We start from the raw sequence: 230,686 nt of genomic DNA, 5'->3' as shown, positions 1-230,686 counted from the left end.
GCAGTACCGGCCGGAGTAGTCCCGGAGCTGACTGAGCAAGGGCTCCACCGAGCCGGTATCGCTGGTTGCCGCCCGAGCGTAGGCCTTGAACGCCTCGTAGATGTCGGCGAGTCGGGGGATTTCGCCGGTCACTACCGTGAGGTAGTGGCGGACGAAGTCGTCGAATTGGGCTTCGTAGGCGGCCTGGCCGAAGTCGCTCTCCATGGGGCGCCAGTACTGGGCGTAGAACCGCTCCTGGGTGGACGGCTCGAGGCCCATCAGCACGAAGTTGCGGATTAGGTCGGCCTGGGAGAGCTTGCGGCCGGTGGAGTTCATGGACTCGAAGATCAGTTGCGGGTTGTCTTGGGAGCGGTCTAGCCGGATGTCCACGACGACCAGCTTGGCCAGACCCCGACAGATGGCTCCGTAGTCGGTTCCCTGAGATCCCAGTCGGCCTTGAAAGTAGGCATGGTTGCTCTCGATGCGCTCAGAGCGGTGCTTGGGGAGCTGGGCACCACCGACGATGGCCTTGAGGGTGTCGCGGTCGGTCTGCGACAGCAGCAGCTTGAAGTAGCGATCACCTTCCTCGTCGTTGTTGACGAGGTACCGGTTGCGCAGCTTCTTCGGCGAGAACCCGTCGAGTGGCTCACGGTTCTGCTCGGGAAGCCGGCCGAGGGCCTCGGCGAGCGCGGCGACCAGCAGCGTGACCGTGGTCAGGCGCTGCTGGCCGTCGATGACGAGGTTCGGCTCCTGCGAGGTGAGGTTCGACAGGCCCTTCTCGACGTGCACGATCGAGCCGATGAAGTGGGCGTTGAGGCTGTCGTCGGTTCCCGCCCTGACGATGTCATCCCACAGTTGTGCGCACTCCGACTGCGCCCAGGAGTAGGTGCGCTGGTAGATGGGGATGACGAACTGGCTGCCCTTGGCGAGCAGGTCCAGCAACTTGGTTTCCGATGCCTTCACTGCGGCTCCTCTCCCGAGGTTGGTGTGCTGTCTGGAGTCAGGGGATCCGGGATGCCTCCGGCTGTCGCGTCGATGCCTCTGCCAGCCGGCGATTTCGATGCGAACCTGTCCAGGAGCGTGCTGGCGCAGGCGCGCCTCGTTAGGCAAAGCCAGCCGCCAGTCGCATGCCTGCCCGCCGGTGACGTAGGCGACCTCGGGGGTATCCAAAGTGTCTGCGGAGACTACATCGAGAGCATCCAAGATCGTTTGTAACGAACGACCTGGACACCCTCGCGGCAGCCCCTACGCGAAAAAACGATCTACTGGAGGAGTACCCGAGCTGGCGCCGCAGCGGCCCGCTGTGGGAATCACGCCGAAGCTGCTGGAGATTTACCGGCTCGGCATCGCCACCGGCAACGCCATCTTCGAAACGAACCTTGTTGGTCAGTACCGCCGGGAAGTCGGTCAGCTCGGCAACCAACCACCGGGGAACGGTTCACCGCCTCCCGCCTGCCCGAGCACCGCTTCGTCGCTCTCGACGCCGACGCGACCGAGCTCGGCTGGACCGCGTGCAGCCCGGTCTCCGGCCGCTACGTCTATGCCGGCGTCGTCGAGCGCTCCGTCTACGTTCACCCCGACAGCGGCGGCAAGGCATCGGCCGCCCCTACTCAACGTGCCGATCACCGCCAGGGAGACCGCTGAGATATGGACCGTCCAATCCGAAATCTTCCCGAGAACACGCCCAACCTCGCCCCTGCATGCCGCCTGCGGCTTCCGCACCGTCGGAACCCGCAAACGCGTCGACAAACACCACGGCACGCCCACACCCGTCACCAAGTCCTAGCGAACGGGTGGCTGTGGGATGACCGCCGCCCGGTCTTCGCGAGGCACGAATGGTCGGGAGTGACCGCCACCGACACCGGGTGACCTGCCATGGCAGGTAATCATGCGCCGCGTCGACATCGAGCACACCATCCGCGTGCTGGCCCGCGCGGCCACTGGCGAACTCCGCCGGCCTCGGGGACGGAAGCGGGCGAGCCCGGCAGTGCCTGACCGTCCCCGTCGTGTCCGAAAGTGTCGGTGATATGTGTCAGCATGCTTCGGTGACGACCGGCCGTGCTGATTTTTCCCCGAAGGTCCGTCGACTATTAGCCGAGCGGGCTGGCTACCGCTGTTCAAAGCCAGACTGCCGGAGTTCCACGATAGGGCCCGGGCCTAGCCCGGACGACGTGGCCCGGATAGGCATGGCGTGTCATATCTACGCCGCTGCTGAAGGCGGGCCGCGGGGGACTGGTGGGCTGACATTCAAGCAGCGACAGGAAGTTGGCAACGGGATCTGGTTGTGTGCGCACCATGGCCGGCTCGTCGACACTAATCAAGGCGACGGGTACCCTGCAGCCTTGCTGCATACATGGGGTCGAGTACACGAGGCGTACCTTCGGGCCGAAATGCGCGGCGCAACTATATCAACCGGGTTGATCACTGAGATCACGATACGCAAGGGTCCGGCGGCGCTGAAGGCCCGGACCATCGAGTTGTCGGTGCTGAACTTGGTGCAGGGCCACAACGAGAGCGGAAAGAGCGTGTTGCTCGAACTGCTGGCGAGTGCCACGCAATATGGCCGCGCCAGAAGTCGTAATTGGATGGGCGACCTGGCAGCGGAGATTCGCTGGTTTGACCCCCAGCCACACACGTTGAAGATAAAGGCCCATGACGGCAGGCTGCGGTTCGATTTGGATGCCCGACATGGGGCGATCGTGACGGAACCCTATCGCACAGTCGTTCCACGTTATCCTGACTGCGGCAGAGGAACAATTCTAGACTTAGCCGCTGCACTATCCATCGACGTGAGCACTTTTATCGACATCTTGGCGGAGGTTCCGAGCCGGGTCCGCGGTGAGGTGCAGGACGTGGAGATCGTCGGAGGTCGGCCGATTGTGCACCTGGCTTCCTTGCGTCAGCCAATAAAGAGCGACGACTCCCCGTGTACCTCGCAGGCTTTAGATATCCTCTTAGAGGTGGCGATCGAGATGGCGCAGATACATGCCGAGGAGGGTCCAACGCTGCTGTTGGTCGATGAGCTGCTTGACTCTTTTCACCCGAGCCGCGCTTTTCGGATGTTCGAGCTGCTTGCCAAGCGTACGACGGGATTCCAGGCGGTCGTCGTCACCCATCTCACGCTGCCAAGCGAGATCGAGAGGGACTGGTCCAATCAGTTCCTGGTTAGAGCGAGTTCCTGACGCCTCTGTAGGACTTCGTGTCGGTGCTCCGCTACCTCGGGTCAATGCGGGCGTGCATCGACAGCCCCGGATGCCGGTGACGTGCCCGAGCTCGTGGAACCGACAGGCCGACGGGTGGACGTCGGGCGTCGGGCATCGGCCGCCGTGAGCGTAGAAAACGGTGCGATCCGAATTCGTCGTACGCGCGATCGTGGGCCGCCTATGCATTGTCCTTGCAGGGCAGCCTTTCACATTTCACTCCGGTGCACCCGATCCACTTACTAAGCAGGCGAGTGCAGCTCCAGTGCGATGCTGCGTTTCACCTGTTGAATGTGAAGTCGAGCCAGTTGTTTGCGCGAAGCGCGGCTTGCCACCGTTTGCTCATATGCCGCGCCCACCCCGGTTCCACGTCGGTCGCGAACGCCAGTAGCCCGGAGACGTGCCGGACAAATCCGTCGAGCGAGCTGAACCGCCGGTGCAAGACGTGCGTCGCGAGGCCGAACTTTTCAACTCCGCGCACGTTTTCGGCGATCCGACTCCGCATGCTGCGACTAAGTCTCACGTCGTCGCGGTCTACCAGCAAGCCGAGCACAAGCTTGCGACCACCCGGAGGAACGATTCGGGTCTTTTGTTGGTGCAGGGAAAAACCTTCGCTCCGCAGTTCCGAACCCACCTTACGGATCAATTGGGCTGCCCGGCTGCGGTCGAACTCCTCGATCGAGGAAAACGTCAGGTCGTCAGCATATCGCGTGTATACCATCCGCTCGCGATGCGCGAGTGTTGAGAACGTAACGTCCAACTCGTGGAAAATCGCGTTGGCCAGTGCGCCGCTGGTGGGCGCACCTTGAGGCACGAAGCCGAGCACAGGCTGATTGTAGGATTGGATGACGCGATCCCGCACGTCGCCCCCGAAATGACGTACATCGACGTGGCTAGCATGCGCAGCAGATCGGGTGCACAGCCGAGCCAGTTCGAGTGACACGAGTCGGACGTACCCCGCCTCATGAAACAGCGAGAAGACCTGACGTTCATTGATGGTTTCGAAGAAATTTCTGATATCGAGCTTGACCAGCCATCGCGCCCCAGCGTGTCGCATCGCGCAGGCACGGATCGACGAGCCGGCCTGATACGCGTAGCTGTCCGTGTGCACTGGGATTCGGCTCGCGATGCGGTGCAGGATCCACCGTTGCACCCTCATTAGTGGTGGGTCCGGAACAGAAATCGGACGCATTTTTCGTCCGTTGCGGCGCTCGATAACGAGATCAGCGTAGGGGTCGAACGTCCGGGAGACGATTCCGCGCAGGTAGTTGTAAGAAACGCCGGTGCGCACTGCAAGGTGGTTGAGCGTGAGAACCGCGGCGAGCCCGTTGGCCTCGACTGCATAAGCCTGGGCAAGCGCTGCGTCGAGCAGTGCCTCGGGCTTGCCCTCCGCGCGTCCGTCTCGCCGGTAGAGGTGAGGGGAGCCGATAGTCATCTACCTTTGAATTCCTTCCCATCGCGGCAGCGGGGTCGCGAAGACGCGCCGAGGCATCGAGGATGCAGCGTCTTCGCGACCGCACGCGAACGTGGGATTGAACGGAGCGCGTGAGAAACTCACGGCCCGCTCTCGCACCGCGGACTCGCTGCGGCCGTGGTCGACCCGACGGGCCGACCTGGATCTAGATGTCACACGGCTCCCCTCAGGGTCACAGGATAGTAGGGCCCCTCCTCACCGCTTGCAGGCGCTTCCGCGGGCGACGTGGGGCGGTTTCGAGCGCGTCGCAACTCGGCGCGTCCCTCGTTGGTCAGTCGACCGGCGGCGTCAAGCAGTCTCAGCTCCTGGCAGGCTTCCAGCGTTCGCTGCGCGGCTTCGAGGCTGAGACCAAGCAGGCTCCCGAGCGCCATCGGATCGCGATGTCCACTTTCGATGGCACCGAGCACCAGGAGCAGAATCCGCACGGTCGTGTTCGCTTGCGCGTCTAGGGCATCACCAAGGCGCTCCTGCCTAATGATGGTGCAGATGCGCTTCGGATCAGTTTCCAGCCGGTAGTCGTCGAGTTCCGTCTGTAGCTGCGGAGACATGACGCGATTGCTGAACAAGGAAGACCAGTTACGAACCCGGGGGCACTTCGTCTGCCAGAGAATGTTGGGAAGGTTGTTGGGTACAGTGTGATGCAACGTCAGCAGGCCGCATGTCTCACGATATCCGAGGGCGAAATCGGGCTTGTGGGCGTATCTCCGGCACAACGCCTTAACCGCTTCGCGCTCGCGCTCCGTCCACGGCGCGGTGTCGAAGCCAAGTCCTCGTTCCAGATACCGCACGCTTGCGACGAACCGGGAATCCTCCAGGCGCTGCTGAGCCTGCGCCGAGGCCGCGAGCAGGAGGATGTGAATGCGCAGCAGGCCATATGAGTGCCAGCTCCTGACTGTGGGATGGCGCATCCAGGCGTTCACGTAACTGACGATCTGATTACCGGTGCCGCTGTAGTCGTCCACTAAAAGAAGCGATCGCACCCTGTGCTGCCGCAACCTGTCCAGCGAGTTGTAAGACGCGGCTCGGCGAAACTGCGGTCGCCTGCCGACGACATCACGGATGATGTTGCCGACCACCCCTTCGCTGCCGGGGACTGCGGTGAATGGGTGGTCCAGTGGCAGAAGGCTGCTGGCGCGATCGTCCGCTTGGGACCGTTCGGCGGTGCTCGGGTCGCTCGGCAGTTCACGCACCGGGTAGACACCAACAGGCCCTCGTAACTCGCCGATTGCAGCATCTAGGGCTTCCGACAAGGTGATCCGGAAGCGCGCAGAGGAGATCACCCGAAGACTGTCGATCAACAACCTGGCGGCCTGGCGTTCATCGAGGCTGAAGTTTGCGAGCCACCGACGCCCTCGGCTCGTCTCGCTAGGGCGCAGGGTCACCGGTCCACCCTAGCAATGCGGTCAGACTTGGGTGATCGGGAATTCTGCCAGTTCAGTGACAGGATTCCCGACCCCCGGGCGCGCCTGCTCGGCCCCGACATGTGCAAGCCGGAACCTGCCTCGAACCATCAAAACCGTGACGGCCTTCCGACTCCTGCGCCAGACGAATTGCTTCTCGCGATTCGCTCTGGTCACCGGCGAGGTCGCACCGTCGGGCCGGTCCGACGTAGAGGTGACCGCCGTCGCGGTCGACGAATACCGGCGGAAGCTGAGTCGCGCTTTCGGTGGGCTCTGCCTGGACTCCTCGCGGCGGCGAGGGTAACCGTGACCGACATTGTCATCACCCAAGTCGACACAGCGGGGGCGACGTCTGATCCTCGGCCACGACGGTGACGCGTCCTCGCTGGTCTCGTGCTGCGGTTTGAGAACCGCGACCTAATCATCGGCACGCTCGGCGACGAGTGGGTTCTCGCCGTCGGCTCGGTGCCGGCGGCCGCCGCTTCCTACTGGGCTGTGTAGACCTTCGTGCACGGCGGCCGCCGGTAGCAATTACCTCTTCATCTCCCAGCGATTCAGGCTACGCATGCCGATCTTGAGCCGGTCACCGCCGGCGCCAGTCCAGTACTGGCGGAATCTGGCCATCTCGCCCGTAGTCGGTGCGCCAGCATGCCATCGCCCAGACCACGATAGAGACCATCCGCTCCGCCGTACTAGGGAGGGCTTCCGACGTTGGGCCGCGCTACGAGACCAAGTTGCTGAATTCGGTGACGAGACGTCGCATGGCCTCGCCTGCGTCAAGGGGCGCCATGACGTGCCTCCCACGCTCTCGGGTCGTAGCCCCGAGGGCCGAGTAGACGCTGGAAGGTCGTTAGCTCTTTCATCCGAATGTGGGATGCCGTTTGCGCCTGCGGCGGTGGACGCTGTCCTGTTGCCATGAAGGGATGACGGGAGTAGACGTGTTCGCTGAGTTGACGAAGCCGGATGAGCGGACGCTGCGCTTCACCTCGATGGGGTTGAGCCTCGGCGGGCTTCTACATGAGGATGACGCGCTTGCCTTTCAGCGCTCCCAGATCGCCGGCGCGGTGCTGACCGATGCCGTGCCTGCCGATCTTCGGGCGAGCTTCGAGCGGTTGCGTGACCAGCACAGCTTGGGTGTGGTCGACTACGAGCAGTTCACTGTCGTTGCTGACGCTGCCGTCGGCCTCTACGAGCCCGCTCTACGTGCTCGATTCGTCGAGTTCTATCACGGCCGGGTGATTCCGTTCACCGACGATGAGGCCCGACCGCAGCCGTTGACCAGCGCCAACTACGACGACATCGCCAAGCATCTGCGCAGACGTAGGCTCCGCTTGCCCGCTGGTAGCGGGGCGCCGAGGCGCTTCGCTGGCATGCTCACCGACCTGTTGGCTTGGGCACGCGAACACGAACTCTTGCGGGGACAGCGGGCCCGACAGGGCGAACAGGTGGTCGTCAAGATGCGCAACCACCTCGCCCACTCGCGACCACATCACATCCACACCCCGGTCGAGGCGACACTCGAGCTGCGTGACCTTGCCGAGTTCATCAATCAGCTATGGGGCGTCGCGACCCCCGACGGCAGGTGTTACCCGGCACCAGTGCGACGCGAGACGCTCGCGGTCGGCTGGAACCCGACCACCGGGGTCCAGGAGTTCACGCGGGCGGAGAACCTCACCGCCGATGAGGATCCCACCACCCGGTGGATCCTGTACCGCGGGGTGCCTGACGGCTACGAGGCCGAGCGCTTCGACTCCCGATACGTCACGACCCGTGTCCCGACGCAATACCTGTGGGGGCCGGACTCCGCCGCCGACGCGGTCGCCTGGCTGGCCACCCACCAGCCCACCGGCGACGAGATCGACCCGGTAGACGGGCTCTATCTCCTGCGTCATCACGGCAACCGCCTGTACCTGCCCCAGACTCCCGAGGTCTTCGCCGCGACACCCGTGGAGCAGCAAGCCGGTCGGTGGCACCTGCTGCGCGCGGACGTCGGCAACGACGCCTTCGCCTGCGTACGCGCCCGTGTCACCCCGAACGAAACCCACAACAGCTGCCGCTGCCCTGTGGAACGGCTCGCGCAAGGGACCTGGAACGCGGTGCACGCGAAACTGCGCCACCTCCAGCCAGCCCTCGTGCCCCATCTCCCTGCCGACGTCCGAGCGCCATCGCCGATGGCCTGGCCCCGCGCAGTGGAGATACCGACCTGAATCGGCGACCGACGGGGGTGGTATCACTCGAAACGCGAGCCACCGGCAGCCAGGGAACGGCGAACCACCTGACCGTAGCAGTGGCGCCGCGCGCCGTAGGCGGCACCGGACGGACGGCTTGGCTAGCATGGATTCGGTACGTCGTGCGTGGCCTGGGTCGGGCGTGTCCGTTCGAGTCGGCTCGACCGCGATGTGTGTGGCGATGTGTGGAACTCTTACGCAGTCACTCCTGGGACAACCGGATGAGTTCAGGTCTCAAAGGTCAGGGAAGTGCACCGGGAGGAGGCGGGGACGCATGGCTCGTGTTGTGCAAGTTCTTCGGGGTTTTGCCGAGACCGCTACCACCATCGGCATCGCGGTGACGGGAGGGTTCCTGGCCCAGACCAGGCACGACGAGCCCGCTGGAGCACTCGGCCATTAGCCGCAGACAGGGGCTATCGGCCGTTGGATGCGGTCTTCACCAAGACCCTGCTCAGTGAGGCGAAGCGGCGAAGGGTGGCGGTGCGGGACCGAGCCAAGCCCGGCAACGCTGTTGATCCGTCGCCACCCTTCGCGATCGTCGGCGATACATTCTGTGCATGCGTGACTACGGTGCATCCGGACTCGTCGCTCATCTCCCGCAAGACGAGTGGCATCGAGTGCAGGGCACCGGGATCCCCGTGCGCTTCGAGCCCCGCGACGTGCTTCTGCGTCAGGGTGATACCACCCAGCACGTGCACGTGGTCCTTGCCGGCTGCGTCAAAATTGTGCGGTCGGAGAGCGACGGTAGCCGCGCGATCCTGACGCTGCGGGCCGCTGGCGATGTCGTCGGCGACCTGGCCGCCGTCGACCTGCAACCCCGGTCGGCCACGGTCACCGCCCTCACCAGTACGGTCACGCGGCTGCTGACCGGCCCACAGTTCCGGCGTTTCCTGACCCGGCCCGCGTTCGCGGCGGGCTTCGCCGCCTACACGGTGGGCCGGCTGCGCACCTCGGACGCCCAGCGTGTGGCGCTGGCCGTGCTGCCTGTGCGGGAGCGGCTGGCCCGGGCGCTGATCCAGCTCGACCGCGAGAGCCGGCGTGCCGACGGGCAGCCCCTGATCCGGCTGTCCCAGGCGGAACTCGCGGAACTGGTCGGCACCTCGCGCAACGCGGTCGTTACCGAGCTCACCGCCCTGCGCGAGGCAGGCATCGTCGCTACCGGACGACGCGAGATCACCATCGTGGATCCCGCGGCGCTGAGCTATCGGTCACAGGGTTTCCGCCCAGAACTGGGCAGAGAACCGCGCGTACCCGGCTGACGCTGAGGGGGTCCCGTTCTCAAGGAAGGGCTCCCGTGGAACACATCCCGTTCGCACGTTCGATCGACCTACCACCGTACCGGGCGATTCTGGCCGTGGACGCCAAGGGTTTCACCGCCGAACCAGGCAGCGCCCAAGAGGCGGTCAGCAAGAATCTGCTCGACCTTGTGGGTGACGCCCTCACCGGCGCCGGGCTGGGGGCCGAGTGGGATCGCCCGGCGTTCCTCGGCCCTGCCGGTGATGGCTTCGCGGTTGGCCTTCCGCCGCGGGTCCTGCCCTACCTGGTGGACCCGTTCCCGCGCCTGCTGCAGGAACGCCTGGCAGAGCACAACCGTCAGGCGCGTGAACGCCTTCAGCTGAGGGTCAGCCTGCATGTCGGGCCGCTACCGGCGGATCCAGAGAATCCCTATTGGACCGGCAATGGGGACTCGCGCAACGACACGCACCGCCTGCTCGATTCGGTGCCGGTGAGGGCCGTGCTCGCCGCTGCCAGTCCTCGCGTGACATTCGTAGCCTGCATCTTTTCCGATCGCGTTTTCGAGGACGTCATAGCCGCTGGGTACGCCAGGATGGAACCCGACCGCTGCCTCCCGGTCACGGCGACGGTCGACGGCAAGGCGTTTAGCCGACAGGCGTGGCTCTACATCCCGGAGGTCTCCGGGAACCTCCTCGGCGTGATGCCGGCCGAACCGCTGGCCGCGCCGCCGTCGAGGCCGATGGCAGGGAAGCGCCCAGGGCCTCGGATCTCCGGGCCGAGGGTGAAGCGGAACGACGGTCAGGTCGCCACCACGGTCGAGAGCATGACGCAGCACCGGGGCGGTGAGTGATGACTACCGACTCGATTGAGCCGATGGATCCGGACATCGACGAGTCCTACGCCGACGACCTCGACGACGGCCCCTACATCGAAGAGAACAGCGGTCAGGCGGCCTCGCGTCGAGGGCGATATGGTGCAGAACGTCCACAACTGGCTCGGACGCTACAGGGCCGCCCGGGAGCTGTCCGACGCCTTCGTTCAGGAGACGATTGGGACCTTCGTAGAGCGCTTTTACGGCCCGGGCGGACTGCCCAGGGAAGCTGCCGCCGGAATCCTGCGGGAGCGGCGCCACGTCCTGCTGGTGGCCGAACCCGGCACCGGTCGGCGGACCGCCGCGGTCGGGCTGCTCGGCGGCGTTCCCTCGCCTCGGCGGGAGATCCCGACCGACGACGATCAGCAACGGCTCCTGCCCGTCGACGAGGTGCCTTGGTCGTCGTACGGCCCATCCGCCTACCTGCTCACGGTGCCGCCCGGAAGCCGCAACGGCCGCTTGCGTGAGCTTCTCATCGCCTACCGAGAGGCGGTAGAAAAGGGGGACTCGTACCTCGTCGTCCTGGTCGACCGCAAGAGCCTCGAAAGGCCCGAGGACGTTCCGGGCTTCACCGTCCTCACGGTCACCGCTCCTGAACGCGAGAAACTGCTGAGCCAGCTCCTGGACGACCAGCGAGCCCGCCTGGACGTGGACACACTGCTCAGGACTCCGCCGATACCGGCGATGCTAGAGGGTGCCACTCCGGCCCAGATCGCGAGGCTGTCCCACAGGATCAGGGCCGCGGTCGGGAATCCCCAGGAGCCGCTGGCCGAGATCGCCGGCAAGTCGGTCCAGGCCTACCAGAACTGGGACGAAGAACTGGCCACCTGGTTCGAAGACAACGTCGATGCGCGGACCAGGCTCTTCCTCATTGCCCTTGCCTTCCTGCAGGGGGGACAGGCCACCAACGTCCTTCACGCCATGGAGAAACTCGCCGAGAAGCTGTCGGAACCGGCGAACGTGCGCGGCGGCATCGGCGCCCCGGGGATCCGCCAGCTTGCCAAGAGCGTCAACGCCCGGATCGACGACGAGCACCGGATCGTCTTCACCCTGCCGTCCTACAACGTCGCGATCCTGCGCTTTGTGCACGCCGACCAGTCCAAGGCCTTCCGTACGCGCCTCTGGAGCTGGGCGTCCGACCTGCCGATGCGTCGTGGAGGATCCCCGAACGTCCGTGTCGCCGGACAGGTGGCCTCGGCCATGCTCGCCGTGACCTTGGCCCTTCCCGGGGCCGACGCCCCCGAAGTGCGTACCTTGACCGAGCGGTGGTGGGGGTACCAGACACTGCGACCGCTGGTTGTCGACCTTATGACGGCGGTTGCGATGAGCCCTGAGGCCGGGGCGGCGATGCGCGGTCGGCTCAATCAGTGGGCCGTCCAGTCGGGAAGCGTGACGCTGCTCTGCGCGGTCGCCGCGGTGTGCGGCGGCGAGTTGGCAGACGCGTATCCGCAGGCGGTGTTGACCCGCCTGAACAACCTGGCCGGACGGGGGATCGATGATGTCACCGACGGGGTCGTGGATGCTGTGCGGTCGCTGTGGGACCGGCCGCTGCACCGGCAGGCGACGTTGCGCCGGGTCGTCGACTGGACGGCCGCGCAGGACCGGCGGCACGACGTCGGGCTGCGCGCCCTGGCGGCGATTTCCGAAACTCGGGACCGGGCCGGCTTCCTCCTCGCCGAGCTGGCTAGCGACGCGGAGCTGCAAGCTGGGTTGGTACAAGCCTTCACGCTTCTGTTCACGGGCGAAGGGCCGCAGGGCGAATTCCGTGAGGCGCTCTTCCGCTGGCTAGACGCGGCGGTCGAGGGTCCCGCCTACGAGGACCTCATCACCGGTCTGATGGTCCGCGCTGGCGGGTTCGGCCAGGGTGCCAGTAGCCGCTTCGCCCGCATGTCCGCCCTGCTCTACGACTGGCAGCCACTCGCCCGCGACGCCGAGGCGCCGGCCGCCCGCGAAGCGCGTGATCGGCTCAACGAGCGGCTCCACCGAGCGAACCCACTGGTCGCCCCATGAGCGAGAACTGGCTTGACCGCCTGTTGGGCCTCTGGCTGAGGCCCGAGGATCCCGTACAGCCGGTTACCTTCTCCGCCGAGCTGCCCAGCTGCCATCCACACGTAGCGTTCGACGCGACCTTTCAGGTCTTATGGCAGAGAAACGATCAGGCCGCCCTTTGGACGGTGCGGCAGAAGATCACGGAGTGGGCCGGTCAGGTGACCGCCAAATACAGCGTCACCCAGGCCGGCAACGCAGAGATCGAGATCAACACCCGGAAGGTCAACGGCGTCCGCGTCAAGCTGACGGTTACTCGGCAAGCCCGTATCGCAGTGGAAGCCATCCTGGAGATCGACCGGCAAGCCGCCCTCGAACGGCTAAAGCAGCAGGCCGAGCTCGAGCGGATACGGTACCTGCGGGAAAGCGTCTACTCTCGTCCCGACGTCGCCCGCAGCTATTGGCTCTACCACCACCCTGACCAGCCAGAAGAGCTACTCACCATCAACTTCGAGAAGATCGCTGAGAAGTTCGGGGATGTCGGCGAGTCCCGGTTCCTGGTGATTGCCAAGCTGATCGGTGACTTTCTTGGGCGGCTTGAGGACGGCGACCGCCGATATCTGCTCGGGCAGCTGGGGCAGCTCTTCTCCTCGTATGACCAGCCTGATCTGGCGGAACGACTGGAAGCCTCATGAGGGAGGCGGAACGAGCCACGCTGCAGCAGGCGAATGAGATGATCCGCTTCGCCGATGTGAAGGCGGCCGCCGTCCTGGCTGCCGCCGGGATCCTTGCCGGGCAATTACCGTCGGCTCACGGCTCTTGGGCCAAAGGCGCACTGCTCGTCGCCAGCGTCAGTGTCATGCTTAGCGCGTTGCTGGCGCTCTACACGCTGGCGCCGCGACGGCAGGTAACCACCGCATGGTCGCTGCACTACTACGACCACGTCGTTCGTCGGTACGGCGACGACCGGGAAGCCTTCATCGACGCCTGGGTAGAGGCGGCAGCCGACGAGGACGCGTTCGAACGGGCGGTCGTCGGGCAAATCTGGGCCGCGAACATGGTGGCCCATCGAAAGTTCACCCGGATTACCTGGTCCATCCGCGCGCTAGTGGTTGGCGTCGTGGCCGTCGTGGCCGTAGCTCTTACGTAAGACGTTTTTCTGTTCAGCAAGCCGGCCTCATCGACGACCTGCGTCGGATAGCCACGCAGGTCGTCCCGGACAGCGTCCGTGTGCCAGTTGGCCGCATTCAGCAGCCGTTGCATCCGGTCCGGGGGAGTGGTGCGATGACTCCTTTACTCGGCTGGTTTACACTTCACGCGACCTGGGAGAACGTGCTTGAGCACGTCGCTGGGGCCCTCAACTACTGGGGGTCAAGGGGTCGTCGGTTCGAATCCGGCCGTCCCGACGTATCTGACCAGGGGATATGCCGATGGAGGCATATCCCTTGTGATCTTTTTAGGGCTGTATTGTCGCGCTGCTGTCGCACCCAAGCGCGGATCTTGCAAAAGCGGTCAGGCGACCCGGGCGTCGGCCGCGTCGAGGGCCGCGCAGGTGGCGCTCACGCCGTCGGCGGCAGCGTCGCGGGTGAGATGGCCGTAGATGTCGACGGTGGTGGCCACGTTCCTGTGGCGCAGCGTCTTGGACACCACGGCCATTGGCACCCCTTGGTTGATCATGATGGTGGCGGCGATGTGTCGCAGGTCGTGCACCCGGATCGCCGGGAGCCCGGCGTCGGCGGTGAGGCGGCGCAGGTGGTCGAGCACGTACTGCGGCCGCAGGGGTTGCCCATCAGGTCTGGCGAACACGAGGTCGAGGTTGTCGACCTGCACTGGCGTCCTCTCGCCGGCCCGCGGCTTCTGCGGGGCTACGACGTCGCCACCGGCACACGCGAGGACCTCGATCAGCTCACCGCGGTCCTGTACGCGGACGTCGCGCGCTGCCTGGGCGCCTCCGACGGTCACCCGCGGCCGACGGAGGGGTCGCCACCGGGAAGTCCTTCGACCGGAGGTCCGACATGAGCGCCATCGCGGTGGTACGCAACGCCCAGGACCTGCTCGCCGAGGCAGGGCTGCACGGCGCCTTCCTGGTCCGCGACCTCGACACCGGCGCGGAGACTTGCGTCCGTCAGAGGCGGTGGAGGCCTTCGCTCAGCTGGTGGATGACCCGCCACTGTGCCTGGTCGCCCGTGGGACGGGGGAAGCCGCCGTGCCGGAAGGCCCAGTTGAGGTAGGCCATCAGGGGCATGCGTGCCTCGCCGACGAAGTACGCGTCGGCGGATGCGTCGGGCAGGATGAGGCCGTAGGGGCCGCCGCCGCTGACGTTGTCCTTGTGGTAATGGTCGGGCGCGACGGGTAGCAGGAACAGCTCGTCTTGGTCTTCCTGGTCTTCCTGCCACGCCTCGATCTCTTCCGCGAAGTAGTCGCGGATGTCGCTGTTCGGGTAGCGGGAACCCGCCAACTCCAGCACGAGCGGGTCGGCCGCAGCCGAGTTGGGCCATTGCGGATGCGTTCCCACCAACCACACGTCGCCCACGATCCGGATCCACGACGACAGCACCATCGGGAGTGGGCCGAGACGCTGTTCCAGCCAGTGAAGGAGCTCTTCCGCCTTCGGGCCCGGCGGCGTGTATGGCTCTGTCGGGGTCTGGTCGTCGTCGTTCCGGTGGAATCGGTAGCCCTGCTCGCGCAGTCGCGCGACAAGCGTTTCGATGTTGCTCCGGGCTCGGCGGGCCATCTCGTCGCATACCGCCTGCGCCTGCGGGGCGAAGGCTGGCTCACGGACACGGCTCCCCAGCTGCCGCATCTCGTGCCATACCCGATCTTGTTGCCCGTCGACGTAGCGGTCTACCCAGTCCAGGTGCTTAATCATCGCGATTATGGTGCCGCAGGTGATCTCTTGAAGCAACGGTCCTTGCGACACCGCGCGCCCAGGCGCGCGGTACACATTCGCTCTGCTGGTCGAAGGTTGTAGCCGCTGGCGGTCGCGCGAGGCAGGAGTTCGTCCGGACAGCCTGGCATGGGAAGCGCTTGACGATCCGCGGTAACGAACCCGGTAACCGAGGGGATCGCAACGGGCGGATGAGGCGGTATGCCACCGGCACGGAACGGCATAAGCGGGCGCCGTCGATGAGCGCGGTGTCGGCTTGGGTGAGGATCGGCGGTCCGCGCGGCGATGTGGTCAGGACCTGTCGGCAGTGGTCGAGTTCGACGTAGAGCGCGTCGCTGGTGATCGTGGTGTCTTGTTGGACGGCGAACCGTCAGCGTCCGTTCGGCGGCCATACGCCAGTGCTGTGGTAGGAGTAGTCGGCACCCGATACACGTGCAGATGCGCCTGGGACGGGAGTGACGTCCGGCCCGGCCCTGGGCGGAGAGGCTGGTCCCTGGCCTCGGTGGCGACCACAGCTGACCATTCCTGGTTGCATCCGGATGCCGCTGCTCGGCTGACACGAGTTCCCGTACGACCATCTTCTCCACCCTTGTCCCGCAGATGAAGGCGCCGGTACCGAGCCTGGTCGAACGCGGTCCGCTTCGCGCTGGTTGTCCGGTTGAAGGTTGGGGTGACTGGCGCGAGTTGGTGGTACTAGCCGGGGAGTTCGTGGGCGCGGCGGTATTGGTCTCTGCTGGTGTGGAGGGTGACGTCGCAGGCGGCGAGGACGTCGGCGAAGGCCGCGTACTGGTCGATGCGCAGTATCCACCCGTGGTAGACCGTGGCACCGCCGGCGGGCATGGCCGTGAGTGCGCGGTGCGGGTCGCCGCGGGTCAGCGCGTCGTGGTCGACCACTGCGGCGTCGATCCCGGCGGCACGCGCCGAGTCGGCTTCGAGAGCGAAATGGTCACCGGCCGTCGGGGCCGTAGGGGGTTTGCGGGACCAGCAGCGTCATCCCGGCATCGTGCGCGAGTTACGACCACCGGTCGCCGCTACGGTGGGGATCGCGGTTGGGATCGATGCCTGACGGGCACGGTATGCCGGCGTCGTTGAGGACGCACGATGCTGGCGAGACTGCGGCCAGCCAGGCGTTGGGCGAACATCCACCGCACTGGCCCCGGGTGGCCCGGTCGCCTGCCGGCGGCTACGGGCGTTGCCGGGGTCGGCGAGGCGCGTCACGGTGCCGGGTGGGGCGCCGAGGCCGGCGCACGCTTGGCCCGCTGGATCTGCGCGTAGACGTGGGTCCGCAGCTCGGTGAACCGGGGCAGAGCCCGGGTGGTGAGCTGATCGCGTTCCCGCGGGAGGTCGATCACGAGGTCTTCCTGCACCCGGGTCGGCGAGTGGGACAGGACGAGCACGCGCTGGCCCAGATACACGGACTCGTCGATGTCGTGCGTCACGAAGACAGTGGAGATACCGCGGTTCAGGTGCAGGTCGCGTACGAGGTCCTCCAGGTCCGCGCGGGTCTGCGCGTCCACCGCCGCGAACGGCTCATCCATGATCAGCACTTCGGGTCGGTACGCGATGGCGCGCGCGATGGCCACCCGTTGCTGCATCCCGCCGGAGAGCTGCCACGGATGGCTGCGTGCCGACTGCGGCAGTCCGACCGCGTCGAGGGCGTCGGCGACCCTCCGGTCGCGTTCGGCGCGGGAGAGCTTCTTGTGTCGAAGGGGAAGCTCCACATTGCCCCGGACCGTCAGCCAGGGATAGAGGCTGCGGCCGTACTCCTGGAACACCACTGCCATCGCCGGGCTCGGGCCCGTCACCGGAGATCCCTCCATCTTGACGAGGCCGCTGGTGGGCCGGAGCAGTCCGGCGAGGCATTTCAGGAGGGTGGTCTTTCCGCAGCCCGACGGGCCGACGACGCACAGCAGTTCGCCGGGCATCATGGTGAAACTGAGATCCCCGATCGCCTCGACCTCGCCCCGGCCGGAGGCGTAGACCTTCCGCAGGTGCTCGACCCGCAGCAGCGGACTTGCGTCAGGCACGGGTGACCTCCCTCATTCCGTGGTACCAGCGCAGGACGCGGCGTTCGACGACGCCGAAGGCCACGGCGAGGAGGACGCCGAGGAGGCCGAGGAGGAGGATGCCGCTCCACATCTCGGCGATGAGGTAGTTCCGCTGAAAGTAGGCGATCCGGTAGCCGAGGCCGGCCGAGGACGCGAACATCTCCGAGATGACCATGAGGATCAGGGCCACCGAGAGTGCCTGCCGTACGCCGGTCATGATGCGCGGACTCGCCGCCGGGAGGATCAGCAGCCACACCCGTTCCCACCGGGAGATCCGGTACGAGTCGGCGGTCTCCAGCATCACGCTGTCGGTCGCCCGGACGCCCTCGATCGTGTTCAGCAGGATCGGCCAGATCGCGCCGGACACGATGACGACGACCTTCATGGTGTCGGTGATGCCGAGCAGTAGCATCGCGACCGGAATCAGCACCGGTGGCGGAATCGCGCGGAAGAACTCCAGCAGCGGTTCGAGGATCTCGCGTAGCGGGCGGAACCGGCCGATGAGGACGCCGGCGGCGACGCCGAGCATGATCGACGCGAACAGGCCGGCCAGCAGCCGGTACACGCTCGGCAGCACGTCGTCGACGAACGCCGGGCCGATCCAGGTCTGCCGGAACGCGTCGAGGAGCGGGCGGGGGCCGACGAGGAACCGGTTGGCCGACCGGGTGGACCAGACGGCCCAGAGCCCCACGGCCAGGACGGGAAGCCCGACCGCGTACAGGACGTCCTCGGCGACCCGGACGCCGAGGCCGCGAGGGGCGGTCCTGCCCGCACCGAGGGCGGTCATCGGGTTGCCTCGTCCGCGAGCACCGACTGGTGCCAGGCCAACGAGCGCCGTTCGGCGAAGCGGAACACGACGTTCACCACCACGCCGAGGAGCCCGGTGACCACGACGAGGCCGTACAGGCCGACGGCGTCCCCGGCGGAGCGCGACAGCTCGATCATGCGTCCGAGGCCGGGGTTGCCGATCACCATCTCCGCGGTGACGGCCAGGATGAGCGCGACCGCCGCGGCGAGGCGCAGGCCGGTCATCAGGTATGGCAGAGCGGTCGGAAGGACGAGATACCGCAGCCGCTCGTAGCGGGTGAGGCCGAAGCTCCGCGCGGTGTCCCGGGCGACCGTGTCGACGTCGGCGACGCCGTAGATCACCTGCACGAACACCTGCCAGAACGCCGCGTAGACGATGATGACGAGTGCGGCGCGCATCTGCAGGCCGAACATCAGCACGGCGAGGGGGATCAGCGCGACCGACGGCACCGGCCGCAGGAACTCGACTGTCGTGTGCGTGGCGCGACGCAGGAACGGCACCAGCCCGACCACCGTCCCCAACCCGACCGCGGCGAGCGTCGCCACCGTCAGGCCGATCGCCCACGACGTCATGGTGAGCCGGAGCCGCCGCCAGAACGCCAGGTCGCGGACCTCGTGGAACAGCCGTCCGAACACGTCGGTGGCGTACGGCAGGTCGTGCCGGTCGACCAGCCCCAGAGCCGGGAGCAGTTGCCAGACGGCGAGGAACCCCAGCAGGCCGACGGCGCCCAGCAGGATCTTGCGCATCGGTCGGCTACTGCTGCTGGACGAGACGGTCGAAGTCGGGCTGCCGGTCGAGTACGCGGTACTTCTGAGCGAGCGTCGCCAGTTGCTCCAGGCCGGCCCGGTCGATTTCCCACCCGAACGCCGGGAGCCGGACGGAGTCCGCTACCGCATCCGGCAGTTCGAGGTTGTCCTTGATGGCCTGCCGCAGGCCGGCCTGGTTGGCCGGGTCGTTGGCCCAGGTGAGCGTCTTCTTCATCGCCGACGAGAAGTCCGCCACCAGCGTGGCGTCGGAGTCCTTCAGCTTGCTCGACGTGATCGTGGTCAGGGTGGTGAGTCCGGGAACGGTGGCCTGGTATGGAGCGACCACGAGAACGTCACCGCGCTTACGCATCTGGGTGATGAACGGCTCGGTCACCCAGGCGGCGTCGATGTTGCCGGCGGCGAGCTGGGCCGGTGCGTCCGGGAAGGCCACCTCGACGAACTTGACCTCGGTGGGATCGCCGCCGTCCTTCTCGACCGCTGCCATGATCGTGACGTCGCCAGCGGCGCCCAGGCTGTTCACCGACACCTTGCGTCCGGCGAGCTGGGCCGGCCGGGTGATACCGGACTTCGCGGACGCCACCACGGCGTTGATGTCGTCGCCGTCGGCGTAGGACGACGCGTAGTTCCCGATGATCACCACGCCGAGGTTCTGCAGATCGGCGCGGAACGGGCCGAACGGCTGGCCGATGGCGAAGTCGATGTCACCGTTGATCATGGCCGGGATGGCCTGGGCGCCGCCCTGTGCGGGCACCACCTCCACGTCGAGCCCCTGCTCCCGGAAGATGCCCGCCTTGATGGCGCCCCACAGCGCGGCGGTCTCGCTGATCGGCAGCGCCGCCACGCGGACCTTCCGCAGGTCGCCGCTCGCCCCGGGGGACGGATCGGTGGCATCGGAATCCGTGCAGCCGGTCAGGGCGATCACGACGCCGGCGAGAACAGCGAGGGCAGTGACCTTCTTCATGGACGGGCCCTTCCGTGCGCAGCGCTTGTGCAGCCTGAGGAGTGGGGTCGACGGAGTGCCGAAAGCATCCGACCGCGTCGATCAGCGTCATGCAGAAGCGATTGATTGTCAAGAATTCCCAAAGGGCGAATCGCATAGCGGTGCGAGTGGTCCGATGGCGATGAGAACACGTCTTGACGGCCGACGATTTTGTGACCAAACTGTGCGGTTGGTGGCGCGGGGCGGAGAGGGCGACGACGTGGCAATCGTGATCGTGGGCGCTGGTATCGGTGGCCTCACCACCGCGCTCAGCCTGCACCGGGCCGGCTTCCGTGAGATCACCGTCTACGAGCGCGCCACCGCGCTGCGCCCACTCGGCGTCGGAATCAATCTACTCCCGCACGCCGTCCGTGAGCTGACCGAATTGGGTCTCGGGGAACGCATGGAAAGGCTGGGCGCCGCACCCGGCACGCTTGCCTACTACAACCGCTACGGTCAGCAGATCTGGAGCGAGCCACGCGGACTGGACGCCGGATATCGCTGGCCGCAGCTTTCCGTGCACCGCGGCCGGTTCCAGATGGAACTGCTCGCCGTGGTGCGGGAACGGCTGGGCGCCGACGCGGTGCGCACCGGGCACCGGCTCGTCGGCGTCCGCGACGGCGTCGCGCACTTCGAGACGGCGGCGGGGGAGGTGAGCGTCGCTGGCGACCTGATCGTCGGAGCGGACGGCATCCACTCCGCGGTGCGCCGCCACCATCGGCCCGGCGAGGGGGCGCCACTGTGGAACGGGCTGACACTGTGGCGGGGGACGGCACGGGCACCCGGATTCCTGGACGGGCGAACCATGATCATGGCCGGGGACGCGGAACAGAAGTTCGTGGCTTACCCGATCGGCGCCGGCCTGATCAACGTCGTCGCCGAGCGGCGCGGGCCCGGTTTCGCCGGGCCCAACGCGGACTGGAACCGGACGGTCGACCCCGCGCCGGTCGTCTCGCTCTTCGCGGACTGGCGTTTCGCGTGGCTCAACGTGCCGGAACTGCTGGCCGCCGCCGACGAGATCCTCGAATACCCCATGGTGGACCGCGATCCGATCGACACGTGGACCCACGGCAACACCACGCTGCTCGGCGACGCGGCCCACCCGATGTATCCGAACGGTTCCAACGGGGCGTCGCAGGCGATCCTGGACGCACGCACCCTCGCCTTCCACCTCGCCACCGCGCCGACGGTCCGGGCGGCGCTCGACGCCTACGAGGCGGACCGGCGGCCCGCGACCACCGCGCTCGTGCTGAGCAACCGGCGGCAGGGCCCGGAACAGGTGATGGTGCTCGCCCACGAGCGCGCGCCGGACGGGTTCACGCACATCCACGACGTCATCCCGCCGGAGGAGCTCACCGCTATCGCCACCGGCTACAAAAAGGCGGCCGGGTTCCTACCCGCCGACCTCAACGAACGGGCCTCCCTGACGCCGACGGCCTTCCCGGGCGTCCTGCCGTGACCGGCCCGGAGCCGACCGAACTGGACGCGGCGCGACTGGCGTCGGTGATCTCACCGCTGCGCCGCATGCTGCTCGCCGCAGCCCGGGCCGCCGAGCACCTGCCGGAGATCCCGGACGCGCAGATCGAGATCGTGCGGGCCCTGCCCCGGGGCACCGTGGCCGGCCCCGGTGAGCTGGCCGAGCGGCTGCGCCTGAGCCGATCCACGGTCAGCAACCTGCTCACCGCGATGGAGGGCAGCGGTCTCGTCGAGCGTCGCCCCCGTCCCGGCAACCACCGCCACGTCGACGTCCTCGCCACAGCGAAGGCCCTCGACCTGTTCGACCGCTTCGACCTCGCGAGCGGAGACCTGGTCGCCCGCGCCGCGGCGACCCTGCCGGCGGCGGACCGCGCGGCCCTCGCCGCCGCGGTGCCCGCGCTGGAACGCCTCCGCGACGCCCTCGCGCACGCCAAGGACACTCCATGAGTACGCGCCGAGCCGCCGGTCGGGACGCCGTGACTGCCCCGCCGGCTCCCGGGCTGGAGGCCGCGTTCGAGGTGGAGGTGCGGCTGGGCGCGCTGGAGGACCACGGGATGACCCGTGCCGGTCACCGTCGCGTGGTGCCTGTTGTCGGCGGCCGGGTCACCGGTCTCTTCGAAGCCGACATCTTGCCCGGCGGCGCCGACTGGCAGGTGGTCCGCCCCGACGGCGCGATCGAGATCGACACGCGCTACTCGGCGCGTACCGCCGACGGCGGTCACGTCTACCTGCGTACGTTCGGCGTCCGCAGCGGCCGCGCGGAGGTCCTCGAGGCGTTGCTGCGCGGCGACGCCGTCGACCCGTCCGAGTACTACTTCCGCCTGGGCGTACGACTGGAGACGTCGATGCCCGCGCTGGCCGTCCTGGAGCAGTCCGTCTTCGTGGCGTCGGCGATCCGCGAGGCCGACCGGGTGCGCTACACCGCCTACCGCGTCACGTAGCTGTTCCCGCCCAGGGCTGCGACAGGGCGCGCTTGTCGGGCTTGCCGCTGGGAGCCACTGGCACCCGGTCGATCGACTGGATGGTCCGGGGGACCGACGGTTCCCCCAGCGTCTGCGCCACCACCGCACGCAGCCGCTCGGCATCAGGCACGCGACCGGCGGCAGGCACCACGTACGCGTGCACCGCCTCCCCGGTGACGTCGTCCGGACGCGAGCGATTGATGTGCTGCGGGCTCGCGGCGGTGCCTTCGCTGGTCCGGTAGACACCGGACGCCCCAGCACCGCTGACCCGTCGGTCTACCGACCGGTGGTTGAAGCCACTGGTGGTCGTGCAAGACAAGAATTCGTCCGGACTTCTTGGCATGGGAAGCGCTTGACGATCCGCGGTAACGAGCCCGGTAACGGACGGGGGAGCGGGTGAGGAGGCCCAACTTAGGTGTCCGTGAGTTTGGGCGCCGTTTGTCGGTGACTTTCGGTCTCACCCCTCGGCGGCCGGTTCTTGGATTCGTGAGTTTCCGGACCACCGTGAGCGGGTTTACTCAGTGTTGCTGCTCGCGTGGGCGTCCGACGCGCCGCCGATGTTAGGTTCGCCGGCATGACTGTGCAGATCACGGCCGGGCAGTTCCACGCGGCCGACGGTGTCGAGGACTGGCGTTCCCTCTACCACGTGGTCTCGGCCTATTTCCCGACCGGCTCGCTGGCTAGGGGCGTCGCGCTCGTCGATGAGATCGGCCGGCTCGCAGACGAGGCCCAGCAGCAGTATCTCAACATCGACCTGCGCAACGCCGGCGTCACAGTGACCCTGAGTTTGCGTGACATCGCGCTGGCCCGGCGGATCTCGGCCGCCGCCAAGAAACTGGACATCCCTGCCGACCCGACCGCCGTTCAGCTCATCAACGTCACCCTCGACGCACTCGTCGGCGCGGAAGTGCTGCCGTTCTGGCGTGCGCTGCTCGGCTATCGCCAGATCGGCGACGACTACCTGTTCGACCCGTCGCGCCGCGGCCCGGGCTTCGGGTTGCAGCAAATGAACGCCGCGCGCCCACAACGCAACCGCATGCACCTCGATGTCGCTGTCCCGCACGATCAGGCCAAGGCTCGCATCGCCGCCGCCCTCGCCGCCGGCGGCCACCTGGTCTCCGATGCGCACGCGCCGATGTGGTGGGTCCTGGCCGACGCCGAAGGCAATGAGGTGTGCGTCGCCACCTGGGTCGGCCGCGAATAGCTGACCTGCTCGGGCACCCGTCGCCGGTGCGTCCGATGATGATGCGGCGGCGTGCGCATGACGCGCAGACCTTCGGGTTCGCGGCGGGGTCCGTAGCAGACGTGGTAGGCGATCTCCCCGGTCGTCGTGCTGCGCCGCGCGAGCAGCCAGTGCCCCCGGCCGGGCTGCCAGCGTTCAGACAGAACGATCCTCGTATCCCGAGGACACGCTCAACATCACTTCGTGTTGGTGTCGATGGTGTAAACCACGTCTGGCCCGACGTCGTGGCGGGTGATGCCGGGTACGTCGGGGATGTTAAGCAGTGGTTCGTACGGGGTGCCTTGGACCCGGTTGCGCAGCAGGACGACGCTGCGGATGCCGAGCTGGTGCAACCGATCCAAGGCCGGCTCGCTGGGGAAGGTCGCCATAACGTCGCGGATCGCCTGACGGTTGGGTGTGGTGTAGCTGGCCGCACCGTTGACCATGGCGGGAAAACCGTCGGTCGACCACAGTAGGACGTGGAGGTCGATGCCGTCGTCGGACGGCAATACCATGATCGGAGCGTGCGCGGAGGCTAGCGCCATCGCGGCCGGTTTGGCTGGGGTTTGGGGGTGGTCCAGGTCAGGCAGGCCCTCAGCTAGCACGAGGACCAGCAACGGAACGGTCAGTAGCCGTGCCGCTCCCACCGACCATTTCGGCTTGGCGCCCCGGCGAGCGACCTCGGCCAGGTGGGTAACGAGGCCGGCCGCGAGGATGGCCAGGCAGAGAGTGGGCCACAAGATCAACCGTCCTGGTGTACGGGATCCATCGAACCCGGGCACGTAAAGATAGAGCAGGCGGTAGATCGGCCCGTTCGTGCCCAGCGCGAACATCACTCCGACGACCACCCCAAACAGCAGCAGAAGCCGTTGCACCGGTGACCAGCGGGATAGGAACAGGCCGGCGAAGGCCAGTAGATACAGTGCATACCCGCATAGCAGCACTTTCTCAGTCGGTACGCCACCAAGAGCGGTGCGGGCGTCGTTGTGCAGGGTGCCCCAGGGCAGCGAGGACTGCGGAGCCACGAGAAGTCCGCGCAGTGTCGGGGAGAAGTACGCGACGTAGTCCCAGTCCCGGGTGACATCTGGGTTGAGGTCGCGCACGTGTTTGTACGCGTACGCGAAGTATCCGGTCACCGCGGTGAAGACCAGCCCGCCGATCAGATCACCGACGATCAGCCGGAGGCTAAGGCGTGGGCGGTGAATCAGCCAGGCTATCAGTGTGATCAGGCAGAGGGCGGCGAGGACGTATACGAATCCCAGCCCAACGCCGAAGCCTAGGCTGACCTGCCAGGCCGCAACCAGCCAGCCAGCGAACGCCCATCCCGGCCGGACTCGTTCGGCAAGGTAGCCGCGGGTGAACGAGAGTCCGTGGCCGCGCGCCAGCATCGCCAGGGCCAGAGTGATACCACCGGTGGAGAGAATATTCAAATGGCCGGCGTGGCCGTAGCGCCAGGGCGCGTAGGCGAGGGCGGCCCCGGCTACCGCGGCGGCGACCTTATTCGCGCCAAGTTGGCGCAGGAGCGCGTAGCCGCCGAGGAAGGCGAGCGCGAAAGCCAGCACGAACAGGATGTTGTAGCGCAGCACGGCGCCGACTACACCGTTGCCTATCAGCCCTGCCGGGGCATAGCCGAGCAGGCTGTCGTTCAGGGCTAGGCCGTACGTGTCGGGATAGAAAGCGTTGGTATCCCACAGGCCACGCAGACCGTGGGTGAGAGCGTGGCCACCCCATCCCACCAGCCATGCTTGGGCCGTCGGGTCACCCACGTCACCGACGATGGTGTGGGCCGGGTCGGCGATCGGCGCAGTCTTGGCGCCGGCAGTCACCACGCGAACCGCGTACGGCGGAATCAGCCAGATCATCGCGACAGCGAGGAGCACTGAACCGAGGCCCGCGATGCTCAGTTCCCGCCGATGGGCCCCACGTGTCAGCCAATCCCTCGTGCCTGAACTGGCACGCGCGAGTCGGCCGTTTTTTCCAAGCTCGCTGAGAGCGACGGCTGATGTGGGGCCTTCTGCCGGTGGCTCTACCTGCGTCATCACATTGACCCTCACTGTTGAACCGCCGCAGTAAATCATGAGCAGGACGGCGCATAGAGTCAAGACCTCGATCAATGCTGCCCAGGTAGCCGAGACTTACGCTGTTTATCAAAGGCGCCTTGTCACCCAGGAGTCGCGATCGCTGCAGCGGCGAATTTTGCCGCTGTCGGAACAGGACACGCCAGGGTTGCTGCAGGACCTCGCCCGGGTTCCGGACCCACGGGACGCTGGTGGCCGGATCCATCCGCTGCCGGGACTGCTCGCGATCGCGGCGGTGGTTTCGGGAATCGAGCCGCGTCGTGGAGATCGTCGAATGTGCCGCCGACCTGCCGGAGCGGCGTGGGAGCGTCTCGGTGCAACCCGCGACGCGTTCACCGGTGTCCGGCGGGTGCCTGACGACAGCACCCTGTCCCGGTACTGACCGGTATCGAGGCGGACGCCCTCGATGCTGCGGTGTGTCGCTGGCTGCTCAGCCGGCCGGGTCTGACCGGGGCCGGCAGACGAGTGATCGCGGTCGACGGCAGGACACTGCGCGGCAGTGGACCGACCGGGGCCCAGGTGCACCTGCTGGCCGCACTAAACCAGGCAGGCGGTGGTCGGGTCGGGAGGTCGGGGATGAACGTGGCGTCACTCGCGCGGAAGGGGCCTCGCAGAAGGTCGGCGGTAGACCAGATGAGGCTGGCCAGATCCTGCGAGCTGTCTCTCACTGCCGCACTCCATGGTGGCTGGTGTCAGCGTGGATCGCTGGACTTGTCCGACAGTCTCACCACCGGGATACAACGCTTCCGCTGGCGGATTCTCACGGGGGCTTCCATTGAGGATCGCTGCCGATGAGCCGAGCAACTGCACTATCTATCGCCTCACCGCTGACGTGGTGGCGAGGACGCCATGTCCGCTGATACGGGTGAATTTGGCGAACGGCGAGTTCCTCCGGGCCAGTTCCCGGGAACCGTGCCGGACAGCAGCTTGCCTGGCCGCTGCCGGTGCGGTTGGACCCAGAGCGGGGCGTTGCCTACCCTCCGTCAGCGGCCAGTCGATTAGCATCTCGATGTCGGCCTCGGTGACGTCCTGGCTCGGCTTCTCGCCGAGGCAGGCCCGAACGGGTAGGTGTCGGCCGGGCTACGGTGCTGCTGGGGACAAGCGGTCCTTCGGGCGGTGAGGCCGACGGGTGACGTCGCAGCCCTGTTCGGCTAGCTCGGTCTGCTCGCCGGCTCGAGATGCGATCCGCTTGGACGACCCTCACTGAGGTGGCAGTGGTGCGGCTGGGCGTACCGCCGTGAAGTCGGCGTGTTCGTATCGGGTGGCGGACAGCAGCAGCAGCCACTCGTCACAGCCCTGCCACGGGTACAGGTCGGCGGCTCCGCCGCGTACGGTCCGGGGCCCGTCTCCGGTCCGTGGTCGCGCGTCTGCCGGTGCGCCGTCGAACCCGGGGATCCACACGTCGGCGCAGAGTTCGTTCGCCGATCCCATCGCCGCCAGCCCGAACGCGTTCTCGCTGGCGGCCGTCCGTGTCTCGTCGCCGAAGTCGTCGAGGAGTTGGTCCTCGTCGGGCTTCCCGTCACCGCGGAACGTCAACATGCTGGTCCCGGCCCGCGCCGCGTATTCCCACTGCGCCTCGCTGGGCAGCTGGAACGGCAACAGCTTGAGCAGGTTCTCCAGGTCGCCTTCGAGTCGGGCCGTGCCGGTGTCCGCCTCGGCGTAGTCGTCTTCGTACTCGGGCAGCCAGTGCTGAACCTGCGCCACGGTCAGCGGGTGCCGGGCGAGCAGGAACGGCTCGACCCGCACTTCGCGTACCGGTTGTGCGTTCCCGGCACTGGCGAGGAACGGGTCGATGGTGTCCTCGACACCGCCGCTGCGCTCGATGGCGCGTACCGCGTCCAGCTCCGCCTCGGACAGTCCCATCCGGAACGTGCCGCCCGGAACCTTCCGAAACACGACCCTCGACGGGATGTGCCGCCATGCAGGGCGCCCGGCCACGATCTCCTCGGTCCACATGGCGGCGAACGCTAGCAGCCAGCCGCCCAGCGGTCTCTCCCGATGACCCGCAGCTCTCGTGCGCTGAGTGTCATCGGCGGGGGGAGTAGGGCAGGTCTTAAGGGTGACAGGCGAAGCGGGCGGCGGTGAGATAGCGCCGCTACCGTAACGCGATGGGTCATGGCGCGATGGAGCAGCCTCGAACCCGACTGAACAGGCGGCGGGGAAAGGGACAGCTATGCAACTGGTCGCGGGCGAACCGATGGAGTACCTGGGCGGTGACATGCTCGTCGAGGTGGACCATCCGGCAGTGCGGGCGTTAGCTGGTGAACTACGCGCGGCGCATCCGGACGACGTCGACTTCATGCGGGCCGCCTTCGCATGGGTTCGCGACCGGATTCGGCACTCCGTGGACGCCCAGGATCCGCGGATCACCGTCACCGCTGGCGAGGTGCTCAGTGCCGGCGTCGGCCTCTGCTATGCCAAGTCGCACCTGCTGGTGGCCGTGGCCCGGGCCGCCGGCGTTCCGGCCGGGTTGTGCTACCAACAGTTGACCGACGGGGGAGAGCCCTTTCTGCACGGCCTCGTTGCCGTATACCTCGCGGGCCGTTGGCATCGCCAGGACCCGCGCGGCAACCGCACCGGCATCGACGCCCAATTCCGGCTCGGGCGTGAGCAACTGGCCTACCCGATCACCAACGGATCGGCCGGTCTCAACTTTCCTGAAGTGCACGTGCGACCCTCGCCCAATGTGATCGCAGCCCTGCGCGGTGCTCGAGACGCTCTTGAGCTGTGCCGCGCCGGGTTGCCCGCTACGCCGTGAGTCGGGACAGCGGATGTCGGCCATGGGAGATTCGCGGCAACACACTCTTTTCGGCTATGCGCGCGCACCGCGTCGGGTCGTGGAGGCGCGTCTGGCTGAGAGGGCTCGTGACAAAGACGGGTCCCGAACGCCTGCCTCGCGACCCGTCAAGGTGGGCTGATCTTCAGCTGAGCGGGATGGGGCCGATAAGGCGTATCCCACGTCGGCATCGGTCCGTGGCGGTCCACCGACACGAACCCCTTGCCCCGGGTAGGCGAGTCGCGACGGGCAGGCGCACGCTGTTTCCTGGTGACGGCACGTCCCCGCCGGTAGACGCTCTCGGTGACCGTCGTGCCGGAGTACGACAGACCGATGACCGGTGAGGTGTGGGCCGGCAGCCGGCCGGGCCGCGCGGCCACGAGCCCGCGCGGCGTGAGGGAGCGCACGCCGGCCGCCTCGACGAGCTGGCGGCGGTTGCGGGGTTACGGCTGCTGCGCCTCCGGTGGGGGCGCTCCGGCTCCAGGATGGCCGGGGCGCCGTCGGCGGGTCACGGTCCGTGGGTGCTTGCGGTGGCGGGTGGCGCGGTAGCTGGGGTCGGCTCTGCGCGAGTGACAATCTGGGTGACGACGGGTGTGACCATCCACGGGTGTGTCGGTCAGGTCGACGACCCATGATCGTTCCTTGATACGGCACGAGGGGCTGATAGAGGTCTCGGACCTATTCGTTGATCATTGAATGATGCGACGGCCGAGGGTTGTTGGGGTGGTTGGTTGGCTCATGATCGGCGGGGGAATCTTGCTTCCGCTGTTCGCTTGCTGCATGGGAGCGACGATCCCTTACCAGGACCCCACCCCAGAGATGGCGCAGCAGTACGACAAGGAGGTTGCCGCGTCCGACCGTCTGCTCTACCTCGGGTTGGCCCTTGGTCTATTGCTCCTGATTGCTGGCACTGGAGCAGTTGCCGGAAGCGCGAGGAGCCGCCGCAGACCCTCTGACCGGGAGAAACCGGGACGATAGGCGTGCCCGATCTGTGCCCGATGCAACGGTCAACATCGGCCAACACTGGCACTTCCACGGTGTCGAGCTGGAACGCTCTGTGCTGTCCGCCGGCCGCGCGGCTACCCCTAGTGTCAATCAAGGCGATTCCCAAGCTAACCGTCTCGTTGGTCAGCGCGGGTAGGTTCTCGCGCCACTAGAGTCCGAGGCATGCGGGTCGTCGTCCACTCGGTCAGGTTCCCCGACCTTGAGGAGCAAGGCCCACCCGAGGACCCCGCCGTCACGGCACAGCTCGTGGAAATCTATGCAGGCCCAAGTGACGGTCCGGGTGAGGAGCGGTTCCAAGCGACGGTATGCACGCCGGCTGCTCTGTCGCGGATGCTCGCCAAGCAGGACGTCGTCGTTGGAAGACACTGGCTCTTTGTCGATCAATTCGACGCTGGCCGCGTGGAGCACTTCCTCCGCAGGCTCATCCAGAACGTTGAGGGTGCCAGCTGGAGCGAGGTCGCTGCGAAGGTCGGACGCCTGGCGCAGCACGAGTTTGAGGACTACACCGGCTGAGTGACTAACCGAGTGACGACCGACATGCACACCGCCGGACGACAGTGGACGTGAGCGGAACTTCTCGCAGCTCAGCAGACGGATCGAAGCTGGTCTAGCCGGCCAGGAACTTTCTTCGGGACGAAGAGGTCAGTCCTGGCCCGTCGTCTCGTTGGAGTGCCTGAAGCGCTGGCCAATCCCGATGCAGGCAACAACGGCAGACAGGTCATCGGTGAAGAAGAGTTGGAAATGGTGGTCCGGGTCTGTGACCTTGACCCAGCCCAGGCGCACAGGCTGATCCGTCGCGTCATGCAGGCGTTCGACGCCTTGACGGAAGCTGAGCGTGGCGATCCCACGCTGTCGGCAGTGCCGCTCCCGGCGGTCGTAGATGCGGGCGTAGTGGCTTGCCGGCAGGGCACCATCCGTGATGGTGAAGTCCGCACCGCGATCGAGCGCGTTTCGGCACATCGCGTCGGCGCTGCCCTCGCCCGTCAATAGAGCGATCAGTCGACGCCGTTCCACGCGGACGACAGTAGCTGGGCCACGCCGAGCGACGCCCATGTCCCGTTCGGCCAGCGTCGTGCCCGATCCGTGCCCGATGCAGCGGTCAACACGGGGCCACAGAGGCACGGACCTGTCGCTGTCCGGACAGCGACATTTGCCAGCTTCATCACGAGGGGGTCGGCCCTCGCCGAACTGGGCCACCTCGGGTTCATGTCGTCGTACGGCGTTCATCCGTGCGCGTTGGTCAGCTCCACCGGGCGCGTGCGTAGGGCACCGATCGCGGGCAGCACGGAAGCGGCGACGGCGATCACCGCGCACACCCCGAGCGTCGCCGCGAGGGTCTGCCAGGGCAAAACCACGGTCGACCAGACCGACAGCGCGGCCAGCGAGCCCCAGATGCCGAGCACGTTGAACGCCGTCACGATCGTGCCGAGCACTGCGCCGACCGCCACGACCGTCAGCGCCTCGACGCCGACCAGGACGAGGATCTGCTGGTTCGTCGCGCCGACGAGCCGCAGCACGGCGAGGTCGCGTACCCGGTCCGAGGTGACCATCACCATCGTGTTGCCCAGCGCGATACCGGTGTAGATCAGCGCGATGCCGAGGACCAGGAGGTAGCCGATGCGGGTCTGGCGGCTGGTGCTCGGGTACTCCGACTGGATCCACTCCGCCCGGCTCTGCACCTCGGCCCCGGTCGGCTGCAGGGCGGCCCGCACTGCCGCAGCACCGGCGATCGTGTCGGCGTCGACGGCCCACGTGACGTCCAGCCGGTCCGGTGCCACCCCGGGGGCGTTGCGGGGGGTCACGAAGACGGCGTTGTTGCCCGTACCGGCAGCGATGACGGCGGCGATCCGCAGCGATACCTTCGTGCCGTCGCCGAGCCAGACGTCGACCCGCTCGCCGACGGTGTGCTGCGCCCACTCGTCGTTGACGACGATGCTGCTGTCGTCGAGGTCGGCCAGGTCGCCGGAGCGCACCGGCAGCTTGCGGGCGACGGCGAGCTCGCGGGGATCGACGGCGTGCGCGTCCGAGCGGATCAGGGCGGTGCCCTCCTCCAGGGTGTACACGGCGGTGGCGGCGCTGGCTGTCACCGTGGCGCCGGGCACCTGCCGGACCTGCGTGACCGTACGGCTGTCGAAGCCCGCGGCCGCGTCGCCTGCCTGCACGATCAGGTCGGCGCGGGTCTGGTCGCGGATCTCGGCCACCTTTGCCTCGCTGATGGTCGCCGTCGCCCCCAGCAGCGATCCGGCCAGTGCCACGGTTACCAGCACCGGGGCGGCGATCGCCGCGGTACGCCGGACCCCGGCGGCGGCGTTCTCCCGCACCAGCATGCCGGTGGCACCGGGTAGTTGCGCGGGAAGCCAGGCGAGCAGCCGGGTGAACGGCTGGACGAGGATCGGCGCGAGCAGTGCCACCGCGGTGATCAACAGCATCGGCTGGGTGGTGTACGTCTTGCGGTGCAGGGCGTCGGCGGGGTCGGACAGCATCCGCCAGAAGAGCATGCCGAGCCCGGTGGTGAGCAGCCCTGCGCCGACGATCCAGCGCCCGAGCGTCATCGCCCTGCTGTCCACCGACGCCTCGCGCAGCGCCTCCACAGGACGGATCCGTCCGGCCCGGACCGTCGCCACCGTGACGCCGGCCAGCGCCATGAGCAGTCCGGCCCAGAAGGCCACGTGGTACGGCCACGAGTGGGTGCCGATGGTGAACCACGGCGGGGCGAGTTGTTCGTCGACGAGCAGGCTCGCGAGCCAAGGGGCGCCGTACGAGCCGAGCACGCACCCGGCGGTCGAGGCGAGCACACTCACCGCCGCCGCCTCCATGAGCATCATCGAGCGGACCTGCCTCGGGGTGGCCCCGGCAGTACGCATCAGCCCGATCTCGCGGCGCCGCTGGGCTACGGCGAAGGCGAACGTGGACGCGACCACGAAGACGGAGACGAACGTGGTGACGCCGCCGGCGGTGCCCAGCAGCGCGTTCATGGCGATGAGGGCGTCACGGTCGCGGTTGGGCTCCGGATCGGCCCGGTGCCGGTCGTCGCCGGTGAGCACCTGCATGTCAGCGCTCGGGCCGACGAGCCTCCGGACCGCATCGGGCGCCGCCTGCACGACGAGGTTGTCGATCCGAGGCGACAGCTTCGCCGCCTCCTCGTCGGTGAAGAACATCGCCTCCTCGAAGCGGGCCGGCGCGACCACGCCGGAGACCAGACGGTTGCTCAGCCCCGCAGACGTACGCACCGGCAGCGTCGTGCCGACCAGCGACGGGTCGCCGGCCAGCACGACCTCGCCGGGCTTGCGCGGTTCGCGCCCAGCGGTCAGCCGGTACCCGCCGAAGGCGGCGATCGACCACGGATGCCCGACCAGGCCGTCGTTGTCAACCGTGGCCACCCGGACCGGGAACGACCGGTCGGCGATGGTGGTCATCTTCGCGGCGAGCGCCGTGGCGATCTCGGGCGCGACCTCCCGCGGCTGCGCGAGCGGCTGGGTGCGGTCCCCGATCGGGGAGGGCACCCGCAGCTCGTCGGGGCCCCGCACCACCACCGGCGCCGTGGCGAAGCGCGCGGGCTTCTGCTGCGGTGCGTCCAGTGTCGAGGCGAGCCCGAGGCCCATAGTGGCGATCAGGGCTACTCCCAGTGCCAGTGCGACGAAGGTGCCAATGAGCGTCACCCAGCGGGTCCGCAGCGTACTGAGGATCACGGTCAGCACGCGACAGTCTCCATCCGGGTCATGCGGGCCGCGACAGCCGCGGCGGTCGGCGACTTCAACTCGCCGTTGAGGTGGCCGTCGGCGAGGAAGACGACGCGGTCGGCGTACGACGCGGCGACCGGGTCGTGGGTGACCATGACGATGGTCTGCCGCTGCTCGTCCACCATGGTTCGCAGCATCGTGAGCACATCGCGGCTGGTGGTGGAGTCCAGCGCGCCGGTCGGCTCGTCGGCGAAGAGCACCTCGGGTTGGGTGATCAGTGCCCGGGCGATGGCGACCCGCTGCTGTTGGCCGCCGGACATCTCACCGGGGCGGTGCGTGGCGCGGCCGGCCAGCCCCACCTGGGCCAGGGCGTCCTGGATCTGGGAGCGGCCAGTCCGGCGCCCAGCCAGGCGCAACGGCAGCGCCACGTTCTGCTCGGCCGTCAGGGCCGGCAGGAGATTGAAGGACTGGAACACGAAGCCGATGCGCTCGCGGCGCAGCAGGGTCAACTTCGTCTCGTTGAGCGTCGTCAGGTCCGTCTCGCCGAGCAGCACCGAGCCGGAGGTCGGGCGGTCGAGACCAGCCGCGCACTGCAGCAGCGTCGACTTGCCCGAACCGGAGGGGCCCATGACAGCGGTGAAGGTGCCCACGGAGAAGGACAGTGAGAAATCGTTCAGAGCGGTCACCGCTCCGTCGCCCGCCCCATAGGTGCGGGTGACGGAGCGGAGCCGGATCGCGTCACGGGTCATGGTTCAACGTTGGTGTACGGCGAGACTGTGCACAGTCTCGCGGGGGTGAGTCTTTGTGGTAGTGCTAGCGATACGGGCCAGGGGAATCGGGCTGCTCGGATCGATGTGACCGCCGGCTCTCCGGTGCGAGGCCGACGGCCGCTTGAGCTCGCCGTTGCGCACCGCTGGTGCTTGCGGGTGATCAGCGCGGATGCCGATGAAGGGCACTGCTGCCTCGAGCGCCAGTCGCAAAAGGACCACGAGCAGTGTGCCCCACAGCTCAATCGTCGTGATGTTGTTGGCCAGCCAACCGGTCATCGGGTCATCGCCCTCGGTGGCGTGGTTGCCGATGCGGTCGTACTTGATCAAGAAAACCGGAATGACGAGCGCGCGAGCCTCTCCGGAAGCGAGTCTTTTTGGTCATGCGGGGCACTGCCTCTCCGGTCGCACCTGCTGGCTGGTGACGCGATCACGCCCCGTCTACGGTTGTCCGAGTGATCGCGCAGAATGTGTGGCAGGCCTTGGGTCGGCCCGGTTTCCTGTGTTCCGGCTGGCTCTTGCGCTCGGTGGGATATCTGACCGTCAGTGGATTGACCGGATTGCTGACGCTGGTCGTCGCGCTGCTTCTGCTCTCGGTCGGCGGGCTGCTGGCGGTGGTGGTCGTCGGCATCCCCCTGCTCGGCGCGATCGCTCTGCTGGGCCTGCCCGTGGCTGGCATCGAGCGCTGGTCGTTGCGGATGATCGATGCCCGGCCGGTGCCGGACGCGCACCGAACCCCGCCGCGCCCGGGCCCCGCCTCGTGGCTGCGAACCCGTTTCACCGAGCCGGTCACGTGGCGCGAACTGGGATATGCGGCGCTGCTCATGCTGGTGCTCTGGCCGATCGACCTGCTCGCCGTGATCCTGGGGCTGACCGTGCCGCTCGCGTTGCTCGCCACCCCGCTCCTGCTTGCCACCGTGGGCGAAGGACAGCAGGTCAACGTGCTCAAGGCGTACCCGGTCACCTCCTGGCCAGCTGCCTTCGCCACCTGCGCCGCGGGGCTCGTCGCTCTGGTTGCCTGCGCGTACGGGTTGGGTCTGCTGGCTGGTTCCCGTGGGGCGCTGGCCCGATTCCTCATCGTCTCGCCGGTCAGTCCGCTGGGCGACCGGATCACCGAGCTCACCCGCTCCCGGCTCCGCCTGGTCGACGCGTTTGAGGCCGAGCGCGGGCGCATCGAGCGGGACCTGCACGACGGTGCACAGCAACGCCTCGTGGCGCTCACGATGATGCTCGGCATGGCCCGGCTGGACGCGCCCGCCGGACCGCTAGCTGAGCAGTTGACCCGCGCGCACGACGAGGCCGAAAGGGCTCTCGTGGAGTTGCGGGAACTGATTCGCGGCATCCATCCACCGGTCCTCACCGATTACGGCCTCGATGCGGCGCTCGTTGATCTCGCGGCTCGATCCGCGATTCCGGTGGACGTTCACCTTGCCCTGCCGCAGCGATTCTCCCGGCCGATCGAGTCGACGGTCTATTTCGTTGTTTCGGAGGTGCTGTCGAACATGGCGAAGCACTCCGGCGCAGACCACGGCGAGATCTTCGGCGGCTATTCGCATGGCCGCTTGGTGGTAACCATCTGCGACAACGGCCGCGGTGGTGCCGACGTCGGCGCGGGGACGGGCCTGCTCGGTCTCGGCGACCGGGTTTCTGTCGTCGATGGCAGACTGTCGCTGTCCAGCCCGCTGGGTGGACCCACCCAGATAGTCGTGGAGATTTCTTGCCAGCCACTACCGGGCTCCGAATAGTCCTCGCCGAGGACAGCGTTCTGCTGCGGGAGGGTCTGATCGGCCTGATGGCGCGGTTCGGGCACCGGGTCGTGGCCGCGGTGTCCGAGGCCGACAGCCTGCGCGATGCGGTGCAGACGCATGATCCCGACGTGGTCGTGACCGATGTGCGCATGCCACCGGGATTCAGGGACGAAGGGCTGCGTGTCGCCGTGGAGTTGCGCCGCATCCGCCCCGGCCTGCCGATCCTGGTGCTCAGTCAGTACGTCGAGACGGTGTACGCCACGGAATTGCTCAACGTCGGTGACGGGACGAGCCTCGGTTACCTGTTGAAGGACCGCATCGGGCAGGTGGAAGAGTTTCTCGACGCCCTCAACCGGGTCGTGAGAGGGGACACCATCGTGGATCCCGAGGTCGTGCGGCAGATGCTGCGCCGGCGGCGGAACCCCTTGGGACCGCTCACCGCTCGCGAGCGCGAGGTGCTGGCGCTGGTCGCGGAGGGCCGCTCCAACGCCGCGATCGCCGCCGGACTGGTGGTGACTGAGGCGGCGATCGCGAAACACATCCGTAGCATCTTTCACAAGCTGGACCTGCCGCAGGCCGAGGAGAACCACCGGCGTGTGCTGGCGGTGCTCACGTTCCTCCGCGCCTGACCCTGGCCTGCGCTTTTTCCTTCAGCGAGGCCGCCAACGCGCGCTAGCAGGGTTGCCAGATTCAGCAGTGGGTGCTCTGCGTACCGTCGAGCTGCGATCCGCAGATGACCCAGATCAACCATGGCGCGCGTTGACGGACCAGGCCTTTCACGGAGTCCTCCACGATGGTCCGCTCGCGTACTGGGGTCATGGCTGGTAGGCGGGAGCGGCGTCGGTGGGCGTTGGGGGCCCCGTGCTCGCTGCGTCAGCCAGCTCCAACGCAGCGGTTTTGCCTGCGGCTCTCATCTCGGAATGGGGCGCAGCTCATCATCCTTGGTCTGCTGGTCCTCGGATAGCGTCCCGGCCCCGGCGGATCCTCTGGATTCTGCGACTGGTCCGCAGCTCTACGGCAGCAGCGCAGGTGGGGACCCGACGATTGTCAGTCCCCACCTTCATCGCCGTGTTCGGAGAATTAGGCGATGCTGCCGGGGTCAGCGCCCGGTGGACACGATGTTTGAGGATTGCCCGTTCTGCTCGTCGCGCTTCAGGCGCTTCGCAGTCTGCTTTTCCTTGATGGTCTTACCCTTTTTCTTGACGTTCGCCTTGCTCGTCGAGTCCTTGGACATGATCGAACCTCCTGGAGCAGGTCGGTGAACGTGCAGCGTGGTACTCGCCTGATCGCGGCGTGCAGGTGACGGAAGACTCGCGGCGGGCGCGAAGTCCTTCACTGCACGCCGACCCTACGCTGTTCCAGCTCTTGCCGACGTTGGGAAGCGCATCGCCGATCGTGGGGCAACAGGTCGTGCTGCCCGGAGGCTTCACATAAGGCTGTCGCGGGGTCGAGTCCCTCGTGCTGGTGGTCTACGCGCTCGGACGCCGACGAGGGTGAGGAGTCGGTCCATCTCGGCCACGGGCAGCGTAGCGGCAGCGGGGACATCCTGAAGCTGGTCTCGCAGCGTGTGGCCCGCACGACCTGAGCCGTCTTGACAACCGTGACGCCTCTCGGTCCCCGGGCCCGCGGCTCAGCCGATCGCGTCGAAACAGTGCGACCTCACTCATTCTCGACCAGGAACTGCTCCTCGACCAGGTCGACCTCACCCAGTCGTGGGCCGAGGTCGCGGTCATCGCCTGGCTCGGAGCCACCAACCCGCCGGGCCTGTTGCTGCAGAACCAGAACGGGATCACCGTCGACCAGATGTCGTCGACCATGTCGTCGCCGGTCTCCACCGGCCTCCCGCCGCAGTACGCCGCCGCGGCGCTCGCCGGCTTCTCCTACCAGTTCGCACAGGACGACTCGGACTTCCTCGGGATCGGCGCCGGGGTGGGGGCCGCCCCGAACCCGTACACGTCGACCCCCGGCGTGTCGGTGGTCGGATCCGGCATCTGGACCGGCGACTCGGCCTTCTCCGGCATTGTCGACGCCGCCCTCATCGCGGCGAACGGGGACGGTCTCGGTCTCGGGTACCTGCCCAACCCGGCGTGGGGCACGAACGTCGTCAACCAGTTGCAGGGCCTCACGGCGCGCCGGTGGGCGGGGCGGCCTTCCTCATCCAGTCCAACTTCAACCTGCCGCTCGTAGCCGTGGTCACAGGCCGCCTGACGTCGGATCGGCATCCTGGCGACCACCCGCTACTGGTACGCGTGTCAGTGGATGGTCGCATCGATGCCTTGCCTCCCTTGACACGCTGCGCGTCGCTAAGTTGACGGCGTCCGTGATTGCGTCGATCTCTGCGCGGATGTCGCCAGATGGCAGAGGAGGGTCAACCATGCGCATCTGCGTCGCCTGTCGAGTGGACCAGCGCACCGTTGTTCGTATCGGCAGTTGGGGCGTGCCGCACGGTACTCCCGGTCACCAGGTCAACTACCGCTGGAGCAGCCTGTTCGCCTGTCCTCAGTGTGCGACCGGGCTTCTCGTGCACTTCGATCATGACTGTTTCCACCAGCCCTGGGAGGAGCCGTGGGACATACATTGGTCGTGGCCGGTCGCCGTTGATGGGGTCCAGCAACTAAACGTGCTCTTGCCCGGTGTCCGAAGCCGCTGCAGCCGTCGTGCGAGTGCCCTGTGCACCGGTCGTTGCGGGACAGCATCGAGAGAACGCCGTCACGTGAGGTTCCGCTGACGGTTGCGCTGACCGAGGAAGGGCTGCCACGGATTCGGTCAGCAGACGTGCCATAAGGCCAGCGGGACGCGGTGGCAGGGCCAGCGGGGGCCGAGGCACCGTCGGCGGGTCGCGGTCCGTGGGTGGTTGCGGAAGGCTATCCCGCCCGTCATAGACCCGGGCAAGCCGAGCAGACCACCACCCGGTCCGCCAGCGTCCGTACGAGCCGTCAAGGTCCGCTTGACGTGGCGGGCCGGCCGGCGGTCCCTCCCCAGGAGGGCGGGTCGATGGCAGACGGGATGGCGAGTTCGACAGCGTCTGCTGCGCCGCCTGCTATCCGGCGGTGGCGGCCGGTGTCTACCGGTCGGCCCTTGCACGAGCGATCAGGGGAGATCCATGGTCGGGCAGGACGACGATGAACTGCCACGGTCCGTGCTCGACCCTGGCAAGCCCGACGGATCCGTTGACGCTAAGCGCCGCGATCAGGGCGGGGCTGCCTTCGACGATCCGGTCCAGCTGAGCGTAGTGCTTGGCCAAGCTGACGGCGGGGCCGTTGATCCACAGCTTGATCTCGGCACCTTGGCGCAGAGCGTCGAGCAGGTCCTCGCGCATCGGTCCCGCCGCAGCCGCCAGAAGCCGGTCGTGCAAGCGTTCCTGTTCGCAGGGCCGGGTCGGCGCGGCGGCCGCCTGCTGCCGGCAGATCGGGCACGCCGAGGCGTCCTCACGGTCGAAAAGGTGTCGGTACAACTCAATCTGGTCCTCGACGAGGCCGCACAGGGTTTCCTCGTCGCCCCAAGCGTGCTGCAGACCGGGTGTGAGCGGGTGGATCGCAGCGCCGAACTGGGCCGGAACCCGTGCTGTGGCGAACGACCAGCCTTCTTGATCATCAGACGTCACGGCGCGAGGTTACCGACCTAAGGCTTGAGGTGCTGCGCCTCTGCCGCCAGCACCCATGGCCAGCCGCAAGCAAAGAGCCTCCCGGCAGTGGCGGGGCACAGGGGGCACAAGATGACGTGAAACGTCGTCAAGCAGCGATCAACGCTGGCAACCCGGAATGCCGTGTGAGCAGGTGTTGAGCGTCGTCTCCGCTTGTGGCGGAGTAGTGGCTCCGAGTTCCGCTTCAACGTCTGTCGTAGGCGGTTGGGTGACCAACTGGGTGACGACCACCGCAGGTAAGGACGGACGAGGGTGAATGCTGGCGGACGTTCGGGCCGCCGCTCTCGCAGCTTATCGACGGCTGATCGTTCCTTCGGGGACGAAGAGTTACTTCTCTTCTCGTGTAGCCCGTGGCCGACAGAGGAACCGCGCCAGGCCGTGGGGGCACACTTGGAACGTGCAGAGGTTTCTGGGCGATGGTTGGTCGATCGAGCTTTCTGATACCTGGACGCGGGGTTCCGCCAAAGACGGCGTCACGACGTGGCGCGCAGCCGGCCGTACAATGCGGGTCGGGCCAGGAGGTTCATGGCGGTGCGCCAATGGGGCCGACATCATCGCCTCGCTCGATGCCGAGCTACCGCCGAACCCAACAGGCAAGGTGGGTGAGGGTGGCCGAGACGGGGTCGGTCATCGTGCCGCCTGGCTCTACCGCCAAGACGGCGACGTCAAGTTCACCCTCTACGGCTTCAACTTCATCGACGGAACATACCTGGAAACGACCTTCATCAGCGCGGACACGGCCGACCTCACATGGGCCTTCGACGCCTGGCGTTCGGTGACTCGATCCGACGGTTAGCGATTAAACGACATGCCGGGCAGGTGACTAACTGAATGACGATCGGTGCGGACGCCAGTGGACAAGCCCGGACGACAGCAGACCGCGCTCCTAGATCAAAAGCCAAAGAGGTCCCCGCAGCAGCGCGGTTGTCAAGCGTTGCCACCCGGCCCCAGCAGCAAACTGACCTGAGCCAGCATGTCTGACGACATGGCCCCAGGGCGGCGGAACGCGTACCTGGTCTCGCTGATCCGCCCGGCCGAGGTGAGAGTCCAGTGCTGCGGACCCCAGCAGCCCTGCTCCTCAAGGAGTATCCGAGCCAGCGCCCCCGCCTCTCCAGCGGCGCCGCAGGCGGTCAACATCGCAGCGAGGACGTCGTCCGCGTCCAGGGGGAGGTCCGCGTCACTCATGATCGGCAACAACAGAAGGAAGGTCTGAGGGTCAAGGCGCGGGGCCGACCCGGCTTCGGCCGCCTTATGCGCGATGGCGAGCAACTCTGGCCAGCACAGCCCAGGTCCCCTGAAGCAACCTTCGACCCTTGCCAAGGGAACGGTCGCCTTCCAGTCAGGATGGTGCAGCAGATAGTCGTACCCTCCTTCCCCGGGAAGGTTGCGGTACAAGACATGAAGCACGTGCCCTGCCGAGAGCGGGACTGACAGCGTTGGCCACTGGTGCTCAGCGCTGACGCGTTCGAAAAACTGCAACAGGTCGGCCTTGCTGACTCCGAATCCCGCACACAGGGGCTCTTCGACGCCGTTGGTGCATTGCAACAAGTGGCTCGCCCAGAACAGCGGCTCGTCTATCAGGTACGCCCCATCGACCAAGGGGTCGTCCTCATAGCCTGGAATCATGGGCATCGGCCGATTCTGGCAGAGATCGCTGGCCCCAGCCTGACCCCCCGATGACGCCAACGGCTGCCACTAGATGAACGCTGGCCACGAGCTAGCCGGGAGACGAGGCCGGTGCCGGCGGATGCGACGCTCCTGTGGATCAGATGGCGGCGGCGTGCCAGCTAGGTGCCAATGGTGGTGCGTATAGGGCGCGGAGTGGTAGGGCGCGACTGGGTGGGGCCTACGGCTACGAGTGGTGCCGAAGGTTGAGAAGCCAGTACTGGACGTACCCTCTGCCGCCGTCCGAGCGCTTGACGTCAGCCACCTCGGTACGTCCGTGGCAAGTGTCAGGTGCGCCCCGGGTCAGCCGACCATTACGGCGAAGACCGACGACACCGGCAGCGGCCCGGCACACCGGGAGTCGTTCGACCGGGCGCGGCTGTCGCCCATCAGGAAGACGGAGTCGGCCGGCACGGTAACCGCGGCGAACCGCCGCGGGCCGCAGAAGTCTGCGTTCGGCGGCTCGTCGAGCGACGCGTCCTCAGCCACATACGGCTCGGCCAGCGGCTTACCGTCGACCGTCACCTTGCCCGAGGTATCGCAGCAGGCGATGGTTTCGCCGCCAACCGCGACGACGCGTTTGAGTAGCGGCACCTTGCGGTCACCCCAGAGGTCGCCGGGGGAACGAATCAGGACGACATCGCCGCGTCGTGCCTCGTACATCCCGGTTACTGTCCGTGCGGTGACGACCTGGCCGGCCCTGACCGTCGGCTCCATACTGACGCCGCCCTGGGTGAACTGTTCGGTGGCTCCCGTCTCTGTCGCATTATCGTCGCCGCACCCGGCAACAGCCATGAGGAGAAGGAGCACTATCAGTTTGCGCATCCGGCGGATCCTGCCAGAAGAGGCTGTGCCGTGCGGTCCGTCGGACGCGGCGCTACCCGGCACTGCACAGGCGAGGCTCCTGGTCGCGGCGCGAGGTCCCCTGTGAGAGGCCGGGTAGGGCCCAGGAGTCGCCACCCATCCCGACAGGGCATAGTGTCCTGCGGTGTCATCGGGCGATGTCCCCTGCCCGTGGAGAGGGTGGTATTAAGTGACGACACGCTTACGTGCTCGATGGGCCCGAGTGGCCGCATTGATCGCGCTGGCCGGGGGGACGCTCGCGGTGTCCGCGACACCCGTGGCGGGCGCCCCGGCGCCCATCAGCATCCTGAGCGTGTCAGCGGAGAACGTGAAGCCCGGCGACAAGGTTCGCGTTCAGTTCCGCGTCACGAACAACGGGAGCAAGGCCGAAACGGCCATCGTGGTGGTCAGTGGCGGCCTGCAATGCACCACCGGCTGCCGGGTGGAGCCGAACCTCAAATCCGGCCAGAGCCAGGACTTTCAGGCCACCGTCGTCGCGCCCCAGGTGAGCGCGGGCGAGATCTCCGGTCGCAACATCTCGGTCGCCGTACGGCTCGGCGGGCAGAACAGCTTCGACTACAAGATGGTCTACGTTTTCGGCCCGGGCACGTCGCTACCCGGCGGGGGCGCGCCGCAACCCGGTGCGGACAAGTCGTCGTCCGAGGTGGAGGGGGTGTCTGGCCAGGTCCGTGACACCAGCGGCAAGGGGATCGGCGGCGTGGCCCTGACCGTCCGGGACAGCGCCGGGCACGAATACCGTACGACGAGCGACCGGAGCGGCCGGTTCTCGATCAAGTCGGGTGCCGGTAAGACGATCGCCAAGGGCCGGATCACGATCGTCGCAGCCCTGGACGGCTATCGCACCACCCGCACGACCGTACAGGGCCCCGCCGGTGACATCGCGAGCGTGCGGCTGACCTTGGCCGCCGTGGCCGCGCCCGCCACAACCCCGCCCTCGCCCACCGCAACGGCGGCCGCTGACGGGGCTCCCGAGCCGGAGATCGGCGTAGTCGCGGCGGCACCCCCCGCTCTCGAACCGGTCAGCAACGAGGGCAGCGGTTCCCTGCCGTACATCCTGGGCGGCCTGCTGGTCGCCGCCGGCCTGGGCACACTGGCCCTGATGGTGAACCGCCGCCGGAACACGCCGGACAAGCGGGCTCCGCACGCGGCGACTCAGCTGGCGGTGCCGGCCGGAGCGGGCATGAGCGACACGCCGACCATGGTGCTGCACACGAGGCCGTCGGCCGACGGGTTTCCCGGCCCGTACGGCGGGCCGCCGCAGGGCGGCGTCCAGCAGTTCAGCCACGACCCATATGGCGGGCCGCCCTCTAACTGAGTGGCTACGCCTCAGCGTCGAATATCCGGTGCATGGCGGTTGCGCCACCCTAGGTGCACCGGCCCGCGAGGTGAAGAACCGGCGGTTCTCCAAAGGGCGAACCCATTGCGGTACGGGAAGATGGAGCCTTCGCCGTTGACGCGTTTGCCGGACATCAGGCTGCTTCCTGACGATCGATCTGAGTCTGGATGTACTCATCGATCCACCCGGCAGGATGGGGCGGTACTTGCCGTCCTTGACCGAGCGCAGTTCCCCGGGGGCAATCTTCATCTTCACCTTGGACAAGCGGTAACCGAGGATCGCGGCCACCTCGGCCGGGGAGTGCCGCTTGGGCACGATGGGGGCGGTCAACAGATCCACGGATCGCTACCCGATGGCGGTCACCTGCCCAGCCGCGTCAGGTCCGGCAGGGACCGAAAGCCCTCGTCACCGTTTGCGCATGAAGGCGTAGACGATCTTGTTGGAGGCGAATTCCGAGACGTTGACGAGGTCCCAGCCGAACTGGCCGAGGACTTCGGCGGCGGCAACCGCCTCGCTGACCTTGTCGCCGCCGAGGCCGTGATGGGAGACCACGGCCAGTAGGCGATAGGGGTACGTACGAAGATCGGCTTGGCCCTGCAGGACCGCCCGGGCGGTGACCATGCGGGTCCGGGTGATGTGCTCCGGGGTCTCTGCGGCGGTCATACCCGGCACCATAGTGGCTCGTCGCTCGGGCAGTCTGCCAGCTTCCCAGCCGGTATGTTCGAGACGCCGAGATCGCCGATTCTCCTGCCGGCGCGGCGAGGAACGTCACGGTCAGAGTGACCTGGTTGGCCAGATGGCGGGCGAGGCCGCCGGTGGAGAAGTCCGGCAGTGGCTGGGCGGGGAACCATTGCTCGGCCAGTATCGGATTGCGCAGCAGGGCCATGGCGGTCTCGGCGGCGGCCCGTCAAGGCGGGCTGATCTTCAGCTGAGCGGGATAGCACCGATTAGGCGTGTCCCACGTCGGGCATCGGTCCGTGGCCGTCCACCGACACGAACCCCTTGCCCACGGCGGGTGAGTCGCGACGGGCAGGCGCACCCTGTTTGCTGGTGACTGCTCGTCCACGATGGTGGGGGAGCGGATGGCCGGACTTCTGCCGATCAGACGATTTTGAGATGCCGTGGTGACCGCATGAAACGCCGAACGGCGGCCCGCTGAATCAGTCGGGCCGCCGTTCGCAGAGTGTGGATCAGAGCGGGCGGATGTTCTCCGCCTGCGGGCCCTTCTGGCCCTGGGTGACGTCGAACTCCACCTTCTGATTCTCGTCGAGGCTGCGGAAGCCGCTCGCCGAGATCGCGGAGAAGTGGGCGAAGACGTCGGCGCCGCCGTCGTCCGGGCTGATGAAGCCGAAGCCCTTGTCGGCGTTGAACCACTTCACGGTACCTGTAGTCATGTCTGCTCCTCGCAGGCTGTTAGAGACCGCACTGTGCGGACCCTTACGCCGCCGCGTTGATCACCCGCGTCGAAACGACACGAAAAACGAAAAAGCGCCTGGATGGTTTCAGATACCCCATCAGGCGCTGGAAAACGTCTACGGAAATCAAAACTGCAACTCGGCTACCGTAGCACATGATCCCTCGTCGATCCGGTGGAGGTGAGTCGGCCTGGTCAACTGTCTGCTTCCCTGGCCACAACCGTGAAGCGAACGTCGACCAGGCCGTCGTCGCCGCGACCACCTCTGTGGCCGGTTCGCGCTCGCCTTGGCCGCCATGCACGGTGCGCGCGACAGTCAGACCCCAGCGTTGCGCCTTGATGACGTCGACCTCGACAACCGGAGCATCGTCGTCGCCGCCTGGGCCCGGCCGCTGGACGACCTCACCTGCCAACTCCTGCGCCAGTGGCTGGATTTCCGGAACCGTCGCTGGACAGGCACCGCGAATCCATGCCTCCTGGTCAACCAGCAGGGCCGCGCGGGGGTCGGCCCCAAGCACTCCTGGACCACGAACGCGCTCCGCAGCCACACCGCGGGAAACACCAAGATCCCGACAGGATCAGGCTCAGGGCAGCGCAGTGAGGAGTTCTGCTGGCGGAGTGCGGAGTTGGGTGTCCTTGCTGGGCGGTGTGCCGAACATGCGGCGGTATTCACGGCTGAACTGGGAGGGGCTGTCGTAGCCGACGCTCATCACAGCCTGGTCGGGGTGGGTGACGGGAGCAAGGCTGCGACGTCGTAGCCGAGCGTTCCGGCACCCAGGGTGGGCAGGGAGCTCGTCGTCATGTGAAAGGCCGGTCACTGTCTCTGCTCGGAGTCAGGGCGTGTCGGGTCCGGTCCCCGGTCCAGGCCGCTTCGAGGATCGCGGTCAGGCTGGCGGTGTCGGTCGGGCCCGGATGGTTCTGGATCAAACGGGTGACGCCACTGGCCATCTCCGCGAAGCGGGGGAGGTCGGCGCGTGCCACGCCGATGTCCGCCAAGGTGCGAGGGATGCCGATGTCGGCGAGGAGTCCGTCGAGCCAGGAGAGGAACGTGTCTGCGGCCTCGGCGTCCGAGGCGTCGGTCACGTCGAGCCCGCACACCCTGGCGAGGATGGCCAACCGGTCGCCGATGGCATCCCTGGCCGCGTCCAGCGCGTAGGGCAGTAGCAGCCCGACGCCCAGGCCGTGCGGCGTGTGCGTGGCTGCGCCGATGGGGTACTGGAGAGCGTGCGGGGCCGCGTTGCCCGCATGGGAGAAGGCGAGCCCGGCGAGCATGGACCCGTAGGACATGTCCGCGCGCGAGTCCGTGTCGCCTCCGTCCGTGACAGCACGGCGCAAGCTACGGGCGATCCGTTCCGCGGCCCGGAGCGCGTAGTGGTCGGTGATCGGGTTGCGGCCGAGGAACACCTGCTCCACCGGGTCGCGCGGTCCGTGGGCCCGGGGTCGCGCGGTGTAGCTCTCCACGGCGTGACAGAACGCGTCGATGCCGGAGTGGGCGGTGACGGTCGCCGGGCAGGTGTAGGTGAGTTCGGGGTCGACGATGGCGAAGTCGGGCACGATGTGGACACTGGAAACCCCCACCTTCAGCTCGCGGTCCGGGTCGGTCAACACCGAGACGGGTGTGAGCTCGGAGCCGGTGCCTGACGTGGTCGGGACCGCGACGAGAGGAATCGTCGGCCCCGGCACCTTCGACTCGCCGTAGTAGTCGCGTGGCGTCCCACCGTGGCGCCGGATGACGCCGACGATTTTGGCGAGGTCGATCACCGTGCCACCCCCGATGGCGAGGATCACGTCCGCGTCCACCTCGGCGGCGGCCGAGACGGCCACTGCGACATCGGAGAGTGGTACGTCTGGAGTCGCGTCGGAGAACACCTGGACGACAGTGACCTTCTCCCGTACGGCCGCCACGATCTCGGCCACGCCCGGCTGCCTCAGAAGAACCTGGTCGGTCACGATGAGGACTCGCGACCCGCTCTCGGCCACCACTCGTGGGATGTTCTGCGCGACCCCTTCGCCCACTATCAGCTGGCGTGGTCCGCGGACGGTCTCAAGCATGTCAGTGCCTCTCCGGAACGTCGGCGGCGATGTGCTGGGCGGACGTCCAGGTCATCTGCGAGACCGGGACGGCGTCGGCAAGGCTGGCCGCCCGGGTGGCGCAGGCGCGCGCGCCGGGCGCCCGGAGCAGCGGGCCGGTCACGGGAGGTCGATCGCCACGTAGGTGAGGTCGAGGTACTCGAGGATGCCCTCGTGCGACCCCTCCTTGCCGATCCCGGACTGCTTCACGCCTCCGAACGGAGCTGACGGGTCCGATATCAGACCACGGTTGATGCCGAGCATCCCCGTATCCAGCCCCTCGGCGAACCGGAGCGCCCGCTGGAGGTCACGGGTGAAGACGTATCCGGCCAGGCCATGCTCGGTGTCGTTGGCCTTCGCCATCACCTCGTCGTCGGACGTGAACGAGATGATCGGCGCCACCGGGCCGAAGATCTCCGCCTTCAGCATCCGCGCATCGTCGGGCACGTCGACGAGGACCGTGGGCGGGTAGAAGTGGCCCGGCCCGTCCGGACGCTCGCCGCCCACCAGGACCCGGGCGCCGCGATCGACCGCGTCGGCGACGAGCTCGTCAATCTTGGTCACCGAGGCCTCGTCGATCAACGCCCCGACCTTCACGCCGTCGTCGAGACCATGGCCCATCGAAAGCGCGCCCATCCGCTCGGCGAAGCGCGCGGCGAACTCCTCGCGCACCGGCTCCTCGACGTAGATCCGGTTGGCCGCGATGCAGGACTCCCCGATGTTGCGCATCTTGGCCACCATGGCACCGTCGAGCGCGACGTCCAGGTCAGCGTCGGCACACACGATCAAGGCCGCGTTGCCGCCCAGTTCCATGGAGGTGCGCAGCACGTTGTCCGCCGCCTGCCGGAGCAGTACGCGCCCGACCTCGGTCGACCCGGTGAACGAAAGCTTGCGGGTCCTACCGTCGGCCAGCAGCGCCGAGACCACCTCGCCGGAACGCTTGGTGGTCACCACGTTGACGACGCCCGGGGGAACCCCGACCTCCTCCATGATGCGGGCCAGGAACAGCATGGTGAGTGGCGTCTGGCCTGCTGGCTTGGTGATCGTCGTGCACCCCGCAGCCAGCGCAGGAGCGATCTTGCGGGCACCCATGGCCAACGGAAAGTTCCAGGGCGTCACGAAGACGCACGGTCCGACCGGCTTCGGCACGGTGAGGATCCGATATCCACCCGCGGGAGCGATGCTGTAGCGCCCCTCGACGCGCACCGCCTCCTCGGCGAACCAACGGAAGAACTCGGCGCCGTAGGCCACCTCTCCCCGAGCCTCGGCGAGCGGCTTGCCCATCTCGAGCGTTATCAGCCGGGCGACCTCCTCGGATCGCTCGGTCAGTGCCCGGTACGTCGCGGTCAACAACTCCGACCGTTTGCGCGGCGGGGTCGCCGCCCACTCCGCCATCGCCGTGCTGGCCGCATCCAGGGCGGCGAGCCCGTCGACGACGTCGGCGTCCGCCACCTCGGCGATGGTCTTGCCGGTGGCCGGGTCCTCGACGGCAAAGGTGGCTCCGCTTGCGGCGTCGCGCCAGGCGTCGCCGATCCGCAGCCGCCGATGCTCGGGGGCCAGCACGTTCATCGGGTCACTCATCGCGTCGCCTCCTGTGATCTTCTTCGTGATGTCCGGCGTGCCTCAGCGATCGCGCTGTGCGTGTAGACGGACGGGTCACACCCCTCGTCGGGGGCGAGGTTGCCGAGCGGGTCGAAGTTGGCCTCGGCCCGGTTTGCGGGGCGACGCTCCGCCTTCTCGGGCCACGGTCGTCTCCGCGCCGTCAGGCCGGGCGCGCTGGTGACGGTCCGAGGCTCGGTTGCCACGTGCGGGCGCATGTTGCCGTCGCCGCCGGCGCAATTACCGCCCAGCCTCGGACAGCGACAGCCCGGTGTCCGCATCGAACAGGTGCGCACGGTCCAGGTCGACAGTGACGAGCAGCCGCTCTCCCGGCGTACCGGTGACGGTCGGTCGTGCCTTGACCTTGACGATCTCCGTCCCCACTCGGACGTCGACCACCGTCCGGTCACCGAGCGGCTCAAGCCCGTAGAGCTCTCCGGACAACGACGCGTTCCCACGCTGCTCGACGGACAGGTCCTCCGCGCGCAGGCCCAGCAACAACGGACGACCGTCCTCGGCCGTGGTCCAGCGGGGCCGCGGCAGCGTCCAGCCTTCCGCACCGACCAGACGATCTCCCTCGGCGCGGCAGGCGAGCAGGCTGATCGGCGGGCTTCCGACGAATCCCGCGACCCACTGGTTGGCTGGACGCTCGTACACCTCGGTCGGCGTTCCGACCTGTTGCACCTTGCCCTCCTTGAGGACGGCGACCTGGTCGGCCATGGACAGGGCCTCGACCTGGTCGTTGGTCACGTAGACGAAGGTCGCTCCGATGCTCCGGTGGATGCGGGTGAGCTCGGTGCGCATCTCGACGCGGAGCTTGAGGTCGAGGTTCGTCAGGGGCTCGTCCATGAGAAACGCGCGTGGGCGGCGGACCAGCGCCCGGGCCAGGGCGACACGCTGCATCTCACCGCCCGACAACTGCGCGGGACGACGCTGCAGCAGACGTTCGATGTGTAGCAGGCTCGACATCTGCTCGACGGCAGCGGCGATCTCACTCGAGGAACAGCGGCGTGCCCGCAGCGGCGAGGCGATGTTCTCGTACACCGTGTGTCGGGGGTAGAGGGCGTAGCTCTGGAAGACCATGGCCAGGTCACGTGCGGCCGGGGCGTCACCGGTCGCGTCCCTGCCGTCCAGATGTACCGACCCGGCGTCAAGCTTCTCCAGGCCGGCGATCGCTCGTAGGGTTGTCGTCTTGCCTGCCCCGGAGGGCCCGAGCACGACGAAGAACGAGCCGTCCGGCACGTCCAGCGTCACCCCGTCCAGGGCCTGGACCTTGCCGAAGGACTTGCGCAGCCCGTGCGCTGCCAGGGTTCCCATCAGGCCACCAGCTCTTCCGTGCTCACGTCGTAGACCGCCGGGGTCCCGCCGGTGTGCCGCAGCCCGACCGTTGCGTCAGCGGCGAAACGGACAGTCGGTGGCATCCGAACCCGGACGTCGCGCTCGCCGCCGTGGTCGACCACGTAGATGATTTCGTCGCCCAGCCACTCCGCCGAGACCACGCGGGCCGGGACCGAACGTTCCGCCCCTGGTGCGGTGACCTCCAGCGCTTCCGGCCGGACGCCTGCGATCAGGGAACCGTCGCGCGGCAGGCCTGGCGGTGGCGTGAGGACCAGTCCGCCCTTACCGCGCAGCTCCCCGTCGGCCACCTCCACCTCGATCAGGTTCATCGGCGGAGAGCCGATGAATGCGGCGCAGAAGAGACTCGCCGGACGGTCGTAGACCTCCAGCGGTGTGCCGATCTGCTCGACGCGGCCCTTGTTGAGGATGGCGATTCGGTGACCGAGCGACATCGCCTCGACCTGGTCGTGGGTGACGTAGACCATCGTCGCCCCCAGCTCTCCCTGCAGGTGCTTGATTTCCGTGCGCATGTCCGCCCTCAGCTCCGCGTCCAGATTGGTGAGAGGTTCGTCCATGAGGAAGGCGCGCGGTCGTCGCACCAGGGCGCGAGCGAGCGCGACGCGCTGCTGCTCCCCGCCGGACAGTTGGCGCGGTCGCCGGTCCAGGAGCGGACCAAGCCGCATCAGCCGGGCGGCCTCGTTGACCCGCTCGTGCACCTCCGGCTTGGGCAGTCCCTCGGCCCGCAGCGGGAACGCCAGGTTGTCGCGGGTCTTCAGATGCGGGTAGAGGGCGTAGAACTGGAACACCATGGCGATGTCGCGCTCGGCGGGTGGCAGGTCGTTGACCAGTGTGTCGCCGATGCGGATGTCGCCGGCCGTCTGCCTCTCCAGGCCGGCTATGGCCCGCAGCGTGGTCGTCTTGCCGCAACCCGAGGGGCCGAGCATCACGAACAGCTCGCCGTGGCCGATGGACAGGTCCACGTGTTCAACTGCGACTGTCCCGTCCGGGTAGCGCTTGTGCAGGGCGGTCACCTCGATGCCGGCCATCAGCGTCGCACCGCCCCGAGCGTCACGCCGGCGATGAGGTGCTTGCGCACCAGGTACGCGAAGACGAGCACCGGTAGGGCGAACACCACGGAGGCGGCCGCCACGAGACCCCAGTCCGTAGTGGTGCCGCCGATGAGGCCCGCGATGGCGGGTGGGGCCGTCCGGACGCTGTCGCTGGAGGTGAGGAAGGTGGCGAACACGAACTCGTTCCACGAGAAGATGAGCGCGAAGACCGCCGTCGCGGCGATGCCGGGCACGAGCAGGGGAAGGGTGTATCGCCAGAACGCCTGCAGACGGGTGTAGCCGTCGAGCATGGCGGCATCCTCGTACTCCGCGGGCACCTCGTCGACGAACCCCTTCATCATCCAGATCGTGAACGGGACGTTGAACGCGGTGTAGATGAGGATCAGGCCGAGCTTGTTGTCGATGAGTCCGACCTGGCGGTACATGAGGAAGATCGGGATCACGACCACCACGGGCGGCATGAAGCGGGTGGACAGGATGAAGAACAGTTGGTCCTTCTTGGCCTTCACGGCGAAGCGTGAGTAGGCCCAGGCCGCCGGGACTCCCAACACGGTGGCCAGCACCGTGGAGGCTCCGGCGACCACGACGGAGTTGAGGAAGGAGACGGACAAGGCCGAGCGCCCGCCGTCTGGGGCGACGAACACGTCCTTGTAATGCTCCAGAGTGACAGTGAAGTCGAAGAGCTTGGCCGGGATGGCGTAGACGTCCCGGTTTTCCTTGATGGACGTCTCGATCATCCAGAGCACCGGAAAGAGCATCACGACGGCCAGCACGGTCAGCAGCGCGACCTCCAGCACGGAGCGGCCCCGGCCGCCGAAGCGGCGCGCGGGAGGCGTGTGATCGCGGGCAGGACCTGTGGACACGGCCTCGTCGACGGAGACGGCCATCAGCCCTCCTTGAGCTTGTTCAAGTAACGCAGGTAGAACTGCGTGAGGACGATGACGACGAGGACCATGAGGATCCCGTACGCCGAGGCGGTTCCGGTGTTGAAGCCAAGAAACGCGACCTTGTAGATGTGGAACGACAACGTCTCGGTGGAGACACCCGGGCCTCCGTTGGTCAGGATGTAGACGAGGTCGAACAGCCGGAATGCCTCGATGGCCCTGAACATCACGGCAATGAGAAGCAGTGGCCACACCAACGGAAGAGTGATGGTGCGGAACCGGAACCACTCGGACGCCCGGTCGATCGAAGCGGCCTCGTAGAGGTACTTGGGAACCGCGGTAAGGCCCGCAAGCGCGATGAGCATGATGAACGGTGTCCACTGCCAGGTGTCGACCACGATCAGGGAAAGCAGTGCTGTTCGCTGCCGGGTGAGCCACTCCACCTGCCCCAGGCCGATCGAGCCGAGCATGCTGTTGACCACGCCGAATTGCGCGTCGAGCATGAACCGCCAGAACAGCCCGACCACGACCGGCGACAGCATCATCGGGACCAGGAACAGGGTGGTCAGCACTCCTCGCCCATGCGTGCGCCGTGAGATCAGGTAGGCGATGCCGAATCCGAGCACGGTCTGCAGGCCGACCGCGCCGACCACGTAGATCAACGTCGTCAAGGCTCTCGTGTGGACCTGCGCCGACGTCAGGATGGCGGTGTAGTTCCCGAACCCGATGAAATTGGCGGGCCCCCCGCGGGTGGCCGAGTAGTCGGTGAAAGACAGGTACAACGCCCACAGCAACGGGAACACCGACATGGCGAGCAACAGCAGCATCGCGGGGGAGATGAAGGTGACGGCGAGCCAGCGGTCGCTCAACCGGCGGGACCGACCCGGTGCAGGTGGCGTCGTCGACGCCACCTGCCCGGGGTGATCGGTCGTCAGAGGGACGGGCTCACTCACAGTCCGCCGCCGCCCTTGCGGCTGCTCGAGTCGAGCACGCTCTGCTGCTCCTTGGCGATGTCGTCGAGCGCATCCTTCGGCTTCTTCGCGCCGTTGAGAGCCGCGTTCACGTTGGTGTTCTCGATGTCGACGAGGCGCGCGTACTCGGGCACGTTCCACATGTCGCGCATCCGTGGAACCGAGTCGGTGTACACCTGGTTGAAGGGCCCGGCATTGAGGAACTCGGGCGACTCCAGGGCGTCCGTACGCGATGGCACGCCACCGGCCGCGGCCCACTTCTTCTGGACGTCAGCCCGCTCGAACCACTTCATGAAGTTCAGGGCCTCGGTCTGGTTCGCCGTGGCGGAGTAGGCCGACACGTGCATCCCCATACCGCCGAGAGGGACCAGGTTCGTCTTCTGGCTCGGCAGGGTGGCAAAGCCCAGCTTGTCGAGAATCTGCTCCCGGGTGGTGCCGAGCGTCGACTGCTTCGGATCGAGCAGGCCGCCGCTCGCGGCGATCCAGTTGAACGCGATGCAGGCCTTGCCCTGGGCGACAGCCGCGTTCACCTCGTCGATGAACCAGTTGCCGGAGCCCTTGGCGGTCAGCGGCTTCATCTTGTTGACCAGGACGTCCATCGCCTCCTGGCCCGCGGCGTCGTTGATGACGCCATCGATCTTGCGCGTCTTGGAATCCCAGAGGTTGCCGCCGTAGACGCCGTTGACCGTGTTGTAGGTGACGGCCGCGGCGTCGGAGCCGTTGGCCTGGTGGAAAGCCAGCCCGCTGACGCCGGGGTTGTCCGCCTGGCACTTCTCGGCGGCTGCGATCATCTGGTCCCAGGTCTGCGGCGGCTTGTCGCCGATCAGGTCCTTGCGATAGATCATCGTCCAGGTGTCGCCGAGCAGTGGCAGGCCGTACAGGCTGGCGTTCTCGTCGCGCTTGCCGGTCTCCGCCTGGGGGAACTGGCCGTACGCCGCCAGGAGGTACGGGTTGTACGCCGCGACGTCGATGTTTTCCTTGACGAAGTCGGTGAGGTCGAGGATGTTGCCGTTCGTCACGGCCTCGCCGATGTGTTGCGAGTCCAGGATCGCGATGTCGAAGTCGGTCTTGCGCGCCGCGAACTGGGTGAACATCGCGTCGTGCCAGTTCGCGTTCGGCACAGTGTTGACCTTGATGGTCGCGTTCGGCCGTTCCTTCTTGTACTCCGCGTTCGCGAAGGCTTCCAGTGCCTTGGCGGGCGGCCAGTCGAACCAGATGAAGCTGAGGGTCAGCGGGTCCTTGGTGAGCTCTGGGATGGTCGCCGGCGCCTTGGGGGCGCTCGCCTTCTCGCCGTCGTCCTTGCCATCGCCGCAAGCCGTCACGGTCGTGGCCACCAGCAGCATGGCCGCTGTCGCCAGCCGCACCTTTCGGCCGGGAGCGGACATTCTTCCTATTCGCTTCGGAGAGCGCATTTTTATGCCTGCTTTCTGGGTGGGGACTTCTAGAACCTCGCTATGTGCTTCGCCGAGCAGTTGCTGGGTTGTTCAGGCGTGTTGCCGGGCCGTCGCGGGGGCCGACCCGCGGACCGGCGTCACGAGTGCGCCGCGATGTACCGGGTCTTCATGTTGTCGAAAGGTCCGTCGGCCCATCTGCGGCCCGGTGACGGACCGAGCAGGACGTCGAACATGCCGAGGGGAGCTTCAGGTGATCGAACTGGAGCGATGGCGGGCAGCGCCGCCATGGGTGCAGGATGGCGACCATTCGCCACCTTTCCTATACGATCCCGGTGGGGGCGTCAGCATCCCGCAGCGTTGCGATCGATGTCAACAGCTTCCCGAAGGCGCAAGGAAGGACCTCACGTCACGATGGACGACGAAGCGATGATCGCGCGGGGCCGCAGGGCCGTGACGGGCGGAACGCCACCGGGAAGATCTGGCGGCCGGCTTGCCGACGAGGTGTACGACACGCTGCTCGGACAGCTGATGTCGCTACGGATCGAGCCTGGCTCGCGCGTCACGATCGACGTCCTGGCGCGGGAGCTGGGGGTCTCGCAGACGCCGATCCGAGACGCTCTGAACCGCATGGAGGCCGAGGGCCTCGTCGTGCGTGTGCCCCATGCCGGCTACCGCATTCCTCCCCAGATCACCCGTCACCGATTTGAGGACATGCTCGAGGTCCGCCTGCTCCTCGAGCCGGCGGCGGCGCGCAGATCCGCAGAACGCGCTTCCTTGGAGCAGGTGGCCGGTCTGCGACGCATGCTGGAGGAGATGGCGGAACTGGAGGGGGGCAACGGGCCAACGGCCTACGGCGCCTTCGGCCTACGCGACGCCGCTTTCCACGATCTCGTCGCCCTGAGCGCGGAGAACCAGGTCATCCGTGAAGCGCTCGCTCGCCTGCACAGCCACGTGCACCTCTTCCGGCTTCACCACGACACCCAGGTCACTCACCTGGCCATGGCCGAGCATGAGGACATTGTGGCGGCGATCGCCGCGCGTGACCCGGACGCCGCCGCCTACGCGATGCGTCGGCACATCCTGCGATCCGGCGAGCGTTTCCGACGACTGTTCGACGAGATCGAGGGCGCGGACGGAATGGCGGTAGAGGCTTGACGGGCACGCTGGGCCCAGGAATGCTGACTCAATCCTGATCGGATCGGATTGGATCCACCTCACCCGCCCCCAGATGCGAGGAGAAGCAGGTGCCCAGAGCGCTGCTCCTGACCGGCGACGCCGCCGAGGAGCTCGACACGATGTATCCCTACTACCGCGTGCAGGAGGGCGGTTGGGACGTCGACGTCTCGTCACGGACGATGCGCGACGTGCAACTGGTCATCCACGAGTTCGACCCCAACTCCGACGCCTACGTGGAGAAGAACGGCCGCAAGCTGCCGGTCGACGTGCCCTGGGCCGAGGTCGACGTCGAGCGCTATGACGCCCTCATCATCCCCGGGGGACGTGCCCCCGAGTGGATCCGGGTCGACGCCGACGTCAGGCGTATCACCGAGCACTTCTTCGCGCGCAACCTCCCCATCGCGCTGGTGTGCCACGGCGCGCAGGTGCCAGCCGTGTACGGGCTGTTGAAGGGTCGGAAGACAGCCTGCTTCCCCCCGATCACCGGTGACATGGAGAACGCGGGCGCGACGGTCATCGACGCTCCCGACGTCGTGGACGGCAACCTCGTCTCCTGCCGGGGGTGGCCCGACATGCCGCAATTCGGCAGGGCGATGATGGAACTCTTCTCGAAGTCTGTCGACCCCGCATCGGCATGAGCACACCTGGCCTGCCCCGGTGACGGCACTTCGGACCGTCACAGTCGACGGTTCCCCCGTCCACGTCCTGGAGAGCGGCACGGGGCCTGCGGTGCTGATGCTGCACGGCTCCGGACCCGGCACGACCGGGTCCGGCGCCTGGGCAACGACGGCGCAGGCGCTGGACGCGTCCTGGCGCCTGGTGGCTCCGGACCAGGCGGGGTTCGGCCGTACACCCATCCCGGCGGGCTCCCGGGGTGGGCTCCGGCTGTGGACGGAGCAGGCCGCGGGCCTGATGGATGCTCTCGGTATCAAGCACTACGCCGTGGTGGGTCACTCCATGGGCGGTGCCGTGGCGCTGGCGTTGGCGGCCGCACGCCCCCAGCAGGTCACCCGTGTCGTGGCGGTCTCGACGATGGGCGCCCCCGGGGCGCCGCTGTCCGCCGACCTCGACGCGGTCTGGGCCGCCCCCGCCGGCCCGATCGGGGCACGAGACATGCTGAGTCGCCTCGTCCTCGACCAAGCGCTCGTGACCGATTCGGCCGTCGGGGCCCGTGCAGCCGCCATGCGAGCGGGGGAGGCCGTATTCGCGTCGTTGTTCCCGCCACCCAGGGCACGATGGGTCGACGAGCTCACCCTCTCGGCGCAAACCCTGGCAGCGGTACGCGCGCCCGTGCTGCTCGTACACGGTGCCGAGGACCGGGTCACCCCGCTCGAGACGACAGCCCAGCCGCTGCTCGACCACCTGGCCGACGTCCGTCTGCACGTGTTCGGCCGATGCGGGCACGTGCCGTCGATCGAGCACCCGCAGGAGTTCAGGCAACTGCTGTCGTGCTTCCTCCGCCCGGACCGAGGTCACTGACTGCTGCGGCAGGCTGCACGACCTCAGGGCCGAGTGCTCTTGAGCGCCAGGACGACGACTGTGCGGAGTCACGGCAGGTCATGAGAGCGAACCCGTGCCCCGCCGACCTGAGGTCGACGGGGCACGGTTGGTGCAGGGAGTGGATCAGGCGACGAAGCGGGTCTTGCGGCGGCGGGCCACCACGAAGCCCACAGCGCCGGCGGCGAGCAGTACGCCACCGATGCCGGCGGTCAGGCCGGCCTTGGCACCGGTGATTGGCAGCGAGCCATCGGTGTCCCCGCCTCCCTGGCCGTCATCCCCGCCGGGATTCTCGCTCCCGCCGTCGGCGCTCGCGATGATGGTGATCGTCGCGCTGTCGTTGGCGGGGTTGAGGTCCACGCCTGTGTCGAAGGTCAGCCGCACCTGGGCGGCCCGGGTGCCGGCCTCGTCGAGGCGCAGCTCGAACTCGTACTCGATCTTCTCGCCCTGCGCCAGACGTTTGTGCTCGCCGCAGCGGTACTTCTTGGCGCCGGGCTTTCCAGGCACCCAGTCGCCGTAGCTCGAGCAGGTCATCGGAACGCGTACGGCCGTGACGCCACTCGGCAGCGAGAGCTCGGTACGGGCCCGGAGATCCTTGGCTCCGTCAACGTCGACGGCCGCTGGGCCGTTGTTGACGTAGCCGACCTTCAACGGCACCGTGGCGCCGACCTTTCCGGTCGCGGTCGCCGGCGTCCCGAGCGCCGCCACCTCAGCCCCCTGGTCACCGCTGACCTGGAGTCTCATCACCGTAGTGCCGTTCTGGTTGTTGACGTCTGTCTGCCGCGACCTGCTTTGCGGGCCAACCGGCTCAAGCCTCAGCTCCCCCTCGGTGCCCTGCTGCCCAAGTCGCGTTGGGTTGAAGGACTGGGACTCCTCCCAGTCTGCCGGCGTGTACCAGTGCGCCACGCCGGTGTGCCCGTTCGGGGCCGGATCGTCGGTCGGCACTGTGAAACCGAAGCTGGAGTCCAGCCGTGCGGCGCCGCCCGGCTCGATGGTGTTGGGGAACCGGCAGGCGAAGGCGTGGCGGAAGGCATCGGCGGGGCTGTACTCGCAGTTCTTGTACCGCTTCGACGGGCCGAAACCGTAGCCGCCTTCGAAGTACAGCACCACGTCGTGGACGGCCTTCTCGCCCCGATTCGCCACCGTGAGCGGGACGTTGAGCGTGCCGCCGAGGACGCCTGTCAGCTGGAGGCCCTGCTCGATGGCGGCGAGATCCACGCCCTCACCGATGCTGACGGTCGATTGGTAGGTGGTCGAACCGCCCTCGGCATCGGTGACGGTGAACTTGAGTTCACCCTGCTGGTCGGGGGTGGCACTGTCCTTCGCCCGCACGACCAGGTTGACCATGGTGATGTACGTGTAGTAGTCGTTTTCCTCTGCCACCACCTTGCAGGTGAGGATCGCACCAGACTCGGTGCAGGGGTTACTGTCGGCGTTCTCCACGTCGGCGAAGCCAGCGACCTTGCTGCGGTCAACCTTGACGGTGTATTCGCCCCACTCCATGGTGCTGGTGCGGGTGCGGGCAAAGAGGTTCGATCCTTTCGCAGGGCCGCCGGGAGCGACAACCACATCCTTGGCGTAGAAATCGAGGTCCTCGGCGGCAGGGGCGGCGAAGGCGGGGATGGCGGAGGCGGCGAGGAGCACGCCTACGACGCCGAACCCGGCAAGCCAGCGCCGGGCGAGTTGCTTGGGCATTACCGGGTTCCTCCGTGGGGTTGATCAGTGGAGCCCGTGGAGCTTATGAGGCCGTTAGGGCTGGTGCCGCCCCACTCGAGCGCCAGCGGCGGATCTTGGCCGAACGGAGGGCAGCATCGCCGTAAGGTCGGGTGCCGCACCAGGGCGATGGTCATTTTTCTGATCCTCCGGGGTCGAGCCCCTAGCATGGCGTCATGACCGTAGATCTGTTCGCGGGCATCCCCGTTCGCGACTACGCCGCCGCGGCGGCCTGGTACGAGCGACTCCTCGGCGCCCCGCCGTCGTTCCTACCGAACGACAGCGAGGCGGTGTGGGAGCTCGCCGAGCATCGATACGTGTTCATCGAGGTGCGGCCCGACCATGCCGGGCACGCCATGCACACCGTCTTCGTCAGCGACTTCGACGCCCGCATCGCCCAGATCGCCGAGCGCGGCCTGGAGCCGGCCGGGCGCGAGACCTACGACAACGGCGTCCGCAAGGCCACCTTCCGCGACCCGGACGGCAACGAGATCGGCTTCGGCGGCGGGCCGGTCTGACGGAGGCCGGCGACCCGGCCGTGCCGGCAGGCCACCACGACCGGGCGTCGAGTGCTCACTGCCGTCCTGGTCGCTGCCGCGACCGAGCGACCCCAGCTGCACCGGACGGAGGGCGCCATCGTTGCCGGACAGGGTCCGCCACCACGTATCTCGGCCCCGCGAAGGCCCTGCCAAATGGTTGAAGGGCAATGGCGTTCGTACGATTCCAGTGCCGGGACGACTTCGCTACAGTGCCGGTCATGGTGCGCAATGGCTAGCGTCAGAGGCAGCTTTGAGTATCCCGATGGGCTGATTCCAGGAACGTCCAAAGCGGGTGGACTTCACCAGAATCTGTACAACAGCGCCGGGAAGCTCGTCGACCACGGCACGTTCATCCCGGACGGTGACGGCACGGGGTCGGCAGGGCCGGGGAGAGCGTCTTCGGAGTTCAAGGATCTGGTCAGGACGCTGGCCCTGGAAGCCGCCACGAGGGCTGCCAAGGCCGCCGCGCCGCATGTCGAGAGATGGTTGGTGCAGCAGGCGCTGCCGGCTGCGAAGACCGCGCTGACCCAGCAGGCCGTCCCAGCAGTGAAGTCGACATGGAATAACCAGGCGCTCCCCGCCATGCGGTCGACGTGGAACTTTGTGTCAGGGAAACGAGCCTCTCGCGGTGCCATTGCCGCCGAGTCGGCACCGGAGTCGGGTCCGATCCGGGTTACGGCGACTGTGGGCGGGGAACCGTCGCCAGAACTGGTTGCGGCGCTTGAGAGCTTCAGTGCCGGGGCCAGCGAGGCGGAGGCGAGGGAACGCTTTGTCGCGGCGATGATGGCGCAACTGCTCACCGAGGACGGTCGACTGTTCAACGAGGTGCAGGCGAGGGTACTGCTCAACGTCGGGGCCGAGGAGCTGAACATGGAGAGCGCGCTCGGCCCGGAGCAGGTGAGCGAAAGCATCAAACGGATGCTGGAGGAGGATCCGGCATTGATCGATGAGCTGGTACGGGCTCTCGGGCCGCGCCAGATCGAGGGGTGAGCCACGCACTCCGCTTCGGCGATGGCGGTGCAGCCACCTACCGGTGGAAGCGGGCGCTCACGGCTGAGTCCTGCCAGCGGTAGAGGTCGCGCAGTAGGGAAATCTCGGCGCCGTGATGGATCAGCTCCCTGTTGACGTGCAGGACGATGCCCTCCATGGGAGACCGCTCGGGACCCACAGTGGGCGGATTCTCCAGGTCGGCGTCCGAGAGTTCGCGGACCCCCGCGTTCCATCTCCCATACATCTCATCGAGCTGTTTCAGCGCCTCGTCGGCGGTCCCCGCGTAGGCGAACGTCTGGGAATCGATGTCCTGGCCGCCGAAGTGCCATCCGACCCGATAGCCCAGGCAGGAGACGATGATGTGCGCCAGCCGCCAGGCAATCGTGGTCACCGGCGCCGGCACCGGGTCAGGGGACGCGGAATCCATCGTCCATTCCCCCGAAACCGCCGACATCGGTGCGGCCGACGTGCCACGTGGGCGGATGCTCCAGCAGCCACCCACCGGCTCCCAGAAGTACTCCTCATCAGCGAGACCGTTCAACCGCGGCCGCAGGTTCCTGTGCCAGTGCCGGTCCAGCTGGTCCGCGATTCGCTCACTTCTTGTCATTTCCGCACCCTACATACCGCAGAGACCTGGCTGGGGCCCTCGCATAGGCCGTCGCCGGCCCTGGGGCCGCGAGTGTGTACCGCACCGAAGGTGCTCACCGAGGTGGTGGCCGGATGCTCTCCGCCGTCGCCGGAGAAGCTCAGCCGTCGCCGGGGCGGACCAGCCCGCTCTCGTACGCGATGACCACAAGCTGGGCGCGGTCGCGGGCGTTCAGTTTGTGCAGCAGTCGACTCACGTACGTGCGGGCGGTGTCCGGGCTGAGGTGCAGCGCCGCCCCGATCTCCACATTCGACCGTCCGGTGCCGACCTGTGCCAGGACGTCGCGTTCCCGCGCGGTGAGCCCGGTCAACCGGGCGGGGTCCGCGACGGGGGAGCGGGCAGCCGCGGCGATCACCCGCCGGGTCACCGCCGGTGACAGCAGCGCGTCGCCACCGGCCACCACGCGGACGGCGTCCCGCAGAGCGTCGGGCGGGGTGTCCTTGAGGAGGAAGCCGGCGGCGCCGGCGCGGATGGCCTCGAAGAGGTACTCGTCGTCGTCGAAGGTGGTCAGCATGACCACCCGGACGTCGGCCAGGGTCGGGTCGGCGAGGATGCGGCGGGTGGCCTCGATACCGTCGCCGCCGGGCATCCGGACATCCATCAGGACGATGTCGGGCCGCTGCTCGCGGGCGACCGCCACACCGGCCCGGCCGTCGCCGGCTTCGCCGACGACGATGATGTCCGGGGCGCGTTCCAGCAACGCGCGGAGTCCGGTGCGGACCAGATGCTGGTCGTCGACGAGGACGACGCGTACGTGGCTCATGCGGCGACTCCGGCCAGCGGTAGGTGGACCGAGACCCGGAAGCCCCCGTCAGCGGTCTCGCCGGCATCGAAGGTTCCGCCGAGCAGGGCAACCCGCTCCGACATACCGCGCAGCCCCTGACCCGTCTCAACCGCCGTGCCGCCGGTGGATCCTCGGCCGTCATCGACGACCTCCACCGACAGCCGGGCCGGGGTCGCCCGGATCGTCACCGTGGCGCGGGTGGCATACGCGTGGCGCAGCACATTGGTCAGCGCCTCCTGCACGATCCGGTACACAGTGCTGCCGACCACCGTGGGCAGGGCGTCGACCGACCCGTCGAGGCGCAGTTCGACCGGCAGCCCACCGCGGCGGACGCCCTCGATGAGCGTACGCAGCTGGGTGAAACCGGGGGCCGGCTCGCGCGGCCCTGGCTCGCGACGCAGCGTGCCCAACGTGGCACGCAGCTCGGCCATGGCGCTGCCGCTCACCGAGTGGATCGCGGCCAGAGCGGCCTCGGCCCGCTCGGGCTCGGCATCGGCAAGTGCCTCCCTCGCCACAGCCGACTGCAGGGTGACCACCGACATCGTGTGTCCGAGCGTGTCGTGCACCTCCCGGGCGATGCGCAGCCGCTCGGCCTCGACCTGCCGGGCTGCCTCCCGGCGGCGTTCCTCGGCCGCCGAGGCGGCCTGCCGGGCCAGCGTGACCCGTAGCGAACGCCGGTTGCGGACGGCGTCACCGAGAGCGATGACGGCGAGTATCAGGGCCGCCTCGGAGCCGAGACCAGCACCGATCACGACAGAGATGTCGTCTCCCTCGACGAGCCGGGCGGCCACCGAAACGGCCAGCAGGCTCCCGCCGACGGCGGCGGCCGGAACCACCCGGCCCCGCTGGGCGGCCACGTAGAGGATGGCGGCGGCCGGCGCGGCCACGCCGACCGGCGGCAACTCCAGCGCGTAGTAGCCGAGGATGCCGGCGGCTGTCGCCAGCAGCGCGGGGACGGCCCAACGCCGGGCTACCAGCAGCAGTACGGCCAGGCCGACCCCGAACCCGCCAGCCAGCGCCGCCCGGGAGGTCGGCGCGTCCTCGGTCGCGATGGCCGCCGCGACCAGGCCCAGGATGGCCACAGCGAGCAGCGCCTCGGTTCGGGTGGGTGAGGTGGCCTGCACGTCCGTGAGCCTAAGTCGGCGCGGGCCTGCGCCGCTGCCGTCCGCAGGCATCACCCCCCGCCCCCGCACGTACGTCGAGAAGCGATGCCAGCTCACGCGGCTGCGCGGCAGACGGGCCCGAATTGGCGACCTAGCGTCGACGGCGACATCACTGATCGTGCCCGCAAGGGTTCGAAAACCAAGGAGAAGTACTGCTGTGTCCCGTATCAGGCTGACGTGGATCGTGCTCATCGTGCTCGTCTGGGCGGCGATGATGTCCTTTGGTGGGGTCGCGGCCGAGACCGTGATGCTCTACCCGAACATCTTCGGGGACGCCCCCGCCTCGCTGGACCGGGCCCGTGAGTTCCTGGTCGCCGGAGGCCCGAGCGACTACTTCCCGCCCCTGGGCGCCTCGGTCGTGCTGATGAGCCTCGCCGCGACCGCCCTCACGTGGCGCAATCGGCGACTGCGGTGGTACGTCGCCGCCGCTGCGGCGGTCTTCATCGCCTGCGAGTTCCTGTTCTCGGTGGTGTTCTTCTGGCCACGCAACGAGATCATGTTCGTCGACCCGGTTGGCACGCATTCCCCGGAGTACCTTCGCCAGGTCGCCGAGGAGTTCGTCGCCGGCCACTGGGTGCGCCTCGCCGGCGGAGCGGTGACATCCGCGCTGGCATTCACCGCCCTGCTGCGCTTCGCCAGGGAAACCGCGCCGGTACGGGCCGAGCGATGAGCGTCGGGCGTCGCACGCTCGGGTTCTCATGGCCTGCCCTGGTCGCGCTCGCCGTGTTGGCCGCACCTCGGGTGGTCCTGCACGACCTGCACGTCGTGGAGGAAGGGCGGCCCGCCGCGGTGCTGCTCGCGGTCGTACCGCTGATCTGTTGGGTCGCCGCCGTGCTGTGGCGGCGTCCGCCGCGTCCGTTCCTGACCGCGGTGGTCATCGGGGCGATCTACGGTGTTCTTCTCGCGGTTGGTCACCAGATTCTGTGGGACGAGGCGTTCGGTGCGACCGGGCCGAGGCTCGGGGACATCGACCCTCGGGCGCAGGAAGCGATCCTTCGGGTGGCGGCGGTGTTCTCCAGCCTCGTCACCGGAATCCTCACCGGGGTGGTGGCCGGGGCGGTGGCGGCGGTGTTGAGCAGGCTCGTCATCGGGCGACAGCGCGCCGCCGAGCAGTCGGTCGAGAAGGTGTGGCGTGGACCGGACGACGCGGGTGCCACTCGGCCACCGCAAGGCTGATCTGTCAACCGGCGAGCACCAGCCCGGGCGCGAGCAGGGGACGGCCGCCGAACGCGGCCGTCCCCAGAGGTAGCGCGGGTGTCACGGGCATGTCCCGAGGTTCAGCGGATCGTCGCCCCGCCGGTGGGGGTCGGCTGTACCCGCTCGAACCGCACCTTGCTCAGCCATCCCGGGAGATCACTGAGCACGTACAACTCGCCGTTCACATCGGCGCCGAACGCCGTCGGCTGGGTGGGGAAGGTGCCGATCTCGGCGGACTCGTAGCCACCAGTGGACTTGGGACGCACGGCGAAAGCGCGGGTCGAGCAGTAGTCGCTGGCGATGTAGGTGCCCCTCGCCTCCGGGGTGACGTTCCCCCGGTACACCAGGCCGCCGATGATGGAGCAGTTCTCCGTCATGTAGTGGTCGTACTCGACGATCGGGTCGGTGAGCCGCACGCCCGGCCGGCACTGCGTCTCGTCGAAGACCGGCGTGCCCTCTCGACAGGACCAGCCGAGGTTTGCGCCACGCTGCGACGGGCGGACGTGGTTGATCTCCTCGATCAGACCCTGGCCGACGTCACCGATCCACAGCGAGTTGTCGGCCGGGTCGATGGAGAACTTCCACGGGTTGCGCAGCCCGTAGACCCAGATTTCCGGCCGCGCGCCCGGCGTGCGGACGAACGGGTTGTCGTAGGGCACGCAGTAGGGCTTTCCCCCGCAGCTGCGGTTGACGTCGATCCGCAGAATCTTGCCGAGCAGGGTGCCGAGGTTCTGGCCGCTCTTGTAGGGGTCGTTCGCGTAGCCACCGTCGCCGAGGGACCAGTAGAGGTAGCCGTCGCGGCCGAAGGCCACCTGTCCGCCGTTGTGGTTGCCGTACTCGGCGTGCTCCTGGGTGAGCAGCACCTGCAACCGGTCAGGAGCGTTGATGGGCACTCGCGCCAGGGTCAGCGCGCCGGCCGGCAGGCTCGTGTAGGCCACGTAGAGCATCCCGGTCCGCGCGAAGTTCGGCGCTGGAGTGATGCCGAGAAGGCCGCGCTCGTTGTCCGACGTGTCGATCCGGGCGGTCAGGTCGATCACCGGGTCGGCTGCCAGGCCGGTGTCGGGGTGGTAGGCGCGGACAGTGCCATTCTTTTCCGCGATCAGCATCCGGCCGTCCGGCAGCCCGGTGATCGCGATCGGACGCTGCAGACCGAAAGCCACCCGTTCGGAAACCACGGTCAGCTCGGCAAGTGGCACAGCACGTTTGGATGGGCCGGCCGCGGCGGTGCCGGCCACCGGCGTCGGTGGCGACAGAGACGCAGCCAGGGCCAGAACGAGCAACCCGGCCAGCATGGCGGCCGGGCGACGACGTCGTCGTGACATGTTCAGCTCCTCGAGCAGGTGGGTGGTGGACGCGGTCTGGGAGCGTTCCCACGATACATTGGCTGAGATCGATATCCAACCCACGTCCACGCGTTCCGTCCGTAGTTCGGCCGTCCCGCGACTTCCGGGGCGGGTGACAACGGGCGGTAGGGTGAGTCACCGATCGATGCGAACGGTGGTGCCGGTGAGTCTGATCCAGGCGGGTGTCACCGCGACAACGACAATGCTGGCAGTCCTGATCGGTGGGTGGCTCACCGTCCGGGCTCAGGACCGGCTGTGGCGGCGCGACCAGGATCGACAGTGGCGAGACATCCGGCTGAACGCGTACACCGACTTCATCGGCGCGGTCCGGGAGTACGTGGCCCACGTCCTCAACCCGGCGGCGCGCATCACCGCGGTGCCGCGCCCGCGTGATCCGGGTGATCTCATGCCGTTCTTCGACGACGAGGGCAGCCGCTACCGGGAGCGGCTGGAGAGCACCAAGACCGCGCTTCGGCTGGTGGCCGGCAACGTCAAGGTGGTCAGCGGCTCGTCGGAGCTGGTGCGCCAGGCCCGGCTCCTGGCGGCCACACGAGCGGGTAGCGAGGCCGAGGCGTTGCCCGCCGATCGGTTCGACGCCCTCTGGGAGGCCGAGCGCCGATTCATCGAGGTGGCCCGGGCCGAACTCGGCCTGCCCTCCGCGTTCCAAGCCGTCGATCAACGCGCTTGACGGGCTGGGGTGCGGCTCCTCCCAACGATGGATCAGTCGCCCTTCCGCCAACGATCGGGCAGGGCATACCAGCGGCCTGCCCGCACCTCCACCAGTTCACCGGTGCTGGCGAGGTGAGAGCATGCTGTGCGCAGCTCCTCGATCGAGGGCCGGGCGTGCGACTGTTCGTCGAGAAACCCTCTGATCCGCCAGGCGTCGAACGCCTCGACATCATCGACCACATCGACGTCGACCATCCGGCCCAGCTCGTCGATCATCTGACAGCCCGCTCCGTGGACCGCGTACTCGACGCCTGTGCTCGACGTGCCCGCTCGCGGAAGTGTCTTCTCGTGCCGCACCGCCACCATCAGATCCTTGATGCCGTCGACGTCCGGATAGGCATCGAACAAGCGTGACTGGATGCACCGCAGAGCGGCGGCGTAGCGGCGAACCGCAGCGATCGCCAACTCGGATTCCTCGCCCACGACATCAGTATGACCGCGTCTCGCGGGCCGTTTGGCGGGTCAAACGGCGGCGTGTGCGCGAGCAACTCGGGTGCTACCGAGGCCCTGCTGCCGGGCCGTCTCGCTGATTTCTCGCGGCCAGTCGTACCAGGTGTGGTTGCGGCGGGATGCGCGCTGACGCAACTCCGCTGGCGGCCGGCTCGTTGGTAGCGAGGGGCGGACGGAGGCGGACGATGGCGGCGGGGCGGGGTGCCGGGCTGCTGCGCCCTCCAGTGAGCTCGGGGCGGGCGACGTTCCTGGAGCTGTTCTTCGATCTGGCGTTCGTTGTGGCCCTCACCCGGGTCTCGCAACGATTCGCGGGGTTGGGCGACGACACTGGCTGGGCGCTCGTCACGGGGTTCGGGCGTACCCTGCTGCTTTTTCTGGCGCTCTGGTTGATCTGGTCGCACACCGCCTGGATCACCAGCCGGTACGAACCGGAGCAGCCGATCATTCAGGCCGTCGTGGTCGGCACCATGTTCGCCAGCCTGATCATGGCGGTGACGCTGCCCCGCGCCATGGAGGAGCGAGCGCTGCCGTTCGCGGTCGCGTACCTGATGGTGATGGTGGTGCGGCCGCTCGTGGTCGCCGTCGCGCTGCGTGGCCATCCGCGACGGCTGGTGCCCTTCCGGCTTGTCGTGTGGGCCCTGGCGAGCGCCCCGCTGTGGCTGGCCGGCGCGTTGGGCCCGGATCACCTCCGCCTGCCACTGTGGGTTGTGGCCCTCGCTGTCGACTACCTCGCCTGGACATTGGGCTGGCCGCTGCCGTGGCTCGGGGTCGCGAAGGTAGGTCGGTGGCGGATCGCGGGGACCCATCTCGCGGACCGTTATCAGCAGATGTTCCTCATCGCGCTCGGTGAGTCGATTCTGGTTATCGGCGTGGTTTTCAGCGGAGCGGACTACTCCGCGGAGCGGGCAGCCGCCTTCGCGGTCGCGTTCGCCACCAGTGCGCTGCTGTGGCGGATCTACTTCTACCGCGCCGGTCTGCTGCTGACTGAGGCGTTCGACCGGGCGGGTATGCCCGGCCGGCTGGGCGCGGTATCGGAACGGACGCATCTGTTGATCGTGCTCAGCGTGCTCGTCACGGCGGTCGGCTACGAGCTGGTGATCGATCATCCGTTCGGGCAGCCGCGACCCGGTTGGCTGCTGTTCGTGGTGGGCGGTCCGATGCTCTTCCTCGTCGCCCGGGTGCGGTTGCAGTACGAGATTTTTGGTCGGGTTTCCCCTTCCCACCTGATCGGATTGGTCGCTCTGCTGCTGTGCACGCCGGCGTTGGCCCAGCGGGCGCCGATGGTCGGGCTGAGCGTGGTGGCCGCAGTGCTGGCCCTGGTCGCGCTTGTCGACGCGTTGCGCAGGTGGGGACAGCCGACGGAGATTTCCGCTTCACCGATCGGAGGCGAAACCTCCGACGTTGGCGATTCCGAGGCGTGACGCGGTCGGGCGTAGCTACCGCGGCCACCGCAGACCCCCTGTCCAACTTCGGAGCGGCTGCCTCCGGCTTCGACCGCATCAACATCGTCAACAGCGATGTGATGCGTCTACGCGCCTTCACCCCCGCGGTCCACGGGTTCCTCGACACTGTCCGGGAGGGGCATCCGACCACACCACTGCTGGTCGTGTCCGCGATCCTGTGCCCGGTCCAGGAAGACACGCCCGGCCCTCTCGCGCCAGACCTCGAGGGCGGGAGCCTGCGGTTCAAGGCCACGGGAGATCCGGCCGAACGCACCGCGGGGCGGCTGACCCTCAACATCATCCGTGACGAACTCGCCCGGATCGTCGAACAGCGCTCGGCCGACGACCCGAACCTGCACTACCTCGACGGACGCGACCTGTACGGCGCGGCCGACTACGCGGAACTCCCACTACCCGACGAGGTCCACCCCGACCCTGCCGGACATCGCCGCATCGCGGAGAACTTCGCGCGGCTCGCGTTCGGCGACGGCGGCCCATTCGCCACGAAGACCGGCTGACCGTCTGGGTACGCAGACATCGAGGACCGCGCCGAATTTCCGAGGTGCCGCCCGGGGGTGGGTTGCCGATTTCAGCTCCAGAGCCCTGCCGAGCGGTAGAGGCTCGGCTCGAAGATAGGTTGGCTCGATGGGAGACCTCGGGCACCTGTTCCGCTCGGCCGCCGAGCATGCCGCTGACTACCGAACGTCGCTGTCGGAGCGTCAGGTCGGAATTCCCGTCGACCAGGTGGCGCTGAACGGTGCCTTCTCCGGCCCATTGCCCTCCGCGTCGTGCCCGCCGGAGCAGGTGCTTGCCGACCTGATCGCTGCGGCCGAGCCGGGGCTGGTGGCCAGCGCCGGCCCGCGGTACTTCGGGTTCGTGGTCGGCGGCGCGTTGCCGGCGGCGACCGCGGCGGACATCGTGGCAGCTGGTTGGGACCAGCTCGCGACAAACGCCGTGACATCGCCGGCCGCTGTCGCGGCCGAAGCTGCCGCAGGTGGCTGGTTGAAGGAGTTGCTGGGGATCCCTGCGTCGGCGTCGGTCGGTTTCGTCACCGGTGCCCAGGCGGCCAACACCGCAGGGCTCGCCGCCGCCCGGCACCAGGTACTGGCGGATGCGGGCTGGGACGTGGAACGGCGCGGGCTGCTCGGGGCGCCACCGATCCGGGTGATCGCTGGTCAGGAGCGGCACGCGACCATCGACCGGTCGCTGCGTCTGCTCGGCCTCGGGACCGACGCGGTGCGCCCGGTGCCCGCCGAGCCGAACGGTGCCATCGACCTCGAATCGCTGCGGGAGGCACTGCGGGCCGGATCGTCTGGTCCCACCATCGTTTGCCTGCAGGCCGGGAATGTGAACACCGGTGCCTGCGACCAACTCCGCGAGGCATGCGAACTGGCACGCCGGCACGGCGGCTGGGTGCACGTGGACGGGGCGTTCGGGCTGTGGGCGGCGGCTAGCCCCGGCACCCGGCACCTGGTGGACGGGCTGGAGTTGGCCGATTCGTGGGCCTGCGACGGTCACAAGTGGCTCAATCTTCCGTACGACTCGGCGTTCGCGTTCTGCGCCCGGCCCGATGTGCACGCCGCGGCGATGTCCTACAGCGCCGCGTACCTGGTCGGTTCCGGCGGGACGCCAGTCGGAGCGGACCTGACCGCGGAGTCCTCACGGCGGGCTCGTGGGTTCGCCGTCTGGGCCGGACTGCGGGAACTGGGCAGCCTCGGCGTCGCCGCAGTGGTCGAGCGCTGCTGCGAGTTGGCCCGTCGATTCGCCGTCGGCCTGGCCAGGGCCGGCTTCGAGGTCGCGAACGAGGTGGTCCTCAACCAGGTGCTGGTCGGCTTCGGCGACGATGCGCGTACCGACCGGGTGGTGGCCGCGGTCCAGGCTGACGGCACCTGCTGGATGGGCGGAACGACGTGGCGAGGACGGCGGCTGATGCGGATCTCCGTGTCCAACGCCGCCACGACCGAAGCGGACGTGGACCGGTCGATCGCCGCGATCACCCGTCTCGCCGCACAACCGACCGGAGAGACGCGCATCGCGCGTTGATGTCGAAACGGCGTTCCTTCACGGGTAGTGGCGAGCACCACGCCTTCCCCTGCCCTCACCGAAGGGGTGGATAGAACGATCGGTCTTGACGGTGGCGGTCCGAGTCGGTACGGTTCTCGGGGACAGAACGTTCGTTCTACCTAGTGCCAGCCAGGTGTGCGGCTGTGCCTGAAGGAGACCGCCATGCCTACCAAGATCACCCTCGTCATCGGTAACCCCGCGGACCCCGACGAGTTCGAGAAGATCTACGCCGACGTACGCCGGGCCGCCGAGACGTTCCCGAAGCTTCAGCGGATCGAGTCGGCCAAGGTGTGGCCAAAGGAGGACGGCACGCCCACCCCCGCTTACCGGACGCTCGACCTGTACTTCGCCAGCTACGAGGACGCCTCCGCCGCAGTCGCGACGCCCGCTGCCGGTGCCGTCTTCGGTGGGCTCCAGGGCGCTCAGGTGGAGATCACGGGGCTGTTCTCAAACATCGAGTAGCACCGCCCTTCCCCTCCCGGCGGCGGCCCGCCCCCCGCTGGGCGTCCCCTTCGCTCCGGAATCACCGAGAGGATGACCATGACCACCCTTGCCGTTCCCGGCATCTCGACGACGGCCGCTGCCCTGCGGCGGTTGTACTTCGGTCGCTTCGCCTTCGCAATCGTCTGGGCTGCCGTGACGTTCCCACTCGCCAAGCACCTCAACCCCCTCACCGCCGCGCTGCTCGTGCTCTACCCGCTGTTCGACGTGGCCGCCGCCATCGTCGACGTTCGTGCGTCGCGGGCCACCGGGTCGCCCACCCTGCTGTACGTGAACGTCGCGATCAGCCTGCTCGCCGCGGTGGGCCTGGGCGTCGCCGGCGCGTCCGGCATCCCTGCGGTCCTGCGGGTCTGGGGCGCCTGGGCGGTCGTGGCCGGACTGGTGCAGCTGATCGTGGCCGTCACCCGCCGCAAGATGGGTGGCCAGTGGCCGATGATCATCAGTGGCGGCATCTCCGTCATCGCCGGTGGATCATTCGTCGCGGCCGCCTCCGCGGACGACCCGGCGCTGACCAACGCGATCGGCTACGCCATCCCCGGCGCCATCTTCTTCCTCATCGCGGCCATCCGCCTCGGCCGCGCCGCGAAGGGAGACTGACGTGCAGAACGCCACGTACGACGTCGTTGTCATCGGCGCGGGGCCGGTGGGGGAGAACGTCGCCGACCGCGTCGTGCAGGGTGGCCTGACCGCCGCGATCGTCGAGCGGGAACTGGTGGGTGGCGAGTGCTCGTACTGGGCCTGCATGCCGACCAAGGCGTTGCTGCGCAGCCAGGCCGCGCTCCGGGCGGCTCGTCAGCTGCCCGGTGCGCGCGAGGCGGTGACCGGCGAGCTGGACGCGGCAGCCGTGCTGCGCCGCCGGGACACCGTCGCCTCGCACTGGAACGACGACGGCCAGGTGTCCTGGTTGGACTCCGCGGGGATCGCCCTGTATCGGGGCCAGGGGCGGATCAGCTCCGACCGGATCGTCGAGGTGACTGGGGCGGACGGCGCCACCACCTCGCTCACCGCCCGACACGCGGTCGTCATCGCGACCGGAAGTGGCGCACTGGTGCCGGACATCGCCGGTCTGCGCGAGGCGGCACCGTGGACCAGCCGTGAGGCAGCCGCCGCGAGCGAGGTTCCCGGCCGGCTCGCCATCATCGGTGGTGGCGTGGTGGCCACGGAGATGGCGACCGCGTACGCCGGCCTCGGATCGGCGGTGACGGTGCTCGTCCGCGACGGAGTGCTCACTCAGGCGGAGCCGTTCGTCGGCGAGCGGGTCACGCAGTCACTGCGGGAAGCTGGCGTGTCGGTGCAACTCGGTGCCGAGGCCACGTCGGTGCGCCGCGACGGCGACGGCACGGTGCACATCACGCTCACCGGCGGCGACCAGGTCGAGGCCGACGAGATCCTCGTCGCGATCGGCCGTACGCCGAACACGCACGACGTCGGCCTCGACCGGATCGGGCTGAAGCCGGGCGCCTGGCTCACTGTCGACGACACCCTGCGGGTGGTCGACGCTGCCGGCGCGTTGATCGGCGACGGATGGCTGTACGCGGCCGGGGACGTCAACCGGCGTGTGCTCCTGACCCACCAGGGCAAGTACCAGGCTCGCGCGGTGGGCGACGTGATCGTGGCGCGGGCCACTGGCGAAGCGGCAGACGACCGCCCGTGGGGTCGGCACGTCGCCACCGCCGACGAGCGCGCCGTGCCGCAGGTCGTCTTCACCGACCCGGAGGTCGCGTCGGTGGGGCTGACCGCAGCCGCCGCCGAGGCCGCCGGGCTGCGGGTCCGGGTGGTCGACTACGACCTGGCCGCCGTCGCCGGGGCCGCGTTGCACGCCGACGACTACCAGGGGCAGGCCCGGATGGTCGTGGACGAGGACCGACGGGTGATAGTCGGCCTCACCCTCGTCGGCCCGGACGTCGCGGAACTGATCCACGCCGCGACGATCGCCATCGTCGGCGAGGTCCCACTGGAGCGGCTGTGGCACGCCGTGCCCGCGTACCCGACCGTCAGCGAGGTCTGGCTGCGCCTGCTGGAGGCGTACGGCCGCTGATCTGAGCCGTACGGCCGTCCGCGCCGTCGCCGGCGAGCGAGGGCGGCCTCAACCGCTGGCGGCAACACTGAGGAGCTGGGCCATCCCCTTACCGGGGGTGGCCCAGCCCCAGGTCGTGCGGCGTGGTCGTGCTGGGCTAACGGGCCGACTCTGCCGACTGTCGCTCCGAGTTGATCCTGAGGAGTCCTTCGACACCGCGCAGGAAGGTCTCGGACACCAACGTGGGGTCGGAGAGGCATCCGGCCGCCATGGCGCCGTCCCGGAGCATGACGAAATGGCGCGCCGCAGGATCCGCCGTTCCTTCGTGGACCTGCGCCATGAGCGCGGTGATGGTGCCCAGGAACCATGCCCGGTGGGCCATGAGTTCTTGGTGCACGGGATGGTTCGTGTCGGGGTATTCCGCTGCGGCGTTCAGGAACGCGCACCCACGGAACCCGGGGGACTGGATGTTCTGAGCGATGGAATTGGCGATGGCCAGGAGCGGCTCGACCGGCGATCGGTTGGCGGCGAGGGCCTCGTCGACCATGCCGCGCTCCAGCTGATGCACCTCACGCAGGTAGGCCAGGATGAGGTCGTCCTTGCTGGGGAAGTGCCGGTAGAAAGTAGCCCTGGTCACCTTCGCCTCGGCGATGATCCGGTCGACGCCGACGGCGTGAATGCCCTCCGCGTAGAAGATCCTGGTCGCCGTGCGCAGAAGCTTGAAACGTGCCTCAGAGGGTCGGGCACTGGGTTCGTCGCTCGCCATCCAACCATCTTAGCGACAGAACGTTCGGTCTGATCTGTACCTGAGGGCATTGGGCGTGGCACCCGATTGCCGCACAGCGTGCGAACAGTGACCGGCAGGTCATCTCGTGTCGGAGTCGGGCCCCGGCCAGGTGTTTGACGAGGCACTCCGTTCTTCGATCTCGCTGACAGCGGCCTCGTCAATGCGGGATTCTGGATGCGGCAACCCCATCGGAGCCGGGATCGCGCGGGCTGATTCGCAATGCCGCGGAAATGCTCCGTCGACCGTCCTCGTCGGTCCGGCCTGCATACGCGGGCAGCGGGTGGCGAGCCCTTCGAAAGGAACTCCAGATGAGCGCTGCTCCTGACATGTCTGCCCAGGAGATGCCGACAGTTGTGCTGATCCACGGGGCATTCGCCGGCTCGTCGAGTTGGAATGGGGTGATTGCCAACCTCAAACGTCGGGGGTACCCGGTCATTGCCGTCGCCAACCCGCTGCGCGGTGTGCAGAAGGACGCCGCTTACGTGCGGGCTCTCCTGGACAGCTTGCCTGGACCGGTCGTGATGGCCGCCCATTCCTACGGCGGGCTGGTCATGACCGAGGCCGCGGCTGGTGCCTCCAACGTCAAGGCCCTGGTGTACGTCGCCAGCGTGAGCCCGGACGTAGGCGAAAGTGTGATCGGGCTGCTCGGCAAGTATCCCGGAAGTCAGCTCGCCACCAGCATCAATATGGTGCCGATCCCCTCCGACGACGGCGGCACGACCATGGATCAGTACATCCTGCAGGACAAGTACCCCGAGGTGTTCGCCGCCGACGTGGATCGCGGCACCGCGGAGATCATGGCGGCAACGCAGCGGCCCGCGTCCGCGAGCGCCCAGGAGGAGGGCGTGACGAAGGCCGCCTGGAAGACGATCCCCTCCTGGACCCTGATCACCACCCAGGACCAGGGCATTCCGCCGGACCTGCAGCGCTTCCTGGCCGACAGGGCGGGGTCCACGACAGTGGAGATCGCCGCTTCCCACGCGGTGGCAGTCTCGCAACCCGGCCCGGTCGCAGACCTCATCGACACCGCAGCCCGCGCCACGGCACGCTCGATGCAGATGTCCAAGAGTCGTCGGGGTTGACCAGGCTTGCCGAAGCGGCGGTCCGGTTCACTCCACCGCTGTCGGTGCCGAGCAGAACGGTGCCCATGCCGAGCGTCCGAAGCTGCGATGATGCTTCGGTGAGTCAGACAGCGGAATGGGACCGCGTGGTCGAGGGCGCTCGTGTTCATTTCATGGCCGGCGAGGACGACGAGCCGGAGACTGCCGACAACATCGATGCGCACCTGTACCTTGCTGACGGCACCCGTCGGTACGCCACGTTCATGACGACGGATGAAATCGCCCGTCTCCTGCAACGGTGGGCTGGGGCCGGGGAGGTTGGAGGCGGCCGATACTTCTCGTGCTCCGACCTGGTCATCATTCCCAGGCCCGGAGTCGAGGCGATGGTGGCGGCCCTGGGAGAGATGATCCGCTCCAGCGACGTCGACGTGATGCTCAGCAAGCTGGAGGACAGCACGATCTAGTGCTGTGACCAACCGGGTGACACCCCGCCGGCCTACTTCGACTTGCCGTCGTCAACGCGGTGCCTGGGCCACAGCTTTCTGGGTGAGGAGATACCCCTGGGCGGGGCTGTCCGGTCCATCGGCAGGGACGCCACCCCAGAACACGGTGGTGAAGCCAGCGTCGGTGAGACCTTGCTCCATCTCCTGCGGTGTCTGCCAGTAGAGGTCGAACTCGACGCCAAGATTGCTGCTGCGTCCCGCGCGTCGGACCTGACTGGTCCCGGCCTTGAAGGCGGTCACCAGATAGCCGCCCGGCCTGACGACGCGATACAGCTCGCCGAAGGCGGCTTGTCGATCGGCCGGTGCCAGGAAGATGAGGGAGTACCAGCAGACCACCCCTACCAGCGACGCGTCCTCGAAGGGCAGCTCACGCAGTTCGGCAACGTCGAATCGGTACGCCGCATGGTCACGGCGGGCCACGCGGATCATCTCGGGTGAGAGGTCGACTCCCCAGGGCGCCAGGCCCTGGGCCGACAGGTAGGGCGCGAGGCGCCCCGTTCCGCAGCCGACGTCGCCCACGTTGGTGCCCAGCCCCGCGGCAAGCGCCAGTACGCAGAACAGGTCGAGGACGGCTCTCTCCGCTGGCATGCGATCCAGAGCGTCAGAAAGGCGTTCCGCATAGAGCTCGGCGAGGACGTCGTGCGCGGCTCGTAACTCTTCGGTCTTGGCGTCCACGGGGAGGACTGTAGGAGCCAATGCCCACCCGCACCTGCCGCCGTCCGGGCGATCAGTGCGGGAAAGCGCGGGGGATGCGGGCGCCGAGAAGCTCGTCGCGGAACGCTTGGATGCGTGTGATGACCTGTCGTCTGCCGATGGTGTTCTCGATGCGGTCGAGGTAGAGACATCGGGCCGCGAGTTTGTCGAGGTCGACGGTGAAGTAGATCGCCATCAGCGGGTTGACGAACAGGTCACCGCCGCCGGTGCGTCGGGTGAACCGGACGTCCCCGAACTCACCGCTGGTGGCGGCGGCGATCTGTCCCTGAACGATGCTCGGCCGCTGCGGGGTGGCCGCCTGGGCGTCAGCGACGGCAGCGCGGTAGAGCTCTGCCTCCCGGCTGGAACCGGGAATGGACAGAGCACCGAGGTAACCACCGTCGCGGTCCAGCGCGGCCAGGTTCTCCAACACCTCGACATGGTTGACGCCGTCGTAGGCGTCGATGCCGAAGCCCAGACTGGTCACCAGCTTGACCGGTACGTCCAGCGCGGCCACGGCGGCCAGGCTGGTCATGTCCTCCACCGGAGTGCCGAGATTGCTTTCGTCGCCGCGCAGCAGCACGTCGGTGCCGCCGTCGACCAGCACCACCGCGTCGATGTCGAGGTGTTGCACCAGGTGCCGGTACGCCGTCCGCAGCGGCTGGACACCGAGCGGTGGAAACGCGTACACCGTCGACGGCAGTTGCTGAGCCGCCAGCCATCGGGCGAGCGTCCGCTCCGGGAAGTACCAGTCGGAGCTGGTGGTATCCGGCTGAACCGCTGCGACGTGCTCCACCACCCACGCGTCTCGGTCGATCAACTCGAGTTCCGAGAAGGAGAGGCTGGCCAGGTGCACCTGCACGCCGGCGCGCCACAAGGCGAACGCCAAGGGCAGGCCCGCGTACACGTCGAAACCCCCGCCGGCTCCGGCGATGAGGATGCTCCGCGCCGGAGCCAACGCGGCGAACAGTGGCGGAACTGCCAACGAGAACGCACCGGAGTCGGCCGGCGGTGCCGCAGGGGTCATCACCGCTCAATGATCACTGATGCGCGGCGGACACCGGCAACGCTGGATGAGCCAGCTTCTCCTCCATCGGCGTGATGCCGTCGGGAAAGTGTCGGCCATCACTGCTGCCTACGCGGCTGAGCCGCGCAATCTCATTGCCGCGTGAGTGTCAGCTGTCCGAGTTCCTGGGTGCATCGGGTGAGCGCGACGTAGAGGCCGTTCCAACCGCGCGGTTCGGCGGCGATGCCCTGAGGGTCGATGAGGAGCGTCGCGTCCCATTCCAGTCCCTTGGACTGGGTTGCGGTGAGCACCGGCACATCCCTCAGTACGGCTTGGAGTGTGGCGATGCGCTCCGCGGGGGCGATGACGCCGACCGTGCCACCGTGCCACCGTTGCTGCAACTGCCGCACCGCTTCCACGGCGGCGCCGGCAACCTCAGCGGGGGTGATGGTGAGCTCCCAGGGGGCGATGCCGGAGGAACGTAACGCTCGTGGCGGAGTGTTGTGGCTGCCAGCCTTCTCCAGGACCGATTCGGTGAGGTCCATGACCTCGCGTGGGGTCCGGTAGCAGATGGTGAGTTCCGCGCCGGTCCAGCGGTCTCCGAAGGCAGCCCGCACCGCTTGTGCCCAGGTGGTGTGCCGGTGCGCTGCCTCGGCCTGGTCGATGTCGCCGGCGGCGGTGATGGAGCGACTGGGACAGCGCCGGAGAACCATCTGCCACTGCATTTCGGAAAGCTCCTGCGCCTCGTCGATCACGACGTGGCCGTACACCCAGCCGCGGTGGCGGCGAGCGCGATCGGCGAGGAACTCGCCCTGTGGTTGCGGGGTGTCGACCTCGCCGAGCAGGTCGGCGAGGGCGTCGAGCAGAGGGATGTCGCTGGATGCCCATGGAGCGGGCTCGGCCGCGACGGCCGTGATCTCCTCGGGGGACAGCTGCGGGGCGAACCGGGCCAGCAGGGTGCGGTCGGTCAGGAAATCAGCCAGCAGGGCTTCGGGGTCGAGGGTGGGCCACCATGCCTCGATGAACCGGGCGATGGTGGCGTCCTCGGCGATACGACAACGAAGCTGTTCGACTTCCTCCTCGGAGAGCAACCCGTCGATGTCGCTGCCGGTGGACGTCCGGGTGGAGTGGTGGTCATGCTCCATGCTCTTGTCGACGCGGGCGAGGATGTCCTCGAAGCCTTCCTCCATCTCCGCCATCAGCGCCTCGCGCTGCTCGGCGACGACATCGGCCAGGAGGTTATGCAACTGCTCGGCGAACGCCGCGCGGGCCCGGTGGTACGGGCGCCCCTGCACCGCCGAGGCGAGCGCCTGCGCCACAGTTGCGGCGGGGATGACGTAGAACTCGCCCTCCCAGCGCAGCTTCAGCTCGCGCGGCCGGGGGAACAGCGACGCGACGTAGCTTTCGAGCGTGGGCTGCCAGAGGGCGCGGCCCTTGATTTCGGCGAGAAGCCGGCTCTCGTCGCGGCCCACCTCAACGTCGGCCAGCAGGGTGTCGCAGGTCGCCGAGACGACGGCGGTCTCACCGAGCGCCGGGAGCACCTGGGCGATGTACCGGAGGAACCGCGGCGAGGGGCCCAGGACCAGGACCGCCTGGTCGGCCATCTTTCGGTGGGTGAACAGCAGGTACGCGACGCGGTGCAGGGCAACCACTGTCTTGCCCGTGCCCGGGCCGCCCTGGACGATCAGCGGGCCGGTCGCCTCGGCCCGGATGATGTCGTCCTGTTCGCGTTGCAGGGTGGAGATCGCCGTCGACATGCGACCGGTGCGGCGCTGGTCGAGGGCGGCCAGTAGAGCGCCTTCGCCGACGAGGTCCGCCGTGGTGCTCCCGTCCAGGGGCTCGTCGTCCACGCCGACGACGGCCGATCCCGTCGTGCGGATGTGCCGGCGCCGCGCCTGACCCTGTGGGTCGACAGCCGTCGCGGTGTAGAAGGGCCGAGCTGCGGGAGCGCGCCAGTCCACCAGCAGTGGCTCAGCGCCCTCGCCGTCGTTGCGGAGACCGACACGGCCCACGTGGCGCACGGTGCCGTCAAGGCCGTCGAGGCGGCCGAAGACGAGACCGTCCTCTGCTTGCCGTAGCTCGTCGTACTGCTGGCGGAGCATGCGCTGCCGGGCCCGCTCCAACGCGTCCAAGGGCTCTGACGAAAGCTCGACCTGTAGGTGATCGGCCAGCCCATCCCGCCGGGCCGTTGCCAAGTCCAGAAACGCCTGTTCCTCGGCGACCGCGGATCGACGCGCGGCATCCTCTGCGATAGAGGTCGGCAGTTGGCCGTCAGGTGCTACTTCGTCGACGCCAGCGGTGCCGTTTCTCAGGGCAGACTTCCGGTGCATTCGCAAATCCTTGTATCGGGGTAACCCTCGGCCCGGATGAGCCGCAGTGCATTCGGCGGCAAGCATAGAGTTCATTCCCCTCACCGGCCAGGAAATCAGCCGGCAGAGATCGGCATCTCAATGCCTTGCGGTTCCGGGGTTGCTTGTGGCCTCACCAATCCCATTTTCTTATTGACAGTCCAGTCTTCATCTGTTCTGCGGGAGGCGTTCCGGGCAGTACGGGTGCTCTTCGGCCTCCGGGACTGGGTGCGGCAAGATGGCGGCGTGTCGATGGAACGCGTTGAAGGTCCGGCCATGCTGCTGACCTGGCTTGCAGACCGTCCTGTTCGGGAGGCGACCACCGGCTACGACGCCGCTGGTTGGCAATCGTCGACCTGGGTTCTTCATTCGATGTACGAGAACCCCAGCCTTGCGGGTCTGGGCACTCACGACGAGCTGCATCGCCACCGGCTCGAATCTGGCGACCTCCCGCCGGAGATCATCGGAGGCATAAACCTCGACGAGGACACCACCGACACTGGTATTCCCCTGGGCTTCGTTGTCCGACCGGGAAGTCCATGGCGACGGGCGCTCTGGTCGCAGCATCTCACCGAGGGACAGGCATCGGATCGGAGTTACCCGCCATGCCACCGCTGGTTCCCACATCGCAGTTGGCCCGTCGCCGTCCAGCCACCGCCCGAAGGGTCCCTCGACGAGGAGAGCCTGGATGCCCTACTGGACACCCTGAGCCGTTGGTCGGTCGACGGCCCCGGGACCAGCTGCGTCGCCTTCTACGCGTCCTTGCCGGCCGGCAACTTCGACAATCCTCACGTGTGGCGGGGGCCGTTGTCAGCAGTCCCCGAACTGATCGAAGAACGTGGAGGGCCCTACCCCTTCACACCGACGAATCTGTGGCCCACGGACCGGTCCTGGTTCATCTGGACGGACTTCGACCTACTCGGCACCAAGGTCAGCGGGTCCGAGCAGTTGGTCGAGGCGATCAAGAGCCACCCCGCTCTCGAGACGGTGGAGTGGCCGGCTCAACCGGGCTGAGGCGACCTACGGCAGACGTTGGCCGAGGTCGCGCGGCGCGAGGACGATCACCGCGGCGGCGAGGGCTGCCGCGCCAGGTCAGCTCAAGGTGAAGGACACGTCGTCGACGTCGAAGGCGGAGGCGCCGTTGCCGGCCGTCTCGCTGGCGAGGAAGCTGACCGTCGCGGTGCGTTCGGTAGTGGCGGTTCCGCTCGACATGACGTACTGCCGCCACTCCGCCCCGCCGTCGAAGGCCAGCGAGAACCTGGTCTTCGGGGGTATCCCGGTGACCGCCAGTCCGACGTTCAGGTAGTCGCCGCGGCTGGTCTCCGTGGTGGTGGTCCGCACCCAGAAACGGACCGTCAGGTCGCAGTTGGCCGGAACGGTGACGGTGGTGCGCAGCAGGTCGCCACGTGTCACGTCCAGCCCGGCGAAGGTGGCGTACGCGCGGCCGGTGTGTGCGGGCCGGGTCGCGTCGCCGAGCACGACGATGCGGGGGCCGGCCGTCCAGCCGGTGGTGCCGCGCTCGAACCCCGGGTTCGGGTGGATCTGCCCGGTGCAGGGCGGGTCCGCCGCTGGCTGGCCGTGGGATGCGCTGCCCGTGGCCAGGAGCAGCAGGGCCGCAACCGAGACGGTGGTGACGAATGCCTTCATCGGTTCTCCCCGCGTCAATACATTCGAGATGGTCGATGTGTATCGACGATGCGCGATGCGACGTGGGCGCGTCAAGCCCTTCCCGCCGTCGGCTCCGAGTGGGCGGCGGTCGGCCGCACCATGCTGGCGCTTACCGCCTGCGGCGGGCGCCGGCCTCGGTGTCGAGCAGGTCGTTGAGCGTCAACGCTGAGTTGATCAATGAGAGGTGGCTGAACGCCTGGGGATAGTTGCCGATCTGCTCCCCGGTCGCGGCGATCTCCTCGGCGTAGAGGCCGAGGTGGTTGCTGAAGGTGAACATCTTCTCGAACGTGAGTCGGGCGTCGTCGAGGCGGCCGGAACGCGCCAGCGCCTCGACGTACCAGAAGGTGCACATGTTGAAGGTGCCCTCGTGACCCGGGAGGCCGTCGGGGGAGTGGACCGGGTCGTACCGGTGGACCAGGCTGTCGGAGACCAGCTCGCGCTCGATCGCCTGCAAGGTGGACTGCCACAGCGGGTCGCTCGGCGTGACGAAACCGACCGACGGCATGGCGAGCAGCGCCGCGTCCAGCACGTTCTCGTCGTACGCCTGCACGAAGGTGCCGCGAGCCCGGTCGTACCCGCGCTCCATGACCTGGTTGTAGATGCGGTTGCGCTGTTCGGTCCAGCAGGTCATGTCCCCGGGGCGGCCGGTGCGGGTGGCCAGCCGGATGGCCCGGTCCAGCGCGACCCAGGACATCACCCGCCCGAATGTGTAGTTGCGGGGGTGGTGGCGGCTCTCCCAGATGCCGGCGTCGGGTTGGTCCCAGTTGTGGCAGAGCCAGTCGACCAGCCGGACGGTGCTCTTCCACACCTGGTGCGAGACGCGGATGCCCTGCTCGTCGGCGAGGTGCATGGCGTAGAGGGCCTCGCCGTGGATGTCGAGCTGGAGCTGGTCGGCGGCGCCGTTGCCGATCCGCACCGGCCGCGAGCCTCGGTAGCCCTCCAGATGGTCCAGCACCTCCTCGTGCAGGTCGGAGGAGCCGTCCACCCGGTACATGATCTTCAGCGGGTCCTGGTGGTCGCCGGCCTCGCGGATCCGCTCGTCCAGCCAGTTCATGTACTGGCTGACCTCCTCGGTGAAGCCCAGGCCGAGCAGCGCGTGCACCGAGAACGACGTGTCGCGTACCCAGGTGTAGCGGTAGTCCCAGTTGCGGGTTCCGCCGACCAGTTCGGGCAGCGCGGTGGTGGGTGCGGCGATCATCGCGCCGGTCGGCGCGTACGTCATGAGTTTGAGCGTGATGGCCGAGCGCTCGACCATCTCCCGCCAGCGGCCGGTGTAGCGGGAACGTTCGAGCCAGCGTCGCCAGTAGTCCCGGGTCCACTCGAACATGCCCTGGATCTCTTCCGGCGCGAAGATGCGCGGTTCGGCGCCGCCCGTCTCCAGGACCACCCCGCCGGTGTCGCCCTCGTTCAGCGTGCCGTACGCGACCAGGTCGCCGCCCTCAAGGTGGACGTCACCCTGTTCGGAGATCAACCGCCGCACGGGGTCGACCGGGTTGAACGTCAGCGTCGCCGACCGGCTGCGGAAGACGTAACCGTTGTGGTGGCGCTCAAGCTGATGCTCTTCGCGGGCGTAGTCGAACCGCGGCCGGCACTCCACCCGGAAGCGCATGCTGCCTCGGACCATGTTGACGGTCCGGACCAGCCGATGCGTGTCGGTGGCCCGCTCGCCGGTGACCGGCATGAAGTCCATCACCTCGGCCACCCCGTCGGCGCTGATGAACCGGGTGATCAGGATGGGTGTGCCGGGCAGGTAGAGCTGCTTGGTCACGTACCGCACGTCGTGCGGCGCGATCTGGAAGTAGCCGCCCTTCTCCTTGTCGAGCAGGGCCCCGAAGATGCTCGGCGAGTCGAACCGCGGCGCGCAGAACCAGTCGACCGTCCCGTCGCACGTCACCAGCGCGGCGGTCTGCAGGTCGCCGATGAGCCCGTGATCCTCGATCGCCGGATAGCTGTCCACATCTCTCCCCGGTTCGGCTGCGTCCTGCGCACCGAACCTAGGGGAGGAATTGTCGACTTAGGTGAGATTCACGTTCCGCCACCCTGTCGCGTGTCCCCACGTGTCACGGCGACGGCCGGGTCCTGCGCTGCATGGCCCGGGCGTCAGTGCAGCGGGCGGCAGGAGGAGCGGATGACCAGCTCTGTGGGGAGCCGGATGTGGGTGTCGCGTTCGACGCCGGCGATCAGGTCGACCAGCAGGCGCAACGCCTCGGCGCCCATCCGTTGCAGCGGCTGCATGATGGTCGTCAACGGCGGGTTGACCAGCGCCGACTCCGGTACGTTGTCGAAGCCGATCACCGACAGGTCGTCGGGCACCGACAGGCCCATGTCGCGGGCCACGGTCATCGTGGAGATCGCGGAGAGGTCGTTACCCGCGAAGATCGCGCTCGGCCGGTCGGTGAGGGCGAGCAGCTCCGCGGCCGTGCCGGCGGCGCTCTCGATCCGGAACCCGCCGACGCGGACGAGGCGTTCGTCCACCGGCACACCGGCGTCGGCCATCGCACTGCGGAAGCCGGCCTCGCGCAACTGCGCCGACTTCAGGTCGGTGCGTCCACTGATGTGCCCGATCCGCGTGTGGCCGAGGGACAGCAGGTAGTTGGTCGCCAGCACGGCGCCGGCGAAGTTGTCCGAATCGACGGTGGGCAGGTCGGACGGCCCGGTGTGTGGGTCGACGGCCACGACGTGAAAGCTGTGTTCGGTCTCGACCACGGTCGGCGTGACGATCACGGCGCCGTCGATGAGTGTGCCGGAGAGCCGGGCCAGCGAGCGCCGCTCCCACCCCACGGCGGCGCCCTCGCCGTCCCCGCTGGAGTAGGCCAGCAGCTGGTATCCGCTCCCGGCGACCTCCTGCGACGCCCCCTTGAGCAGCTCGGTCGAGAACGGCTCGAACTCGGCGACCAGGATGCCGAGGACGTTGGTGCGGTGGCTGCGCAGGCTCTGCGCCCCCAGGCTCGCCTCGTAGCCGAGCTCGTGGATGACCTGCTGGACGCGCTCCACGGTTGCCTGGGCAACGCCGTAGCGGCCGTTGACGACCTTCGACACGGTCGCGACCGAGACGCCGGCAGTACGTGCCACATCCGACATCTTGACGCGCTGCTGAAACACCACGTCGATGATGATAGGGCCCCGCCGGGGGCGCGTCGCCAGCGACTCGAAAACGTTATCGATACCGATTGACATCAAGTTACATGACTGTAAAACTTCGCCGCAGGCCGAGTACCGCGACTGACTAGTCGAGGAGACATCGATGGCAACGAAGCGGCGTGCGAGTGCCGTTCTGGCACTGTTAATGACAAGTGTTGTCGTCCTCGCCGGGTGTTCCGGCGGCGGCGAAGAGGCGGCCCCTCAGAGCGAGCTGTACAAGGACCCGGTGACCCTGAGCTGGTGGCACAACGCCTCCCAGGACGGGCCCGGCAAGACCTACTGGGAGAAGGTCGCCAAGGACTTCTCCGCACTCCACCCCACCGTCAAGATCGAGATCGAGGCGATCGAGACGAACCAGCTCCAGCGCACCCGGCTCCCTGCCGCGCTGCTGAGCAGCGACCCGCCGGACATCTTCCAGGCCTGGGGCGGCGGCGAGATGACCGAGCAGGTGGAGGCCGACTACCTCAAGGAAATCACCGACCAGACCAAGACCGAGGTCGGCGACATCGGCAGCGCCGCGGAGATCTGGCAGGTCAAGGGCAAGCAGTACGGCCTGCCGTTCCGGATGGGCATCGAAGGCGTCTGGTACAACAAGGAAATGTTCGCCAAGGCGGGCATCGCGGCTCCGCCGACCACCTTCGAGGAGCTCAACACCGCGGTCACCAAGCTCAAGGCGATCAACGTCATTCCGATCGCCGTGGGTGCCGGTGACAAGTGGCCGGCCGCGCACTGGTGGTACAACATGGCCCTGCGCGCCTGCTCGGTCGACGCCCTCAAGAAGGCCTCCGCGGAGAAGAACTTCGACGATCCGTGCTTCGTGAAGGCCGGCCAGGACCTGAAGGCGTTCATCGACACCAAGCCGTTCCAGCCCAACTTCATCGCCACGCCGGGCCAGAACGACCCGACCAGCGCCAACGGCATGCTCGCCAACGGCAAGGCCGCGATGGAGCTCATGGGTGACTGGAACCGCGGCACGCTGGACACCGTCACCACGGACAAGGCGAAGCTCGCCTCGTTCCTCGGCTGGTTCCCGGTGCCGGCGATCTCCGGTTCCCCGGGTGACCCGAAGGCGGCTCTCGGCGGTGGCGACGGGTTCTCCTGCGCCAAGAACGCCCCGGCCGAGTGCGTCGAGTTCCTCAAGTACCTCGTGAGCCCCGAGGTGCAGAAGGGCTACGCCGAGACCGGCACCGGCCTGCCTGTCGCCAAGGGCGCGGCGGACGCCGTGAAGGACCCCGCGCTGAAGTCCATCCTGGAGGCCACCTCCGGAGCGAGCTACGTCCAGCTCTGGCTGGACACGGCGTACGGCAGCACCGTCGGCAACGCGATGAACGACGCGATCGTCGCCATCTTCGCCGGCAACGGGACGCCTGAGAAGGTCGTCTCGGCAATGAAGGCGGCCGCAAGCAAGTGACCTCCGCCAACCAGATCCGTATGCCCGCCGGCGGCGCTTCCGCGTCGCCGGCGGGCCCCCGCAGGGGCGGGCACGACTCCGCCCGCCGAGCCGACAACCGCCGCAAGTGGTACGAGATCATCGGGCTCACCACACCGGCCGTTCTGATCTACGTGATGTTCGTGCTGGTGCCGATGGGCTTCGCGGTCTACTACAGCCTGTTCCGGTGGCGCGGTGTCGGGCCTCCCACCGAGTTCGTCGGTCTGCGCAACTACACCCTCGCCTTCCAGGATCCGATCTTCCTCGACGCCTTGCGCAACAACGCGCTCATCGTGTTCGGGTCGCTGCTGATCCAGGGCCCGATCGCCCTGGGCGTCGCCCTGCTGCTCAACCGTCGCTTCCGCGGGCGGGCCGTGTTCCGCCTGCTGGTGTTCGTGCCGTACGTGCTGGCCGAGGTCACCGTCGGCATCATGTGGAAGCTGCTGCTGACCGGCGACGGCACTGTCGACGCGCTGCTGCGGTCGCTGGGAATGGGCGGCCTGGTGCAAGCCTGGCTGGCGGACCTGGATGTGGTCATCTGGACCCTGCTGGCCATCCTCACCTGGAAATACGTCGGCTTCGCCATCATCCTGCTCCTCGCCGGGTTGTCCAATGTGCCCGACGAGCTGACCGAGGCGGCGGCCATCGACGGCGCGAGCTGGTGGCAGATCCAACGGCACGTCACGATCCCGCTGCTCGGCCCGACGATCCGGATCTGGATGTTCCTGTCCATGATCGGCTCGCTGCAGATCTTCGACATGATCTGGGTGACCTCGGTGCCCGCGGTGCGGTCCCTCGGTGCGTCGGCCACCATGGCGACATACATGGTGGACAACGGGTTCTTCGCCCGGCTGTGGGGCTACGGCAACGCTGTGGCGGTAATCCTGTTCGTCATCTCCTTCGTGGCGGCGCTGCTGTTCCAGCGGTTCCTGCTCCGCCGCGACATCGAGGGCGCCATCACCGGAAGGGCGAAGTGACGATGGCCGTGAACTCGGTTCTCCCCCCGTCCACCGGACGCCGTCAGGTCTCCTGGGGCACGCCGCTCACCTACGCGCTCGCCCTCGCGATCGCTGCGGTGTCGATCGCCCCGGTCATCTACGTGGTCATCGGCGGTTTCCGCACCACCCCCCAGATCGTCGCGGACCCGGCCGGCCTGCCCGACCCGTTCGTCTGGGACAACTACGCCAGGGTGCTGACCCAGAGCAACTTCTGGCAACAGGCGTTCAACAGTGCTGTCATCGCCCTGGGCACCACGCTGGCCGTGGTCGTGCTCGGACTGGCCGCCGCGTTCGTGCTCGCCCGCTACAGCTTCCGCGGGCGGGAAGGGCTCTACACCTTCTTCACCCTCGGTCTGCTGTTTCCGGCCGGGGCGGCGATCCTGCCGCTCTACCTCATGCTGCGTGACCTGAACCTGATCAACTCCTACTACGCGGTGATCCTGCCGCAGGTCGCCTTCTCACTGCCACTGACGATCGTGATCCTGCGTCCCTTCCTCTCGGCCATCCCGAGAGAGTTGGAGGACGCCGCCGCCATCGATGGTGCGAGCCGGCTCGGGTTCCTCTGGCGCGTCGCGATGCCGCTGTCGCGGCCCGCGCTCGTCACCGTTGGCGTCCTGGCGTTCGTGGCGAGCTGGAACTCGTTCCTGCTGCCCCTGCTCGTCCTCAGCGACGTCAACCTGCACACCCTGCCGCTGGGCGTGCAGAACTTCTCCAGCCAGTACACCACCGACACGGCGGGCGTACTCGCCTTCACCTCGCTGGCGATGCTGCCGGCACTGCTCTTCTTCACACTCGCGGAAAAGCAGATCGTCGGTGGTCTGCAGGGTGCGGTCAAGGGCTGAGCGGCAGCGGTACGAGCACAACCACAGGAAGGCACAGCATGACTGAGGTCCACGCGGTAGTGGGCGGGCCGGCGCCGGCTCAGGCAGGTCGGGAGCACGGCCGACCGGATGGGCGCGACGGCGAGGCCCGCCTACGCGATCTCCTCGGCCGGATGACGATCGAGGAGAAGCTCGCCCAGCTCGTCGGCTTCTGGGAGAAGGAGGACGGCGAGGCCGTCGCACCGTTGCAGGGGGAGTTCGGCGACGCCTTCAAACTCGAAGACTTCTCCCGGCACGGGCTCGGTCACCTCACCCGCACCTACGGCACCCGCCCCGTGGACGCGGTCGAACACGCGGCCTGGTTGTGGAAGTTCCAGCGCGACCTGGTCACCGGCACCCGGCTCGGCATCCCGGCGATCGTCCACGAGGAGTGCCTCACCGGGCTGTCCGCGTGGAAGGCGGCCACCTTCCCCACCCCACTGGCCTGGGGTGCCGCGTTCGACCCCGAACTGGTCACCGAGATGGCCGCGGCGATCGGCTCCTCGATGCGGGCCCTGGGCGTACACCAGGGGCTCTCACCGGTGCTCGACGTGATCCGTGACCCCCGCTGGGGCCGGGTGGACGAGTGCATCGCCGAAGACCCGTACCTGGTCGGCACCATCGGCACGTCGTACGTGCGTGGCCTCCAGTCGCAGGGAGTGCACGCCACCCTCAAGCACTTCGCCGGATACTCCGCCTCGCGCGCCGGGCGCAACTTCGGCCCGGTGCACATCGGCCGCCGGGAACTGGCCGACGTGCTGCTCCCCCCGTTCGAGATGGCGATCATCGACGGCGACGCCCGCAGTGTCATGCACTCGTACACCGAGATCGACGGGATGCCTGTCGCCGCCGACCCGACGATGCTGACCGGCATCCTGCGCGACCAGTGGGGCTTCGACGGCACAGTGGTGGCCGACTACTACGGGGTCGCGTTCCTGAACCTGCTGCACCACGTGGCGAGCGATCACGCGGACGCGGCCGGGCAGGCGTTGACCGCCGGTCTCGACGTCGAACTGCCGACCGGCGACGCCTATCTGACGCTGGGGGAGTCGGTGCGGGCGGGCAAGCTCGACGAGGCGCTCATCGACCGCGCGGTGCTGCGGGTGCTCCGCCAGAAGCAGGACCTGGGCCTGCTCGACGCGACCTTCAGCGACGAGCCGCCCCAGGCGATCGACCTCGACTCGCCCGAGCACCGTTCGATCGCCCGCCGGCTCGCCGAGGAATCGATCGTGCTGGTCGCCAACCGGGACGCGCTGCCGCTGCCCACCGGGCAACGGGTGGCCCTCATCGGCCCGAACGCCGACCGGCAGAGCGCGCTCTTCGGGTGCTACTCATTCCTCAACCACGTCCTCGCCCAGCACCCCGGCGCGGAGGCCGGCATCGACGTGCCGACAGTGCTCGACGCCGTGCGGGCCGAGTTCGGCGGCGATCTCGTCACCTGGGCACGCGGCTGCGACGTGGACACCGACGACCGGTCCGGATTCGACGAGGCCGTCACCACGGCCTCCGGCGCGGACGTGGCCGTCCTGGTCGTCGGCGACCACGCCGGCCTCTTCGGACGCGGCACGGTCGGCGAAGGCTGCGACCGGGACGACCTGGAGCTGCCCGGCGTCCAGCGCGAACTGGTCGAGTCGGTGCTGGCGACCGGCACACCGGTCGTCCTCGTGCTGGTCACCGGCCGGCCGTACGCCATCGGCTGGGCGCTCGCGCGCTGCGCGGCGGTGGTGCAGGCGTTCTTCCCGGGTGAGGAGGGCGCCGGGGCGATCGCGGGGGTGCTCTCCGGGCGGGTCAATCCGTCGGGCCGGCTGCCCGTGACCCTGCCCGGGTCGGCCGGCGCGCAGCCGTACTCCTACCTGCACCCCACCCTCGGTGCGGGCAACGCGGGGACCAACCTGCTGGCGACGCCCGTGGCGCCGTTCGGCCACGGCCTGTCCTACACGACATTCGCGTACGACGAGCTCACCGTGCCCAGCACGGCGCCCACCAGCGGGGCGGTACAGGTGATCGTGCGGGTGACGAACACCGGCGCGGTCGCCGGTGACGACGTGGTCCAGCTCTACGGTCGCGACGTGGTCGCCTCGGTGACCCGGCCGGTGGCGCAGCTGCTCGGCTACCAGCGAGTCCATCTGGAGCCGGGCCAGTCCGTCACTGTCGAGCTGACGGTGCCCACCACCCGTCTGGCCTTCTCCGACCGCACGTTCACCCGCGTGGTGGAGCCCGGCGACGTCGAGCTGTGGGTCGGCACCAGCGCGCGGCGGGACGCCCAGGCGGTGACCACGCTGGTCGGTGACACCGTCCCGGTCACCACCACCTCGCCACGCTGGACCACCACCGACGTGCGCTGAGAGCCGGTCCGCCGATTGTCCCCTGAGGACAGTCGGCGGACCGGCCCACTCGCGCGCCGGTTCTCCGCGATGACCTCGCACGGCAGCGCAGGGCCGGCGCGCGTCCGAGCTGGCGACGCCAGCACTACCGACGTGCTACTCGCGCGCGCGGTCCTGGTGGGGGCCGAGCTGGCTGATCTCGTACCCGTCGGGGTAGCTCTTGGCCTTGATCCCATCGGCGAACAACGCGGTCGTCCGTGGTGCCCCGAACCACCGCTGCAACCGTGAGCGCGTCCGCAATGCCAGGTGCAACCCCGCCCGGAGCGGCCAGGCCGGCGTGTCGACCCGCGTCGCGCGTCGCAGCGGCGCGTCGTACAGGGCGCTGACCAGCGCGTTTCCCAGCGGAGCGAGCATCCGGGGGATCCGGGTGAGCATCAGCATGCGGGTGGCGCGTTCGATGGCCGCCGCGTCGTCGTTGGGTCGCAGGTGAGCTGCGTCGTACGCGTCGAACCAGGTCTCGAACTCGTCGTAGGACCCGGGGATGTCGGTGATGCCCATTCGTCGGCCCAGTTCCCGGTAGAACAGGTACGTGGCGTGACGTTCGTGGCAGCAGGGTGGGCGCCAGCCGTACTCCTGCAACCACCGGGTGGGGATCACGACCAGGCAGCCGAGGACGTAGCGGAAGTCGTCGTTGCTGATGTCGTACGGGCGGTGGATCTGGTTGACGCGCCGCAACGCCTCGCGGCCCCGAGGTTGGTCGAAGCCATTGAGCACCATCTCGTACATCAGCAGACCGGTGTCGTCGATCCGCTTCTGGGTGCGTTCGGTCAGCTCGCCCGTGGCGGTGTGCACGGTGGCGATTGCGGGAATGGAGAACGAACGGTTGAAGGCGAGGTTGAGCCCGAGCTTCATGTCCCACGGAAACTCGTAGCGCAGCATGGTCTGGTAGATGACCAGGTAGTCGCGTTCCGGGTCGAGCGCACGGGTGCGGGTCAGGTTGTCGTAGCGGCCTCTCATCGGCGGACCTCCGGGCTCTGGCCACCCAACCAGGTGACGGTGGTCAGCCGGGCGCCGAGTAACCGGCGTGCCCGGGCGACCTGACGCGCGTTCGCGTTGACCAGCACGGGCTGCTCGGCGGCGCCGAGGATGGGCAGATCCGACAGCGAGTCGCTGTAGGCCACCCGCCACGGTGGGGTCACCCCCTGGCCGGCGAGCTGCGCCATCTTGGTCGCCCCGTGGTTGTGCACGATCAGCCTCGGCCCGCGAATGCGCGAGGCCACCAGCTCGACCCCGGTGAGGCCGATCGCGTCGAGCACCGCGCGCGCCAGGGTGTGCTCGCACGCGGTCACCACGATGACCCGGTCGCCGGCGGCGAGATGGGTACGGATCATCCGCAGACCGGGCGCGATGATCCGCCCTGGCTCCGCACCGAGGTCCGCGCCGAAGCGTTCCAACTCCGCCCGCAACTCGTCCGCGTTCCGGCCCACCAAGCCGATTCGGCTCACCCACCGGGCCGCCCACGGACGGAGGGCGCGAATGGTGGCGATGGGCGCGAGGAGAACGAGCGCGGCGACGGCGAGCGGCAGCCGGGCACCCGCGAAGGCAGTGCGTCGCAGGAACAGCCCGAACGCGTCGCCGCGCAGCAGTACACCGTCGAAATCGAAGATCACGGTGTCTGCGGTCGACGCCCTCACTGGTCTACCGACCCTGGTGCCACGGGCGGTTCGCCATGAGCCGAGTGTACGGGTGGCCGGGTGGGTCAGGTCGGCTCGGCCGTGGACGGTAGCACCGCGATCAGGTTGAGCACCTCGACGGCGCCGGCCGGGCCGAAGGCGTCGGTGAGGATGGCCGTGAACGCCTCGTCGCCGAGCCCGGCCCGCAGTTCGCGCAGCGCGTTGAGGTCGAGCGCCGCGTTCGTCGACCCGATCTGCCGGTCGATGCTCAGGGCCTCGACGATCAGCGGGATGCCCTCCGCCGGGTGGCCCTGTTCGACGCGCAACTGCCCGATCGCCACCTGGTCCAGCGCCACCTCTTCCCAGTTGCCCTGCTCGCGGTCGATTCGCAGGCAGGTCCGGTAGCACCGCTCGGCCAGGGCCCGGTCGCCGCGCAGGCCGGCCACCCGGCCGAGGTGGAAGGTGCTGTTGGAGACGCCCGAGCGGTTCCCGAGCCGCTTCTTGATCGCGATGGAGCGGCGGTAGAACCCATCCGCGCCGGCGAGATCCTCCTGCTCCTCGCAGACCCGGCCGAGCTGGTGCAGGACGATGGCCTGGTTGGGCTCGTGGCGCAGCACGCGGTAGACCTCCAGCGCCTGCTCGTACCGGGACCGGGCCTCGGTCAGCCGGCGGGTCTCCAGGGCCGCCCGGCCGAGGTCCTCGTGGCACTTGGCGACCCCCGCCCGGTGGCCGGCGGCGGCGCAGATCGGCAACGCCCGCAGCAGGCACATCCGGGCGATGCCGAACTCACCCGCCTGGGCTGCGGCGATGGCGAGCAGGACGTACCCACTGCCGAGCGGCGTCGGGTGGGAGACGTCGAACCGGAACCGCAGGTACGCCTCGACCCACTCGGCCCGCTGCGCCGCCTGCCGCGGGTCGAGGTGCCGGGCCAGCAGGGCGGAGAAGGGTTGCGCGCCCAGTTCCAGGCGCTGCACGGCCAGCCACTCCAGGGCCGCCTGGAGCGGCGGCTCGTCGTCCCCGCCGATCGCGTTCAGGGTGTGCGGCACCGCCTCGGCGGCCCGGCCGAGGACGGTGCGGACGCTGCCGAGCAGTTCGTCGCAGCGGCGCAGCAGCCGGTCCTCGCCGAGGGCCGCGACGATCGTCCGGGCGCGGGCGAAGCAGTTCTCGGCGAATTCGAGGTCGTCGAGGTCGCGGGAGAGGTGACCGAGCAGCAGCGAGCACTCCGCGATGTGACCGTTGCTGCCGACCTCCTCGAATATCTTCAGGGCGGCGCGGACCCGCTCCTCGGCGGTCTCGTACGCGAACTGGGCGAGGGCGATCCGCCCGAGCATCACCAGCCCGCTGCCCTGCTGGACCCGGACGCCCAACCGGCCGTAGGTGGTGATCGCCACCTGGATGCACCGCTCCGCCTTCACGAGGTCCCGGGCCTCGAAGGCGAGTACGCCGATCTGGTGGTGGCTCGCCGCGATCCCCTCCAGGTCGTCGAGGTCCCGGGCGATCGCCAGCTCCTCCAGGTAACGCGACATGGCCAGCTCGGCGTCGCCGTTGCCGCGGGCGATGCCGGCGAGCTGGTGCAGGGTCCGGGAGACCGCCGCGCGGTCGTCGAGCCCGCTCAGGATCGTCAGCGCCTCCTGGAACAGCCGGTCCGCGGTCGCCCGGTCACCCCGGTTGTCCGCGACCAGGCCCAACTGGTGCAGGAGCTTGCCGACTCCGCTGTCGTCGCCGAGATCCCGGTAGACGGCCAGCGCCGCCTCGTAGCGCTCCGTCGCCTGCGGGTACTCGCCCCGGCTGAGGTGCACGTCGCCGAGTCCCTTCAGGAAGCTCGCCCCGCGCGCCGAGCCCGAGGGCGCCATCGGCAGCAGCTCCCGCCAGATCTTCTCCTCCCAGGCCCAGTGCCCGGCCGCGTGCAACTCCTGGCAGGCCAGCTCGGAGTAGGTGACGACCTCGTCGGTGTCGCCTGCGGCCAGGTGGTGGTACCGCGCCTCGACGGCCCGGCGGATGAAGTCGTGCTGGTCGGTGCTGGACCGGGTCCGCCAGCCCCAGTAACGGCCCGCCCGGCGGTGCGCGTCGACCACCGCGTCGCGGCCGGCGATCCGCAGCAGGCTCGCCGCCGTCCACCGGTGCACCAGGTGGCCCCCGGCCACCGGGGCGAGCAGCCCCAGCTGTGACAGCGTCTCGACCGACTCGTCCAGCCCCGCCGGTTCCGGTGGTGGGTCGTCGCCGTCCGCCGGGTCGGCGAGCTGCCAGGCGAGGCCGGTCCGGTCCACCGGGGTGCGGTACACCGCCGCACCGAGCAGCAACCGCCGGGCCGCCGGGACGGCCTCCAGGCGGCCGAGCAGCCGGGGCAGCAGCACATCCTCGGCGGCCAGCGCGCCGGCCTCGGCCAGCGGCGTGCCGACCTCCGCCGACCCGGCGCCCCGGCCACCGCCGGCCTCGGCCAGTCGGCCGGCGACCTCGTCGGATCGGGCGCTGCCACCACGTAGCAGGCCGTCGAGGTATTCCAGCGCGCGCGGGTGACCACCCAGGCGGTGCCACATCCGTTGCTGTTCCGCCGGCGGCAGTTGGCCCACGCCCGGCAGCCGCCAGAGCAGCTTGCGGGTCTCCTGCCAGGAGAGCGGACCGAGGTGGCAGGTTTCGAGACCGGTGACCGGGAACGGGTGCCGGCTGGTCACGACCAGTTCGTGGCGGGACGCCCAGGCGGCGAGGAACGCGGCCAGGTCCGTGTCGGCCAACCGGTGCTCGGCGTTCAGGGCGTCCTCGGCGTTGTCGAGGACGAGCAGGAGCGGCGGGTCGCCGGTGCCGATCGCGTCCAACCGTCGCCGCCAGTCCTGGCCCGGCTCGGCGAGGGCGACGAGCCATCGCCGCAGCGGGTCGTCCGGGGCCGCTCCGGCGCATCGGCTCTCCACCTGGCGGCGCAGCTCGTCCAGGATCCCGTCGACGGTGGCGTCGCCGTGCGTCGCCACGACGATGCCACAGGCGTCGCGGAACCGCCGCGCGAGTTCCGCGGCGAGACTGGTCTTGCCGATCCCGCCGATGCCGTGGACGAGCACCCGAAGCTTCCCCCGGGAGAGCCGGCGCAGGATCTCCCGGCGGCCCACGAAGTCCGTGGGTGCGCGCACCACGCCGTCCCCGACGAGCGACTGGCCGGGCGGCGCGGCGACGGCCGCGCCGTCCCGTCCGCCGGCCAGCCGCAGCCCGGGGTCGGCCAGGAACAGCGTCGGCATCCACCACTCGGCGGCGGTCGGGGCCAGCTCCCGGCGTACGGCGGAGACCTCCGCCAACAGCTCCGGCTCGCTGTGGGCGGCCAACCGCTCGTAGAGCCGAGCGCAGAACTCGATGGTGTACCCGTCGCTGACCGTCCCGTTCATCGCCAACACCGCCGGCGCGCCGTGGGTCAGCAGCGCGCCGGCCAGCCCGGGCAGCTCCCGCTGATCCTGGCGGGCGGTGGAGCAGCCGGCCAGCACGATCAACGGCACGCTCCGGCCGGGCGGCAGCACCTCGGCCAGGAACCGCGCGGCGTCCACGCGGTCCTCCGTGCCGGTGGGGGTCTCCAGCAGCAGCGCGCCGGGGCGCGCGTGACTGGAGACGTGCAGGACGTGGAACGGCTCCTCGGTGAGGGCGGCCCGGATCGCGGCGGCACTGCCCCACTCCAGGACGCGCACCCGCACCCCGTGCCGATGCCCGGGTTCCACCGCGCCGAGGATCCGCCCGAGTTCCCGCTCGTGGTCCAGCAGCGGCTGGGTCGAGTCGTCCGGGCTCGCGATCGCCGCGAGCATCCGCAGTGGGCCGTCCACCCGGACCGTGGGTGCCGGTGTGTCGGGGCCGGTCCGGCAGACGTCGACGTCGGGGTGCAGCGCCAGCGGCAGTTCCTCGCTGGGCAGCACCAGGGTCTCCCAGGGCAGATCGGCCAGGGCCGGGTCGACGACCTCGATGCCGAGCCGGTGCCGGCCGGGGCGGGCCAGTTCAGCGCGCAGGGCCGGGCCGGGTGCGTCGAGGAAGCGGCGGCCGAGCGCGACGCCGACCTCGTACGACAGCTCCACCGAGGGGCCGCCGCGCAGCCGCCAGAGCAGGTCGGCGGTGCGTTGATCGGCTGGGCCCACCGGGTGTCGGTGCCGGTCGTCCCGGACGGCCAGGACCACGTCGGTCGCGCTGACGGTCAACCGGATCACGAAGGCTCCCTGCGGACGCCCCGACGCCGGGGTGGATTGCCGGACTGACCGATACTGTATCCATGGCTGACGATCCTGAGGAGCTTGCGCAAGTCAACGCCGTGCGGATCAACGACAGCGGCGAGCTGGAGTTCTTCGACGGCCAGCGCTGGCTTCCGTACACCGATCTGCCCGACGACGGGAACGGCCCGCTGGGTGTCGTCTTCCGCGACGACCCCCGATGACCGGGGAGTCGCCGACGAGCGGCGCGGGGTTGGACGCGCTGCCGTCCCCGTTGGACTCGGTCGCGGACAGTCGGGCGGCGGCACGGTGGATCATCTCCTCGGCCGGCGCGGTGGGCGCGCTGCTGCTCGGCGGCGGCCCGCTGATCGCCGCCGGCAAGGTCAACGACTGGGCTCATGCGGCGTGGGCGGGCGGCGGTCTGCTGGTGACGCTGCTCGGCGTGGCCTGGGCGATCTGGCGGACCAGCGAGGTGCTCGTCCCGCCGATGACCACGCCGGCGACGCTCACCGGGCCGGAGCTGCGCGGCCTGCGCGAGCGGCTGGAGGCCGAGCCCTGGTACCACTTCGGCGGGTACGCCGGTGACGTCGACGGTCTGCTGCGTCATCGCCGGATCGCCGCGGAGATCACCTGCCGCCTGTCGACGGCTCCGCCGCAGGAGCGGGCCGCCCTCCGCGCAGGGCTCGCCACCGCGCGCCGCAACATCGCCCGGACCGACCCGTACCTGCGCTGGCTGCTCGCCACGGCGCACGCCTGGCAGGTCAGGGAGGCGTTGCGCCGGGCCCGCCGGCAGACCTTCCTGGCCGCCGCCCTGGTGGTGGTCGGGGCGGTGGTGTTCATCGCCGCGACCGCCGGATAGCGCGCCGCCTCGTCGGGCTACGACGGAAGCGGCGTGCCATCCAGCCGTCGGTCAGTACGGATATCCGGGAACGTTCAGTCGCACGCTATACAGCCCGGAGTCGCCCCACCGGCCCGACGTGACGAAGAGGGTCTGCCGGTCGGGGCCGCCGAACGCCACATTGGTCGTGCCGGAGGTGCCGGAGCGGATCGTGCCGAGCTGGGTGCCTGTGGGGGAGTAGACATGGACCAGGGAGTCCCCGCCCGAGGTCCAGTACACGTTGCCGGCGCAGTCGATCGTGCCGCCGTCCGGGCCGCCGATGTAGTTCACGAAGACGCTGCGGGCGCCGATGCTGCCGTCGGGCTGGACCGCGTACTTGTAGATCTTGTTCTCGGAGTAGGCGCCCACGTACAGCGCGGTCCCGTCCGGCGAGAGCGAGATGCCGTTGGGTTGGCGCAACCGGTCGTCAACCAGCGACACCTGCCCGTTGGAGACGCGGAAGACGCTGGTACGTCCGCTCATCTGGTCGGGGCGGTTGCCGCGCTGGAAGTTGGGGTCGGTGAAGTAGACGACGCCGTCGGAGCGGACCGCGACGTCGTTCGGCGAGTTGAACGCCCGGCCCTGGTAGTTCGCCGCGACGGTGCTGCGGGCCCGGTCGCTCAACCGGTACGCGGACACGCTGCGCTGGTCGTGGGTGGCTGCGACGAGTTGCTGGCCGTCGGCGCTGAGTGCCAGGCCGTTGCTGCCGGCGTCGGCGATGAACGTGTCGAAGCTCGCCGGCGGGGTGAACCGGCGGATCGTCGACGGCTGGACGTTGTACGGCCCGGTGCCGGCGGTCATGTCCGACATCAGCAGGTAGCCGCCGTCGGCGACCCAGACCGGCCCTTCGAGGAACGTGAACCCGCCCTGGATTCGCGGGGCCGTCACGGTGCTGGCCGGCAGCGGTGGACCGTAACTGGCCCCCGTCGGGCAGGCCCCGGGCGGTGCGCCGGGCGGACCGGCGAGCGCGGCGTGAGCGCTGACATGCGCAGCGTCGGCGGCAGCACCGGCAGGCAACGGGGTGGCGGTGACCGCGAGGCACAGGCCGGCCAGTGCGGCGATGGTTGGACGCCAGGTCATCGAATACTCCAATCGGCGTCGAGGGTGGCGATGGCCGGCGTGCGAGGTCGGTGGCTGGCACGGCGTGAGGGCGGGCCGTCGATGTGGATATTCGGGAGCCTAGGTTATGAAATCGCAAGCCGCAGCAATCTTTCGCCGTTGATTCCGAGCGGAACGCGGATCCTAAACACAAAGACGCTGGTCAATGCTATAACCGTCTCCGGAAATCCTTCCGGTACGACCACAGTGGACAGACCAGCGGTGACCAGCGCCGTCGGCTGAGACCGTGGCGCGCGGCGGCCGGGCGGTAGGCCTTCCGAGCGTTCTTCGACGGGACGCAACCTGATGATGGTCCGGTCCCGTCGAGCTTGCGGAGGAGGGAGCCTCGATGGTGGATGCCGAGGGTGAGTTCGTGGAGTACGTCTCCGCGCGACTGCCGAGCCTGCATCGGACCGCGTTCCTGATGTGCGGCGACGCCCATCTGGCCGACGACGTGGTGCAGCAGACGGTCACGGCGCTCTACGTGAACTGGCGCCGGGTCAGCCGGGCCGACAACGTCGACGCGTACGTACATCGGATGCTGGTGCACAAGCTCGTCGATGAGAAGCGGTTGAGCTGGGCGAAGGTTCGCCTGCTGGGGTCGGTGCCGGAGCCGGAGCGCTCGCCGGTGACGCCGCACGACGACCTGGCCGAGCGGGACAGCCTGCTCGCGGCGCTCGCCCGCCTCCCGCGCGGCCAGCGCACGGTGCTGGTCCTGCGGTTCCTGTGCGACCTGTCGCTGAGCGACACGGCCGCCGCGATGGGCTGCTCCGAAGGCAACGTGAAGTCGCAGACTGCTCGGGCGTTGGCGGCCGTCCGCCAGGTGCTCGACGTCACCGAGATGTCAGTGAGGAGCCCGAGATGACCACGGTGGACGATCAGCGGATCGCCGAGATGCTGCGCTCGGTGCCGGTACCGGAGCCGCGGGTCGACCTGAGCCGGGCGGTCCGCGACGGCCGGCGGCGCCGCCAGCGTCGCCGAGTCGGCGGACTCGCCGCGCTGACGGTGCTGGCCGGGGTCGGTGTCGTGGGTGCCGTCCAGGTCGGCGGGACCACCAGCCCGCGGGTTCCCAACATGCCGGCGATCGCTGTGTCACCGGCGGAGACCGGGTCGGCCGCCCCGCGCCCGCCGGTCACCTGCCAGGCGTCGTGGTTGCCGCAGCCGGTCGGCGGTCCGGTCGCGGTGGCCAGTGGGGTCGATCCCACCGGACGGCACATCGTCGGCGACATCGGCACCGGGCGGGAGGACGGGCGGGTCGTGCTGTGGACCGACGGCCGGCCGGTGGTCCTGCCGGCGACCGCGCGGCACGCGGCCGCGGTCAGCAGCCGTGGCGATGTGGTCGGCACCAACGGCGACGGCACCGGCTGGCTGTACCGGGACGGGAAGCTGCGTTTCCTGGCCACCCCGCCCGGCTACGACGCGGTGCTCGTGCACGCCGTCAACGGTCGGGGCGACATCGTCGGCACCGCCCGCAAGTCCGACGACTCGCACCAGGCTGTGCTGTGGTCGACGGAAAACCCCCAGAAGTACCGGCTGATCGGCCAGCGGGGGTCGTCCGCGACCGGGATCACCGAGGACGGCACGATCGTCGGCACCGTGGGCGATCGGCCCTACCGGTGGACGCCGCGGGGCGTCGGGGCGGCGTTGGCAGTGCCCGACGGCTACCCGCGGGCGTCGGTCGACTCGGCGCGGGGCGAATGGGCGATCGGCATGGTTCCCGGCGGCCAACGGAGCGGCGCGGTGCAGATGCTGCCGGTGCGGTGGAATCTCGCCACCGGGGCGGTGAGCCTGCTGCCCTTCCCGGGGGCGAGCGGCATCGCCGGCAATGGTGATGTGCTGGTCGTCGACGGTGCGCCGCTGGTCGTGGCCCCGGACGGCACCTCCCGCCGGTTGCCGGGTCGACCCGAGGTCCGGGCGACCGAGGCGGGCACGTACACGGCCGAGGGAATCAGCGACGACGGTCTGACGGTGGTCGGGGCCGTCTACGAGAACCAGGCGTATCGGCCGCTGGTATGGCGGTGCACACGCTGAGGGGTTGAGCGGCGAAGCCTGAACTCCGTCGTGGGGGCGTGCCGTCCGGACCGTTTCAACCGAGCGGGTCCGTGGGTACGCTCCCACCGGCTGATCACCCGATCGACGGAGACTTCCCGTGATAATGGCTCTGCTGCTCGACCTCGCCAACATCGTCGGTGGCTTCCTGCTCGCCGTGGCGGTGCTGCGGCTGCTGCCGCGGGTCGGCGACGACCTGGGCCGCCTCGCCGGCCGGGCCACCCCGATCGCGTGGGTGGTCGGCCTCGTGGCGTTGGTGACCGGCGGTTACTACCTCATCGTCCACATGCTCTCCGGGCCCCGGGTGTTCCACTTCGAGGTGGTGGGGATCGGTGTGGGGCTCGCCCTGCTGTGGGGCCGGTTGACCGGGCGGTCGACGCCGCGCGCCGATCAGTCGGACGGTGCCACCGGGGTCCGGCTGTTGCTCGCGATCTTTGGCCTCATCGCCATCGTCGTCGGCGTCCAGGGGCTGTTCACCCCGGACGGCTGATCGCGAGTGACCAGGTCACGTGGTGGTGGACGGTCGCGGTGCCCAGGTGCCCGCCGCGCTGGCGATCAGGAGTAACACCGCTGGTAGGAACGCGACACCGATGCCCAGCCCGAGCAGCAGACCCCATCCGGTGAGGATGAGCGCGGCCACCAGATCGGCGACCACTGTCAGTCGACCGATCCGCTGCGCGAGAACGGGCAGCAGTGCCGCGACAACGGGAACGCCGAGCAGATAACTGGCCGCGCTGCCCGAGTCGTCCACGGTGAAGGGAGCCAGCACGGCGGCCACCAGCGCGGTGATCGCCAGGGCCGACCATCTGAGCACCGACCGGGTGTTGGCCGGCTTGCGGACCAGGACCACGAGACCGACGAGCAGGACGCCCACGATTGCGCCGATGGTCGCCAGACCAGTCATCTCGTTCTCCTCGACCGCTGCGGTGGCGTTCATCGAAGACGGCGGATCGTCGTCTCCGCGTCTCACGATACGGCTGGTCGGCCACCTGAGACCGATCGTGGCCAGGTCCGTCCATACCTGAGCGATGTCGAAACGCGGGTGCGAGGCCGCTGTCGCCGGCACCGGCGTCAGCCCGCGTCCAGTACCTCCCGCAGTCGCGCGGCGAACTCCTCGGGCTTACCCGCGTAGCCGAACTCGCCGCCGAGGAACCCGCCGTGGTGGCTCGGGAACACCACGGCCTCCTGGCCGAGCAGCGCCGCGAGGCCCAGGGCGGTGCGAGCGGTGTACGTGCCGGCCGACTCCTCGCCGACAGCGACCACGATCCGGGTGGGCGCGGCGGTGAGCACGCTCGCGTCGGGACGGTAGTCGGTGATCGCCCACGAGTTCTGCGACAGCAGCGGATCGTCCCGGGTGCCATCGTCGTCGGCGGCCATGCCGAACATCGCCGGATCGGGAGCGGGCTGGGCGAAGTAGGCATCGGTGAACTCGCCCTGCCAGGACGTCATGGCGATGAACGCGGCCATTCCCGCACCCGAGCCCTTCGCCTGGTACGCCTCGTAGAAGCCGGCTCGGGCGCGCTCGGCGGCCGTGGCGTCGGGGAGCACCGCGTTGATCGGCGGTTCGTGCGCCACCAGGGTGGCGACGTCGCCGGGGTGGGTGGCGACCAGCTCGAGTGCGGTCACTGCGCCGCCGCTGCTGGCGAACACGTCGACCGGACCGACCTCGAGCGCCTGAACGAGCGCGTGCAGGTCGGCGGCCTGCTGCTGCGGCGTGTGGTCGGACCGACCGTCCTTGCGGACGCTTCGGCCCAGACCACGCGGGTCGTAGGTGAGGACCGTGCGGTCCGTGAAGTGCGGGGCGAGCGCGGTGAAGCCCTCCGCCGCCATCGGCTGGCCGATCATGAGTAGCGCACGATGGGCGCCAGTGGGAGGTAGCGGGCCGCGGACGTCGTAGACCAGGTCGACGCCGGGAATAGCCAGGGTGTGCGTCTGGATGTCCTGCATCCGATGAGACTACGGCCGGCTGACCCGTGTCAGGGTGCCGTGCGGGCGGCGAGCCATCGGTTCTTCGGGACGGCGCTGGTGCCCTGGCGGGGAGAAGGTCAGGTGCTACCGATCGGTGGCGCGGCGAATGGCCGCGGCCAGCTGCGACGAGTCCTGCCCGGACTCGACTCCGTCGACGAGAATCACCTCGCCGGTGAGGTGCCTCGTCCGCAAGGGCTTGATCTCCTGATAATCGCTGGACTGGTACCAGGAGCGGGCCTGCTGCAAGTCGGGAAACTCAATGACGATCACGTCGCCGGGCCAGTCGCCCTCCAGGACGTCGATGGCACCGCCGTGGACGATGAACCGGCCCCCGAAAGGCGCGAGGATGGCGTCGATTCGCTCCAGGTACGTCAGCACCTCGGCGTGGACGGGTGCCTTGCGGAGGTGTGCGAGCGCGTACGCGGTCATGATTGTCCGTCCTTCGGGTCTGGTTCTCTGACGTGGGTCGCGGTGGTGGCCGACGCCTCACGGCACCGGATCGGTCGTTCCGGAAGCGATCTTTCCCGCGTCGTGGTGGGCTGTCGATTACCTCTGAGGTAATGGCCCGGCTGTCGGTGCGGAACTAGGGTCGGCGAGTGACGATCTCGACCCGGCACGGGCGACCAGTGGGGGAGTTGCTGCGCGACTGGCGCCGGACTCGCGGAATGAGCCAGCTCGACCTGTCGATCGAGGCGGGAGTGTCGGCCCGGCACCTGAGCTTCGTCGAGACCGGGCGATCCCGGCCGAGCCCCGACCTCATCCTGCGGCTGGCCGAACACCTGGAGATGCCGCTGGCCGAGCGCAACACGGTGCTGCTGGCCGGCGGCTACGCGCCCGCCTACCCCCGCCATGAACTGAGCGACCCCGAGCTGGCACCGGTACGGGCGGCCGTACGGCAGATCCTCGCCGGTCACAGCCCGTACCCCGCGCTGCTCGTGGACCAGCACTGGCACCTCGTCGATGCCAACCCTGCCGTCGCCCTGTTCACCATGGACGCGCAGCCCCACCTGCTCACCCCACCGATCAACGTGCTGCGCCTCAGCCTGCACCCCGACGGTCTGGCGCCGCGCATCGTCAACCTGCCCGAGTGGCGTGCCCACCTGCTGAAACGGCTGCGCCAGCAGGCGGCGACAACAAACGACCCGATCCTGTACGACCTGCACGAGGAGCTTCGCGGCTATCCCGGTGGCGACGTCGACACGACACCGACAAGCGATGCCCTCTCACGTGTTCTCGTCCCGCTGCGCTACCGGCACGGTGACCAGGAGTTGTCCCTCGTCAGCACCACGACCCTCTTCGGTACGCCGCGCGAGGTCACAGTTGCCGGGTTGGCCGTCGAGGCGTTCTTTCCCGCTGACGCGGCGACCACGCAAGCCCTCCGAGCCCGCGCCGACTCGTGACCAGCGCCGCTGCCGTCACCCGGTGGGAACGGGCGGCGGCTGACGGAGCGCGTCGTCGATGATGCCGGGCATCCGTCGGGCCACTCCGGCGAGGAGATCCGCGACCTGGACGCGCGGATCGTCACGGGAGTCGACAACCACCAGCCCCGCCAGGGGCGACACCCCGTTCGGCAACGCCCCGGCCCGGTGGACGCCGGCCGCCGACGCGTCGCCGTCGGCCAACACCCGCTGGAGGCGGGTCAGCCGGTCGGCCGTCAGGGCGCTCTGCTCGTCGTGGGTCACCAGCACCTGCCGCTGGCCGCCGCTCCAGGACAGGACCGTCTCCGCCAGCGCCGGCAGCAGCGGTTCCAGTGGAGGAGGGACAGTGCGGTCGTCGATGTCGAGCCTGGCCACCACGGCCCGCACCTGGCTCGGGCTGAGCTCGTCGAGGACGGCGTCGGCCACCGTGCCGAGGCCGTGTCGCCGCAGCGCGTCCCGCGCCTGGAAGAACCGCCGCACGGTCTGGTCGACCGGCAGTCGCCGCTTCATCCGGACCAGGTCGACGAACGCCGACAGGAAGGCGCCCCAGTCGCCTCCGGTCGAGCGTCCGGCCTCGTGCAGGGCGAGGGCCGTCGGATGGTGCTCGCGAGCCAGGCGGGTGCCCGCCGCGTACGACGGCTCGGCCAGCAGGAAGTCCACGATCCGGGTGACGAGGAAGAACTCCTTGTCGATGAGGTGGACGTGCGCACGGCCGGACAGCGCCGCCAGGAACCACTCCAGTGCCTCTTGCGCACCCGAGCCGCGCAGGAACCGGCCGGACTTGAGCTCGTGCGGCGCGAACCGGAACCTGGACCGCAGGGCGGTGATGAGCGCGACCGCCTCGTCGACGGCCAGGTCGACGCTCGCGTGCGTGATCACCGGGGCGGTCGAGTGCAGCAGGTTCGTGCCCGAGAAACCCGACTCGTCGCAGGCGATCTCCACGACGGCCCCGACCACCACCGCGCCGCCCGGCGGTAGTCCACCCTGAAGAGGCGATCTCACCCGCGAGCTCCCGCCATGCCGCCCATGGTCACCCGTGCGCCGGCGGAGAACAACCCGATTGCGTACGGGAACCGCAGTCCTCAGCCGCTTCGGGGCGCACGTGGGAGCTGGTGCGCGGCTGGCTCCGCTGCCCGCCCGCGTACATCTGATGTATGCCCGTCGGGGTGGGTGGTCGGCGGCGTGATTCTGGCGGATCGGCGTGCTGTGCCACGTCGCTACGCCGCTGCTCATCCGCCCGTATATCTTGCTGACCGGCCGGAGTGGCGCCGCGACCATCGATCGATCGACCGTTGCCTATTCTGTGGCCTCGGAGTAACCTTCCCGAAACACATCAGATGTCTGGCTCGCCAAGGCCCGGCGTCGGCCTGCTCAGGCAGGGGCCCGGTTGGCCCCACCAAGCGGATCCCCGTGTCGGGTCCCATAGTTGTCACGCTTCGGGGTGGCCGGACTGGTCACCGTTTGGAGGATCGATGTCAGACCTGACCCGACGGCAGGCCCTCAAGATCGGCGCAGCCGGCGCGGGTGGTGCTCTCCTGCCGGTGCCCTGGACCGCCGTGGCACGAGCGGACTCGGTGGCGCCGCCGCAGGTGTTGGCCGCCGGGGACCTCGCCCTCTGGTACGACGAAGGGGCCGGGACCGACTGGCTGCGGGCGCTGCCGATCGGCAACGGCCGGCTCGGCGCCATGGTCTTCGGCAACGTCGACACCGAGCGACTTCAGCTCAATGAGGACACCGTCTGGGCCGGTGGGCCGCACGATCCCAGCAATCCCAGAGGCGCGGGAGCGCTCGCGGAGATCCGACGGCTGGTCAACGCGAACCAGTGGACCCAGGCCCAGGATCTGATCAACCAGACCATGATGGGCAACCCCGGCGGCCAGTTGGCCTACCAGACCGTCGGCAACCTGCGGCTCGCCTTCGGTTCCGCCAGCGGAGCGTCACAGTACGACCGGACGCTCGACCTCACCACCGCCACCGTCACGACGACGTACGTGCTGAACGGCGTTCGTCACCAGCGGGAGGTGTTCGCCAGCGCGCCCGACCAGGTCATCGCGATGCGACTGACCGCCGACCGGACCGGCTCGATCAGCTTCACCGCCACCTTCGACAGCCCGCAGCGCACCACGGTCTCCAGCCCGGACGGCACCACGATCGGCCTCGACGGCGTCTCCGGAAACATGGAGGGCGTCACCGGCGCGGTCCGCTTCCTGGCCCTGGCCAACGCGACAGTCAGCGGCGGCAGCGTGTCCAGCTCCGGCGGCACCCTGCGGGTGACCAACGCCAACAGCGTGACCCTGCTGATCTCCATCGGCTCCAGCTACGTCAACTACCGCAACGTCGGCGGCGACTACCAGGGCATCGCCCGGCAGCGCCTCACCGCCGCGCGGGCCAGCAGCTACGACCAGCTGCGCAGCCGGCACGTGGCCGACTACCAGGCGCTGTTCGGCCGGGTCACTCTCGATCTGGGCCGCACGTCCGCGGCCGACCAGACGACGGATGTCCGGATCGCCCAGCACAACAGCGTCAACGACCCGCAGTTCTCCACGCTGCTGTTCCAATACGGCCGCTACCTGCTGATCTCGTCCTCGCGGCCCGGCACCCAACCGGCCAACCTCCAGGGCATCTGGAACGACTCGCTGGCCCCGGCGTGGGACTCGAAATACACGATCAACGCCAACCTGCCGATGAACTACTGGCCGGCCAACACCACAAACCTGGCCGAGTGCCACAACCCGGTCTTCGACATGGTCAGAGATCTCGCCGTCGCCGGAGCGCGCACCGCCCAGGTGCAGTACGGCGCCGCCAGTGGCTGGGTCACCCACCACAACACCGACGCGTGGCGGGCCACCGCGGTGGTGGACGGGGCGTTCTGGGGCATGTGGCAGACCGGCGGCGCCTGGCTGTCCACGTTGATCTGGGACCACTACCTGTTCAACGGCGACATCGAGTTCCTGCGGACGAACTACCCGGCCATGAAGGGCGCGGCGCAGTTCTTCCTCAACACCCTGGTGACCGAGCCGACCCTCGGTTACCTGGTGACCAACCCGTCGAACTCGCCAGAGCTGAGCCACCACGCGAACGCCAGCGTGTGCGCCGGCCCCACCATGGACAACCAGATCCTGCGGGACCTGTTCGACGCGTGCGCCCGGGCCAGCGAGATCCTCAACGTGGACAGCACCTTCCGGGCGCAGGTTCGCGCCACCCGGGACCGGCTCCCGCCCATGAAGATCGGCTCGCGCGGCAACATCATGGAGTGGCTCTACGACTGGGTGGAGACCGAACCCAACCACCGGCACATCTCGCACCTGTACGGGCTGGCCCCCAGCAACCAGATCACCAAGCGCGGCACTCCGCAGCTGTTCGAGGCGGCCCGGCGGACCCTGGCGCTGCGCGGCGACGACGGCACGGGCTGGTCGCTGGCCTGGAAAATCAACTTCTGGGCTCGGATGGAGGAGGGCAAGCGGGCCCACGACCTGATCCGCTACCTCGCCACCACCGCGCGGCTCGCGCCCAACATGTTCGACCTGCACCCGCCGTTCCAGATCGACGGCAACTTCGGCGCCACCGCCGGCATCGCCGAGATGCTGTTGCAGAGCCACACCGGGGAGCTGCACGTCCTGCCCGCGCTGCCCCCGGCCTGGCCGAGCGGTCGGGTGACCGGCCTGCGCGGTCGGGGTGGGCACACGGTCGGCATCACCTGGGCGAGCGGTGTGGCCACCGAGATCCTCATCCGACCGGACCGGGCCGGCACCGTCCGCCTGCGCTCCCGGATCCTGACCGGCACCGTCACGGTGGTCGACACCGCCGACGGTACGGCGGCCCGGACCACCCGGATCGAGTCCGACCTGATCGACGTCACAGTGCAGGCCGGACGCACCTACCGGGTCACCGGTTCCGGTGCCACCACGCCGACGCTGGAGCAGAGCTTCAGCAACGTCGGCATCACCAGCGACAGCAACACCAACGTCGGGAACTTCGACGGCGGCGGGGCCTCGCTCTCCGCGCAGGCCCTGGCGCAGGCCGGTGCCAGCCCGGGCGGCACGGTGAGCCGCAACGGCGTCAACTTCCGCTGGCCCAACGTCAGCTCCGGGGCCGCCGACAACGCCATCGCCTCGGGCCAGACCATCGGCGTTACCGGCACCGGCAGCACGCTCGGCTTCCTGCTGACCGGCACCTACGGCGCGGTGTCGGGGACCGGCACCGTGGTCTACGCCGACGGCACCCGCCAGACGTTCACGTTGAGCACGCCCGACTGGTACGGCGGGCCGCACTCCGGGGGCACCGCGGCCATCGTGTCGGCGTACCAGAACCGGCCCAACAACGTCCGCCAGGCCACCGCCGCCTGCATCTACTACGTTGGTGTCGCGTTGCAGAGCAAGGCGGTGGCCTCGGTCGTGTTGCCCAACATCAGCGCCCGGCCCGCGACGAACGTGCCGACCATGCACATCTTCGCCATCGCGATCGGGGGCTGACAGCAACGGATCCTGCTCGGGGGAGCACGACCGGGCCCGTCCCCACCGGGGACGGGCCCGGTCGCGGCTTTCGGTGCTGCGGTGGTCCTGACCGTCGGTCGCCTTCGTCGGGGCGGACGCGGTATTGAGCGGTATACCTCAGAGGTATGAATATGACTCTGAGGTATACCGCTCAACAGCACATCGACATGCCGGTTCAGCGGATACGTTCGCCGCGGCTCTCGATCCGGAAGTAGTCGAAGGCGACGTCGAGGTCGGTGGAGGTGCCGGCCCGGTTGAAGGCCAGCAGCCCGGCCTTCGTCGGCTCGACGTTCAGCGTCTGGGAGCCGATGTAGCGGTAGACACTTCCGTCGGTGGAGTAGTAGGCGCGGTAGCTGTCCCCGATCTTGGTCAGTCGCAGCCAGATGGCGCCGTCGGCCCCGACGATCCGCTGGGCGTCGGCTCCGGTGATCTCCAGGGTGGACGCCGTGCCGTTCTGCTCGCGCAGGAAGACGATCCGGGTCTTGTTGACGGCCGCGGTCGCGTTGCCCATCTCCCAGGCGAGCTTCACGTAGTTGTTGTCGTCCGCGTACCCGAGCACTCCGCCCTGCTCGTTGTTGGTGGCGAGTGGGCGGGAGAAAACGACACGGGACTCGGCCGTCCAGTCGCCGTCGACGTCCTGCAGGGTCAGGTTCCTCGCGGTGTTGGCGGTGCCCTGGAGGTCGCCCTGCTGCGCGGTGATGACCAGGGACCCGTCGGCCAGACGCCGGCTGCTCTCGTCCGGCCGGACCCACTGCCACTGCGGGCCGAGCTGAGCCGAGTCGAACTCGTCGCTGCCGGTGATGGTGGTGTTCAGGTCCACGGTGTAGACCGACGAGGCTCCGCCGTTGGTGACGGTGACCCGGGCCTGCCCGGTGGGGCTGGTCGCCTGCTCGACCGTGACCGTTGCGGCGGGGTCGGCGGCGCTGGCGGTGACCGTCGGCACTGTCGTGGTGCCGGCCGGCGTGAGGGCGTTGTAGCGCAGCACCGTCGGTGCGAAGGACTCCAGACGCTTACCGTCGACGCGCACTGCCGTCAGCGTCGTGTCGGGCACCAGGTTGAAGACGTAGTTCTTCACCAGGGGGCCGAAGAAGCTCTCCGTCGTGACCTTGACGACCGCCTGACCGGGTACGCCGGCCGCCTGGGAGATGATCTCGTAGCGGGCCTTCCGGTCGGCCGTCCGCACCTTCGTGATGGTCGGCGACGCCCCGGCCGGCACCGGGATGGTGTACGAGGTGTCCGACAGGTTAAAGCCGCCGAACCTCTTCCCGTTCACCACGATCGTCGCCGACAGTGGCGCGTCGTCGACCGGGATGTCCCGCCCGCTGAACTCCTTCCAGTAGTTCACCGAGGTGTCCCGCCAGTCGGCGGCGTCCGCCTCGTGCACCGCCAGCTTGGCGCGTACCTCAGCGAACCGGCGTGCGTCGATGTCGGGTTGGAGTGCGTCCCAGGTTTCCCGCATCCAGGTCACGTACTGGACGCCCATCTGGTAGCGGTAGACCAGCTCGTCCCAGAACGTCCGGCCGCTGTCCATCCGATGGCCCCACGGCACGTGGTGGAACCACATCAGCAGGTTCTCCGGGACCGAGTTGATGTTCCCGTAGCGCTGCTGCAACCGGGGGAAGTACTGGGCGGCCAGGTTGCTGCCGGTGGGGGAGCGGTCGAAGCCCAGACCGACGCTGTCGGCCTTGTTGTAGTAGATCGGGCTCCAGTCGTCACGGCCCGCCCAGTCGGCGGGGTCGGGACGGTAGTGGGCGCCCTCGGCGAACTGGTGGCCGATGCCCAGCGGCGTCTGGTAGCTGACCAGCGACTCCCACGAGCCCATCATCATCGCGCGGATGGTGTCGACGACGCGCCGGTCGTTGCTCCAGGTCATCCGCGTCCAGTCGGTCGCGATGTCCGCCGAGTCGAGCGTCCAGTCCCACGCCTGACGTCCGAAGGCGAACAGGTTCGCCTGGGAGAAGTGGTGCCCGGTCAGGTTGTCCGCGTTGCCGAGGTTGGCGACACCCACGATGGCGGTGTCCGGGTGGTGCTGGGCGGTCCCGTCGACGATGTTGCCGACCAGGCGCTTCTTGAGCAGCTTCCCGTTCGCGTCGGTCGCGTACGTGTCGGTCTTGAGGATCTCCTCGTACATCGGGCCGAGGTAGGCCAGCATCCAGTTCTGGCCGGTGTACTCCTGCGTGATCTGGAGTTCCAGGGCCTGGTTGGTGTTCTCCATCCGGCCGAACATCGGGTGGATGGGCTCCCGGGCCTGGAAGTCCAGTGGCCCGTTCTTGGTCTGGAGGAACACGTTGTCGGCGAAGCGCCCCCGGCTGCCGTCCGCCTGGACCTCGTCGTCGATCGGCCCGAACTCCAGGTAGGCCCGCTTGAGCCGGTCGTTGTCGACCTCCGCGTTGTAGACGAACGTCCGCCAGTGCACCGTCATCCCGAGCGGCGCCACCGCCGCGGCGATGGCGTTGGCGCCGTCACCGTGGTCGTACCCGAAGTCCTGTGGCCCCGGCTGGCCCTCGGAGTTGGCCTTGACGGTGAGGCCCATGAAGTCCGGGATCGCGGCCTGGATCTGCTGGGCCCGGCGGTGCCACCAGCCCCGGAAATCCGCCCCGTACGGATCGAGCTGGCTGTTGGTCAGCGTGTCGGGCGCGAACCGGCTGTCGGTGGGCGCGGTGTAGCGGATCGACAGACCCAGCCTGATGCCGTACGGACGCAGCGCGTCGGCGAGGGCCGCCTCCTGCGCGATGCGGGTGCTCGTCAGGTACGCGTTGTCGGCGTTGACGTTGTTGATGGTGATGCCGTTGATGCCCAGCGACGCCAGCGCGCGGGCCATGACGAGGTAGCGGTCGAGTATGACGGGCAGGTTCCGGCCGGCGCTGGCACCGGTGGCGGCGAAGTTGAAGATCGCCCCGCTCTCCCCGTTCAGCCCGCCGATACCGGAGGCGTTGTTGCCCGCGTAGAGACGCTCGGTCTCCCAGTTGTTCAGCAACCGATGCTTGATCTTCGGTGACTCCGCGACACGGAGGTGGTCGATGGGTTTCTGGGTCTGCAGCAGCCGGAGGAAGGCGAAGGTGCCGTACAGCGCGCCGAGGTCGGTGTTGCCGGCGATGACGGTGAAGCGTGCCCTGCCCTTCGACACCGACCGGACGAGGTAGCCCTCGTCGCCTACTTTGGCCAGGTCGCGGGTCGCGACGGTGCGGCCCACCAGCGGCGAACTCGTCGGCGTGCCCACCACGACCGCGCCGTCCGGGACCGTGCCGCCGTCGACCGTCGCCACGGGTGTCGGTTGACCGAGCAGCCCGCCCAGACCGCGGACCAGTTCGTCCCGGGCGGCGCCCAGCGTGGTCTCGACGAGCTTCTCGCTCGAATCGGGGGCCATGGCGAGGTCGCTCGTGTGCCGGTGGGCTTTCGTGGCGTCGGCGTTCTCGACCACGATCGCCGTGGCCGCGCGGCGGTAGTCACGCAGCAGCTTCGCGTCGTCGACCGGCACGTACCGCAGCCACAGGTCGGAGCCGTTGTAGTCGTCCGGCGACGGGGCCGCGGCGACCGGCGTGGTGGTGGCGACAGTGAGGGTAGCCGCGACGGTGGCCAGTGCCGTGCCCAGCACGATGAGGGTTCGCCGTAGCCGGGGCACCGAAGCTCGGTTCATCACCATCTCCTCGTTCGTTCACTGGGACGCCGTTCGGCCCGTCCCGCGAGCGCAACGACGTTGCTGGATGGATGCGCGTCGATCCTTCCCGGCGTGGCTCCGCCCCGGCAACGAGTTGTCGTTTCTTGTCGCGGGGCCGCTCGGCCCTCACGGCAGGTGGGCCGCCGGGCCGGGAACGGGCCGCTGCCGTACCCACGCTGGTCGGGCCCGACCGGGGCTCGGGTTGCGCACGGCCGTCGAGTCGCGGACCACGAGGCGTACCGGCAGGACCATCGGCCGACCGGTGTGCCCGGGTGCCCCCTCGATCATCGTGAGCAGGTGCCGGGTAGCGGCCGAGCCCTCCGCGTAGAGCGGTGCCGCGACGGTGGTGAGACCGGGCGTGACGATGTCGGCGGCGAGGATGTTGTCGAAGCCCACGACGCTGACGTCGCCCGGAACGTTGACGCCCATCCGGCTGAGACCGCGGATGATCCCGATGGCCATCTGGTCGTTGAAGGCCAGGACCGCCGTCGCGGGACGCGCGCACAGCTCCTGCGCGGCCCGCTCACCGCCCGCCAGGGTGGGGCTGAACGGCCCGATCTGGCGAACCTTGATCTCCAGCTCCATGCCCGCCTCGAGCAGCGAGCGCCAGCGCACACCATTGGGCCAGGACGCCTGCGGCCCCGCGACGTAGGTGATGTGGTCGTGCCCCAACTCGCCTAAGTGCTCGGCGGCCCGCCGCACCCCACGAGGGTCGTCAGTGACGACGCACGGCACGTCGGCGAGAGCGCGGTTGAGGACCACCACCGGCCGCTGCTTGGCGACCATCCGGATGGCCGAGTCGGACATCCGGCTGCTGGCCAGCACGATGCCGTCGACTGTCGACATGGTGCGTTCGACAGCCGCCCGTTCCAGCCGGTCGGACTCCTGGGCGTCGATCAGCACAGTGGTGTATTCGCCGTCGGCCGCCACCTCCTGCGCGCCGCGCACGATCTCGGCGTACACCGGGTTGGTGATGTCGGCGATGACCAGCGCGATCATCTGCGTGCGCGACGTGGTGAGGGCGCGAGCGAGGGGGTTGGTCCGGTAGCCCAACCGCTCGGCGACCTGCCGGATCCGTTCGGCGGTCTCGGAGTTGACGCGACTCGGTCGGGAGAAGGCGCGGGACACCGTGGACGGTGAAACGTCCGCCTCAAGGGCGACGTCGTAGATCGTGACTCGCTGTCCCGGCGGCCTGATGTGGTCGGGCATCTGCATGCTCCTCCCGGCTACGCGCCGTGATCATGGTATGGCGGCCGTGAATACTCGGCAATGCCCCCGCAACAATCCGGCAGCCCGATCACATTCGCGCGAGGCAATACATGGCAACCCGTTGCCGCCGTGGCGCGCCGGCTGCCTCAATCAGCACTGATGACACCTGGCGGAGGGAACGGCTCATGGGTATCTCGCGGCGCGGCGCTCTCCTGGTCACGGCATCGTCGCTCCTGGTGGGCACTGTCGGGTGTGGGGCACCCGAGGCCCCCGGCGACAACAAGGGCGACAGCACCGGTGAGGTGCCACAGCGGCCCGGTAAGGCCGTCACGCTCAACGTCCTCGACGTGGCGGGCAACCTCCAGCTGACCCAAGGGATGATCGACGAGTTCGTCTCGAAGAACCCCGACGTGATCTCCCGGGTGACCTATTCGAAGGCGCCGGCGCCCGAGCTGGCCGGGAAGATCAAGGCCCAGCAGGGGGCGGACCGGGTGGACATCGGTCTCGTGCTGACCGGCGTCGACGGCCTGGCCGCCGGGATCGAGCAGGGGCTCTGGATCGACGTGTTGCCGACCTTCCAGGACCGTCTCGGCGGCATGAGCAACTACCTGGAGCCGGCCGCCGCGATGCAGAAGCTCGCCGGCAACGCGGGCGTCACCGTCACCTACTACCCGTCGGGTCCGCTGCTCGAATATCTGCCGTCCCGCCTGGCGACGCCACCCACCAGCGCGGACGCGCTGCTCGCCTGGGCCAGAGCCAACCCCAGGAAATTCCAGTACGCCCGGCCGGCCAACTCCGGCCCGGGCCGGACGTTCCTGATGGGTCTGCCCTACATCCTGGGCGACTCGAACCCCAAGGACCCCACGGCGGGCTGGGACAAGACGTGGGCCTTCCTCAAGGAGTTGGGCCAGTACGTCGACTACTACCCGTCCGGCACCACCGAGACGATGAAGAACCTCGCCAACGGCACCGCGCACCTGATCGTCAGCACGACCGGTTGGGACATCAACCCGCGGGTGCTCGGCACGGTGCCCAAGGAGGCCAGGATCACCCCGATCGACGGCTTCCACTGGGTCACCGACGCGCACTACGCCGTCCTGCCCAAGGGCGTGTCGACCGACACCCAGGCCGCGGTGCTGGCCCTGCTGGCGTTCATGCTCACCCCTGAACAGCAGGCGAAGGCGTACGACGAGGGTTACTTCTACCCGGGCCCGGCGATCAAGGAGGTCCAGCTCTCGTCTGCGCCGCAGAAGAGCCAGGACGCGATCCGGGAGTTCGGTCGCCCCGAGTACGACGCGCTGATCGCCGGAAACCCGACCGAGGTCCCGCTCGACGCGAAGAGCCTGGTGGCGGCGTTCAGCCGCTGGGACCGTGAGATCGGCGGCGGCAAGGTCAAGCAGGGATGAGCGCCTTCACCCAGCTGCGGCTGGACGGGGTGTCCCGCCGGTTCGGTGGCCAGGCCGCGCTCACCGAGCTGGACCTGACGATCGAGGCGGGGGAGTTCATCGCCCTGCTCGGCCCGTCCGGCTGCGGCAAGTCGACGGCGTTGAACTGCCTGGCCGGGCTGCTGCCGTTGACGGAGGGGAGCATCTGGCAGGACGAGCGCCGTATCGACACGCTCCCACCGGAGCGGCGCGGCTTCGGCATGGTGTTCCAGAGCTACGCCCTCTTTCCGCACCTGACGGTCCGGGCGAACATCGCCTTCGGACTGCGGATGCGGCGGCTGCCCAAGGAGGAGACGCGCCGGCGTACGGAGGAGGCGGTGCGGCTGGTGCGACTGGAGGACCACGTCGACAAGCTGCCCGGTCAGCTCTCGGGTGGCCAGCAGCAACGCGTCGCCATCGCCCGTGCCGTCGTGTTCGAGCCGTCCCTGGTGTTGATGGACGAGCCGTTGAGCAACCTCGACGCCAAACTGCGCCTGGAGATGCGGACCGAGATCCGCCGGCTGCACCAGTCGTTGGGGCTCACCACCGTCTACGTGACCCACGACCAGGAGGAGGCGCTGTCCCTGGCCGACCGACTGGTGGTGCTGCGGGAGGGGCGGGTGCAGCAGATCGGCTCGCCGCGTGAGCTGCACACCCGACCTGCGAACTGGCACGTCGCGGACTTCATGGGCTACCGCAACCTGTGGCGGGGGCGGGTGGAGCAGTCCGAAGGCGCCCGGGCCACCGTCGAGTCGTCCGGCCATCGCCTGCTCGGCGAGGTGGTGGGGGGCCTCCAGCCCGGGGCGGACGCCGTGGTCGCGGTACGCCCCGAGGACATCCGCGTCGACGGGCCCGGCGAGACCCGCAACGCCATGTCGGCGACGGTCGAGGTGGTGGAGTACCAGGGCCGCGAGTTGGCCGCCGAGGCCCGCACCGACAGCGGGCTGCTGCTGCACCTGCGGACCGAGCAGCGGATCGCGCCGGGCGACCAGGTCAAGCTCGCCGTCGACCCGCAGCGGTTGCTCGTCTATCCCGCCGACGCGTCGACGCAGCCCGACCGCCTCGCCGACGCCCCGGGGGCGACGCGGTGAGCGGCGCCGGGCCCGGGAGGCCGCTGGCGCACTGGCAGCACCGTCTCGCCGAACGGGGCGTCGATCGTCAGCTCTGGTTGCTGGTCCCGGCCCTGGTCTTCGTCATCGCCCTGTTCCTCTACCCGTTCTTCTACGGCCTGACGCTCTCGTTCCAGCCGACCACTGGCGGGCCGTTCAGCGACTACGCCCGGTTCTTCTCCGACTCCTACGAGCGGGGCACGATCTGGATCACGCTGCGGATCGCGTTGCCCGCGGCGCTGCTGAACGTCCTCGCGGCGGTGCCGATCGCCTACCGGATGCGCGGCCGGTTCCGGGGCAAGCGGCTGGTCACCACGCTGCTGGTCGTGCCGATCACGCTCGGCACGGTCCTCACCGCACAGGGGTTGCTGAACTTCCTCGGCCCGACCGGCTGGTTCAACCGGATCCTGTTGGCCAGCAACCTCGTCGACGAGCCGGTTCGGCTCACCCACAACTACTGGGGCGTGTTCTTCTCGCTGGTGATCACCGGCTTTCCGTTCGCGTTCCTGCTGGTGCTCTCGTACCTGTCCGGCATCGACCCGACCCTGGAACGAGCGGCCGCGACGCTGGGCGCGGACTGGCGTCGTCGGTTCACCCGGATCACCCTGCCGCTGCTGATGCCCGGCCTCGCCACGACCTTCTGCCTGACATTTGTCCTGGCGTTCAGCGTGTTCCCGTCGGCCGTTCTGGTCGGCAACCCGGCCGGCGAGACCCGGGTCATCTCCCTCGCCGCCTACCAGGCGGCCTACGAGCAGTACGACTACCCGTACGCGTCGGCGATCGCCATGATCATGGGCTTCGTCGAGCTGGTCGTCATCGCGGTGGTACTGGCCGCTCGTAGCCGCTTCTACACCGGCTCCACGGGAGGCAAGGGCTGATGGCAACGACCACCCAGGCCCCACCAGCGCGGCCCCCCGCCACCAGCACCGACCGGCGGCGGCGCATCGCCGCGCGCCCGGCCGCCTGGATCGTGTGGGGCGTCGTCATCTTCTTCTTCCTCAACCTGCTGGGCGTCGTGGCGTCCGTGCTGGTCAGCTCGTTCGGCCAGCGCTGGTTCGACACCTGGCTCCCGGACGGCTACACCACCAGCTGGTACGCCCGAGCCTGGGACGAGTTCGCGCTCCTGCAGGTCATCGTCGTGACGCTGGAGGTCTCCGTACTCGTCGTGGGTCTCTCGCTGGTGATCGGCGTGCCGGCCGCCTACGCCCTCGCGCGGCGCTCGTTCCCGGGCAAACGGCTGATCTTCCTGGTGTTCCTGCTGCCCATTCTGATGCCCCCGATCACGTACGGCATCCCGCTGGCGACAGTCCTCTACAAGTTCGGCCTGGCCGGGCACATGTCCGGCGTGGTGCTCGCCAACCTCGTGCCGTCGGTGCCCTTCGTCATCCTGACCATGACCCCGTTCATCGAGCAGATCGACCCGAGGATCGAGAGCGCCGCGCGCATGTGCGGCGCGGGCCTGCGGACGGTGTTCCTCCGGGTCCTCACGCCGCTGCTCGTGCCGGGCATCCTCGCCTCCGCGATCCTCGTGCTGGTCCGGACCGTGGGCATGTTCGAACTCACCTTCCTGACCGCGGGGCCGGACTCGCAGACCCTTGTGGTGGCGCTCTACTACTCGATGTCCGCGTCCGGGATCAGGGCTCAGCAGTCGGTCGACGCCATGGCGGTCATCTACACCTCGATGATGCTGGTCCTGCTCGTCGTCGCGCTGCGCTACGTCAACCCGACCCAACTGGTGGCCCAGGTCAAGGACGAGCCGGAGCACTGAGGCCGGTGCTGGCGTCGAGGATCTCGCCCAGGCGACCCGCGACGGTGAGGAGCGCGGGCAGCCTCGTCCGCAGACCGCGGTAGGCCGCGGCGAGAGCCGGGTCCACAGCGACAGGCTCGCCTCCGGCGACCTCGGGATCGAGCTGGGTGACCGCCTCCTGAAGATCGGCGGTGTGCCCGATCGCGAAGAGCCCGAGGGTCGCCGCGCCGAGGGTGACGTGGTCGGCCACACCCGCGATGCGGACCGGGCAGTCCAGCACCGCCGCCATCACCTCGCGCCACAGCGGCGACCCGAAGGCGCCGCCGGTCAGGCGGACGCTGTCGATCGGCGTCAGCTCGGCCAGCCGGTCACGGACACCAGCGAGTTGCAGGCAGACGCCCTCCACGGCGGCCCGGACCAGGTGGCCGCGCGAGTGCTCGCTGCGCAGGCCCAGGAACGCGCCCGGCGGGGCGCAGCCCTGCGGCGGGGCCTCGTCGGCCCGCAGGTAGGGCAGCATCACGAGACCGTCGCTGCCTGGTGCGATCCGCTCGGCGAGATCCAGGAGAGCGGGTGCGGCGCGGTCGTCACCGAGGACGCGTCCCGCCCACCGTACGACGTTGCCGCCGTTGCTGAGCGCGCCGCCGACGACCCAGGCGTCGTCGGTCAGCGCACCGCAGGAGAAGGTCTCCGCCGGGTCGGTGAGGGGAGCCCCGACGACCGTCCGCAGGGCCGCGGTGGCCCCGAGCGTCAGGCCACCGACGGTGGGGTCGATCGCCGCCGCGCCCAGACTACGCAACGGACCGTCTCCCGCGCCGACGACGACCGGTGTGCCGGAGGGCAGGCCGACCGCGCGCCCGGCCGCCGGCGACAACCGCAACACCGCCGTCGTGGGCAGCACCGGGGGAAGCTGACTCTCGGACACCCCGGCAAGATCGAGTACGGCGGGACTCCACAGCCGACGGTGCACGTCGAACATCCCGGTGCCGGACGCCGAGGACAACTCGGTCACCAACATCCCGGTGAGCCGATGGACCACGTAGTCCTTGAGGCCGATCCACCACCGTGTCGCCGTGCAGAGGTACGGCTCATGGCGGGCGAACCACAGGAGCTTGCAGAGCGGGTTCATCGGGTGCACGGGTGTGCCCGTCAACCGGTGCAGCTCCCGGCTCTGGCCGGACGACCGCAACTCACGGGCCGCCTCCGACGACCGCGCGTCGCGCCGGGTCAGCAGCGGCGTCACCGGCGCCATGGCCGCGTCCAGCCCGATCAGCCCGTACCTGGCGGAGCTCAGCGCGACGGCGACCACCTCCGCCCCGGCGGTGCCGGCCACACACGCGGACATCGCCGCCACTGTGGCCGCCATCAGCACGTCCGGCTCCTGCACCTGCCAGCCGGGCATCGGCTCAAGCAGTGGGTACTCCCGCGTCGCGACGTGTCGTGCGGTGCCGTCCAACGCGAACGCGACAGCCCGCACGGCAGTGGTGCCCACGTCGACTCCGACGATCACCCGACGCTCCGGCCCCATCCGCACATGGTCGAGCGGTGTTCGGCGGGCCGGCAAGCGGTTGCGCGCAGTTGTCGTCACGGCTGCGCGTAGCCGACCCGTTTGCCTGGAAGATCAGGCATCACCGACGTGCGGGGTGACAGGATTGTCGGCATGCCAGCTCGCGCACTCAGCTTTGGGATGGTGGCCCAACGATACGAGCGGCACCGACCGGGCTACCCCGCCGAGCTTGTCGACCTGGTGCTGACGTACGCGGGTCGGCCCATTCGATCGGCGCTGGAGATCGGCGCCGGCACCGGCAAGGCGACCCGGCTGTTCACCGGAGCGGGCGTCACGGTCACCGCGACCGAGCCGGACGGGGCCATGCTCGCCGAGCTGCGCAGGCACGTGCCAGCAGGCGTCCGGACCGTGCGGGCCGCATTCGAGGACCTGCGGCCGGGCGCGAGGTACCACCTGGTCTACGCGGCAGCGGCACTGCACTGGACGAAACCGGAGGGGCGATGGTCACGGGTGGCCGCGCTGCTGGAACCCGGCGGAGTGTTCGCCTCGTTCGGTGGACCGACCCAGCTGGTTGACCCGGCGGTGGCGGACGCTGTCCGCGTCGCCCGGGCACCCTTCCTGGACAGCGACGAGATTCCCTCTCCCGATGGCACACCCCCGGGACAGGCCATGCAGTGGCCGGGCACCGAGCTTCAACGGGCCGAGTGGTTCACCGATGTGCAGCAGACCGTGATCGAGCGTCGGCTGACGATGAGTGCACGCGACTACGTCGGGCATCTGTCGACGATCTCGGCGTATCTCGAGCTGCCGACCTCGAAGCAGGAGCAGGTCTTCGCCCAGATCGAACAGGTCCTGCCCGAGACGGTCGAGCTTTCCGCCGACGTCATCGTGCATCTCGCGCGTCGACGCCCCGAGCACTAGCCCCCGAGGGCGCTCAGACCAGAAACTGCTCCCGCATCCGCGCGCCCAGGTTGATCCCGCCCACCGCCCGTGGGCCGGACGGGTCGTGCACGGCGACGGTGTTGTTGCGACGCATCAGCTCACGGACCGCGGGCGGCAGTCGCGGCGGGTCGTCCATGGCCGCGAGGACCTGCCCGGCACTGACGATCAGTCGATCGGCCAGGGTGGCGGCGTCGGTGTCCACCCGCACCCGGCCGTACTCCCAACCGGAGGTGGTCAGGTCGAGCACCTCGAACACGCGGGTCACCAGCGGGTTCGGGTCGGTCACCCGGTCGAGCCGGGGAGCCCGGTTGCCGACCACGGTGACGGCGGCGGCCACCTGCGCGTACGGGTGGAAGCCGCACGGCAACGCGAACAGCGGCCAGCGCAGGGCCGGGCCCGCCTCCTTCCACAGCGGCCGGTAGTTACGGCGGTGCACCAGCAGTCGCCGGCCCGTCCGTCGGTGGATCTCCTGGGCCTGGGCCTGAAGGTCCACGTGGGCCTCATCGGCGACCTGACTCACGATCCGGGTCGCCACCACCAGGCCGTCGTCACTGTCGAGCGAACCGGTGAGCGCCTCGACCTGTTCGTTGAACCGGATCCGCGCGTGGGGGCCGTACCGGGACTGGACGTCGTGCAGCAGCGCCTGCTGGCGTCCCGGGTCGAGCTGGACCTTCCTACCGCCCAGCAATCGACGGAGCCAACGCATGTCGCCTCGATTCAGCAGAGCCGTCGCGGACGGCGGCAATGCTAGTGCGTCGACCCTCCCTCATGTTCCCAAGGGGGGTTGATCGACTCCTGCCTCGGAGACGGCGATCACCGCCGACGCGGCGTGATCAGCCCCGACTCGTACGCCCACACGACCAGCTGCGCCCGGTCGCGGCAGTGCAGCTTCGTCATGGCCCGGTTGACGTGTGTCTTGGCGGTCAGCGGGCTGATCACCATGCGCGCGGCGATTTCGTCGTTGGTCAGCCCACGGGCGACCAGCTCGACGATCTCCTGCTCCCGGGCGGTCAGCACGTCGCGTCCGGCCGTCGGCACGGCCGGCGGTGGACCGGCCACGAACTCGCTGATCAGTGTGCGGGTGACGGTCGGCGCGAGCAGCGCGTCACCGCGTGCGACGACGGTGACGGCGTGCAGCAGGTCGGCGGGGTCGGCGTCCTTCAGGAGAAAGCCGCTGGCGCCCGCGCGGAGGGCGGCGAACACATAGGAGTCGAGCCCGTAGTTGGTGAGGATGAGCACGCGGACCGCGGCGAGGTCGGGATCGGCGGCGATGCGCCGGGTGGCCTCGATGCCGTCGAGGCCCGGCATCTGCACGTCCATCAGCACGACGTCCGGGCGCAGACACCGCGACAGGTGGACGGCCGAGGTGCCGTCGGTCGCCTCGCCGACGACCTCCAGGTGGTCCTCGGCGTCGAGCAGTGCCCGGAAGCCGGCTCGCATCAGCGCCTGGTCGTCGGCGAGCAGCACCCGGATCATCCCGGCTCCTTCCCGCTGCGGGAGGTCATCGCGGGCCGTCCAGCGGGAAGGTGGCCCGTACGGTGAACCCGTGGTCGTCGTGCGCGGCGGTCCGCAGCGTGCCGCCCAGGGCGCTGACCCGCTCCCGCATGCCGCGTAGGCCCACGCCCGGGGTCAGCGGCTCAGCCGGCGACGCCTGACCGTCGTCGGTGACCGCGACGGTCAGCCCCGCCGGGGCGTACTCCACCTGGATGTGCGCTGTCGCGGGCCCGGCGTGGCGGGCCACGTTGGTGAGGGCCTCCTGGATGACCCGGTACCCGGCCTGGTCGACCTCGTCGGGCAGGTCCCCGCGCTGGCCGGTGACGGTCACCTGCACCGGCACGCCGACCGCCCGGGTCCGCTCGGCCAGCTCGTCCACCCGGGCCAGCCCGACCCGATCGCCGTCGGTCGGCGCCCGGAGGACGTCGAGGGTCGTACGGAGTTCCCGCATCGCGGCGCCGCTGGCCTCCTGGATCGCCAGCAGCGTGGCCGACGGCTCCTCGCCGTGTTTGCGGGCCAGGTGCACGGCGATCCCGGCCTGCACCTTGATCACCGAGATGCTGTGGGTCAGGGAGTCGTGCAGGTCGCGGGCGATGCGCAGGCGCTCCTCCCCGGCGCGCCGCAACGCCATCTCCTCGCGGGTGCGTTCGGCCTCGATCGCCCGCTGCTCGACCTGCTCCAGGTACGCCCGGCGCTGCCGCGCGACGAGCCCGGCGACGTTGGCCGCCACGAACCAGCCGAGCAGCAGGGCCGTCCGCTCGGCGACCAGTTGGCCTGGTCGGCCGGCCGGCGCCATCGAGATGTCGCGGGCCAGGAAGCTACCGAGGAAGGCGAGGCTGGCCACCGCGGCGGCCGACCGGTGTCCCTGCCAGGCGCTCACGTAGACCGCGCAGAGGACGGGGAACGCGGCGGACACCCCGGGGTGCACCCGGACGTGAACGGCCAGCATGGCGACGGTGACCACGCCCAGCGCCACCACCGGGTAGCGCCGGCACGCCGCCAGGGCCACCACAGTGGCGAGGACCAGGGCGACGTCGAGCACCTCGACCGGCGCGGCGTCCGGGGTGAGCACGGCGTTGCCGAGCAGGAGGACGCCGAGGGCGAGACCGCCGAGGGCGTACGGGAGGTCGCGGCGCATGGTCGCACTGTAGAACGGCCGTCGTCGGTGGAGCATCCCGCGCGCGTGGTACCTGCGGCGTACCACGGACGCGGTATGAGCGGCGGGGCAAGTGTCTGCGGCGGCACGACGTTTTCCCGGCCCGCCGGAACAAGCATCGAGCCCATGACATACCGCTTCTTCACTCCCACGCCGACGAGGGCGGCCACCGGCCATACCGCGGCCGTCTACCAACAGATGCGCGACGACTTTCTCGGGCCGTTGCCGACCTTCCAGGCGCTCTCGGCCGTGCCGGAGGTGCTGGCCGCGACCTGGGCGCTGATGCGGGAGGCGCTGCTCGCCGGCGACGCGCCCCGGGTCGAGCGCGAACTCGTCGCGGCAGCGGTGTCCCGGGCCAACCACTGTCAGTTCTGCGTCGACGCCCACGTGCTGCTGCTGCACGCGCTGGGCGCACCGAAGCTGGCCGAGGCCGTCGCCCGAGGCGAGACGCCCACCGAGCCGAGGCACGCCCAGCTCGTCGGCTGGGCGCAGGCGAGCCGCAGCCCCAGAGCCGCCGACTGGACCAGCACCCACGGCCCGGAGATCACCGGCACCCTGCTCGCCTTCCACTTCATCAACCGGGTCGTCTCCGCGTTGCTCGACCCCGACCTGCTCCCCGGCGGCCTGCAACGCTCCCCACTGGTGCGCTCGGTCGGGGGCCGGCTCTACGCCAAGGCGGCCCGGGAGTCGAAGGAGCCCGGCCGAAGCCTCCCGCTCCTCGACGCCGACCCGACGGCATCACCTCCCGCCTGGGCGGGGGACAGCCCGGTGGGCATCGCCTACGCGTCACTGCGGGACGCCGCCGCCCGGGGTGGGGACCTGCTGCTGGGCGACGTGGCGCGCCAGACCGTCACGGCCACCGTGCGCTGGGAGGACGGGCGGTTCCCGGCCCGGCCCGCGGACTGGGCCGTCGACCTGGTGCGGGACGTGCCGGGCACGGACCGCATCGGGACGCGGATCGCGTTGCTGGCGGCGTTCGCGCCCAGCGCGATCAGCCCGGGCGACGTCGCTCTCTGGCGGCTCTCCCACCCCGCCGACGCCGACCTCGTGCGGTTGGTCGCGTACGGGGCGATCACGGCCACCGATCACGTCGCCCGGGCCCTCGCCTCGGCGCGCCTCTAGGAGGTAACCCATGCGCAAGGCTCTCGTCATCGTCAGCGCCGTACTGCTCGTCGCGTTCGCCGTGCAGTTCGTCCTCGCCGCCGTGGGCGGGTTCACCAGACCCGCCGGCGACGACGCGTACGCGCTGCACAGCGTCAACGGCATGGCGGTCATCCCGATTCTCACAGTGCTCACCGCAGTGTTCGCCGCGCTGGCGAAGGCGCCGGGAAAGATCGTCGGCCTGGCGATCCTGCCGATCGGCCTCGTCGTCCTCCAGCCGCTCATCGCCATGCTGGCCGAGGCGTCCACCGACGCGTCGGGTGTCAGCACCCCGCTCGGCCTGACCATCGGTGGGTTGCACGCGCTCAACGGAATCATCGCGGTGCACGTCGTGGTCGGCGTCCATCGGGCGGCGCGACAGCTGGCCGCCCCGGTTCCCGCCGGCGCGGCCCGGCTGGTCACGCGGGAAGGAGAGCCGGCGTGACCACCGGGTCGCTGCTCGTGGCCGACCTCGTGATCGCGGTCCTCGCGGCCGCCGCCTGGCTGGGCGGTGGCGCCGCGTCCGCCGCCCGCCGCCGCCCGCTCGCGCTGGGACTGGCGGCCGTCGCCCTGCTCGCCACGCTCGCCCGCGCGATCACGATCACCGCCCTCGCCCGCGCCGGCTGGTGGTTCGCCGCGGAGAAGGTCCTCATCGCGGCCCCACTGTCGCTCGCGGCGCTGGGCGTCGCCGGTCCGCGGTTGCTGCGGGCCCCGGGCGACATCCGGGCCGTCGCGGTTCCGCTGCTCTTCGCCGGGTACGCCACGAGCAGCGCCCTGCTCGTGACGATCCTGCAGGGCTATCCGGCGTCGGCCGGCGCGGGGCTGCTCGCAGTCGCCGGAGTCGCGGCGGCCACGGTGATCTCGGGACGTGCGCTCGGTGCGCGCCCGTCCCGGACGGTGTCCCGAGCGGCCCTCGTGGTGGCGGTCGCGGCGCTGCTGACCGGAACCGGGCTGACCGTCGCCCCGGGTGCCGCGCCCGCCGTACCGCATGATCATGGTCTCCCGGCGGCCCGGATCGCCGACGAACCCACCCGGCGGTTCACACTGACCGCCGCAACCGCCACGGTGGACGCGGGCGGCCGGAACGTCGCGGCGTGGGCGTTCAACGGGCAGGTCCCCGGACCGGAACTGACCGCCACCGTCGGCGACGTGGTGGAGGTGACGCTGCGCAACCGGGACATCGGGCGCGGCGTCACAGTGCACTGGCACGGGTACGACGTGCCGAACGATCAGGACGGGGTACCCGGGGTGACGCAGGCGGCGGTGCGGCCCGGGCAGGAGTTCGTCTACCGGTTCCGCGCCGACCAGGCCGGAACGTACTGGTACCACACGCATTCGGCCTCCGACGTCGGCGTGCGGATGGGTCTCTACGGCGTGCTGGTGGTGCGACCGGGCCCGGTGACCGGCCTCGACGTCGCAGTGCCGGTGCACACCCTGGCGGGCCGTCCGTTGCCCGCGCCGAAGGTGGAGAAGGTCGAGGCCGGCCTGCCGGTGCGGTTGCGGCTGATCAACACCGACAGCACGACGCACCGGTACGCTCTGGCCGGGACCGCGTTCCGGGTGGCCGCGATCGACGGCGTCGACCTGCGCGGCCCGACGCCGCTGGTGGACACCGCAGTGCTGATCCCGGCCGGGGGCCGCTACGACCTGGTCTTCGACGCGCCGGCGACCCCGGTGGCGCTGTTCGTCGACGGGCGGGCGGTCTACTCGACCGGCCCGGTGTCGACGGCTACCGGCGCCTGGCCGGTACTCGATCCGCTCGGCTACGGCGCGACCGCTGCGGTGCCCTGGTCCCGGTTCGACAAGACGTTCACGCTCGTCCTCGATCGCGGCCTCGACCTGCGCGGACTGCTACCGCGGTACGCCCACACCGTCAACGGCAAGGCTGATCCCGACATCCCACCGCAGGTCGTACGCCGGGGTGACGTCGTACGGTTCACCATCGTCAACCGGTCGCAGATCGTGCACCCGTGGCACCTGCACGGCCACCACGTCCTGGTGCTGGCCCGCGATGGCGAGCTGGCGGCCGGAAGCCCGCTGTGGCTGGATTCGTTCGACGTCCGTCCGGGCGAGGTGTGGGAGGTGGCGTTCCGGGCCGACAACCCGGGAATGTGGGCCAACCACTGCCACAACCTGGCGCACGCCGATGCCGGGATGACGCTGCATCTCATGTACTCGTGATCGCGGAGGCCTGTAGTTTTCTGTCATGACTGAGGACACCTTCCGTTCGGTGGCGATCGAGCGCACCAGCCTGGGCAACTACGTCGTGCGGAACTCCCGTGGTGGGTCGGTGTCGTTGGGCACGGGCGAGGACGACAGTTTCACGCCGGTGGAGTTGCTGCTGGCCGCCATCGGCGGCTGCACCGCAGTGGACGTGGACCACATCACCAGTCGTCGTGCCGAGCCGACCGAGTTCGCCGTCGCCGTCACCGGTGACAAGATCCGGGACGAGGCCGGCGGAAACCGGATGCAGAACCTGCGGGTCGAGTTCACCGTGACGTTCCCGGAGGGCGCGGAGGGCGACGCGGCCCGTGCGGCGCTGCCCCGGTCGTTGCAGCAGTCGCACGATCGGTTGTGCACGGTCTCCCGTACCGTCGAGCTCGGCACTCCCGTCGCGATCGCCGAGGGCCCCGGGCCCGCCGGAGACTGATCGGCGCTGAGCACGGCTACTCAGGCCCGTGCGGTTCGTTCATGTGAGGGTGACGGCATGCGTCGACTACTGGTGCCACTGCTGATCGTCCTCACCGTGGTGGCGGCGTGCGCCGACCCGAACGCCCAGCCGGGTCGCTCGGACCCGACGGTCGCGGAGCCGGCACCCACCGAACTGCTCGCCGACGGCAGCGTGCCCTGGGCCGACCTGAAGATCACCGGCGAGGACCTCAACGGCCGCCCCGCCGCGCCGAGAACGCCGGCCGCCGGCAGCGAACCGTGCCGGGCGGAGCAGCTGACCGGCCGCCTGACCACCTGGACGCGGCCCGGCACCGGTGGTGAGACGCCTCGGGGTTTCGACGCCGCCATCGGCAAGCTCATCGGCGAAGTGGACGTGCGGAACTCGTCGACTGTCGAGTGCACGCTGCAGGGCGAGGTGCCCACGACCATGCTCGCCGGTGGCCGTGAGATCCCGATGCTCTACACCCACGGCATCGACGAGGAGGGCCGCACCCGGGTGGTCGCCGTGCCGGCCGGCGGCCACGCCAGCCTGCGCCTGGACTGGTCCGGGCCGTTCTGTCAGCCCGTGAAGGGGTCGTTGGAGCTCGCGATCGAGCTGCCGCACGATGGCGGCAGGTTGCGCGCACCTGTCACCGCCGACGAGCGCCCGGGCTGTCCGCAGGGGGAGGGGGTCCATCCCCGCGCGCGGGGGACGCTGTCCGCGAGTGGGTTCACCGAGCCGGTGGCGGTGTCGAAGCCCCCGTCCTCGCCGCTCGAAAAGCTCACCGTCGCCGTCCAGGGGCCGGCGACGGCCGTCGCCGGGTCGCGGCTCACCTACCGGGTGACGCTGGGCAACCCGACCGACGGCCCTCTCGCGCTGGACCCCTGCCCGGGCTACCTGATGGAACGGTTCTCTCTCGGCGACGCGACGAACGACGCGGTGAACTCGGCCCAGCTGTACCGGCTGAACTGCCGCGCGCTCCCGCAGATCCCCGCCGGCGGCAGTGCCGTCTTCGAAATGGTCGCCGAGGTGCCGGCCTCGATGCGGGCCGGGCGTGAGCTGAGCGTGACGTGGAAGTTGTATCTGCCGCACTACGTGCAGCGGGCCAACCAGTTCGGTGTCCTCACCCTCACCGTCGTCTGAGGAAGGTGCCTGCCGGGTCAGCCGCAGCGGCGAAGTCGACGTAAGCGAGAACGAGGGATAGATGCTGTTGAGGGTATGGGAGCGCTCCCGTAACATACCTGACGCGGCCTGTTAACGCTCACAACCGGTCACCGCACAATGACCACCACCAATGCATGGGCCGCCGTCCCGCGAGGAGGGTGCTACATGACCAGATCCAGAGCCACCAATGTTGGTCTGGTTGCGGCCGGCGTCGGCTTACTGCTGTCGTCGACAGTTGTCGCGGCGCTGCCAGCTGGTGCCGCGGCTGAGGGTTGTTCGGTGAACTACGCAGTGTCGTCGCAGTGGCAGGGCGGCTTCGGCGCCAACGTGGCGATCACGAACCTGGGTGATCCGTTGAGCAGTTGGACGTTGACCTGGTCGTACGGCGCCGGGCAGACGGTGACGCAGGCCTGGAACACGTCGCTGACGCAGAGCGGGTCGGCGGTGACGGCGAAGAACGTGAGCTACAACGGTGCGGTCCCGACCAACGGCACGGTGTCGTTCGGGTTCAACGGGTCCTGGACGGGCAGCAACCCAGCACCGGCGAGCTTCGCCCTGAACGGTGTCACCTGCACCGGTGGCACGACGCCGACCGACCCGCCGACCGACCCGCCGACCGATCCGCCGACGGACCCACCGACGGACCCACCGACCGATCCGCCGACGTGCAACCTTCCGTCGACGTACCGGTGGTCCTCCACCGGGGTGTTGGCGACCCCGAGGTCGGGCTGGGTGTCACTCAAGGACTTCACCGTCGCCCCCTACAACGGCCAGCAACTCGTCTACGCCACCACCCACGACAACGGCACCCGGTGGGGCTCGATGAACTTCGGCCTCTTCACGAACTACTCGCAGATGGCCTCGGCCAGCCAGAACGCGATGAACAACGCTACCGTCGCGCCGTCACTGTTCTACTTCGCGCCGAAGAACATCTGGGTGCTCGCCTACCAGTGGGGTGGGCCCGCGTTCTCCTACCGGACCTCGACCAACCCCACCAATCCGAACGGCTGGTCGGCGGCGCAGACCCTGTTCAGCGGAAGCATCACCGGTTCGGGCACCGGTCCGATCGACCAGGCGGTCATCGGTGACGACCAGAACATGTACCTGTTCTTCGCCGGTGACAACGGCAAGATCTACCGGGCCAGCATGCCGATCGGGAACTTCCCCGGCAGCTTCGGCTCCAACTACACGACCATCATGAGCGACACCACGAACAACCTCTTCGAGGCCGTTCAGGTCTACAAGCTCCAGGGCCAGACCCGTTATCTCATGATCGTCGAGGCGATCGGTTCGCAGGGCCGCTACTTCCGCTCGTTCACGGCCACCAGCCTCGGCGGCTCGTGGACGCCGCAGGCCACCAGCGAGAGCAACCCGTTCGCCGGCAAGGCCAACAGCGGCGCCACCTGGACCAACGACATCAGTCACGGCGAACTGCTGCGCACCAACGCCGACCAGACGATGACCGTCAACCCCTGCAACCTGCAACTGCTCTACCAGGGCCGTTCCCCCAGCTCCGGCGGCGACTACGGCCTCCTGCCGTACCGGCCGGGCCTGCTGACCCTGCAGCGCCCGGTCTGATCACGCTCGACTGACCCCGACGGGCGGGCTCGGCGTCACGCCGAGCCCGCCCGCACCACTCGGGTTCATGGAAGTCGCGGTATCCCGGTCGTCCTGACGCCGCGACTTTCTTGAACGCGAGTCGATCAAGCAACGGCAGCGCTGAGGCCGCCGGCGGCGTCCGTGTAAGGATGTCGTGTGAGCTGTGAGTCAACAATTTCGTCGGCGGTCGATCCAATCGCCTCCCCTCTCGTGCTGGAAGGGGAGGGGATTGTGCTGCGGGACTGGCTCGACGCCGATCTGCCGCACATGCCGGGCCTCTTCGACGCGCCGGACATCGCCGCGAACACCGATATTCCCTCTCCATTCGACGCGGACGCCTTTCTGGTCAGAATCCGGCGGCGCCGCGCCCAGGACATTGTCGACCTGGCCGTGACGCGCGACGACGGGGAGCCGCGTGGCCTCGTCGCACTGCACGTGGCGAGCGGGGTGCTGGGGTACGCCATCGGCCCCGCGCACCGCGGCCGAGGCCTGGCGTCGCGTTCTCTGCGGTTGATGACGACCTTCTGCCACGAAGAACTTGGCTTCACCCGGCTGCGGCTGAGCATCGTGCAGGGCAATGTGCCCTCGCAGCGGGTCGCTGAGTCCGCCGGATACGTCCGGAGCGACGATGACGTCGTCGAGAGGACGAATGGGTTGGGGCAGCCAAAGCTGCTCGAAACGTGGCATTGGATCGCTCCCGTGACGTCTGGCTGACAATCACGGGATACGACACGCACCATTCGGGGCGGCCTGAGGCTGACGAGTTTGGGACGATGCGCCGGTCGACCTACCGACATCACCCGACTCGAAGGGATCCCTCGCGATGGCAAAGGTCATCTCCACGCTGTTCATCTCGGCCGACGGTGTGGCCGAGATCGACCCTGACTGGCACTTCCCGTACTTCGACGAGAACATGGGCCGCGCAGTCACCGAGGACTATGACGCCGCCGATGTGCTGCTCATCGGCCGCGAGACGTACGACAGCTTCGCCGGGGCCTGGCCCGAGCGGGAGGCCGCGGGTGGCGACGACGCGCCGTTCGCCAAGCAACTCGGCGACATGCGCAAGGTCGTCGCGTCGCGCCAGCCGCTGGAGTTCTCCTGGCGCAACTCGGAGCTGATCAACGGGGACCTCCTCGACGCCGTCACCGCGCTCAAGGCCGATGCCGGCGTCCGGGGAGTCCTCATCCCCGGGTCGATCTCCGTGGTGCAGCAACTGCTCGCCGCCGGCCTGGTCGACGAGCTGCGTCTGCTCGTGCATCCGGTGGCCGCGCGCAAGGGCCGCAAGCTGTTCGACGATGGCGACGTGGCGTACCACCTGCGACTGGTGACTTCGGAGGCGTTCCCGACCGGCGTCCTCCGCGTGATCTACGCGCCGGGCACGGCACCGACTCCGGTCGGCTACGACGAAATCAAGGACCAGGTGCCAGCCGGAAACTAGACGCGCTTCGGGACGGCCGCTGCGCCGGCCGCTCCCGGATCCGGGTCACCGGCGCCCGGTGGTACGCACCACCGAATTGACCACCACCGATTCATCCCACACTTCGGACCGGCATTTAGTGAGGTCCATCGATATTGACGGTGGGCGTCGACGGCGACAGGATCTCGGGCACCACCACCCCTGATCCCTCCTGGGAGGCGCCATGACCCGTCCCCGCCTGCCCCGCCTGCGGGCAGCCACCCGGTTGGCCGCACTCGCGCTGGCCACCGCCGGCGTGCTGCTCACCGTCGCCACCCCCGCCAGCGCCGCTGTGCCCACCGGCCGTTACGTCGCGCTGGGCGACTCGTACACCGCAGGTCCTCTGATCCCCACCCAGGTCGACCTCAACTGTCTGCGGTCCAACCGGAACTACCCGTCGCTGGTGGCGGCGTCCGCCGGCTCGTCGTCGTTCGCCGACGTGAGCTGCTCCGGCGCCACCACGGAGGACATCCTCTACGGCGGTAGTGGCCAACTGGGCATCACGTTGCCGCCGCAGCTCAACGCGGTCACGTCGAACACGTCGCTGGTGACGGTGCAGATCGGCGGCAACGACATCGGTTTCTCCGGCATCATCGGCGACTGCGCGGAGGCGAGCGTCAGCAGCCCGCTCGGATCCCCGTGCAAGAACCGGTACACCGCCGGAGGTGTCGACCAGTTGCAGGCGAGGATCGTCGCCGCCACGCCGAAGATCACCGCTGTGCTCCAGGCGGTCCGGCAGGCCGCACCGGGCGCGCGGGTCGTGGTGCTCGGCTATCCGGCGATCCTGCCGGACAGCGGTTACGGCTGCTGGCCGGTCGTTCCGATCGCCTACCAGGACGTGCCGTACCTGCGTGGTGTCGAGAAGTCGCTCAACGCGATGCTGGCCAGCGTCGCGAGCGCCAACGGCGCCACCTACGCCGATGTCTACACCCCGTCGATCGGCCGCGACGCGTGCAAGGGCAGCGGCACCCGGTGGGTCGAGGGTCTGGTGCCGCAGAACTCGGCCGCGCCGTTCCACCCCAACGCCCGAGGTGAGCAGGGCATGGCCACCGCCCTGATTGCCAGGCTGAACAGCTGACCGAGCCGTGAACGGCCGAGCCCGCCCCGCCGGCAGCGGCGGGGCGGGTCACTCCTGCGATGCGCCGTGGCGGTGCCCAGACTCGCTGTGCTTGAGATCGAGGAGTCCGGGGTACCGAAAGCTATGCCGAATGTAGGGCAAGTCATCGGAGACCGTTACCGCCTGGTCGAAAGCATCGCCAGCGGCGGAATGGGTGACGTGTGGCGGGCGGTCGACGAAACCCTCGACCGCTGCGTGGCGGTCAAGATGCTGCAACCTCGGTTGGCCACCGACGGCGGCTTCGGTGAGCGCTTCCGGCGCGAGGCGCGGGCCATGGCAGCCCTGCGTCACCCAGGTGTCGCTCAGGTCTACGACTACGGTGAGGTGTCTCGGTCCGGAGCGCCGGTCCTCGCCTACATCGTGATGGAATGCGTGCAGGGGCAGCCCTTGTCGGAGCGGATCGCCGAGGTCGGCCGGCTGGACGTGGCCGAGACGATGTCGATCGCCGCGCAGGCCGCCCGTGCCCTGCAGGCCGCGCATGACGCCGGTGTCGTCCACCGTGACGTCAAACCCAGCAATCTGATCATCGAGCCGGACGGACACGTCGTACTCGTCGATTTCGGTGTTGCGGTGACGCGGGAAGCGACGAGCCTGACCGCAGCGAACCAGATCGTCGGCACCGCCCTGTACATGGCACCCGAGCAGGTCGCGAAGAACGAGACCACACCGGCGATCGACATCTACGCGCTGGGGGCTGTCGTCTACCACTGCCTCGCCGGTCGACCGCCGCACCAGGGCGACAATGCCGTCGCGGTGGCGCTGCGGCATCTCGAAGAGGAACCGTCGCCGCTGCCCGAGGACATTCCGGCGGAGGTCCGGCGTGTGGTCGCCACCGCGATGGCCAAGGAGCCCGCAGACCGCTTTCCGACGGCAGCGGCCATGGCCGGGGCGGCGCAGGCACTCGCGGCCCCGTCCGACCACCTGCTGGCCACCGCGACCGGGGCGACCGAGATCGGGGTGCGGACCGAGGTCACGGGTGCCCGGCGGTCGGCCCCGGGCGGCACGGTGAGCCGGGCCGTCACTCCTGGGCCCAGAGCGCTCGCGGTGCTTCTCGGATCCCTGGCCGCCGCGGCTGCCGTCCTGGTGCTCGCCGATCCCATCGGGATCATGCCCGGCCCGACCGGGCGCCCGTCGACGCCTCCCGTGGTGCCACCCGCGGTGTCGCCAACGGTGCCGCCGCAGCGGGAACCAGGCCCCGGCGTCGGCGGCGGTGAACCAGCCACCCGCAGTTCCGCGGGCCTGCCGGTCCGAGCGTCCGGCTCCCCGACCCCGACGCCCACCCGAGCCGAGGGGACGGTGGATCCGTCGACGCCGTCCGGCGGGAGCACTGGGGATGCGCCCGATCCCACCGCGTCCGAGAGCGCTCCTGCGGAGCCGACGGAGGCCCCGACAGCAGCCCCGACGGGCGGAACGACAGCGCAACCGACTGAGGAGACGACGGAGGACCCGGCGGCGGACTCAACGTCGGAACCGACGGCGGAGGAATCGACGGCGGAGGAATCGACGGCCGGAGGAGAGACCGCGGTGCCGCAGGCGTAGCGGACGGCGGCGGCGACCCCGGTCTTGTGACTGGGCCGGGCCGCAAGATCCGCCCTTTGCTCTGCACCTGCGGAAGCGCCATCCAGCTGTAGGCCGGTGGTGCCTCGGCGGGTGCAGAGCAAAGGGCACGTCGAGCGGGGTCGGCCCGAGGCCGTCATGGACGCCGAGACGGACGGCGGTTGCCTGCGCAACGCAGACTGGCGTGACGACCGAGGCCGCCACGCCAGTGGTGCGATGTCAGGAACTGATCGGCGTCAACTGGTGCGACAGGTGATCGTCGGCCAGTTCCAGTTGCCGTTGGCCATGATCGTTACGCCGAAGTTGTTGCCGTTGCCGTTCGGCGTCGCGGTGACGGTGCCGCTGTTGCCGTTGACGGCGGCGTTCCAGCTGTTCTGAATGCTCTGGCCGCCACCGAGGCCGAGGCTGACGACCCAGTTGTTGGTGCCGCTGACAGCGACGTTGAGGTTGAACCGGTCACCCCACTGCTGGCCGGCGGAGAGCGTCGCGTTGCAGTTTCCGGTCCCCGGGTTGCCGGTGGGAGGCGGGGTGGTCGGGTTGCCACCGCCGCTGCCCTCCCGGACGGTGATGTCGGAGCTTCCGCTGCTCTGGTAACCCTCGGTGGCCATGACCTGGTAGCTGTGGTTGGTGCCGAGGTTCAGACCGGCCCGGGCCCAGGCGTCGAAGTGATTGGCGGTGGTGATGGTGCCACTCGAGCGCTTCTGCTGGCGGACGCTCCAGAACTGGTAGAACGTCTGGTTGCCGTCGATCGACGGGGCGTTGACCCGCTGGCTGCGGAGGATGTCGTAGGTGCCGCCGTCAGTGGTGACCGTGCCCATCCGGGTGGCGCCGCTGCTCGGGTTGTAGCTGCCGAAGTTCTCCACCACGTAGTACTCGATGAGCGGGTTGCGCGTCCATCCGTACAGGGCGAGGTAGGTGTTGTTGTTACCCGGGTTGTAGCTGCCCGAGTAGGTGACCGTCCGACGGTTGCCGGTGGCCCAACCCTTGCCGCCGACCCAGTTGTTGGTGCTCCTGTCCCAACTGCTGGTGTATCGGCCGTCGGCGCGCAGCGTCATGCTGGCGTTGCCGCTGTCCTTCCAGAACGAGAAGTAGTACCCGTTGTGCGTGCCGGTGAGGTTCGACGTGAGGGTCCGGTCGGCCTCGGCGTACGCGTTGGTGGCCGTCATCGTGCCGGCGACGGCCACGACGGCGGCGCATGCGGCGCCCATGAGCAACCGGATGCGGCCGCGGCCTCTCGGTTTGGTGTGGCTGGTGTCGGTCATGGAACTGTTGCCTCCTCTGACGGCTGGCGGGGGCCAGCGGCGCGGTACGCCTCGGCAGGCTGCCGGTGGTCGGGTGACAGCCACGGCGTCGTACCGCTCGGTGGTGGTGGGCCGGTCGTCCTGCACGACGACCGGAGAAGGGGGTCGTGGTGGCTGGTGCTGACGACAATCGAGCGCCGTCGATGGCGACCGTATTAACCCAGCCGTCGACTTGTCAACAATTTCCGGAAACAGCGTGGCAACACCGCCGTCATCGCCGGAGCGGCATCCATCCAGGTCAGTAGTCGATCAGAGTCCGGGGCGGTCACTGCGGCGTCGCAACAGCCGAACATCGGTCGGGGTGGGGGGTGCCGGAAGTTCCGGAGACTTTCCGGACCAGGTGTCCGGCCGTGGCCAGTGGCACGGGCAGACGCTCCCGTTGCCCGAGCGGTCAGCGACGCCGCAGGGCGTTGAGCCGGGCGGCCTGGCGGGTCAGATGGTCGCGTTCGGCGAGGTTGGGGGCCTGCTGGGCGGCCTCGGCGTACAGCCGCGCCGCCGTTGCCGGATCGCCGTCGCGCTCGTGGAGGTACGCCGCCACCGCCGTGTACCGGGGCAGCGCGTCGTCCACCGCCGCGAGCGCTGTCAGGCCGGCCCGGGGGCCGTCGGCCTCACCGACCGCCACCGCGCGGTTGAGTCGGACGACCGGGTTCGCGGTCAGGCGCGCGAGTTCGTCGTACCACTCCACGATCTGCACCCAGTCGGTCTCGGCGGCGGTCGGCGCGTCGGCGTGCAGCGCCGCGATGGCGGCCTGGGCCTGGAACTCGCCCAGTTGGTCGCGGGCCAGGGCCGCCTGCAGGATCTCGACACCCTCGGCGATGGACCGGGTGTCCCAGCGGCTGCGGTCCTGCTCGGCGAGCGGTACCAGGCTGCCGTCGGGCGCGGTCCGGGCGGCGCGCCGGGCGTGGTGCAACAGCATGAGGGCGAGCAGCCCCGCCACCTCGGGGTGGTCGATCGCGGCCGCGAGCTGCCGGGTGAGCCGGATGGCCTCGGCGGCGAGGTCCACGTCACCGGAGTAGCCCTCGTTGAAGACCAGGTAGAGGACGCGCAGCACGGTGGCGACGTCACCGGGTCGGTCGAAGCGCAGCCCGGAGACGGTGCGCTTGGCCCTGCTGATGCGCTGCGCCATGGTCGCCTCGGGCACCAGGTAGGCGTGGGCGATCTGCCGGGTGGTCAGCCCGCCGACGGCGCGCAGCGTGAGCGCGACCGCTGACGACGGCGTCAGCGACGGGTGGGCGCACAGGAAGTAGAGCTGGAGCGTGTCGTCCACCGTGGGAGCGGGCCCTGGCGCCGGCTCCTCGTCCACGAGATCCTCCCGCCGACGGCGAGCGGCGTCGGCCCGCGCCGCGTCGAGGAACCGTCGCCACGCCACAGTGGTCAGCCAGCCCTTCGGGTCACGCGGCGGGTCGGCCGGCCAGACCCGGACCGCCTCGACCAGGGCGTCCTGCACGGCGTCCTCGGCCGCCGCGAAGTCGATTCCGCGGCGGACGAGGATCCCGAGGACGCTTGGCGTGAGGCTCCGCAGCAGCGTCTCGTCCATCGGAGCCGTCACTCCGTGATGGTGGGGGGCTCGCTCAGGAACGGGCGCAGCTCCAGCCACTCGTGGATCGGCTTCCCGCCCGCCCCGGGAGCGGCCGACAGCTCACCGGCCAGATCGACGGCCCGGTCGTAGCTGTCGACGTCGATCACCATCCAGCCGGCGATGAGGTCCTTGGTCTCGGCGAAGGGGCCGTCGGTGACCGGCGGGCGGCCCTCGCCGTCGTACCGGACGAACGTCCCCTCCGGGGCGAGTGCCTGACCGTCGACGAACTCTCCGGTGCCCTCGAGCCGGGCCGCGAAGTCGCGCATGTACTGCATGTGGGCCGAGATCTCCGCCGGGGTCCACTGGTCCATCGGCACGTCGTTGACCGCGGCCGGGCCGCCCCGGTAGTGCTTGAGCAGCAGGTACTTCGCCATCGTGATGCTCCTCGGTGCTGGCTGTGACCCATCGTGGTCACGTTCACTCCGGGGACGAAGCCGGTCGGCACTTCTCGACATGGCTGTCCGATTTTTTTCCTCCCGCAGGTTAACCTCGGGTGAATCGTCCGCCGTCGGGGCACCTCGGGCGGCGCAAAACTTGATTCGTTCCAAAATAGTGAGCTAGTGTTCGTACCCGTGATGTCCGACTTCGAGGCGCAGCTGCGGGCCGTCTCGTTGCGCGTGACCCGGCCCCGGTTGGCGGTGCTCGCGGCGCTACGTGACCACCCGCACGCCGGCACCGACGCGGTGATCGCGCTGGTCCGCGCGGATCACCCCACGGTCTCCCACCAGGCCGTGTACGACGTGCTGCGCGTGCTCACCGATGCCGGCCTGGTGCGGCGCATCCAACCGGCCGGGGCGACCGCCCGCTACGAGTCCCGGGTCGCGGACAACCACCACCATGTCGTGTGCCGCTCCTGCGGCGCCATCGCCGACGTCGACTGCGCCGTCGGTCACGCTCCCTGTCTCACCGCCTCCGGCGACCACGGTTTCGTGGTCGACGAGGCGGAGGTCGTCTACTGGGGCAGCTGCCCCGACTGCGCGACCGAACGCACGCCCCAGAGATCCGCAAGCTCGGAAGGAAGTACATGAGCGACACCCAGGACAACGGCCCCGTCAGTGCGCAGGGCGTGGACCAGAAGGCAGCTGCCGGCTGCCCGGTCGCGCACGACTCGGTGACCGCGCACGGCAGCGAGAGTGAGAACCCGGCGATCGACTCGCCGACCCCGAAGACCGGCGGTCGTCCGCGCACCAACCGGGACTGGTGGCCCAACCAGCTCGACCTGTCGGTGCTGCACGCCCACTCGTCCAAGGGCAACCCGCTGGGCGAGAACTTCAGCTACGCCAGGGAGTTCGCGAAGCTCGACGTCGAGGCGCTCAAGCGCGACATCGTCGAGGTGCTCACCACCTCGCAGGACTGGTGGCCGGCCGACTTCGGCCACTACGGCGGCCTGATGATCCGGATGAGCTGGCACGCCGCCGGCACGTACCGCATCGAGGACGGCCGCGGCGGCGCCGGCGACGGTGGGCAGCGGTTCGCGCCGCTCAACAGCTGGCCGGACAACGCCAACCTGGACAAGGCCCGCCGGCTGCTCTGGCCGGTCAAGCAGAAGTACGGCCAGAAGATCTCCTGGGCCGACCTGCTCGTGCTCGCCGGCAACGTCGCCCTGGAGTCGATGGGCTTCAAGACCTTCGGCTTCGGCTTCGGCCGCGAGGACGTCTGGGAGCCCGAGGAGATCTTCTGGGGTCCGGAGGACACCTGGCTGGGCGACGAGCGCTACGCCTCCGAGAAGGAGATGGCGGCCGGCGTCGGCTCGACCGAGATGGGGCTGATCTACGTCAACCCGGAGGGCCCGCGCGGTAACGCGGACCCGGCCGCGGCGGCGCACTTCATCCGCGAGACCTTCGGCCGGATGGCGATGAACGACGAGGAGACCGTCGCCCTCATCGCCGGTGGTCACACCTTCGGTAAGACCCACGGTGCCGGCGTCGCCGACAACCACGTGGGTCCGGAGCCCGAGGGCGCCCCGCTGGAGGCGCAGGGCCTGGGTTGGCTGAGCACCCACGGCAGCGGCAAGGGCGCCGACACGATCACCAGTGGTCTCGAGGTGACGTGGACCGACGTGCCGACGCAGTGGAGCAACCGCTTCTTCGAGATCCTCTTCGGCTACGAGTGGGAGCTCACCACCAGCCCTGGCGGTGCGAAGCAGTGGGTCGCCAAGGACGCCGAGGCGATCATCCCGGATCCCTTCGACCCGGCGAAGAAGCACCGGCCGACGATGCTCACGACCGACCTGTCGCTGCGCGTCGACCCGGCGTACGAGAAGATCTCCCGCCGCTTCCTGGAGAACCCCGACCAGTTCGCGCTGGCCTTCGCCAAGGCGTGGTACAAGCTGCTGCACCGCGACATGGGCCCGATCGAGCGCTTCCTCGGGCCGTGGGTGGCCGAGCCGCAGCTCTGGCAGGACCCGGTGCCGGCCGTCGACCACGAGCTGGTGGGCGACGCCGACATCGCCGCACTCAAGGCGAAGGTCCTCCAGGCCGGTCTCACGATCGACCAGCTGGTCTCCACCGCCTGGGCGTCTGCCGCGAGCTTCCGGTACACCGACAAGCGCGGCGGTGCCAACGGGGCGCGCATCCGCCTCGAGCCGCAGCGCAGCTGGGAGGTCAACCAGCCCGAGCAGCTGGCCACCGTCCTCAGCACCCTTGAGGGCATCCAGCAGGAGTTCAACTCCGCCGGCGGGGCGTCCATCTCGCTCGCCGACCTGATCGTGCTGGCCGGTTCGGCCGCCGTCGAGAAGGCGGCGCGGGACGCCGGCGTCGAGGTGACAGTGCCGTTCCGGCCGGGCCGCACCGACGCGACCCAGGAGCAGACCGACACCGAGTCCTTCCGGGTCATGGAGCCGCGCGCCGACGGTTTCCGCAACTACCTGCGTCCCGGCGAGAAGACCCAGCCGGAGGTGCTGCTCGTCGACCGTGCCTACATGCTCAACCTGACCGCGCCCGAGATGACCGTCCTCATCGGCGGTCTGCGCTCCCTCGGCGCCAACGTCGGCGGCAGCCGGCACGGTGTGTTCACCGACCGGCCGGGCGTGCTCACCAACGACTTCTTCGCCAACCTGCTCTCCCCGGGCACCCGGTGGAGCGCGTCGAAGTCCGACGAGCACGTGTACGAGATCCGCGACCTGGCCACCGATGAGGTGAAGTGGACCGCCACCGCGGTCGACCTCATCTTCGGGTCCAACTCGCAGCTGCGCGCCCTCGCCGAGGTCTACGCCAGCCAGGACGCCCGCGACAAGTTCGTGGCGGACTTCGTGGCCGCCTGGACCAAGGTCATGGAGCTCGACCGGTTCGATCTCGCCTGACGGGTACCACTGACGAGCCCCGGCCGATCCTTCAGGGGATTGGCCGGGGCTCGTCGGCTTTGCACGGCTGTGGCCAGTTGCACGCTGGCCGATCGGAGCATCACTGGAGACTTGATACCCCCGGGGGTATAGTCGAACGCAGGAGGTGTCGATGAAGCTTCGACCGGAGATGACGTCGGATGCGCTGACCAGGCTCAAGCGGGCTCGCGGTCAGCTCAACGCGGTTATCGAGATGATGGAGAGCGGTCAGGACTGCCGCGAGGCGCTGACTCAGCTCGCCGCGGTGTCCAAAGCGATCGACCGAGCGGGTTTCAAGATCATTGCTTCGGGGATGCGGCACTGCGGGGCCGCGCGTGAACGTGGCGAGGAGCCGGAGATGACCGAGGAGGAGCTGGAGAAGCTCTTCCTGGCCCTGGCCTGAGGCGGCACTGACCCACCCGCGCCGTAGCTGCGGCGCGGGTGGGTGTTGGCGGCAGCGTGCAGGTGAAAAGAAGACGGCAGCAGTGTGTCATTTGCATACCCCCCGGGGTATGAGTGCTTTGTCGAACTTGAAGGAGTGGACATGACAGTTGAGGTTTCCGTCGTTGAGACGTCATCCCTCGGCGACCGCAGCTACCTCGCCTCCGACGGTCAGGTGGCGATCGTGGTCGACCCCCAGCGCGACATCGACCGCGTGATGTACCTCGCTGGGGCATTGGGCGTCCGCATCACCCACGTCTTGGAAACGCACGTCCACAACGACTACGTCTCCGGAGGGCTGGATCTTGCCCGGATCACCGGCGCCCACTATCTGGTGGCCGCGGCAGACGACGTCCGATTCGAGCGGACGCCAATCTCCGACGGCGACCAGGTGACCGTCTCCGACTCGCTACGACTGCGGGTGATCGGCACACCCGGTCACACCTTCCACCACCTGTCGTACGTGCTGGACGAGGCCATCGACGGCGATTGGCGGCCGGTCGGTGTCTTCACCGGCGGATCACTGCTGTTCGGCACGACGGGCCGCACCGACCTGCTGGGCAAGCAGTACGCCCACGAGTTGGCCCACCACCAGCACGCCTCGGCGAGGCGGCTGGCGGATCTGCTGCCCGACGGGGCCGAGGTGTGGCCGACGCACGGGTTCGGCAGCTTCTGCTCAGCCAGTCAATCGGACGCCCCGGAGTCGACGATCGGCCGGGAGAAGGCGAAGAATCAGGTCCTGCGGCTTGCCGCGGACGACTTCGTCACGGAGACCCTCGCCGGTCTGGACGCCTACCCGGCGTACTACGCCCACATGGGCGTGGAGAACTTCGCCGGACCGGCCCCGGTCGACCTCACCCCGGTGAGCCGCGCCGATGCGGCCGAACTGCGCGAGCGGATGGCTGACGGGCAGTGGGTGGTGGACCTGAGGCACCGTAAGGCGTACGCCGCCCTGCACCTGGCCGGCACGGTCAGCCTCGGCCTGGACGGCCCGATGTCCACCTGGCTCGGTTGGCTGATCGACTGGGGGGTGCCGATCACCCTGCTCGCCGAGACTCCGGGACAGGTCGCCGATGCCCAGCGTGAGCTGGTCCGGATCGGCATCGACCGTCCGGCCGCACAGGTGACCGGCGAGGTGGAGCGGTGGGCGGCCGAGCCCGGTCAGCTGCGAGAACTGCGGATGACTGACTTCCGGGCCCTCGCGGTGGGCCGCGCCGGGCATGTCCCTGCCGGCCTCCCCGCCGCGGACGTGGTCCTCGACGTGCGCATGACCAACGAGTGGCGGACCAGTCACATCGACGGCGCCCTGCACATCCCGCTGCCTGAACTGCCCATGCGGCTGGCCGAGGTGCCGGTCGGCGCCGTCTGGGTGCACTGCGGCTCCGGCTACCGGGCCACCGCGGCGGCGTCGCTGCTGGCGAACGCCGGCCGCGAGGTGGTCGTCATCGACGACACGTTCGACCAGGCCGAGCGCGCTGGCGTGGCGATGGCCACCGACGCCTGACCCAACAGAACGGACCACCGGCCGGCGCCGTGCAGGTGTCGGTCGGATGCCCCCTGCCATGTGTGTTGCGACCTGCCCGTGAAAGAGGAGAAATGAGCCCTTCCGAGACCGCCCGCCCCGCCACCCTCGATGCCACCGGGCTGCGGGAGTTGATCGACTCCGGCCACGCGCCGCGCCTGCTGGACGTGCGTACCCCGGCGGAGTTCGAGACGTCGCACATCCCCGGTTCCTACAACGTGCCGCTCGACCTGCTCAAGGAGCACCGTGAAGAGCTGCGCCGCCACCTGGACGAGGACGTCGTGCTGATCTGTCGCTCCGGTGCTCGCGCCACTCAAGCCGAGCAGACCCTGGCCGGCGTCGGTCTGCCGAACCTGAAGGTCCTCGACGGTGGCATCCTGGCCTGGCAGGCGGCCAACGCGCCGATCAGGCAGGGTGCACCCCGGTGGGACCTCGAACGCCAGGTCCGCCTCGTCGCCGGCTCGATCGTGCTGGTCAGCGTCCTCGGCTCGGTGTTCGTGCCGCAGTTGAAGTGGGTGGCCGGACTCATCGGCGTCGGCCTCACCGTCGCCGCTGTCACCAACACCTGCGCCATGGGCATGGTGCTCGGCAGACTGCCGTACAACCGGAGCGCCACCTGTGACCTGGACACCATCATGGGCCAGTTGCGTGACAGCACCGGTGAACGCGCATGACACCGACCCTGGCGCTGACCGTCGGGCTGGCCGTGCTGATCGGCGTCAGCCTCGGGATGCTCGGCGGCGGCGGATCGATCCTCGCCGTGCCGCTGCTGGTCTACGTTGCCGACCTACCCACGAAAGAGGCCATCGCGACCTCGCTGCTCGTTGTCGGCGCCACCAGCGTGGTGGGTGTCCTGCCGCACGCTCGGGCCAACCGGGTGCGCTGGCGTACCGGCCTGATCTTCGGTTTCGCCGGCATGGTCGGTGCCTACATCGGCGGACGCCTGGCCGGGTTCATCCCGGCGGCGTTTCTGCTCAGTGGGTTCGCCGTGATGATGCTGGCCACCGCGGTCACGATGATTCGCGGTCGGCGGGACACCAAGGGCAGGGCAGTGCCGCACGAACTGCCGATGCTGCGGGTGATCCTCGACGGTCTGGTGGTCGGACTGGTGACCGGCCTGGTCGGTGCCGGCGGCGGCTTCCTGGTGGTGCCCGCCCTGGCCCTGCTCGGTGGACTCCCGATGCCGGTCGCGGTCGGAACCTCGCTGGTGGTCATCGCGATGAAGTCGTTCGCCGGCCTCGCCGGCTACCTGTCCAGCGTAAGCATTGACTGGAACCTCGCGGCAGCGGTCACCCTCGCCGCCGTCGTCGGCAGCGTTGCCGGCGGGCGGCTCGCCGGTCGGATCCCCGCCGACGTCCTGCGCAAGTCGTTCGGCTGGTTCGTCGTGGTGATGGGCGTCCTCGTCCTCGTCCAGCAACTGCCCACGGAACCGCGGACCGACCCGCTGTTGTGGACCGGCATCGGTGTCGCCGCAGCGATCTCCGTCGCGCTGGCCGTGCTGAGGGGCCGGAGCAAGGTGCGGACGCAGGGTGAGCCGGCCTCCCGCTGAGGTCTCGCCCGGCGCCATCACGGTCCACCCCGATGTCATCGGGATGACATTTCCCGTCCAACGAATCCCATGGATGAATTTTTTATCCAGTTGATCAGCTGGCGAACGGGCCCGTTCATGGCAAGGTGTTGATCTGCCCGGGCGGCGGGCGCGGACCTAGTCACGCGGGAGTCAACGTGGGCCATCCCAACCTGCAGGCCGAGGATGTGGACCAGCACGCCGGAAGCCCTGCGATTCCCCGGCAGCGGGCGGTCTCCACCCGGGCGCCCGGAGCGAGCGCCGCCGACACCGGCATCGCCTGGCGTCCGCTGCGGATCGCGATGATCGGCCAGAAGGGGATGCCGGCGACCTACGGCGGGATCGAACGGCACGTGGAGGAGATGGCCAGCCGGCTCGCCAGCTACGGCCACGAGGTCACCGTCTACTGCCGCCGGAGCTACGGCGAGACACCCGCCGACGGCTACCGGGGCGTACGGCTGCGCCAGACCCACACGATCGCAAGCAAGCACCTCGACGCCATCGTGCACGCGGCGACCTCGACCATGGCGGCGATGGCCGCGCGGCCCGACATCGTGCACTACCACGGGCTCGGGCCGGCCCTGGTCGCCCCACTTCCGCGTGCCCTGTCCCGGGCGCGCGTGGTGCTGACCGTGCACGGGCTGGACAACCAGCGGGGCAAGTGGGGGCTCGGCGCGCGGGCGGTGCTGGGCAGCGCCCACTGGTTCAGCGGGTACGTCCCACACCAGCGGGTGGCGGTCTCCCAGGGGCTCGCCGCCCACTACTCTGCCCGGTTCGGCCGTCCGACGACCTACATCCCGAACGGCGTGAACCCGGCCCGGCCGACGCGGACCCGCCAGATCCAGGAACGGTTCGGGCTGACCCCCGGCGGCTACCTGCTGCTGGTCGGTCGGCTGGTGCCGGAAAAGGCGGCCGACCTGCTAATCCGGGCCTTCCGCCGAACCGAGACCCCGATGCGCCTGGCGATCGTCGGCGGGTCGTCGTTCACCGACGACTTCGTGGACCGGCTGCGCCGGGAAGCCGGCGCCGACGACCGGATCGTCTTCACCGGGTTCGCCTACGGCGACCTGCTCGCCGAGCTGTACGCCAGTGCCGCCGGCTTCGTTCAACCGTCCCGATTGGAGGGACTGCCGTTGACGTTGCTGGAGGCGGCCGCGTACGGGCTGCCGGTGGTCGCCAGCGACATCGCGCCGCACGTCGAGGTACTCAAGTCCGACACCGCCGGCGGGCGGTTGTTCCGCGACGGCGACGAGGACGACCTGGTCCGGGTGTTGACGTCGCTGCTCGCCGACCTGCCGGCTGAACGGGCCGGTGCGGTTGCGCTGGGAGAGCAGATCACCAACAGGTACAGCTGGGACACCGCCGCCCGCGAGTTGGAGCAGCTCTATCTCCGGCTGGCTCTGGAGCCGGGTCGACGGGCCAGGGCACGACCCACGGGGGCCGTCGACTGACCGGCCGGCGTCAGCCGGGGGAGTGTCGGGTCGGCCCCCCGGGGGACGGAGCAGTCGGTGCAATGGCCCCTTCTGCTGCCGAGGTGACAGGACTAGATTGAACCGATCTTGTGCCGGGAGGACATCGGTTGGCCGCGCCCGGCAGCGGCCGGGCAGCGCCGATTCAGTTCAGTGGGATCAGTGGAACAACACACGCAGCAGGTCACTCCGCTCATGACCAGGCGGTTCGACCCGACCCGCCTGCTCACCGGCGCAGCGGCGCTGGCCGCCGCGGTCGTGGCGGTGGTAGCGGGCATCTCCATGGCGGCCGGTGACCGCAGGGGCATGGTGCTGCCGCTCGCGGCGGTCGCGGGGATCGCGGTGGCCGTCCTCGCGCTGACCCGGTTCGCCGGGTACGTGCTGCTGATGCTCGCGGTGCGCTCCTGCGTCGACCTGTTCAAGCTGACCGGCCCGAGCGCCGGCCAGGCCGAATCCGCCGGGACGGCCCGGGCGGTGGACCCCTCCACCCTGCTCGCGGTGCTGTTTCTCCTCGCCGCAGGGCTCTGGCTGGCCGCGCAGCTCAACCGGCACGGGCGGCTGCGCGGCTCCCCACTCAGCTGGGCCATGCTGCTCGTGGGAGCCAGCAGCGTGGTCAGCGCCCTCGGTGCCAGCCGGCCGGCGAACAGCCTGTTGGAGGCGCTGCGGATCCTCACCGTGGTGGTGATGTTCGTGGTGCTGGAACAGCTCATGCCGGACACCGCGGCGATCCGCCGGGTCCTGCTCGCCTGCTACGCCTCGCTGGTGCTGGCGCTGGGCTACACCGTCGTGCTGTCGCTGCTGGGCAACCCGCCAGCCGAGGTGAAGGGCGACTTCACCCGGATCAGCGGCACGTTCAGCCAGTCGACCACGTTCGGCCGCTACCTGATGTTCATGGTGATCTTCGGGTTCGCCGTGTACCGCTTCCTGGATCGTCGCCTGCGGGCGTCGCTCGGGGTGCTGCTCGCGCTCTCGCTGCTGTTCCTGCTGCTCACCAACACCCGTAGCGCCCTGCTCGGCGCGGCTATCGGCCTGGTGGTGGTCGCGGCACTGCACCGCAGCAAGCGGATGCTGGTCACCCTCTGCGTGGTGGCGGTCGCCGGGGTGGCACTGGTGCCCGCCGTCGGCGAACGCTTCGCCCAACTCGGAACGTCGCGCGCGGTCGGCGGAGACCCGACCGGAAACACCCTGGCCTGGCGGATCGGCTACTGGACCGAGATCGTGACGCTCGCCGACCGGAACCCGGTGACCGGCATCGGGCCGAACATGACCCAGCGCGAGACCGACGAGGCGAAGAAGCCGCACAACGACTTCCTGCGGGCGTACGTGGAGACCGGGCTGCTCGGTCTCGGGGCGTACCTGCTGATGCTGTTGGCCTTTCTGTACACCGCCCGGACCGCGCTGCGGCGCGCGCCTCCGGGCAGCTTCGAGCGCGGCGTCGCCGTCGGGTTCACCGGCTGCGCCGCCGCGTTCGTGGCGGTCAGCGCCGCGTCCAACGTCATTTCCAACGTGGTCACCCTCTGGTACTTCGTCGCGTTCGCCGCGGCGGCCAGCGTGATCGCCCGCCAACCGGCTCCGAACCTGACCGGCGAGCAGCCACGAGGCACGTCCGTCCCGGTTTGACTGAACGACAGCATTGGGGAAAAAGTGGAGATCGTCGACTACCTGCGGGTCGCCCGGCGGCGCCTCTGGGTACTCGTGGGGGTGCCGGTGCTCGCCACCGGCGCCGCGGCCGCCATCGTCCTGTTCGCGCCACAGCAGTTCAGCGGGACCGCGTACGTGGCGGCGCCGGCGCTGGTGGGCGGCGCGGCCGGGACGCAGTACACCGGTACGCAGGCGGCGAACCAGTTCGTCGCGGCGTTCGGCGCGGCGGTCACCTCGCCTCGCGTCCTCGCCGACGTGGCCGTTGACACCGGGGTGCCGCCGGAGCGGTTGCGCGACGGGCTCGCCATCACCCAGGTCGGCGCGAGCAGCCAGTTGGAGGTGACGTACACCGCCGGCGACCGGGCGACTGTCGCGCCGGTGCTGACCGCGACCACCACCCGGGCGCTGGCCTTCCTCTTCTCCTCCCAGGTCGGCATCGCCACCGGTGAGGTCGAGGCGGCCAACGCCGACGTCACCGCGGCGACCAAGGCGATCGGTGAGTGGGAGAAGACGAACAAGGTCTCCCAGCCGGACCGGATCTACCAGGCCACGCTGGGCGAGCTGACCAGCCTGCGCCAGCAGCAGCTCTCCATGCAGGCGGTCGGCAACGGCCGAGGTGTCGACGCGGCGACCGCCGCGATCACCGCCGCCCAGAGGAAGCTCGACGAGCTGGGGCCGAAGCTTCCCGACTACCAGGCCCTGCTCGCCCAGCGGGACGCGGCGACCAACGCCCTGTCCCAGGCGCGGGAAGGGTTGCAGGCGGCGCGGGCGCAGGCCCAGGCCGCCGATCCAAAGCAGGTGACCAGTATCGGCGAGGCGCACGAGGTGAGCCGGATGACGGAGCTGGTGCGCACCGCCCTGCCGGTGGGCGGCGCGGGTCTGCTGCTCGGCGTGCTGCTGGTGGGCGTACTCGAACTGCTGTCGCGGGGTCGTGCCGCGGCCCGCCCGGCGGCGGCGACCACCGCGGCCCCCTCGGTGCCGGCGGAGGCCGTGACCGCGGCACGGCCGTGACCGTCGGGAAACGGGCCGCCGGGTGCGCGAGGTGACCGGTCGGTCGCCGGCCGCGCCGGAGGCGGGCGACCAGCAGGTACGCGGCATGGCCCGCGGCGGTGTGCTGAACCTGGGCAGCGCCGTGCTCAGCCAGGTGGCCCTCTTCCTGGTCATGCTGTTGCTGGCCCGGGTCCTGGGTGTACGCGAACTCGGCCGGTACGCCCAGGTCTACGCCGTGCTGTCGCTGCTGGGGCTGCTCTCGCTCTCCGGTTTCCGGGCCGGGCTGACCCGGTTCGTGGCGGTGCACCTCGCCGACGACGAGCCGGCCGCCCTCCGGGGCGCGATCCGCCTCGGGATCGGCATCTCGGCCGTGGCGTCCACAGTGATCGCCCTCGGTCTGGCGGTCGGCGCGCCGTGGCTTGCCGACGCCCTGCACGACCCGCAGCTCACCACCGGGCTGAGGTTGGCGGCGCTCTGCCTGCCCGCCGCGACCATCTGCGAGGCCGCGCTCGCGGCCACCCGGGGGTGGCGCACGCAACGGGCCTACGCGCTCATCGGCCAGGTCTACGAGCCGGCCGCCCGGCTGGTGCTCACCGCGCTGGCGCTCGTCCTCGGGGCGGGCCTCACCGGCGCGTTCTGGGCGTTGGTCGCGGCGAGCTGGAGCGCCGCCGGACTCGCCCTCGTGGCGCTCGCCCGGATGGTGCGCCGGGTGCCCGCCGCCCGGCCCGCGTACCGGCCGGGCGAGCTGTTCCGGTTCTCCACCGTCAGCTGGGTCTCCTCGCTGTCGTCCACCGGGTTGATCTGGGTGGACGCGTTGCTGCTCGGCTTCTTCGACTACGGTCCCGACGCGATCGGCGTCTACCACGTGGCGACAAGGCTGGTCACGATCGCGGTGTTCGTGCTGGCACCGGTGAACGCCTCGTTCGGTCCGCACCTGGCGCACCTCTACCACCAGGGTCGACTGGACGAGGTCCGCCGGATCTACCGGGTCGCCACCGGTTGGGTGCTCCGGCTGTCGTTGCCGGCCTTCGTGGCGTTGCTGGTCTTCCCGGAGCAGTTGCTGCGGCTGGTCGGCGGGCCGGGTCTGGCCGGCGGTGCGGCGGTGACGGTGGTGCTGGCGCTCGGCCAACTCGTCAACGCCGCCACCGGGCCCTGCGGGACGCTGCTGAACATGTCCGGCCGGGTCTCGGTCAACATGGTGGACAACCTCGCGGCCCTGCTGCTCAACGTCCTGCTCAACCTGTGGCTCATCCCGGCGTACGGCATTCTCGGCGCGGCGGTGGCCTGGGCGGTGTCGTTGGCTGCGGTGAACGTCGCACGGGTCTGGCAGGTGCGCGCGCAGGTGCACACCGTGCCGGTGACGGCGGGCATGGTCAAGGGCCTGGCCGCCGCGCTGGTCGCGATGGGCGTCGGGTTCGGTGTGCGGTGGCTGGTCGGGGGCGGGACCGGGCAGCTGGTGGTCGGTCTGGCCGCGATCGTGGCGGCGTACCTCGCCGTGGTGCTCGCCCTCGGGCTCAGTCGGGAGGACGTCATGGTGTTGCGCTCGGTGACCCGCCGAGGTGGTCGACGTGCCCCGGCCGACCCCGCCGGCCCCGCCGACGGTGCCGGTGTGGGCGCCGGTCGCCCCGTGGTCCGCTCGTGACCGGCGTCGCGCGGCGTCAGGTCACCGACCGGCTGCGTCGGGGGGTACGCGCGGCGCGGGCCTGGGGGCGTGCGGTCCGGCCGGGAGAGCCCGGTCCGCTGCCCGACTTCCTGGTGATCGGTGCGCAGCGCTGCGGCACCACGTCGCTGTACCACCATCTCGCCGCGCATCCCCAGGTCCGGGTGGCCAGCGGCAAGGAGTTGCAGTACTTCAGCGTCCACCACGGTCGGGGGGCGCGGTGGTACCGGGGGCACTTCCCTCGCCTCGCCCCGGGTGAGCGCACGTTCGAGGCGAGCCCCTACTACCTGTTCCACCCGAGTGTGCCGGCCCGGGTCGCGGCGACCCTGCCGCAGGCCCGCTTCGTCGTCCTGCTGCGCGATCCGGTGCAGCGGGCCTACTCGCACTACCTGCACACCCGCTCGTACGGCCTGGAGCCGCTGTCCTTCGCCGACGCGCTCGACGCGGAGGAGGAGCGGCTGGCCCGGGCGACGCGCGGTGGCCCGGACAGCGCCGCCGCGCACAGGGCGTTGCGCAATTACTCGTACGCGGCCCGGGGTCGCTATGCCGAGCAGTTGGACCGGTGGTTCGCGCAGGTCCCGCGGGAGCGGATCCACGTCACCCGGACCGAAGACCTGCACACCGACCCGGCCGGCACGTACGGCGACATGCTGCGCTTCCTCGGCCTGCCGGCCTTCACCCCCGAGGCGTTCACCCGGCACACCCGTCGCGTCGACCACGGCGTCTCGCAGTTGACCCCGGCTCTGCGCGAGCGTCTCGGCGAGCACTTCGCGCCGCACAACGCCCGCCTGACCGCCCTGCTGGGCTGGCCCGAACCCTGGCCCGGCTAGGGCACGGCGGTCGCCGTCGGTCACCGCCGCCGAGGACGGACACGGCAATGAGCGGTATACCTCAGAGGCATATTTATACCTCTGAGGTATACCGCTGCTCGGCACATCGACATGCGGGCCAGCGAGCGCACGCTGGGGGTCGCTAACGGACGGTGGCGAGGATCCGGTCCACCGGCTGGTCGGCGCGGAGCAGGACGGGGATGTCGGTCACTGTGGTGCCGCCGCCGGCCGCGCCGAGCGGGGAACCCACCGCCCCGGTCCGTCCGCCGGGTGTCGCCGGCACGGTCACCGGCGTGTTCGACGCCGACCAGAGCACCAGCGTGCTCGACCCGCCCCGGACGAACGCGACCCCGTGCAGTTTGCCGGCCACCGGGGCGGGCAGCGGGGTGACGGTGGCGTCCCGGGCCGCGTCGGCCAGGGCGGCCAGCATCCGGCCGGCGTCCCGTTCGGCGCCGTCCGGGTCGAGCAGGCCGTAGCGGACCTCGCTGCCGGCGGCGTTGTTCGGGTTGTACGCCAACGGCAGCCAACTGATCTCGCCGATCCCGCCGGCGACCAGCAGGGTGACCGTCTTGACCATCTCCGCCGCCCGACTGGCCGGGTCACCGTCGCCGTCGCGCCAGAACTGCCCGACCTCCCACGCCTGGATCGGCATACCCGGCGGTGTGGTGGCGCGCAGGTAGTCCAGCAGCGGGGCCACCCCGCTGAAGTGTTCGTAGAAGTGCACCTGGCGGACGTCGACGGTGCGGTCGGTCAGCAGCGACTCGGTCACCGTCAGGAAGCGCAGGCTGCGGCTGTTGGTCTCGGTGCCGAGCGCCCGGCGCAGCTGCGCCTCCCCGGTCACCGCCGGGATCTGCTGCCCCCGGGTGCCGACCCGACGTTGGAAGTACGCCTGGTAGGCGGCGATGGCCTCGGGCACCCGACCGGCGCGCACCAGCCGGTCGGCGACACCCATGCCGTACGCGACGCTGCTGATGCCGGAGTCGACCACCCGCGCCGTCGGGTCGGTCGCGCGGATCGTCTCGGCGGCGGCGCGGACCAGCCGCGCGTACTCCTCGGGGCTGCCGGCCCAGTAGCTCGGCGCGTTGACCTCGTTCTCGATGGCGTACTCCCGCACCCCGTACGGGCCGTAGCGCTGTACCACCGAGCGGACGAACCGCTGGTACGCGCCGAGGTCGGTGGGCATCGCCGACTCGGTCTTGCTCGCCGCGCCCCGGGTGTAGCGGGCCGTGCCACCGGTCGCCCAGCACACGCCGGTGCGGATCTTCAGGTGCAGTGTGATGCCCAACTCCCGGCTGCGCGAGGCGATCTCGTCCAGCCCGGCCCAGTCGACCTGCCCCGAGGTCCGTTCGATCTCGCACCAGGAGATCTCCTCGTACGTCGCCGAGCCGGAGAGCCGGCGCAGGTACGGCTCGAACTGCTGGTACCGCGACCAGTCCCAGTGCGCGCCGAACGGGTTGCTCACCTGGGCGGCGGTGCGCCCCGGCGTGCCAGCTCCGGGCGCCGCCGTCGCGGAGGGGGTGGCGGCCGACGGCGGATCGTCGCTGCCGGCGGTGCAGCCGGCGGTGAGCAGGAGCATGGCGGCGACGGCGGTGGCGACCGCGCGCAGTCGGCCCGGGCGGGTCACCGGTAGCCCAGCGCGCGCAGGGTCCGACCGGAGAAGACCCAGACCAGCAGGCGGAGGAACGGGTCGAGTTCGCGGCGGTAGCTGCCCACCCGGGAGCCGTAGATCGGCGCGGTGTCGCCCACCGCCGCGCGTCGTCGCTCCGCCTCGGTGGTGTACTTCTGGGCCACGTCGTGCTGCTTGCTGTCGTAGTCGAGGATGCCGTCCTCCCACGGCTCGCCGAGGAACTCGAAGAGGCCCCGCATCGCCTTCTCCGGCTCGCTGACCGCCTGCTCGTACCGCAGCTCGTAGTAGCGGTCCGCCGGCAGGGTGGCGCCGACCGCCCGCGCGGCGCGGATGTAGCGCGGCCACTTCACCACGCACTTCACAGCGGACCAGTAGCCGAACCGTTTGCGGTGCGAGACCACCACGTCGCGTCCGTCCCGGATGAGGTGCACGATCTGGGCGTCCGGGAAGACCTCGGTGACGAAGTCGAGCGACATCGCGTACAGCGGGGTCTTGTCGGCCCACCGGGTCTTGCCCCGTGCGGCGGCGTAGTCGGCGTGCACGCCGCCGAAGAAGTCCCGGATCCGGCGCAGCCAGTCCTCGCGCGGAAAACCGAAGCGGGCCAGTCGTTCCCAGTCCCGGCCGACGATCCGTCGCAGGTCCGGCAGGAACCGGGTCTCCGGGCCGCAGCTGATCCGCGAGTGCGAGTCCAGGACGAGGCGCACCATCGTGGTGCCCGACCGCTGGCAGCCGACCAGGAAGATCGGCGCGGTACTGGTTCCGGTCTCAGCCACGATCGACCGCCTTCGTCGTCTCGGATCGGGCGTCGGCCGCGGCGCGGTCGAGCCGGTCGGTCAGCCCGTCGCAGCGGGCCCGGACGCGCGGGTCGATCGGTAGCCGTCGGTCGCTCGCCGCGCCGTGCGACGTGCGCGGGGCGATGTGCGCGTGCAGCCGGGGATGGTAGGGAAAGTCGAGGAAGGCGCAGAGCCGTCGGAGCTGCGCGGCGGGCTCGGCGACCAGGCTGTCGTAGCGGCAGAGCAGCACGTCGGCCCGCCGGTCCAGGCCGAGCTGGAAGAAGAGCGAGTTACGGACGTACCAGAACAGGGCCGCGCCGCTGTGCGGATCCAACCCCTGCGGGTCGTGGGCCCGGATCAGCTCGATGGTGTCGGCGTCGAGGCGTTGCCCCTGCCACCGGCGGCCGATGCTGCCGTCGGCGATTGCGCGCAGGGCCCGCAGGTTCGCGTCACCGAACTTGGCGACCTCGGAGCGGGCCCGGTCGTCGAGGTCGCGGTAGACCCAGAGTGCGCGCCCCGGCGTCACCCCCGGCAGGGCCAACAGCTCGTCCACGCGGTGGCTCTCGCAGAGCGGCTTGACCAGGACGTACGCGTGCCGGCTGCGGTGGAGGGTGGCGGTCAGCACCGGGTCCGGGCGCAGTTGGAAGCGGTGGAAGACGGTGCTGTCGTTCTCGTTGCGGACCTCGACCTCGGGGGCGGCGTCCAGGCCCCGGACCAGCATGTTCGTGCCGGAGCGTTGCAGACCGACCAGGTAGACCGGCATCGCCGAGCCGGGCGTCCGGCCGGCCCGCCGTCGCCAGCGTCGCTTCGCCAGGGCGGTGCCGACCCGGTCGAACGGGTTGAGGCGGTCCTCCTCGATGAGCCGTCCGATCCCCTCGGTACGCGCCCAGCGCAGATGCCGCCGGACCCGCCGCGCGGTGTACGCGAGAGCGGAGACCTCGTCGTCGGCTGCCACGGTCCTCCTCGTCGGACACCGGCCCTGCCCTGCACCAGAGCGTGTGCGACCGGCGGCAGCCAGGCTATCGGGAGATCATGGCGGGAGGCCAGGCCGCGGACCGCACGGGCAGACGAAGATCACCCGTTCAGCCACATGCCAAACGCGAGCTGGACTCGCCGACGCGCCCTGCATACCGTGGGCCCTGGCCGGGGCGGGCAGACCCCGGTCATCACCTCCGGGCCCGGTTCGCCCGATCGACGTGAGCAGGGCGAGTCGATGCGCGTGCTGCATGTGAACAAGTTCCTCTACCGCCGTGGCGGCGCGGAGGGGTATCTGCTCGATCTCGCCGACCTGCAACGGGCTGCCGGCGACGCGGTCGCCTACTTCGGCATGAGCCACCCGGAGAACGAGTCGCCCCTGCCGTACGCCGCGCGGTTTCCGTCCGAAGTGGAGTTGGAGCCGGCGCCGAGCGGGGTGCGGCCCCGGGCGGTGGCCGTCGGCCGGATGCTGTGGTCACCGACGAGCCGCCGCGGGCTGGCCCGGGTGATCGACGATTTTCGGCCGGACGTGCTGCACCTGCACAACATCTACCACCAGCTCTCCCCGTCGGTGCTCGCCGCGGCCCGCGCCGCCGGTGTGCCGTGCGTGCTGACCATGCACGACTACAAGCTCGCCTGCCCGAGCTACCAACTGCTGGACCGGGGCCGCCCCTGCCAGGCGTGCGTCACCGGTGGCCCGTTGCAGGCGGCCCGGCGCCGCTGCAAGGACGGATCGCTGTCGCGCAGTGGCCTGCTCGCCGTCGAGTCCTGGTTGCACCGGCGGCTCGACGCGTACGACCCGGTGCAGCTCTTCGTGAGCCCGAGCGGGTTCCTGGCCGACGTGATGCGCCGCGCGGGCGTCTACCCGGACCGGTTGCGGGTGGTCAACCACTTCGTCGACCTGACCGGCGTCGCGGCCAAGCAGACGCCCGGCGGCGGTGTCGTCTTCGCCGGGCGGCTGGCGCCGGAGAAGGGTGTCGACGTGCTGATCGAGGCAACCGCCGCGCTGCCGGATGGAGTCAGCGTGGACGTCGCCGGAGACGGCCCGGCCCGCCCGGAGTTGGAGGCGCTCGCCGCGCGGCGGGTGCCCGGCCGGGTCCGGTTCCACGGCCGTCTCGACAAGCCGCGCCTGCACGAGCTGATCCGGTCGGCGGCGGTGGTCGCCGTTCCGTCCCGGTGGCACGAGAACCAACCGATGGCGGTGCTGGAGGCGTTCGCCTGCGGGGTGCCGGTGGTCGCCACCGACCTGGGCGGGCTTCCCGAGCTGGTCGAGCCGGAGGTGGATGGCCGCGTCGTCGCCGCCGACGCGCCGGCGGCCCTCGGCGACGCGCTCAACGACCTCCTGGCCGACCCCGAACGGGCGTACCGGATGGGCCGGGCCGGCCGGGCGAAGATCGCCGCCCAGTTCGCCCCGGACCGGCACCTGGACCGGATCCGTGGGCTGTACGCGGAGGCCGCCGAGGCGCTGCCGTCGCGGCAGCGGGCCGGCCGGGCCACCGCCGGTGGGGGAGCGGCCCGGTGAACCCGGTACGGGTGCTCTACCTCGCCGGCAGTGGTCGCAGTGGCAGCACGCTGGTGACCACGGTCCTGGGACAGTTGCCGGGTTTCTTCGCGGCAGGCGAACTGCGATACCTGTGGCGACGCGGCATCCTGGAGAACCGGCCCTGCGGCTGCGGCTCCCCGGTCGCCGACTGCCCGCTCTGGGCCCGGGTGCGCGCCGACCTGACCGACGCCGACCCGGCCGAGATCGCCGCCCGGTTGGCCCAGCGGCTGCGGCTGCGGGGGTTACCCGCACTGCTGCGCCGCCAGCGTCGGGGGCAGCCGCCGGTCGAAGGCCACCCCGACGACACGCAGCTGGCCCGGCTCTACGCCTCGATCGCCGAGCACGCCCTGGCCGGTTGGTCGGACGGTGTCATCGTCGACTCCTCCAAGCTGCCGCCGTACGGTGCCCTGCTCGGCAGCCTGCCCGGCATCGACCTGTACGTCCTGCACGTGGTGCGCGACCCGCGCGCCACCGCGTACTCCTGGCGTCGCCGACGCCCGCTGGACGGGCGCGCCGACGATGAGCTGATGAGCCGGCCACCGGTCGGCAAGGCCGCGCTGCTGTGGCTGATCTGGAACACCGCGACCGTACGACTCTGGGGCGACCGTCGCCGTGCGCCGGGCCGCTACCTGCGGCTGCGGTACGAGGACTTCGTCACCGACCCGGCCGCCGCCACCGCCCGGATCGCCGCCTTCGTCGGCGCGACCCCCGACGAGCTTCCCTTTCCGACGCCGGCCACGGTGCGGCTCGCCCCCACCCACTCGGTGGCCGGCAATCCGTCGCGGCACCGCACCGGGCTGGTCGACGTGGTCGCCGACACCGAATGGCTGACCGGGCTGCCCACCCGCGCGTACGCCGTGGTGACCGGGCTGACCGCCGTGGCCCTGACCCGGTTCGGCTATCCGTTGCGCCGCCCGGCGGCCACCTTTCCCGCCGCCCGCCTCGCGGCGGACCCGGCCGTCTCCCCGTCACCCGCCACCCGGCAGGAAGGCTGAACGATGCTCTCACTGGTGGTGGGCACCGGTCGCTGCGGTTCGACACTGGTCCAGGAGTTGCTCTCCCGGCATCCCGCGGTCGGCTTCGTCTCCGGCCTGGACGACAAACTGGCCCGGCTCAACCCGAAGGGCAGGTTCAACGGCGTCCTCTACCGGCGTTCGGCGCCGCGCCCGGCGGGGATGACCTCGCTGCGACACAGTCGACGGTTGCTGGAGCGGGGCCGGCTCCGGGTGGCGCCGTCGGAGGCGTACCACCTGCTCGACCGGCAGGTGCTGGCCGGCTTCTCCCGACCGTGTCGGGACCTGGTGGCCGAGGACCTGACCCCGTTCGTGGCCCGGCGGCTGCGGGCCTTCTTCGACGAGCGGATCGCACGGCAGGGCTGTCAGCAGTTGGTGCAGCACGTCACGGGGTGGCCGCGGACCGGCCTGCTGCACGCCGCGTACCCGGAGCTGCGGGTGGTCAACGTGGTGCGCGACGGCCGGGCGGTGGCCAACTCGTGGCTCCAGATGGGCTGGTGGGACGGCTGGCGGGGGCCGGACAACTGGATCTACGGCCCGCTCCCGTCCGACCTGCGCGAGGAGTGGGCCGATTCCGGTCGCTCCTTCCAGGTGCTCGCCGCGCTGGGCTGGAAGATGCTGATGGACGCCTTCGCGCAGGCCCGGCTGCGTCACCCGGCCGACCAGTGGCTGGACGTGCGCTACGAGGACCTGGTCGAGCAGCCGCGCGAGCAGGTCGGCCGGATGCTCGACTTCCTCGGCCTGCGCTGGTCGACAGCCTTCGAGAGAGGCTTTTCCCGGTACGACTTCACAGTGGGCCGGGCGGAGGCGTACCGGGACGAACTCAGCCCGGCGCAGCTCACCGCGATCGAACGGGTGCTGGAGAAGCCGCTGGCCGAGTGGGGCTACCCGGTCTAGGGGCGTCTGTCGCCGTCCTCGCTATCGACGGACGTCACGGGGGCGGCTAATCTTTGGCCCCACACCATCGATGTGAGGAGATGCGATGGCGCGCCGTACCGGCCGACCCTCCTACCAGTTGGACAAGGCCGATGTGCGTCACCGCCGCACAGTGCGCTTCGTGGCCGTCGCGGGCGTGATCGCACTGGTCACCGCGTTGCTGGGTGGGTTGATCGGCTACCAGGTGGGCCGCCCGGACGCCACCGAGGCGACCATCGCGAGCATCAAGCAGGACGAGGCGAAGCGGGACGCTCAGCAGATCGTGGAGCTGATCGAGACGGCCCGACGCGTTCGCGACCAGGTCGCCCCGGTGCTGGCCGCCATCAAGACGGAGACGACCGCCGGACGTGCACCGGATCCGGCGAAGGCACGCCAGTGGCAGGAGGTCATGCGCCAGGCGGCCGAGCCGTTCGCCGACCCGCCGTCGGGGACCACCGCCACCAACGTGGCGCGCGGAGGGTTGCGCGGAGCGGTCCAGCAGGCGTCGCTGGCCGTCGACGCCTACGCGCTGGCGGCCGGCGTTCCGGCCGCGCAGCGTGCGGCCCTGCTGGACGTCACAGCGCGGCAGGCGGCCGAGGCCGCGACGATCTGGTCGGTCGCGGCGACCCAGCTCGACCAGATCAGCGTCGATTCCGGCCAGGGCCACCAGCATGTGTTCCTGGACACAGACCCCCACGAAGGGGCCCTCACCCCGGACGGGGCGGCCGAGGGAACCGGCGGCTGAGGCACCTTGCGGGGCATGTGTCGGGTTTGCCGGCGAAGGTCGCCGGGGCGGGCCGGCCGAGCGCTCACGGCGCGATCTTGGGGCGACCCGCAGGATCGGGTACGGTCGCTTATCGCAAAGTCTATGAACCAGATTGGCTTTCTGTGCAATGGAAGCCGAATCGGAGGGACACAGCCGTGAGGTTCCCAAGCGCCGTCCGTCAGGCCGGCCTCGTCGTGGCCGTCGCCGCCCTCGCGCTGACCGCGGGTTGCGCGAAGAAGGATGACAGCGAGGTCCAGGCGAGCGGCGTCAAGCTGGTCGCGGCGGGCAAGCTGACCGTCTGCACCCACCTGCCGTACCCGCCGTTCCAGTCCAAGGACGCCAGCGGCAAGGTGACCGGCTTCGACGTCGAGATCATGGACCTGGTCGCCAAGGAACTCGGCGTCGAGCAGACGATCATCGACACCCCGTTCGAGGGGATCAAGTCCGGCCAGGACCTCAACACCGGCAAGTGCGACGCGGCCGCCGCCGGCATGACCATCACCGAGGAGCGGCGGAAGGTGGTCGACTTCTCCGATCCCTACTTCGACGCCACCCAGGCCATGCTGGTGAAGACCGGCAAGACGTACAAGTCGCTCGATGACCTCAAGGGCAGGAAGCTCGGCGTCCAGGCGGCCACCACGGGTCGTGACTACGCCAAGAAGCTCGAGGCGGAGAAGGGCCTGAAGCTCGTCGAGTTCGAGGACCTCGCCGCCCTCCAGCAGGCCGTCTCCAACGGCCAGGTCGAGGCCGCCATCAACGACCTGCCGGTCTGGACCGAGTACCTGAAGAAGAACCCGGGCGGGTTCGAGGTGGCCGCCGAGTTCGACACCGGCGAGCAGTACGGCTTCCCCGTGAAGAAGGACGCCAACCCGGAGTTGCTCAAGAAGATCAACGAGGTGCTGGCCAAGGCCAAGCAGGACGGCTCGTACAACACGATCTACGAGAAGTGGATCGGTAAGCAGCCGAGCGCCTGAGCGCCGTGCAGTACCGGAGGGCGCGCGTCCCGCGCGCCCTCCGACGTCGGTAACCTCCGGGAAGGCAACGAGCGAACGTGAAGCTGCGACGCCGCCAGCGGGAGCGGCTGTCCCTCGGGCTCCAGTACCTGGTCTTCATCGCCATCATCGCCACGGTGCTCGTCGCCGCGGACTGGGACAGGTTGGCCGACGCGTTCTTCCGCGTCGACATCATCAAGTCGATGTTCCCGACGATCATCACCGTCGCGCTGCGCAACACCATCCTCTACACGCTGGGCGCGTTCGCCTTCGGCCTCGTGTTCGGCACCATCCTGGCGCTGATGCGCCTGTCCCGGGTGGCGCCGTACCGCTGGGTGGCGACGGCCTACATCGAGCTGTTCCGGGGTCTGCCCGCGCTCCTGGTGCTCTTCCTCGTCGGGTACGGCATCCCGATCGCCTTCCCGGAGCGCGAGATTCCGGGCGGGGTGTTCGGTTCGATCGCGATCGGCCTCGGGTTGACCGCCGCGGCGTACATGGCGGAGACGATCCGGGCCGGCATCCAGGCCGTGCCGAAGGGGCAGATGGAGGCGGCACGGACCCTCGGCATGTCGCACTTCACCGCCATGCGCACGATCGTCATCCCGCAGGCGTTCCGGATCGTGATCCCGCCGCTGACGAACGAGCTCATCCTGCTCACCAAGGACTCCTCGCTGGCCTACGTGCTCGGGGTGACGGCGCAGACGATCGAGATCACCAAGTTCGGTCGGGACATGCTCAACGACCGGGTGAACGCGACCCCGCTGCTGGTGGCCGGTCTCGCCTACCTGGTGATCACCCTGCCGCTGTCGCAGGTGGTACGACGCCTCGAACTCCGCTACGCCAAGGCTCGGTGACCCCGATGACGACCACCCCTCCCCGCCCCGCCGTGGAGATCCGCGACCTGCACAAGTCCTTCGGTCCGCTCAAGGTGCTCAAGGGCATCGACTTCGAGGTCGGCCAGGGCGAGGTGGTCTGTGTCATCGGGCCGTCCGGCTCCGGCAAGTCGACCCTGCTGCGCTGCGTCGATCTGCTGGAGGAGCCGACCGCCGGCAAGATCTGGGTGAACGGGGTCGAGATGACCGACCCGGACGTCGAGATCGACGCGGTCCGTCGCGGCATCGGCATGGTGTTCCAGTCGTTCAACCTGTTCCCGCACCTGACAGTCCTGAACAACCTCACCATCGCCCAGCGCCGGGTGCTCCGGCGAGGTCGGGCCGAGGCCGAGCGGATCGCCCGGGCGAACCTGGAGCGCGTCGGGCTGACCGACAAGGCCGACGCCTTTCCGGCGCAGCTCTCCGGTGGGCAGCAGCAGCGGGCCGCGATCGCCCGGTCGCTGTCGATGGAGCCGAAGCTGATGCTCTTCGACGAGCCGACCTCCGCGCTCGATCCGGAACTCGTCGGCGACGTGCTCACCGTCATGCGCAAGCTGGCCGAGGACGGCATGACGATGATGGTGGTCACCCACGAGATGGCGTTCGCCCGCGACGTCGCCGACCGGGTCGTCTTCATGGATGGCGGCGTGGTGGTCGAGCAGGGGCCGCCGCAGGAGGTGCTGGGCGCGCCGAAGCACGAACGGACCCGCGCGTTCCTCTCCCGGGTCCTCGACCCGACCCACGTCGCGCAGCTCGGTGCGCCCGACCAGTCGCCCGGGGCGTCCGACTAGCCGCTCGTGCGGGCGCACGCCGCACCCCCTCGACGAGCAACTCTGAGGCACCTGGCGGCCTTCACCGTGCCCTCGGCCGGCATGCCAGGTCGATCTGCCGAGGAGCGGTATACCTCAGAGGTATAAATATGCCTCTGAGGTATACCGCTCAAAGCCGAATCCGCCCCGACGAAGGTGACCGACGGCGACCGGCCAAGCCGCACTCCGCCGGTGCCACAGGTCGGTGTCCGCGCCCCCGCGATGCGTGTCAGCTTCATGTCAATCGACGGACGTCGTGATGTCAAGGTAATCTTTTTGCAATCAGACCTGTACTTTCGTCGATGGATTACATAAGTTGCTGTCATCCATCGAAAGTTCTGAGTCTTCCGAGCAAAGCCCGCGACGAGCCTCACCCTCAGTCGTGCCACCGCCCCCGAGCTCGGCGGTCAATGCACCCTGCCCTCGTCGCGTCTTCGCCCGGTCGGGAACGGAGACCCATGGACGATCACGCTGGTGGCCCTCACCGCCACCTGTCCCGCAGATCGCTGATCGCCACCGGCGCACTCGCCGCCGGGGCGTTGGGCGCGTCCGCCCCAACGATCGGCACCGCGTTCGGCGGTAGCCCCGCCCGGGCCGCCGCCGGTGTCACCAAGAAGATCACCATCTACGCCGAGCAGTTGCCCGGCAACCTGTTCGGGTACGGTCTGGCGCCCGGTCAGGCCACCGTTCCGGGCCCGATCCTGGAGATGTACGAGGGTGACACGCTGGAGATCACCCTGGTCAACACCACCAACCAGCGGCTGTCCATCCATCCGCACGGGGTGGACTACAGCACCGAGTCCGACGGCAGTCCGTTCAACGCCTCGTTCAACAACCCGGGCGAGACGCGGACGTACGTCTGGCGCTCCCACGAGATGGTGGCCGCAGCCGGCCGGCGGTACATGCCGGGCAGCGCCGGCTACTGGCACTACCACGATCACGCGATGGGTACCGACCACGGCACCGGCGGTGTCGCGAAGGGACTGTACGGCGCGCTGATCGTCCGGCGGCGTGGCGACATCCTGCCGTCGAAGCAGTTCACGGCGGTGTTCCACGACATGATGATCAACAACAAGATGGCTCCGGCGACCCCGATGTTCGAGGCGAACCTGGGCGAGCGCGTCGAGTGGATCGCCATCGGCCACGGCAACCTGTTCCACACCTTCCACCTGCACGCGCACCGCTGGGCGGACAACCGCACCGGGATGTTGGAGGGGCCGAGCGACCCGAGCCTGGTGGTCGACAACAAGGACCTCAACCCCGGCAGCTCGTTCGGTTTCCAGGTGCTGGCCGGGGAGGGTGTCGGACCCGGCGCGTGGATGTACCACTGCCACGTGCAGACGCACTCCGACGGCGGCATGGCCGGGATCTTCCTGGTGCGCAACGCCGACGGCAGCATGCCGCCGGGCGCCGAGGAGGCGATCCACCGGTTCCAGGGCCACACCCACACGCACGGAAGCTGACCGAACCGAAAGTGGGGACGGGCATGACCAGAAAACTACGACGAACCCTTGCCGCGGTAGCGGCCTTGGCGACACTGCTCCCGGCAACGACGGCGGCCGCGGCCGCACCACGAACGGCGGCCGCCCCGCAGGCGGCGCAGCCGCAGCAGACAGCGGTCCTGGTGTTCCACGGCCCGGTGGCCGAGCAACAGGACCCGGTTTCGCGCGCGGTGGACACCATCAAACAACTTGGTGCCGTTCATGACATCGATGTCACGGCCACCACGGACCCGGGCGCCTTCACCGCGGCCGGGCTGTCCGCGTACCGCAGCGTGGTCTTTCTCTCCGCGACGGGCGCCGCGCTCAACCGCGACCAGGAGTCGGCGCTCCAGAACTACGTCAAGGCCGGCGGCGGTTTCGTCGGCATCGCCGACGCCGCCCGCGCCCAGGTCGACTCCACCTGGTTCACCGGGCTGATCGGCACCCGCCCGGCCGGCGCCATCCCGATCGCCGAGCCGGTGACCCGGGTGACCGCGAGCGGCGAGAACCCGCCCAACGAGACCAAGGAGAAGCTGACCGACGGCGACGCCAACACGAAGTGGCTGGTCCGCACCCCGACCGCCTGGGTGGCGTACGAGTTGAGCGCACCGAAGAAGATCACCGGGTACGCGCTCACGTCGGCCAACGACTCCGCCGGTCGGGACCCGAAGGACTGGACCCTGCAGGGCTCCACGGACGGTCAGAGCTGGACCGACCTGGACCGTCGCACCGGGCAGACCTTCCCGGACCGGTACCAGACCCGGCGGTTCGACATCGCCGCGCCGCAGGAGTTCACGCGCTACCGGCTGAACGTCACCGCGAACAGCGGTGAACCGCTGGTCCAGCTCGCCGACCTGCGCCTGTTCACCGGCAGCACCACCGCCCCGGAGCCGCCTGCGGTGAACCGCGCGGTGGTGAACATCCTGGACCGCAAGCACCCGGCAACCGCGTCGCTGCCGATGACCCTCACCCGGTCCGACCGTTGGGAGAACTGGGACCCGAACCCGATCGGCACCGTGCACACCCTCGCCCAGGTCGAGGAGCGGCACTACAACCCGGGGGCGGCCGCCAACGGCGCCTTCCACCCGGTGTCCTGGTGCCGGGACTACGACGGCGGTCGGTCGTTCTACACCGGCATGGGCCACACCGAGGGCAGCTACGGCGAGGAGGCGTTCCGCACGCACCTTGCCGGCGCCCTCAACTGGACCACCGGTCGGGTACGCGGTGACTGCCAGGCCACCATCGCCGCGAACTACAAGGTGGAGCGTCTCACCGCAGCCAACCAGACCGGGCAGCTGGACCAGATCGGCGAGCCGCACGGGCTCACCATCGCGCCGGACGGCACTGTCTTCTACGTCGGCAAGGCGGCCTGCCCGAGCGGCCCGATCGCGGACTGGAACAACCCGAAGGTCGGCCTGGGCTGCGGCACCATCCACTCCTGGGACCCGCGCACCAAGCAGGTCAAGCTGCTCACCACCCTGGAGGTGATGGGCAACCGGGGCAGTGGCTCCGAGTTGGTCAAGAACGAGGAGGGTCTGCTCGGCATCGTGCCCGACCCCGCGTTCGCCGAGAACGGCTGGCTCTACGTCTACTGGATGCCGCACGACTCGGTCGACCGGGTGAAGCGGGTCGGTCAGCGGACCGTCTCGCGGTTCACCTACGACAGTCAGGCGCAGACCATCGACCAGGCCACCCGCAAGGACCTGTTGCAGTTCCCGGTGCAGATCCACAGTTGCTGCCACGCCGGCGGCGGCATGGCGTTCGACGCCAAGGGCAACCTCTACGTCGGCTCCGGCGACAACAACTCCTCGGAGGGGTCGCAGGGCTACGCCGGCAACAACTGGACCCAGGAGTACCAGGGGATCTCGTTCCAGGATGCCCGCCGCACATCGGGCAACACCAACGACCTCGCCGGCAAGATCATCCGGATTCACCCGGAGCCGGACGGCACGTACACCATCCCGGAGGGCAACCTGTTCCCACCGGGCACCGAGAAGACCCGGCCGGAGATCTACGTGATGGGCGTACGCAACATCGCCCGCCTCCAGATCGACCCGGTGCACCAGTGGCTGACCGCCGGCTGGGTCGGCCCGGACGCCTCGTCGCCCAGCCCCACCCTGGGCCCGGCGAAGTACGAGACGGCCACCATCATCACCTCCGCGGGTAACCAGGGCTGGCCGTACTGCATGGGCAACCGGCAGCCGTACCGCGACCGCAGCAACACCGACGCGACAGTGCTGACCGGCTGGTACGACTGCGACAACCTGAAGAACGAGTCGCCGCGCAACACCGGACTGGTGGACATCCCGGCGGCCCGGGACAACATGATCTGGTATTCGCCCGACGGCGGCGGCCCGGTGTTCCCGAAGCGGACCGACGGCAGCGGCCTGCCGACCTACGTGGCGGCCGACGCCACCTACACGCAGCCGTACCTGCGCGGCGGCGGGCAGGCCATCATGTCCGGCCCGACGTACCACCGCAGCCTCGTCGACACCACCAGCGGCGTGGCGTGGCCGGAGCACTGGGACGGCAAGTGGTTCATCGGCGACCAGTCGAACGCCGCCAACCGGGTCGCGGTCACCGTCGACCCGGCCGGCGTGCCGCAGGCCGCCCCACCGGTGTACGCCGAGTCGCTGCGGGCCATCATCCCCGGTGGCAACGGCGACAACCGGTTGCAGAGCTGGATGGACGCGAAGTTCGGCCCGGACGGCGCGCTCTACCTGCTCGACTACGGCGGCGGCTTCTTCAGCCTGCACGCGAACCAGAAGCTGATCCGGATCACCTACACCGGCGGGGCGCCCACCCCGGCACCGGCGGCGACCTCGGTCGCCGTGCAGAACAAGCCGCTGACCATTGCCTTCACCGGTTCCCGCTCCGGCGGCGTCAGCCACCGCTGGGAGTTCGGCGACGGCGCCACGTCGACCGAGGCGGACCCCCGGCACACGTACGCCACGGTCGGCACCTACACCGCGAAGCTCACCGTCACGTACGCCGACGGTCAGACCGCGACGGTGCAGACCACTGTGACGGTGGGCTGCGCGGTGCCCGACGACCGGTCGACGGTGTGGCTCGGCGACACCGACACCGGGGTGCCCAGTCGTACGGTCGGGCAGGGTTGCACGGCCAACGACCTGATCGACGACGAGAGCACCTGGGCCGACCACAACGGTTTCGTCCGGCACGTCACCGCGGTGGCCCGCACGTTGCAGGACGACGACCTGCTCAGCACCCGCGAAGCGGGCACCCTCACCCGCCTGGCCGCCGCGTCCGAGATCGGCCGGGACGGGCACACCGGGTACGAGCCGCTCTACGACGGCACCGCCGAGTCGCTGCGCGGTTGGCAGCAGGCACCGTCGGGACAGTTCGGCATCCAGCCGGACGGGTCGCTGCGCTCCAGCGGTGGCCTGGGCATGCTCTGGCACACCAAGGAGCTGGGCGACTTCTCGCTGAAGCTGCAGTTCCGGGACATCGCTCCGGGCACCGGCCGGGCCAACACCGGAGTCTTCATCCGGTTCCCGGATCTGCGAACGCCCCTCGACCAGCGGCCACCGGACAGCTGCGGCACGGTCGGGTCGGCGCGGACCTCGCCGGCCTGGATGGCGATCTACTGCGGACACGAGATCCAGATCTACGACGGTGACACCGGTGAGCCGCAGAAGACCGGCTCGGTCTACAACTTCGACCCGGTGCCGCTGGCCCAGGCCGGGGTGACGCCGAAGAACGAGTGGAACGACTACGAGATCCGCGCCGTCGGGCAGCACTACACGATGATCCGCAACGGCGTGGTGATCAACGAGTTCGACAACACGCCGGGCAAGCAGTCGTCGCGTGCCGGCGACCCGCCGACCGACCTGCGGCAGTTCCTGCGCGGCTTCATCGGCCTGCAGAACCACGGTGACAACGACCTGACCGAGTTCCGCAACATCCGTGCGCGGGAACTCTAGGAGTGACGATGACCCGACGACTGACGGCCGCGCTGGCGGCGCTCCTGCTCACGGTGATCCCGTTGGCAGTGGCGCCCGCCTCCGCCGCCCCGCGTGTCGCCGCCGACCAGGTGTTGACCTGGACCGCCGACGACAGCATCACCCAGTACAAGTCCGCGCCCACCACGGCGGTGGCCGGAGCAACCACGATCATCTGGGAGAACAGCGCGGCCACCGGCAACACCACCGGGATGCCGCACACCCTGACCTTCGACACCAGCACCGAGGGCTACAACCACGACGTCACACTCAACATCCTGGCCAGCCCGTTCGACGCCAACGACGGCCGCCACCAGGCGACCGTGACGCTGACCCCGGGCCGATACCGGTACTTCTGCTCGATCCCCGGCCACAGCTCGATGGTCGGCGAGCTGGTGGTCACCGAGGGCGGTGGCGGCGGCGACACCACCGCGCCGACCGTGACCGCTGCGGTCTCCGGCGACCAGGACCAGGACGGCAACTACCTCGGCTCGGCCACGGTGACCGTGACGGCCACCGACGCCGACTCGGGGGTACAGACCGTCGAGTACCAGGTCGACGACACCAGCTTCCTGCCGTACACCGAGCCGGTGCGGGTCACCGCGATCGGCGACCACGCGGTGCAGTTCCGCGCCACCGACCAGGCCGGCAACACCAGCGCCGTCGGCTCGGTGGCGTTCCGGATCGTCGAGCCGGGGGAGGAGGACACCACCGCGCCGGTGGTCGCGGTCGCGCTGGCCGGCGACCGCGACGGCGACGGCAACTACATCGGTACGGCCACCGCCACGTTGACCGCCACCGACAGCGGATCCGGTGTCGCCACCATCGAGTACGCCCTGGACGGGGCGGCCTTCACCGCGTACACGAACCCGATCGTGGTGAACGCGGCCGGGATGCACATGCTGCACTACCGGGCCACCGACGTCGCCGGCAACACCTCGGCGGAGCAGATGTCGCACTTCACCGTCGTCGAGCCGCAGGCCGAGGACACCACCCCACCCACTGTCGCCGCCACGGTGGCCGGTGACCGGAACGACGACGGCGGGTACGTCGGCGGCGCGACCGTCACCGTCACGGCCACCGACGCCGAGTCGGGCGTGGCGAAGATCGAGTACGCGCTCGACACCGGCGGCTGGACGGCGTACGCCGCTCCGGTCGCCGTCCGCGCACCCGGCGCGCACACAGTGCGGTACCGGGCGACCGACACGGCGGGGAACTCCTCCACCGAGCAGTCGACGTCGTTCACCGTGGTGGTCGACGACACCGACCGCTGCCCCGACTCCGACACCCGGGCCACCGTGGTCATCGACGGGGGCGACACCGGTGTGGCCAACGTGGACACCGGCGACGGCTGCACCATCAACGATCTGATCGACGAACACGCCGACTACCCCGGCCACGCCGAATTCGTCCGACACGTGGAAGCGGTCACCGCCGCGCTCGTGACCGGCGGCACGCTCGACCGGCGGCAGCAGGGCGCCATCGTCCGGGCCGCGGCCCGATCGGACGTCGGCGCATGAGTCCTCGAACCTCACCGACAGGGAGTACCACGATGCCCGGACGTACCGTCGCCAAGCTCGCCACCGTGAGCGCCGTCATCGCGGCCTCGGTGCTGGCCGTGGCGCCCACCGCACACGCCGACCTGGTCACCCACTGCATCGGTACCGGCGGTGCGGTGACCGTGCCCAATGACCTGCTCGTTCCCGCCGGCGAGTCCTGCGCGCTCACCGGCACCACGATCACCGGCAACGTCACCGTCGCGGCCGGCGGCAACCTGGTGGTGACCGGTGGCCGGGTCAGCGGTGAGGTACGCGTCGCCGCCGACGGGTACCTCGACGCGACCGAGACGACAGTCGACGGCCAGGTGGTGCTCGCGGCCGGGGGGTACGGCATCTTCCTGAAGGACGCCCGCACCGGCACCGTCACCGTACGGCCGAAGGGCTCCACGACCATCGACAGCTTCCTGTTCGCCGAGGCGTCGACGGTCACCGGGCACGTCACCGTCGGTGCCGGCGAGGTCCGGCTCGACCGGGGCACCCAGGTGCAGCGCAACCTCAGCAGCACCGGCACCTACTACACCGACCTGCACGACTCGTTCGTCGACGGCACGCTGTCGGTGCTCAACAGCGCCACCGGCAGCGTGGTGTGTGGCAGCGCGGTCCAGGGCCGGGCCACCTTCGCCGGCAACCTGGGCGGTGTGCAGCTCGGCCCGAACGGCGCCCTCGACAGCTGCGCCTCCGGCGGCTACTGGGGTGGGGACGTGAGCATCACCAGCACCACCGGTGGCGTCACCGTCGACGACAACATCATCAACGGTCAGTTGGCGGTGACGTCCAACGACCCGGCCGCCCAGGTGGCCGCCAACAACCGGATCCGTGGCGGGGTGACCGGTGACCAGGCGGCCACGACCACCAACCGGTCGGCCCGGATGGCCGGCCCGGACCGGGAGGACGCCGGCGACCAGCGGGCCGAGGTCCGCCGTACCTCGGCAGTGCAGGAGGCCACCGAGGCGGGCGCCGCCCGGCTCTAGACGAGTGAGTCCAACCCTGGCTGGGGCGTGGGCGCGCAGCCGGCGGCCGGCGGTGACCGTCGGTCACCTCCGTCGGGGCGGATGCGGCAGTGAGGGGTATACCTCAGGGTCATATTCATACCTCTGAGGTATACCGCTCACCAGCACATCGACAGGGTGGGCTAGCCAAAGCGCCCGCCGTCAGCCCCAGAGTCAGCACGAGTGCGAGGCACACGCGAGAGCGGCCGGTCGCCCCCCAGGGGTGACCGGCCGCCGCCGTCGTACCGCGTCGACTAGAAGTTACCGGCCGAGTTGCACTTGACGCCCTGATCGAGGCAGTTGCGCACCCGTGCGGCGAGCGCCTCGTCCTTCCACGCGTTGAAGAAGTCCGCGTGCATCGAGAACGACGTGCCGGACGCGAGGGTGATGCCGTCGGTGTTCGCGCTCAACGGGTACGAGATCACGAACGACACCGAGGGGACGGGCACCGGGTGGCTCTTGGGGCACGCCCCGGTGTGGTCCCCGTTGGCCATGTGCGCCTTGTGGTCGGGGCTGTCCAGGTGCTTGCCGTCCCAGCAGTCCGGGAAGGTGATCTGCCGGACGATGTTCGCCGTCTTGGCGCAGACCGGGAACGTCTTGTCGGCGCTGCGGCCGATCTCGCCGCCGATGCCGGCGCACCAGAAGTGGTTGCCCTGCTTGTCCGGGGTGTCGACCTGGTTCTTGGCGTTGCCGGTGATCATTCGCAGGCCGAACGGGAAGGGCTGGGTCCTGCTCGGGTCCTTCAGGCGGGAACCGTAGTAGACGGTCACCTCCTTCGGGTCCACGACCTTGCCGTTCTGGTACATCGTCGGCACCCAGTAGGCGGACTGGTCGTCCGGCGAGTTGCAGGTGGTCGCCTTGGACGCCCGCAGCGACTCGGCGGTCGAGTTGGCGTCGGTCGACCTGTTGCCCCAGAACGTGTGGTTGTGCGAGCCGCCCACCAGCTTCGGCAGCACGATCGGGTCGTCGCTGTTGTGGTGGCTGGTCGTACAGCCGACGTTGAATTCGGGCACCTTGACGGGGTTGCCGGTCACCGGCTTGGGCTTGCGCGCGAAGAACGCCTTCGTCGCTGCGGCCTGCGCGGCGGCGTCGATGATGATCCAGCCGCCGGATGCGGTGGGCGGGACGGCGCTGGTCGCCGGCGTTCCCGGCCTGCCCGGCGCGGACGGCGTGGCCGAGGTGCCCGGGGCGCTCGGCGTGGCCGACGGGTCGCCCGGGGCGGTGGCCGTCGGCGCATCCGGGCCGGGCGAACCGATGCCGGTGTCGCTGGACGGGCCGGACGCGCCGGGGGTGCCCGGCGTCTCCTTGCAGCCGCCGGCGAGCGCCACGCTCACCAGCAGCAGGGCGGTGACGGAACGACGGTGTCGAGGGGTGGATCGGAAATTCATCAACGGGGGCGCACCTTTCTTCCGAGCACGAAGAATACGAGTCGGCCCCCTGCCCGTTTCCCACTGAAACGATTAATTCTCCCTTAAATATCGCTCTGCGATTGCCTGTTCAGCTCTGCGGAGCCGCCGCGATGTCGGCTCAATCTCAATTCTTTGATTTTTCTCCAAAAACTGTAATCGGCGACTGTGGTGCCACTCCACTTTCTTGAGTGGTCGGCCGTGTCGGGTCAGCAGCGGTCGCGTGCCTTGCGCAGGAAGGTCTCCCGCGACACGACCTCCGTCGAGTTGTGTCCGTGCGGCGCCAACACCTGGTCCGGCCCTATCCGTGGCAGGTCCGCGAGGGTGAAGTCCACCGAGAGGGCCTCGCTGCGGCTTGACCCGTCGAGGGTGTAGGTGACCCCGGCCCGAAATTCGGTGAGCAGCTCGACGTCCACCTCGGTCGCAGGGCTGTCGCCAGCGTCGGCGACCTCCCAGCCTTCCGGCGGCTGACCCAACAGCGCCACCTCGACGACCTCGCTCGCGGGCGGGCCGCCGACGCGCCACCTGATCAGGGATCGTTTGCCCGGTTCACCCTGATGGTCGTTCTCGAACACCCGGATATCGGCGTCACGGTCGTCGCAGGTGACCAGCACGCCGACCGGCCGGCCGTCCTGGACGGCGAGAGCGACAATCGGCTGCTCCGCAGGCGAGCAGGCGGTCAGGATAAGGAGGGCGAGCGGGAGCAGAATCCATGGACGTCGTCTTCCGCGCATGTTGGCAGCATTCCACGGCGGCATCACGCTTCGATGCCCCGAGGATCACGGAAGGGAAGCACAACCGAGGGGCCCGGGCCGGGTGCCGTGCCGAACGTTCCCACCTTCGTTGCGTGATTTCCGGAAACAGCGCAGGGCGCCGTCGACGCGGAGAGAATTGCCGCCACGGAAGCACGCGGAAGCCGGGGGACGTTCGATGGGTTTACGAAGGCGCCTGGCGCTCGTGGCGGTGACCGTCGCGGCGACGCCGCTGGTCCTCGGTGGGTGCACCACCGAGCGGAAGGCAGCCGTGCGTCAGGCCGAGCAGGTCGTGCCATCGCCCGAACTGACCCTCACGCCCGCCGATCTCTCCCGGGACGTGCCGCTCAGCGCAGAGGTGGTTCCGCTCGTCACGGGCGGAAAGATCACCGCCGTGCGCATCGTCGACGACACCGGCGCCCTGGTCGGGGCGGAGCCACGTGCGGACGGCTCGGCCTGGGTGCCGACCACTTCGTTGCGGCCGCAGCAGACCTACACCGCGGCGGTGACCGCCACCGGCGACTCCGGGCGGACCACCACCCGCACCACCACCTTCACCACCGCGGCCGCGTCGACGAAGCCGCAGGTGACCAGCACCCTGTACGTCGCCGACAAGCAGACGTACGGCACCGCGATGCCGGTGACCATCGGCTTCGATCCGCCCATCGCCAGGGCGGCCCGCGCCGACGTGCAGCGTCGGTTGTTCGTCACCACGAAGCCGGCCCAGCCGGGTGCCTGGTCCTGGGTGGACGACGGCAGCCAGGTCTACTACCGGGCCCCCGACTTCTGGCGGCCCGGCACGACCATCAGTGTCCGGGCCGGCCTGGAGGGCCTGCCCATCGGCAAGAACCACGTCGGTGACGCCGACCGCACCGCGACGTCCCGGATCGGACGGCAGGTGGCGCTCGAAGTCGACAACGCCACCAAGCAGATGCGCGTGCTGCGCGACGGCAAGCTGATCCGCAGGATCCCGGTCAGCCTCGGCAAGCGCAGCACCCCCACGTCCAGCGGCAAGATGGTGATCATGGAGAAGCACCAGAACACCACCTTCGACACGCGGGGCGAGCCGAACGGCGGCTACGTGGTGAACGTCAAGGACGCGCAACGGCTCACCTGGGGCGGCGAGTTCATCCACGGGGCACCCTGGTCGGTGTCGGATCAGGGACACCGCAACGTCTCGCACGGCTGCACGAACATCTCGGCGGCCAACGCCGACTGGTTGATGGGCGTCACCCAGGTCGGTGACCTGGTCACCTTCACCGGCACCGAGGTCAGGCTCCAGCCGGGCAACGGCTGGACGGCCTGGAACACCAGTTGGGGCCAGTTCGTCAGAGGCAGCGCGCTGCCCGTACCCGCGGATCTGCGACCGGCCCCGGCCCCGGCGCCGCCCGCGCGTGCGGTCGCCGGTGGCGTGCCGACGCCGGGGCCGTCCGCCTCCGGAGGCTGAACCACCGGGCACCCGGCGTGCTCTCGCCGCTTGCCCGGCAGCCCTACCCTCCGGGCCATGACGTACGAGCCGATGATGGTTCCCGATCCGAGGGCCAACCGGACGCTTCGTACGGTCCTGATCGTCGTCGGCGCCCTACTGGCGGTGTGCTGCGTCATCGGCACCTGCGGCGGCCTCTGGCTCTACCGCTCCATCAAGGACTCCGTCGAGCCGGCCGGGGCGGCCGCGACGGCCTTCGTCGACGACGTGCAGGCCGGCAACTATCCGGGCGCGTACGGGCGGCTGTGCGACCGGGTGCGCGCCGGTATGACACAGGAGGAGTTCGCCCGGGTCCAGGCCGCCCAGTTGAAGATCAGCAGCTACGAGATCACCAACGTGAACGTCAACAACGTCAACGGGCGGCTGACCGCGACCGCCACCGTCGAGGCGGTCCAGGAGGCCACCGGTGCGAGGCTCACCCAGGGGCTGGCGCTGGTCAAGGAGGACGGCGAGTGGCGCGTCTGCCAGTGAGTCACCGCGCCGTCGCCGCATAGAACTCGCTCGGGTCGTTGGCCAGGGACGCCTTGACGTACGCGCTCCACTCGTCCGCGAGGACCTCGACCCTGCCGGCCTCGACACCGTCCAGTGCCGCGCGTACGACGTCGGCGGGGTCGGTCTTGTCGCCGTGGTGGCCGGCCGACATGTCGGTGTCGGCGCTGCCCAGGCGCAGGCCCGTCACGAGGGTCCCCTGGCCGGCGAGTTCCAGTCGGATTCCGTTGGCCAGGCTCCACTCGGCCGCCTTCGCCACGCCGTAGACGTTGGCCCCGTCGGTCGAGCGGTATGCGAGCTACGGTAAAACCTGACGTTCATGTGAGGGACAAGGCTGTGTGACCGGCGTCACCGGCCGGGGGAGGGGTCGATGCGGATCGGGGAACTCGCCACGAAGGCCGGGGTGTCGGTACGAGCCCTGCGCTACTACGAGGAGCAGGGCCTCCTTTCTGCCGCACGGAGCAGTGGCGGCCAGCGCCACTACCTCGACGACGCGGTCGACCGGGTGTATCTGATCCAGATGCTGTACGCCGCTGGCCTGTCCAGCCGAACCATCCTGGACCTGCTGCCCTGCGTCGACGCGAAGGTCAACACACCGCAGTCGCGGGCCATGCTCCGCGCCGAACGCGACCGCATCGATCGGCAGATCACTCAACTCCGGCAGGCGCGCAAGCGGCTCGACGAGGTCATCGCGCTCAGCGAGAGCCCGGCCAGCGGTTGCACCCGAACGAACACCGACGCCTCGGTGGCGTAGGTCCCCGTCGCCGACGGCGGGACCGGTGATGCCGGAGCGCGTCGGACCAGTTTGCCGATGTGCCGTTTGCGATCCCCGTCCTACAGTGTGTGCATGATCGTGCGGACCGGCTGGGTCATGCCACACCCGCCCGACGTGTTGTGGCCGGCGCTCTGCGACTCGCGCCTGGAGTTGCAGCCGCGCTGCCCGGTGTTCTACCTGGGTACGCCCCGACCCACGTCGTGCCGGCTGCCTGAGGGTCCCGGTGAGGTCGGAGCCACCCGGCAGTGCGTCTCGGAACAGGGTGTGGTGCGGCAGCGGATCACGGTGTGGGAACCACCGAGCCGGCTGGCGTTCCACATGGAGTCGACGGACCTGCACTTCCACCGCTTCGTCGACTACCTAGGGGACCTGTTCGAGTTGGCCGAGGTGGACGGTGGCACGCACGTCACCCGGACCACGACGGTCACGGTCCGTGGGCACGGCCGCGTCGCGTTGGAGCCGGCACTCTGGGTCGGGCTGAAATCGGTGCACCGCTTCGTCTTCCGCAACTGGCAGAAGATGGCACTGTCACCACCCGCCACCCTCTGACCTCGGACGCCGGCCGCTGGGCGGTTGGAGATCAGATCGGGGCCAGCTCCGGGATGCCGTAGTGCTGGTCGAGGACCTGTATGGCGGCGCCCGCGGCGATCACGTCCGCGCCGAGGCTGGACAGGGCCACCCTGGTGCTGAGCCAGTCCGCGCGCCGGGCGTCCGCCCCGACGGCCTCGGTGACCGCCGCGAGATAGGTCTGCGGGTGCCGGAGGAGGTCCGCGCCCGCGAGCACCACGTGGGCGAGGTCGAGGGTCTGGAGCAGGTTGACGACGCCGACGGCCAGCACGCGGGCGGCGTGTGCGATGTCTCCGGCCTCGGCGGCCCGGTGGTGCACGATCTCCAGGCACCCGTGCCGGCCGCAGACGCAGCGGGGCCCGGTCAGGTCGACCACCGTGTGGCCGAACTCGCCCGCGTTGGTGTGCGCCCCCCGGTGGGCCGCGCCACCCAGCCAGAAGCCGCCCCCGATGCCGGACTCGACCATGATGAGGGCCGCGTCGCCGAACGTCGCGCCGTGCCGCCAGGCCTCGGCCGTGATCCCCGCTGTGACGTCCTTGTCCAGGTGGACGGGGAGACCGAGGTGTTTCTCGGCGATCTCGCGCAGCGGTACGTCGTGCCAGTGCCGCAGGCCGTGGGCGTCCCGGACCAGGCCGTTGGCGTGGTCGAGTGGGCCGATCATGCCGATGCCGAGCCCGGTGAGCCGGCTCTGCAGGTCGCGGATGCCGGCCATCGTGTCGATGCCGACGCTCAGGGCGTCGAGGAGCTGCTCCGGGGTGAAGTCGCGGGGCAGTGGGCTGATCGCCGAGTGGTGCACGGTGCCGGCCAGGTCGACCAGGACGAGCCGCAGCGTGCGTCGGGCCACGTGGGCGCCGATCGCGTACCGGCTGTCCGGGACGAGTTCGTAGACGACCGCGGGCTTGCCGATGCCCGGGCGCCGGACGCCGGCGGGGCGGATCAGACCGTCGGCGATCAGCCGGGCGATGACCTTGGAGACCGCCTGTGGTGTCAGGCCGGTGGCCTCGACCACTGTCGCGCGCTCGAACGTGCGAGCCGTGCGCCCCACCGCCATGACCAGTGCCTGGTTGTAGCCGCGCAGGAAGGTGACGTCGGCAGTGACGCGAGTCATCTCGCCACCCTATTACGCAACGCTGTTGCTAAATTTTTTCGGTGATCGAGTTGAGTAGAGGTCGACGGTTGGCGGCGCTGGCCGCCCTGGCACTGGGCGGCGTCGCGGTCGGCCTGACCGAGTTCGTGGCGATGGGGCTGCTGCCCGACATCGCCCGCGGTCTGCTCCCGCACGAGTACGCGCAGTCGTCGTCGGACGCCGTCGCCCGGGCGGGCTGGATGATCACCGCGTACGCGCTCGGCGTGGTCGTCGGCGCGCCGCTGATCGCCGCGTTGAGCGCGCGCCTGCCCCGCAAGAAGCTCGTCCTCGGGCTGCTCGTGCTGTTCGCCGTCGGCACTGTCGCGTCCGCGCTCGCCCCCACCTTCGACCTGGTGCTGGTGGCCCGGTTCGCGGCGGCGCTGCCGCACGGCGCGTACTTCGGTGCGGCCGGCCTGCTCGCGGCGACCCTGATGGGCCCCGGTAACGAGGCCCGTGGTTTCGCCACAGTGCTCGGCGGTCTGACAGTGAGCAACCTGGTCGGCGTACCCCTCATCACGCGGCTCGGGCAGGCGGCCGACTGGCGGGTCGCGTACCTGGTCATCGCCGGCTTCTTCCTGCTCACCCTGCTGGCGGTGCTGGCGGTCGTTCCGGAGGTCGCCGCGGCGGTCGACGGCTCGCCGGCCGCCGAGTTGCGGGCGCTGCGGACCTCGCAGGTCTGGCTGGTCGCCGCGACCGGCGCGGTCGGCTTCGCCGGCTTCTTCGCGGTGAACACCTACATCGCACCGGTCACCACCGACGTCACCGGCCTCTCCGCCGCGACGGTGCCGTGGACGTTGGTCGCGGTGGGTCTCGGGATGACCGTGGGCAACGCCCTGGGCGGCTGGCTGGCGGACCGCGACCTCCAGCGGAGCATGGTCATCGGCTTCGTGGCGATGATCGTGAGCATCGCCGTGTTCAGCCTCGTGGCGTCGACCCGCGTCGGCCTGTTCGTCGGCGCGTTCCTGGTCGGTGCGACCAGCCTGTATCTCGGTCCGGTCCTGCAGGCGCGTCTGATCACCGTCGCCCCGGGAGCACAACTGATGGGCGCGGCGGTCAACCAGTCAGCCATGAACATCGCGAACAGCCTCGGCGCCGCGCTGGGCAGCGTCGCCATCGCCGCCGGATTCGGTTACCTCGCGCCGGCCCGGGTGGGCGTCGCCCTGGCGGTCGTCGGGTTGATCCTGGGGCTGGTCAGCTTCGCCGTCGGGCGACGAGTGCGCGAGCGGGTCCCGGCCACCGTCTGACGAGTGCGAGCGGGTCCCGGCGTCTGACGAGTGTGAGCGGGGCCCGGCCACCGTCTCGACCTGGGGTGGCCGGGCCGTCCGCGAGACTCGGTCAGTAGTCGTCCACGCTGACCGTCACCCGGTCGGTGCTCGATCTCCAGTTGGGCACGTTGATCACCTCGTGTCCGCCGCCGCGTTGGCCCACGGTGATCCTTACCAGGCCGAGGTGAGCCGGCGTCGCCGGGATGAAGACGTCCATGCCGGTGATGAAGGTCTGGCTGAAGAACTCCGGCAACGGGGCCGTCAGGTCGGTCACGCCGTCGCTGCCGTCGTCGAAGGCGAAGATGCCGATCGTCCGCTTGGCGCGCGGTGTGTTCGCCGCGTTCAGGACATCCCTGCCGTTGATCCAGAGGTGGTCGCCGGCGTCGCCCTGGTCGCCCCACCACTCCTTCTGCCGTTGGATGGTGAGCGCCGTGTGCCGGTCGCTGGTCTCGACCAGGCCGCTGAGGCCCTCGCCCGGCTCGCTGGTCGCCAGGCGCAGGAACGAATCCGAGCGGAGGAACGGCTGGAAGTAGAAGTGGTGCGTGGCGGCGCCCGGGCGCACGATGGTGAACTCGTAGCGGGCCGTGGCGAGCACCGGGAGAGGGCCGAACGAGCCGTCGCCGCCGAGTGACAGCCGATGCGCGGGCCGGTGCGACAGTCGGCCGCCGGTCAGCGGGCTGACCGGGTAGACCTCGAGGGTCGCACCGGTGACACCGACGTTGCTCGGAAAGAGCACGGCGCGGCCGGAGACCCGGGCGGCGCCGAAGAGTTGCGGCACGATCCGCGTCGTGTGGGGCGCGCGGCCCCGGAGGAACCCGAAGATCTCGGTGAACGACTCCGCCGACGACACGGTCTGGGTGTGCGACTGGTCCGGCAGGTGCACGTTGGTCGCGCCGACGACGGCGCGGGCCGGGTCACCCTCGCCCCAGATGGCGAGCGTGGGCACTCCACCCGGCGGGGAGGTCGCGGGACGCCCGTCCAGGTTGACGTAGTGCGCGACCCGGGCGGCACGCTCCGGCGAGCTGTTGAGATAGCCCTGCGAGACGAAGGTGCCCAGCGAGTGCGCGACGAGGTCGACCCGGTCCGCGCCGGTGGCCGCCAGCAGGCGGGTGATCCGTGCGTCGAGTCCCGCGTACACCTGGGGCAGGATCGTCGCGACGTTCGGGGAGTCGTACTCGTGGGCTTCGATGATGTCGATCGGGTACCCGTTGCTGGCAAGCCGTTTGGTCTGGGTCTCGAACTGCGCCGCCGATCCCGCGCTGCCGTGTACGAAGATCACTGGACGGTACGTCGGTGTGGCGGCGGCTTCGGCGGCGCCTGGAACGGCGACGGCGGACAGGCTGGCCGCGAGGACGACCCCGGCCACCACGGAGAGCAGGCTCCGGAGAGATGTGTGCATCGATCCTCCACCTGGACGGACGAAGTATTTGCACTACTAGCGCAAGTATCGTGTCAGGGTGGGGCGCGATGGTCCACACCTTCCGGTCAGTTGACCTTTGTGGCGAGCAGGTCGCCGACGGCGGCGCGGACCGGGTCAGGGTTCGACCAGCTCCAGTTGGGGTGCGCGCGGTTGGTGAGCAGCGCCAGGACGAGTTTGCGGTCGGGCGCGACCAGCAGCGAGGGGCCGGCGAATCCGGTGTGGCCGAAGGTCCGGGCCGAGGTGAGCTTCCCCATGAACCAGCTCTGGTCGAGGACGACGCCGAGGCCGTGCGCCGAGGTCCGGTTGGGTCGCTCGGGGTCGATGGCGGGTTTGCCGGCGTTGTGGTTGGTGAGCATCCGGCGCACCGTCGCCGCGGCGAGGATCCGCTTGCCCTGGTGGGTGCCCTCGTTGAGGAGCAGTTGACCGATGGCCGCGAGATCGGTCGCGGAGGCGAAGATGCCGGCGTGACCGGCGATGCCGCCGAGGTGGTTGGCGACGTCGTCGTGGACGACGCCACGGAGCAGTCCCCGGGACGAGCGGGCGTCGGTGGCGACCAGTCGACTGGCCTTCGCGTCGGCCGACAGCCAGCTGTTCGGGCTGAAGCCGGTGTCGCGCAGGCCGAGCGGGTCGGTCAGGTTGGTCTTGAGTGCCTGGTCGAGCCGCTGGCCGGTGACCTTCTCGACGATCTTGCCGGCGACCATGAGCCCGACGCTGGAGTAGCGGAACGTGTTCCCCGGCACGGCGCCGGAGACCAGCGGCGTGGTGAGCACGGCGTTCCAGCGGGCCGTGTTGTCGGGCAGGCCGGTGACCTTGGCGCCGACGGGAAGGCCGCTGGTGTGGGTGAGCAGCATCTCGACGGTGATTCGCTCCTTGCCCGTGCCGGTGAAGGCGGGCAGGTAGTCGCGCACCGGAGCGGCGAGGTCGACACGTCCCTTGTCGACCTGCTGCAACAGCAGGATGGCCGTGTACACCTTGGTGACCGAGGCGAGGTCGAAGATGGAGTCCCGGCGCATCGCGACGCGCTGGTTCGCCGCGAGCAGCTTCGGCCCGGCCTCGTAACGCAGCGCCTCACCGACCGCGGTGTGGACAGTCATCTTCCCGCCCACCAGGACGAGAGCGACAGCGCCGGGGAAACCCTTGTGTTGCACGGTCTGCGGGGTCGCGGGCAGGTGCCGCTGGAGCAGGGCGGTCACGTCCTGCGCATAGCGGGCCTGACGGACTGGTGGGTTGCCGCCGACCGGCGCGTCCGGTGCCCTGGGCGGTGACTCTAGGTCTCCCGCCGGACCAAATCCGGCTCGGTTGCCGGCCGCGCCCTTCCCGGTCGCCGCGTCGCCAGGGGCGGCCGCACCGGGGTTCGGCGCGCCGGTGGCGCCGCAACCGGTGAGGGCGGAGGTCGCGGCGGCCAGACCGGCCCCGAGCAGAGTACGACGCGCAACGGGCATGCCGGAGATCGTGACAGCCGGCCGGACAACGCGCCACCTGACCCGTCCGAACGTCGGACCCGTCCGGCCCATCGGTCAACACGTGGTCATCTGGCGGACACAGCCGGTTGCCGTTCAGGTGGTTGTGCGACGATCGGCGGGCAAAACGTCGAATGACCGTCCACCGGTCTGTCCGCGCACGGTCGCGGACAGTGACCGGGGAGGGCACACACCCCGTTACCCCCTTGGAGAGCACGATGTCCCTCTCCCCGTCCCGGGTCTTCGCAGAGCTGAATGCGGCTCGACCCCCTGACCAGCCGTCCCCGACGATGGGCACGGCCGTCGTGGTCGGCGGCAGTGTCGCTGGTCTGCTGGCCGCCCGGGTGCTGTCCGACCACGCCGACAGCGTCGTCATCATCGACCGGGACGACCCGCAGGTGACTGGCGCGCGGCCCGGCGTACCCCAGGGGACTCAGCTGCACGCGCTGCTGCCCGGCGGCCTCTTCCAGCTGGAGCGGCTGTTTCCCGGATTCCGCGACGAGGCACTGGCACGCGGAGCGGTCGAGGCGCCGCCCGCGGCCCGGCGCAACTACCTCGACGGGCGTCTGAAGGTCGTCGTCCCCGACGACGCCGACAGTCTGGCGGGCAGCCGGCCGCTGCTGGAGGGCCTGATCCGCCAGCAGGTGCTCCGACTGCCCAACGTCAAGACGATCACCGCCCGCGCCACCGGCCTCGTGTTCGACGGCACCGCGGTCACCGGGGTCCGCTGTGAGGGCGGTGGGGTGGCCGGTGTCGAACGCGCTGACCTCGTGGTGGACGCCATGGGACGTTCCAGCAGGCTCTCGGACTGGCTGGAGCAGGCCGACTGGGACCGGCCGGTCACCCGGCGGATGACAGTGCACCTCAATTACGCGACCGCCCTGTTCCGCCGCCCGGAGGTCACCCCGGCCTCGACGGTCGTACTGGCTTTGAACACGCCGAGGATGGCGATGGACGTGGCCGGGGCCGCGTTCTTCGCCATCGAGGACGGTCGGTGGATGGCCATGATGGCCGGTTACGGAAACGACCGTCCGGGGCGTACCGCAGCGGACTTCGTCCGCCGCCTGCGCGAGCAGTTCCCACCGGAGTTCGGCGAGGTCGCCGACCAGGAGATGATCGGCGACGTCCAGACCTACCACCATGCCGACAGCCGACGACGGGACTTCCACGCGCTCAAGCGGTTCCCGGCCGGCCTGATCAGCGTCGGCGACGCCGTCGCGTCGTTCAACCCGGTGTACGGGCAGGGCATGACGGCGTCGGCCCTGCACGCGGCCTGCCTGTCGACGTACCTTCGGTCCGGCCCGGACCTGCGGGCGCCAGCGCGCCACTACCTCGCGCTGCAGAAGGTCGTGGTCGACGCCGCCTGGTCGCTCTCCACCTCGGCGGACCTGGCGTTGCCCCACGTCGACGGGCCCTACCCCCGCGGCTACCGGTTCTCCCGCTGGGCCAGCAGCCAGGTCATCGCCGCGACCGTCACGGACGTGGCGACCGCGCGGAAGTTCAACGACGTCGTCTCCATGCGCGAGCACCCGCACTCGCTGGCCCGCCCCGGCGTGCTCCTGGGCGCCCTGCGCGCCAACCGGCGCGCACGCTGAGCGGATGACCCGGCGGCCTCGCTGCGAGGCCGCCGGGAACGCTCTACCGGGGGAGCTTGCGCAGGATGTCGACCACGAAACGGTGGTCGTCCAGCTGCGGCAGCCCGGAGACACCTACCCAGCCCACCACACCGGTGCCGCGCACGCGCAGCGGCACCGCGCCTCCGGCCGCCGCGTACCGCGAGGCCGGCAGGCCGTACCTCTCTGCCAGCGTCACCTGCTTGTCCTGGCACAGCCGGGCCATGTAGAGCGAGGAGTGCTCGAACCGCATCACCACCCGCCCCTTGCGGCGCAGCCACGCGTCGTTGTCCGCCGTCGACCCCGGCAGGCCACAGTGGAACAACTGCCGCCCGGCCCGCCACACGCCCACCGAGACCGGCAGCCGCTGCTCGGTCGCGGCGGTGACGGCGAGCATCCCCAGCTCGTACGCGTCGGTCTCGGACAGACCCGCGAGCTCCAGCTCGCTCTCCTCGCGCAGCAGCTCGTCCAGCGTCGGCCACGATTCACGGTCAGCTGACATGTTCTTCTCCTTCGTGGTGCGGGGCGATCATCCTCGTCGTGCGGGGCGATCACCAGGCGCAGGGCGCGTAGTCCTTCAGGAAACAGCCGTACAGATCCTCGCCCTGCTCGCCGCGGACGATCGGGTCGTACACCCGGGCCGCGCCGTCGACCAGGTCCAGTGGGGCGTGGAAGCCCTCGTCGGCCAGCCGCATCTTCGTCGGGTGGGGGCGTTCGTCGGTGATCCAACCGGTGTCGACGCTGGTCATCAGGATGCCGTCGGTCAACATCTCCTCGGCGCTGGTGCGGGTCAGCATGTTCAGCGCCGCCTTGGCCATGTTGGTGTGCGGGTGCCCCGGCCCCTTGTAACCGCGGCCGAACTGGCCCTCCATCGCCGACACGTTCACCACGTACTTGCGGCGGGCCGACGCGGCGGCCATCACCGGGCGCAACCGGCTGACCAGCACGAACGGCGCGGTGACGTTGCACAGCTGCACTTCGAGCAGCTCGACCGGGTCCACCTCCTGGACCCGCTGGACCCAGCTGTTGACCGAGTCGAGGTCGGGCACGAGACCTCCGGCGTCGATGGCCGTGGACGCCGCGATCCGTTCCGGCGAGGCCGAGCCGCTGGTCAGTGCCAGCGCGGTGAGCGCGTGCGGGGTGAGCGCGGTCGACTGTGGCCCGGCGGTCAGGCTGCCCACCGGGCCGCCCTGCCCGTCCGGCTTGGCGAACGTGATCAGCTCCGGCAGCGGGCCGTCCGGCAGGGCTGCGGCCTCGGCGGCGATGAGCTGCGCGTACGCCCCGGGGGACCGGCGGACGGTCTGCGCCGCGTTGTTGATCAGGATGTCCAGGGGGCCCTGGCTGCTGACGTCGTCGGCGAGCGCGATCACCTGGGCGGGGTCGCGCAGGTCGATCCCGACGATGCGCAGCCGGTGCAGCCAGTCCGCGCTGTCGGGCATCGCGGCGAAGCGGCGGACCGCGTCGTGCGGGAACCGGGTCGTCACCGTCGTGTGCGCGCCGTCGCGCAGCAGCCGCAGCGCGATGTACATGCCGATCTTGGCCCGGCCGCCGGTGAGCAGCGCACGCCGGCCGGTCAGATCGGTGCGGGCGTCGCGGCGCTCCCGGTTCAGCGCGGCGCAGGACGGGCAGAGCTGGTGGTAGAAGGCGTCCACCTCGCGGTAGCGCTGCTTGCAGACGTAGCAGCCGCGCGGGTTGTGCAGGAAGCCGGCGGTCTCGCCCGCGACGGAGGACGCGAGTGGAATGCCCTGTGTCTCGTCGTCGATCCGCCCCGGTGCGCCGGTGGCGGTGGCCTCCGTCACGGCGCGGTCGGCGGCGAGGATGGCGTCCCGCCGCTCCTCCCGCCGCCGCTGCTTGATCACCTTGTAGAGCCGGGCGGTGGCCCGCTGCACCTGCACCACGTCGGGGTGGTCGGAGGGCAGCGCCTCCAACGCCTCGAAGACGCTGAGGCAGGCCTCCAGCCGGCTTCGGTCAATACCCTCTTGACCGTTTTCGGTAATGTTGTCCACCGTCATGCGTCGTTGTCTCGTCCCGTATCCCGTGCCGGCTCCAGCCGACCCGCCCCAACTCCGACCCGAAACGGTACGCGCCTCACGGCCTCCGACGCACCTCGCGGCCGCCCGGCGTGGTGCGCCTCGCGGCGCTGTCAGTCGGCGTCGGCGTGGCCGAGACGCCAGTAGCCCATGAAGGCCACCGCCCGCCGGTCCAGACCCCGTTCGGCGACCAGGTGCCGGCGCAGGTTACGGATGACGCCGGCCTCCCCGGCCAGCCACGCGTAGAGCGGCGTCGAGGCCACCTGCTCGGGCACCTCCCACAGGATCTCGCTGTCCACGTCGACGTCCGGCACTGGTTGGGCGGCCGTCGACGCGCCGGGGGCCAGCAGTTCTCCGGCCGCCGCGACGACGGCGGGCACCAGCCGGCTGCCGTACCCGTCGGCGCCCCGGGCCAACCAGCGGACCTCGACGCCAGGCGGCGCGAGCAGCGGCAGCACGTCGGCGGCGTCGGGCACCTCCAGCACGACAGTGCCCCGGGCGTCGAGGGGGAGCCGCTCGCAGATGCTGCTGATCGCCGGCACCGCGGTCTCGTCCCCGGCCAGCAACAGCGTGCCGCCGGTGGACGGTCGAAACTCGACCCCGCCGTGGTTGCCGTCGAAGCCGGCATCCGGCCCGACCAGGGCGATCTCGTCGCCGACGCCGGCCCGCCGAGCCCAGCGCGTCGCCGGGCCACTGTCGCCGTGCAACACCAGGTCGACGTCGACCTCGGCCAGGTGCGGGCGGACCGCCCGCACCGTGTAGGTGCGTATCGGGTTGCGCAGGTGCTCGGGCAGGGCCCGCCACGTCGCGTACCAGTCCGCGCCGTCCGGCAGGGTCGCCCGGGCCTGACCGGGCAGCGGCAGTGCCAGTTTGATCCGTTGGTCGTAACCGTTGTCGGCGAAGCGGTCCAGGTCCGCCCCGGTGAAGGTCACCCGGGTGAAGGACGGGCTGAGTCGGCGTACCGCGCTGACGGTGACGGCGAACACGCGCCACGGGGCGATGGGCAGGGTCTCGGTCATGGTGCCTCTCTCGACTCGGGCCGGCGTCTACCGGGTGGTGCTCGCCACGGCGCGGGAGCGCCACAGCAGCCAGACGAAGTACGGGGTGCCGATCATGGCGGTGACCAGGCCGGCGGGGATCTGGGCCGGAGCGATGACCGTCCGACCGAGGGTGTCGGCGATGCTGACCAGCGCCGCGCCGAGCAGGGCGGCCACCGGGAGCACCCGGGAGTGCCGGCCGCCGACGAGCGCCCGCGCGGCGTGCGGGGCGACCAGACCGACGAAACCGATGACCCCGACGGCCGAGACGGCGGTGGAGGTGAGCAGCGCCGCCGCGCCGAGCGCGATCAACCGGGTGCGTTCCAGCCGGACGCCCAGCACCCGGGGGGTGTCGTCGTCCAGCGCCATCAGGTCGAGTTCCCGGCGGGCGGCGACCACGGCCGGAGTGAGCACCAGCAGGGCGATCAGCACCGGCAGCACCTGGGTGGGCATCCGGCCGTAGGTGGAGCCGGACAGCCAGGTCAACGCCTTCCCGGTGTTCCACGGGTCGAAGGCCACGACCAGGTAGGTGATGACCGCCATGCCGCCCTGCCAGGCGCCGAAACCGATCAGCACCAGTCGGTCGGAGCTCAGTCCGCCGCGCCAGGCCAGGCCGTAGACCAGGGCGAACGCCAGCATCGCGCCGAGCCCGGCGACGCCGGAGACGGCCCACACCCCGGCCAGCGGCACGAAGGTGAGCAGGGAGACGGCGCCGAGCCCGGCGCCGGCGGTGATGCCGAGGATGCCGGGTTCGGCCAGCGGATTGCGGCAGACGGCCTGCACTGTGGTGCCGGCGACCGCGAGCGCCGCGCCGGCCAGGACCGCCGCGGCGACGCGCGGCCACCGCTGGTCCAGCACAAAGGTGTACGCGGGCCCTGTGGTGCCGTTGACCCAGTTGACGACGTCGCCGAGCAACACCCAGGTGTCACCGGCGAGCATGCCGACCGCCACGGCGCAGACGGTCAGGACTGCGGTGACGGCGACGACGCCGCGGTGGAAGGCGGCGGAGCGGACGGCCGCGTGCCCTCCGGGCGGACGACGGGTGGGGCCGGCGTCGCGGTGCCGGCGGGCCAGCCAGATGAGGATCGCCGCGCCGAACAGGGTGGTGACCACGCCGGTCGGGATGTCGACCCCGGCCTGCCCGCCCATCACGGCCCGCAGCAGCACGTCGGAGCCGAGCACGATGACGACCCCGGCGATGCCGGACAACGGCAGCAGGATGCGGTGCCGGTGCACGCCCGGCACCACGGGGGCGAGCAGCCGGACGATCACCGGTGCGCACAGGCCGACGAAGCCGACCGGGCCGGTGAGGGTGACGGCCGCGGCGGAGAGCAGCACGGCCAGCACCATGACGGTGAGCCGGGTGCGCCGCACGTCGAGACCGAGCACGGTGGCGGTGTCGTCGCCGAGGGCGAGGATGTCGAGGCGGTGCCCGAGCAGTACGAGCACGATGGTGGCGCCGACGATCACCGGAGCGAGTTGGGTCAGCGCGGTCAGGTCGCTCTGCACCAGCGAGCCGTTCCCCCAGGCGAACAGCCCGATGGTGGCCTGCTCGAACAGGAGCAGCAGCAGGGTGGTCACCGACCCGAGCGCCAGCGCGGTCGCCGAGCCGGCGAGGATCAGCCGGGTGGTGCCGGCCTGCCCACCGGAGGACATCGCCATCACCAGGCCGGCGGCGGCCAGCCCGCCGCAGAAGGCGAGGCCGCCGGCGGGCAGCGCGGGCAGCGAGACGCCGAACGCGGCGACGGCGACGATCGCCAGGTGAGCGCCCGCGTTGACCGCGAGGGTGTCGGGGGACGCGAGCGGGTTGCGGGCGATCGACTGCAACGCCGCCCCGGCGAACCCGAGCGCCACGCCGATGGCGAGCCCGGCGAGCAGCCGGGGCAGCCGGGACGCGACCAGGACGCGGGCGGCCTCGTCGTCCGCGCCGGTCGCGAGCCGCAGCAGGTCGAGGGCGCCGACGTTCGAGGTGCCCTGGGTGAGGTGCACCGCGCCGACCACGAGCAGCAGCAGGATCGCGGCGACGAAGACGACGGCGACGCGGGGCACGGCCCGGCGTCCGCCCGGAGCCGGCCGGGTGGCCGGCTCCGGGCGTGGGGGCGCGTTCAGCACGCTCACACCGTGTACGTCTTGACGAGTTCGTCGATGTACTGCTTGCCGGAGAGCGGACCGCCGAAGGTCCAGATGCCGTTGGGCATCTTGTGCAGGTTGCCCTTCTGCACGAAGGGCAGCGACTTCCAGATGGCGTTGCCGGCGAGACCGTCGGCGAACACGTCGTCGCCGTCGGAGGCGTTGTAGAAGAGGTGCATGTTGGGGTCCTTGAGGACCGTCATGCCCTCGACGTCGGTCTGGCCCAGGCCCCACACCTCATCGGTCTTGCCGGTCCAGGCGTTGGTGAGGCCGAGTTGGATGCCGATCTGGGAGACCAGCGCGCCAGTGCCGAACATCCGGATGCTGACGGTGCTGCCCTCCTTCCAGCCGTCGGCGATGGCGAACGGACGGCCGGCGGCACCCACGTCGGCGATCTTCTTCTTGCCGTCGGCGATGGCCGCGTCGAAGTCGGTGAGCAGCTTCTCCGCCTCGGTGGTCTTGCCGACCGCTTTCGCGATCATGTTGAGGTCGGTGCGCATCCGGCCGAGGTTGTCGGTGGCGTCACTGCCCTTGGCGACCACCACGGGCACGAACTTCTCCAGCTGACTGACCATGGTGGCGCCCCGGTCGTCCTCCATGACGACGAGGTCGGGCTGGAGGGCGACGATCGCGTCGACGCTGGGCTCGCCGCGGACCCCGACGTCCTTGACGCTCGGGTCGAGCTTCGCGGAGGTGACCCAGGTGCCGTAGCCCTTGGGGTCGGCGACACCGACGGGCATGACGCCCAGGCTGACCAGCAGCTCGACCTCGCCCCACTCAAGCCCGACGACCTTGGTCGCCGGCGCCTTGAGGGTGATCTCCTTGCCCCGGCTGTCGGTGACGGTGACCGGGCCGCCGGCCGCCGAGGCGGAGGTGTCGGGGGCCGCGGCGTTCTCGGTGGTGCCGCAGGCGCCGAGCGTCAGCGCGGCCACGACGGCGATGAGGGCGGTGAAACGGGTACGGGTCATGACGGTCTTTCTCTGCTGTGGATGGGGGTGTTCAGACCAGGGCGCGGATCTGGTGCCGCCCGACCGGGCGGGTGGTGACCAGTCCGCTGAGCGGATCGGTGGTCACCTCGATGCGGATCCCGTAGGTCTCGGTGAGGGCGTTCTCGGTGAACACCGTTGCCGGGGTGCCGGTGGCGCGGACCCGGCCCTGCTGCAACAGGACCACCTCGTCGGCCACGGCGGCTGCCTGGTTGAGGTCGTGCAGCACGACGCCGACGGCGACGCCGTGATCGTCCGCGAGGTCACGGACCAGGTCGAGGATCTCCACCTGGTAGCGCAGGTCGAGAAACGTGGTGGGTTCGTCGAGGAGCAGAACCGGGGTGTCCTGGGCGAGGCAGGTGGCCAACCAGACCCGCTGCAACTCGCCTCCGGAGAGTTCGTCGACGGGACGGTCGGCCATCGCGGCGACGCCGGTGACGTCCATGGCGCGTGCGATGGCGGCGGGGCCGTCCGGGTCCTCGGTACGCCAGCGCCCCCGGTAGGGGTGGCGGCCGTAGCCGACGACGTCGCGGACGGTGACTCCGCTGGGCACCGGCCGGCTCTGGGCGAGCAGGGTGACCCGCCGGGCGAACTCCCGGGCCGCGAGGCTGGCGGCCGTGACGCCGTCGGCGAGGTGCACGATTCCGGCCTCGATCGGGTGCAGCCGGGCCAGGGCCCGCAGCAGGGTGGACTTGCCACTGCCGTTGGGCCCGACCAGTGCGGTCACGGCACCCGCGCGGAGGTTGATCACGGCACCGTGCACCACCGGCACACCGTGATAGCCCAGACGGAGGTCGACGCCGGACAGGCTGCGCTCCCCGTTGACCGACGCCAACTCGTTCTGCATGAGGTTAGGCTAACCTAACCAAATGACGCCGTGTCAAGCCGGTCGCGGGGCCGTGACCGGCTTGGCGGACCGGTGGTCGTCGGGTCCGTGCGCGCGTGGGGGATGCTGGGTCCGTGCAGATCGCGACCCTCGGCCCACTCGCCATCGACGGCCAGCCCGTTCGGGGTGAACGGCTCGCGGCGGTGCTCCGCGCGCTCGTCGACGCGCGGGGGCGGGCGGTCTCCGTGAACCTGCTCGTGGACGCCGTCTGGGACGGAGTGCCACCCGACGACGCGACCGGCGCCGTCCAGGCGCTCGTGTCCCGGGTGCGCCGTCTCGGGCTGCCCGTGGTCGCGGTGCCGGGCGGATACCGGCTGCCCGCCGAGGGGATCACCGTCGACGCGGTCGAGGCGCGCGCGCTCGTCGATCAGGCGGGCACCGCGCTCCGGTGCGGTGACGTCCGTGCCGCCCGCGGCCTGGCCGATCAGGCGCGGGCCCTGTTTCCCGAGGTGCCGGAGTTGGCCAGCGCCGAGGACACCCGCCTGTTCGCAGAGGTCGCCGCGCTGCGCGCGCAGGCGGCACTCGCCGGCGTGGGCCCGTTCGACGAGGTCGACCTGGGCCGACTCGTCGCGCGGACACCGCCGGACGAGCCGTCCGCCGCCCTGCTCGTCCGGGTGCTTGCCGCGCAGGGACGGGAGGCGGAGGCGCTGGAGGTGGTCGAGCGGCTGCGCGCCGACCTGGCCGACCGCTACGGCACCGACCCGTCGCCCGTGATCACGAGCGTCCACCTGGCGTTGCTGCGCGGTGAACTCACCGCACCGCCCGCCGCGGCGCCGCCGCCCCGGCAGCAGGCGCGGATCACGCTGCCCGCCGCGTGGCGCCGCCCCATGGCCGCCCTCGTCGGACGGGAGCGGGACGTCACGGCCGTCACCGACGCGCTCGCCGAGACACCCGTCGTGACGATCGTGGCGACCGGCGGGGCGGGCAAGACCCGGCTCGCCGCAGAGGTGGCCAGGCGTACGGCGGCGGGTGGGCGGGCGGTACGCGTGATCGAACTCGCCGGTCTGCGCTCGCCCGACGAGGTGCTGCCCACTGTGCTCGCCGCGTTCGGCGGTGCGGACACCACTGCCACCGGCGGCAACCTGGGCCTGGAGCGGCGGGTCCTCAGCCCCGAGGAGCGGCTGCGCGCCGTGGCGCCGGACCTGGACGGGCTGGTGGTGCTGGACAACTGCGAGCACGTGCTCGACGCGGTGGCCGTCGTCGTCGCCGACCTGGTCGCGGCGGCCTCGCCGGAGGTCGCGGTGCTTGCGACGAGCCGCGCCCCACTGGGCCTGGTCGGCGAGCTGGTGCACCGGCTGACCGCGTTGCCGGACGCCGACGCGCTCGCGCTGGTCGAGTCCCGGGCACGGGCCGGTGGCGCCGTACCAACCTGGGACACCGAGCGGGCCCTCGCCCTGTGCCACCGGCTCGACAACCTGCCGTTGGCCCTCGAACTGGCCGCCGCACGACTGCGGCACATGCCGATCGACGACGTGCTCGCCGGGCTGACCGACCGGTTCGCACTGCTCGACGACGCCCTACGCGGCCTGCCCGAGCGGCACGCGAGCCTGTGGGCGCTCGTCGACTGGAGCAGGGAACTGCTCGCCGAGGCCGACCGCGACCTGCTCCAGCGGGTCGCGGTCATTCCCGCGCCGTTCACCGCGGACCTCGCCGCCGCCGTCGCGCAGGCCCCGGACGTCCGTCGCGGCCTGGCTACCCTCGTCGAGCAGTCCCTGTTGACCCTGGTCGAGGGGGACGGTCCGCCGCGCTACCGCATGCTCGAAACGGTCCGCGAGTACGGCGAGGCCCGGCTGGACGCGGCCGGTACCCGGGATCAGGCCATGGCCGGCCTGGTCAGGTGGGCGCGGGAGCAGGCCGTCGCGCTGGCCGGCCGCTTCATCGGCCCCGGCCAGGTCGAAGCGCTGCACCGCTGCGCCGCCGAGCAGGACAACCTGGTCGCCGGCCTGCGGTGGGCAATGGGAGCGGACGACGAGCCCGCCGCCGTCGACGTCGCCACCGCGCTGTTCCACCTCTGGTCGGTGCGGGGCCTGCACCTGGAGGTCCTCGCCTGGGCGCGCGGGCTGCTGCACATCGACGACCCGCAGCGGCGGCTGCGGTCGGCGATCCTGCACGGCGCGGCCAGCGGCCGGCCACTGCCCGACGCCGACCGGCTGGCCTGGATGTGCGTGGTGATCAGCGTGAACGCCGGCGTCAGCGGCGATCTGCGGCCCGCCGTGCTCGCCCGGAGGGCGCTGCGGACGCTCCAGACCGAACGTCCCGGCGAGGTGTCGTCCCGGATGGCCGCTCTCGCGTCGGCGCTGCCCGGCTTCGACGCGTCCGACGTGGAGCAGAGTCTGAAGAGCGCGACCGAGATGGTCGTGCACCCGGACCCGTACGTGCAGGGGCTGGGGCTGTTCGCACGTGCGGCGGTACGGGAGAACGGCGGCCTGCCGGAAGCGTCGATCAGCGACGCCGAGCAGGCCTACCACCGCTTCGAGGCCGCCGGCGACCACTGGGGCATGGCGATGGCGGCGGGTGCGGTCGGGCAGTTCCTGGTCCCGGGCGGCGATGCCCGGTCGGCCGAGTGGCTGACCCGCAGCGTCCGGCACATGGAGTTGGTCGGCGCCACGCAGGACGCGCGGTCGATCCGGGTACGGCTGGATGTGCAGCTCGCCCTGACCGGCGACGCTGAGGCGGAGCGGCGACTGGGCGAGACGGCCGCGCTGGGCCAGGCCGAGCAGATCGACGCCGCGCAGGCGCTGCTCGGGCTGGCGCACCTCGCCTGGCAGCGTGAGCGGTACGACGAGGCGCTCGCCCACGCCGACGAGGTGACGCGCGTCCTCGCCGGCTGGGTCGGGCCGCAGCCGCAGCCGCGCGTGATGCTCCGGGCCACGGCGGCGATCATCTACCTGCGCGTGGCCCAGGTTGGGCGGGTGTCGGGCACCGACGCCACCATCCAGGCGGCCGCGATGCTGTCGCTCGCCCGCGATGACGCGCTGACCTCACGCGACCTGCCGGTGATCGGGGCGTGGGCGTCGGGCGGCGCGGAGTTCGCGGCGTACCGGGGTGACGTCGACACCGCCCGCGAGCTGGCCGTACTCGCGAAGCGGATCGGCACCCAGATCGAGATGTTCTTCCCCTTCGAAAACGGCGAACGGCTCAACGCCATCCTCGGGAACGAGGAGCAGCGTGAGCCGTTGCTGGCCGCGTGGCGCGAGCGGCCACCCGCCGCGGCCGTCAGCCGGATCCGCGAGCTGATGGACGACCTGCTCGCCTGACTCAGATCTTCTTGCGGTACGCCCGCAGCGCCAGCGGCATGAACACCGCAACGAAGCCGGCGCACCAGGCGAGCGTCCACCACACGTGGTTGCCCAGTGGGGTGCCGAGGAACAGCCCGCGTACCGACGCCACCAGATGGGTCATTGGGTTGACGTCCACGAACGCCTGCATCCAGCCCGGCAGGGTGTCGGCGCCGACGAACACGTTGGACGCGAAGCTCAGCGGCATGATCAACGCGAACATCACACCCTGCACGGCACCCGCGGTCCGCACCTTCATCGACACCAGCACCGGCAGCCAGCTCAGGCAGAGCGCGAACAGCACCGCGAGCAGACAGCCGGCGATCGCCCGGAACGGGTCGGTGTCGATCCGGAAACCCATCACGTAGCCGATCGCGAGCGTCGACACGGTGACGATGACGTACCGGACGACATCGCCGAGGACCGCGCCGACCAGTGGTGCGGAGCGGGGGATCGGCAACGACCGGAACCTGTCGAAGATGCCCTTGGCGATGTCGGTGTTGAGGTTGACGCCGATTGCGATGGCGCCGGTCGCGATCGTCTGCGCGAGGATGCCGGGCAGCAGGAACTGCAGGTAGTCGTGGGTCGATCCGGCGACGGCGCCGCCGAAGACGTACACGAAGATGATGAGGAACAGCACCGGTTGCAGGGTGACGTCGATGAGCGCCTCGGGCGTACGCCAGGTCTTGATGAGGCTGCGCTTGGCGAGCGCCAACGAGTGCCGGACCAGCCGGAACGGCCGCGGGTTCGGCGCGGAGTTCGAGAGCGCGCGGCTTCTCGTGGGCGCTGTGTCGGTCAGTGTGCTCATGCCGCGACCTCCGTGGGGCGGGTGGTGTCGTCTTCGGATGCCGTACGCCCGGTGAGGGTGAAGAACACCTCGTCGAGGCTCGGCAGGTGCAGGGAGAGTTCGGTGACGGCGATGCCGGCCGTGGCGAACCGCGCGACGCTCTCGGTCAGGGCCGCGTCGTCGGTGACCGGCACCGCGAGCACGCCCTTGCGGATCTCGTCGGCCTGCGCGCCGGAACCGACCTGGGTCAGGATCTCCGCGGTGCGGGGCAGCTGAGCCGGATCGGACGGCCGGACCTCAAGGGTCTGCCCGCCGACCACCCGCTTGAGCCCTTCGGGCGTGTCGTGCGCGATGACGCGGCCGTGGTCGATCACCGTGATCGCGTCGGCGAGCGCGTCGGCCTCCTCCAGGTACTGGGTGGTCAGCAGCACCGTCGAGCCGTTGTTGACCAGGGAACGGACCACGTCCCACATGTCCTCGCGCTTGGCCGGGTCGAGCCCGGTCGTCGGCTCGTCCAGGAAGATCACGTCGGGGGAGCCGACCAGGCTGGCGGCCAGGTCCAGCCGCCGCCGCATGCCGCCGGAGTAGGTCTTGGCCGGACGGTTCGCCGCATCGGTCAGGTCGAACCAGTCGAGCAGTTCGGCGGCCCGTCGCCGGGCGCCGGCGCGCCCCAACTCCAGCAGGGTGCCGAACAGCTCCAGGTTCTGCCGTCCGGTCAGGTCCTCGTCGACCGAGGCGTACTGGCCGGTGAGGCCGATACTCTGTCGAACGCGTTCGGCGTCCCGTACCACGTCGAAACCGCTGATTCGGGCGGTCCCGCCGTCCGGGGTGAGCAGGGTGGAGAGGATGCGTACGGCGGTGGTCTTGCCGGCGCCGTTGGGCCCGAGCACCCCGAGCACCGTCCCACGGGGTACGGCGAGGTCCACGCCCTGAAGCGCCCTCGTCTTCCCGAACGTCTTCACGAGGCCCTCGGCCTCGATCACCAGGTCAGCTGTCATGAGCCGAGTCTGCGCGGGCCCGCTGACACCGCCCCGACACGCCACCGACACCGGCTGACACGGGCTGACACCGGGACTGGGAGGGAGGGCCGCCAGGGTGTGCACATCCACACCGACGGTCGGCGTCACGATATGCTGGCCACGGCAGAGCGCCTGCCAGCGCCCGATGTGGTGGCCCACGCCTGACCACATACCTGGGGCCAAGAGTCTCCGACTCCGCGCCGACGTGTCGACTCCCGGCGTGCCGGTCACGCCGCCCGTTCGGTGGAGGGCGTGGGGCTGCACCGGAGGCGTCATGTCTGATCCCATCCCCCGACGGACCCCGGCCCCGGGACGCGCCCGCAAGCGCGCCATCCGGGAGCATGCGGCCCGGGCTGGCGTCGCCTACTCGGAGGCGGCCCGGCAACTCGAGTTGGTCGGCCTCCGGCCCGGCGAAACCCTTTCCAGGTACGGGCGGACGATCTATCCGATCGGGTTCGACCCGCATCGCCAACTCCTCGTCGACCGCCGTGAGCGGCGGTCGTTCGAGGAGCGGGTGTCGGACACCAGGCGGGCCGCGATCCTGCCTCATGGTCGCGCGCGGCACCTCGTCGAGCGGTTCCCGCCCAGCCGTGGGCGTACCGGCAGCGGGGTGGGCTCGCTCTACCACGGCGAGGGCCGCGAAGAACTGCTCGCGATGCTGTACATCGTGATCGTGGCCGAGTCGCCAGGGTTGCTGCCCGAGGTGGGGGACCTCGCCTGGATCGCGGAACTCGGCGAGGACACCGCGCTCGACACGGCCTGCGCCGACATCGACCGCGAGGCCCGCCGCCTGCTCGACCAGGAGCCACTGGCCCTCTGGTCGCGCATCCAGCAGGCGCTGACCGTGGCCGAACGCATCGTGGACGGGCAGGTCCGCCAGGAGGCGATCCGGCAGACCGCGCTGTTGAGCACGATGATGACGCCGCGTCTGGGGTATGCGGGCGAGCCGTACGTTCCGGGGCTGCCCGTCGCCGGTGCCCGGCAGATCCTCGACGCGCTGCTCATCGTCGCCGACGACGGACACGCGCCGGGCACCCGGGTACGCCTGCTCACGCAGCCGCACGACGCGCGATCGGCCACGATCATCGGTGCCCGGTGGGGTTCGTCCGGTCCGCCGGTGGGCTATCTCGTGTGGCTCGACGGGGCGACGGCGCCGCTGTCGGCCCACCCCGACGACCTGATTGTCCTGGCCGACCAGGAAATCACTCCGCGCTGAGCCAGGGCCCACCTCGGTGGTGGGCGCAGCCGGTGGCCGTCGGTGGCCATCGGTCACGGACGGTCACCTGCGTCGGGGCGGATGCGGTCGTGAGCGGTATACCTCAGAGTCATATTCATACCTCTGAGGTATACCGCTCAACAGCACAACGACATGGCGGGCCAGTCAGAGCGCACACCATCAGCCCCGTCTCGAGTGAGGACTCACTCGTCCAGCCAGGGGTAGGTCCCGGTCAGCGTTCAGTGGTCTGGGGACCAGGCACCACGGGCACAGGCCGGCCGGGCTCCCTCGCGGGGAGCCCGGCCGGTGCGGTCGGCGCCGTCGTAGAGCTGTCCGGAGCGCAGCGGGGGGAGGTGCTGCGGCGGGAGAGGTACGGACGGCGTGACCGCGCTCCGCGCGGTGGTCCACCTGCTCAGCTCGGTAGGCGGCCCCGCGTGGAGACGAAGTGGTACGACATGACGGCGAATCCGGGGTCACGGAGCAGCCGTCGGAAGGCGTTCAGCTGCTGGGGCGACAGCCCGGCCGCCAACAGGTCCGGTTCCAACTGGCGGGAGTTGGTCTCGTAGAGCGATGTTCCGGTCGACCCGCCGGCCCAGCTCTGCGAGTGGGTGATGGTGTCCAGGTCGGTCAGACCGGCGAGGGCCATCTCGGTGTGTACGTCCTGCGCCCAGCCCAGGTCGGCGCCGTGGTCCTCCAGGACACCCATCATGGCGTCCATGACCTGCGCGAAGAGCTTCGCGGCGTCGTCGGTCGGGGCGGTCAGCACCCGCTGCGGCGCGGTGCAGTCGAACTCCTCGACCACCAGCCACCCGCCGGGCGCCAGCGCGCCGGTGAGCGTGCGCAGGACCCGTCGTCGGTCGGGGAGGTGCAGCAGCACCAGGCGGGCGTGGATCAGGTCGAACGCGTCCCCGGGTGGCGGTTCGGTGCGCACGTCGTGCTGGCGTACGTGCAGGTTGCCCTCGGCCACGAGGTGCGTGGGGTCGATGTCCGTGGCCAGCACGTGCCCGTCGTCGCCGACCGCGCGGGCCATCCGCCGGGCCATCGAGCCGCCACCGGCCCCGACCTCCCAGCAGGTCGCGCCCGGCTCCAGCACCGGGCGGGCCAGCCGACGTGTCGTGATCGGATCCAGGAAGGACTCCAGCGCGTGCATCTGGGGAACGGCGTCGGGTGCGCCGTTGTCGAACGTGTAGGTGTCATCGCTCGTAGCGGTTGTCATCGGTGTCTACCTCTCCGTGAATGGTCGGGTGACTACGGGGTGTCGGCCCAGAGCCGAGGGGTCGATCGGTTGGCCGGGGGCGGCGCAACGGCGGCGACACTCAACATCGCCGCCAGTGGGGCCGGATCGCGGCGGGCCTCCGCGGTCGGCCGGTCGTAGACCACCCGGCCGTACTCCAGCACCGCCACCCGGTCCGCGAGTTCGATGGCGTGCTGGAGTTGCTGCTCCACGAGCAGCACGGTCAGACCGTCGGCGGCGAGACCGTTGACGAGTTCGCGGACCCGCGCCGCCAGATCGGGCGAGAGGCCCTCGCATGGTTCGTCGAGCAGCAGCACCCGGGGTTGGCCGAGCAGCGCACGGGCTATCGCCAGCATCTGCTGCTCGCCGCCGGAGAGTTCGCAGCCGCGGTGTCGCAGCCGCACCGCCAGCCTCGGCAGCAGTTCCAGGGTCCGGGCGACCGTCCAGCCCTCACCGCCCGAGGTGCGGGCCCGCCACGGCGCGGCCGCCAGGTGCAGGTGCTCGGCCACTGTCAACCGGGAGAAGACCCGACGGCCCTGCGGGACGAGACCGACGCCGGACTGGGCGATGCGATGTGGTTGTCGGCCGGCGACGTGCACGCCGCCGATCTCGATGCGACCGCTGGATGCGCGAACCAGCCCGGCGATGGTGTGTACGAGGGTGCTCTTGCCCGCCCCGTTGCGGCCCACCACGGCCTGGATGCTGCCCGGGCGTACCCGCAGGCTGACCTCGTGCAGGACGATTCCCCCGCCGTAGCCGGCGCAGAGGCGATCCACAGTGAGCATCAGGCCACCCCATCGGCGTAGGCCTGCCGCACCAGCGGCGAGGTACGGATCTCGTCCGGTGTGCCGGCGGCCAACGTCTGACCGTCGCGCAGCACCGTGACCGTGTCGGAGAGGGCGTACACCAGGTCCAGGCGGTGTTCGACCAGCAACACGGCGACCGCCCTGGGTAGCGCCTGAAGCAACTCGACCAGCCGGCCGACCTCGATGGCGGACAGCCCGGCAGCCGGTTCATCGAGGAGCAGCAGGCGAGGCCGACCGGCCAGGGCCATGGCGATCTCCAACTGGCGTCGTTGCCCGTGCGCGAGATGCCCGGCGGGCACCGCCGCGACGGCGGTGAGTCCCATCTGGTCCAGCAGCGGACCGGCCAGGCGCTGTGCGGCGCGTCGGCGCCCGCCCGGCCACCACCGGCGGCGTGGGATGACCCGGGGCAGCGCGGCCACCACGACGTTCTCCGTCGCGGTTAGCGTCGGAAAGACCGCGGGTCGTTGGTGGATGCGGTTGATGCCCCGCCGGGCTCGGGCCGCCGGGCCGAGCCGACCGACGTCGCGTCCGTCGAACCGAACCGTGCCGCGTTGCGGCCTGGTGGACCCGCCGAGCACGTTGAGCAGGGTCGTCTTGCCGGCCCCGTTCGGGCCGATCAACGCGTGCCGCTGGCCGTCGTGGATGCGCAGGTCCACGCCGTCGAGTGCGGCGAGCGAGCCGTACCGCACGCTGATCTCCTGGGCTTCCAGCAGGCCGGTCATCGGTGCAGCTCCGCAACGTTCGTCTGATCAGGGGCGGCTGGCTGGTCCGACTGGTGCGCCGGGGCGTTCGGCGGGCGCAGCCGACCCCGCGCCCGGTTGACGCCGGTGGGCAGCAGGTAGACCGTCGCCACGAACAGCGCGCCCAGCACCAGCGGCGCGTGGCCGGGCAGCACCCCGAACAGCCAGTCCCGGACGGCGATGACCAACGCCGCACCCACCAGGGCGCCGCCCACCGAGGCGGTGCCTCCGATGACGACACCGAGCAGCAGCAGCGCGGACGTGTCGAAGCCGAAGTCGGCGGGGGAGATGTACTGCTGGGCGACGACCAGGAGCGAGCCGGCGGCACCGGCGACCGCCCCGGCGGCGATGTGCGCGCCGGACAGGTGCAGCGCCACCCGGTGACCGCTGGCCCGCAACCGCATCTCGTCGTCGCGGCCGGCGCGCAGCACCAGCCCGGCCCGGGTACGCAGCAGCACCAGTACCGCGCCGACCAGCGTGGCCACGACGGCCAGCGCGTACAGGTAACGGGCCTGATCGCTGGCCAGGGCCGGGAGCCCCCAGAACGGGCGGACCGCGGGGATGCCGGCCAGCCCGTCCGTGCCACCGGTCACCGACCGCCACCGCCCGAGGACGATGACGACGAGTTCGCCGATCGCCAGGGTGATCATCAGGACGATCACCCCTCGGGCGTGTACGACGAGCGGCACGGTCAGCGCGGCCAGCAACGCCCCGGCGGCCGCCGCGACGACGAGCTGCACGACGCCGACGTCGGAGACTCGGCTGCCGACCACGGCGCAGGCGTAGGCGCCCGCCGCGTACGGTGCGGTCTGGCCGAGGGTGGGCATGCCGGCGACGCCGGTGAGCAGCGCCACGCTCACCCCGACCAGGGCCAGCGCCAGCGTCCGGGCGAGGATCGACGTGGTGTAGTCGTCGACCACCCAGGGCGCCACGACCAGGCCGACCAGGACGAGCGCCGCGATGCCGCCCCGAACTCGCCGGATCACCTCGCCTCTCATGCCGACCTCCACCTGCCGGCCAGGCCGCGCGCCCGCACGGCCAGCACGGCCGCCATGGCGGCGAACAGCAGAAACGGCGCGGCGGACGGCAGCAACGCCACTCCCAGCGTCTGGATCTCGCCGATCGCGAGCGCCGCCAGCAGGGTGCCTGCCATCGACCCGAGACCACCGAGGACGACCACCACCAGGGAGAGCAGCAGTACCGTGTCGGCGGTGCCCGTGCCGGGACCGATGATGGGGGCGCCCAGGACTCCGGCCGCGCCGGCCAGCGCACCGGCGGCGGCGAGCACACCGGCCCGGATCCGCGCCGGACTCACGCCCAGGCAGGCGACCATCTCCGGGTCGTCGACGGCAGCCCGGACCAGCATCCCGGCCCTGGTGCGTCGCACCACCAGGTAGAGGGCGGCGGCGAGCACGGCGGCGACGACGATGAACACCAGCCGGTACGCGGCGTAGCGGTGACCGGCGACCATCACCGATCCCTCCAGGGCTGCGGGCACCTGGACCTGCGGGTTGTCGGGCCCGAAGCCGGCGACGAGCAGGCTGCCGCCGGCCAGCGCCACCCCGAACGTCAGCAGCGCCTGACTCAGGTGGTTACCGGTGGCGACCGGTGTGAGGAGGCCGGCCAGGAGCACCCCCGCCGCGGCGGCGGCCAGCACACCGACGGCGAGGGCCAACGCCAGACTCGCCCAGCCGCCGTCGAGCAGCGCCGCGGCGGTGTACCCGCCGATGGCGTAGAGCAGGCCGTGCGCCAGGTTGAGGATGTTGGCGACGCCGAAACAGAAGACCAGCCCTGACGCGGCGACGAACACGAGCAGCCCGTAGGCGACTCCGTCCAACGCCGGGATCAGGTACGGGTCGATCCGGTTCGTGCCGGCCGCCACCGCTGTCACCGGCCGACGGTCGCGAGGTCACCCACGACGGTGTTGGACAGCGCCCGGCCGTCCTGGCGGACCTGCCGCAGGTACCACTTCTGCACGGGGGAGTGCGTGGTGGTGGAGAACTGCCAGGTGCCGCGCGGGCTGGCGATCTGGCCGAGTTGGCCGATGGCCGTGTTGATGGCCTCGGGGGTCGGGTCGCTTCCGGCCGCGCCGATCGCCCGGTCCAGCACCGCCGCCGCGTCGTACGAGGCCAGCGCGTAGGTCGTCGGCGAACCGTCGTGCTTCGCCTTCCACGCGGCCACGAAGGCGCGGTTCTCCGCGTTGTCGAGGTCGGGCGAGTAGTTGAGCACCGAGTAGATGTCCCGGGCGGCCTCGCCCTGCGCGTTGAGCACCCCGCCCTCGGTGAGGAACCCGGCCGCGTACAACGGGATGTCCTTGATCTCGGACTGCGCGTACTGCTTCACGAAGTCGACGGCGGCGCTGCCGGCGTAGAAGGTGTAGACGGCCGCCGCGCCGGATGCCTTGATGCGGGCGAAGTACGGGAGGAAGTTGGTGGTGGCCGGGAACGGCGTGAAGGTGGTCTTGCCGTCGGCGTTCGCGAGCTTGCCGCCGATCTTGCCGAACGCGTCGGTGAAGCCGCGCAGCTCGTCCCAACCGCCCTGGTAGTCCGGGCCGATCGCGTACACGGAGCCCTTCACGTTGTCGCGGACGTGCTGTGCGATCGCCGCCCCGGGCTCGTCGGAGAGGTACGAGGTGTGCCAGACCCGGGAGACGTCCTTGAGCTCCGGCCGGCCGTTGGAGCCGACCAGTGGCACCTTGGTCTCGTTGAGCACGGGGGTGACTCCGGCGACCGAGCCGCCACCGACGATGCCGGTGAGCGCGGAAACCCGGTCCTGCTTGAGCAGCTTGGTCGCCGCCGGGACAGCGGTCTGGGCGCCGTTGCCCTCGTCCGCGACGATGAGGTCGACCTGCCGGCCGCCCAACTTGCCGTCGTGGGTGTCCAGGTAGAGCTGGAAGCCGTCGCGGATCTCCGTACCGACGGCCTGGTACGTGCCGGACAGCGACGCGAGCAGGCCGATCTTTATCGAGCCGCCGGCGCTCGTGCCCGGAGCGTCGTCGCCACAGGCCGTGCTGGTGGTCAGCACGGCGGCGAGCAGCGCGGCGGTGAGGGCACGGCTGCGCCAAGGCGTGATGAGAGGCATGTCTGACTCCAGAGGAAGGGGAAGGGGTCTCCGGCGTGGGGGCGCCGGGGTGGTCAGCGGCTGCGGGCGAGCGCCGCTCGTGCAGCGGGGGTCAGCGCGTCCCCGATGCGGTTGGCCAGCTCGGTCATCTCGTAGGAGACCTTGCCCACGTCACACTCGGGCGCGGCGAGCACCAGCAGCGAGGCGCCGTCGTTGAAGGCCATGGAGAACATGAACCCGCCCTCGAGCTGGGTGACGTTGGAGATCACCGCGCCGGCGTCGAAGAAGGCCGCCGCCCCCCGCAGCAGGCTGACCAGCCCGCTACCCGTGGCGGCCAACTGGTCGGCCCGGTCCGGTGGCAGGTCGCGGGTGGCGGCCACCATCAAGCCGTCGCTGGAAATGGCGATCGCGTGGCTGACCTCGGTCGCGCGCGCCGCGAAGTTGTCCAGCAGCCAGCCGAGATCCTGTTGGTCGGTCACGTGCTCTCCTGTCGCGTCACTTGTTGCCGAGGTTGATCGGGGTACGCCGTCGGTTCGCCACGCCCCTCGCGTACGCGGCCATCGCCGTCGCCACCTGCGCCGGGTCGCGGTACTCGGACCGTTGCTGCTGCTGGGGCACTGTCACACCGCCGGGCACGAGGTGCCGTTGTGGCTGTCGTTTGGGCAGGCCGGAGTTGGTGGTCGTGGCGACCTCGGGGGTGTGCGCCTGGGCGGCCGTACGCCAGGCGTCGTCGGCGGGGCTGGACCACTGCTGGCCGTTCTGGCCGTTCTGGCCGTCCTGGCCGTCCTGGCCGTCGACGACGTCGTTCTGGAACCAGTGGTTGACCTGTTCGAAGATGAGCAACTCCTCGGTGGGCGCGTCACCCCGGTCCGGGGGTGGGGGAGCCGGTCGGAAGACCGGCGCGGCCGGCAGGGTCCGTTCGGCCGGCGGGCGTCCGGCGGTGGGTTCGGGGCGCGGCTGGTACGGCGGCGGAGGGCTGGGCGTCCGCGCTGCCCGCCGTGACAGCCGGCCGGGTGCGAGCAGGTACTCCTCCGGTGGCAGCGACCGGATGATCGCCGCGGGCAGTGTCGCCTCGGCGAGGATGCCGCGTCGGGGGCCGCGTCGCAGTTGGACGGTGGCGCCCAGCCGGGCCGCGAGCTGGCCCACGACGACCAGCCCCATCGCCCGTACGGCGGCCACGTCGATGGCCGGTGGGCGGGCCAGTAGCTCGTTGAGTTGCTGCATCCGCTGCGCCGACAGCCCCACACCTTCGTCGCTGATCTGGACGATGACGCGGTCTCCCAGGCTCCGGCCGCTCACCCAGGTCTCGCTGCCCGGCGGCGAGTACGTCGTGGCGTTGTCCATGAGTTCGGCGAGCAGGTGCACGACCTCGTCGACGGTCTTGGCGGCCACCGCGACGTCCCCGTCGATCATGCCGAGCCGGACCCGCGCGTAGTGCTCGATCTGGGACAGCGCCGCCTGGAGCACCTGTTGCAGCGGAACGTCGCGCTGACGTACGCGACCCACGCCGACACCACCGAGCACCAGCAGGCTGGCGTTGATCCGGCCCATCCGGGTCGCCAGGTTGTCCAGTGTGTACAGCTGGTCGAGCCGGTCGGGGTCGGTCTCGTCCCGCTCGACCAGGTCGACCTGGGCCAGGACGGCGTCGACCAGTCGCTGTTCGCGGCGGCTCAGGTGGATGAAGATGTCGGCGGTGTTGGCGCGCATGACGGCCTGTTCGGCGGCGGTCCGCACGGCGGCCTGGTGCACCGCGCTGAACGCCTGACCCAGTTCGCCGATCTCGTCGTCGCTGGACGGTTCGAGGGCGGCACTGGACTGCTGGTGGGCCAGCTTCTGTGGGTCGACGGTGGCGCTGCCGGGCTGTTGGAGCTGGGCCACCACGGCGGGGAGCTGTTCGAAGGCGACGGCGTTGGCGGCGTCCCGTAGCCGGCGCAGCCGTCGGGTGATCTGCCGTGCGACGGCCCAGGTCACCAACGCGGTCAGGATCAGGGCCAGGAGGACGCTGACCGCCTCGGCCACGGCCCGGCGGCGCTGGTCGGCGTGCGCGGCCCGAACGTCGTCGCGGACCGCGTCGTCGACCCGGGCGCGCAGGTCGGCCAGCCGGGCGGCGCGTGTCTGGGTGGTGGACACCCAGGCGTCGGTCTCCAGTTTCAGTTGCGACCCCGGCTGGGCCCGGGACACCTCGTCCTGCATCCGTTGCAGGGCGAGCGCCTCCTTGCCGGTGCCGGCCTGCTCCCACCAGATGCTCCAGTCGGGTGGGGCCAGGGCCAGGAACGACAGGCTCGACTCGGTGTAGCTGGTGCGGGCGGCGGTGATGTCCTGCTGCATGGCAGGGGTCAGTTCGCCGCCCGCGACGGCGCGCAGCACGGCCACCTGTTGCTGACCGATGGCCTCCGCCGTCTTCGACAGCGCCGCCGAGGCCCGGATCCCGTCGGCGAGCGGAGCGTCCACCACGCCGTGTGAGACGTTCTCCCGGAAGTTGATGAGGTCGGCGATCGCGATGCGGTAGCTGAAGGTCATTGCCGACACCGACGCGTGCGTGGCGGTGCGCACCTGGGTGCGCAGCGGGGCGAGGCCGTCCAGAGCCGCGTCGATGCGCCGCAGGAGAGCCGAGCTGGTGCCGTTGTCGGTGGACAGTCGGTCACGCTGCCCGCGGTAGCGGACGACGGCGTCATCGGTGGCGGCCATCTCCACGCCGAAGGCGTCCTGCTGCTCCGGCCGGGCATAGGTGAGCAGGTCGGCGGCGGCGATGCGTTCGCGTTGCAGGCGGTAGGCCAGGTCGCCGGCCTCGGCACCGACCTGCGCCAGGACCTGCAGGTCGCTGGCTCGGGCCGTCTGGCGTGCGCTCTCGGTCAGCGCGAGACCGGCGAAGCCGATCACGGCGACGAGCGGGGCCGCGACGATGAGCCGCATCCGGCCGGCAATCTTCCAACCGCGTCGACGGGTCGGGTAGGGTCTGGCCGCGTGGGACCGGGTGCTCGACGCCAAGATTGACTCCCACGACTCGTCGATGACGGTCTATACGCACGTTGCCGAATGCAAGTCCCATTCGGCCGGAAGCCGCGCTCGTAGACCAGACCTGGCCGTGGTACAAACTGCCCGTACCAGCATCTGTACCCAACGTCAGCGACCGGTGACGCCCCGGGGTCGAGCCCGATTCGTCGGGTCAGCGCTGGTTGTCGAGGGGTTCGGCCGATGGCTGCCGTCGCTCCGGTTCATCCCCTTCGGGTTGACCGTTGAGCACCTGGCCGATCAGCTCACGCAGCTCGTCGATCGCGTCCACCACGGCGCCCGGGTCGCGCGCGTCACGCCGTCCACGCTGACGCGGCACCTGCCGATCCAGTCGAGCCGGTTCCGGAGCGCGGGGGCCTCGACGACCGTCGGCCGCCAACTGCTCGGCCGCGACCTGCGGCCACAGTGCGGCCAGCCGGCCGCCGGTGCCGAGCACGTCGTCGCAGCGCAGCGCGAACTCGTGACTGCCGAACCGGCGACCCGACTCGACCGCCGCGACCGTCTCCCGGCTGAAACGCACCAGGTCCGCCAGGGCTCGTTGGGTCAGGCCCCGTTGGACGCGGCAGTCGCGCAACTCCCGTCGGAACCGCTGACTGGCCGCAGAGTGAGCCGAGCTCGACGGGGACGTGTGCTCCATGCGCTCACCTTCGTGGAACGGACATTCAGCGGCGGACACCAGATCGAGATTGGCCGATGAGCTGAACATTCACAGAGGGCAATTCTTAACCCATGACGCGATGGGTGTGAAGACGTTCACCGGCATGGATCGTCGGGAAAAGCGGGAAAGGTGCGTGCCGGACCGGGGTTCCGGCGCCGAGGCGCGCCGGGTGGAACGGGGTCGACGCCGGCCTCACTCCACCCTCGACCCGTCCGCAGGTCAGCACCGCTGATGCCCGTGCCCGCTCAGGCGGCGTGCACTTCGGCCGTCGCGCCACCCCGTACCGCCGGTACGTCCGCGGGTGTCGGAGCCTCGATTATCGCGAGCAGCGTGCGGTGCGCACGAAATGCGACATTGGGTTTGTACGAGCGATGTTGCTCCGGTGACAGCCTCAGCCCGGGAATGGCTTCGGCGAGCCGGCTGAGGGCGATTCCGGCCTCAAGCCGCGCCAATCCCGCGCCGATGCAGAAATGTGGACCGTGGCCGAACGACAGGTGATTGCCCACATCGGCCCGGTGTGGGTCGAACCGGTCCGGGTCATGGAACGCCGCCGGGTCCCGGTTCGCCGCTCCGATCAACAGCAGGCAACGCGCCCCGGCGGGGATCGTCACCGCCCCCACTGTGGCATCCCGGGTGGTCACCCGCAGCCAGCCGTCGATGGCGGGCGCGAAGCGCAGCGTCTCGCCCACGAAGGCGGGGACGAGCCCCGGGTCCGCGGTGATCGCCGACCAGCGCTGGGGAGCGGACAGGGCCTGGTCGAGGGTGTGCGCGAGCAACCCGGCGGTGGTCTCGTGGCCCGCGACCAGGAGGTTGAAGGCAAGGCTCGCCACCTCGGGCACCGTCAGCACGCTGTCGTCGTCGTCCCGGTAGTCCAGGGCGCGGCTGATGAAGTCCTCGCCCCGGTGTCCACTGTCCAGCCGCTGGCGGACCAGGTCCTCGCAGTAGTGCCAGAACTCCAGCAGGCCCTGGGCCAGGCGTACCTGCTCGGCCGGGTCCGGCTGCCCCCAGATCAGGGCGATCTGGCCGTCGGCCCAACTCCGGATGCGCCCGATGTCGGCGTCGGGCACCCCGAGGATGTCCAGGACCACCAGCAGGGGAAGCTCGGTCGCGAACTCCGGGATCAGGTCGACCTGATCGCCCTGGCGGGCGGCGAGACGGGACACCAACTGGTCGACCCGGCGTCGGACGATCTCCCCGTACTCAGCCTCGACCCGCTCGGCGGTGTTCGCGAAGGTCGCCCGTAGGGCCCGGCGGGTGCGCGGGTGCGCCGGTGGGTCCGCGGCGGCCGTCGTGGGTGGCGCGTCGATCTGCATGATCACGTTCAGTGCCGACGGACACACCTCGTAGACCGGGGCGAGGGTGAGGGCGTTGGCGAATGTCGTGGTGTCGGCGAGGGCCCGCCGGACGTGTGCGTGCCGGCTGATCAACCACAGGCCCAGATCCTCGGCGTAGTGCACCCCGTCGGGATCGTCGAGAATGCGCCGCCACATGCTTGCCGGATCGGTGAGATAGAGCCCGGTGAACGGATTCAACCGCATGGAAAGCCTCCTGATGCACGCGGGGCGAAACCGGCAGCGCCCCCATTTGGCGATCCACTTCAGCCGGGCCGATAATGGCGTGCATCTGCCTCTGGCTCTTTACGGTGCGCTGGCCGGCCGCGCAAGTCAAGATTGGTGCCTGTCTATTTATTGGCCGGCATAATTGCGTGTTGCAACAGCGGAGCGAACCTGGCCAGATGCAAGTTGCGGCGCGGCCCTTGCCCTGAAGTCGACCCGACCGGACGGTGCAATCAACTCGCCGCTTTCGCTCATGACCGGGGAAACGACCCCCGAGACGACGAGTGACGCCGGAGTCCGGTCACCGACCGCGACGGAAGGCGCGGCGCTGACGAAAGGGGCCGAGCCCCGGGCGGGCGGAGCCGGCCCGCGACACGGTCCACGCGTCGCGGGGGTCCCGGCCCACGCCGGAACCCCCGCGCTTGTTGTTGTCGGAACGGCCCGGTCAGCGCCCAGCGATCAGGGCGCCCATGGGGCGGCGATGTTCCAGGTGCTGTCGGCGGTCCACGACGTCGGCGTGTTGTACGCGTCGCCGCCGGCGCCGTTGCTGAGCCAGACCTCCGCGTTGTAGTGCCGCAGGTACCTACCTCGGAAGTTGTACGACTCCAGCGACACGCCGGTGCCGGTCAGCCCGGTACGGGCGCACCAGGTGGCGTCGGCGCGCAGCAGCGCTGAGCCGTCGTCCAGCGAGTTGCGGACCCGGGAGTTCTGGTGGCGCAGGTACTGCCCGGGGAAGTTGACCGACTCGAACGAGTAGCAACCGGCACCGGCCAGGCCGGGCCGGATGGCGTACGTGGCGTCGGCCTTGAGCAGGCTGGAACTCGCGGCGTCCACCACCTCCGTGTAGGCCAGGCTGTCCTGGTGGCGTAGGTAGCGGTTGGTGAAGCCGGGCGTGGTCACCTGCAACGACCGGCGGGTGTTGACCGGCAGGGCGACGGGTGCCGAACTGCCGATGGCCTTCGAGGCGTTGATCAGGGCGGTGTTGGCGGCGCGTACCCGCGCCTGGTCCATCTTGATCACCTGTCGGTCGTAGGTGAGGAACCCGTTCAGCTCACCCTCCAGGTCGGTGATCTCGGTGTAGATCGAGGCGCTGAGCCCCTTGCCGAGCATCAGGTTCTGGGTGCCCTGCACCAGCCCCACGTACCGGTCGGTGAGGGCGGTCGAACTGGACTGCCACTCGTACGCGAAGAAGCTGCCGCCAGGGCTGTACTCGTGGCCCGGCGTGTGCAGGCCCAGGCCGCCGAACTCACCGAGCACCGCGATCCGGCTGCTCGACGGTACGGGGGAGTCCGGGCCGAGGTAGACATGCCAGTCGTCGATGTCGCCGTTGCCGGGGTTGCCGAGGGACTGGCAGCAGTTGTGACCGCTGTGCGGGTTGACCAGACGTGTCGGGTCCTGGTTCTTGATGTTCTGTGCGACCCGCCGGGTGTCGGCGAGGGACCGCTCTCCCCAGCCCTCGTTGTAGGGCGTGTACGCGATCACGGCGGGTGAGCTGCGGTGCTCGTCGACGATCTCGCGTGCCTCGGCCTCGAACTGTGCCTGCTGGGCGTCGGTGGGGTTGACGTCCTGTGCGGTCAGCGACGGGATGTCCTGCCAGACCAGCAGGCCGAGCCGGTCGGCGTGGTAGAACCAGCGCTGCGGCTCGACCTTGATGTGCTTACGCACCATGTTGAAGCCCAGGTCCTTGTGTTTCTGCAGGTCGAAGGCGAGGGCGGCATCGGTCGGGGCGGTGTAGAGCCCGTCCGGCCAGAAGCCCTGGTCGAGGGTGCCGACCTGGAACACGAACTGGCCGTTGAGCTTGGGGCGCAGCACCCCGTTTACCAGGCCGGTGGTGATCTCCCGCATGCCGAAGTAGTGCGTGGTCCGGTCCACCGTGGCGCCGGTGGCGCCTCGCACTGTCACCCGGAGGTTGTAGAGGAACGGGTCGTCGGGTGACCAGCGGCGGGCGTTGGGCACCGGCACGCTGAAGTCGGTGAAGCCGCCGGTGGCCGAGCCCACCACTGTGGTGCCGTTCAGCGCCTCGGCGAGCACGCTGTGGCCGCTCACGTCGCCCCGGGTGAAGACCCGGACCCGCACTGTGTTGTTGCTCAGGTTCGGGTAGACGTCCACGCTGCTGATCGAGGCGGCGGGCACCGGCTCCATCCACACCGTCTGCCAGATGCCCGAGCTGGGGGTGTAGAAGATCCCGCCAGGTGTCTTGGTCTGCTTGCCGATGGCGGGCAGGCTGCCGTTCTGCCGGGTGTCGGTGGGATCCCAGACCTTGACGACGATCTCGTTCGTGCCGGTGGTGAGCTGGGGTGTCACGTCGAAGGTGAAGGCGTCGTAGCCGCCGGTGTGCGCGCCGACGCGGACACCGTTGACCCAGACGGTGCTCTGCCAGTCGACGGCGCCGAAGTGCAGCAGGGTGCGCCGACCCGACCAGTTCGCCGGGATGGTGACGGTGCGTCGGTAGAACAGGTAGTTGCGGTTGTCGTTGGCGGCCCGCTGGATGCCGGACAGGGCGCTCTCCACCGGGAAGGGCACGTTGACCCGCTCGGGCAGGTTGGTGCCGAACTGCGGGGCGTCGTCGGTCGTCGACTGGCGTAGCTGCCACTCGCCGTTGAGGTTGAGCCAGTCCGGCCGCGTCATCTGGGGTCGCGGGTACTCGGGCAGTGGTGTGCCGGCCAGCGCCTGGCTGGTCCAGGGGGTGGTCAGTGGCGGCGTCTTGGCCGGTGCGGCGTACGCCGACGAGGCGGGCGCGGCGAGAACGCCGGCGACCAGTGCGATGGCGAGCAGCAGTGGCAGGGCGGGGCGGATGGGGACGTGACGTGTCATGCCGTCTCCGGGGGAGGAGTCGCCGCGGGCGGTGCAGCCAGGCCCGAAGCGCGTGGGTGGTGGGCATCGGGTGGTCATTGACGGGGGACGGGCGTCAGCGACGGATGTCGGTGGATCTCCACGCGCCAACGGTGACCGGCATATTGACATCCATCATCACCTGTATAACGTTATAGAGCCGTGCCGACCCTCCCGTCAATGCTTGTTCATCAATGTCCGGTCGGCCCGCCGGTCGAATTCGCGAAAGGTTGGGGATGGGCGTCAACCTGAAGGACATCGCCCAGCGCGCCGGTGTCTCCCTGGCCACGGTCTCGAACGTGGTGAACGGATACCGGCCGGTGGGGGAGCGGACCCGACAACGGGTGCAGCAGGCGATCGACGAACTCGGCTACAGCCCCAACCTCGGCGCCCGGCATCTCCGTCGGGGCCGCACCGGCCTGATCGCCCTGGCCGTCCCGGAACTGACCAACCCGTACTTCGCCGAACTCGCCGAGATCGCCATCTCCGAGGCCGCCGCGCTCGGCTACACGCTCGTCATGGAGAACACCGCCGCGGACCGGGAGGCGGAGCTGGCGCTCCTCGACGGCTCGCGACAGCGCATCATCGACGGCCTGATCCTCAGTCCGGTGCGCATCGGCCGGGAGGAGGTGCTGGCCCGGACGGCCGGCAGCCCACTCGTGCTGATCGGCGAAGGCGTCTACGACGTGCCACACGACCACATCGCCATCGACAACGTCGCCGCCAGCCACGCGGCTATCCGGCATCTCGTGGCGATCGGCCGCCGCCGGATAGCGTTCATCGGCGCCACCCCGGGCGGTGACCGACAGTCGGCCCACCTGCGGGTCCGGGGTTACCGGGAGGCACTGGCGGCCGCCGGCCTGCCCTACCGACCACGGTTGGTCGCCGGCACCGACGCGTTCGGTCGGCTCGACGGCATGCGCGCCGTGCGTGACCTGCTCGCCCTCGGTGACCCGCCGGACGCGGTGTTCGGTTACAACGATCTGGTCGCCATCGGCGCGCTGCGGGCGCTGGCCGAGGCCGGTCACCGGGTGCCCGAGGACGTCGCGGTTATCGGGATCGACGACATCGAGGAGGGGCGGTTCACCGCCCCGACCCTCACCACGATCGCACCGGACAAGAGGGAGATCGGCCGTCTCGCGGTGCGCCGCCTCGTCGCCCGCATCGAGGGCGCGGAGGTCGCGGGGCCGTTGACCGTGCAGACACCGTTCCGGCTTCTCCGCCGGGAGAGCACCGGCACGCCGGACGCTGACCACCGGTCGCCCACGAGCCCCGCGAGATCCATACCGCCGGTGGTACGACCCAGAGAGGATGACCCACGAGATCCATAATCCTCAATATGATGACCGCTATCTCGACTACGGTGCGCTCACGAGGCGTGCCATCCTGATGCGGAGGAATGCATGGTTCGCTGGCGTACCCTCACTGGCCTGCTGGCCACCGCGTTGGCCGCGGTGACCGCGGCCAGCCTCACCCTCACCGCGCCGGCCGCCGCGGCCGACAGCCCCGTGACGCCGAACGTCGTCGGCGGCACCCGCGCCGCTCAGGGCGAGTTCCCGTTCATGGTGCGTCTCTCGATGGGCTGCGGCGGGGCGCTGTACAGCCCCCGTCTGGTGCTCACCGCGGCGCACTGCGTGGGCGCGACCGGCACCAACACCAGCATCACCGCGACGCTCGGGACGGTCGACCTCCAGTCGTCCAGCCGGATCACCGTCCGGTCCAACTACGTCTACCGTGCCCCCGGCTACAACGGCGCCGGCCGCGACTGGGCGCTGATCCGGCTGGCCAGCCCCGTCACCGGGCTGAGCACGCTGCCGATCGCCAGCACCACCGCGTACGACAGCGGCACCTTCACCGTGGCCGGCTGGGGCGCAGCGCGCGAGGGCGGCGGCCAGCAGCGCTACCTGCTGAAGGCGAACGTGCCGTTCGTCAGCGACTCCACCTGCAACGCCAACTACGGCGGGGATCTCATCCCCGCCCAGGAGATCTGCGCCGGCTATGCCAGCGGCGGCACGGACACCTGCCAGGGTGACTCGGGCGGTCCGATGTTCCGCCGCGACGCCGGCAACGCCTGGATCCAGGTCGGCATCGTCAGCTGGGGCAACGGCTGCGCCCGGCCCAACTACCCGGGTGTCTACACCCAGGTGAGCTACTTCGCCTCGTCGATCGCCTCGGCCGCGGCGAGCCTCGGCGGCTGACCGTACGACGGGACGGCCAGCCAGCGCGCCGGCCGCCCGCCGCCGCTCGGGCGGCCCGGACGACACGGTCCGGGCCGCCCGTTGGTGCCGTCCCGCCGGGTGGGCGGCGAGTGGGCCACCCGACAGATTCGGCGGGCCGTCAGTGCGCCGCCGGCCGCAGCGGCGATGATGTGCCGGTGAAGATCCTGTCCATCCAGTCGTCGGTCGCCTACGGTCACGTCGGCAACTCGGCGGCGGCCTTTCCGCTGCAACGCCTCGGGCACGAGGTCTGGCCGGTCCTGACTGTGCACTTCTCCAACCACACCGGGTACGGCGCGTGGCGGGGCCCGATGCTCCCGGCGGCGGACGTGGCGGAGGTGATCGCGGGCATCGAGGACCGCGGTGTCCTCGGCAGCGCCGACGCGGTGCTCTCCGGCTACCAGGGCGACCCGGCCATGGGCGCGGTGATCCTGGACGCGGTGGCGACGGTGAAGGCGACCAACCCGGCCGCTGTGTACTGCTGCGACCCGGTGATGGGCGACGCCGGTCGGGGCATGTTCGTCCGGCCGGGGATTCCGGAGTACCTCCGGGACACCGTCGTGCCCCGCGCGGACATCATCACGCCGAACCACTTCGAGCTGGACTTCCTCGCCGGTCGCACCACGAACTCACTGGCCGAGGTGCTGGACGCGGTCGACGTGGTGCGCGCGACCGGACCACGGCACGTCCTGGTGACCAGCGTGCTCCACGGCGACCTGCCGCCGGACTCGCTGGAGGTGGTGGCGGTCTCCGACGAGGGCGCCTGGGCGGTGACCACGCCGCTGCTGCCGATCAACCCGAACGGTGGGGGCGACGTCACCGCGGCGCTGTACCTCGCCCACCTGTGGACGACCGGGTCACCCGCGACCGCGCTGGAACGCACCATCGCCTCCGTCTACGCCGTGCTCGAGGCCACTCTCGCGGCAGGCACCCGGGAGATCCAGCTGATCGCGGCGCAGGACGTCATCGCCGACCCACCGGCCCGCTTCACCGCCCGCCAGCTGCGCTGACGGCGGGTCGCTGACCGCGGACCGGCTGCGTTCGACGACGGTCGCTGACCGCGGACCGGTGGCGGTCAGCGGCCCTCGGGAACGGCCATCTCGCCGAGCAGCGACCAGTCCTCCTGCGGCACCGTGGCGTTCACGATCCGCGGAGTCTCGGCCAGGTGGGGCGGCAGGGTCTCCTGGGCCGTGCGGAAATGCGCGGACTGGACGTGGGCCGCGCCGGCCTGGTCGTCGCGGAACGCCTCGACCAGCACGTACTCGGTGGGATCGTCCACGCTGCGGGACCAGTCGAACCACAGGCAGCCCGGCTCCGCCCGGGTCGCCTCGGTGAACTCGGCGGCGATCTGCGGCCACCGGTCGGCGTGCTCGGCCAGGACCCGGAACTTGGCGGTAATGAAGATCATGGCCCCAGGCTACCCAGCCGGGCGGGCGCGGGCGACGACCTCCTCGGGGGTCAACGGTGCCTTCGGGTGGTGCGTCAGGCACAGCGGGGTGCGGACCTTGACGAACGAGAACCCCTCCCCGGCCGCATAGAACTCACCGCTGTTGAGCAGGCCGATGTCCGGCAGGCGCCCGCCCTTGGCCTCGGCGAGCTGCCGGGCCGCGTCGATCTGCGCCGGCGCGTTGAGCAGCCCGAAGAACTGCGTCGTCGCGTTGCCGGAGATCTGGTTGTGCAGACCCTTGGGCGCCTGGGTGGCGAAGACCAGCCCGAGCCCGTACTTGCGGGCCTGCGAGGCCAGCGCGATCGAGCTGGCGGTGCAGGCCGTGGTGCCGGTCGAGGGCGCGAGCGTCTGCGCCTCGTCCATCACGAACAGCCCACCCAGCGGTCGGTCACCGGCGGGGTGCCGCTTGATCCACGCGAAGAGCGCCATCTGCAACTGGTTGACGAAGCTCTGCCGCTCCTGGTCGGAGGTGAGGCCGACGAAGCTGATCACCGACACCCGGGCCCGCCGCCCCGCCGACGGCGTCAGCAGTAGCCCCGGGTCGGCCGGCGCGCCGACCCCGCCGAAGAGCGGATCGGTGACCATCGCCGCCTTGAGCGCCTCGGCCAACTCCTCGGCGAGCTTTCCGGCGCGGGCCAGCCGACTGACCCCCTCGGGCAGATCGGTGAGGAACTCGGTGAAGCCCGGCAGGCCGACCATCCCGCTGCGCGCGTACGCCTGGAGGGCCTCGGTGAGGACGGCCTTGCCCTGCTGGGCGAGCCGGCCGGAGCGGTCCACGCCCGCCCGTGGCGCGAGCGCCTCCACGGCGGAACGGACGGCCTGGTCGAACTCGTCGGGCCAGTCCCGCAGGGAGGTGAAGTCGGGCAGCGGCTGGAAGCTCAGCGGCCGACCGGCGGTGACCCGGGGCGTCCACACCACCACCTCGGTGTGTGCGAGGTAGTCGGCGGCGCGTTCGGCGTCGCCGGGGCCCCAGCCGCCCGGCGGGTCGGGCCACGGGTCGCCGAGCCGGGCCAGGTCGTTGTTGGGGTCGAGCACGATCGCGGAGACCCCCTCGCGCGCGCACTCCTCGACCAGCCGACGGATCAGCACGGTCTTGCCCGAGCCGGACCCGGCGAACACGACCGCGTGGCGGCGCAGCGACTCCAGGGGAACCGTGAAGGGGTGACCACCCTCGACGGTCCGCCCCAGCCCGACGGCCCGACCGCCCTCGCCGACCACGGGGTCGGCCGGGTCAGCGGGTACGGACTCGGCCGCCGCATCGGTCGACAGGCCAGCGGGGGCGTCGGCTTCCGCCACGTTCGTCGGGTCGGATTCCGGGCCACCCAACGGTGGCTCGTCGTCGTCGGGCGTCGGCGGCTGGGCACCGCCGCGCGTCCCGTCGGGCCCGGGCAGGACCGCGCGGAACAGTTCGGTGCCGCTGGCCGGACGGCGGGCCACCAGCCACTCCTGCAAGGCCGTGGACGGTTCGGCCGCCATCACCCGCAGCGCCGCGAAGACCCGCAGGTCCGCCTCCGGCACGGCACACCGCAGGCCGCCGGCCGCGTCGAAGCCGGTCAACACCTCGGTCGTACGCTTCCCGGTCGGCCACGGACCGTTGCGCAACAGGATCAGCCGCCGTTGTGGCAGATCCCGGTCCAACCCTGCGAGGGTGCAGGCGGCCTTGACCCGGGCGGTGACGGCGATGGCGTTGGGGTGTGCGATGGCCCGGAAGCACCAGTGCGCCTCGTTCTCGGTGGCCTCGTCGAGCACCTCGATGAGCCGCCCGTGCAGCGCGGGCTTGCGGCCGGGCGGCGGATCGTACTTGTAGGTGGCGCCGGTCGGCGCCTGCTCGGCGATCCAGGCGGCCAGGCCGGCGGCGAGCAGCGGCGGCATGTGCTCGTCCTCGCCCTTCGGGTCGACGGCGGCCGACACGTCCGCGGCCTCGACCAGTTCGGCGAACCGCGCGTCCAACTCGTGCAGGCGGCGCTCGTCCGTGGTCGGATCGGCGGAAGCGCCGCGGACGGTGCTGACCGTCGGCGTCGAGTCGGCGCCGTCGATGAGCCGGTCCAGCTCGACCACCTCGTCGCGATCACGACACCAGGCGATGTGGCGGTCCACCCGGCGGAGCAGGGCGCGTGGCGTCAGGGTGGGTGCGTCGGCGAAGGCGGCGGGCGCGATCGGCCAGGTGGGGTGCGGTGGCCCGAAGTACATGCCCGCGAAGGCGGCGGCGAGGCGCTTCGCCACGATGGCCTGCCCGATCTCCGGGGTGGGGATCCGGTCCGGCAGGGTCGCCGTACGGAAGCGGTCAGCGACCGGGGTGGGCGCCGTGCGGGTCATCAGCACCCAGGTGTCCGGCAGGCACGAGACGACGACCAGCGTGCGGCGGGTGATGTCGCGCAGCTTGAGCAGGCCGTCGGCGATCGGGCCGAGCACCTTGGCCTGGCCGTCCTCCAGCCCCTGATGCTGGTTGAGCAGTGAGGTGCTGGTCTGGGCGAACAGCGTGTCGAGCTGGTCCACGGCGATGACTGTGGGGTCCAGGGTCAGGGCCATCAGCCGGGAGATGTCCTGTACGACCTGCTGCGGGGTGCGGATCGCGGCGCTCAACCCCCACGCCGCCCGCGCGACCGGGTCACCCGGTTCGGAGATCAGGTGGGCGTAACCGACGTCCTGTGCCTCGAAGTCGATGGCGCCGTGCAGGACGAGCGCCCGCGCGGTGTCCTGGGCGTCCCGCCCGACCTCCCGATCGCGCTCGCGCAGTGCCCAGATGAAGGTGTCGAGCTGCGCACGGGTCACCGGTCGCGCGCCGGCGACCGCATCGCGGACCTCCACCGGCAGGCCGAGCTGGGGGGTGAGTCGACGCAGGAAGGTCTTCAACTGGGTGCCCCAGCCAACGTGGGGGCGGCCCATCCCCTCCACCAGGGCCAGGGCCACGCTCTCCCAGAACGTCTTGCCACTGACCATGTCGACCAGGAAGAAGTAGCCGCCGTCGCCCTGGATCCGTTCGCGGACCGCCCCGAGCAGGTGCGTCTTGCCGGCGCCCGCGCGGCCCTGCATGGCCACGCCGAGCGGCATGCTCGTGTCGTCGGTGCGGGCCCGCGCCACCCCGCGCAGGATCTCCGCGGCCACCTTCTCGTGCAGCTCCGGCACGTTGTGCGGGCTGGGTCGCCAGACGTCGTCCGGGGTGACCGCCGGGTTGAGACTGACCGCTTCCAGCGCGGCCCGCTGGTCGTCCGAGATCATGCCGGGCCGATCGCCAGGGCGTGGTTGTCCTCGTTCCCGATCCGGACGGCCGCGGCCCGGTCCCGTGCGGTCAGTGACTTGGTGTTCGCCACCGGGATGATGCGGACGTCCTCCCGGCCGACCATCGCCCGCAACGCCGCGTCGAGGGCGGCCCGGTCGGTGTCGGCGAGCCGGTCGCGGACGTCGGCGAGGCCGACCCAGGCGCCCGGCGCGGTGGCCAGATCCCGGTACGCCGAGCGAACCAGTGCCTCCACCTCCGCCGCCGACACCGGTGCCGCCGCTGCCGGTGCCGCCGTCGTCGCTGTCACCGTGGGTGCCGGTGCTTGGTGTTGCGGCTCGCTGGTCGCCGGGGCGGCCGTTGCCTCGGTCTGCTTGAAGAAATCGCCGTGGCTGACCCGGAGCCGGTCCAGCGAACGGTGCAGGTTGGACAGGACGACGAACAGGGACCGGGTCGTCGAGCCACCCTGCTTCGGCGGCGCGGCGGTGTGCAGCTGACGTGCCACCCGCCAGCCCTGCTCGGTCAGCTCGTGGGCGAAGGGCCGGTGCGTCCGATCGGTGTCGACCAGGCCCAGGTCGACGAGCTTCGTGTTGTCCTTGCCGGTCAGCGTGAAACCGGCCAGCTCTTTCAGCTCGACGTTGGTGAGTCGACGTGCCTCGACCATCAGCACCACGAGGGCGTTGATCTGGTTCGGCGTCAGGTGCGGGACGTCCGCCGGGCTCGTCATGATGTCTCATCTCCGTGGGGGTGCGTGCCGCCCGCGCGTCGCCGGGCCAGTAGCCGACGGATTCCGTCGACCACCGCCGGCGCGTCGGTGAGCACCTGCTCGTTGGTGAAGCGGAGCACGTCCAGCCCGAGGAGTTGCAGCTGTACGTCTCTCCGCCGGTCGTTGGCGAAAGCGATTCGCCCACGATGCTCCGGGCCGTCCACCTCGACCGCAAGACCCTCCGTGGGCCAAAACAGATCCAGACGGTACGCCGCGGCCAGGACGTGCCACTCGTAGGTCTGGTTCCATCGCCGGCCCCGCGCCCAGTCGTGCGGCGCGAGTGCGCGTTCCAACGCCTGTTCGGCGGCGCTGTCACGGCGGGGCACGCCCGCGATCGGCGGCCAGGCCAGCACCGTCGACTCCGGCTCGGCGGCGAGGGCCGGAAGCCGTTCGGTAGTGCTGGCCAGCCCGGCGAATGGCTCCGGCACCGGCATGGGCACCGAGCGCACCCGGTCGGCGTGGCGCAGCGGCCTGCCGGCCAACCACACAGTGAAGCCGCCGTGCCGCACGAGCCACTCGGCGGCGGCCACCAGCGTCCGCTCGGCGTCGGCGTCGGCGTCGGCGTCGGGCAGGGCCATGACGAGTACGCAGCTCTGCCGGTCGTACGCGTCGGCGATCACCCGGGCGAGCCCGGCGGCGCGTACCCCCGGGGCGAAGCGGGACCGTCCGCAGGGGTGGTGCGGGCCGCGCAGCCCTCGCTCGGCGAGGTCGGCCAGGAACGGGCCGAAGTGCCGGGAGCGGGCGGCGGTACGGGCCGCGAGGGCCCGCACCGCCGCCACGCCGAGCGTGCCGTCGCTGTCGACATGGTCGGCCCCCGCCAGCCAGCGGGGGAACATCGCGAGGGCCGCGGTGTCCAGTTGGTCGAGCACTGTGTCCACGAGGTCACCGAGAGGACGTGTCACAGTGGGCCGGTAGTGCACGATCGCGGGTGCTGCCGGTGGTAACGGGTCGAGTGCCACCCGCAGCAGCTCCGGGTCGATGCCCGGCAGGTGACTGACTCGCCCCGTCGGCGGGGCAGCCCACCAGGCCCTTCTGGCGTCGCCGTTGGCCCGGACGGGGTGCGCCATGGCGGCACCCTACGACACGGGCGGGAGTGTCCGGGGACCCCTCGGTAGCGAGGCGGTGGGCTCGCGACTCAGCGCAGCCGGCGGATGTCGCCGTACGCACGGTAGTAACCACCGCGGCTGGACTCGCGCACCTCGGTCACCAGGTAGCGGGCGCCCGGCTCGCGAATCCCCTTGGGGAACTGCACCGACCAGTCGCGCCGGTAACCGTCGGAGAGCACCTGAACCCGCAGCCGCCCCCGATCGTCCAGGCACTGCACGACCACGCCCGCGCCCGAGTCGCTGGTCACCTCGACGATGGTCGGCTGCACCGGCTGGGGTGCCTGGCGGGGGGCCTTGATGTCGCGCACCTGGGGCACGTTCCCGGCCTGCGCCGCGCGGATCGCCGGCTCGCTCGCGTCGATGCAGGCCAGATGGCCGCCGGTGGTGACGACGTAGAGCCGGTCGTCGTGGTACTGCATGGAGTACGCCGAGCCGCAGCCGGTGCCGAGCTTCCACAGACGGGTGCCTGCCGCGTCGAAGCAGTAGATCGAGGACTGGCTGTCACCGGCGAAGACGTACTCGCCGCCCTCCGCGGTGGCGCAGGAGAAGACCGGGGCGTCGCACAGATAGGTGCGTTCGTGGCGACCCGACTTGGACAGCCGCACCACCTCGCGGCTGCTGGTGCCGGCGAAGACACTGCCGTGCTCCTGCCAGCCGAAGAGCACCGAACCGGTACGGGTGTGCCACAGTTCGCTGCCGGTACGCCACTCGTAGCCGGTCACGCCCTGCGAGTGGCCGTGGTAGATGGCGTCGTCGTCGCACCGCACCATCCAGGCCGAACGCCCCCGCCCGGGGCGACGCCACAGGAACTCGTCCTCGTGGTCGACGGCGGTGATCCCGCCGTTCGCGTCGGAGACGCCGAGGACGCCGTCGTGGATGTCCAGCCAGTAGATGTCGATCTCCGGGGCGATCGCGTAGGCCACGCGGGGCACCTTGCCGGACAGGTCGTAGACGTTGCCGTCGTCGCAGCCGGCGTAGATCCAGGCGTCGTCGGCGACTATGCACTTCACGCCGTCGGGAAGGCGGACCTGGCTGCGCACCTGGGCGTCGTGGTCGAGCGTGGTGATGACTCCGTGCTCGTTGCCGACCATGCAGTGCTGCCCGTCGACGAAGATGCCGAAGGCGGGGCCACCGGAGTCGTAGCGCCAGAGCACCGGGGCGGTGTGGGCGGTGGAGCGGGTGCTCACGATCTGCCGCCGCGACACCGTGCGCTTCTGGCGGACGCCGGGGACCGCCGGCGCGTAGCCCTTGCGGACCTTCTCGCCGATCTTCTTCGCCGCGGCGGCGCGGGCGCGGGCGTTGTCCGGATAGGCACTCGCCTTGACCTGCCCCTGGTCGCCGATCCGGCCGTAGCGCACCGTCAGCGTGGCGTTGTCGACGATGACCTCGTAGAACTTGTGCGCACCGTCCACTTCGGACAGTTCGAGGTAGGTCGTCTCCTGGGACATGGGGGGCCTCCGAGGGTCAGCGAGCGGCGCGATCCGGCCGGCGCGGCGACAGTGACCACACGTTAACGGCGCACCCCGACAGAATCGGCGTCCGGCCAGCGCACCGCGTCGTCGCGGAGCACCGCGTGCGCGCCGACGCTCTGGTTGACGATCTGCGTCACCCGCATGTCGACCGCGATGCTGGCCAGCGCCACCGCGTCCGCGCGGCTGAGGCCGTGCAGCCGCTGCATCAGTGTCAGCATCGAGTTCAGGGCGGTGAACGTGGCGTCGTCGAGGGAGGCGCCGACGCCCAGGGTCAGCCACGCGTCGGGGGTACGGGCCACCGGGCCGGTGACCGGAAAGTCGTCGCGTACGTCGAAGGTCAACGTCACCTCGTCCATCGGACACTCGATCGCGGTGCCGCCGACCTCGCCGTCACCCTGTGCGGCGTGCCCGTCCCCGACGGAGAACAGCGCGTCGTCCACCGGGATCGGCAGCAGGAGGGTGCTGCCGGCGGTGAGGTCCCGACAGTCCAGATTGCCGCCCCAGGGGCGCGGTGGGATCGTCGAGTGAAGCCCCGGTTCCGCGGGTGGCATGCCGAGCACTCCCATGAAGGGCCGCAGCGCGATCGTGTGGCCGTGCTGGTTGCGGCCGGTCATCGTCACCGGGTCCAGCGCCCAGGCGTGCACCACCGGTTGATCCTGCACGCCGTAGCGCTGGTTGAACCCGCTCGGCCAGCCGCCGGCCACTGTGGTTCCCCAGCTGCCCGGGACGACCGCGTCGATGCGTACCGCGAGGGTCTGGCCGGCGCGCGCACCGCGGACCGCGACCGGACCGATCAACGCGTGGCCGTGGTCGGGTCGGTGCTGCGCTACCCGGGGTCGGTCCCGGTTCGGCCCGCCGGGGTACGGGCCGGCGGACCACCAGCAGTCCAGGGTGCGATAGGTGACGGTGTCGCCGGGGTCGATGGTGAGCACCGGCGGGAAGTCGGGGGAGAAGTGGCCGTGCAGGCTGTCGTCCCCGGGCGTGAGGGTATGTCGCATCAGTGCAGGCTAGTGGCCACGTGCGGCGGGCAGGCAGGTGCGCGGTGGGTGCCGGGCGCACCCACCGCGCACGACTCAACCGGGCGATGTCAACCCGAGGTGCAGGAGCGAATCTGTGGGCGGGCGCTGCTGTTGCCGTTTGTCATCGTGGTGAAGCCGAAGGTGTTGCCGCTGCCGTTGGACCGCATGGTCATGACTGTGCCGCTGCTGTCCCAGGTGGCGGTGCCGTTCCAGATGGTGGTGACCCGCTGCGGCGAGGTGATGGCAATGACCACCGTCCACGTGCTGGCGCCGCTGACCGTCACCGACGTGTTGTACCGGTCGCCCCAGACGTTGGGGGTCGTGGCGGTCGCGGTGCAGGTGCCGCCAGCGGGCGGCGGGGTGGTGGTGGGCGGCGGGGTGGTGCCGTCGGGCGCGACCGCGCGGCCGGTGGACGGCGAGATCATGCCGGGGCACAGGTTGCGGCTGGTCAGGTTGGCCATGATCTGGGGGATGGCGTCACGGGTGTTCTGGATCCCATCGTGCATCAGGATGACCTGACCGGCTTGGAGTCGGCTCGCGTTGGCCACGATCTGGCTGACGCTGGCGCCGTTCCAGTCCTGGGAATCCACGTCCCAGATCACCTGGCGCATGCCCAGTGACGACGCGACGGACTGCAACGTGGAGTTGGTCTCGCCGTACGGCGGCCGGAACAGCACCGGTCGGCTGCCGGTGGCCGACTGGATCGCCGAGCTGGTCTGGGAGAGGTCCGACTGCATCTGAGCCTGGCTCATCGAGGTCATGTGGGCGTGGTTCCAGCTGTGGTTGGCCACCCACATGCCGGCGGCCACCTGTGCCTGCGCGGCCGACCGGTTGTTCTGGACGTTCTGCCCGACGTTGAACATGGTGGCCCGTACGCCGTTGGTGCGCAGCACGTTCAGCAGCGCGCTGGTGCTGCCGGTCGGACCGTCGTCGAAGGTGAGGCCGACGTAGCCGTTGCAGGCGGCGGCGCTCGACGGGGTGGAGGTGGCCGCGAGGACGACGCCGCACATGGCGACGGCGGTGGCCAGGACGGCGAGCGCCGCGCGCAACCGCCTGGACCACAGGGCCGTGCGGGGGAAGAGCCTGCTCATCTGGTGCCCCTTCGCGCAGGCCCGGACGCGTCCCGGGGCGGGCAGCACAGTCCGGACAGGTGTGGATGAGTGGGTAGGTGGAGCGGAAACCGCAACGAAGCCGATCGCATTGACCTCAATGGATCGGAGTATTACAGCGAGAATTCCAACGCGTCAACAAGTTCCGGAACATCCTCGAAACAACGCAGGAAACTGTCCGGCGGTTGACGCAGGCAAGCCTCGGTCGGGGCGGCGCCCCGACGCCGCCTCGATCACGTCAATCGATACGTCTGGCCGTCACATGATCCGGAAAGTGGCCGGAACTATCGATCGTCGATCTCCAGATCACCGTCCTGCCCGCCGCAACCTAATAGTAAAGATTGTGAACAGAGGATGTTACAGTCACTTCTGTCGATATCCGTCTCGGGTTTCGGCCAGTGAGGTCCCTGAAAGGAGTCATCACATGACGAGACTGCGCGCGCTGGTCGCGCTGGCGGCACTGATCGTCACCGCTGGGCTGGTTGCGGTCATCCCGGCCACCGCCGCCTCGGCGGCGGCCTGCTCGGCGTCGTGGCAGGCCTCGGCCGTCTACTGGGGAGACGCCCAGGTCTCCCACAACGGCCGCAACTACCGGGCGAAGTGGTGGACCCAGAACGAGGCGCCGCCGGGCACGACCGGTGTCTGGGAGGACCTCGGCGCGTGCGGCGGGGGCAGCACCCCGCCGCCCACCAATCCGGGCGGCTTCGTGGTCACCGAGGCCCAGTTCAACCAGATGTTCCCAGGTCGCAACTCCTTCTACACGTACTCCGGCCTGGTCGCGGCGCTCAGCGCCTACCCGGCGTTCGCGCGCACCGGCAGCGCCACCGTCCAGCGCCAGGAGGCCGCGGCCTTCCTGGCGAACGTCTACCACGAGACCGGCGGGCTCGTGCACGTGGTCGAGCAGAACACCGCGAACTACCCGCACTACTGCGACTACGGCCAGCCGTACGGCTGCCCCGCCGGTCAGGCCGCCTACTACGGGCGGGGGCCGATCCAGCTCAGTTGGAACTTCAACTACAACGCCGCGGGCAACGCCCTCAACCTGCCGCTGCTGACCAACCCGTGGCTGGTGCAGACCGACGCCTCGGTGGCCTGGAAGACCGGTATCTGGTACTGGATGACCCAGAACGGGCCGGGCACCATGACCGCCCACAATGCGATGGTCAACGGCGCCGGGTTCGGTCAGACGATCCGCAGCATCAACGGCTCGATCGAGTGCAACGGCGGAAACCCCGCCCAGGTGCAGAGTCGCGTCACCAGGTACCAGCAGTTCGTCGGCATCCTCGGGGTCTCCGCCGGAGCCAACCTCTACTGCTGATCCGTGGCCGGGCCTCGGCGTCCGTCGTCGGACGGCGTCGGGGCCCGGCGCATCGGCGGCCGGTGCCCGACGCGGGTGGCGGCCGTTTCGGCGCATCAACCCGTTGACACGGCCGTGCTGCGCCCGGAACTATCAGCGGCAGTCCACCCGCCCCGGCTCCCGTTGCTCACGAACTCTTATGACAACGATGTCAGGGCTCCGACCGCCACCCGCTCCACACTGCCCTGACGTTCGACGTACTCGACCCGGTTCGAGTCGAAAGGCTCCGTCCCTCATGTCGCACACCCCCCTTGCGCGCCCTCTCTCACCCCGCCTGATCGCGGCGACGACAGCCGCCCTGCTACCGCTGGGCCTGCTCGTCGCCGCGCCCCTGGCGAACGCCGCCCCCACCCCCGCAGCGCCGGGCAACTTCACCTCCTCGTTCGAGTCCGCCGACCCGCAGCCCGCCACCAGCACGGTGGAGGTCGGCCCGAACGGAAAGCCGGTCCAGGCCAACCTGAGCGGCAAGGTCTCCACGCTGCCCGGCAGCCTGCTCGGCCAGGTCAGCGCCGTGACCGCGAGCGACGAGAACCAGCCGCGAGAGATCGCCGCGAACCTCAAGGACGACGATCCGTCGACCAAGTGGCTCGTGTTCGCGTCCAGCGGCTGGGTGACCTACCAGCTCGCCAAGCCGACGACGGTGGTGCGCTACTCACTGACCGCTGCCAACGACGCACCGACCCGCGACCCCCGGGACTTCGTCGTCCAGGGGTCGAACGACGGCAGCACCTGGACCGACCTGGACAAGCGCGCCGGCGAGAAGTTCAGCGGGCGCTTCGCCACCAACACGTACAGCTTCACCAACCCGAACGCCTACGGCTTCTACCGGCTCAACATCACCGCGAACTCCGGTGACTCGCTCGTGCAGCTCGCCGACTGGAACATCAGCGACGGCTCGGACGTCCGCCCGCCTGCCACCCCCATGGTCAGCGAGGCGACCGCCGGCCCGAACGGCGGCTACACCACGAAGCCGGACGTCGGGTTCACCGGACTGGCCGCGCTGCGCTACTCCGGCGGCGCCGAGGGCAACGGCCGGTCGTACGCGACAAACAAGCTCTTCGACGTCACCATCCCGGTCGGGCCGAAGACCCGACTGTCGTACAAGATCTTCCCCGAGTTCACCAACGGGGACGGCCGGTACCCGTCCACCTACGCCGCCGTCGACCTGCACTTCACCGACGGCAGCTACCTGAGTGGTCGTTCGCCCGCCGACCAGCACGGCTACCCGCTCACGGGCGCCGGTCAGGGCGCCTCGAAGGTGCTCTTCGCCGACCAGTGGAACCTGGTGCAGGCCGACCTGGGCACCATCGCGCGCGGCAAGACGATCGACCGCATCCTGCTCGCGTACGACAATCCTCAGGCCACCGGCGAGACCCGGTTCCAGGGTTGGCTCGACGACATCGAGCTGACGGCCACGCCGGCGTCGATCGACGGCTCGAAGCTGACCAACTACGTCGACACCCGACGGGGCACCAACTCGACGGGCGGCTTCTCGCGCGGCAACAACCTGCCGATCACCGCCGTGCCGAACGGGTTCAACTTCTTCACCCCGGTGACCGACGCGACCTCCGACTCCTGGGAGTACGAGTACCACCGGATCAACAACGAGGCCAACCTGCCCATGCTCCAGGGCCTCGCGATCTCCCACGAGCCCAGCCCCTGGATGGGTGACCGCAACCAGATGTCCGTCATGCCGGTCGTCGGTGGCGGGCCGCTCACCGGTCAGCCCGCCGGTCGTGCGCTCGCCTTCAGCCACGACGACGAGACGGCGCAGCCGGACCTCTACCGGGTCACGCTCCAGAACGGCCTGGTCGCGGAGATGTCGCCCACCGACCACGCCGGGATCATGCGGTTCACCTTCCCCACCGGGCAGCAGACCGGAAGCCTCGTCTTCCACAACGGCACGTTCACCATCGGCACGGACGGCACGTTCACCGGTTGGGTCGACAACGGAAGCGGCCTGTCGGCCGGGCGTAGCCGGATGTTTCTCTCCGGCGCCTTCGACCGGGCGCCGACGGCGTCCGCAGCGACCTCGGCCACCTTCGACATCTCCGGCTCGCGGGAGGTGACGATGCGTCTCGCCACGTCGTTCCTCTCCGTCGACCAGGCGCGCCGCAACCTCGATCTGGAGGTCACCGGCAAGAGCTTCGACCAGATCCACGCCGCCGCGACGGCCGCGTGGAAGGACCGGCTCGGCCGGGTCGAGGTGCGGGGCGCCAACGAGTCGCAGTTGGTCACCATGTACTCGAACCTGTACCGGCTGAACCTCTACCCGAACTCGCAGTCGGAGAACACCGGCACCGCCGCCGCGCCGCGCTGGCAGTACGCCAGCCCGGTCTCAACGCCGACCGGCGCGTCGACCCCCACCCGGACCGGCGCGAAGATCGTCGACGGGCAGATCTACGTCAACAACGGCTTCTGGGACACCTACCGCACCGTGTGGCCCGCCTACGCGCTGCTGTACCCGGACGTCGCCGCGAAGATCTCCGACGGGTTCGTCCAGCACTACCGCGACGGCGGCTGGATCGCCCGCTGGTCGTCCCCCGGCTACGCCGACCTGATGACCGGCACCAGCGCGAACGTGGCGCTGGCCCAGGCGTACCTCACCGGGGTCAAGCTGCCCGACCCGCTCGCGGCGTACGACGCGGCCGTCAAGGACGCGACCGTCGCGTCCGGGCGCAGCGCGGTCGGGCGCAAGGGCATCGAGAGCTCCCTGTTCCTCGGCTACACGCCGACGTCCACGGGGGAGTCGGTGTCCTGGGCGCTGGAGGGCTACATCAACGACTTCGGCATCGGCAACATGGCTGCGGCGCTCGCCAAGGACCCGGCCACGCCGAAGTCGGAGCGCGCCCGGCTCAAGGAGGAGTCACGGTACTTCCTGGAGCGTGCCCGCAACTACGTCCACCTCTTCGACCCGAAGACGAAGCTCTTCCAGGGCCGCGACGCCGCCGGCAACTTCCTCGCCGGTGACCCGCTGGACTGGGGTGGCGTCTACACCGAGACCAACGGGTGGAACTTCGCGTTCACCGCCCAGCAGGACGGCCAGGGCCTGATCAACCTGTACGGCGGGCAGAAGGCGCTGCGGGACAAGCTCGACGCGTTCTTCACCACCCCGGAGAACGCCGACCGTCCCGGTGGGTACGGCGGCGTCATCCACGAGATGCTCGAGGCGCGCGCGGTGCGGATGGGTCAGCTCGGCATGAGCAACCAGCCGTCGCACCACATCCCGTACATGTACAACGTCGCGGGCGCGCCGGCCAGGACGCAGGAGACGGTACGGGAGATCCTGCGCCGCCTCTACGTCGGTAGCGAGATCGGCCAGGGTTACCTGGGCGACGAGGACAACGGCGAGATGTCGTCGTGGTACATCCTCAGCTCGCTGGGCATCTACCCGTTGCAGGCCGGGTCGTCCGAGTGGGCGATCGGCTCGCCGCAGTTCACCCGGATGACAGTGCACCGCAGCAGCGGCGACATCGTCGTCAACGCGCCGAACAACAGCACGGCGAACATCTACGTGCAGGACGTCAAGGTCAACGGCAAGAAGCAGCGCGGCCTGTCAGTGGACGTCGCGACGCTCGCCAAGGGCGGCACCATCGACTTCCAGATGGGCTCCAAGCCGTCGTCCTGGGGCAGCGGGAAGAACGACGCGCCACCGTCGCTGACCAAGGGTGACGAGGCGCCGAAGCCGTTGCAGGATGTCACCGGCCCCGGTCTCGGCACCGCGACCGCGACCGGCGGTCAGGACGCGTCGAAGCTGTTCGACGACTCGTCGACCACGCAGCTGACGTTCACCTCGGCGACCCCGCAGATCACCTGGGCCTTCCGCGGTGGCAAGCAGAAGCCGAAGTACTACACGGTCACGTCCGGGGCCGGTGCCGGCGATCCGGCGGACTGGCGTCTGCAGGGCTCCAACGACGGCCTCACCTGGACCACAGTGGACTCCCGCACCGCCCAGGTGTTCCCGTGGCGCAACCAGACCCGCCCGTACTCGATCGACAAGCCGGGACGGTTCGCCCAGTTCCGCCTCGCCGTCACGAAGACCGTCGGCGCCGCGCAGACCAACCTCGCCGAGGTCGAGCTGCTCGCCGGAGGTGACCTCGACCTCGGGGGCGGCGACATCACTGTCACCGCGGCGGACGCCGTGCACGCGACCAGCGGCGTACCCGTCTCGGTGCCGCTGGCCACCGTCACCGGCGGCGACGCCAGCGGCTACCAGGCCACCATCGACTGGGGTGACGGCACGCCGGCCACCGCGGGCACCGTGACGTTGAGCTCGCGGGCCGTCTACCGCATCGCCGGGTCGCACACCTACACCACACCCGGCTACCACCAGGCGAACGTCACGGTGACCGACGGCGAGAGCCAGAGCTCCGCGACTGTCGGCGTCGAGGTGGCGTACGCGCCGGCCTCCGGCCTCACCGCCGCGTTCGACAGCGTCTGCGTCGGCGACGAAGGGGTCCTGGCGGCGGACTGTGACGCCAAGTCGTGGGCGTACTCGCGGGCCGCCCTGGCGGCCGGTGGTGTGACCCAGGGCCAGCCCCAGCAGGTTCCCGCAACGGCGCTGCGGTTCACAGTGCCGGTGATCCCGGCCGGGCAGCCGGACAACGCCACCGGCAACGGGGCGACTGTCGTCCTCGACCTTCCGCAGGACGCGAAGAGCATCTCGTTCATCGGCGCCGGTACGCAGGGCAACCAGAGCACCACCGGCACGGCGACGTTCAGCGACGGCAGCACGGCCAGCATTCCGATCCAGTTGAGCGACTGGACGCTGGGCGGCAACGCCAACGGCACCCCGTCCTTCGGCAACGTCATCGTCGCCCGGACGGCGTACCGGTTGCAGGGCACGAGCCGCGACGGCGCCCAGCCGTTCCTCTTCGCCACCGCGCCGTACCAGATTCCGGCGGGCAAGACGCTGGTGTCGGTGACCCTGCCGACGCAGACCGGTGACCCTCGCTCGGCGGGTCGGATCCACGTGTTCGCCGTGGCCAACGACGGCACGCCCGCCCCGGCGCTGACGACCGCCGCCCCGAAGAACCAGACGGCCACCGCCGGGCAGGCCCTCGCGGCGAACCTCGGCGCGGTGACCGGCGGCGTTCCCGGTACGACGGGCTACCGCGCCCGCGTCCAGTGGGGTGACGGCACGGTTCCGGACGACGTGACGATCGGCGCGTCCGGCGCGATGAGCGGCCAGCACACCTACGCACGGGAGGGCACCTACACGGTGCGCGTCACCGCGTGGGACACGCTGTCGAGCAGCACCGAGTCCTTCACCGTGACCGTGGCTCGGGGCGGATCGCAGCCGGCGATCGCGCTGTCCGCGTCCGGCACCGTCGCCACCGGTGGCGCGATCACCGTCAGCGGCAGCGGCTTCGCCGCCGGCGAGCAGGTGACCGTCAGCGTCGGCACCGACCCGGGCCGGACCATGAAGGTCGCGGCCTCCGCGACGGGAACGGTCCGCGCCTCGGTGCCGACCTCCGGTGACGCGCAACCCGGCCGGTACGCCGTCACCGCGACGGGCGCGTCCTCGCGTACGCCGGCCACGGCCACCGTCCAGGTGACCGGGGAGCCGGAGGCGCGGACCTACCAGCCGCGGGTGGTGCTGCTGACGACCTCGGGCCCGCGCGGCACGTCGATCATGGTCGACGGTTCCGGGTTCGCGCCGAACGAGGTGGTCACGATCGCCTTCGGGACCGGACTGGCGGTCAGCACCGTGCGCGCGAACGGTGACGGCGTCATCTCCGGCGCGACGGTCAGTGTTCCGGGTGCGGCAAAGGCGGGCGCGACCAGCGTCGCGCTGAACGGCGCCACGTCGGCGACGAAGGTGTCCCGACCGTTCACCGTCACCGGCTAGCACCGAGCCGGGGACAGTACAGCCGCGTGGGGCGGGCCGTGATCACGGCCCGCCCCACGCGCTTGTCGCGCAATCCACTGTTAGCGTCGTCTGCCATGGCCGATCACGCGCTGCTCGCCTCGGGGCGCGACGCCGACGTCTACGCGCTCGACGAGTCGCGGGTGCTGCGCCGCTACCGCCAGGGCGGGGACAGCGCGCCCGAGGCGGCGTTGATGGCGTACCTCGCGGCCGCCGGCTACCCGGTGCCCGCGGTGTACGACGCCCAGGGGCCCGACCTGGTGCTCGAACGACTCGACGGCGAGACTCTCCTGGCGTCGATGCTCGCCGGGCGCACCGGCGTCGGCGCGGCCGCCGACCTGCTCGTGGGCCTGCACGACCGCCTCCACAGCGTGCCGGCCCGGTTCAGCGCCGACCCGGCGGACCGCGTCCTGCACCTCGACCTGCATCCACAGAACGTCATGGTGACCTCGCGCGGGCCGGTGGTCATCGATTGGCGCAACGCGACCGAGGGGCCGGCCGACCTGGACGTGGCCATGACCGCTCTCATCCTCGCCGAGGTGGCGGTCAGCCCGGACCCGCACCTCGCCGATCCTGCTCGGGACGGCCTCAATGCCTTTCAGCGACGCGCCGAGCCGCCCCGGGCCAGCCAACTACGGCACGCCGTGGATCTGCGTCAGGTCGACCCCGCGCTGTCCGCCGTCGAGAAGTCCGCACTGGGTCGCGCCGCCGCCCTCGTCCACACCCGCGTCGGCTGAGGCAGAGCCGAGCCCCCGGTCGGGCTGAGCGCCACGTCGCGGGGACAGGCGGTTCTGCTGCTGTCACGACGCGTCCTCTCGTGGGTGTGATGCTCTTCAGCGACATACCTGGGAGTCATATCTATACCTCTGAGGTATATCGCTCTCCGGGCCGTCAGCACCCCGCGAGGGCTGCCCACCGACGCGGCGTTCGATTCGACCTCAACCTGCTCGCGGCGCGCCCAGTCGGAGCTGCCAGCGCGCGCCCCGGCTGGTGAGCCGGACGACCGCCAGGGGCTCCACGTCCACCTGCTGGTACGTCGCCATCGGAAGACCGAGGGCGTGCACCACCGCGACCCGGATCACCAGTGGGTGGGTGACCGCGATGACGCGTCCACCGGCTTCCTGCTGCTCGTCCAGCCAGTTGCCCACCCGATCCCGCACGGCCGTGACTGACTCACCGCCGTGCGGCGCGGACTCCGGCGCGGACAGCCAGTCGTGCAGCGCCTGGGGCTGCGATTCAGCGATCTCCTCAAGCGACCGTCCGGACCAGTCCCCGTAGTCACAGTCGGCCAACGCGGTCTCGATCGTCGGCAGCAGGCCGAAGGCGTCGGCGGTCTGTCGGGCGGCCACCGCGGGGCTGGACAGGCAGGTGGCGTTGACGCCGAGAGGCCCGCGCCGGTCTGCACCCGCCTGGGCCTGGGCGAGTGCGGCACGCAGGCCACCCTCGTCCAGGCCGTCGTCGGCGCCCCCGAAGCGGGCCCGACGCAGGGCGGCGGTGTGACCGTGGGCGACCAGCCGGAGGCTGGTGCCGGTCACGTGCTCGGCAGTGCGGTGCCGGCCCGGCGACGCCGCTCGTGGTGCATCAGGGCCGCGAACAGCAGGCCGATGCCGGTCCAGAGCACGACCTGGGTGCCGAGCGAGGCCAGTCGGAAACTCCACAGCAGGGTCGCCGGGAAGTCCGCCGGAACCTCCTGGAAGGACGGCATCACCACGTACGACACTGCCGTGACCAGCAGGAACCCGCCCACGGCCGCGGCGGCGCGCAGCCACGTCGGCGCCTGGGCACCGACCGACCGGTAGCCCAGCGAGCCGGCCCACACGGCCACCAGCCCGAGCACCACCATCAACAGGTAGGTGACGGTCCGTTGGTTGATGGTGGCCGGGTCGCCGACCGCCGGCGGGTTCGCCGGGTACTTGAGGAACGGCACGATCACCGCGCCGAGCAGCGCCGCGCCGGCCAGCAGCAGACCCGACCGCCCGTCGTCGTCGCCGCGCCGCCGCCGGGACAGCAGGACGTACGCCGTGGCCAGCAGGCCACCCATCGCGGCCCCGAACAGGCCGGTGGCCAGGAACAGACCGCCGCGCTGACCCGTGCGGCTGACCAGGGCGTCCTCGTGATCGTGCGCACCAGCGGCGGCCGGTTCGGCGTGCGTCGCCGCCTCCTCGATGGCGATGGCTGCCTCGACGTGCGGTTCGCCGGCGACGTACGCGAACGCCCCGGCGAGCAGGCCGGCGATCAGGCCGGCCAGCAGCCCGCGAACGAGGACGGCGGCGAACGGGGGAGTGGTGGTGGTGTTCAGTGGCACGGGACACCCAGCAGGTGCCTGCCGTCGTGCATCAGCTCGTGCAGGTACATCCCGCTGCGCGACACCGACCCCTGGTCGAAGGCGACGAGGTACGCCAGCAGGGTGAGCACGGCAACGGTCGCCAGAACCGTCCACAACAGACGGACACTGCCAGCGGGGTGCACCACGGGCTGGCTGGAAGCGGAGCTAGACATGAATACACGAACCTCCCCAGGGATGACGCGTCCCCATCGCAAGGCTGCGGACGACCGAGCGTCCTGGCTCGCGGCCCCCAGTTGTGGTTGGGGACCGCTCACAGTGGCGCGACCGCGCCGGATTCACACCGGCTTCCCTCGCGTCGCCGCAGATAGTGGGTCGACGGTAGCGGTGCCACCTCAGGCGGTCAACCCGGACCCCGCGCCCCGAACGTGTCCGGATACCGGTACGTCGACGAGGCGGACCAGCCGCAGGTGCCAATGGATTCGTCAGACCAAAAGGCGACACTGCCAGAAGCCGGTCGTGGCGCGCGTTCCGGGACTCAACAACAGTCTGTTACCGCTAACATGGTCAACCTGTCAGATCGACTCTGTGGCTCCGGGTTGACCCGGAGGGCTCGATCAGCGGCTGGGCGGGGTGTGGGGTGGACGAGAACGCGCCAGGACGGGTCGGGTGACGACCGGCGAGGTCGCGCGACGACCGGGCATCGTCGACGCGCATCATCACCTCTGGGTCCGGGCGCGGCACCCACAGCCCTGGATCGACCCGCACACCATGGCCGCGATCGACGATGACTTCACGCCGGTCGAGCTCGCCCCGGCGACCCGGGCCGCCGGAGTCACCCAGACCGTGGTCGTCCAGTCCGTCGCCGTTCGGTCGGAGTCGCCCGAGCTGCTCGGCATCGCGGCCGACGATCCCCTCATCGCCGGGGTCGTCGGCTGGGTCGACCTCACCGCCGCCGATGTCGACAGTCGCCTCGCCCGACTACGCAGGGCCCGTGGCGGCGAACGGCTGGTCGGGATCCGCCACCTGGTTCAGTCCGAACCGGACCCGACCTATCTCGACCGGCCGGACGTGCGGCACGGCATCGCCGCGGTCGGTGCCGCCGGTCTCGCCTTCGACCTCCTGGTGCGCCATTCTCAGCTGCCGTCGGCCACCCGGCTCGTCCGCGACCTGCCCCAGGTGCGGTTCGTCCTGGACCACCTCGGCAAGCCCCCGCTCGGGCGCGCCGATCTCGGTGACTGGCAGCGCGACCTGCGGACGCTCGCGGCCGAGCCCAACACGACGGCGAAGCTCTCCGGCCTGGTGACCGAGGTGGGCGGCGGGTCCTGGACGACGACGGACCTGCGGCCAGCAGTCGAGCACGCCCTGGACGTGTTCGGGCCGGATCGGCTGATGTTCGGCTCGGACTGGCCGGTGTGCCTGCTCGCCACCTCGTACACCCGCTGGGTCACCGTCCTCGGTGATCTGCTGGACCCGCTGTCCGACGACGAGCGGGCCGCGATCTGGCGCCAGACCGCCGGCCGGGTCTACCGGCTGACCCCGTCCTGAGACGGCAGCGCCTTCCCAACTGGGGACATAGCATGTTATCGATAACATGCTAACGGCGGCAGCGATGGTGATTTGGTCGGACGTATGCCTTTGACGGCGCAGGTAACGATGGCAAAACATGCTCGCAAGACCTTGGCAACATACGTGAATGCGTGGCAAGGTAACGCCTGATCGTGGGAAACATCCGACCTATCTCCAAGGGATGTGCGGCCACCTAGCCGCACCACCGTCCGAGCGGGGTCGGTCGCTCACAGGCGTTCGGCTCGTCGGCGGGTCCCCGTCGGACGCCGGCGCCGCGCTTGGGGAGGTCAGGTCCGACGATGAGTAGCGCCGAGGCAACCGCCGGCACGCAGCGCGGCGAACTCAGCGACTGGTTCCGGGAACGGATCTCCCACGCCGTCTCCGAGTTCACCGCCGCGACCGCGCTGGTCGTCCTGTTCATCGCCTTGACCTTCGCGAGTCCCTACTTCCTGACAGCGGACAACCTCTTCAACATCGGGGCCCAGACGGCGGTGATCGCCATCATCGCCACGGCCCAGACGATGGTCATCATCACGAAGGGCATCGACCTGTCCGTGGGGTCGGTCGCGGCGCTGGCCGGCGTGTTGGGCGCGATGGTCGTGCGCGACCTCGGCTTCTCGCTCTGGGCGGCGACGGCGGTCGCGATCGGCGTCGGCGCGCTGGCCGGGCTGTTGAACGGTCTGCTGGTGACGGTGGCCCGGATTCCGCCGTTCATCGCGACGCTCGGGACGATGTCCGTGGGTCGCGGCCTGGTCTTCATCATCACCGGAGCGGTCGGCGTCTACGGCCTGCCTCGGTCCTTCCAACTGCTCGGCAACGGGCAGATCCTCGGCATCCCGTTCGCCGTGGTGATCACCGTCCTGGTCGCCGTCGGGGTCGCCTTCCTGCTCTCCCAGACCCGCTTCGGTCAGTACACCTACGCGATGGGCTCCAATCTGGAGGCGGCTCGCCGCTCCGGCATCCGGGTAGGGCGGCACCTGACCGGGGTGTACGTGCTGGCCGGCGTGCTGGTCGGGCTGGGCGGCATGATCGCCGCGTCCCGGGTCAACTCCGGCCAGCCCAACTACGGGATCTCGCTGGAACTCGACGTCATCGCCGCCGCCGTCATCGGTGGAGCCAGCCTGTTCGGCGGGCAGGGCCGGATCGTCGGGACCATCATCGGCGCGTTCCTCATCGCCCTGGTCCGCAACGGCGCCGTCCTGCTCGACATCAGCATCCACTACCAGCAGGTGATCGTCGGCGTGATCATCTGGGCCGCCGTCTACTTCGACCAGTACCGCCGCCGGCGGCTGGAATCACGGGGTTGATATGCCATTCCGAGAGTCCGAACGAGGAAGGACACACACCATGGCACACACCACCACCAGCCGGCGGACGCGAGGACGACTCCTGCGCGCGCAGGCGATCCTGGCCGCGGCCGCGGCGACCGCCCTGCTCAGCGCCTGCGGCGGGGTCGAGGTCCGTGACGG

At 69.9% G+C, this 230,686-nt stretch carries 200 protein-coding genes, 3 pseudogenes and 1 riboswitch (2 of these 204 cut by a window edge); of the genes and pseudogenes, 102 read left to right on the top strand and 101 right to left on the bottom strand.

Annotated elements, in window-relative coordinates; translation table 11 throughout:
- Positions 1 to 942, bottom strand: partial view of a DUF262 and DUF1524 domain-containing protein gene (locus tag GA0070561_RS28245; protein ID WP_091407215.1) — the start only. Its footprint begins 1,158 nt before the window's first position; only the first 942 of its 2,100 coding nucleotides appear in the window; its start codon is at positions 940 to 942; its stop codon lies off the left edge, out of view.
- 1,454 nt (positions 943 to 2,396) lie between these two features.
- On the opposite strand from GA0070561_RS28245, the gene GA0070561_RS28235 reads away from it, so the two are divergent.
- Entirely contained in the window at positions 2,397 to 3,161 is a 765-nt protein-coding gene (locus GA0070561_RS28235; protein ID WP_141710482.1) for a hypothetical protein, read from the top strand.
- 298 nt (positions 3,162 to 3,459) lie between these two features.
- Here the strand turns inward: GA0070561_RS28235 and GA0070561_RS28230 are convergent, their stop codons facing one another.
- Positions 3,460 to 4,614, bottom strand: coding sequence for a reverse transcriptase family protein (locus tag GA0070561_RS28230; RefSeq protein WP_091407211.1), 1,155 nt, complete (start codon positions 4,612 to 4,614; stop codon positions 3,460 to 3,462).
- Positions 4,615 to 4,805: 191 nt separating this feature from the next.
- The gene (locus GA0070561_RS28225) at positions 4,806 to 6,035 is read right to left on the bottom strand and encodes a phosphoribosyltransferase-like protein (protein WP_091407208.1); all 1,230 of its coding nucleotides are present in this window, start codon (positions 6,033 to 6,035) and stop codon (positions 4,806 to 4,808) included.
- A gap of 899 nt (positions 6,036 to 6,934) precedes the next feature.
- Between GA0070561_RS28225 and GA0070561_RS28220 the strand changes: the two genes are divergently transcribed.
- From GA0070561_RS28220 to GA0070561_RS28190, 6 genes are all read left to right on the top strand, one after another.
- A complete protein-coding gene (locus GA0070561_RS28220) occupies positions 6,935 to 8,260 on the top strand; it encodes a hypothetical protein (RefSeq protein ID WP_141710481.1) in 1,326 nt (441 codons plus the stop codon).
- Between the two features lie 578 nt (positions 8,261 to 8,838).
- On the top strand, positions 8,839 to 9,540 hold the full coding sequence (locus tag GA0070561_RS28215) for a Crp/Fnr family transcriptional regulator (RefSeq protein WP_091407203.1): 702 nt from the start codon (positions 8,839 to 8,841) through the stop codon (positions 9,538 to 9,540).
- A 35-nt stretch (positions 9,541 to 9,575) separates the two neighbouring features.
- Positions 9,576 to 10,367: a hypothetical protein gene (locus GA0070561_RS33340; RefSeq protein ID WP_141710480.1), complete on the top strand. Its 792-nt coding sequence runs from the start codon at positions 9,576 to 9,578 to the stop codon at positions 10,365 to 10,367.
- Positions 10,368 to 10,487: 120 nt separating this feature from the next.
- Positions 10,488 to 12,398 (top strand): hypothetical protein, encoded by a 1,911-nt coding sequence (locus tag GA0070561_RS28200; protein ID WP_091407194.1) that lies wholly within the window; start codon positions 10,488 to 10,490, stop codon positions 12,396 to 12,398.
- Complete coding sequence (locus GA0070561_RS28195; RefSeq protein ID WP_091407193.1) at positions 12,395 to 13,069, top strand: hypothetical protein; 675 nt, start codon at positions 12,395 to 12,397, stop codon at positions 13,067 to 13,069. Before GA0070561_RS28200 ends, GA0070561_RS28195 begins: the two co-directional genes overlap by 4 nt.
- Positions 13,066 to 13,524 carry a Pycsar system effector family protein gene (locus GA0070561_RS28190; RefSeq protein WP_091407190.1) on the top strand — a complete coding sequence of 153 codons (459 nt, stop codon included), beginning with the start codon at positions 13,066 to 13,068 and terminating at the stop codon, positions 13,522 to 13,524. The genes GA0070561_RS28195 and GA0070561_RS28190 overlap by 4 nt, the downstream gene beginning before the upstream one ends.
- Positions 13,525 to 13,886: 362 nt before the next feature.
- Here the strand turns inward: GA0070561_RS28190 and GA0070561_RS28185 are convergent, their stop codons facing one another.
- Positions 13,887 to 14,336 (bottom strand): tyrosine-type recombinase/integrase, encoded by a 450-nt coding sequence (locus tag GA0070561_RS28185; protein ID WP_208603875.1) that lies wholly within the window; start codon positions 14,334 to 14,336, stop codon positions 13,887 to 13,889.
- 53 nt (positions 14,337 to 14,389) lie between these two features.
- On the opposite strand from GA0070561_RS28185, the pseudogene GA0070561_RS34375 reads away from it, so the two are divergent.
- A pseudogene (locus GA0070561_RS34375) lies at positions 14,390 to 14,488 on the top strand (serine hydrolase); the annotation flags it as partial.
- 11 nt (positions 14,489 to 14,499) lie between these two features.
- Here the strand turns inward: GA0070561_RS34375 and GA0070561_RS28170 are convergent.
- The 6 genes from GA0070561_RS28170 to GA0070561_RS28145 all read right to left on the bottom strand — a co-directional run bounded on the left by GA0070561_RS28170 (position 14,500) and on the right by GA0070561_RS28145 (position 19,845).
- Positions 14,500 to 15,243 (bottom strand): hypothetical protein, encoded by a 744-nt coding sequence (locus GA0070561_RS28170; protein WP_141710479.1) that lies wholly within the window; start codon positions 15,241 to 15,243, stop codon positions 14,500 to 14,502.
- Positions 15,244 to 15,954: 711 nt separating this feature from the next.
- A complete protein-coding gene (locus GA0070561_RS28165) occupies positions 15,955 to 16,155 on the bottom strand; it encodes a hypothetical protein (protein ID WP_091407183.1) in 201 nt (66 codons plus the stop codon).
- Between the two features lie 320 nt (positions 16,156 to 16,475).
- The gene (locus GA0070561_RS28160) at positions 16,476 to 17,288 is read right to left on the bottom strand and encodes an ABC transporter ATP-binding protein (RefSeq protein WP_091407180.1); all 813 of its coding nucleotides are present in this window, start codon (positions 17,286 to 17,288) and stop codon (positions 16,476 to 16,478) included.
- Entirely contained in the window at positions 17,281 to 18,096 is an 816-nt protein-coding gene (locus GA0070561_RS28155) for an ABC transporter permease (protein WP_091407177.1), read from the bottom strand. Before GA0070561_RS28155 ends, GA0070561_RS28160 begins: the two co-directional genes overlap by 8 nt.
- On the bottom strand, positions 18,093 to 18,863 hold the full coding sequence (locus GA0070561_RS28150) for an ABC transporter permease (protein WP_091407174.1): 771 nt from the start codon (positions 18,861 to 18,863) through the stop codon (positions 18,093 to 18,095). Before GA0070561_RS28150 ends, GA0070561_RS28155 begins: the two co-directional genes overlap by 4 nt.
- 7 nt (positions 18,864 to 18,870) lie before the next feature.
- Positions 18,871 to 19,845, bottom strand: a complete 975-nt coding sequence (locus tag GA0070561_RS28145) for an ABC transporter substrate-binding protein (protein WP_091407171.1) — start codon at positions 19,843 to 19,845, stop codon at positions 18,871 to 18,873.
- 238 nt (positions 19,846 to 20,083) lie between these two features.
- Between GA0070561_RS28145 and GA0070561_RS28140 the strand changes: the two genes are divergently transcribed.
- The 3 genes from GA0070561_RS28140 to GA0070561_RS28130 are packed head-to-tail and all read left to right on the top strand — an operon-like array spanning position 20,084 to position 22,280.
- Positions 20,084 to 21,322, top strand: a complete 1,239-nt coding sequence (locus GA0070561_RS28140) for a flavin-dependent oxidoreductase (RefSeq protein ID WP_091407402.1) — start codon at positions 20,084 to 20,086, stop codon at positions 21,320 to 21,322.
- A complete protein-coding gene (locus GA0070561_RS28135; protein WP_208603874.1) occupies positions 21,319 to 21,786 on the top strand; it encodes a MarR family winged helix-turn-helix transcriptional regulator in 468 nt (155 codons plus the stop codon). Before GA0070561_RS28140 ends, GA0070561_RS28135 begins: the two co-directional genes overlap by 4 nt.
- Positions 21,783 to 22,280 carry a DUF3237 family protein gene (locus tag GA0070561_RS28130; protein ID WP_091407168.1) on the top strand — a complete coding sequence of 166 codons (498 nt, stop codon included), beginning with the start codon at positions 21,783 to 21,785 and terminating at the stop codon, positions 22,278 to 22,280. The genes GA0070561_RS28135 and GA0070561_RS28130 overlap by 4 nt, the downstream gene beginning before the upstream one ends.
- Here the strand turns inward: GA0070561_RS28130 and GA0070561_RS28125 are convergent.
- Entirely contained in the window at positions 22,273 to 22,620 is a 348-nt protein-coding gene (locus GA0070561_RS28125) for an AMP-binding enzyme (protein WP_244166469.1), read from the bottom strand. The two genes, GA0070561_RS28130 and GA0070561_RS28125, sit on opposite strands and share 8 nt — an antisense overlap.
- A 255-nt stretch (positions 22,621 to 22,875) precedes the next feature.
- Here GA0070561_RS28125 and GA0070561_RS28120 point away from each other — a divergent pair, with 255 nt between their 5' ends.
- Complete coding sequence (locus tag GA0070561_RS28120) at positions 22,876 to 23,505, top strand: VOC family protein (RefSeq protein ID WP_112624042.1); 630 nt, start codon at positions 22,876 to 22,878, stop codon at positions 23,503 to 23,505.
- A gap of 215 nt (positions 23,506 to 23,720) precedes the next feature.
- Here the strand turns inward: GA0070561_RS28120 and GA0070561_RS28115 are convergent, their stop codons facing one another.
- Positions 23,721 to 25,385, bottom strand: a complete 1,665-nt coding sequence (locus tag GA0070561_RS28115) for a hypothetical protein (protein WP_244166468.1) — start codon at positions 25,383 to 25,385, stop codon at positions 23,721 to 23,723.
- Positions 25,386 to 25,599: 214 nt separating this feature from the next.
- On the opposite strand from GA0070561_RS28115, the gene GA0070561_RS33325 reads away from it, so the two are divergent.
- Positions 25,600 to 25,983, top strand: coding sequence for a transposase family protein (locus tag GA0070561_RS33325; protein WP_141710478.1), 384 nt, complete (start codon positions 25,600 to 25,602; stop codon positions 25,981 to 25,983).
- A gap of 818 nt (positions 25,984 to 26,801) precedes the next feature.
- On the opposite strand, the gene GA0070561_RS28110 is transcribed toward GA0070561_RS33325, so the two are convergent.
- Complete coding sequence (locus GA0070561_RS28110) at positions 26,802 to 27,557, bottom strand: formylglycine-generating enzyme family protein (RefSeq protein ID WP_091407163.1); 756 nt, start codon at positions 27,555 to 27,557, stop codon at positions 26,802 to 26,804.
- A gap of 217 nt (positions 27,558 to 27,774) precedes the next feature.
- Here GA0070561_RS28110 and GA0070561_RS28105 point away from each other — a divergent pair, with 217 nt between their 5' ends.
- Both GA0070561_RS28105 and GA0070561_RS28100 read left to right on the top strand, forming a co-directional pair.
- Entirely contained in the window at positions 27,775 to 28,359 is a 585-nt protein-coding gene (locus GA0070561_RS28105) for a transglutaminase-like domain-containing protein (protein ID WP_091407160.1), read from the top strand.
- Between the two features lie 1,185 nt (positions 28,360 to 29,544).
- The gene (locus GA0070561_RS28100) at positions 29,545 to 29,895 is read left to right on the top strand and encodes an immunity 8 family protein (protein ID WP_091407157.1); all 351 of its coding nucleotides are present in this window, start codon (positions 29,545 to 29,547) and stop codon (positions 29,893 to 29,895) included.
- A gap of 129 nt (positions 29,896 to 30,024) precedes the next feature.
- On the opposite strand, the gene GA0070561_RS28095 is transcribed toward GA0070561_RS28100, so the two are convergent.
- The 4 genes from GA0070561_RS28095 to GA0070561_RS28080 form a co-directional block, all read right to left on the bottom strand.
- Entirely contained in the window at positions 30,025 to 30,396 is a 372-nt protein-coding gene (locus GA0070561_RS28095; RefSeq protein WP_141710477.1) for a hypothetical protein, read from the bottom strand.
- 209 nt (positions 30,397 to 30,605) lie between these two features.
- On the bottom strand, positions 30,606 to 33,080 hold the full coding sequence (locus GA0070561_RS28090) for an ABC transporter permease (protein WP_091407153.1): 2,475 nt from the start codon (positions 33,078 to 33,080) through the stop codon (positions 30,606 to 30,608).
- Positions 33,074 to 33,811 (bottom strand): ABC transporter ATP-binding protein, encoded by a 738-nt coding sequence (locus GA0070561_RS28085; RefSeq protein WP_091407151.1) that lies wholly within the window; start codon positions 33,809 to 33,811, stop codon positions 33,074 to 33,076. The genes GA0070561_RS28090 and GA0070561_RS28085 overlap by 7 nt, the downstream gene beginning before the upstream one ends.
- 3 nt (positions 33,812 to 33,814) lie before the next feature.
- Entirely contained in the window at positions 33,815 to 34,159 is a 345-nt protein-coding gene (locus GA0070561_RS28080; protein WP_091407148.1) for a hypothetical protein, read from the bottom strand.
- A gap of 125 nt (positions 34,160 to 34,284) precedes the next feature.
- Between GA0070561_RS28080 and GA0070561_RS28075 the strand changes: the two genes are divergently transcribed.
- Together GA0070561_RS28075 and GA0070561_RS28070 are read left to right on the top strand one after the other, a co-directional pair.
- Positions 34,285 to 35,574: a sensor histidine kinase gene (locus GA0070561_RS28075; protein WP_091407146.1), complete on the top strand. Its 1,290-nt coding sequence runs from the start codon at positions 34,285 to 34,287 to the stop codon at positions 35,572 to 35,574.
- Positions 35,547 to 36,206 carry a response regulator gene (locus tag GA0070561_RS28070; protein WP_091407143.1) on the top strand — a complete coding sequence of 220 codons (660 nt, stop codon included), beginning with the start codon at positions 35,547 to 35,549 and terminating at the stop codon, positions 36,204 to 36,206. The genes GA0070561_RS28075 and GA0070561_RS28070 overlap by 28 nt, the downstream gene beginning before the upstream one ends.
- 470 nt (positions 36,207 to 36,676) lie before the next feature.
- Here the strand turns inward: GA0070561_RS28070 and GA0070561_RS33320 are convergent, their stop codons facing one another.
- Entirely contained in the window at positions 36,677 to 36,913 is a 237-nt protein-coding gene (locus tag GA0070561_RS33320; RefSeq protein ID WP_141710476.1) for a hypothetical protein, read from the bottom strand.
- A gap of 467 nt (positions 36,914 to 37,380) precedes the next feature.
- Here GA0070561_RS33320 and GA0070561_RS28065 point away from each other — a divergent pair, with 467 nt between their 5' ends.
- Complete coding sequence (locus tag GA0070561_RS28065; RefSeq protein WP_141710475.1) at positions 37,381 to 37,764, top strand: hypothetical protein; 384 nt, start codon at positions 37,381 to 37,383, stop codon at positions 37,762 to 37,764.
- A gap of 877 nt (positions 37,765 to 38,641) precedes the next feature.
- Here GA0070561_RS28065 and GA0070561_RS28060 read toward each other — a convergent pair.
- Complete coding sequence (locus GA0070561_RS28060) at positions 38,642 to 39,181, bottom strand: hypothetical protein (protein ID WP_091407139.1); 540 nt, start codon at positions 39,179 to 39,181, stop codon at positions 38,642 to 38,644.
- 436 nt (positions 39,182 to 39,617) lie between these two features.
- On the opposite strand from GA0070561_RS28060, the gene GA0070561_RS33315 reads away from it, so the two are divergent.
- Positions 39,618 to 40,016 (top strand): hypothetical protein, encoded by a 399-nt coding sequence (locus tag GA0070561_RS33315; protein WP_141710474.1) that lies wholly within the window; start codon positions 39,618 to 39,620, stop codon positions 40,014 to 40,016.
- A gap of 131 nt (positions 40,017 to 40,147) precedes the next feature.
- Here the strand turns inward: GA0070561_RS33315 and GA0070561_RS28050 are convergent, their stop codons facing one another.
- Both GA0070561_RS28050 and lepB read right to left on the bottom strand, forming a co-directional pair.
- Positions 40,148 to 40,852, bottom strand: a complete 705-nt coding sequence (locus tag GA0070561_RS28050) for a hypothetical protein (protein WP_141710473.1) — start codon at positions 40,850 to 40,852, stop codon at positions 40,148 to 40,150.
- Between the two features lie 336 nt (positions 40,853 to 41,188).
- Positions 41,189 to 41,710: a signal peptidase I gene (lepB, locus tag GA0070561_RS28045; RefSeq protein WP_091407131.1), complete on the bottom strand. Its 522-nt coding sequence runs from the start codon at positions 41,708 to 41,710 to the stop codon at positions 41,189 to 41,191.
- Positions 41,711 to 41,951: 241 nt separating this feature from the next.
- Between lepB and GA0070561_RS28040 the strand changes: the two genes are divergently transcribed.
- On the top strand, positions 41,952 to 43,064 hold the full coding sequence (locus GA0070561_RS28040) for a carboxypeptidase-like regulatory domain-containing protein (protein ID WP_244166466.1): 1,113 nt from the start codon (positions 41,952 to 41,954) through the stop codon (positions 43,062 to 43,064).
- A 154-nt stretch (positions 43,065 to 43,218) separates the two neighbouring features.
- On the opposite strand, the pseudogene GA0070561_RS34640 reads toward GA0070561_RS28040, so the two are convergent.
- The 12 genes and pseudogenes from GA0070561_RS34640 to GA0070561_RS27985 form a co-directional block, all read right to left on the bottom strand.
- Positions 43,219 to 43,415, bottom strand: a pseudogene (locus tag GA0070561_RS34640) (excisionase family DNA-binding protein).
- Positions 43,416 to 43,490: 75 nt separating this feature from the next.
- The gene (locus GA0070561_RS28030) at positions 43,491 to 43,748 is read right to left on the bottom strand and encodes a transcriptional regulator (RefSeq protein ID WP_091407126.1); all 258 of its coding nucleotides are present in this window, start codon (positions 43,746 to 43,748) and stop codon (positions 43,491 to 43,493) included.
- Positions 43,749 to 44,275: 527 nt separating this feature from the next.
- Entirely contained in the window at positions 44,276 to 44,479 is a 204-nt protein-coding gene (gene cspE / locus GA0070561_RS28025) for a transcription antiterminator/RNA stability regulator CspE (protein ID WP_043326981.1), read from the bottom strand.
- A gap of 43 nt (positions 44,480 to 44,522) precedes the next feature.
- Positions 44,523 to 45,017 (bottom strand): hypothetical protein, encoded by a 495-nt coding sequence (locus GA0070561_RS33310; RefSeq protein WP_141710472.1) that lies wholly within the window; start codon positions 45,015 to 45,017, stop codon positions 44,523 to 44,525.
- A 280-nt stretch (positions 45,018 to 45,297) separates the two neighbouring features.
- Positions 45,298 to 46,551 (bottom strand): iron-containing alcohol dehydrogenase, encoded by a 1,254-nt coding sequence (locus GA0070561_RS28015; protein ID WP_091407122.1) that lies wholly within the window; start codon positions 46,549 to 46,551, stop codon positions 45,298 to 45,300.
- Between the two features lies 1 nt (position 46,552).
- Positions 46,553 to 46,693, bottom strand: coding sequence for a hypothetical protein (locus GA0070561_RS33795; RefSeq protein ID WP_167362507.1), 141 nt, complete (start codon positions 46,691 to 46,693; stop codon positions 46,553 to 46,555).
- The gene (locus tag GA0070561_RS28010; RefSeq protein WP_091407119.1) at positions 46,690 to 48,150 is read right to left on the bottom strand and encodes an NAD-dependent succinate-semialdehyde dehydrogenase; all 1,461 of its coding nucleotides are present in this window, start codon (positions 48,148 to 48,150) and stop codon (positions 46,690 to 46,692) included. Before GA0070561_RS28010 ends, GA0070561_RS33795 begins: the two co-directional genes overlap by 4 nt.
- Positions 48,151 to 48,408: 258 nt before the next feature.
- A complete protein-coding gene (locus tag GA0070561_RS28005; RefSeq protein WP_091407116.1) occupies positions 48,409 to 49,485 on the bottom strand; it encodes an ABC transporter ATP-binding protein in 1,077 nt (358 codons plus the stop codon).
- Positions 49,485 to 50,552, bottom strand: a complete 1,068-nt coding sequence (locus GA0070561_RS28000) for an ABC transporter ATP-binding protein (protein ID WP_091407113.1) — start codon at positions 50,550 to 50,552, stop codon at positions 49,485 to 49,487. Before GA0070561_RS28000 ends, GA0070561_RS28005 begins: the two co-directional genes overlap by 1 nt.
- Positions 50,552 to 51,463: a carbohydrate ABC transporter permease gene (locus tag GA0070561_RS27995; RefSeq protein WP_091407109.1), complete on the bottom strand. Its 912-nt coding sequence runs from the start codon at positions 51,461 to 51,463 to the stop codon at positions 50,552 to 50,554. Before GA0070561_RS27995 ends, GA0070561_RS28000 begins: the two co-directional genes overlap by 1 nt.
- Positions 51,463 to 52,371 carry a carbohydrate ABC transporter permease gene (locus GA0070561_RS27990; RefSeq protein ID WP_244166465.1) on the bottom strand — a complete coding sequence of 303 codons (909 nt, stop codon included), beginning with the start codon at positions 52,369 to 52,371 and terminating at the stop codon, positions 51,463 to 51,465. The genes GA0070561_RS27995 and GA0070561_RS27990 overlap by 1 nt, the downstream gene beginning before the upstream one ends.
- 38 nt (positions 52,372 to 52,409) lie before the next feature.
- Positions 52,410 to 53,774 carry an extracellular solute-binding protein gene (locus tag GA0070561_RS27985; protein WP_244166464.1) on the bottom strand — a complete coding sequence of 455 codons (1,365 nt, stop codon included), beginning with the start codon at positions 53,772 to 53,774 and terminating at the stop codon, positions 52,410 to 52,412.
- Between the two features lie 462 nt (positions 53,775 to 54,236).
- Between GA0070561_RS27985 and GA0070561_RS27980 the strand changes: the two genes are divergently transcribed.
- The 3 genes from GA0070561_RS27980 (at position 54,237) to GA0070561_RS27970 (ending at position 56,480) form a co-directional block, all read left to right on the top strand.
- On the top strand, positions 54,237 to 54,980 hold the full coding sequence (locus GA0070561_RS27980; RefSeq protein WP_091407101.1) for a GntR family transcriptional regulator: 744 nt from the start codon (positions 54,237 to 54,239) through the stop codon (positions 54,978 to 54,980).
- 89 nt (positions 54,981 to 55,069) lie between these two features.
- Positions 55,070 to 55,639, top strand: coding sequence for a DJ-1/PfpI family protein (locus GA0070561_RS27975; RefSeq protein WP_091407098.1), 570 nt, complete (start codon positions 55,070 to 55,072; stop codon positions 55,637 to 55,639).
- A gap of 19 nt (positions 55,640 to 55,658) precedes the next feature.
- The gene (locus GA0070561_RS27970; RefSeq protein ID WP_091407095.1) at positions 55,659 to 56,480 is read left to right on the top strand and encodes an alpha/beta fold hydrolase; all 822 of its coding nucleotides are present in this window, start codon (positions 55,659 to 55,661) and stop codon (positions 56,478 to 56,480) included.
- Positions 56,481 to 56,624: 144 nt separating this feature from the next.
- Here GA0070561_RS27970 and GA0070561_RS27965 read toward each other — a convergent pair whose 3' ends face one another.
- Positions 56,625 to 58,193 (bottom strand): LPXTG cell wall anchor domain-containing protein, encoded by a 1,569-nt coding sequence (locus GA0070561_RS27965; protein ID WP_091407092.1) that lies wholly within the window; start codon positions 58,191 to 58,193, stop codon positions 56,625 to 56,627.
- A gap of 194 nt (positions 58,194 to 58,387) precedes the next feature.
- Here GA0070561_RS27965 and GA0070561_RS27960 point away from each other — a divergent pair, with 194 nt between their 5' ends.
- Positions 58,388 to 58,729: a VOC family protein gene (locus GA0070561_RS27960; RefSeq protein ID WP_091407090.1), complete on the top strand. Its 342-nt coding sequence runs from the start codon at positions 58,388 to 58,390 to the stop codon at positions 58,727 to 58,729.
- Between the two features lie 249 nt (positions 58,730 to 58,978).
- On the top strand, positions 58,979 to 59,740 hold the full coding sequence (locus GA0070561_RS27955; protein ID WP_091407087.1) for a hypothetical protein: 762 nt from the start codon (positions 58,979 to 58,981) through the stop codon (positions 59,738 to 59,740).
- Between the two features lie 37 nt (positions 59,741 to 59,777).
- On the opposite strand, the gene GA0070561_RS27950 is transcribed toward GA0070561_RS27955, so the two are convergent.
- The 3 genes from GA0070561_RS27950 to GA0070561_RS27940 form a co-directional block, all read right to left on the bottom strand.
- Entirely contained in the window at positions 59,778 to 60,347 is a 570-nt protein-coding gene (locus tag GA0070561_RS27950) for a DinB family protein (RefSeq protein ID WP_091407085.1), read from the bottom strand.
- 139 nt (positions 60,348 to 60,486) lie between these two features.
- Positions 60,487 to 61,149: a response regulator transcription factor gene (locus GA0070561_RS27945; RefSeq protein ID WP_091407082.1), complete on the bottom strand. Its 663-nt coding sequence runs from the start codon at positions 61,147 to 61,149 to the stop codon at positions 60,487 to 60,489.
- A complete protein-coding gene (locus GA0070561_RS27940; protein WP_091407079.1) occupies positions 61,146 to 62,294 on the bottom strand; it encodes a sensor histidine kinase in 1,149 nt (382 codons plus the stop codon). Before GA0070561_RS27940 ends, GA0070561_RS27945 begins: the two co-directional genes overlap by 4 nt.
- A gap of 196 nt (positions 62,295 to 62,490) precedes the next feature.
- On the opposite strand from GA0070561_RS27940, the gene GA0070561_RS27935 reads away from it, so the two are divergent.
- Together GA0070561_RS27935 and GA0070561_RS27930 are read left to right on the top strand one after the other, a co-directional pair.
- Positions 62,491 to 63,003, top strand: a complete 513-nt coding sequence (locus GA0070561_RS27935; protein ID WP_244166463.1) for a DUF1772 domain-containing protein — start codon at positions 62,491 to 62,493, stop codon at positions 63,001 to 63,003.
- Positions 63,000 to 63,509 (top strand): hypothetical protein, encoded by a 510-nt coding sequence (locus GA0070561_RS27930; RefSeq protein ID WP_244166462.1) that lies wholly within the window; start codon positions 63,000 to 63,002, stop codon positions 63,507 to 63,509. The genes GA0070561_RS27935 and GA0070561_RS27930 overlap by 4 nt, the downstream gene beginning before the upstream one ends.
- A gap of 101 nt (positions 63,510 to 63,610) precedes the next feature.
- Here the strand turns inward: GA0070561_RS27930 and GA0070561_RS27925 are convergent, their stop codons facing one another.
- Positions 63,611 to 64,852 (bottom strand): PQQ-dependent sugar dehydrogenase, encoded by a 1,242-nt coding sequence (locus GA0070561_RS27925; protein ID WP_091407393.1) that lies wholly within the window; start codon positions 64,850 to 64,852, stop codon positions 63,611 to 63,613.
- Positions 64,853 to 65,036: 184 nt separating this feature from the next.
- Between GA0070561_RS27925 and GA0070561_RS27920 the strand changes: the two genes are divergently transcribed.
- Positions 65,037 to 65,561 carry a hypothetical protein gene (locus GA0070561_RS27920; protein ID WP_146755467.1) on the top strand — a complete coding sequence of 175 codons (525 nt, stop codon included), beginning with the start codon at positions 65,037 to 65,039 and terminating at the stop codon, positions 65,559 to 65,561.
- A gap of 32 nt (positions 65,562 to 65,593) precedes the next feature.
- On the opposite strand, the gene GA0070561_RS27915 is transcribed toward GA0070561_RS27920, so the two are convergent.
- Complete coding sequence (locus tag GA0070561_RS27915) at positions 65,594 to 66,025, bottom strand: DUF6896 domain-containing protein (RefSeq protein WP_091407075.1); 432 nt, start codon at positions 66,023 to 66,025, stop codon at positions 65,594 to 65,596.
- Between the two features lie 212 nt (positions 66,026 to 66,237).
- Between GA0070561_RS27915 and GA0070561_RS27910 the strand changes: the two genes are divergently transcribed.
- The 6 genes from GA0070561_RS27910 to GA0070561_RS27885 all read left to right on the top strand — a co-directional run bounded on the left by GA0070561_RS27910 (position 66,238) and on the right by GA0070561_RS27885 (position 72,097).
- Entirely contained in the window at positions 66,238 to 67,473 is a 1,236-nt protein-coding gene (locus GA0070561_RS27910; RefSeq protein WP_091407072.1) for a low temperature requirement protein A, read from the top strand.
- Positions 67,470 to 68,012: an SGNH/GDSL hydrolase family protein gene (locus tag GA0070561_RS27905; protein WP_244166461.1), complete on the top strand. Its 543-nt coding sequence runs from the start codon at positions 67,470 to 67,472 to the stop codon at positions 68,010 to 68,012. The genes GA0070561_RS27910 and GA0070561_RS27905 overlap by 4 nt, the downstream gene beginning before the upstream one ends.
- Before the next feature lie 127 nt (positions 68,013 to 68,139).
- Entirely contained in the window at positions 68,140 to 69,537 is a 1,398-nt protein-coding gene (locus tag GA0070561_RS27900) for a pyridoxal phosphate-dependent decarboxylase family protein (protein ID WP_091407070.1), read from the top strand.
- Between the two features lie 183 nt (positions 69,538 to 69,720).
- Positions 69,721 to 70,020, top strand: coding sequence for an EthD family reductase (locus tag GA0070561_RS27895; RefSeq protein ID WP_181539433.1), 300 nt, complete (start codon positions 69,721 to 69,723; stop codon positions 70,018 to 70,020).
- Positions 70,021 to 70,098: 78 nt separating this feature from the next.
- Complete coding sequence (locus GA0070561_RS27890) at positions 70,099 to 70,656, top strand: hypothetical protein (RefSeq protein ID WP_091407068.1); 558 nt, start codon at positions 70,099 to 70,101, stop codon at positions 70,654 to 70,656.
- A gap of 1 nt (position 70,657) precedes the next feature.
- Positions 70,658 to 72,097, top strand: a complete 1,440-nt coding sequence (locus tag GA0070561_RS27885) for a dihydrolipoyl dehydrogenase family protein (protein ID WP_091407065.1) — start codon at positions 70,658 to 70,660, stop codon at positions 72,095 to 72,097.
- A gap of 136 nt (positions 72,098 to 72,233) precedes the next feature.
- On the opposite strand, the gene GA0070561_RS27880 is transcribed toward GA0070561_RS27885, so the two are convergent.
- A complete protein-coding gene (locus GA0070561_RS27880; protein WP_091407063.1) occupies positions 72,234 to 72,842 on the bottom strand; it encodes a TetR/AcrR family transcriptional regulator in 609 nt (202 codons plus the stop codon).
- Between the two features lie 329 nt (positions 72,843 to 73,171).
- Here GA0070561_RS27880 and GA0070561_RS27875 point away from each other — a divergent pair, with 329 nt between their 5' ends.
- Both GA0070561_RS27875 and GA0070561_RS27870 read left to right on the top strand, forming a co-directional pair.
- Positions 73,172 to 73,945, top strand: a complete 774-nt coding sequence (locus tag GA0070561_RS27875; RefSeq protein ID WP_244166460.1) for an alpha/beta fold hydrolase — start codon at positions 73,172 to 73,174, stop codon at positions 73,943 to 73,945.
- The gene (locus GA0070561_RS27870; RefSeq protein ID WP_141710471.1) at positions 73,942 to 74,388 is read left to right on the top strand and encodes a hypothetical protein; all 447 of its coding nucleotides are present in this window, start codon (positions 73,942 to 73,944) and stop codon (positions 74,386 to 74,388) included. The genes GA0070561_RS27875 and GA0070561_RS27870 overlap by 4 nt, the downstream gene beginning before the upstream one ends.
- A 51-nt stretch (positions 74,389 to 74,439) precedes the next feature.
- Here GA0070561_RS27870 and GA0070561_RS27865 read toward each other — a convergent pair whose 3' ends face one another.
- The 3 genes from GA0070561_RS27865 to GA0070561_RS27855 all read right to left on the bottom strand — a co-directional run bounded on the left by GA0070561_RS27865 (position 74,440) and on the right by GA0070561_RS27855 (position 78,456).
- On the bottom strand, positions 74,440 to 75,102 hold the full coding sequence (locus tag GA0070561_RS27865; RefSeq protein ID WP_091407057.1) for a class I SAM-dependent methyltransferase: 663 nt from the start codon (positions 75,100 to 75,102) through the stop codon (positions 74,440 to 74,442).
- A 52-nt stretch (positions 75,103 to 75,154) separates the two neighbouring features.
- A complete protein-coding gene (locus GA0070561_RS27860) occupies positions 75,155 to 76,147 on the bottom strand; it encodes a DUF1152 domain-containing protein (protein WP_091407054.1) in 993 nt (330 codons plus the stop codon).
- A 131-nt stretch (positions 76,148 to 76,278) separates the two neighbouring features.
- The gene (locus tag GA0070561_RS27855; protein WP_091407052.1) at positions 76,279 to 78,456 is read right to left on the bottom strand and encodes a HelD family protein; all 2,178 of its coding nucleotides are present in this window, start codon (positions 78,454 to 78,456) and stop codon (positions 76,279 to 76,281) included.
- Between the two features lie 222 nt (positions 78,457 to 78,678).
- Here GA0070561_RS27855 and GA0070561_RS27850 point away from each other — a divergent pair, with 222 nt between their 5' ends.
- On the top strand, positions 78,679 to 79,488 hold the full coding sequence (locus GA0070561_RS27850) for a hypothetical protein (protein ID WP_091407050.1): 810 nt from the start codon (positions 78,679 to 78,681) through the stop codon (positions 79,486 to 79,488).
- A 78-nt stretch (positions 79,489 to 79,566) separates the two neighbouring features.
- Here GA0070561_RS27850 and GA0070561_RS27845 read toward each other — a convergent pair whose 3' ends face one another.
- The 3 genes from GA0070561_RS27845 to GA0070561_RS27835 form a co-directional block, all read right to left on the bottom strand.
- Positions 79,567 to 80,121: a hypothetical protein gene (locus tag GA0070561_RS27845; protein WP_091407049.1), complete on the bottom strand. Its 555-nt coding sequence runs from the start codon at positions 80,119 to 80,121 to the stop codon at positions 79,567 to 79,569.
- Between the two features lie 130 nt (positions 80,122 to 80,251).
- Entirely contained in the window at positions 80,252 to 82,099 is a 1,848-nt protein-coding gene (locus GA0070561_RS27840; protein WP_091407046.1) for a glycoside hydrolase family 15 protein, read from the bottom strand.
- A gap of 143 nt (positions 82,100 to 82,242) precedes the next feature.
- Complete coding sequence (locus GA0070561_RS27835) at positions 82,243 to 83,247, bottom strand: LacI family DNA-binding transcriptional regulator (RefSeq protein ID WP_091407044.1); 1,005 nt, start codon at positions 83,245 to 83,247, stop codon at positions 82,243 to 82,245.
- A gap of 139 nt (positions 83,248 to 83,386) precedes the next feature.
- On the opposite strand from GA0070561_RS27835, the gene GA0070561_RS27830 reads away from it, so the two are divergent.
- Genes GA0070561_RS27830 through GA0070561_RS27815 form a run of 4 tightly spaced genes read left to right on the top strand, consistent with a single transcriptional unit; the run spans position 83,387 to position 88,915 of the window.
- Positions 83,387 to 84,694, top strand: coding sequence for an ABC transporter substrate-binding protein (locus GA0070561_RS27830; protein ID WP_091407041.1), 1,308 nt, complete (start codon positions 83,387 to 83,389; stop codon positions 84,692 to 84,694).
- On the top strand, positions 84,691 to 85,689 hold the full coding sequence (locus GA0070561_RS27825; protein WP_091407038.1) for a carbohydrate ABC transporter permease: 999 nt from the start codon (positions 84,691 to 84,693) through the stop codon (positions 85,687 to 85,689). Before GA0070561_RS27830 ends, GA0070561_RS27825 begins: the two co-directional genes overlap by 4 nt.
- Before the next feature lie 2 nt (positions 85,690 to 85,691).
- Entirely contained in the window at positions 85,692 to 86,552 is an 861-nt protein-coding gene (locus tag GA0070561_RS27820; protein WP_181539431.1) for a carbohydrate ABC transporter permease, read from the top strand.
- A 38-nt stretch (positions 86,553 to 86,590) separates the two neighbouring features.
- Positions 86,591 to 88,915 (top strand): beta-xylosidase/alpha-l-arabinosidase, encoded by a 2,325-nt coding sequence (locus GA0070561_RS27815; protein ID WP_091407034.1) that lies wholly within the window; start codon positions 86,591 to 86,593, stop codon positions 88,913 to 88,915.
- A gap of 135 nt (positions 88,916 to 89,050) precedes the next feature.
- Here GA0070561_RS27815 and GA0070561_RS27810 read toward each other — a convergent pair whose 3' ends face one another.
- The 3 genes from GA0070561_RS27810 to GA0070561_RS27800 all read right to left on the bottom strand — a co-directional run bounded on the left by GA0070561_RS27810 (position 89,051) and on the right by GA0070561_RS27800 (position 94,736).
- Positions 89,051 to 89,911 carry an oxygenase MpaB family protein gene (locus tag GA0070561_RS27810; protein ID WP_091407032.1) on the bottom strand — a complete coding sequence of 287 codons (861 nt, stop codon included), beginning with the start codon at positions 89,909 to 89,911 and terminating at the stop codon, positions 89,051 to 89,053.
- Positions 89,908 to 90,564, bottom strand: coding sequence for a haloacid dehalogenase-like hydrolase (locus GA0070561_RS33790; protein WP_167362505.1), 657 nt, complete (start codon positions 90,562 to 90,564; stop codon positions 89,908 to 89,910). The genes GA0070561_RS27810 and GA0070561_RS33790 overlap by 4 nt, the downstream gene beginning before the upstream one ends.
- A gap of 89 nt (positions 90,565 to 90,653) precedes the next feature.
- Positions 90,654 to 94,736 carry a tetratricopeptide repeat protein gene (locus GA0070561_RS27800; protein WP_091407030.1) on the bottom strand — a complete coding sequence of 1,361 codons (4,083 nt, stop codon included), beginning with the start codon at positions 94,734 to 94,736 and terminating at the stop codon, positions 90,654 to 90,656.
- Between the two features lie 62 nt (positions 94,737 to 94,798).
- Here GA0070561_RS27800 and GA0070561_RS33785 point away from each other — a divergent pair, with 62 nt between their 5' ends.
- Positions 94,799 to 94,960, top strand: a complete 162-nt coding sequence (locus GA0070561_RS33785; protein WP_167362504.1) for a hypothetical protein — start codon at positions 94,799 to 94,801, stop codon at positions 94,958 to 94,960.
- Entirely contained in the window at positions 94,957 to 95,595 is a 639-nt protein-coding gene (locus GA0070561_RS27795) for a hypothetical protein (protein ID WP_091407027.1), read from the top strand. Before GA0070561_RS33785 ends, GA0070561_RS27795 begins: the two co-directional genes overlap by 4 nt.
- Positions 95,596 to 95,646: 51 nt before the next feature.
- Here the strand turns inward: GA0070561_RS27795 and GA0070561_RS27790 are convergent, their stop codons facing one another.
- A complete protein-coding gene (locus GA0070561_RS27790) occupies positions 95,647 to 96,693 on the bottom strand; it encodes an SMP-30/gluconolactonase/LRE family protein (RefSeq protein WP_091407025.1) in 1,047 nt (348 codons plus the stop codon).
- A 367-nt stretch (positions 96,694 to 97,060) separates the two neighbouring features.
- Between GA0070561_RS27790 and GA0070561_RS27785 the strand changes: the two genes are divergently transcribed.
- The 3 genes from GA0070561_RS27785 (at position 97,061) to GA0070561_RS27775 (ending at position 99,250) form a co-directional block, all read left to right on the top strand.
- Positions 97,061 to 97,576 carry a SigE family RNA polymerase sigma factor gene (locus GA0070561_RS27785; protein WP_091407022.1) on the top strand — a complete coding sequence of 172 codons (516 nt, stop codon included), beginning with the start codon at positions 97,061 to 97,063 and terminating at the stop codon, positions 97,574 to 97,576.
- Positions 97,573 to 98,742, top strand: a complete 1,170-nt coding sequence (locus GA0070561_RS27780) for a hypothetical protein (RefSeq protein ID WP_091407018.1) — start codon at positions 97,573 to 97,575, stop codon at positions 98,740 to 98,742. Before GA0070561_RS27785 ends, GA0070561_RS27780 begins: the two co-directional genes overlap by 4 nt.
- Before the next feature lie 124 nt (positions 98,743 to 98,866).
- The gene (locus GA0070561_RS27775; protein ID WP_244166472.1) at positions 98,867 to 99,250 is read left to right on the top strand and encodes a hypothetical protein; all 384 of its coding nucleotides are present in this window, start codon (positions 98,867 to 98,869) and stop codon (positions 99,248 to 99,250) included.
- 15 nt (positions 99,251 to 99,265) lie between these two features.
- Here the strand turns inward: GA0070561_RS27775 and GA0070561_RS27770 are convergent, their stop codons facing one another.
- The 3 genes from GA0070561_RS27770 to GA0070561_RS27760 all read right to left on the bottom strand — a co-directional run bounded on the left by GA0070561_RS27770 (position 99,266) and on the right by GA0070561_RS27760 (position 101,157).
- Entirely contained in the window at positions 99,266 to 99,664 is a 399-nt protein-coding gene (locus tag GA0070561_RS27770; RefSeq protein ID WP_146755469.1) for a hypothetical protein, read from the bottom strand.
- Between the two features lie 167 nt (positions 99,665 to 99,831).
- Positions 99,832 to 100,707 (bottom strand): alpha/beta fold hydrolase, encoded by an 876-nt coding sequence (locus GA0070561_RS27765; protein WP_208603871.1) that lies wholly within the window; start codon positions 100,705 to 100,707, stop codon positions 99,832 to 99,834.
- Between the two features lie 105 nt (positions 100,708 to 100,812).
- Complete coding sequence (locus GA0070561_RS27760; RefSeq protein ID WP_091407010.1) at positions 100,813 to 101,157, bottom strand: DUF1330 domain-containing protein; 345 nt, start codon at positions 101,155 to 101,157, stop codon at positions 100,813 to 100,815.
- A gap of 167 nt (positions 101,158 to 101,324) precedes the next feature.
- On the opposite strand from GA0070561_RS27760, the gene GA0070561_RS27755 reads away from it, so the two are divergent.
- Positions 101,325 to 102,128 (top strand): helix-turn-helix domain-containing protein, encoded by an 804-nt coding sequence (locus GA0070561_RS27755; protein ID WP_208603870.1) that lies wholly within the window; start codon positions 101,325 to 101,327, stop codon positions 102,126 to 102,128.
- A 15-nt stretch (positions 102,129 to 102,143) separates the two neighbouring features.
- Here GA0070561_RS27755 and GA0070561_RS27750 read toward each other — a convergent pair whose 3' ends face one another.
- A complete protein-coding gene (locus GA0070561_RS27750) occupies positions 102,144 to 103,148 on the bottom strand; it encodes a hypothetical protein (RefSeq protein ID WP_208603869.1) in 1,005 nt (334 codons plus the stop codon).
- A 470-nt stretch (positions 103,149 to 103,618) separates the two neighbouring features.
- Between GA0070561_RS27750 and GA0070561_RS27745 the strand changes: the two genes are divergently transcribed.
- Positions 103,619 to 106,618: a glycoside hydrolase family 95 protein gene (locus GA0070561_RS27745; protein WP_091407007.1), complete on the top strand. Its 3,000-nt coding sequence runs from the start codon at positions 103,619 to 103,621 to the stop codon at positions 106,616 to 106,618.
- A gap of 196 nt (positions 106,619 to 106,814) precedes the next feature.
- Here the strand turns inward: GA0070561_RS27745 and GA0070561_RS27740 are convergent, their stop codons facing one another.
- Complete coding sequence (locus GA0070561_RS27740) at positions 106,815 to 110,276, bottom strand: alpha-glucuronidase family glycosyl hydrolase (protein ID WP_091407378.1); 3,462 nt, start codon at positions 110,274 to 110,276, stop codon at positions 106,815 to 106,817.
- Positions 110,277 to 110,423: 147 nt separating this feature from the next.
- Positions 110,424 to 111,506 carry a LacI family DNA-binding transcriptional regulator gene (locus GA0070561_RS27735; protein WP_091407003.1) on the bottom strand — a complete coding sequence of 361 codons (1,083 nt, stop codon included), beginning with the start codon at positions 111,504 to 111,506 and terminating at the stop codon, positions 110,424 to 110,426.
- Positions 111,507 to 111,691: 185 nt separating this feature from the next.
- Between GA0070561_RS27735 and GA0070561_RS27730 the strand changes: the two genes are divergently transcribed.
- Genes GA0070561_RS27730 through GA0070561_RS27715 form a run of 4 tightly spaced genes read left to right on the top strand, consistent with a single transcriptional unit; the run spans position 111,692 to position 115,807 of the window.
- Positions 111,692 to 112,912, top strand: coding sequence for an ABC transporter substrate-binding protein (locus tag GA0070561_RS27730; RefSeq protein WP_091407000.1), 1,221 nt, complete (start codon positions 111,692 to 111,694; stop codon positions 112,910 to 112,912).
- Entirely contained in the window at positions 112,909 to 114,021 is a 1,113-nt protein-coding gene (locus tag GA0070561_RS27725) for an ABC transporter ATP-binding protein (protein ID WP_091406998.1), read from the top strand. Before GA0070561_RS27730 ends, GA0070561_RS27725 begins: the two co-directional genes overlap by 4 nt.
- Positions 114,018 to 114,917, top strand: a complete 900-nt coding sequence (locus GA0070561_RS27720; RefSeq protein ID WP_091406996.1) for an ABC transporter permease — start codon at positions 114,018 to 114,020, stop codon at positions 114,915 to 114,917. Before GA0070561_RS27725 ends, GA0070561_RS27720 begins: the two co-directional genes overlap by 4 nt.
- Positions 114,917 to 115,807 (top strand): ABC transporter permease, encoded by an 891-nt coding sequence (locus tag GA0070561_RS27715; protein WP_091406994.1) that lies wholly within the window; start codon positions 114,917 to 114,919, stop codon positions 115,805 to 115,807. The genes GA0070561_RS27720 and GA0070561_RS27715 overlap by 1 nt, the downstream gene beginning before the upstream one ends.
- Here the strand turns inward: GA0070561_RS27715 and GA0070561_RS27710 are convergent.
- Positions 115,785 to 117,311 (bottom strand): gluconokinase, encoded by a 1,527-nt coding sequence (locus tag GA0070561_RS27710; RefSeq protein ID WP_091406992.1) that lies wholly within the window; start codon positions 117,309 to 117,311, stop codon positions 115,785 to 115,787. The genes GA0070561_RS27715 and GA0070561_RS27710 overlap by 23 nt on opposite strands.
- Positions 117,312 to 117,443: 132 nt before the next feature.
- On the opposite strand from GA0070561_RS27710, the gene GA0070561_RS27705 reads away from it, so the two are divergent.
- Positions 117,444 to 118,211 (top strand): class I SAM-dependent methyltransferase, encoded by a 768-nt coding sequence (locus GA0070561_RS27705; protein ID WP_091406989.1) that lies wholly within the window; start codon positions 117,444 to 117,446, stop codon positions 118,209 to 118,211.
- Positions 118,212 to 118,224: 13 nt separating this feature from the next.
- On the opposite strand, the gene GA0070561_RS27700 is transcribed toward GA0070561_RS27705, so the two are convergent.
- The 3 genes from GA0070561_RS27700 to GA0070561_RS27690 form a co-directional block, all read right to left on the bottom strand.
- Positions 118,225 to 118,938, bottom strand: coding sequence for a hypothetical protein (locus GA0070561_RS27700; RefSeq protein ID WP_091406987.1), 714 nt, complete (start codon positions 118,936 to 118,938; stop codon positions 118,225 to 118,227).
- Positions 118,939 to 119,045: 107 nt separating this feature from the next.
- Positions 119,046 to 119,708 (bottom strand): response regulator, encoded by a 663-nt coding sequence (locus GA0070561_RS27695; RefSeq protein WP_091406986.1) that lies wholly within the window; start codon positions 119,706 to 119,708, stop codon positions 119,046 to 119,048.
- Positions 119,709 to 119,733: 25 nt separating this feature from the next.
- Positions 119,734 to 120,864 (bottom strand): sensor histidine kinase, encoded by a 1,131-nt coding sequence (locus tag GA0070561_RS27690; protein ID WP_244166459.1) that lies wholly within the window; start codon positions 120,862 to 120,864, stop codon positions 119,734 to 119,736.
- Between the two features lie 144 nt (positions 120,865 to 121,008).
- Between GA0070561_RS27690 and GA0070561_RS27685 the strand changes: the two genes are divergently transcribed.
- From GA0070561_RS27685 to GA0070561_RS27640, 10 genes are all read left to right on the top strand, one after another.
- On the top strand, positions 121,009 to 122,004 hold the full coding sequence (locus tag GA0070561_RS27685) for a carboxymuconolactone decarboxylase family protein (RefSeq protein WP_091406983.1): 996 nt from the start codon (positions 121,009 to 121,011) through the stop codon (positions 122,002 to 122,004).
- 10 nt (positions 122,005 to 122,014) lie between these two features.
- Complete coding sequence (locus tag GA0070561_RS27680; RefSeq protein ID WP_091406981.1) at positions 122,015 to 122,467, top strand: DUF6220 domain-containing protein; 453 nt, start codon at positions 122,015 to 122,017, stop codon at positions 122,465 to 122,467.
- Complete coding sequence (locus tag GA0070561_RS27675; RefSeq protein ID WP_091406979.1) at positions 122,464 to 124,203, top strand: multicopper oxidase family protein; 1,740 nt, start codon at positions 122,464 to 122,466, stop codon at positions 124,201 to 124,203. The genes GA0070561_RS27680 and GA0070561_RS27675 overlap by 4 nt, the downstream gene beginning before the upstream one ends.
- Positions 124,204 to 124,228: 25 nt before the next feature.
- Positions 124,229 to 124,672, top strand: a complete 444-nt coding sequence (locus GA0070561_RS27670; protein WP_091406976.1) for an OsmC family protein — start codon at positions 124,229 to 124,231, stop codon at positions 124,670 to 124,672.
- Between the two features lie 57 nt (positions 124,673 to 124,729).
- Positions 124,730 to 125,815, top strand: coding sequence for a hypothetical protein (locus GA0070561_RS27665; protein ID WP_141710470.1), 1,086 nt, complete (start codon positions 124,730 to 124,732; stop codon positions 125,813 to 125,815).
- 186 nt (positions 125,816 to 126,001) lie between these two features.
- Positions 126,002 to 127,414 (top strand): glycoside hydrolase family 62 protein, encoded by a 1,413-nt coding sequence (locus tag GA0070561_RS27660; RefSeq protein WP_091406971.1) that lies wholly within the window; start codon positions 126,002 to 126,004, stop codon positions 127,412 to 127,414.
- Positions 127,415 to 127,645: 231 nt separating this feature from the next.
- Positions 127,646 to 128,149, top strand: a complete 504-nt coding sequence (locus tag GA0070561_RS27655; RefSeq protein ID WP_091406969.1) for a GNAT family N-acetyltransferase — start codon at positions 127,646 to 127,648, stop codon at positions 128,147 to 128,149.
- A gap of 109 nt (positions 128,150 to 128,258) precedes the next feature.
- A complete protein-coding gene (locus GA0070561_RS27650; RefSeq protein ID WP_091406967.1) occupies positions 128,259 to 128,873 on the top strand; it encodes a dihydrofolate reductase family protein in 615 nt (204 codons plus the stop codon).
- A gap of 202 nt (positions 128,874 to 129,075) precedes the next feature.
- A complete protein-coding gene (locus GA0070561_RS27645; protein ID WP_091406964.1) occupies positions 129,076 to 129,969 on the top strand; it encodes an SGNH/GDSL hydrolase family protein in 894 nt (297 codons plus the stop codon).
- 189 nt (positions 129,970 to 130,158) lie between these two features.
- Positions 130,159 to 131,547, top strand: coding sequence for a serine/threonine-protein kinase (locus GA0070561_RS27640; protein WP_244166458.1), 1,389 nt, complete (start codon positions 130,159 to 130,161; stop codon positions 131,545 to 131,547).
- A 254-nt stretch (positions 131,548 to 131,801) separates the two neighbouring features.
- On the opposite strand, the gene GA0070561_RS27635 is transcribed toward GA0070561_RS27640, so the two are convergent.
- From GA0070561_RS27635 to GA0070561_RS27625, 3 genes are all read right to left on the bottom strand, one after another.
- Positions 131,802 to 132,827: a glycoside hydrolase family 11 protein gene (locus tag GA0070561_RS27635; protein WP_091406961.1), complete on the bottom strand. Its 1,026-nt coding sequence runs from the start codon at positions 132,825 to 132,827 to the stop codon at positions 131,802 to 131,804.
- Between the two features lie 430 nt (positions 132,828 to 133,257).
- Positions 133,258 to 134,403 (bottom strand): RNA polymerase sigma factor, encoded by a 1,146-nt coding sequence (locus GA0070561_RS27630; protein ID WP_091406960.1) that lies wholly within the window; start codon positions 134,401 to 134,403, stop codon positions 133,258 to 133,260.
- A gap of 8 nt (positions 134,404 to 134,411) precedes the next feature.
- On the bottom strand, positions 134,412 to 134,819 hold the full coding sequence (locus tag GA0070561_RS27625; protein ID WP_091406959.1) for a YciI family protein: 408 nt from the start codon (positions 134,817 to 134,819) through the stop codon (positions 134,412 to 134,414).
- Between the two features lie 198 nt (positions 134,820 to 135,017).
- Between GA0070561_RS27625 and GA0070561_RS27620 the strand changes: the two genes are divergently transcribed.
- The 11 genes from GA0070561_RS27620 to GA0070561_RS27570 all read left to right on the top strand — a co-directional run bounded on the left by GA0070561_RS27620 (position 135,018) and on the right by GA0070561_RS27570 (position 147,884).
- Positions 135,018 to 135,473, top strand: coding sequence for a Fur family transcriptional regulator (locus GA0070561_RS27620; RefSeq protein WP_279616384.1), 456 nt, complete (start codon positions 135,018 to 135,020; stop codon positions 135,471 to 135,473).
- Positions 135,470 to 137,746 carry a catalase/peroxidase HPI gene (gene katG / locus GA0070561_RS27615; protein ID WP_091406957.1) on the top strand — a complete coding sequence of 759 codons (2,277 nt, stop codon included), beginning with the start codon at positions 135,470 to 135,472 and terminating at the stop codon, positions 137,744 to 137,746. Before GA0070561_RS27620 ends, katG begins: the two co-directional genes overlap by 4 nt.
- Before the next feature lie 151 nt (positions 137,747 to 137,897).
- Positions 137,898 to 138,167, top strand: coding sequence for a metal-sensitive transcriptional regulator (locus tag GA0070561_RS27610; protein WP_091406954.1), 270 nt, complete (start codon positions 137,898 to 137,900; stop codon positions 138,165 to 138,167).
- A gap of 141 nt (positions 138,168 to 138,308) precedes the next feature.
- Positions 138,309 to 139,709, top strand: coding sequence for an MBL fold metallo-hydrolase (locus GA0070561_RS27605; RefSeq protein ID WP_091406951.1), 1,401 nt, complete (start codon positions 138,309 to 138,311; stop codon positions 139,707 to 139,709).
- A 92-nt stretch (positions 139,710 to 139,801) separates the two neighbouring features.
- On the top strand, positions 139,802 to 140,401 hold the full coding sequence (locus tag GA0070561_RS27600; protein WP_091406950.1) for a rhodanese-like domain-containing protein: 600 nt from the start codon (positions 139,802 to 139,804) through the stop codon (positions 140,399 to 140,401).
- Positions 140,398 to 141,276 (top strand): sulfite exporter TauE/SafE family protein, encoded by an 879-nt coding sequence (locus tag GA0070561_RS27595; protein ID WP_091406948.1) that lies wholly within the window; start codon positions 140,398 to 140,400, stop codon positions 141,274 to 141,276. Before GA0070561_RS27600 ends, GA0070561_RS27595 begins: the two co-directional genes overlap by 4 nt.
- A 176-nt stretch (positions 141,277 to 141,452) precedes the next feature.
- Positions 141,453 to 142,745, top strand: a complete 1,293-nt coding sequence (locus GA0070561_RS27590) for a glycosyltransferase family 4 protein (RefSeq protein WP_091406947.1) — start codon at positions 141,453 to 141,455, stop codon at positions 142,743 to 142,745.
- Between the two features lie 213 nt (positions 142,746 to 142,958).
- Positions 142,959 to 144,383 (top strand): O-antigen ligase family protein, encoded by a 1,425-nt coding sequence (locus tag GA0070561_RS27585; RefSeq protein WP_141710469.1) that lies wholly within the window; start codon positions 142,959 to 142,961, stop codon positions 144,381 to 144,383.
- 24 nt (positions 144,384 to 144,407) lie between these two features.
- Complete coding sequence (locus tag GA0070561_RS27580; protein WP_141710468.1) at positions 144,408 to 145,415, top strand: Wzz/FepE/Etk N-terminal domain-containing protein; 1,008 nt, start codon at positions 144,408 to 144,410, stop codon at positions 145,413 to 145,415.
- A gap of 22 nt (positions 145,416 to 145,437) precedes the next feature.
- Entirely contained in the window at positions 145,438 to 147,036 is a 1,599-nt protein-coding gene (locus GA0070561_RS27575; RefSeq protein ID WP_091406942.1) for a flippase, read from the top strand.
- Positions 147,033 to 147,884 carry a sulfotransferase family protein gene (locus GA0070561_RS27570; RefSeq protein ID WP_141710466.1) on the top strand — a complete coding sequence of 284 codons (852 nt, stop codon included), beginning with the start codon at positions 147,033 to 147,035 and terminating at the stop codon, positions 147,882 to 147,884. Before GA0070561_RS27575 ends, GA0070561_RS27570 begins: the two co-directional genes overlap by 4 nt.
- Before the next feature lie 142 nt (positions 147,885 to 148,026).
- Here the strand turns inward: GA0070561_RS27570 and GA0070561_RS27565 are convergent, their stop codons facing one another.
- The 3 genes from GA0070561_RS27565 to GA0070561_RS27555 are packed head-to-tail and all read right to left on the bottom strand — an operon-like array spanning position 148,027 to position 151,239.
- Positions 148,027 to 149,508, bottom strand: a complete 1,482-nt coding sequence (locus GA0070561_RS27565; RefSeq protein ID WP_091406938.1) for a hypothetical protein — start codon at positions 149,506 to 149,508, stop codon at positions 148,027 to 148,029.
- The gene (locus tag GA0070561_RS27560; protein ID WP_091406935.1) at positions 149,505 to 150,284 is read right to left on the bottom strand and encodes a sulfotransferase family protein; all 780 of its coding nucleotides are present in this window, start codon (positions 150,282 to 150,284) and stop codon (positions 149,505 to 149,507) included. Before GA0070561_RS27560 ends, GA0070561_RS27565 begins: the two co-directional genes overlap by 4 nt.
- Positions 150,277 to 151,239 (bottom strand): sulfotransferase, encoded by a 963-nt coding sequence (locus tag GA0070561_RS27555; protein ID WP_141710465.1) that lies wholly within the window; start codon positions 151,237 to 151,239, stop codon positions 150,277 to 150,279. Before GA0070561_RS27555 ends, GA0070561_RS27560 begins: the two co-directional genes overlap by 8 nt.
- Positions 151,240 to 151,497: 258 nt before the next feature.
- On the opposite strand from GA0070561_RS27555, the gene GA0070561_RS27550 reads away from it, so the two are divergent.
- The 11 genes and pseudogenes from GA0070561_RS27550 to GA0070561_RS27500 all read left to right on the top strand — a co-directional run bounded on the left by GA0070561_RS27550 (position 151,498) and on the right by GA0070561_RS27500 (position 166,142).
- Entirely contained in the window at positions 151,498 to 152,781 is a 1,284-nt protein-coding gene (locus GA0070561_RS27550; protein ID WP_167362503.1) for a glycosyltransferase family 4 protein, read from the top strand.
- Positions 152,778 to 153,797 (top strand): sulfotransferase, encoded by a 1,020-nt coding sequence (locus GA0070561_RS27545; RefSeq protein WP_091406928.1) that lies wholly within the window; start codon positions 152,778 to 152,780, stop codon positions 153,795 to 153,797. Before GA0070561_RS27550 ends, GA0070561_RS27545 begins: the two co-directional genes overlap by 4 nt.
- Positions 153,798 to 153,800: 3 nt before the next feature.
- Entirely contained in the window at positions 153,801 to 154,712 is a 912-nt protein-coding gene (locus GA0070561_RS27540) for a sulfotransferase family protein (RefSeq protein ID WP_091406927.1), read from the top strand.
- Positions 154,713 to 154,797: 85 nt separating this feature from the next.
- On the top strand, positions 154,798 to 155,475 hold the full coding sequence (locus GA0070561_RS27535; protein WP_091406925.1) for a hypothetical protein: 678 nt from the start codon (positions 154,798 to 154,800) through the stop codon (positions 155,473 to 155,475).
- 176 nt (positions 155,476 to 155,651) lie between these two features.
- Complete coding sequence (locus GA0070561_RS27530) at positions 155,652 to 156,470, top strand: basic amino acid ABC transporter substrate-binding protein (protein ID WP_091406924.1); 819 nt, start codon at positions 155,652 to 155,654, stop codon at positions 156,468 to 156,470.
- 77 nt (positions 156,471 to 156,547) lie between these two features.
- Complete coding sequence (locus tag GA0070561_RS27525) at positions 156,548 to 157,342, top strand: amino acid ABC transporter permease (protein WP_091406922.1); 795 nt, start codon at positions 156,548 to 156,550, stop codon at positions 157,340 to 157,342.
- Between the two features lie 5 nt (positions 157,343 to 157,347).
- Entirely contained in the window at positions 157,348 to 158,151 is an 804-nt protein-coding gene (locus GA0070561_RS27520) for an amino acid ABC transporter ATP-binding protein (protein WP_091407373.1), read from the top strand.
- A gap of 476 nt (positions 158,152 to 158,627) precedes the next feature.
- Positions 158,628 to 159,632: a multicopper oxidase domain-containing protein gene (locus GA0070561_RS27515; RefSeq protein ID WP_091406920.1), complete on the top strand. Its 1,005-nt coding sequence runs from the start codon at positions 158,628 to 158,630 to the stop codon at positions 159,630 to 159,632.
- A gap of 23 nt (positions 159,633 to 159,655) precedes the next feature.
- Positions 159,656 to 163,594 (top strand): ThuA domain-containing protein, encoded by a 3,939-nt coding sequence (locus GA0070561_RS27510; RefSeq protein ID WP_091406916.1) that lies wholly within the window; start codon positions 159,656 to 159,658, stop codon positions 163,592 to 163,594.
- Between the two features lie 77 nt (positions 163,595 to 163,671).
- Positions 163,672 to 164,925: pseudogene (locus tag GA0070561_RS27505) on the top strand (OmpL47-type beta-barrel domain-containing protein); the annotation flags it as partial.
- 239 nt (positions 164,926 to 165,164) lie between these two features.
- Positions 165,165 to 166,142, top strand: a complete 978-nt coding sequence (locus tag GA0070561_RS27500) for a hypothetical protein (protein WP_091406914.1) — start codon at positions 165,165 to 165,167, stop codon at positions 166,140 to 166,142.
- Positions 166,143 to 166,414: 272 nt separating this feature from the next.
- Here GA0070561_RS27500 and GA0070561_RS27495 read toward each other — a convergent pair whose 3' ends face one another.
- Both GA0070561_RS27495 and GA0070561_RS27490 read right to left on the bottom strand, forming a co-directional pair.
- Positions 166,415 to 167,548, bottom strand: coding sequence for a DUF1996 domain-containing protein (locus tag GA0070561_RS27495; protein ID WP_091406912.1), 1,134 nt, complete (start codon positions 167,546 to 167,548; stop codon positions 166,415 to 166,417).
- Between the two features lie 227 nt (positions 167,549 to 167,775).
- Positions 167,776 to 168,327, bottom strand: coding sequence for a hypothetical protein (locus GA0070561_RS27490; protein ID WP_141710464.1), 552 nt, complete (start codon positions 168,325 to 168,327; stop codon positions 167,776 to 167,778).
- 169 nt (positions 168,328 to 168,496) lie between these two features.
- Here GA0070561_RS27490 and GA0070561_RS27485 point away from each other — a divergent pair, with 169 nt between their 5' ends.
- On the top strand, positions 168,497 to 169,765 hold the full coding sequence (locus GA0070561_RS27485; RefSeq protein WP_091406908.1) for a L,D-transpeptidase: 1,269 nt from the start codon (positions 168,497 to 168,499) through the stop codon (positions 169,763 to 169,765).
- A 57-nt stretch (positions 169,766 to 169,822) separates the two neighbouring features.
- On the top strand, positions 169,823 to 170,275 hold the full coding sequence (locus tag GA0070561_RS27480) for an Rv0361 family membrane protein (RefSeq protein WP_091406906.1): 453 nt from the start codon (positions 169,823 to 169,825) through the stop codon (positions 170,273 to 170,275).
- 1 nt (position 170,276) lies between these two features.
- Here the strand turns inward: GA0070561_RS27480 and GA0070561_RS27475 are convergent, their stop codons facing one another.
- The gene (locus GA0070561_RS27475) at positions 170,277 to 170,552 is read right to left on the bottom strand and encodes a Rossmann-fold NAD(P)-binding domain-containing protein (protein ID WP_208603868.1); all 276 of its coding nucleotides are present in this window, start codon (positions 170,550 to 170,552) and stop codon (positions 170,277 to 170,279) included.
- 111 nt (positions 170,553 to 170,663) lie between these two features.
- Here GA0070561_RS27475 and GA0070561_RS27470 point away from each other — a divergent pair, with 111 nt between their 5' ends.
- Entirely contained in the window at positions 170,664 to 171,047 is a 384-nt protein-coding gene (locus tag GA0070561_RS27470; RefSeq protein ID WP_091406904.1) for a MerR family transcriptional regulator, read from the top strand.
- Positions 171,048 to 171,140: 93 nt separating this feature from the next.
- Entirely contained in the window at positions 171,141 to 171,617 is a 477-nt protein-coding gene (locus GA0070561_RS27465) for an SRPBCC family protein (RefSeq protein WP_167362502.1), read from the top strand.
- A gap of 31 nt (positions 171,618 to 171,648) precedes the next feature.
- On the opposite strand, the gene GA0070561_RS27460 is transcribed toward GA0070561_RS27465, so the two are convergent.
- Complete coding sequence (locus tag GA0070561_RS27460; protein ID WP_091406900.1) at positions 171,649 to 172,743, bottom strand: ROK family transcriptional regulator; 1,095 nt, start codon at positions 172,741 to 172,743, stop codon at positions 171,649 to 171,651.
- Between the two features lie 41 nt (positions 172,744 to 172,784).
- Here GA0070561_RS27460 and GA0070561_RS27455 point away from each other — a divergent pair, with 41 nt between their 5' ends.
- Positions 172,785 to 174,005, top strand: coding sequence for an MFS transporter (locus tag GA0070561_RS27455; protein WP_091406898.1), 1,221 nt, complete (start codon positions 172,785 to 172,787; stop codon positions 174,003 to 174,005).
- Positions 174,006 to 174,096: 91 nt separating this feature from the next.
- On the opposite strand, the gene GA0070561_RS27450 is transcribed toward GA0070561_RS27455, so the two are convergent.
- Both GA0070561_RS27450 and GA0070561_RS27445 read right to left on the bottom strand, forming a co-directional pair.
- Positions 174,097 to 175,425, bottom strand: coding sequence for an alpha/beta hydrolase (locus GA0070561_RS27450; RefSeq protein ID WP_091406897.1), 1,329 nt, complete (start codon positions 175,423 to 175,425; stop codon positions 174,097 to 174,099).
- Positions 175,426 to 175,511: 86 nt separating this feature from the next.
- Positions 175,512 to 176,888 (bottom strand): serine hydrolase domain-containing protein, encoded by a 1,377-nt coding sequence (locus GA0070561_RS27445; protein WP_091406895.1) that lies wholly within the window; start codon positions 176,886 to 176,888, stop codon positions 175,512 to 175,514.
- A 236-nt stretch (positions 176,889 to 177,124) separates the two neighbouring features.
- Between GA0070561_RS27445 and GA0070561_RS27440 the strand changes: the two genes are divergently transcribed.
- On the top strand, positions 177,125 to 178,501 hold the full coding sequence (locus tag GA0070561_RS27440; protein ID WP_091406894.1) for an FAD-dependent oxidoreductase: 1,377 nt from the start codon (positions 177,125 to 177,127) through the stop codon (positions 178,499 to 178,501).
- 43 nt (positions 178,502 to 178,544) lie between these two features.
- On the opposite strand, the gene GA0070561_RS27435 is transcribed toward GA0070561_RS27440, so the two are convergent.
- From GA0070561_RS27435 to GA0070561_RS27410, 6 genes are all read right to left on the bottom strand, one after another.
- Positions 178,545 to 179,021, bottom strand: coding sequence for a heme-degrading domain-containing protein (locus GA0070561_RS27435; protein ID WP_091406891.1), 477 nt, complete (start codon positions 179,019 to 179,021; stop codon positions 178,545 to 178,547).
- Between the two features lie 49 nt (positions 179,022 to 179,070).
- Positions 179,071 to 180,531, bottom strand: coding sequence for an SDR family oxidoreductase (locus tag GA0070561_RS27430; protein ID WP_091406888.1), 1,461 nt, complete (start codon positions 180,529 to 180,531; stop codon positions 179,071 to 179,073).
- Between the two features lie 131 nt (positions 180,532 to 180,662).
- Entirely contained in the window at positions 180,663 to 181,568 is a 906-nt protein-coding gene (locus tag GA0070561_RS27425) for a siderophore-interacting protein (protein ID WP_091406886.1), read from the bottom strand.
- A 27-nt stretch (positions 181,569 to 181,595) separates the two neighbouring features.
- Entirely contained in the window at positions 181,596 to 183,695 is a 2,100-nt protein-coding gene (locus tag GA0070561_RS27420; protein ID WP_091407368.1) for a Fe(3+)-hydroxamate ABC transporter permease FhuB, read from the bottom strand.
- Positions 183,696 to 183,700: 5 nt separating this feature from the next.
- Positions 183,701 to 184,684 (bottom strand): ABC transporter substrate-binding protein, encoded by a 984-nt coding sequence (locus GA0070561_RS27415; protein ID WP_091406884.1) that lies wholly within the window; start codon positions 184,682 to 184,684, stop codon positions 183,701 to 183,703.
- 31 nt (positions 184,685 to 184,715) lie between these two features.
- The gene (locus GA0070561_RS27410) at positions 184,716 to 185,549 is read right to left on the bottom strand and encodes an ABC transporter ATP-binding protein (RefSeq protein ID WP_091406882.1); all 834 of its coding nucleotides are present in this window, start codon (positions 185,547 to 185,549) and stop codon (positions 184,716 to 184,718) included.
- A gap of 113 nt (positions 185,550 to 185,662) precedes the next feature.
- On the opposite strand from GA0070561_RS27410, the gene GA0070561_RS27405 reads away from it, so the two are divergent.
- Positions 185,663 to 188,845: an ATP-binding protein gene (locus tag GA0070561_RS27405; protein ID WP_091406880.1), complete on the top strand. Its 3,183-nt coding sequence runs from the start codon at positions 185,663 to 185,665 to the stop codon at positions 188,843 to 188,845.
- Between the two features lies 1 nt (position 188,846).
- On the opposite strand, the gene GA0070561_RS27400 is transcribed toward GA0070561_RS27405, so the two are convergent.
- Positions 188,847 to 189,674, bottom strand: a complete 828-nt coding sequence (locus GA0070561_RS27400; protein WP_091406877.1) for an ABC transporter permease — start codon at positions 189,672 to 189,674, stop codon at positions 188,847 to 188,849.
- Positions 189,671 to 190,651 (bottom strand): ATP-binding cassette domain-containing protein, encoded by a 981-nt coding sequence (locus tag GA0070561_RS27395; protein WP_091406875.1) that lies wholly within the window; start codon positions 190,649 to 190,651, stop codon positions 189,671 to 189,673. The genes GA0070561_RS27400 and GA0070561_RS27395 overlap by 4 nt, the downstream gene beginning before the upstream one ends.
- Before the next feature lie 295 nt (positions 190,652 to 190,946).
- Between GA0070561_RS27395 and GA0070561_RS27390 the strand changes: the two genes are divergently transcribed.
- Positions 190,947 to 191,888 (top strand): hypothetical protein, encoded by a 942-nt coding sequence (locus tag GA0070561_RS27390; RefSeq protein ID WP_091406871.1) that lies wholly within the window; start codon positions 190,947 to 190,949, stop codon positions 191,886 to 191,888.
- Positions 191,889 to 192,300: 412 nt separating this feature from the next.
- Here GA0070561_RS27390 and GA0070561_RS27385 read toward each other — a convergent pair whose 3' ends face one another.
- From GA0070561_RS27385 to GA0070561_RS27335, 11 genes are all read right to left on the bottom strand, one after another.
- Positions 192,301 to 193,104, bottom strand: coding sequence for a class I SAM-dependent methyltransferase (locus GA0070561_RS27385; RefSeq protein WP_091406869.1), 804 nt, complete (start codon positions 193,102 to 193,104; stop codon positions 192,301 to 192,303).
- A gap of 32 nt (positions 193,105 to 193,136) precedes the next feature.
- Entirely contained in the window at positions 193,137 to 193,907 is a 771-nt protein-coding gene (locus GA0070561_RS27380; RefSeq protein ID WP_091406868.1) for an ABC transporter ATP-binding protein, read from the bottom strand.
- On the bottom strand, positions 193,907 to 194,650 hold the full coding sequence (locus GA0070561_RS27375) for an ABC transporter ATP-binding protein (protein ID WP_091406866.1): 744 nt from the start codon (positions 194,648 to 194,650) through the stop codon (positions 193,907 to 193,909). The genes GA0070561_RS27380 and GA0070561_RS27375 overlap by 1 nt, the downstream gene beginning before the upstream one ends.
- Positions 194,647 to 195,666 (bottom strand): branched-chain amino acid ABC transporter permease, encoded by a 1,020-nt coding sequence (locus GA0070561_RS27370; protein ID WP_141710463.1) that lies wholly within the window; start codon positions 195,664 to 195,666, stop codon positions 194,647 to 194,649. Before GA0070561_RS27370 ends, GA0070561_RS27375 begins: the two co-directional genes overlap by 4 nt.
- Entirely contained in the window at positions 195,663 to 196,559 is an 897-nt protein-coding gene (locus tag GA0070561_RS27365; protein ID WP_091406860.1) for a branched-chain amino acid ABC transporter permease, read from the bottom strand. Before GA0070561_RS27365 ends, GA0070561_RS27370 begins: the two co-directional genes overlap by 4 nt.
- Positions 196,556 to 197,749, bottom strand: a complete 1,194-nt coding sequence (locus GA0070561_RS27360) for an ABC transporter substrate-binding protein (protein WP_091406857.1) — start codon at positions 197,747 to 197,749, stop codon at positions 196,556 to 196,558. The genes GA0070561_RS27365 and GA0070561_RS27360 overlap by 4 nt, the downstream gene beginning before the upstream one ends.
- Positions 197,750 to 197,802: 53 nt before the next feature.
- Complete coding sequence (locus tag GA0070561_RS27355) at positions 197,803 to 198,207, bottom strand: roadblock/LC7 domain-containing protein (protein WP_030490280.1); 405 nt, start codon at positions 198,205 to 198,207, stop codon at positions 197,803 to 197,805.
- Between the two features lie 16 nt (positions 198,208 to 198,223).
- Positions 198,224 to 200,641: a sensor histidine kinase gene (locus tag GA0070561_RS27350; protein ID WP_091406855.1), complete on the bottom strand. Its 2,418-nt coding sequence runs from the start codon at positions 200,639 to 200,641 to the stop codon at positions 198,224 to 198,226.
- 253 nt (positions 200,642 to 200,894) lie between these two features.
- Complete coding sequence (locus GA0070561_RS27345) at positions 200,895 to 201,377, bottom strand: helix-turn-helix transcriptional regulator (protein WP_167362501.1); 483 nt, start codon at positions 201,375 to 201,377, stop codon at positions 200,895 to 200,897.
- A gap of 266 nt (positions 201,378 to 201,643) precedes the next feature.
- Entirely contained in the window at positions 201,644 to 202,936 is a 1,293-nt protein-coding gene (locus tag GA0070561_RS27340) for a cytochrome P450 (RefSeq protein WP_091406849.1), read from the bottom strand.
- Between the two features lie 477 nt (positions 202,937 to 203,413).
- Positions 203,414 to 205,768, bottom strand: a complete 2,355-nt coding sequence (locus tag GA0070561_RS27335) for an AbfB domain-containing protein (protein WP_091406847.1) — start codon at positions 205,766 to 205,768, stop codon at positions 203,414 to 203,416.
- Between the two features lie 254 nt (positions 205,769 to 206,022).
- Between GA0070561_RS27335 and GA0070561_RS27330 the strand changes: the two genes are divergently transcribed.
- From GA0070561_RS27330 to pdxY, 3 genes are all read left to right on the top strand, one after another.
- A complete protein-coding gene (locus tag GA0070561_RS27330; protein ID WP_091406846.1) occupies positions 206,023 to 207,117 on the top strand; it encodes a LacI family DNA-binding transcriptional regulator in 1,095 nt (364 codons plus the stop codon).
- A gap of 72 nt (positions 207,118 to 207,189) precedes the next feature.
- Positions 207,190 to 207,984: a S1 family peptidase gene (locus GA0070561_RS27325; protein WP_091406845.1), complete on the top strand. Its 795-nt coding sequence runs from the start codon at positions 207,190 to 207,192 to the stop codon at positions 207,982 to 207,984.
- Between the two features lie 176 nt (positions 207,985 to 208,160).
- Entirely contained in the window at positions 208,161 to 209,012 is an 852-nt protein-coding gene (gene pdxY / locus GA0070561_RS27320; RefSeq protein ID WP_091406844.1) for a pyridoxal kinase PdxY, read from the top strand.
- Positions 209,013 to 209,077: 65 nt separating this feature from the next.
- Here pdxY and GA0070561_RS27315 read toward each other — a convergent pair whose 3' ends face one another.
- The 7 genes from GA0070561_RS27315 to GA0070561_RS27285 all read right to left on the bottom strand — a co-directional run bounded on the left by GA0070561_RS27315 (position 209,078) and on the right by GA0070561_RS27285 (position 218,120).
- Complete coding sequence (locus tag GA0070561_RS27315; RefSeq protein ID WP_091406843.1) at positions 209,078 to 209,410, bottom strand: putative quinol monooxygenase; 333 nt, start codon at positions 209,408 to 209,410, stop codon at positions 209,078 to 209,080.
- A 9-nt stretch (positions 209,411 to 209,419) separates the two neighbouring features.
- Positions 209,420 to 212,668 (bottom strand): ATP-binding protein, encoded by a 3,249-nt coding sequence (locus GA0070561_RS27310; protein ID WP_091406842.1) that lies wholly within the window; start codon positions 212,666 to 212,668, stop codon positions 209,420 to 209,422.
- Positions 212,665 to 213,393, bottom strand: coding sequence for a hypothetical protein (locus GA0070561_RS27305; RefSeq protein ID WP_091406840.1), 729 nt, complete (start codon positions 213,391 to 213,393; stop codon positions 212,665 to 212,667). The genes GA0070561_RS27310 and GA0070561_RS27305 overlap by 4 nt, the downstream gene beginning before the upstream one ends.
- A complete protein-coding gene (locus GA0070561_RS27300) occupies positions 213,390 to 214,499 on the bottom strand; it encodes an endonuclease domain-containing protein (protein WP_091406838.1) in 1,110 nt (369 codons plus the stop codon). Before GA0070561_RS27300 ends, GA0070561_RS27305 begins: the two co-directional genes overlap by 4 nt.
- A 68-nt stretch (positions 214,500 to 214,567) precedes the next feature.
- A complete protein-coding gene (locus GA0070561_RS27295) occupies positions 214,568 to 215,986 on the bottom strand; it encodes a WGR domain-containing protein (RefSeq protein WP_091406836.1) in 1,419 nt (472 codons plus the stop codon).
- A gap of 62 nt (positions 215,987 to 216,048) precedes the next feature.
- Positions 216,049 to 217,008 carry an acetamidase/formamidase family protein gene (locus GA0070561_RS27290; RefSeq protein WP_091406835.1) on the bottom strand — a complete coding sequence of 320 codons (960 nt, stop codon included), beginning with the start codon at positions 217,006 to 217,008 and terminating at the stop codon, positions 216,049 to 216,051.
- An 89-nt stretch (positions 217,009 to 217,097) separates the two neighbouring features.
- Positions 217,098 to 218,120: a polysaccharide deacetylase family protein gene (locus GA0070561_RS27285; RefSeq protein ID WP_091406833.1), complete on the bottom strand. Its 1,023-nt coding sequence runs from the start codon at positions 218,118 to 218,120 to the stop codon at positions 217,098 to 217,100.
- Between the two features lie 442 nt (positions 218,121 to 218,562).
- Here GA0070561_RS27285 and GA0070561_RS27280 point away from each other — a divergent pair, with 442 nt between their 5' ends.
- From GA0070561_RS27280 to GA0070561_RS27270, 3 genes are all read left to right on the top strand, one after another.
- Positions 218,563 to 219,456: a glycoside hydrolase family 19 protein gene (locus GA0070561_RS27280; protein WP_091406831.1), complete on the top strand. Its 894-nt coding sequence runs from the start codon at positions 218,563 to 218,565 to the stop codon at positions 219,454 to 219,456.
- 274 nt (positions 219,457 to 219,730) lie between these two features.
- Complete coding sequence (locus GA0070561_RS27275) at positions 219,731 to 225,346, top strand: GH92 family glycosyl hydrolase (RefSeq protein ID WP_091406829.1); 5,616 nt, start codon at positions 219,731 to 219,733, stop codon at positions 225,344 to 225,346.
- A gap of 95 nt (positions 225,347 to 225,441) precedes the next feature.
- On the top strand, positions 225,442 to 226,101 hold the full coding sequence (locus GA0070561_RS27270; RefSeq protein WP_091406827.1) for a phosphotransferase: 660 nt from the start codon (positions 225,442 to 225,444) through the stop codon (positions 226,099 to 226,101).
- 201 nt (positions 226,102 to 226,302) lie between these two features.
- Here the strand turns inward: GA0070561_RS27270 and GA0070561_RS27265 are convergent, their stop codons facing one another.
- From GA0070561_RS27265 to GA0070561_RS27255, 3 genes are read right to left on the bottom strand one after another with little or no spacing between them, the layout of a single operon-like run.
- A complete protein-coding gene (locus GA0070561_RS27265; protein ID WP_208603867.1) occupies positions 226,303 to 226,899 on the bottom strand; it encodes a histidine phosphatase family protein in 597 nt (198 codons plus the stop codon).
- Entirely contained in the window at positions 226,896 to 227,669 is a 774-nt protein-coding gene (locus GA0070561_RS27260) for a CbtA family protein (protein WP_091406825.1), read from the bottom strand. Before GA0070561_RS27260 ends, GA0070561_RS27265 begins: the two co-directional genes overlap by 4 nt.
- Positions 227,660 to 227,863 carry a CbtB domain-containing protein gene (locus tag GA0070561_RS27255; protein WP_091406823.1) on the bottom strand — a complete coding sequence of 68 codons (204 nt, stop codon included), beginning with the start codon at positions 227,861 to 227,863 and terminating at the stop codon, positions 227,660 to 227,662. The genes GA0070561_RS27260 and GA0070561_RS27255 overlap by 10 nt, the downstream gene beginning before the upstream one ends.
- Positions 227,864 to 227,898: 35 nt before the next feature.
- Positions 227,899 to 228,043: riboswitch (cobalamin riboswitch) on the bottom strand.
- A 274-nt stretch (positions 228,044 to 228,317) separates the two neighbouring features.
- Between GA0070561_RS27255 and GA0070561_RS27250 the strand changes: the two genes are divergently transcribed.
- From GA0070561_RS27250 to GA0070561_RS27240, 3 genes are all read left to right on the top strand, one after another.
- Positions 228,318 to 229,196, top strand: coding sequence for an amidohydrolase family protein (locus tag GA0070561_RS27250; protein ID WP_091406816.1), 879 nt, complete (start codon positions 228,318 to 228,320; stop codon positions 229,194 to 229,196).
- A 320-nt stretch (positions 229,197 to 229,516) separates the two neighbouring features.
- Positions 229,517 to 230,524, top strand: a complete 1,008-nt coding sequence (locus GA0070561_RS27245) for an ABC transporter permease (RefSeq protein ID WP_091406814.1) — start codon at positions 229,517 to 229,519, stop codon at positions 230,522 to 230,524.
- Between the two features lie 40 nt (positions 230,525 to 230,564).
- Positions 230,565 to 230,686, top strand: partial view of an ABC transporter substrate-binding protein gene (locus tag GA0070561_RS27240; protein ID WP_091406812.1) — the start only. Its footprint extends 931 nt past the window's final position; only the first 122 of its 1,053 coding nucleotides appear in the window; its start codon is at positions 230,565 to 230,567; its stop codon lies beyond the right edge, outside the window.

The organism is Micromonospora saelicesensis (assembly GCF_900091575.1).
GTDB lineage: Bacteria > Actinomycetota > Actinomycetes > Mycobacteriales > Micromonosporaceae > Micromonospora > Micromonospora saelicesensis.
Note: the sequence above shows the minus strand (reverse complement) of the source record. Positions and strands in the feature narration are given on the sequence as shown.

Coding starts and splice junctions, on each gene's coding strand:
- GA0070561_RS28120 (WP_112624042.1), top strand. CDS start 22,876: ATGACTGTGCAGATCACGGCCGGGCAGTTCCACGCGGCCGACGGTGTC.
- GA0070561_RS27815 (WP_091407034.1), top strand. CDS start 86,591: ATGACTGAGGTCCACGCGGTAGTGGGCGGGCCGGCGCCGGCTCAGGCA.
- GA0070561_RS27900 (WP_091407070.1), top strand. CDS start 68,140: ATGGGAGACCTCGGGCACCTGTTCCGCTCGGCCGCCGAGCATGCCGCT.
- GA0070561_RS27540 (WP_091406927.1), top strand. CDS start 153,801: ATGCTCTCACTGGTGGTGGGCACCGGTCGCTGCGGTTCGACACTGGTC.
- GA0070561_RS33325 (WP_141710478.1), top strand. CDS start 25,600: ATGAGCAGGACGGCGCATAGAGTCAAGACCTCGATCAATGCTGCCCAG.
- GA0070561_RS27955 (WP_091407087.1), top strand. CDS start 58,979: ATGGCTAGCGTCAGAGGCAGCTTTGAGTATCCCGATGGGCTGATTCCA.
- GA0070561_RS27705 (WP_091406989.1), top strand. CDS start 117,444: ATGCCAGCTCGCGCACTCAGCTTTGGGATGGTGGCCCAACGATACGAG.
- GA0070561_RS27765 (WP_208603871.1), bottom strand. CDS start 100,707: ATGCAGGACATCCAGACGCACACCCTGGCTATTCCCGGCGTCGACCTG.
- GA0070561_RS27715 (WP_091406994.1), top strand. CDS start 114,917: ATGGCAACGACCACCCAGGCCCCACCAGCGCGGCCCCCCGCCACCAGC.
- GA0070561_RS27770 (WP_146755469.1), bottom strand. CDS start 99,664: ATGACTGGTCTGGCGACCATCGGCGCAATCGTGGGCGTCCTGCTCGTC.
- GA0070561_RS27245 (WP_091406814.1), top strand. CDS start 229,517: ATGAGTAGCGCCGAGGCAACCGCCGGCACGCAGCGCGGCGAACTCAGC.
- GA0070561_RS27985 (WP_244166464.1), bottom strand. CDS start 53,774: ATGCTGCTGGTGGCCACGACCGTGACGGCTTGCGGCGATGGCAAGGAC.
- GA0070561_RS27660 (WP_091406971.1), top strand. CDS start 126,002: ATGACCAGATCCAGAGCCACCAATGTTGGTCTGGTTGCGGCCGGCGTC.
- GA0070561_RS27315 (WP_091406843.1), bottom strand. CDS start 209,410: ATGATCTTCATTACCGCCAAGTTCCGGGTCCTGGCCGAGCACGCCGAC.
- GA0070561_RS27690 (WP_244166459.1), bottom strand. CDS start 120,864: ATGCGCCGCGACCTCCCGTACGCCCTCGGCGGTCTCGCCCTCGGCGTC.
- GA0070561_RS27685 (WP_091406983.1), top strand. CDS start 121,009: ATGACATACCGCTTCTTCACTCCCACGCCGACGAGGGCGGCCACCGGC.
- GA0070561_RS28005 (WP_091407116.1), bottom strand. CDS start 49,485: ATGGGAACCCTGGCAGCGCACGGGCTGCGCAAGTCCTTCGGCAAGGTC.
- GA0070561_RS33785 (WP_167362504.1), top strand. CDS start 94,799: ATGGCTGACGATCCTGAGGAGCTTGCGCAAGTCAACGCCGTGCGGATC.
- GA0070561_RS27775 (WP_244166472.1), top strand. CDS start 98,867: ATGGCTCTGCTGCTCGACCTCGCCAACATCGTCGGTGGCTTCCTGCTC.
- GA0070561_RS27370 (WP_141710463.1), bottom strand. CDS start 195,666: ATGAGAGGCGAGGTGATCCGGCGAGTTCGGGGCGGCATCGCGGCGCTC.
- GA0070561_RS27535 (WP_091406925.1), top strand. CDS start 154,798: ATGGCGCGCCGTACCGGCCGACCCTCCTACCAGTTGGACAAGGCCGAT.
- GA0070561_RS27480 (WP_091406906.1), top strand. CDS start 169,823: ATGACGTACGAGCCGATGATGGTTCCCGATCCGAGGGCCAACCGGACG.
- GA0070561_RS27305 (WP_091406840.1), bottom strand. CDS start 213,393: ATGACGAGCCCGGCGGACGTCCCGCACCTGACGCCGAACCAGATCAAC.
- GA0070561_RS27930 (WP_244166462.1), top strand. CDS start 63,000: ATGAGCGTCGGGCGTCGCACGCTCGGGTTCTCATGGCCTGCCCTGGTC.
- GA0070561_RS27340 (WP_091406849.1), bottom strand. CDS start 202,936: ATGCGGTTGAATCCGTTCACCGGGCTCTATCTCACCGATCCGGCAAGC.
- GA0070561_RS27810 (WP_091407032.1), bottom strand. CDS start 89,911: ATGAGAGGCCGCTACGACAACCTGACCCGCACCCGTGCGCTCGACCCG.
- GA0070561_RS27855 (WP_091407052.1), bottom strand. CDS start 78,456: ATGCACCGGAAGTCTGCCCTGAGAAACGGCACCGCTGGCGTCGACGAA.
- GA0070561_RS27390 (WP_091406871.1), top strand. CDS start 190,947: ATGTCTGATCCCATCCCCCGACGGACCCCGGCCCCGGGACGCGCCCGC.
- GA0070561_RS27410 (WP_091406882.1), bottom strand. CDS start 185,549: ATGCAGAACGAGTTGGCGTCGGTCAACGGGGAGCGCAGCCTGTCCGGC.
- GA0070561_RS27285 (WP_091406833.1), bottom strand. CDS start 218,120: ATGAGCAGGCTCTTCCCCCGCACGGCCCTGTGGTCCAGGCGGTTGCGC.
- GA0070561_RS28110 (WP_091407163.1), bottom strand. CDS start 27,557: ATGTGGACCGAGGAGATCGTGGCCGGGCGCCCTGCATGGCGGCACATC.
- GA0070561_RS27350 (WP_091406855.1), bottom strand. CDS start 200,641: ATGCGGCTCATCGTCGCGGCCCCGCTCGTCGCCGTGATCGGCTTCGCC.
- GA0070561_RS27520 (WP_091407373.1), top strand. CDS start 157,348: ATGACGACCACCCCTCCCCGCCCCGCCGTGGAGATCCGCGACCTGCAC.
- GA0070561_RS27375 (WP_091406866.1), bottom strand. CDS start 194,650: ATGACCGGCCTGCTGGAAGCCCAGGAGATCAGCGTGCGGTACGGCTCG.
- GA0070561_RS27645 (WP_091406964.1), top strand. CDS start 129,076: ATGACCCGTCCCCGCCTGCCCCGCCTGCGGGCAGCCACCCGGTTGGCC.
- GA0070561_RS27280 (WP_091406831.1), top strand. CDS start 218,563: ATGACGAGACTGCGCGCGCTGGTCGCGCTGGCGGCACTGATCGTCACC.
- GA0070561_RS27335 (WP_091406847.1), bottom strand. CDS start 205,768: ATGACACGTCACGTCCCCATCCGCCCCGCCCTGCCACTGCTGCTCGCC.
- GA0070561_RS27995 (WP_091407109.1), bottom strand. CDS start 51,463: ATGGCCGTCTCCGTCGACGAGGCCGTGTCCACAGGTCCTGCCCGCGAT.
- GA0070561_RS27345 (WP_167362501.1), bottom strand. CDS start 201,377: ATGGAGCACACGTCCCCGTCGAGCTCGGCTCACTCTGCGGCCAGTCAG.
- GA0070561_RS27650 (WP_091406967.1), top strand. CDS start 128,259: ATGGCAAAGGTCATCTCCACGCTGTTCATCTCGGCCGACGGTGTGGCC.
- GA0070561_RS27945 (WP_091407082.1), bottom strand. CDS start 61,149: ATGAGCCACGTACGCGTCGTCCTCGTCGACGACCAGCATCTGGTCCGC.
- GA0070561_RS27895 (WP_181539433.1), top strand. CDS start 69,721: ATGCCTACCAAGATCACCCTCGTCATCGGTAACCCCGCGGACCCCGAC.
- GA0070561_RS27465 (WP_167362502.1), top strand. CDS start 171,141: ATGATCGTGCGGACCGGCTGGGTCATGCCACACCCGCCCGACGTGTTG.
- GA0070561_RS27270 (WP_091406827.1), top strand. CDS start 225,442: ATGGCCGATCACGCGCTGCTCGCCTCGGGGCGCGACGCCGACGTCTAC.
- GA0070561_RS27300 (WP_091406838.1), bottom strand. CDS start 214,499: ATGGCGCACCCCGTCCGGGCCAACGGCGACGCCAGAAGGGCCTGGTGG.
- GA0070561_RS28230 (WP_091407211.1), bottom strand. CDS start 4,614: ATGACTATCGGCTCCCCTCACCTCTACCGGCGAGACGGACGCGCGGAG.
- GA0070561_RS28010 (WP_091407119.1), bottom strand. CDS start 48,150: ATGAGTGACCCGATGAACGTGCTGGCCCCCGAGCATCGGCGGCTGCGG.
- GA0070561_RS27665 (WP_141710470.1), top strand. CDS start 124,730: ATGCGTCGACTACTGGTGCCACTGCTGATCGTCCTCACCGTGGTGGCG.
- cspE (WP_043326981.1), bottom strand. CDS start 44,479: ATGACTACAGGTACCGTGAAGTGGTTCAACGCCGACAAGGGCTTCGGC.
- GA0070561_RS27730 (WP_091407000.1), top strand. CDS start 111,692: ATGGGTATCTCGCGGCGCGGCGCTCTCCTGGTCACGGCATCGTCGCTC.
- GA0070561_RS27360 (WP_091406857.1), bottom strand. CDS start 197,749: ATGCCTCTCATCACGCCTTGGCGCAGCCGTGCCCTCACCGCCGCGCTG.
- GA0070561_RS27515 (WP_091406920.1), top strand. CDS start 158,628: ATGGACGATCACGCTGGTGGCCCTCACCGCCACCTGTCCCGCAGATCG.
- GA0070561_RS27820 (WP_181539431.1), top strand. CDS start 85,692: ATGGCCGTGAACTCGGTTCTCCCCCCGTCCACCGGACGCCGTCAGGTC.
- GA0070561_RS27760 (WP_091407010.1), bottom strand. CDS start 101,157: ATGACCGCGTACGCGCTCGCACACCTCCGCAAGGCACCCGTCCACGCC.
- GA0070561_RS28200 (WP_091407194.1), top strand. CDS start 10,488: ATGGTGCAGAACGTCCACAACTGGCTCGGACGCTACAGGGCCGCCCGG.
- GA0070561_RS27700 (WP_091406987.1), bottom strand. CDS start 118,938: ATGCGTTGGCTCCGTCGATTGCTGGGCGGTAGGAAGGTCCAGCTCGAC.
- GA0070561_RS28190 (WP_091407190.1), top strand. CDS start 13,066: ATGAGGGAGGCGGAACGAGCCACGCTGCAGCAGGCGAATGAGATGATC.
- GA0070561_RS27470 (WP_091406904.1), top strand. CDS start 170,664: ATGCGGATCGGGGAACTCGCCACGAAGGCCGGGGTGTCGGTACGAGCC.
- GA0070561_RS28065 (WP_141710475.1), top strand. CDS start 37,381: ATGTCGTCGACCATGTCGTCGCCGGTCTCCACCGGCCTCCCGCCGCAG.
- GA0070561_RS27400 (WP_091406877.1), bottom strand. CDS start 189,674: ATGAGCACACTGACCGACACAGCGCCCACGAGAAGCCGCGCGCTCTCG.
- GA0070561_RS27860 (WP_091407054.1), bottom strand. CDS start 76,147: ATGACCCCTGCGGCACCGCCGGCCGACTCCGGTGCGTTCTCGTTGGCA.
- GA0070561_RS27890 (WP_091407068.1), top strand. CDS start 70,099: ATGACCACCCTTGCCGTTCCCGGCATCTCGACGACGGCCGCTGCCCTG.
- GA0070561_RS28130 (WP_091407168.1), top strand. CDS start 21,783: ATGAGTACGCGCCGAGCCGCCGGTCGGGACGCCGTGACTGCCCCGCCG.
- GA0070561_RS27275 (WP_091406829.1), top strand. CDS start 219,731: ATGTCGCACACCCCCCTTGCGCGCCCTCTCTCACCCCGCCTGATCGCG.
- GA0070561_RS27790 (WP_091407025.1), bottom strand. CDS start 96,693: ATGACCTGGCGTCCAACCATCGCCGCACTGGCCGGCCTGTGCCTCGCG.
- GA0070561_RS27740 (WP_091407378.1), bottom strand. CDS start 110,276: ATGAACCGAGCTTCGGTGCCCCGGCTACGGCGAACCCTCATCGTGCTG.
- GA0070561_RS27965 (WP_091407092.1), bottom strand. CDS start 58,193: ATGCCCAAGCAACTCGCCCGGCGCTGGCTTGCCGGGTTCGGCGTCGTA.
- GA0070561_RS28100 (WP_091407157.1), top strand. CDS start 29,545: ATGCGGGTCGTCGTCCACTCGGTCAGGTTCCCCGACCTTGAGGAGCAA.
- GA0070561_RS27460 (WP_091406900.1), bottom strand. CDS start 172,743: ATGACTCGCGTCACTGCCGACGTCACCTTCCTGCGCGGCTACAACCAG.
- GA0070561_RS28050 (WP_141710473.1), bottom strand. CDS start 40,852: ATGCCCATGATTCCAGGCTATGAGGACGACCCCTTGGTCGATGGGGCG.
- GA0070561_RS27295 (WP_091406836.1), bottom strand. CDS start 215,986: ATGTCCCAGGAGACGACCTACCTCGAACTGTCCGAAGTGGACGGTGCG.
- GA0070561_RS28195 (WP_091407193.1), top strand. CDS start 12,395: ATGAGCGAGAACTGGCTTGACCGCCTGTTGGGCCTCTGGCTGAGGCCC.
- GA0070561_RS28215 (WP_091407203.1), top strand. CDS start 8,839: ATGCGTGACTACGGTGCATCCGGACTCGTCGCTCATCTCCCGCAAGAC.
- GA0070561_RS27925 (WP_091407393.1), bottom strand. CDS start 64,852: ATGTCACGACGACGTCGTCGCCCGGCCGCCATGCTGGCCGGGTTGCTC.
- GA0070561_RS27725 (WP_091406998.1), top strand. CDS start 112,909: ATGAGCGCCTTCACCCAGCTGCGGCTGGACGGGGTGTCCCGCCGGTTC.
- GA0070561_RS27910 (WP_091407072.1), top strand. CDS start 66,238: ATGGCGGCGGGGCGGGGTGCCGGGCTGCTGCGCCCTCCAGTGAGCTCG.
- GA0070561_RS27880 (WP_091407063.1), bottom strand. CDS start 72,842: ATGGCGAGCGACGAACCCAGTGCCCGACCCTCTGAGGCACGTTTCAAG.
- GA0070561_RS27710 (WP_091406992.1), bottom strand. CDS start 117,311: ATGGGGCCGGAGCGTCGGGTGATCGTCGGAGTCGACGTGGGCACCACT.
- GA0070561_RS27595 (WP_091406948.1), top strand. CDS start 140,398: ATGACACCGACCCTGGCGCTGACCGTCGGGCTGGCCGTGCTGATCGGC.
- GA0070561_RS28145 (WP_091407171.1), bottom strand. CDS start 19,845: ATGAAGAAGGTCACTGCCCTCGCTGTTCTCGCCGGCGTCGTGATCGCC.
- GA0070561_RS27640 (WP_244166458.1), top strand. CDS start 130,159: ATGGGTGACGTGTGGCGGGCGGTCGACGAAACCCTCGACCGCTGCGTG.
- GA0070561_RS28170 (WP_141710479.1), bottom strand. CDS start 15,243: ATGATTAAGCACCTGGACTGGGTAGACCGCTACGTCGACGGGCAACAA.
- GA0070561_RS27745 (WP_091407007.1), top strand. CDS start 103,619: ATGTCAGACCTGACCCGACGGCAGGCCCTCAAGATCGGCGCAGCCGGC.
- GA0070561_RS27780 (WP_091407018.1), top strand. CDS start 97,573: ATGACCACGGTGGACGATCAGCGGATCGCCGAGATGCTGCGCTCGGTG.
- GA0070561_RS28150 (WP_091407174.1), bottom strand. CDS start 18,863: ATGCGCAAGATCCTGCTGGGCGCCGTCGGCCTGCTGGGGTTCCTCGCC.
- GA0070561_RS27445 (WP_091406895.1), bottom strand. CDS start 176,888: ATGCCCGTTGCGCGTCGTACTCTGCTCGGGGCCGGTCTGGCCGCCGCG.
- GA0070561_RS27415 (WP_091406884.1), bottom strand. CDS start 184,684: ATGACCCGTACCCGTTTCACCGCCCTCATCGCCGTCGTGGCCGCGCTG.
- GA0070561_RS27670 (WP_091406976.1), top strand. CDS start 124,229: ATGACTGAGGACACCTTCCGTTCGGTGGCGATCGAGCGCACCAGCCTG.
- katG (WP_091406957.1), top strand. CDS start 135,470: ATGAGCGACACCCAGGACAACGGCCCCGTCAGTGCGCAGGGCGTGGAC.
- GA0070561_RS27630 (WP_091406960.1), bottom strand. CDS start 134,403: ATGGACGAGACGCTGCTGCGGAGCCTCACGCCAAGCGTCCTCGGGATC.
- GA0070561_RS27435 (WP_091406891.1), bottom strand. CDS start 179,021: ATGTCAGCTGACCGTGAATCGTGGCCGACGCTGGACGAGCTGCTGCGC.
- GA0070561_RS27430 (WP_091406888.1), bottom strand. CDS start 180,531: ATGACGGTGGACAACATTACCGAAAACGGTCAAGAGGGTATTGACCGA.
- GA0070561_RS27625 (WP_091406959.1), bottom strand. CDS start 134,819: ATGGCGAAGTACCTGCTGCTCAAGCACTACCGGGGCGGCCCGGCCGCG.
- GA0070561_RS27610 (WP_091406954.1), top strand. CDS start 137,898: ATGAAGCTTCGACCGGAGATGACGTCGGATGCGCTGACCAGGCTCAAG.
- GA0070561_RS27325 (WP_091406845.1), top strand. CDS start 207,190: ATGGTTCGCTGGCGTACCCTCACTGGCCTGCTGGCCACCGCGTTGGCC.
- GA0070561_RS27795 (WP_091407027.1), top strand. CDS start 94,957: ATGACCGGGGAGTCGCCGACGAGCGGCGCGGGGTTGGACGCGCTGCCG.
- GA0070561_RS27310 (WP_091406842.1), bottom strand. CDS start 212,668: ATGATCTCGGACGACCAGCGGGCCGCGCTGGAAGCGGTCAGTCTCAAC.
- GA0070561_RS27510 (WP_091406916.1), top strand. CDS start 159,656: ATGACCAGAAAACTACGACGAACCCTTGCCGCGGTAGCGGCCTTGGCG.
- GA0070561_RS27380 (WP_091406868.1), bottom strand. CDS start 193,907: ATGCTCACTGTGGATCGCCTCTGCGCCGGCTACGGCGGGGGAATCGTC.
- GA0070561_RS27550 (WP_167362503.1), top strand. CDS start 151,498: ATGCGCGTGCTGCATGTGAACAAGTTCCTCTACCGCCGTGGCGGCGCG.
- GA0070561_RS27485 (WP_091406908.1), top strand. CDS start 168,497: ATGGGTTTACGAAGGCGCCTGGCGCTCGTGGCGGTGACCGTCGCGGCG.
- lepB (WP_091407131.1), bottom strand. CDS start 41,710: ATGCGCAAACTGATAGTGCTCCTTCTCCTCATGGCTGTTGCCGGGTGC.
- GA0070561_RS27600 (WP_091406950.1), top strand. CDS start 139,802: ATGAGCCCTTCCGAGACCGCCCGCCCCGCCACCCTCGATGCCACCGGG.
- GA0070561_RS27735 (WP_091407003.1), bottom strand. CDS start 111,506: ATGCCCGACCACATCAGGCCGCCGGGACAGCGAGTCACGATCTACGAC.
- GA0070561_RS27950 (WP_091407085.1), bottom strand. CDS start 60,347: ATGACAAGAAGTGAGCGAATCGCGGACCAGCTGGACCGGCACTGGCAC.
- GA0070561_RS27385 (WP_091406869.1), bottom strand. CDS start 193,104: ATGACAACCGCTACGAGCGATGACACCTACACGTTCGACAACGGCGCA.
- GA0070561_RS28015 (WP_091407122.1), bottom strand. CDS start 46,551: ATGCTTGAGACCGTCCGCGGACCACGCCAGCTGATAGTGGGCGAAGGG.
- GA0070561_RS27830 (WP_091407041.1), top strand. CDS start 83,387: ATGGCAACGAAGCGGCGTGCGAGTGCCGTTCTGGCACTGTTAATGACA.
- GA0070561_RS28155 (WP_091407177.1), bottom strand. CDS start 18,096: ATGACCGCCCTCGGTGCGGGCAGGACCGCCCCTCGCGGCCTCGGCGTC.
- GA0070561_RS28030 (WP_091407126.1), bottom strand. CDS start 43,748: ATGACCGCCGCAGAGACCCCGGAGCACATCACCCGGACCCGCATGGTC.
- GA0070561_RS27425 (WP_091406886.1), bottom strand. CDS start 181,568: ATGACCGAGACCCTGCCCATCGCCCCGTGGCGCGTGTTCGCCGTCACC.
- GA0070561_RS27495 (WP_091406912.1), bottom strand. CDS start 167,548: ATGAATTTCCGATCCACCCCTCGACACCGTCGTTCCGTCACCGCCCTG.
- GA0070561_RS27585 (WP_141710469.1), top strand. CDS start 142,959: ATGACCAGGCGGTTCGACCCGACCCGCCTGCTCACCGGCGCAGCGGCG.
- GA0070561_RS27960 (WP_091407090.1), top strand. CDS start 58,388: ATGACCGTAGATCTGTTCGCGGGCATCCCCGTTCGCGACTACGCCGCC.
- GA0070561_RS27330 (WP_091406846.1), top strand. CDS start 206,023: ATGGGCGTCAACCTGAAGGACATCGCCCAGCGCGCCGGTGTCTCCCTG.
- GA0070561_RS27440 (WP_091406894.1), top strand. CDS start 177,125: ATGTCCCTCTCCCCGTCCCGGGTCTTCGCAGAGCTGAATGCGGCTCGA.
- GA0070561_RS28105 (WP_091407160.1), top strand. CDS start 27,775: ATGCAACTGGTCGCGGGCGAACCGATGGAGTACCTGGGCGGTGACATG.
- GA0070561_RS27500 (WP_091406914.1), top strand. CDS start 165,165: ATGCCCGGACGTACCGTCGCCAAGCTCGCCACCGTGAGCGCCGTCATC.
- GA0070561_RS28085 (WP_091407151.1), bottom strand. CDS start 33,811: ATGACCCGTGACGCGATCCGGCTCCGCTCCGTCACCCGCACCTATGGG.
- GA0070561_RS27255 (WP_091406823.1), bottom strand. CDS start 227,863: ATGTCTAGCTCCGCTTCCAGCCAGCCCGTGGTGCACCCCGCTGGCAGT.
- GA0070561_RS27605 (WP_091406951.1), top strand. CDS start 138,309: ATGACAGTTGAGGTTTCCGTCGTTGAGACGTCATCCCTCGGCGACCGC.
- GA0070561_RS27875 (WP_244166460.1), top strand. CDS start 73,172: ATGAGCGCTGCTCCTGACATGTCTGCCCAGGAGATGCCGACAGTTGTG.
- GA0070561_RS28115 (WP_244166468.1), bottom strand. CDS start 25,385: ATGATCTGGCTGATTCCGCCGTACGCGGTTCGCGTGGTGACTGCCGGC.
- GA0070561_RS27695 (WP_091406986.1), bottom strand. CDS start 119,708: ATGATCCGGGTGCTGCTCGCCGACGACCAGGCGCTGATGCGAGCCGGC.
- GA0070561_RS27680 (WP_091406981.1), top strand. CDS start 122,015: ATGCGCAAGGCTCTCGTCATCGTCAGCGCCGTACTGCTCGTCGCGTTC.
- GA0070561_RS27785 (WP_091407022.1), top strand. CDS start 97,061: ATGGTGGATGCCGAGGGTGAGTTCGTGGAGTACGTCTCCGCGCGACTG.
- GA0070561_RS27635 (WP_091406961.1), bottom strand. CDS start 132,827: ATGACCGACACCAGCCACACCAAACCGAGAGGCCGCGGCCGCATCCGG.
- GA0070561_RS27980 (WP_091407101.1), top strand. CDS start 54,237: ATGGACGACGAAGCGATGATCGCGCGGGGCCGCAGGGCCGTGACGGGC.
- GA0070561_RS27450 (WP_091406897.1), bottom strand. CDS start 175,425: ATGCACACATCTCTCCGGAGCCTGCTCTCCGTGGTGGCCGGGGTCGTC.
- GA0070561_RS27290 (WP_091406835.1), bottom strand. CDS start 217,008: ATGCGACATACCCTCACGCCCGGGGACGACAGCCTGCACGGCCACTTC.
- GA0070561_RS28000 (WP_091407113.1), bottom strand. CDS start 50,552: ATGGCCGGCATCGAGGTGACCGCCCTGCACAAGCGCTACCCGGACGGG.
- GA0070561_RS27395 (WP_091406875.1), bottom strand. CDS start 190,651: ATGACAGCTGACCTGGTGATCGAGGCCGAGGGCCTCGTGAAGACGTTC.
- GA0070561_RS27845 (WP_091407049.1), bottom strand. CDS start 80,121: ATGAAGGCATTCGTCACCACCGTCTCGGTTGCGGCCCTGCTGCTCCTG.